At 70.8% G+C, this 230,686-nt stretch carries 202 protein-coding genes, 4 pseudogenes and 1 riboswitch (1 of these 207 cut by a window edge); of the genes and pseudogenes, 92 read left to right on the top strand and 114 right to left on the bottom strand.

All coding sequences use genetic code 11. The features are described 5' to 3' along the window. The 10 genes from V1457_RS19440 to V1457_RS19395 form a co-directional block, all read right to left on the bottom strand. A protein-coding gene (locus V1457_RS19440) for a response regulator transcription factor (protein ID WP_338595986.1) crosses the window boundary here: on the bottom strand, positions 1-171 show its 5' end (the start). It extends 711 nt beyond the left edge of the window; 171 of the gene's 882 nt are visible here — the first part of the coding sequence; the start codon lies at positions 169-171; the stop codon falls past the left edge of the window. A gap of 52 nt (positions 172-223) precedes the next feature. Next, positions 224-1,582, bottom strand: a complete 1,359-nt coding sequence (locus V1457_RS19435) for a glycosyltransferase family 2 protein (protein ID WP_338595984.1) — start codon at positions 1,580-1,582, stop codon at positions 224-226. 30 nt (positions 1,583-1,612) lie between these two features. Continuing rightward, entirely contained in the window at positions 1,613-2,869 is a 1,257-nt protein-coding gene (locus V1457_RS19430; RefSeq protein WP_338595983.1) for a glycosyl hydrolase family 18 protein, read from the bottom strand. Positions 2,870-2,879: 10 nt separating this feature from the next. Next, positions 2,880-3,854, bottom strand: a complete 975-nt coding sequence (locus tag V1457_RS19425; protein WP_338595982.1) for an NAD-dependent epimerase/dehydratase family protein — start codon at positions 3,852-3,854, stop codon at positions 2,880-2,882. Further along, positions 3,851-4,975 carry a glycosyltransferase gene (locus V1457_RS19420; protein ID WP_338595980.1) on the bottom strand — a complete coding sequence of 375 codons (1,125 nt, stop codon included), beginning with the start codon at positions 4,973-4,975 and terminating at the stop codon, positions 3,851-3,853. The genes V1457_RS19425 and V1457_RS19420 overlap by 4 nt, the downstream gene beginning before the upstream one ends. After that, positions 4,972-6,348 (bottom strand): sugar transferase, encoded by a 1,377-nt coding sequence (locus tag V1457_RS19415; protein ID WP_233627175.1) that lies wholly within the window; start codon positions 6,346-6,348, stop codon positions 4,972-4,974. Before V1457_RS19415 ends, V1457_RS19420 begins: the two co-directional genes overlap by 4 nt. Then, entirely contained in the window at positions 6,345-7,586 is a 1,242-nt protein-coding gene (locus V1457_RS19410) for an NAD(P)-binding domain-containing protein (protein ID WP_200069442.1), read from the bottom strand. The genes V1457_RS19415 and V1457_RS19410 overlap by 4 nt, the downstream gene beginning before the upstream one ends. After that, positions 7,586-8,908 (bottom strand): carboxylate--amine ligase, encoded by a 1,323-nt coding sequence (locus tag V1457_RS19405; protein WP_338595978.1) that lies wholly within the window; start codon positions 8,906-8,908, stop codon positions 7,586-7,588. Before V1457_RS19405 ends, V1457_RS19410 begins: the two co-directional genes overlap by 1 nt. Positions 8,909-8,911: 3 nt before the next feature. Then, positions 8,912-10,282 carry a nucleotide sugar dehydrogenase gene (locus V1457_RS19400; protein ID WP_338595976.1) on the bottom strand — a complete coding sequence of 457 codons (1,371 nt, stop codon included), beginning with the start codon at positions 10,280-10,282 and terminating at the stop codon, positions 8,912-8,914. 124 nt (positions 10,283-10,406) lie between these two features. Further along, on the bottom strand, positions 10,407-11,174 hold the full coding sequence (locus V1457_RS19395; RefSeq protein WP_295147868.1) for a polysaccharide deacetylase family protein: 768 nt from the start codon (positions 11,172-11,174) through the stop codon (positions 10,407-10,409). A gap of 226 nt (positions 11,175-11,400) precedes the next feature. Between V1457_RS19395 and V1457_RS19390 the strand changes: the two genes are divergently transcribed. Then, positions 11,401-12,177, top strand: a complete 777-nt coding sequence (locus V1457_RS19390; RefSeq protein ID WP_200069446.1) for a phosphatase PAP2 family protein — start codon at positions 11,401-11,403, stop codon at positions 12,175-12,177. 80 nt (positions 12,178-12,257) lie between these two features. On the opposite strand, the gene V1457_RS19385 is transcribed toward V1457_RS19390, so the two are convergent. Further along, positions 12,258-12,467 carry a DUF397 domain-containing protein gene (locus V1457_RS19385; protein ID WP_338595975.1) on the bottom strand — a complete coding sequence of 70 codons (210 nt, stop codon included), beginning with the start codon at positions 12,465-12,467 and terminating at the stop codon, positions 12,258-12,260. A 23-nt stretch (positions 12,468-12,490) separates the two neighbouring features. Continuing rightward, on the bottom strand, positions 12,491-13,345 hold the full coding sequence (locus V1457_RS19380; protein WP_338595974.1) for a helix-turn-helix transcriptional regulator: 855 nt from the start codon (positions 13,343-13,345) through the stop codon (positions 12,491-12,493). Between the two features lie 494 nt (positions 13,346-13,839). Between V1457_RS19380 and V1457_RS19375 the strand changes: the two genes are divergently transcribed. After that, on the top strand, positions 13,840-14,046 hold the full coding sequence (locus tag V1457_RS19375) for a hypothetical protein (protein WP_295141744.1): 207 nt from the start codon (positions 13,840-13,842) through the stop codon (positions 14,044-14,046). Positions 14,047-14,117: 71 nt separating this feature from the next. On the opposite strand, the gene V1457_RS19370 is transcribed toward V1457_RS19375, so the two are convergent. From V1457_RS19370 to V1457_RS19360, 3 genes are all read right to left on the bottom strand, one after another. Continuing rightward, positions 14,118-15,182, bottom strand: coding sequence for a 2-oxoacid:ferredoxin oxidoreductase subunit beta (locus tag V1457_RS19370; RefSeq protein ID WP_295141747.1), 1,065 nt, complete (start codon positions 15,180-15,182; stop codon positions 14,118-14,120). Next, positions 15,179-17,113, bottom strand: coding sequence for a 2-oxoacid:acceptor oxidoreductase subunit alpha (locus V1457_RS19365; protein ID WP_407074701.1), 1,935 nt, complete (start codon positions 17,111-17,113; stop codon positions 15,179-15,181). The genes V1457_RS19370 and V1457_RS19365 overlap by 4 nt, the downstream gene beginning before the upstream one ends. Positions 17,114-18,185: 1,072 nt before the next feature. Next, positions 18,186-18,467 carry a hypothetical protein gene (locus V1457_RS19360; protein ID WP_200069452.1) on the bottom strand — a complete coding sequence of 94 codons (282 nt, stop codon included), beginning with the start codon at positions 18,465-18,467 and terminating at the stop codon, positions 18,186-18,188. 187 nt (positions 18,468-18,654) lie between these two features. Here V1457_RS19360 and V1457_RS19355 point away from each other — a divergent pair, with 187 nt between their 5' ends. From V1457_RS19355 to V1457_RS19345, 3 genes are all read left to right on the top strand, one after another. Further along, entirely contained in the window at positions 18,655-19,905 is a 1,251-nt protein-coding gene (locus V1457_RS19355) for a helix-turn-helix domain-containing protein (RefSeq protein ID WP_338595971.1), read from the top strand. A 179-nt stretch (positions 19,906-20,084) separates the two neighbouring features. Next, entirely contained in the window at positions 20,085-20,645 is a 561-nt protein-coding gene (locus V1457_RS19350) for a flavoprotein (RefSeq protein ID WP_338595970.1), read from the top strand. 133 nt (positions 20,646-20,778) lie between these two features. Continuing rightward, on the top strand, positions 20,779-22,284 hold the full coding sequence (locus V1457_RS19345; RefSeq protein ID WP_338595969.1) for a glycosyltransferase family 39 protein: 1,506 nt from the start codon (positions 20,779-20,781) through the stop codon (positions 22,282-22,284). Between the two features lie 210 nt (positions 22,285-22,494). Here V1457_RS19345 and V1457_RS30640 read toward each other — a convergent pair. From V1457_RS30640 to V1457_RS19335, 3 genes and pseudogenes are all read right to left on the bottom strand, one after another. Continuing rightward, positions 22,495-22,599, bottom strand: a pseudogene (locus tag V1457_RS30640) (hypothetical protein); the annotation flags it as partial. A gap of 733 nt (positions 22,600-23,332) precedes the next feature. Next, positions 23,333-23,878: pseudogene (locus V1457_RS30635) on the bottom strand (PrsW family intramembrane metalloprotease); the annotation flags it as partial. A gap of 372 nt (positions 23,879-24,250) precedes the next feature. Next, the gene (locus V1457_RS19335; protein ID WP_200069456.1) at positions 24,251-24,721 is read right to left on the bottom strand and encodes a response regulator transcription factor; all 471 of its coding nucleotides are present in this window, start codon (positions 24,719-24,721) and stop codon (positions 24,251-24,253) included. A 484-nt stretch (positions 24,722-25,205) separates the two neighbouring features. Between V1457_RS19335 and V1457_RS19330 the strand changes: the two genes are divergently transcribed. After that, positions 25,206-26,513 carry a glutamate decarboxylase gene (locus V1457_RS19330; RefSeq protein WP_200069457.1) on the top strand — a complete coding sequence of 436 codons (1,308 nt, stop codon included), beginning with the start codon at positions 25,206-25,208 and terminating at the stop codon, positions 26,511-26,513. Between the two features lie 101 nt (positions 26,514-26,614). After that, complete coding sequence (locus tag V1457_RS19325) at positions 26,615-27,550, top strand: nitrilase-related carbon-nitrogen hydrolase (protein WP_200069458.1); 936 nt, start codon at positions 26,615-26,617, stop codon at positions 27,548-27,550. 59 nt (positions 27,551-27,609) lie between these two features. Here the strand turns inward: V1457_RS19325 and V1457_RS19320 are convergent, their stop codons facing one another. Further along, positions 27,610-28,419: a 5-oxoprolinase subunit PxpA gene (locus V1457_RS19320; protein WP_200069884.1), complete on the bottom strand. Its 810-nt coding sequence runs from the start codon at positions 28,417-28,419 to the stop codon at positions 27,610-27,612. A 350-nt stretch (positions 28,420-28,769) separates the two neighbouring features. Here V1457_RS19320 and V1457_RS19315 point away from each other — a divergent pair, with 350 nt between their 5' ends. The 4 genes from V1457_RS19315 to V1457_RS19300 are packed head-to-tail and all read left to right on the top strand — an operon-like array spanning position 28,770 to position 32,268. Continuing rightward, a complete protein-coding gene (locus V1457_RS19315; RefSeq protein WP_295150021.1) occupies positions 28,770-29,666 on the top strand; it encodes an allophanate hydrolase subunit 1 in 897 nt (298 codons plus the stop codon). Continuing rightward, positions 29,666-30,646 (top strand): biotin-dependent carboxyltransferase family protein, encoded by a 981-nt coding sequence (locus tag V1457_RS19310; protein ID WP_338595963.1) that lies wholly within the window; start codon positions 29,666-29,668, stop codon positions 30,644-30,646. Before V1457_RS19315 ends, V1457_RS19310 begins: the two co-directional genes overlap by 1 nt. A 42-nt stretch (positions 30,647-30,688) precedes the next feature. After that, complete coding sequence (locus V1457_RS19305; protein WP_200069461.1) at positions 30,689-30,928, top strand: acetyl-CoA carboxylase; 240 nt, start codon at positions 30,689-30,691, stop codon at positions 30,926-30,928. Beyond that, positions 30,925-32,268, top strand: coding sequence for an acetyl-CoA carboxylase biotin carboxylase subunit (locus V1457_RS19300; RefSeq protein WP_338595961.1), 1,344 nt, complete (start codon positions 30,925-30,927; stop codon positions 32,266-32,268). The genes V1457_RS19305 and V1457_RS19300 overlap by 4 nt, the downstream gene beginning before the upstream one ends. Here the strand turns inward: V1457_RS19300 and V1457_RS19295 are convergent, their stop codons facing one another. From V1457_RS19295 to V1457_RS19285, 3 genes are all read right to left on the bottom strand, one after another. Continuing rightward, positions 32,269-32,799: a GNAT family protein gene (locus V1457_RS19295; protein ID WP_307849960.1), complete on the bottom strand. Its 531-nt coding sequence runs from the start codon at positions 32,797-32,799 to the stop codon at positions 32,269-32,271. 108 nt (positions 32,800-32,907) lie between these two features. After that, positions 32,908-33,465 (bottom strand): methyltransferase domain-containing protein, encoded by a 558-nt coding sequence (locus V1457_RS19290; protein ID WP_338605043.1) that lies wholly within the window; start codon positions 33,463-33,465, stop codon positions 32,908-32,910. A gap of 342 nt (positions 33,466-33,807) precedes the next feature. Continuing rightward, complete coding sequence (locus V1457_RS19285) at positions 33,808-33,984, bottom strand: hypothetical protein (RefSeq protein ID WP_200069945.1); 177 nt, start codon at positions 33,982-33,984, stop codon at positions 33,808-33,810. A gap of 248 nt (positions 33,985-34,232) precedes the next feature. On the opposite strand from V1457_RS19285, the gene V1457_RS19280 reads away from it, so the two are divergent. Beyond that, on the top strand, positions 34,233-35,309 hold the full coding sequence (locus tag V1457_RS19280) for an NAD(P)-binding domain-containing protein (protein ID WP_200069464.1): 1,077 nt from the start codon (positions 34,233-34,235) through the stop codon (positions 35,307-35,309). A 6-nt stretch (positions 35,310-35,315) separates the two neighbouring features. Here the strand turns inward: V1457_RS19280 and V1457_RS19275 are convergent, their stop codons facing one another. The 6 genes from V1457_RS19275 to V1457_RS19250 form a co-directional block, all read right to left on the bottom strand. Further along, positions 35,316-36,335, bottom strand: coding sequence for a TIGR03842 family LLM class F420-dependent oxidoreductase (locus tag V1457_RS19275; protein WP_338595957.1), 1,020 nt, complete (start codon positions 36,333-36,335; stop codon positions 35,316-35,318). Positions 36,336-36,433: 98 nt separating this feature from the next. Next, the gene (gene hydA, locus V1457_RS19270) at positions 36,434-37,834 is read right to left on the bottom strand and encodes a dihydropyrimidinase (RefSeq protein WP_338595955.1); all 1,401 of its coding nucleotides are present in this window, start codon (positions 37,832-37,834) and stop codon (positions 36,434-36,436) included. Positions 37,835-37,838: 4 nt separating this feature from the next. Further along, a complete protein-coding gene (locus V1457_RS19265; RefSeq protein ID WP_338595953.1) occupies positions 37,839-39,143 on the bottom strand; it encodes an aspartate aminotransferase family protein in 1,305 nt (434 codons plus the stop codon). A 57-nt stretch (positions 39,144-39,200) separates the two neighbouring features. Continuing rightward, positions 39,201-40,043 carry a nitrilase-related carbon-nitrogen hydrolase gene (locus tag V1457_RS19260; RefSeq protein ID WP_200069468.1) on the bottom strand — a complete coding sequence of 281 codons (843 nt, stop codon included), beginning with the start codon at positions 40,041-40,043 and terminating at the stop codon, positions 39,201-39,203. Between the two features lie 233 nt (positions 40,044-40,276). Then, entirely contained in the window at positions 40,277-41,674 is a 1,398-nt protein-coding gene (locus V1457_RS19255) for an FAD-dependent oxidoreductase (protein ID WP_338595951.1), read from the bottom strand. Then, positions 41,662-42,069: a DUF5313 family protein gene (locus V1457_RS19250; protein WP_295144954.1), complete on the bottom strand. Its 408-nt coding sequence runs from the start codon at positions 42,067-42,069 to the stop codon at positions 41,662-41,664. Before V1457_RS19250 ends, V1457_RS19255 begins: the two co-directional genes overlap by 13 nt. Positions 42,070-42,303: 234 nt before the next feature. Between V1457_RS19250 and V1457_RS19245 the strand changes: the two genes are divergently transcribed. From V1457_RS19245 to V1457_RS19225, 5 genes are all read left to right on the top strand, one after another. Continuing rightward, a complete protein-coding gene (locus V1457_RS19245; RefSeq protein WP_200069471.1) occupies positions 42,304-42,441 on the top strand; it encodes a hypothetical protein in 138 nt (45 codons plus the stop codon). Positions 42,442-42,516: 75 nt separating this feature from the next. Further along, positions 42,517-43,488, top strand: a complete 972-nt coding sequence (locus V1457_RS19240; RefSeq protein WP_407074700.1) for a formylglycine-generating enzyme family protein — start codon at positions 42,517-42,519, stop codon at positions 43,486-43,488. 270 nt (positions 43,489-43,758) lie between these two features. Then, entirely contained in the window at positions 43,759-45,081 is a 1,323-nt protein-coding gene (locus V1457_RS19235; protein ID WP_338595947.1) for a bifunctional o-acetylhomoserine/o-acetylserine sulfhydrylase, read from the top strand. Continuing rightward, positions 45,081-46,205: a homoserine O-acetyltransferase gene (locus V1457_RS19230; RefSeq protein ID WP_338595945.1), complete on the top strand. Its 1,125-nt coding sequence runs from the start codon at positions 45,081-45,083 to the stop codon at positions 46,203-46,205. The genes V1457_RS19235 and V1457_RS19230 overlap by 1 nt, the downstream gene beginning before the upstream one ends. A gap of 31 nt (positions 46,206-46,236) precedes the next feature. Next, a complete protein-coding gene (locus V1457_RS19225) occupies positions 46,237-47,889 on the top strand; it encodes a long-chain fatty acid--CoA ligase (RefSeq protein ID WP_338595943.1) in 1,653 nt (550 codons plus the stop codon). Positions 47,890-47,911: 22 nt separating this feature from the next. Here the strand turns inward: V1457_RS19225 and V1457_RS19220 are convergent, their stop codons facing one another. Continuing rightward, positions 47,912-49,099, bottom strand: a complete 1,188-nt coding sequence (locus V1457_RS19220; protein ID WP_338595941.1) for a 4-hydroxybenzoate 3-monooxygenase — start codon at positions 49,097-49,099, stop codon at positions 47,912-47,914. Between the two features lie 159 nt (positions 49,100-49,258). Between V1457_RS19220 and V1457_RS19215 the strand changes: the two genes are divergently transcribed. From V1457_RS19215 to V1457_RS19190, 6 genes are all read left to right on the top strand, one after another. After that, entirely contained in the window at positions 49,259-49,714 is a 456-nt protein-coding gene (locus tag V1457_RS19215) for a MarR family winged helix-turn-helix transcriptional regulator (protein WP_200069476.1), read from the top strand. Positions 49,715-49,989: 275 nt separating this feature from the next. Further along, complete coding sequence (locus V1457_RS19210) at positions 49,990-53,157, top strand: tetratricopeptide repeat protein (RefSeq protein WP_338595940.1); 3,168 nt, start codon at positions 49,990-49,992, stop codon at positions 53,155-53,157. Positions 53,158-53,267: 110 nt separating this feature from the next. Continuing rightward, positions 53,268-55,025, top strand: a complete 1,758-nt coding sequence (locus tag V1457_RS19205) for a S9 family peptidase (protein WP_338595938.1) — start codon at positions 53,268-53,270, stop codon at positions 55,023-55,025. 24 nt (positions 55,026-55,049) lie between these two features. Further along, positions 55,050-55,793, top strand: a complete 744-nt coding sequence (locus V1457_RS19200; protein ID WP_200069479.1) for an SDR family NAD(P)-dependent oxidoreductase — start codon at positions 55,050-55,052, stop codon at positions 55,791-55,793. A gap of 136 nt (positions 55,794-55,929) precedes the next feature. Then, positions 55,930-56,322, top strand: a complete 393-nt coding sequence (locus tag V1457_RS19195) for a DUF2237 family protein (protein WP_200069480.1) — start codon at positions 55,930-55,932, stop codon at positions 56,320-56,322. Between the two features lie 236 nt (positions 56,323-56,558). After that, positions 56,559-57,176, top strand: coding sequence for a TetR/AcrR family transcriptional regulator (locus tag V1457_RS19190; RefSeq protein WP_338595934.1), 618 nt, complete (start codon positions 56,559-56,561; stop codon positions 57,174-57,176). A 286-nt stretch (positions 57,177-57,462) separates the two neighbouring features. Here the strand turns inward: V1457_RS19190 and V1457_RS19185 are convergent, their stop codons facing one another. From V1457_RS19185 to V1457_RS19165, 5 genes are all read right to left on the bottom strand, one after another. Continuing rightward, positions 57,463-58,122, bottom strand: coding sequence for a transcriptional regulator (locus V1457_RS19185; RefSeq protein ID WP_338595932.1), 660 nt, complete (start codon positions 58,120-58,122; stop codon positions 57,463-57,465). 47 nt (positions 58,123-58,169) lie between these two features. Further along, on the bottom strand, positions 58,170-58,793 hold the full coding sequence (locus V1457_RS19180) for an acetoacetate decarboxylase family protein (RefSeq protein ID WP_200069483.1): 624 nt from the start codon (positions 58,791-58,793) through the stop codon (positions 58,170-58,172). A gap of 23 nt (positions 58,794-58,816) precedes the next feature. After that, positions 58,817-60,499, bottom strand: coding sequence for a GMC family oxidoreductase N-terminal domain-containing protein (locus V1457_RS19175; protein WP_295146033.1), 1,683 nt, complete (start codon positions 60,497-60,499; stop codon positions 58,817-58,819). Between the two features lie 49 nt (positions 60,500-60,548). Then, the gene (locus tag V1457_RS19170; RefSeq protein WP_295146031.1) at positions 60,549-62,027 is read right to left on the bottom strand and encodes an NAD(P)/FAD-dependent oxidoreductase; all 1,479 of its coding nucleotides are present in this window, start codon (positions 62,025-62,027) and stop codon (positions 60,549-60,551) included. 158 nt (positions 62,028-62,185) lie between these two features. Next, on the bottom strand, positions 62,186-63,820 hold the full coding sequence (locus V1457_RS19165; RefSeq protein WP_338595929.1) for an AMP-binding protein: 1,635 nt from the start codon (positions 63,818-63,820) through the stop codon (positions 62,186-62,188). 251 nt (positions 63,821-64,071) lie between these two features. Here V1457_RS19165 and V1457_RS19160 point away from each other — a divergent pair, with 251 nt between their 5' ends. After that, complete coding sequence (locus V1457_RS19160) at positions 64,072-64,902, top strand: amidohydrolase family protein (RefSeq protein ID WP_338595928.1); 831 nt, start codon at positions 64,072-64,074, stop codon at positions 64,900-64,902. 106 nt (positions 64,903-65,008) lie between these two features. Here the strand turns inward: V1457_RS19160 and V1457_RS19155 are convergent, their stop codons facing one another. The 3 genes from V1457_RS19155 to V1457_RS19145 form a co-directional block, all read right to left on the bottom strand. Then, positions 65,009-65,755, bottom strand: coding sequence for a FadR/GntR family transcriptional regulator (locus tag V1457_RS19155; protein WP_200069487.1), 747 nt, complete (start codon positions 65,753-65,755; stop codon positions 65,009-65,011). 147 nt (positions 65,756-65,902) lie between these two features. Beyond that, positions 65,903-67,204, bottom strand: coding sequence for an aromatic acid/H+ symport family MFS transporter (locus V1457_RS19150; RefSeq protein WP_338595927.1), 1,302 nt, complete (start codon positions 67,202-67,204; stop codon positions 65,903-65,905). 251 nt (positions 67,205-67,455) lie between these two features. Next, on the bottom strand, positions 67,456-68,613 hold the full coding sequence (locus V1457_RS19145) for an acyl-CoA dehydrogenase family protein (RefSeq protein ID WP_338595926.1): 1,158 nt from the start codon (positions 68,611-68,613) through the stop codon (positions 67,456-67,458). A gap of 103 nt (positions 68,614-68,716) precedes the next feature. Here V1457_RS19145 and V1457_RS19140 point away from each other — a divergent pair, with 103 nt between their 5' ends. Continuing rightward, positions 68,717-69,496, top strand: coding sequence for an SDR family NAD(P)-dependent oxidoreductase (locus tag V1457_RS19140; protein WP_200069489.1), 780 nt, complete (start codon positions 68,717-68,719; stop codon positions 69,494-69,496). Positions 69,497-69,543: 47 nt separating this feature from the next. Here V1457_RS19140 and V1457_RS19135 read toward each other — a convergent pair whose 3' ends face one another. Genes V1457_RS19135 through V1457_RS19100 form a run of 8 tightly spaced genes read right to left on the bottom strand, consistent with a single transcriptional unit; the run spans position 69,544 to position 78,405 of the window. Beyond that, on the bottom strand, positions 69,544-70,803 hold the full coding sequence (locus V1457_RS19135) for a CaiB/BaiF CoA-transferase family protein (RefSeq protein ID WP_200069490.1): 1,260 nt from the start codon (positions 70,801-70,803) through the stop codon (positions 69,544-69,546). Positions 70,804-70,821: 18 nt separating this feature from the next. Beyond that, positions 70,822-72,300: an aldehyde dehydrogenase family protein gene (locus tag V1457_RS19130; protein WP_338595922.1), complete on the bottom strand. Its 1,479-nt coding sequence runs from the start codon at positions 72,298-72,300 to the stop codon at positions 70,822-70,824. Next, positions 72,297-72,809, bottom strand: coding sequence for a MaoC family dehydratase (locus V1457_RS19125; protein ID WP_295141163.1), 513 nt, complete (start codon positions 72,807-72,809; stop codon positions 72,297-72,299). The genes V1457_RS19130 and V1457_RS19125 overlap by 4 nt, the downstream gene beginning before the upstream one ends. Positions 72,810-72,813: 4 nt before the next feature. Then, the gene (locus V1457_RS19120; protein ID WP_200069493.1) at positions 72,814-73,728 is read right to left on the bottom strand and encodes a CoA ester lyase; all 915 of its coding nucleotides are present in this window, start codon (positions 73,726-73,728) and stop codon (positions 72,814-72,816) included. Next, positions 73,728-74,894, bottom strand: a complete 1,167-nt coding sequence (locus V1457_RS19115; RefSeq protein ID WP_338595919.1) for an acyl-CoA dehydrogenase family protein — start codon at positions 74,892-74,894, stop codon at positions 73,728-73,730. Before V1457_RS19115 ends, V1457_RS19120 begins: the two co-directional genes overlap by 1 nt. Before the next feature lie 13 nt (positions 74,895-74,907). Then, complete coding sequence (locus V1457_RS19110) at positions 74,908-76,551, bottom strand: ATP-dependent acyl-CoA ligase (protein WP_338595916.1); 1,644 nt, start codon at positions 76,549-76,551, stop codon at positions 74,908-74,910. Then, positions 76,551-77,612: an LLM class flavin-dependent oxidoreductase gene (locus tag V1457_RS19105; protein WP_338595915.1), complete on the bottom strand. Its 1,062-nt coding sequence runs from the start codon at positions 77,610-77,612 to the stop codon at positions 76,551-76,553. Before V1457_RS19105 ends, V1457_RS19110 begins: the two co-directional genes overlap by 1 nt. A gap of 19 nt (positions 77,613-77,631) precedes the next feature. Further along, positions 77,632-78,405, bottom strand: coding sequence for an SDR family oxidoreductase (locus V1457_RS19100; protein WP_338595914.1), 774 nt, complete (start codon positions 78,403-78,405; stop codon positions 77,632-77,634). Positions 78,406-78,563: 158 nt separating this feature from the next. Between V1457_RS19100 and V1457_RS19095 the strand changes: the two genes are divergently transcribed. Beyond that, positions 78,564-79,724 carry a thiolase family protein gene (locus tag V1457_RS19095; protein ID WP_338595913.1) on the top strand — a complete coding sequence of 387 codons (1,161 nt, stop codon included), beginning with the start codon at positions 78,564-78,566 and terminating at the stop codon, positions 79,722-79,724. Positions 79,725-79,772: 48 nt separating this feature from the next. Next, positions 79,773-80,537, top strand: a complete 765-nt coding sequence (locus V1457_RS19090; protein WP_200069499.1) for an SDR family NAD(P)-dependent oxidoreductase — start codon at positions 79,773-79,775, stop codon at positions 80,535-80,537. Between the two features lie 194 nt (positions 80,538-80,731). Here V1457_RS19090 and V1457_RS19085 read toward each other — a convergent pair whose 3' ends face one another. Together V1457_RS19085 and V1457_RS19080 are read right to left on the bottom strand one after the other, a co-directional pair. Beyond that, positions 80,732-81,499, bottom strand: coding sequence for an enoyl-CoA hydratase/isomerase family protein (locus V1457_RS19085; protein WP_295144658.1), 768 nt, complete (start codon positions 81,497-81,499; stop codon positions 80,732-80,734). After that, the gene (locus tag V1457_RS19080) at positions 81,499-81,690 is read right to left on the bottom strand and encodes a ferredoxin (RefSeq protein ID WP_200069500.1); all 192 of its coding nucleotides are present in this window, start codon (positions 81,688-81,690) and stop codon (positions 81,499-81,501) included. Before V1457_RS19080 ends, V1457_RS19085 begins: the two co-directional genes overlap by 1 nt. Positions 81,691-81,817: 127 nt before the next feature. On the opposite strand from V1457_RS19080, the gene V1457_RS19075 reads away from it, so the two are divergent. The 4 genes from V1457_RS19075 (at position 81,818) to aroQ (ending at position 85,896) form a co-directional block, all read left to right on the top strand. Next, entirely contained in the window at positions 81,818-83,047 is a 1,230-nt protein-coding gene (locus V1457_RS19075; protein ID WP_200069501.1) for a cytochrome P450, read from the top strand. Beyond that, positions 83,044-84,195: an FAD-dependent oxidoreductase gene (locus V1457_RS19070; RefSeq protein WP_338595908.1), complete on the top strand. Its 1,152-nt coding sequence runs from the start codon at positions 83,044-83,046 to the stop codon at positions 84,193-84,195. Before V1457_RS19075 ends, V1457_RS19070 begins: the two co-directional genes overlap by 4 nt. Before the next feature lie 11 nt (positions 84,196-84,206). Next, the gene (locus tag V1457_RS19065; RefSeq protein WP_200069503.1) at positions 84,207-84,977 is read left to right on the top strand and encodes an SDR family NAD(P)-dependent oxidoreductase; all 771 of its coding nucleotides are present in this window, start codon (positions 84,207-84,209) and stop codon (positions 84,975-84,977) included. Between the two features lie 301 nt (positions 84,978-85,278). After that, on the top strand, positions 85,279-85,896 hold the full coding sequence (gene aroQ / locus V1457_RS19060) for a gamma subclass chorismate mutase AroQ (RefSeq protein ID WP_338595906.1): 618 nt from the start codon (positions 85,279-85,281) through the stop codon (positions 85,894-85,896). Positions 85,897-85,908: 12 nt separating this feature from the next. On the opposite strand, the gene cynS is transcribed toward aroQ, so the two are convergent. Next, positions 85,909-86,352 carry a cyanase gene (cynS, locus tag V1457_RS19055; RefSeq protein WP_295146016.1) on the bottom strand — a complete coding sequence of 148 codons (444 nt, stop codon included), beginning with the start codon at positions 86,350-86,352 and terminating at the stop codon, positions 85,909-85,911. Between the two features lie 340 nt (positions 86,353-86,692). Here cynS and V1457_RS19050 point away from each other — a divergent pair, with 340 nt between their 5' ends. From V1457_RS19050 to V1457_RS19040, 3 genes are read left to right on the top strand one after another with little or no spacing between them, the layout of a single operon-like run. Next, positions 86,693-89,071 (top strand): WS/DGAT domain-containing protein, encoded by a 2,379-nt coding sequence (locus tag V1457_RS19050; protein ID WP_338595904.1) that lies wholly within the window; start codon positions 86,693-86,695, stop codon positions 89,069-89,071. Continuing rightward, positions 89,068-89,970: a DMT family transporter gene (locus V1457_RS19045; RefSeq protein WP_295146021.1), complete on the top strand. Its 903-nt coding sequence runs from the start codon at positions 89,068-89,070 to the stop codon at positions 89,968-89,970. The genes V1457_RS19050 and V1457_RS19045 overlap by 4 nt, the downstream gene beginning before the upstream one ends. After that, on the top strand, positions 89,967-90,686 hold the full coding sequence (locus tag V1457_RS19040; protein WP_200069505.1) for an SDR family oxidoreductase: 720 nt from the start codon (positions 89,967-89,969) through the stop codon (positions 90,684-90,686). Before V1457_RS19045 ends, V1457_RS19040 begins: the two co-directional genes overlap by 4 nt. 51 nt (positions 90,687-90,737) lie before the next feature. Here V1457_RS19040 and V1457_RS19035 read toward each other — a convergent pair whose 3' ends face one another. From V1457_RS19035 to hpnC, 8 genes are all read right to left on the bottom strand, one after another. Continuing rightward, positions 90,738-91,397 (bottom strand): VC0807 family protein, encoded by a 660-nt coding sequence (locus tag V1457_RS19035; protein ID WP_338595903.1) that lies wholly within the window; start codon positions 91,395-91,397, stop codon positions 90,738-90,740. Between the two features lie 83 nt (positions 91,398-91,480). After that, positions 91,481-92,482, bottom strand: a complete 1,002-nt coding sequence (gene hpnH / locus V1457_RS19030) for an adenosyl-hopene transferase HpnH (protein WP_200069506.1) — start codon at positions 92,480-92,482, stop codon at positions 91,481-91,483. 35 nt (positions 92,483-92,517) lie between these two features. Further along, positions 92,518-93,120 (bottom strand): hypothetical protein, encoded by a 603-nt coding sequence (locus V1457_RS19025; RefSeq protein WP_338595900.1) that lies wholly within the window; start codon positions 93,118-93,120, stop codon positions 92,518-92,520. After that, positions 93,117-95,042 carry a squalene--hopene cyclase gene (shc, locus tag V1457_RS19020; protein WP_407074699.1) on the bottom strand — a complete coding sequence of 642 codons (1,926 nt, stop codon included), beginning with the start codon at positions 95,040-95,042 and terminating at the stop codon, positions 93,117-93,119. The genes V1457_RS19025 and shc overlap by 4 nt, the downstream gene beginning before the upstream one ends. Further along, complete coding sequence (locus V1457_RS19015; RefSeq protein ID WP_200069509.1) at positions 95,039-96,052, bottom strand: polyprenyl synthetase family protein; 1,014 nt, start codon at positions 96,050-96,052, stop codon at positions 95,039-95,041. Before V1457_RS19015 ends, shc begins: the two co-directional genes overlap by 4 nt. Then, positions 96,049-97,422 (bottom strand): hydroxysqualene dehydroxylase HpnE, encoded by a 1,374-nt coding sequence (gene hpnE / locus V1457_RS19010; protein ID WP_338595898.1) that lies wholly within the window; start codon positions 97,420-97,422, stop codon positions 96,049-96,051. Before hpnE ends, V1457_RS19015 begins: the two co-directional genes overlap by 4 nt. After that, positions 97,419-98,315, bottom strand: coding sequence for a presqualene diphosphate synthase HpnD (gene hpnD / locus V1457_RS19005; RefSeq protein ID WP_295144470.1), 897 nt, complete (start codon positions 98,313-98,315; stop codon positions 97,419-97,421). Before hpnD ends, hpnE begins: the two co-directional genes overlap by 4 nt. After that, positions 98,279-99,184 (bottom strand): squalene synthase HpnC, encoded by a 906-nt coding sequence (hpnC, locus tag V1457_RS19000; protein ID WP_338595896.1) that lies wholly within the window; start codon positions 99,182-99,184, stop codon positions 98,279-98,281. The genes hpnD and hpnC overlap by 37 nt, the downstream gene beginning before the upstream one ends. A 554-nt stretch (positions 99,185-99,738) precedes the next feature. On the opposite strand from hpnC, the gene V1457_RS18995 reads away from it, so the two are divergent. The 3 genes from V1457_RS18995 to V1457_RS18985 all read left to right on the top strand — a co-directional run bounded on the left by V1457_RS18995 (position 99,739) and on the right by V1457_RS18985 (position 102,144). Further along, positions 99,739-100,779 carry an aldo/keto reductase gene (locus V1457_RS18995; protein ID WP_338595894.1) on the top strand — a complete coding sequence of 347 codons (1,041 nt, stop codon included), beginning with the start codon at positions 99,739-99,741 and terminating at the stop codon, positions 100,777-100,779. A 128-nt stretch (positions 100,780-100,907) separates the two neighbouring features. Then, entirely contained in the window at positions 100,908-101,375 is a 468-nt protein-coding gene (locus V1457_RS18990) for an SRPBCC family protein (RefSeq protein ID WP_200069513.1), read from the top strand. A gap of 49 nt (positions 101,376-101,424) precedes the next feature. After that, complete coding sequence (locus V1457_RS18985; protein WP_338595892.1) at positions 101,425-102,144, top strand: DUF2267 domain-containing protein; 720 nt, start codon at positions 101,425-101,427, stop codon at positions 102,142-102,144. Between the two features lie 42 nt (positions 102,145-102,186). Here the strand turns inward: V1457_RS18985 and V1457_RS18980 are convergent, their stop codons facing one another. Then, complete coding sequence (locus V1457_RS18980; protein ID WP_338595891.1) at positions 102,187-102,801, bottom strand: sigma-70 family RNA polymerase sigma factor; 615 nt, start codon at positions 102,799-102,801, stop codon at positions 102,187-102,189. After that, positions 102,798-103,679, bottom strand: a complete 882-nt coding sequence (locus V1457_RS18975) for an oxygenase MpaB family protein (RefSeq protein WP_338595889.1) — start codon at positions 103,677-103,679, stop codon at positions 102,798-102,800. The genes V1457_RS18980 and V1457_RS18975 overlap by 4 nt, the downstream gene beginning before the upstream one ends. A 203-nt stretch (positions 103,680-103,882) precedes the next feature. On the opposite strand from V1457_RS18975, the gene V1457_RS18970 reads away from it, so the two are divergent. The 3 genes from V1457_RS18970 to V1457_RS18960 all read left to right on the top strand — a co-directional run bounded on the left by V1457_RS18970 (position 103,883) and on the right by V1457_RS18960 (position 108,019). Further along, entirely contained in the window at positions 103,883-105,088 is a 1,206-nt protein-coding gene (locus V1457_RS18970) for a TetR family transcriptional regulator (RefSeq protein ID WP_338595887.1), read from the top strand. 233 nt (positions 105,089-105,321) lie between these two features. Continuing rightward, positions 105,322-106,464, top strand: coding sequence for an acyl-CoA dehydrogenase family protein (locus V1457_RS18965; RefSeq protein ID WP_338595885.1), 1,143 nt, complete (start codon positions 105,322-105,324; stop codon positions 106,462-106,464). A 16-nt stretch (positions 106,465-106,480) separates the two neighbouring features. Continuing rightward, positions 106,481-108,019, top strand: a complete 1,539-nt coding sequence (locus V1457_RS18960; RefSeq protein WP_338595884.1) for an aldehyde dehydrogenase family protein — start codon at positions 106,481-106,483, stop codon at positions 108,017-108,019. Positions 108,020-108,181: 162 nt separating this feature from the next. Here V1457_RS18960 and V1457_RS18955 read toward each other — a convergent pair whose 3' ends face one another. The 3 genes from V1457_RS18955 to V1457_RS18945 all read right to left on the bottom strand — a co-directional run bounded on the left by V1457_RS18955 (position 108,182) and on the right by V1457_RS18945 (position 111,172). Beyond that, a complete protein-coding gene (locus V1457_RS18955; RefSeq protein WP_200069520.1) occupies positions 108,182-109,207 on the bottom strand; it encodes an NAD-dependent formate dehydrogenase in 1,026 nt (341 codons plus the stop codon). Positions 109,208-109,362: 155 nt separating this feature from the next. Beyond that, complete coding sequence (locus V1457_RS18950) at positions 109,363-109,839, bottom strand: GNAT family N-acetyltransferase (protein ID WP_338595882.1); 477 nt, start codon at positions 109,837-109,839, stop codon at positions 109,363-109,365. Positions 109,840-109,969: 130 nt separating this feature from the next. Then, entirely contained in the window at positions 109,970-111,172 is a 1,203-nt protein-coding gene (locus V1457_RS18945) for an AGE family epimerase/isomerase (RefSeq protein ID WP_338595880.1), read from the bottom strand. Between the two features lie 164 nt (positions 111,173-111,336). Here V1457_RS18945 and V1457_RS18940 point away from each other — a divergent pair, with 164 nt between their 5' ends. Next, the gene (locus tag V1457_RS18940) at positions 111,337-112,383 is read left to right on the top strand and encodes an aromatic acid exporter family protein (protein WP_200069523.1); all 1,047 of its coding nucleotides are present in this window, start codon (positions 111,337-111,339) and stop codon (positions 112,381-112,383) included. A gap of 118 nt (positions 112,384-112,501) precedes the next feature. Continuing rightward, positions 112,502-113,698, top strand: coding sequence for an amidohydrolase family protein (locus V1457_RS18935; protein WP_338595878.1), 1,197 nt, complete (start codon positions 112,502-112,504; stop codon positions 113,696-113,698). 10 nt (positions 113,699-113,708) lie between these two features. Here the strand turns inward: V1457_RS18935 and V1457_RS18930 are convergent, their stop codons facing one another. Together V1457_RS18930 and V1457_RS18925 are read right to left on the bottom strand one after the other, a co-directional pair. Beyond that, positions 113,709-114,479, bottom strand: a complete 771-nt coding sequence (locus tag V1457_RS18930; RefSeq protein ID WP_200069524.1) for an SDR family NAD(P)-dependent oxidoreductase — start codon at positions 114,477-114,479, stop codon at positions 113,709-113,711. Continuing rightward, the gene (locus tag V1457_RS18925) at positions 114,472-115,296 is read right to left on the bottom strand and encodes a crotonase/enoyl-CoA hydratase family protein (protein ID WP_338595876.1); all 825 of its coding nucleotides are present in this window, start codon (positions 115,294-115,296) and stop codon (positions 114,472-114,474) included. Before V1457_RS18925 ends, V1457_RS18930 begins: the two co-directional genes overlap by 8 nt. Before the next feature lie 245 nt (positions 115,297-115,541). Here V1457_RS18925 and V1457_RS18920 point away from each other — a divergent pair, with 245 nt between their 5' ends. The 5 genes from V1457_RS18920 to V1457_RS18900 all read left to right on the top strand — a co-directional run bounded on the left by V1457_RS18920 (position 115,542) and on the right by V1457_RS18900 (position 122,562). Continuing rightward, complete coding sequence (locus V1457_RS18920; RefSeq protein ID WP_200069526.1) at positions 115,542-116,795, top strand: acyl-CoA dehydrogenase family protein; 1,254 nt, start codon at positions 115,542-115,544, stop codon at positions 116,793-116,795. Positions 116,796-116,861: 66 nt separating this feature from the next. Beyond that, positions 116,862-118,217 (top strand): phosphotransferase family protein, encoded by a 1,356-nt coding sequence (locus tag V1457_RS18915; RefSeq protein ID WP_338595874.1) that lies wholly within the window; start codon positions 116,862-116,864, stop codon positions 118,215-118,217. A gap of 43 nt (positions 118,218-118,260) precedes the next feature. Beyond that, on the top strand, positions 118,261-119,181 hold the full coding sequence (locus V1457_RS18910) for an SMP-30/gluconolactonase/LRE family protein (protein ID WP_200069528.1): 921 nt from the start codon (positions 118,261-118,263) through the stop codon (positions 119,179-119,181). Between the two features lie 119 nt (positions 119,182-119,300). Next, complete coding sequence (locus tag V1457_RS18905; protein WP_338595873.1) at positions 119,301-121,094, top strand: acyclic terpene utilization AtuA family protein; 1,794 nt, start codon at positions 119,301-119,303, stop codon at positions 121,092-121,094. Next, a complete protein-coding gene (locus V1457_RS18900; RefSeq protein WP_338595871.1) occupies positions 121,081-122,562 on the top strand; it encodes a CoA transferase in 1,482 nt (493 codons plus the stop codon). The genes V1457_RS18905 and V1457_RS18900 overlap by 14 nt, the downstream gene beginning before the upstream one ends. Here V1457_RS18900 and V1457_RS18895 read toward each other — a convergent pair. Beyond that, on the bottom strand, positions 122,505-122,846 hold the full coding sequence (locus V1457_RS18895; protein WP_338595870.1) for a hypothetical protein: 342 nt from the start codon (positions 122,844-122,846) through the stop codon (positions 122,505-122,507). The genes V1457_RS18900 and V1457_RS18895 overlap by 58 nt on opposite strands. Positions 122,847-123,027: 181 nt before the next feature. On the opposite strand from V1457_RS18895, the gene V1457_RS18890 reads away from it, so the two are divergent. After that, positions 123,028-123,891 (top strand): helix-turn-helix transcriptional regulator, encoded by an 864-nt coding sequence (locus tag V1457_RS18890; protein ID WP_338595868.1) that lies wholly within the window; start codon positions 123,028-123,030, stop codon positions 123,889-123,891. A 4-nt stretch (positions 123,892-123,895) separates the two neighbouring features. Beyond that, a complete protein-coding gene (locus V1457_RS18885; protein WP_338595867.1) occupies positions 123,896-124,096 on the top strand; it encodes a DUF397 domain-containing protein in 201 nt (66 codons plus the stop codon). Positions 124,097-124,157: 61 nt separating this feature from the next. On the opposite strand, the gene V1457_RS18880 is transcribed toward V1457_RS18885, so the two are convergent. From V1457_RS18880 to V1457_RS18860, 5 genes are all read right to left on the bottom strand, one after another. Next, on the bottom strand, positions 124,158-125,552 hold the full coding sequence (locus tag V1457_RS18880) for a selenium-binding protein SBP56-related protein (RefSeq protein ID WP_338595866.1): 1,395 nt from the start codon (positions 125,550-125,552) through the stop codon (positions 124,158-124,160). A gap of 129 nt (positions 125,553-125,681) precedes the next feature. Further along, positions 125,682-126,932, bottom strand: a complete 1,251-nt coding sequence (locus V1457_RS18875) for an MFS transporter (protein WP_338595864.1) — start codon at positions 126,930-126,932, stop codon at positions 125,682-125,684. Continuing rightward, positions 126,929-128,035, bottom strand: coding sequence for a PLP-dependent cysteine synthase family protein (locus tag V1457_RS18870; RefSeq protein WP_307849966.1), 1,107 nt, complete (start codon positions 128,033-128,035; stop codon positions 126,929-126,931). The genes V1457_RS18875 and V1457_RS18870 overlap by 4 nt, the downstream gene beginning before the upstream one ends. Further along, complete coding sequence (locus V1457_RS18865; protein ID WP_295140350.1) at positions 128,032-128,874, bottom strand: hypothetical protein; 843 nt, start codon at positions 128,872-128,874, stop codon at positions 128,032-128,034. Before V1457_RS18865 ends, V1457_RS18870 begins: the two co-directional genes overlap by 4 nt. 156 nt (positions 128,875-129,030) lie before the next feature. Beyond that, positions 129,031-129,215: riboswitch (cobalamin riboswitch) on the bottom strand. Positions 129,216-129,381: 166 nt separating this feature from the next. Next, entirely contained in the window at positions 129,382-130,776 is a 1,395-nt protein-coding gene (locus V1457_RS18860; RefSeq protein WP_338595862.1) for a class I SAM-dependent methyltransferase, read from the bottom strand. A gap of 1,485 nt (positions 130,777-132,261) precedes the next feature. Between V1457_RS18860 and V1457_RS18855 the strand changes: the two genes are divergently transcribed. After that, positions 132,262-134,514, top strand: a complete 2,253-nt coding sequence (locus V1457_RS18855; RefSeq protein WP_295140355.1) for a terpene synthase family protein — start codon at positions 132,262-132,264, stop codon at positions 134,512-134,514. Positions 134,515-135,204: 690 nt separating this feature from the next. Next, a complete protein-coding gene (locus tag V1457_RS18850; RefSeq protein WP_338595859.1) occupies positions 135,205-135,882 on the top strand; it encodes a TetR family transcriptional regulator in 678 nt (225 codons plus the stop codon). Positions 135,883-136,149: 267 nt separating this feature from the next. On the opposite strand, the gene V1457_RS18840 is transcribed toward V1457_RS18850, so the two are convergent. Continuing rightward, a complete protein-coding gene (locus tag V1457_RS18840) occupies positions 136,150-136,575 on the bottom strand; it encodes a MaoC family dehydratase (RefSeq protein ID WP_200069542.1) in 426 nt (141 codons plus the stop codon). A gap of 199 nt (positions 136,576-136,774) precedes the next feature. On the opposite strand from V1457_RS18840, the gene V1457_RS18835 reads away from it, so the two are divergent. The 3 genes from V1457_RS18835 (at position 136,775) to V1457_RS18825 (ending at position 139,947) form a co-directional block, all read left to right on the top strand. Then, the gene (locus V1457_RS18835) at positions 136,775-137,248 is read left to right on the top strand and encodes a hypothetical protein (protein ID WP_200069543.1); all 474 of its coding nucleotides are present in this window, start codon (positions 136,775-136,777) and stop codon (positions 137,246-137,248) included. Between the two features lie 128 nt (positions 137,249-137,376). Next, positions 137,377-139,098, top strand: a complete 1,722-nt coding sequence (gene lnt, locus V1457_RS18830) for an apolipoprotein N-acyltransferase (RefSeq protein ID WP_338595853.1) — start codon at positions 137,377-137,379, stop codon at positions 139,096-139,098. Between the two features lie 60 nt (positions 139,099-139,158). Then, positions 139,159-139,947: a polyprenol monophosphomannose synthase gene (locus V1457_RS18825; RefSeq protein WP_295140370.1), complete on the top strand. Its 789-nt coding sequence runs from the start codon at positions 139,159-139,161 to the stop codon at positions 139,945-139,947. Positions 139,948-140,066: 119 nt separating this feature from the next. Here the strand turns inward: V1457_RS18825 and V1457_RS18820 are convergent, their stop codons facing one another. From V1457_RS18820 to V1457_RS18810, 3 genes are all read right to left on the bottom strand, one after another. Then, positions 140,067-140,411 (bottom strand): RNA polymerase-binding protein RbpA, encoded by a 345-nt coding sequence (locus V1457_RS18820; RefSeq protein ID WP_200069545.1) that lies wholly within the window; start codon positions 140,409-140,411, stop codon positions 140,067-140,069. Positions 140,412-140,861: 450 nt separating this feature from the next. Then, positions 140,862-142,280: an MFS transporter gene (locus tag V1457_RS18815; RefSeq protein ID WP_338595849.1), complete on the bottom strand. Its 1,419-nt coding sequence runs from the start codon at positions 142,278-142,280 to the stop codon at positions 140,862-140,864. A gap of 112 nt (positions 142,281-142,392) precedes the next feature. After that, positions 142,393-143,241 carry a glycerophosphodiester phosphodiesterase family protein gene (locus tag V1457_RS18810; protein WP_338595846.1) on the bottom strand — a complete coding sequence of 283 codons (849 nt, stop codon included), beginning with the start codon at positions 143,239-143,241 and terminating at the stop codon, positions 142,393-142,395. A 120-nt stretch (positions 143,242-143,361) separates the two neighbouring features. Here V1457_RS18810 and V1457_RS18805 point away from each other — a divergent pair, with 120 nt between their 5' ends. Next, complete coding sequence (locus V1457_RS18805; RefSeq protein WP_295140404.1) at positions 143,362-143,721, top strand: hypothetical protein; 360 nt, start codon at positions 143,362-143,364, stop codon at positions 143,719-143,721. 610 nt (positions 143,722-144,331) lie between these two features. After that, on the top strand, positions 144,332-145,363 hold the full coding sequence (locus V1457_RS18800; protein ID WP_338595844.1) for a ferritin-like protein: 1,032 nt from the start codon (positions 144,332-144,334) through the stop codon (positions 145,361-145,363). Between the two features lie 83 nt (positions 145,364-145,446). Here the strand turns inward: V1457_RS18800 and V1457_RS18795 are convergent, their stop codons facing one another. Next, the gene (locus tag V1457_RS18795) at positions 145,447-146,736 is read right to left on the bottom strand and encodes a HAMP domain-containing sensor histidine kinase (RefSeq protein WP_338595842.1); all 1,290 of its coding nucleotides are present in this window, start codon (positions 146,734-146,736) and stop codon (positions 145,447-145,449) included. A 198-nt stretch (positions 146,737-146,934) separates the two neighbouring features. Between V1457_RS18795 and V1457_RS18790 the strand changes: the two genes are divergently transcribed. Then, positions 146,935-147,225 carry a DUF2277 domain-containing protein gene (locus V1457_RS18790; protein ID WP_200069550.1) on the top strand — a complete coding sequence of 97 codons (291 nt, stop codon included), beginning with the start codon at positions 146,935-146,937 and terminating at the stop codon, positions 147,223-147,225. Here the strand turns inward: V1457_RS18790 and V1457_RS18785 are convergent. Genes V1457_RS18785 through V1457_RS18775 form a run of 3 tightly spaced genes read right to left on the bottom strand, consistent with a single transcriptional unit; the run spans position 147,159 to position 148,733 of the window. Then, positions 147,159-147,752, bottom strand: coding sequence for a methylated-DNA--[protein]-cysteine S-methyltransferase (locus tag V1457_RS18785; protein ID WP_338595840.1), 594 nt, complete (start codon positions 147,750-147,752; stop codon positions 147,159-147,161). The genes V1457_RS18790 and V1457_RS18785 overlap by 67 nt on opposite strands. Next, on the bottom strand, positions 147,749-148,231 hold the full coding sequence (locus V1457_RS18780) for an RNA polymerase sigma factor (protein WP_200069552.1): 483 nt from the start codon (positions 148,229-148,231) through the stop codon (positions 147,749-147,751). The genes V1457_RS18785 and V1457_RS18780 overlap by 4 nt, the downstream gene beginning before the upstream one ends. A gap of 4 nt (positions 148,232-148,235) precedes the next feature. Further along, complete coding sequence (locus V1457_RS18775; protein ID WP_295140389.1) at positions 148,236-148,733, bottom strand: methylated-DNA--[protein]-cysteine S-methyltransferase; 498 nt, start codon at positions 148,731-148,733, stop codon at positions 148,236-148,238. 190 nt (positions 148,734-148,923) lie between these two features. On the opposite strand from V1457_RS18775, the gene V1457_RS18770 reads away from it, so the two are divergent. Continuing rightward, positions 148,924-149,547 carry a TetR/AcrR family transcriptional regulator gene (locus tag V1457_RS18770; RefSeq protein WP_338595836.1) on the top strand — a complete coding sequence of 208 codons (624 nt, stop codon included), beginning with the start codon at positions 148,924-148,926 and terminating at the stop codon, positions 149,545-149,547. A gap of 343 nt (positions 149,548-149,890) precedes the next feature. Continuing rightward, a complete protein-coding gene (locus V1457_RS18765; RefSeq protein WP_200069555.1) occupies positions 149,891-150,553 on the top strand; it encodes a M15 family metallopeptidase in 663 nt (220 codons plus the stop codon). Between the two features lie 51 nt (positions 150,554-150,604). Here V1457_RS18765 and V1457_RS18760 read toward each other — a convergent pair whose 3' ends face one another. The 5 genes from V1457_RS18760 to V1457_RS18740 form a co-directional block, all read right to left on the bottom strand. Beyond that, positions 150,605-151,540, bottom strand: a complete 936-nt coding sequence (locus V1457_RS18760) for an alpha/beta hydrolase (RefSeq protein ID WP_338595832.1) — start codon at positions 151,538-151,540, stop codon at positions 150,605-150,607. Positions 151,541-151,580: 40 nt separating this feature from the next. Beyond that, positions 151,581-153,194 (bottom strand): NAD(P)/FAD-dependent oxidoreductase, encoded by a 1,614-nt coding sequence (locus tag V1457_RS18755; RefSeq protein ID WP_338595830.1) that lies wholly within the window; start codon positions 153,192-153,194, stop codon positions 151,581-151,583. Positions 153,195-153,259: 65 nt separating this feature from the next. Continuing rightward, the gene (locus tag V1457_RS18750) at positions 153,260-153,937 is read right to left on the bottom strand and encodes an EthD domain-containing protein (RefSeq protein ID WP_338595829.1); all 678 of its coding nucleotides are present in this window, start codon (positions 153,935-153,937) and stop codon (positions 153,260-153,262) included. An 81-nt stretch (positions 153,938-154,018) separates the two neighbouring features. Next, positions 154,019-155,482 (bottom strand): aldehyde dehydrogenase, encoded by a 1,464-nt coding sequence (locus V1457_RS18745; protein WP_338595828.1) that lies wholly within the window; start codon positions 155,480-155,482, stop codon positions 154,019-154,021. A 178-nt stretch (positions 155,483-155,660) separates the two neighbouring features. Then, positions 155,661-155,849 (bottom strand): hypothetical protein, encoded by a 189-nt coding sequence (locus V1457_RS18740; RefSeq protein ID WP_200069559.1) that lies wholly within the window; start codon positions 155,847-155,849, stop codon positions 155,661-155,663. A 231-nt stretch (positions 155,850-156,080) separates the two neighbouring features. Between V1457_RS18740 and V1457_RS18735 the strand changes: the two genes are divergently transcribed. Next, a complete protein-coding gene (locus V1457_RS18735) occupies positions 156,081-157,514 on the top strand; it encodes an MFS transporter (RefSeq protein ID WP_200069947.1) in 1,434 nt (477 codons plus the stop codon). Between the two features lie 64 nt (positions 157,515-157,578). Further along, on the top strand, positions 157,579-157,824 hold the full coding sequence (locus V1457_RS18730; RefSeq protein ID WP_200069560.1) for a DUF6480 family protein: 246 nt from the start codon (positions 157,579-157,581) through the stop codon (positions 157,822-157,824). Positions 157,825-157,911: 87 nt separating this feature from the next. Here the strand turns inward: V1457_RS18730 and V1457_RS18725 are convergent, their stop codons facing one another. Continuing rightward, positions 157,912-158,193 (bottom strand): hypothetical protein, encoded by a 282-nt coding sequence (locus V1457_RS18725; RefSeq protein ID WP_200069561.1) that lies wholly within the window; start codon positions 158,191-158,193, stop codon positions 157,912-157,914. Between the two features lie 279 nt (positions 158,194-158,472). Next, positions 158,473-160,110: a carbamoyltransferase C-terminal domain-containing protein gene (locus V1457_RS18715; protein WP_338605036.1), complete on the bottom strand. Its 1,638-nt coding sequence runs from the start codon at positions 160,108-160,110 to the stop codon at positions 158,473-158,475. A gap of 180 nt (positions 160,111-160,290) precedes the next feature. On the opposite strand from V1457_RS18715, the gene V1457_RS18710 reads away from it, so the two are divergent. After that, positions 160,291-161,217: a polysaccharide pyruvyl transferase family protein gene (locus V1457_RS18710; RefSeq protein ID WP_200069562.1), complete on the top strand. Its 927-nt coding sequence runs from the start codon at positions 160,291-160,293 to the stop codon at positions 161,215-161,217. 278 nt (positions 161,218-161,495) lie between these two features. Continuing rightward, positions 161,496-161,951: a hypothetical protein gene (locus V1457_RS18705; RefSeq protein WP_233627186.1), complete on the top strand. Its 456-nt coding sequence runs from the start codon at positions 161,496-161,498 to the stop codon at positions 161,949-161,951. A 120-nt stretch (positions 161,952-162,071) separates the two neighbouring features. Here the strand turns inward: V1457_RS18705 and V1457_RS18700 are convergent, their stop codons facing one another. Then, positions 162,072-162,602, bottom strand: coding sequence for a GNAT family N-acetyltransferase (locus V1457_RS18700; RefSeq protein WP_200069564.1), 531 nt, complete (start codon positions 162,600-162,602; stop codon positions 162,072-162,074). Between the two features lie 152 nt (positions 162,603-162,754). Beyond that, a complete protein-coding gene (locus V1457_RS18695; protein WP_338595822.1) occupies positions 162,755-164,371 on the bottom strand; it encodes a CocE/NonD family hydrolase in 1,617 nt (538 codons plus the stop codon). 524 nt (positions 164,372-164,895) lie between these two features. Between V1457_RS18695 and V1457_RS18690 the strand changes: the two genes are divergently transcribed. Further along, a complete protein-coding gene (locus V1457_RS18690) occupies positions 164,896-165,420 on the top strand; it encodes an ATP-binding protein (protein ID WP_200069565.1) in 525 nt (174 codons plus the stop codon). A gap of 171 nt (positions 165,421-165,591) precedes the next feature. Here V1457_RS18690 and V1457_RS30630 read toward each other — a convergent pair. Together V1457_RS30630 and V1457_RS18685 are read right to left on the bottom strand one after the other, a co-directional pair. Beyond that, a pseudogene (locus V1457_RS30630) lies at positions 165,592-165,723 on the bottom strand (DUF1932 domain-containing protein); the annotation flags it as partial. 97 nt (positions 165,724-165,820) lie between these two features. Continuing rightward, positions 165,821-167,188 carry a hypothetical protein gene (locus V1457_RS18685; protein WP_338595820.1) on the bottom strand — a complete coding sequence of 456 codons (1,368 nt, stop codon included), beginning with the start codon at positions 167,186-167,188 and terminating at the stop codon, positions 165,821-165,823. A 199-nt stretch (positions 167,189-167,387) separates the two neighbouring features. Here V1457_RS18685 and V1457_RS18680 point away from each other — a divergent pair, with 199 nt between their 5' ends. The 4 genes from V1457_RS18680 (at position 167,388) to V1457_RS18665 (ending at position 170,645) form a co-directional block, all read left to right on the top strand. Beyond that, positions 167,388-168,479: a glycosyl transferase family 9 gene (locus tag V1457_RS18680; protein ID WP_338595819.1), complete on the top strand. Its 1,092-nt coding sequence runs from the start codon at positions 167,388-167,390 to the stop codon at positions 168,477-168,479. A gap of 62 nt (positions 168,480-168,541) precedes the next feature. Continuing rightward, positions 168,542-169,072 carry a hypothetical protein gene (locus V1457_RS18675; RefSeq protein ID WP_338595818.1) on the top strand — a complete coding sequence of 177 codons (531 nt, stop codon included), beginning with the start codon at positions 168,542-168,544 and terminating at the stop codon, positions 169,070-169,072. Between the two features lie 2 nt (positions 169,073-169,074). Next, positions 169,075-170,130 (top strand): MAB_1171c family putative transporter, encoded by a 1,056-nt coding sequence (locus V1457_RS18670; protein ID WP_200069570.1) that lies wholly within the window; start codon positions 169,075-169,077, stop codon positions 170,128-170,130. 215 nt (positions 170,131-170,345) lie between these two features. Continuing rightward, complete coding sequence (locus V1457_RS18665; protein ID WP_200069571.1) at positions 170,346-170,645, top strand: hypothetical protein; 300 nt, start codon at positions 170,346-170,348, stop codon at positions 170,643-170,645. Here V1457_RS18665 and V1457_RS18660 read toward each other — a convergent pair. Then, entirely contained in the window at positions 170,633-171,271 is a 639-nt protein-coding gene (locus tag V1457_RS18660) for a helix-turn-helix domain-containing protein (protein WP_200069572.1), read from the bottom strand. The two genes, V1457_RS18665 and V1457_RS18660, sit on opposite strands and share 13 nt — an antisense overlap. A gap of 546 nt (positions 171,272-171,817) precedes the next feature. Here V1457_RS18660 and V1457_RS18655 point away from each other — a divergent pair. Then, the gene (locus tag V1457_RS18655; protein ID WP_338595815.1) at positions 171,818-174,334 is read left to right on the top strand and encodes a hypothetical protein; all 2,517 of its coding nucleotides are present in this window, start codon (positions 171,818-171,820) and stop codon (positions 174,332-174,334) included. A 9-nt stretch (positions 174,335-174,343) separates the two neighbouring features. Here the strand turns inward: V1457_RS18655 and V1457_RS18650 are convergent, their stop codons facing one another. Together V1457_RS18650 and V1457_RS18645 are read right to left on the bottom strand one after the other, a co-directional pair. Continuing rightward, on the bottom strand, positions 174,344-175,108 hold the full coding sequence (locus V1457_RS18650) for an HpcH/HpaI aldolase/citrate lyase family protein (RefSeq protein WP_200069574.1): 765 nt from the start codon (positions 175,106-175,108) through the stop codon (positions 174,344-174,346). A gap of 245 nt (positions 175,109-175,353) precedes the next feature. Beyond that, positions 175,354-176,229, bottom strand: a complete 876-nt coding sequence (locus V1457_RS18645) for a LysR substrate-binding domain-containing protein (RefSeq protein ID WP_200069575.1) — start codon at positions 176,227-176,229, stop codon at positions 175,354-175,356. Between the two features lie 251 nt (positions 176,230-176,480). On the opposite strand from V1457_RS18645, the gene V1457_RS18640 reads away from it, so the two are divergent. Both V1457_RS18640 and V1457_RS18635 read left to right on the top strand, forming a co-directional pair. Next, a complete protein-coding gene (locus V1457_RS18640) occupies positions 176,481-178,076 on the top strand; it encodes an aldehyde dehydrogenase (NADP(+)) (RefSeq protein ID WP_338595813.1) in 1,596 nt (531 codons plus the stop codon). Positions 178,077-178,345: 269 nt separating this feature from the next. After that, positions 178,346-178,525: a hypothetical protein gene (locus V1457_RS18635; RefSeq protein ID WP_200069577.1), complete on the top strand. Its 180-nt coding sequence runs from the start codon at positions 178,346-178,348 to the stop codon at positions 178,523-178,525. Positions 178,526-178,553: 28 nt separating this feature from the next. Here V1457_RS18635 and V1457_RS18630 read toward each other — a convergent pair whose 3' ends face one another. Both V1457_RS18630 and fgd read right to left on the bottom strand, forming a co-directional pair. Next, complete coding sequence (locus V1457_RS18630) at positions 178,554-179,273, bottom strand: GAF and ANTAR domain-containing protein (protein WP_338595810.1); 720 nt, start codon at positions 179,271-179,273, stop codon at positions 178,554-178,556. Between the two features lie 225 nt (positions 179,274-179,498). Then, entirely contained in the window at positions 179,499-180,506 is a 1,008-nt protein-coding gene (fgd, locus tag V1457_RS18625) for a glucose-6-phosphate dehydrogenase (coenzyme-F420) (RefSeq protein ID WP_200069579.1), read from the bottom strand. Positions 180,507-180,873: 367 nt separating this feature from the next. Here fgd and V1457_RS18620 point away from each other — a divergent pair, with 367 nt between their 5' ends. Beyond that, positions 180,874-181,800: a PfkB family carbohydrate kinase gene (locus V1457_RS18620; RefSeq protein ID WP_338595808.1), complete on the top strand. Its 927-nt coding sequence runs from the start codon at positions 180,874-180,876 to the stop codon at positions 181,798-181,800. Between the two features lie 121 nt (positions 181,801-181,921). Here the strand turns inward: V1457_RS18620 and V1457_RS18615 are convergent, their stop codons facing one another. Both V1457_RS18615 and V1457_RS18610 read right to left on the bottom strand, forming a co-directional pair. Then, positions 181,922-183,280, bottom strand: coding sequence for an MmgE/PrpD family protein (locus V1457_RS18615; RefSeq protein ID WP_338595806.1), 1,359 nt, complete (start codon positions 183,278-183,280; stop codon positions 181,922-181,924). Positions 183,281-183,492: 212 nt separating this feature from the next. Next, positions 183,493-184,218 (bottom strand): FadR/GntR family transcriptional regulator, encoded by a 726-nt coding sequence (locus V1457_RS18610; protein ID WP_200069582.1) that lies wholly within the window; start codon positions 184,216-184,218, stop codon positions 183,493-183,495. A gap of 197 nt (positions 184,219-184,415) precedes the next feature. On the opposite strand from V1457_RS18610, the gene V1457_RS18605 reads away from it, so the two are divergent. The 5 genes from V1457_RS18605 (at position 184,416) to V1457_RS18585 (ending at position 188,599) form a co-directional block, all read left to right on the top strand. Next, positions 184,416-184,952: a MaoC family dehydratase gene (locus V1457_RS18605; RefSeq protein ID WP_200069583.1), complete on the top strand. Its 537-nt coding sequence runs from the start codon at positions 184,416-184,418 to the stop codon at positions 184,950-184,952. Beyond that, on the top strand, positions 184,949-186,178 hold the full coding sequence (locus tag V1457_RS18600) for a CoA transferase (RefSeq protein WP_338595803.1): 1,230 nt from the start codon (positions 184,949-184,951) through the stop codon (positions 186,176-186,178). Before V1457_RS18605 ends, V1457_RS18600 begins: the two co-directional genes overlap by 4 nt. Next, positions 186,163-187,329, top strand: coding sequence for an acyl-CoA dehydrogenase family protein (locus V1457_RS18595; protein ID WP_200069585.1), 1,167 nt, complete (start codon positions 186,163-186,165; stop codon positions 187,327-187,329). Before V1457_RS18600 ends, V1457_RS18595 begins: the two co-directional genes overlap by 16 nt. 57 nt (positions 187,330-187,386) lie before the next feature. Continuing rightward, positions 187,387-187,905, top strand: a complete 519-nt coding sequence (locus V1457_RS18590) for a hypothetical protein (protein WP_200069586.1) — start codon at positions 187,387-187,389, stop codon at positions 187,903-187,905. Between the two features lie 61 nt (positions 187,906-187,966). After that, positions 187,967-188,599 carry a DUF305 domain-containing protein gene (locus tag V1457_RS18585; protein WP_338595800.1) on the top strand — a complete coding sequence of 211 codons (633 nt, stop codon included), beginning with the start codon at positions 187,967-187,969 and terminating at the stop codon, positions 188,597-188,599. A gap of 47 nt (positions 188,600-188,646) precedes the next feature. Here V1457_RS18585 and V1457_RS18580 read toward each other — a convergent pair whose 3' ends face one another. Further along, a complete protein-coding gene (locus V1457_RS18580; protein WP_338595798.1) occupies positions 188,647-189,381 on the bottom strand; it encodes a methyltransferase domain-containing protein in 735 nt (244 codons plus the stop codon). A 574-nt stretch (positions 189,382-189,955) separates the two neighbouring features. Here V1457_RS18580 and V1457_RS18575 point away from each other — a divergent pair. After that, positions 189,956-191,236: a hypothetical protein gene (locus tag V1457_RS18575; protein WP_338595797.1), complete on the top strand. Its 1,281-nt coding sequence runs from the start codon at positions 189,956-189,958 to the stop codon at positions 191,234-191,236. Positions 191,237-191,377: 141 nt separating this feature from the next. On the opposite strand, the gene V1457_RS18570 is transcribed toward V1457_RS18575, so the two are convergent. Both V1457_RS18570 and V1457_RS18565 read right to left on the bottom strand, forming a co-directional pair. Beyond that, entirely contained in the window at positions 191,378-191,854 is a 477-nt protein-coding gene (locus V1457_RS18570; protein ID WP_200069590.1) for a (2Fe-2S)-binding protein, read from the bottom strand. Positions 191,855-191,910: 56 nt separating this feature from the next. Beyond that, on the bottom strand, positions 191,911-194,217 hold the full coding sequence (locus V1457_RS18565; protein WP_338595795.1) for a molybdopterin cofactor-binding domain-containing protein: 2,307 nt from the start codon (positions 194,215-194,217) through the stop codon (positions 191,911-191,913). A gap of 265 nt (positions 194,218-194,482) precedes the next feature. On the opposite strand from V1457_RS18565, the gene V1457_RS18560 reads away from it, so the two are divergent. Next, positions 194,483-195,682: a helix-turn-helix domain-containing protein gene (locus tag V1457_RS18560; RefSeq protein WP_338595793.1), complete on the top strand. Its 1,200-nt coding sequence runs from the start codon at positions 194,483-194,485 to the stop codon at positions 195,680-195,682. A gap of 66 nt (positions 195,683-195,748) precedes the next feature. Here the strand turns inward: V1457_RS18560 and V1457_RS18555 are convergent, their stop codons facing one another. Both V1457_RS18555 and V1457_RS18550 read right to left on the bottom strand, forming a co-directional pair. Beyond that, positions 195,749-197,227, bottom strand: a complete 1,479-nt coding sequence (locus tag V1457_RS18555; protein WP_338595792.1) for a carboxylesterase family protein — start codon at positions 197,225-197,227, stop codon at positions 195,749-195,751. Beyond that, positions 197,224-198,138, bottom strand: a complete 915-nt coding sequence (locus V1457_RS18550; RefSeq protein ID WP_295139531.1) for an MBL fold metallo-hydrolase — start codon at positions 198,136-198,138, stop codon at positions 197,224-197,226. Before V1457_RS18550 ends, V1457_RS18555 begins: the two co-directional genes overlap by 4 nt. A 94-nt stretch (positions 198,139-198,232) precedes the next feature. Between V1457_RS18550 and V1457_RS18545 the strand changes: the two genes are divergently transcribed. The 3 genes from V1457_RS18545 (at position 198,233) to V1457_RS18535 (ending at position 203,335) form a co-directional block, all read left to right on the top strand. After that, the gene (locus V1457_RS18545) at positions 198,233-200,854 is read left to right on the top strand and encodes an AAA family ATPase (RefSeq protein WP_338595788.1); all 2,622 of its coding nucleotides are present in this window, start codon (positions 198,233-198,235) and stop codon (positions 200,852-200,854) included. 256 nt (positions 200,855-201,110) lie between these two features. Then, positions 201,111-202,322, top strand: coding sequence for an exo-alpha-sialidase (locus V1457_RS18540; RefSeq protein ID WP_338595786.1), 1,212 nt, complete (start codon positions 201,111-201,113; stop codon positions 202,320-202,322). Positions 202,323-202,483: 161 nt separating this feature from the next. Continuing rightward, on the top strand, positions 202,484-203,335 hold the full coding sequence (locus tag V1457_RS18535; protein WP_338595785.1) for an aminoglycoside 6-adenylyltransferase: 852 nt from the start codon (positions 202,484-202,486) through the stop codon (positions 203,333-203,335). 75 nt (positions 203,336-203,410) lie between these two features. Here the strand turns inward: V1457_RS18535 and V1457_RS18530 are convergent, their stop codons facing one another. The 3 genes from V1457_RS18530 to V1457_RS18520 are packed head-to-tail and all read right to left on the bottom strand — an operon-like array spanning position 203,411 to position 205,898. After that, positions 203,411-203,803: a VOC family protein gene (locus tag V1457_RS18530; protein ID WP_338595784.1), complete on the bottom strand. Its 393-nt coding sequence runs from the start codon at positions 203,801-203,803 to the stop codon at positions 203,411-203,413. A gap of 41 nt (positions 203,804-203,844) precedes the next feature. Further along, positions 203,845-204,570, bottom strand: coding sequence for a FadR/GntR family transcriptional regulator (locus V1457_RS18525; protein ID WP_295145892.1), 726 nt, complete (start codon positions 204,568-204,570; stop codon positions 203,845-203,847). Between the two features lie 29 nt (positions 204,571-204,599). Further along, on the bottom strand, positions 204,600-205,898 hold the full coding sequence (locus V1457_RS18520; RefSeq protein ID WP_295145893.1) for an enolase C-terminal domain-like protein: 1,299 nt from the start codon (positions 205,896-205,898) through the stop codon (positions 204,600-204,602). 327 nt (positions 205,899-206,225) lie between these two features. Between V1457_RS18520 and V1457_RS18515 the strand changes: the two genes are divergently transcribed. Together V1457_RS18515 and V1457_RS18510 are read left to right on the top strand one after the other, a co-directional pair. Continuing rightward, positions 206,226-207,533 (top strand): MFS transporter, encoded by a 1,308-nt coding sequence (locus V1457_RS18515; RefSeq protein WP_338595783.1) that lies wholly within the window; start codon positions 206,226-206,228, stop codon positions 207,531-207,533. Between the two features lie 11 nt (positions 207,534-207,544). Next, positions 207,545-208,438: a fumarylacetoacetate hydrolase family protein gene (locus V1457_RS18510; RefSeq protein ID WP_338595781.1), complete on the top strand. Its 894-nt coding sequence runs from the start codon at positions 207,545-207,547 to the stop codon at positions 208,436-208,438. A gap of 5 nt (positions 208,439-208,443) precedes the next feature. Here the strand turns inward: V1457_RS18510 and V1457_RS18505 are convergent, their stop codons facing one another. Further along, positions 208,444-209,958: a transposase gene (locus V1457_RS18505; protein WP_338595779.1), complete on the bottom strand. Its 1,515-nt coding sequence runs from the start codon at positions 209,956-209,958 to the stop codon at positions 208,444-208,446. A 144-nt stretch (positions 209,959-210,102) separates the two neighbouring features. Between V1457_RS18505 and V1457_RS18500 the strand changes: the two genes are divergently transcribed. Further along, on the top strand, positions 210,103-212,694 hold the full coding sequence (locus V1457_RS18500; protein WP_338595778.1) for a bifunctional FO biosynthesis protein CofGH: 2,592 nt from the start codon (positions 210,103-210,105) through the stop codon (positions 212,692-212,694). Positions 212,695-212,770: 76 nt separating this feature from the next. Here V1457_RS18500 and V1457_RS18495 read toward each other — a convergent pair whose 3' ends face one another. The 3 genes from V1457_RS18495 to V1457_RS18485 form a co-directional block, all read right to left on the bottom strand. Next, complete coding sequence (locus tag V1457_RS18495; RefSeq protein ID WP_338595777.1) at positions 212,771-213,940, bottom strand: hypothetical protein; 1,170 nt, start codon at positions 213,938-213,940, stop codon at positions 212,771-212,773. Beyond that, positions 213,937-214,518, bottom strand: coding sequence for a DUF4365 domain-containing protein (locus V1457_RS18490; protein WP_338595776.1), 582 nt, complete (start codon positions 214,516-214,518; stop codon positions 213,937-213,939). The genes V1457_RS18495 and V1457_RS18490 overlap by 4 nt, the downstream gene beginning before the upstream one ends. A gap of 158 nt (positions 214,519-214,676) precedes the next feature. Further along, entirely contained in the window at positions 214,677-216,197 is a 1,521-nt protein-coding gene (locus tag V1457_RS18485; protein ID WP_338595774.1) for an acetyl-CoA hydrolase/transferase family protein, read from the bottom strand. A 580-nt stretch (positions 216,198-216,777) separates the two neighbouring features. Between V1457_RS18485 and V1457_RS18480 the strand changes: the two are divergent. After that, a pseudogene (locus V1457_RS18480) lies at positions 216,778-217,590 on the top strand (class I SAM-dependent methyltransferase); the annotation flags it as partial. Between the two features lie 189 nt (positions 217,591-217,779). Here V1457_RS18480 and V1457_RS18475 read toward each other — a convergent pair. Further along, positions 217,780-218,592 (bottom strand): IclR family transcriptional regulator C-terminal domain-containing protein, encoded by an 813-nt coding sequence (locus V1457_RS18475; RefSeq protein WP_200069606.1) that lies wholly within the window; start codon positions 218,590-218,592, stop codon positions 217,780-217,782. A gap of 311 nt (positions 218,593-218,903) precedes the next feature. Between V1457_RS18475 and V1457_RS18470 the strand changes: the two genes are divergently transcribed. Then, positions 218,904-220,724: a sialidase gene (locus V1457_RS18470; RefSeq protein ID WP_295140058.1), complete on the top strand. Its 1,821-nt coding sequence runs from the start codon at positions 218,904-218,906 to the stop codon at positions 220,722-220,724. Between the two features lie 60 nt (positions 220,725-220,784). Here the strand turns inward: V1457_RS18470 and V1457_RS18465 are convergent, their stop codons facing one another. Next, a complete protein-coding gene (locus V1457_RS18465; RefSeq protein ID WP_200069608.1) occupies positions 220,785-221,621 on the bottom strand; it encodes an SAM-dependent methyltransferase in 837 nt (278 codons plus the stop codon). A 170-nt stretch (positions 221,622-221,791) separates the two neighbouring features. Continuing rightward, the gene (locus tag V1457_RS18460) at positions 221,792-222,229 is read right to left on the bottom strand and encodes a MarR family winged helix-turn-helix transcriptional regulator (RefSeq protein ID WP_200069609.1); all 438 of its coding nucleotides are present in this window, start codon (positions 222,227-222,229) and stop codon (positions 221,792-221,794) included. A gap of 157 nt (positions 222,230-222,386) precedes the next feature. Between V1457_RS18460 and V1457_RS18455 the strand changes: the two genes are divergently transcribed. After that, a complete protein-coding gene (locus V1457_RS18455) occupies positions 222,387-222,548 on the top strand; it encodes a hypothetical protein (protein WP_200069948.1) in 162 nt (53 codons plus the stop codon). Positions 222,549-222,622: 74 nt separating this feature from the next. Here the strand turns inward: V1457_RS18455 and smpB are convergent, their stop codons facing one another. Beyond that, entirely contained in the window at positions 222,623-223,135 is a 513-nt protein-coding gene (gene smpB / locus V1457_RS18450; protein WP_200069610.1) for an SsrA-binding protein SmpB, read from the bottom strand. Between the two features lie 169 nt (positions 223,136-223,304). Between smpB and V1457_RS18445 the strand changes: the two genes are divergently transcribed. The 3 genes from V1457_RS18445 (at position 223,305) to ykgO (ending at position 225,630) form a co-directional block, all read left to right on the top strand. Then, on the top strand, positions 223,305-224,489 hold the full coding sequence (locus tag V1457_RS18445) for a low temperature requirement protein A (RefSeq protein ID WP_233627187.1): 1,185 nt from the start codon (positions 223,305-223,307) through the stop codon (positions 224,487-224,489). 106 nt (positions 224,490-224,595) lie between these two features. After that, on the top strand, positions 224,596-225,453 hold the full coding sequence (locus V1457_RS18440; protein WP_295149927.1) for a hypothetical protein: 858 nt from the start codon (positions 224,596-224,598) through the stop codon (positions 225,451-225,453). Positions 225,454-225,507: 54 nt separating this feature from the next. Next, on the top strand, positions 225,508-225,630 hold the full coding sequence (ykgO, locus tag V1457_RS18435; RefSeq protein ID WP_338595769.1) for a type B 50S ribosomal protein L36: 123 nt from the start codon (positions 225,508-225,510) through the stop codon (positions 225,628-225,630). Positions 225,631-225,829: 199 nt separating this feature from the next. On the opposite strand, the gene V1457_RS18430 is transcribed toward ykgO, so the two are convergent. Next, positions 225,830-227,455 (bottom strand): amidohydrolase, encoded by a 1,626-nt coding sequence (locus V1457_RS18430; RefSeq protein ID WP_200069613.1) that lies wholly within the window; start codon positions 227,453-227,455, stop codon positions 225,830-225,832. A gap of 442 nt (positions 227,456-227,897) precedes the next feature. Continuing rightward, a complete protein-coding gene (locus tag V1457_RS18425; protein ID WP_338595767.1) occupies positions 227,898-228,482 on the bottom strand; it encodes an FxsA family protein in 585 nt (194 codons plus the stop codon). 281 nt (positions 228,483-228,763) lie between these two features. Between V1457_RS18425 and V1457_RS18420 the strand changes: the two genes are divergently transcribed. Then, positions 228,764-229,885, top strand: coding sequence for a hypothetical protein (locus V1457_RS18420; RefSeq protein ID WP_338595765.1), 1,122 nt, complete (start codon positions 228,764-228,766; stop codon positions 229,883-229,885). A 19-nt stretch (positions 229,886-229,904) separates the two neighbouring features. On the opposite strand, the gene V1457_RS18415 is transcribed toward V1457_RS18420, so the two are convergent. Next, the gene (locus V1457_RS18415) at positions 229,905-230,555 is read right to left on the bottom strand and encodes a TetR family transcriptional regulator (RefSeq protein WP_338595763.1); all 651 of its coding nucleotides are present in this window, start codon (positions 230,553-230,555) and stop codon (positions 229,905-229,907) included. Positions 230,556-230,686 lie beyond the last annotated feature (131 nt).

Genomic DNA, 230,686 nt, shown 5'->3' with positions numbered 1-230,686 from the left:
GTCCACGGTGATCACGTCCGGGCGCAGCCGATCCACCATCGCCGCCAGGTGCGGGTCGCCGGTCGCGCACCGCCCCACCACCCAGAGGTCCGTGGCCTGCTGCAGCCGCGATCCGAGCGCTTCGGTGAGCATGAGGTGGTCGTCCACCATCAACAGCCGCAGCACGTTCACCTCCCCACCTTCCCCCGCCGTCCGCGGTGAGACCTCGTCCAACTGCGGGAGTTCACCCGGCACGCGCACCCGGATCCGGTTCCGGCCCGCCCGGTTCGACCGCGTGCCGCTGCGGGCTGCTCCACCGGCCGGTCGAGCGCGACAGCCAGGTGAGCGGCAGCGAGTACAGCGCGATCGCCGAATCCAGCACCCGCAGCGGCAGGTACAGCCAGGCGTAGAGCAGGAATCTGGGCTGGCGCCGGATGATCGTGACGACCAGCGTCAGCAGCAGGTCCGGCAGCACGATTCCCAGCAGCAGCGCAGGAACCGTCATGTACCCGGCTACCGCCTCGTGCACCTCGTTGAACCACGGCCACGCAAGCGTCCCGTCCGCGATCAGCGGCAGCAGCAGCACCAGCAGCACCACCGGAAGCAGGACGAGCATGATGCTGCTGGTGAGCAGTTCGAGCAGCAGCAGCGCCAGCATCGCGGTGAACAGGTTCAGCCGCGGCGGGTGCCTGCGCACCGTCTGCCACAGGCCCAGCGACCACCGCTTGGACTGGCGCACGTAGTCCCGGATCCGGCCGGGGTCCTGCGTGGCCGCCACCGCCGACGGCGTGAACCCGACCTTGCCCAGCCGCTTCTGGTAGACCTCGAAGGTCATGTTGAAGTCCTCGATCACCAGCCCTGGCGGGTTCACCTCGATGCTCGGCAGCACGCTGGTGCGGTAGAGGCTGGCGAAGCCGGGCACGATGTGCGTGGCGTTCACCCGCCGCCAGGTCTGGCCGAACTTCAGCAGGTATTGCGTCATCGAGTAGATCCGCTGCCGGTGGAACGCCACCAGCTTGCCCGCGAACGACAAGCCCCGATCCCGCCAGGCGGTGCGCACGCAACCGGCCACCGCGACCACCTCGGGGTCGTCGAACAGCGGCAGCGCCGCGGCGAAGTAGCCGGGTTCCACGCGGGTGTCCGCGTCCAGCAGCATCACCAGCCGGAATCGGCGCACCAGCCGGAACCGCCGGATGCCCACCTGCAGGGCCCCGGCCTTGCCGAGGTTGCCTTCGGTGCCCACGACGTGCACGCCCGCCCGGCGGGCCAGTTCGACCGTGCGGTCGGTGGAACCGTCGGACACGACGTGCACGTTGCGGGCCGGGACCAGCGCGGTGATCGCCCGCAGGCTTTCGCTGATCACCACTTCTTCGTTGTGCGCGGCGATGAGCACGGCCACGTCGTCGACGCCCAGCGCGCCCGGCCGCCGCGGCCGGAGCTTGCCGTGCCGGTGCGCCGCGAGATCAGCGACCGGTGCGGCTTTCCCCGCGCCGCGCAGCAGCGAACCGCGCCAGCCGTCGAGCACGCGCAGCATCCCGATCACGCCCCAGAGCGTGAAGTTCGCGCCGAACACGACGATGGCCAGCACCCACCACGGGATCATCGCGCCCGCCCCTCATCTCCCCGACCCCGCTCAATCCCCGACCGGCAGGCTCTCGGCGAGCCGGGTCCAGGTGGCGGTGTCCTCGTAGCCGTACATCCACAGGTAGACGCCGCGGATACCGGCGCCGCGGGCGACCTCGAACTTCGCCTTCGAGCTGACCGAGTTCTCGAACCACACCTCGTGCTGCTGCCCCTGCTCGTCGGTGTAGCGGAACCACGGGGTCTGGCTGACCGGGTCGTAGTGCGTCTCGGCCCGGTGCTCGGTCGCGAGCTGGAACGCCTGCAGCCAGGTCAGGTTCGACCCTCGGTCACCGACCCAGTCGTAGCCGTACAGCGGGACGCCCAGCACGATCCGCTCCGGCGGGATCTGCGACTTGGCGTAGTCGACGATCTCGCGGACCCAGCCGATCGGCGCGATCGGCCCGGGCGGCGAGGTGCCCCAGTGGTAGTCGTAGCCCATCAGCCGGACCTGGTCGGCCGCCCTGCCGATCGCGGCGTAGTCCTGCGCGACGTTGCGCTCGTCGTAGCCGGCGTCGCTGGACTTCGCGAACACCGCCACCGACAGCGTTTTGTCCTTGGCGTGCAACGCGTTGCCGAGGTCGGTGACGAAGCGGCTGAACACTTCCCGGTCACCGGCCCGCAGGTTCTCGTAGTCGATGTCGATGCCTTCGTAGTCCTCGCGCTCGACCAGCTCGACGATCTCCCGGACGTGCCGGTCGCGCAGCCGCGGGTCGTGCAGCACCCGCGCGACCGGTTCGTAGGACCAGCGGCCGTCGGTGATGTTGGCCAGCGAAGGCACCAGCGGAACCCCGGCGTCGCGGAGCTTCTCGACCTGGCCGGCCACCTCCGCCGAGCGGTCCGGCGGGTATTGCCGGGTGACCGATCCGTCCCCGCCGAGACCGTAGATCCACGGGGAGACCTCGTTCACCGAGTCCTTGTTGGACACCACCGTGCTCGTGCCCGCCTGCAGGTTCCAGAACGGCAGCGACGCCACCACCAGCGTCTCCGGCCGCGCCGGTGCGGTGATCCGCGGAATGGCCATCACGACCACCAGCAGGGCCGCGAGCGCGATGAGCCCGATGAACCAGATCGAGCCGCCGAGGTGGCGCATCCGGCGGGCGCGGGGGCTGTGCGCGTGATCGGCGTCCTCGTCCGGCGGCTGCGGTTCCTCGTGCCCCGCCCTGCCGCGCCACCACGCGGCGAGTGGCGCGAACAGCCGGTTCCGGCGGCGTTCCGGCTCAGTGACCTCGACATGTCGTTCTCCCTCCCGAACCCCGTCGTCGTGCATGAGGCCCCCGCTACGCCGAGACGACCGGGGCCGCGCTGGTCTGCTCGTCGATCACGGCCCGGATGATGTCCTCCAGGCTCCGGGACGGTTGGAAGCCGATGAGTTCCCTGGCCCTGGCGCAGTCCGGCACCCGGCGTTGCAGGTCCTCGTAGCCGGGACCATAAGCGTCCTCATAGGACATTCGCGTGATTCCGGCCGCGGTGCCGGTGAGTTCGATGACCTTGCGCGCCAGGTCCATTATGGACACCTGCTCGTTGCTGCCGATGTTCAGCGCGGTCCCGGTGATCTCGTCCATCCCGGCCAGCCGAACCAGCGCGGGCACCACGTCGGCGACGTGGCAGAAGCAGCGCACCTGGTGGCCGCTGCCGAACACGGTCAGCGGGCGCCCGGACAGCGCCTGGCCCACCAGCCGCGGGATGACCATCCCGTAGCGGCCGCTCTGCCGCGGGCCCACGGTGTTGAACAACCGCACGATCACCGCGCTGAGCCCGAGTTCGCGCACGTAGCAGTAGGTCAGGCTCTCGTCGATCGCCTTGGCCTCGGAGTAGGTCCAGCGGGTCTTCAGCGGTGCGCCGACCAGCCGGTCGTCGTCCTCGTTGAGCCCCGGTTTGCTGTTCTTGCCGTAGACCTCGCTGGTGGAGGCCACCAGCACCCGCGCGCCCCGGCGGTGCGCGGAGTCGAGCACGTTCTCCGTGCCGTGCACATTGGTCAGCAGGCTGCGCAGGGTGCGTTCCTGGATGACGAAAGCGCCGACCGCGGCGGCCATGTGGAACACCACGTCCACTTCGGACACCAGGTCGTCCACCAGGGTGCCGTCCAGGATGGTGCCGGAGGTGAAGCGGAATTCCGGGGAATCCGCGGGCAGGTTCGCGCGGCTGCCGGTGCTGAGGTCGTCGAGGCCGAGCACCGCGTGCCCGTCCGCGAGCAGGTGCTCGACCAGGTGCGAGCCGATGAACCCGGCCGCGCCGGTGACCAGTGCCTTCATCGCACACCACCGCCCTCGCGCGCGGCGACCGGCGTCCCGGACCGCGCGCCGAGCCGCTCGTAGAGGTCGTCGATGCGGCCGGTGACCGCCTCGATGCCGTAGAGCTCGCGGATCACCGGCACGTCCATCCGGGACCGGCGATCGGTGACCTCCGCGGTGATCTCCTTGCGCAGCGCGTCCACCTCGCCGGGCACCTGCCGGGCGCGGTCGGTGCGGACGCCGGCCAGCGCCGGGCAGGTCGTGTAGAGCACGGGCATCCCGTTGCCCAGCGCCTCCAGCACCGACAAGCCGAAGGTCTCCTGCGCGGAGGAAGCCACGAACAGGTCGAACGCGGAGAACATCGCCGAGACGTCGTGCCGCTCCCCGGCGAAGATGACGTGCCTGCGCACGCCGAGCTGCTCGGCCAGGGCCTCCAGCCGCGCGCGCTCGGCGCCGTCGCCGACCACCAGCAGCTTGCCGCCGTCCCCCAGCAGCGGCGCGGCCGCCTCGATCACCATGTCGAAGCGCTTGTTCGGGTCCAGCCGCCCGAGCAGGCCGATGACGTGCGCGCGGTCGTCGATGCCGTGCTCGCCGCGCACCCGCGCCCGCGCGGCCGGGTCGAACGCGACCCGGTCGAAGTCGACCCCGTTCGGAATCATCGTGATCTTGCCGCGGCGCACGCCCCAGGCGGCCAGCCGGTCCGCGACGGTCGGCGAGACCGCGATGGTGGCTTGCGCGAACAGGTCGGTGCCGAGGTAGAGCGCGCGCACTCCGGCGGTCATCCGCCGCCGCTCCAGGTGCGTCTCGCCGATGGAGTGCTCGGTGCCGACCACCACCGGCGTCCCGGCCAGCTTCGCGGCGAGCTTGCCGTACACGCACGCCCGGTACAGGTGGGTGTGCACCACGTCGTAGCCGCCTTCGCGGATCAGCGCGCGAAGCTTCGGCAGCGCGCTGAGCTGGGTGTTGCTGCTCATCCCCAGATCGCGCACCCGCGGCCCGTCGCCGGTGATCATGCTCGCGACGTCACCGGCGTTGTAGAGCGCGAGCACCTCGGCGTCGTGCCTGGTGTGCTGCAGGATCGAGCGCAGCTGCAACTCGGCGCCACCGACCGCCAGGCCGGTGATCACGTGCAGAACTTTCATCGTCGTACTCCCCCCATCGCGGCGGCCAGCACCGCAACCGCGGTCCTGGCCACTACCATTACGTCCAGCCACGGCGACCAGTTCTCGATGTAGCGGTTGTCGAATTCGGCGCGGTCGGGGATCGAGGTGTCCCCGTGCAGCCCGTGCACCTGCGCCCAGCCGGTCATGCCGCCGGGAACCCGGTGGCGGTCGGCGTAGCGCGGCAGTTCGCGGCTGAAGCGCTCGGCGTAGCAGGGCCGTTCCGGGCGCGGCCCGACGATCGACATCCGCCCCCGCAGCACGTGCGTCAGCTGCGGCAATTCGTCGAAGTGCGTGCCGCGCAGCCACCGTCCCAGCACGCTCGTGTCCTTTTTGGACACGGTCCAGCCCTGTCCGGCTCCGCGGGCCACGGTGCGGATCTTGACCACTTCGGTGCTGCGCCCGGCTCCGGTGACGCGGCGCTGCCGGAAGAACGCGGTGCCGCCACCCAGCCGCACCGCCAGCGCCGAGGTCAGCAGCAGCGGCGCCAGCAGCACCAGCAGAGCTGCGGCCAGCACGACGTCGAAGATCCGCTTGGCCACCTTCGCCGCAGCGCTGTGGGTCCAGCGCCGCAGCGGCACCACCGGCACTCCCCACACCTCGTCCAAGCTGGCCTGCGGCAACGCCACGCCGAGTTCGTGCAGCCGCGGGACCACGCACACGTCGGCGGGCAGCGGGCGGCAAGCACGCACGATCGCCACCAGGTCCGCTTCGGACTCGCACAGCAGCACGCGGGTGATGCGGTGCCTGGCGACCACTTCGCCGAGCTGGGCAGCACGCCCCAGCACCGGAACATCGCGCCGCGGGCCGTCGTCGAGGAAACCCTCCGGCAGCAGTCCGAGTTCGGGGTGTTCGCGCAGCGCCCGGTAGATCCGCAGACCGAGATCCGATGCACCGACGATCACCGTCGGCTGCAGCAGCAACCCGCGCCGGTGCACCGACCGGAGCACTCCGCACACCGCGCCCCGGAACACCACGAGCACGCCTGCTCCGGTGCAGCCGAGCCACATCGGCGGCGTCCACGGCAGCAGCAGCACCGCCGGGCACGCCGCCGAGATCGCCAACCGCGGAATCTGGTCGCCGACTCGCAGGCAGATCCGGCTGCGGTGCTGGCCCTCGGCCGCCAGCACCGCCAGCACCGCCACGCCGTAGACGACGCCGGTCCACACCGCGGCCCCGGAGACGGCGACGGCCACGACCAGCGCCACCGCGTCCGCCGCGGGCAGCAGCACCAGCGGCAGCAGTCGCGGCATCCGGCCGGACGCCTGCTCCGGGCAGGTCACCCGGCCGGTCGGCGACCGCCGCACCCGAATCGGGTCGGCGACCGCCGCGGTCCGCGGCTCGGCAAGACTCATCCGGTCAGCCCTCCCGTGACCTCCGGAGCGCGCGAACGCCCGCGCACGCCCGCGGCCAGCTTGCCGCTGACCCGGCGCACCGCGTGATCGGCGCCGTAGACGAACCGCATCACCGGGCCGTGGCTCGGCGCGACGGCCGCACCGACGAAGAACAATCCCGGCACCGAGGACTCGTAGTGCGCATCCACCCGCGGAGTCCGCGCCAGCGTCCGCACCTGCGAGCGCAGCCGCGAGTTGACGAACCCGAGCCGCTCCAGATCCGGCGGGTAGCCGGTGGCGCAGATGACGTGCTCGGCGGTGAACTCGCGCCCGCCACCGCCGAACGTGCGCACCCCCACCGTCACCGCGTCGCCGTCCGGTTTCGCCCAGTCCACGGTGTGTCCGACGTGCACCGGCAGCACACCTTCGACGCGGCTGCGCAGCCACCACGCCCCGGCCGGGCCGAGCGCGGTGCGCGCCCGGAACACCCGGGTGCTTTCCGGCAGGTGCCGGAAAAGGTCGGGGTGCTCGGAGTAGAACCAGGTCGACAGGCCGGAGCCGAGACCGGCTTCCGGTTCCCGCATCCGGCGCCACAGCGGGCGGTCCGGCAGCAGCGGCCGCCCGTTCCACGCCACGCTGCGGGCGCGTGCGATCAACCGCACGTCGGCGCCGCCTTCGTGCAGCAGCGCGGCGGATTCCAGCGCCGACTGGCCCGCGCCGACCACCAGCACCCGGCGTCCCTCGAATCCGGCGAGGTCGGCGTGCTCCGAGCTGTGCGAGCACAACTCCGGCGGCAGGTCGGAGAAGACTTCCGGAATCCGCGGGAAGTGCTGCACTCCCGCGGCCACCACGACCGCGCGGGCGCGCGCCCGGCCGCCGTCGGCCAGTTCCAGCTCGAACGCCCCGCCGCGCCGGTCGATGTCGTCGACCAGCACTTCTTCCACGTCCAGGCCGCGCTGTTCGCGGAACCAGTCGGCGTAGGCGATGAAGTTGTCCAACGACACCGGAACCCCGTAATCGGCGTAGCCGCGGCCGGTCTCCTGGCAGAAGTTCCGCAGCGTGTGCGAACCGTCCGGATCGGACAGGTTCGAGGCGAAACCTTGGGATTTCAGGTACATCCCGCGCGGCATCTTGGTGCGCCACAGGTCCATCGGGTGGCCGAACTGCCGGTACCGGACCCCGGCGGCGCGCAGGTGCGCCGCCAGCGACAGCCCGTACGGCCCCGCGCCGACCACGGCGACGTCGACGGTTTCGTTCATCAGCGATCCTCCTTGACTGCGTACGGCGTCCGTCCCCGATGCCGGCTGCCGCCATCGCGTCCGCGTTCCTCGTAGCGCGGCGGGTCCACCAACCGCTTCCCCGGCTTCGCGCCGAACCTCCGGGTGAGCGCGCGCCTGCCCATCCACACGCACATCAGCGCGAACGGCGCGAGGTCGTCGCGGGCGAACCACGCCACTTCGTCCACCCGCCGCAGCGACCGCAGCCAGTCCCGCAGCCGCAGGTCGCCGCGCCGCCAGTAGCTCAGCGCGCCGAGCGGGTCGTAGTTCTCCACCAGGAAGCTGCGGCCCACCGGCGGCAGTCCTTCCGCGACCCGCTGCCCGGTCAGGTCCAGGTAGGCCGCCAGCGCCACGTCGATGCCCGCGGAATCGCGGAACAGCCGGAACTGCGCGCCCAGCCGCGGGTTGAAGTCCAGCAGCTTGTAGCGCCCGTCCCGGTGGTCGAAGCGGAAGTCCAGATCCGCGATCCCCCGGAAGTCCAGCCGCTTCAGCAGCTCGGTCGCCTGCCCGCGCAGCAGCGTGTTCGACGTGCAGCGCCCGAAAGTGGTCAGGCCGGCATGTGCCGGGTAGGACCGCGCCTTGACCCCGGTGAACGCCGGGCGGCAGCCGGCGGAGCCGCGGTATCCGTGGAAGAACCAGTCGTTTCCCGCGCCGCCGGGCAGGAACTCCTGCAGCATCAACCGGCCTGCGCGCTGCTGTTCGCATTCGCGGGTGAGCGCGAGCAGCTGCGCGCGCTCGCGCACGATCGTCGTGCTGCGCACCTTCATGGCACCGGTCCACGGCGTGGCCAGTTTGGCGATCAGCGGGAACCCGGCCTCGACGGCGAACTCGATGGCCTCGGCGGTGGTGCCGATCAGCTCCGCGCGGGGACTGGGCACCTCCAGCTCCCGGCAGACCTGGTGCAACGTGAACTTCCCGGCTACCCGGCGCGGCAATCCGGCGGGCGGCTCGGGGAAGACGAACGAGCCGCGCAGCGACGAGCCGTGCTCGGCGAGGTGGATGGCGGCGGCGTCATCGGTGGGGATCAGCACCGCGGGCCGTCCGAGCCGCTCGGCCAGCGCCGCCAGCCCGATGTTGATCCGCTCCGGGTCGTCCGGATCCGGGCGCCACAGCCAGCGTCCCCGCACGTGGCGGGAATGCGCGGCCGGAGCCGTCGGGTCCTCGTGCACCGCGTACACCGGCACCCCGGCGCGGCCGAGGCTGCGGATCACGCCGAGTCCGCCGTGGTGCAGCACGTTCGGGTCCAGCTTGAACACCACTGCGGGCGTGCTGGTGTCGAAGGCGACCGGGTCCGGGACTCGCATGGCTCACACGACCTGCCGGTGCGGGGCCAGGTCGAACTGGTACGTCGCGTCCAGCACCCGCGGGCAGTCCCCCGCCCAGCCGTAGTCGAATCCCGGATGCACGGTGTGCACCACCACCAGGTCCCAGTCCTGGCCGCGCGGGGCGGGTTCGCTGCGCAGCCGGGAACCGTCGGGCAGCTCGACCTCGTCGATCAGCGGGTCGTGGTAGCGCACGTCCGCGCCCATCCGGTGCAGCTCGGTGATGATCGGCAGCGACGGGGATTCGCGCAGGTCCCGGACGCCTGCCTTGTAGCTCACCCCGGCCAGCAGGACCCGCGCGCCCGCGACTTCGCGGCCGGACTCGGCGAGCAGCTGGCCGGCCCGGTGCACCACCTTCTCGGGACGCTGCTCGATGGAGTGCATCGCCTGCTCGATCACCGGCGCGCCCAGCCCCTGCTCGCGCAGCTGCCACAGCAGGTAGTGCGGGTCGCACGGGATGCAGTGCCCGCCGACACCGGGTCCGGGGAAGCTGCCGAGGAAGCCGTAGGGCTTGGTGCCCGCGGCGATGGTCACCTCGATGGGGTCCAGCGCCATCGCGCGGCAGACGTCGGCGACCTCGTTGGCCAGCGCCAGGTTCACCGCGCGGAAGATGTTCTCGTAGAGCTTGGTCAGCTCCGCGGCTTCCGGCGAGCCGACCAGGTACACCGAGTCGGTCAGGTCACCGATCACCCGCGCCGCCCGTGCCGCGCACTCCGGCGTGACTCCGCCGACGATGCGCGGGGTTTCGCGCTGCACGTGGTCGTGGTTGCCGGGGTCGATGCGTTCCGGGCTGAACGCGACGTGGACTTCCTTGCCCACCGTCAGCCCGCGCCGCCGCAGTGGCTCCACCAGCAGGTCCCGCGTGGTGCCGACGAACGTGGTGGAGGTGAGGATGATCGTCTGGCCGGCCCGGGCGTGCGCCACCGCCGTCGCGCAGGCGCCGCGCAGCGCGGAGAGGTCCGGTACCCGGTCGCCGTCCACCGGCGTCGGCACGCACACCACGATCGCGTCCGCCTCGCCCAGCACCGAGGGATCTTCGACCAGCCGCAGCGAGCCGTCGGCGAGCGCGTCGCGGACCAGCTCCCGTTCCGGTTCCGGCAGATCCACGTCGCCGTCGGCGATGGCCCGCAGCCGCGCTTTGCTCACGTCGACCCCGACGACGCTGGAGCGGCGCGCGGCCAGCCCGCACGCGGTGGGCAGGCCGACGTAGCCCAGCCCGAGCACGACCACGGTTTCCTGCCGCACCGGCGGCGCTTCGCTGACCGGGACGCCCGCCGGTTCGCGGTAGGCGACCAGCCGATCCGACAGGTGGCGTTCCCGGCCGTTGATCGCCAGGGCCAGTTGCTGCTGGGTCACGTTGCCCTCCCCCGAGATTCACCTGGTCGCCGCGGCCCCCGCGCCGGCCTGCTCGCGCCTTCGCGGCTGACGACACAGTCGCAGCTCAGGGCCGAAGGACCCTCCCGCAACAGCGGTAGTGGCCCTACCGGAAACGCAGGAACCTCGGTGCCTCGCGCCGGTCGGAAAGCCGGTGCCGAGCCCGTTTCGCGTCCAGCCGCAGCGATCCGTCCCGGTCGCCGATGTAGGTGCGCGGCAGGGCGTGCGGCCCGGAAAGCGCGGACCGCCAGATCGCGCAGCCGTAGCCGTAACCCGCGTTGCGCACCGCGCGCACCGCCTGCTCGTCCAGCTCGCCGTACGGGTAGCAGAACCCGGTGACGTCCTGTCCGGAGATCTTCTGCAGCTGCATCCGGCTGTGCGCGGTCTCGCCCGCCAGCTCCACCGCGTCCAGTCCCGGGAGCCTGCGGTGCAGCGCGCCGTGCGAGCCGATCTCCATGCCGCCGGCGGCCACTTCGGCGACCTGCGCGGCGCTCATCAGCGGTTTCCGCGGCCCCTCCGGGTCCCAGGTGTTCTCCCCGCCGAGGCGCCCGCTGAGCACGAACACCGTCGCGGTCCAGCCGAAGCGGCGCAGCAGCGGGCACACCGTCTCGGCGAAATCGGTGTAGCCGTCGTCGAAGGTCAGCCCGACCAGCCCGCGCCCACCACCGGCGCGCCGCGCGGCGAGCAGGTCCCGCATCGAAACCCCCGTGCACCCGCGCGAACGCAGCCAGCGCAATTGCCGCTCGAACCGTTCCGGAGAGACCGTGACCAGGTACGGATCCTCGGTGTACGGGGTCACCGAGTGGTACATCAGCACGTACGGGAACGGCCGCGGCAACTGCGACCGAACGCCACTTTCCGCCGTCTGGGTCATCACCGGCCGCCTTCCTCGGCTCGCGGGTCCTCGGCGGACGATCGCACCCGGATCGGCGACGTGGTTCGGGCACGAAGGTGAGTCCGCCTACCGCATCCGCATCAGATGGCCGCCCGCCGCGGTAGGCGAAACTGCGGCGCGCAGCCCGGTCCGAACGATGATCGACTCTCCGGCGGTTGAGTAGACTCGGCCGGGTTCGCCGCACCCGGACCCTTGGAGCACCGCAGTGACCCCGGCAACGCAGCCCGAGCCTCGAACGGACACCGAGCAGGCCGGAGTGCGGGACCTGGTCGCGGCTTACCCCTGGCTGCCGGTGGTGCTGGGGCTGCTAGTCAGCGCGCTGGGCGTGTGGTGCTTCAGCGGGTTGGCCGAGCAGGTGCACCAGGGCGGGCCGCTGCTGCGGCTGGACGAGCACCTGCTGCGCGTCTCGCTCGGACTGCGGTCGGCGCCGCTGATCGCCGCCCTGTCGGTGCTGACCTGGCTCGGAGATGTGCTGGTGGTGCTGCCGGTGAGCCTGCTCGTGGGTGTGCTGATCGGGCTGACCAGGCGTACTTGGGCGCCGCTGGTGCTGCTGGCGGTGTCTTCGGCCGGAATGGGCCTCGCGGTGAACCTGATCAAGATCATGATCGCGCGGCCGCGGCCGCTGGTGGTGAACGCGCTGGTCGTCGAGGACGGTTTCGGCTTCCCGTCCGGGCATTCCGCGCAGTCGGCCGCGCTCTACCTGCTGCTCGGCGCTTTCGCCCTGCGGCTGCTGCGCGCCCGGTGGGCGCGGGCGTGGGTATTCACCGGCGCGGTGCTGGCGATCGTGCTCACCGGCTTCAGCCGCGTGCTGCTCGGGGTGCACTCACCCACCGACGTGCTGGCGGGCTGGATCCTCGGCGCCTCTTGGTCAACCCTGCTGCTGAGCCTCTGGCTGTTCGCCGAACAACTCCCCCGCCTGATCAACACCCTCGTCGCCCGCAAATCCGCACCGGCTTCCGGTCCCCCGCAGGCTTCTGAGTGAACGGCCTGTTCGTCCAATCTAGTAGGACCAAAGTTCCGTTCACTCCGAACGAACGGGTGCCGACCCGGCCGCTGGCAAGATCAACCGGCCAGCGCGCCCGACCGCACCGACGCCAAGAAGGCCGACCACGCGGAACCGGGCACGGCGAGCATCCCGCTGCCGCGATCCTTCGAGTCCCGCACCCCGACCACATCGGCCTCCACCGCGAAACCGACTTCGACGCACTCGCCATTGGGGTTGCTGCGGGCCGCCTTGCGCCACGCGACGTAGGACAGATCCGACTCCGGCATGACACGCCTCTTTCTTGCTCGTCTCACAAAACAGCGGCTGCTTCGACCAGCATCGTGCGCGAGTCCGCTGGGCTCACGGTCAACCGATCGAGCTCACGCACCATGAACATACAGTGATCAACGTCGCCGGGGTCCTCCTGGTAGACACTTCCCCGGTAGTGCTCGACGTACACGAACGCAGGAGCGTCTTCTTCCGGGAACTGCATGGCGACGAAACTGTTCGCCATGGCCGGGTGCGCTCCGACCGCGAAGGGCACCACGCGCAGATCGATATGCTCGCGACCGGCGCAATCGGCCAGTTGCTCGAGCTGGGCGCGCATGACTCCCGGGCCGCCTACCGGGCGCCTGAGCACCGCCTCATTGAGATAGAAGCGCAGCTGAGGAGGGTGCTCGCCGCCCAGCAGTTCCTGGCGCTTGCGCCGCAGCTGCGCTTTGCGGGTCAAGTCGTGCTCGGGGATATCGGGTGCGGACGTGCGCGTGATGGCTTTCAGGTAGTCCTCGGTCTGCAACAGACCAGGTACGTACTCGGCCTGATAGCTCCAAACCGTCTCCGCGTCAGCTTCGAGGCCGACGATCTGGCGTGCCCATTCCGGAAGCGTGTCGCGATAGGCGGCCCACCAACCACGCTCGTTCGCTTCCCGCGCCAGGCGTAGCAGCGTCTCGGTCGTGCTGGTGTCCACGTCGTAGAGCTGACACAGCGCACGCACTGTCTGCGACTTGATCGTCTGCTTCGCCTTCTCGATCTTGCTCACCGCGGATTGCCCGATGTCGAGCCATTCCGCAGCGTCTTTGATCGTCTTGCCGGAGTCGTGGCGCAATTGCCGAAGCAGCGCGCCGAGCTGGCGACGGCGAACACTCGGACCTGGCTTCTTGGCCACAGGCGAACCTCCAGTGCTGATCACAAGCCGTCGAAGTTTCGCACGCACGACCAGGACGGCGGCGCCGTCCTCCGAACGGGTTCAAGATCAAGGAGAAGCTCGTATTCGATTGCCCACAGGACATGTCTCATGGAACTCTCTGTATGTTGATCAACACACTCGGTGCACAACCCGCAAGACCCTCCCCTGTGCCGCGCCGGCGTTCCGCGCCGCGCCGCCGCGATCGGTTCCGCGCGCCGGGAACCACCCCCGAGGTCGCGGCCGTAGCGCACAGGGACTCGCCGGGCCGATGCACCGGTCCCCTCGAATCGGTCCGGCGGGCCATGCCACCGGCCGGGGCACTCTCCCGCCCCGGCCGGTGGTCCCCGACTCACCGACGGAAGCCGATGCGGCGAATGGACATTCCCCGAACGCACCGAACCGCCCCGGACCCGATCAGCGAAAACCGCCCGGTCGGCGAATGCCGCCCGGGCGCTCTGCGGCCCTGCGGGGCCGTGATCATCAAATACGCGCGGTACGCGGTCGGGCTGCGCGGGCCTCGGCAAGTGCACCTCGTCGCGGAGGACGCGGTGCAGGGGCGGCTCGACGAACGGAGCGTGGTGCAGACGCTCTGCGGCCGCCTCGGCTGGGGTCCGCTGAACGACCCGCCGCACGGCTGGCCGCTGCATCCGGACTGCCGGACCCGGGCATGTCCGGAGTGACTCCGTCCAAGCTCCCCGCGACGTGAAAAGACCGCCGCCCCGGCTGGAGCGGCGGTCTGCGACCCGTCGGGTCAGATCGTCCAGGTGTCGTGTCCGGTGAGCAGGCCCTGCAGGTCCGGCGGGTTCGTCTCGGTCGCCGTGGCGGTCTGCTCGCGGGCCTGGTCGTCGTAGGTGGGCCGCGGAATCGAGCGGAACACGCCGGTCACCGTCGGATCCAGGTGCTGGCCGCCGAGCCGGGACAGCGCGTACGCCAGCGAGCTGTCCTCGCGCTCGGCGTCGTGCACGACGATCTCCGAGGAGTCGACCTCGTCGAGCTTTGCGACCTTGAGCTCGCCGGACGAATCCCGGACCACACCGCGACGTTCGTCCTCCGGCCCGAACACGATCGGCTCGCCGTGCGCCAGCGGGATGATCCGGCGCTGCTTCTCGTCGGAGTCCTTGAGCACGTCGAACGCGCCGTCGTTGAAGATCGGGCAGTTCTGGTAGATCTCCACCAGCGCACTGCCGCGGTGCTCGGCCGCGGCCTGCAAGGTCTCGGTCACGTGCTTGCGATCCGAGTCCAGCGTGCGGGCCACGAAACTGGCCTCCGCGCCCAGCGCCAGCGACACCGGGTTGAACGGGGTGTCCACCGAACCCACCGGCGTCGACTTGGTGACCTTGCCGACCTCCGACGTCGGCGAGTACTGGCCCTTGGTCAACCCGTAGATCCGGTTGTTGAACAGCAGGATCTTCAGGTTCACGTTGCGCCGCAGCGCATGGATCAGGTGGTTGCCGCCGATGGACAGCGCGTCGCCGTCACCGGTCACGACCCACACGCTCAGGTCCGGCCTGGTGGTGGCCAGCCCGGTCGCGATAGCCGGGGCGCGGCCGTGGATGGAGTGCATCCCGTAGGTGTTCATGTAGTACGGGAACCGGCTGGAGCAGCCGATGCCCGAGACGAACACGATGTTCTCCCGCTTGAGCCCCAGCGTCGGCAGGAAGCTCTGCACCGCGTTGAGCACGATGTAGTCGCCGCAACCGGGGCACCAGCGGACTTCCTGGTCGGACTTGTAGTCCTTGGCGGTCTGCTTCTCGTCGGTGGTGGGCACGCCGTGCAGGCCGCCCACTTCCGGCAGTCCGAGGTCCGTGGTCGTCACGCCGCAACCCCCTGCACCACATCGGTGAGCACGTTCTGGAGTTCTTCCGCTTGGAACGGCAGGCCCGCGATCTTGGTGTGGCTGTGCACGTCCACCAGGTAGCGGGCGCGCAGCAGCATCGCGAGCTGTCCCATGTTCATCTCCGGCACCACGACCTTGTCGTAACGCCGCAGCACCTCGCCGAGATTCCCGGGCATCGGGTTCAGGTGGCTCAGGTGGGCCTGCGCGACCGCCATGCCCTGCCCGCGCACCCGGCGGCACGCCGCGCCGATCGGGCCGTAGGACGAGCCCCAGCCCAGCACCAGCACTCCAGCCTGCTCGGAGGGGTCGTCGACCTCGATGTCCGGCACCTCGATGCCGTCGATCTTGGCTTGGCGCAGCCGGACCATCTTGTCGTGGTTGTCCGGGTCGTAGGAGATGTTGCCCGCGCCGTCGGCCTTCTCCAGCCCGCCGATGCGGTGCTCGGTGCCCGGCGTGCCCGGCACCGCCCACTCGCGGGCCAGCGTCTCCGGGTCGCGCACGTAGGGCCAGAACTCGCCGGAGCCGTCCGGCGCGTTCGGCTCGGTCGCGAAGCTGACCCGCAGGTCCGGCAGCTTCGTGACGTCCGGGATCAGCCACGGCTCGGAGCCGTTGGCCACCGCGCCGTCCGAGAGCAGCAGCACCGGAGTCCGGTAGCGCAGCGCGATCCGCGCCGCGTCCAGCGCCACGTCGAAGCAGTCCGCAGGCGACTTCGGCGCGATCACCGGCACCGGCGACTCGCCGTTGCGCCCGTAGAGCGCCTGCAGCAGGTCGGCCTGCTCGGTCTTGGTCGGCAGCCCGGTGGACGGGCCGCCGCGCTGGATGTCGCAGATCAGCAGCGGCAGCTCCATGGTCACCGCCAGCCCGATCGTCTCCGACTTCAGCGCAAGGCCCGGCCCGGACGTGGTGGTCACGCCCAGCGCACCGCCGAACGAGGCGCCCAGCGCCGCACCGACGCCCGCGATCTCGTCCTCGGCCTGGAACGTGGTCACGCCGAAGTTCTTGTGCTTGGCCAGCTCGTGCAGCACGTCGGAGGCCGGGGTGATCGGGTAGGTGCCGAGGAACATCGGCAGCCCGCTGCGCTTCGCCGACGCGACCAGCCCGTAGGCGAGCGCGACGTTGCCGGTGATCTGGCGGTAGGTGCCCTTCGGCAGCGTCGCCGGGGCGACCTCGTAGGTCACGGCGAACGCCTCGGTGGTCTCGCCGTAGTTCCAGCCCGCGCGGAAGGCGAGCACGTTCGCCTCGGCGACGTCGGGCTTCTTGGCGAACTTCTCCCGCAGGAACCGCTCGGTGCCCTCGGTCGGGCGGCTGTACATCCAGGACAGCAGGCCGAGCGCGAACATGTTCTTGGTGCGTTCGGCGTCCTTGCGGCCAACCCCGGCGGGTTCGGCGGCACCGCGGGTCAGCTCGGCCATCGCCACGTGGTGCACGACGTACGGGTCGAGTTCCCCGCTGTCGAGGGGGTTCTGCTCGTAGCCGACCTTGGTGAGGTTGCGCTTGGTGAACTCGTCGGTGTTCACGATCAAGGTGCCGCCGCGCGGCAGGTCGCGGATGTTGGCCTTGAGCGCGGCCGGGTTCATCGCGACCAGCACGTCGGGGCGGTCCCCGGGCGTGAGGATGTCGTAGTCGGCGAAGTGCAGTTGGAAGCTGGACACCCCCGGCAGCGTGCCCGCGGGAGCGCGGATCTCGGCCGGGAAGTTCGGCAGCGTGGCCAGGTCGTTGCCGAACGCGGCCGCTTCCGAGGTGAAGCGGTCACCGGTGAGCTGCATGCCGTCGCCGGAGTCCCCGGCGAAGCGGATCACCACCCGGTTGAGCTGCTGGCTGTTCGTGGCCGAGGCGGCATCGGAGCCTGCCGCCGTGGCCGCACCCGCCCCCGGACGCTCCGGCGGCTGGTGCCCGTTCGTCGTCACCAATGGACCCGTTCCCTTTCCAGCTCGCAGGCGCCCGCGAGCCACTCCTCCGCCCTGTGGCGAACGATACAGCCCACCTCGGTGTTCCAGGTCCGATCGCACCCGGCGCGCGGCCATTCGGCAGCCCGGAAAGGGGTGCCGGTTCGGCCGCTGCGGCGATTGTCCGCGGCTTTTCCGCGCGGACGGCCGATGCGGGCGGCCGAATGGGGGCCGACTCGTCGGCGGACGCCTGCCACCGGAGCAGTCGGGAAAACTTTCGAGCTGTTTTCGCAGTTTGCGGTGCGGGGTTCACGTCGTCCGCCACCGACTCTACCAAAAGCGCTGTCGGCACTTTCCGGAGCGAACGTTCTCTCCGGCTGCGGTGACCAACCGCGACGAGGCGGATTCACGCACGCTGGCGCACGCCGATCGGACCGGCCGCGCACCGCGGAATTGCGCTCGTGGAGCGGAAACGCGGGCCCGGCGAGCGGGTGAGCCGGGCCGACGCCGATCTCCGCGAGCCTCCCGCGCTCGGCGGAGATGCTGCGCACAGCGCCGGTGGGCACCAGAAGGACACCTGCACCGGAGCGCCTCCCCACCCGGCGCCGTCGCCTGCACACCTCGCGGGAGAACCGTCCGGACACGCACTGGAAACGCCTTGTTCATACGGCACGCCTCCGACTACCGAACGTCCCGGAAACCGGCTATCGCGTTTTCCGGAGTGACCAATGGCACCAGTCGAAGCCGCGGCGGAAACTCCCTCCGGAAACCCGGGACGAGCGCCGCCGAAAGCAGCGCCGTGATCAACACCACGGCCGCCCGGCGAACCGGCGAACGCCTCCCCCGGGTAACTCGGCAGCAGCTTCCGGACAACCCCTTCGAAACGGGAGGCAATGCCACCGCTGCATCAATCAAGCGATCCGCGCGCGATCGCCGAGCAAACTCGGCACTGTGATCTCGCTCATAAGAATTCCCGGAATCGTCAATTGCGCCGGCGGGACCGGCGCGCACTCGCTGCACCGGCCCCGCCCCATTCACCCGGCTCCCGGGCCTGCCCGCCGCGGGAACCCCGGACCCCCAGGTCGAGCTGCCCCGGTCAAGCTCCCGGCAGCGCCAGCAGCGCCGCCACGCACGTGCTCAGATCCCCAGTGCGCCCCCAGACCGTCTCCCCCTGCGCGCCCGTCCCGCGGATCCGCGCCGCGCGACACTCGTCCCGGTCGAAGATCCACAGCGCGTCCGTGCCCGCCGGGCAGTCCCGCCAGCCGACCAGCCCGGCGATGTCTCCGTCGGCGCCCGGGAAGGACCGGAAGGACCATCCCGCCGCGCGCAGCTCGGCCAGCCCGGCCAGCTCCGGGTGCTCCGCCAAGGCGGTCCGCACTTCTCCGCCGGCACCGCCGGCCGGGGAATCCGGCGAAGCGCGCCGATTTTCAGGTGCTGATCGCATACGCTGACAGTGGCCCGGAAATCGCTCAGCGGAGTGCCACACAATCGCCACACCCGTCCCGATCGGATTGCTCCGGGCACGCGAATCAGGCTGACTGGACGCGTAAGAGGGGGTAGGAACCATGCTGCACGAAACACCGGGGGAAACCGAAAATCCCGAGCAGGCCGAGACCGCGGACGAACAATCCGCGGAAAGCCCCGCCCGGATCGGGACCCGCATCGCCGAACTGCGCAAGATCCACGGCGTGACGCAGCGCGCGTTATCGGTGCGCGCGGCCGTTTCCTACTCGCTGCTGCGCAAGGTCGAACGCGGTGAGCGCACCGCCAGCCACTCCTTCGTCGCCGCCGTGGCCCGCGCGATGTCGATCAACATCACCGATCTCACCGAAGAACCACCGCACGGCCGCGGCCCCGGACCCGCCGCCGAGCAGTGCGGTGTTCCCGCGCTGCGCCAGGCGCTGGTCGAAGGCGCGGACCCGGAGCTGGACACCGATCCGCGCCCCGTCGAGGACCTGCGCGCCGACGTGGCCCGGATCAAGGAGTGGGACCGCCGGACCCGGCACGCCGAGGCTGTGCAGGCGCTGCCGGACGTGCTGCGGCACCTGCACCACGCGGCCCGCGAGCGACCGGACGACCACCAGGTGCACGAGCTGCTGGCGGCTACCTACTCCTACGCGATGATCGCGCTCTACCGGCTGGGGCATCTGGACCTGTGCCACTTGGCGGATGAGCGCTCCCGCGCCGCGGCCGCCCGCGGCCGGGACGCGGTGCGCGGGTCGGTCGCGGAGTGGAACCACGCGCTGGTGCTGCTGTTCGACGGCTCCTACACCGCCGGGCTGCGTTCGCTGGACCGTTCGCTGGAACTGCTGCCCGCACCGGAGACACCCGCCACCGCCGCGATGCGCGGCGCCGTGCACCTGCGCGCGGCGATCCTGGCCGCCCGCACCACCGACGCCGAGCTCGCCGACGAGCACCTGCGGGAAGCGCGGGCGATGGTCGCCGACGGCCAGGACGAGGCCAACCACTACGGCACCAAGTTCGGCCCCACCAACGTCGACATCCACTCGGTGGCCGTGCCGGTCGAACTCGCCGACGGCACCACCGCGGTGACCAGGGCGAGCGCGGTGCGATTACCGGAGACGACGGCACCCAGCCGCAGCGGGCACTACTGGATCGACCTCTCCCGCGGCTGGCTGCTGCACGGCGACCGGCGGCGTTCGCTGGAGTGCCTGCAACACGCGCGGCGGATCGCCCCGCAGCTGACCCGCTACCACCCGCAGGTGCACGAGACGGTGCAGTCGCTGGCGGCCAGCGACGCCCGGTCCACCAACAGCCTTTCGCACTTCGCCGCCTGGTGCGGCATCCGCCGCTGACCCTGGTGCCGCACCGCCGCTGACGACCCTTCCGGCGCCACCGAAGACTCTGGCGCGGCCGACGGCACCGATGGCTTCAGCGCGGCCAGCGCCGCCAAGGGCCCTGGCGCGGCCAGCCGCCGAGGACCCTGGCGCGGCCAGCGCCGCCGAGAACACCGAAAACGACAACGGGGGACGCAGTGCACGAGAACGGTCAGCCGGTGCTGTACGCGATCGCGATGGGCTCACCGGCGGCGCGCGACGTGGGACGGCTGGTGGAACTGGCTCAGGCCGACGGGTGGATGGTGTGCGTGATCGCCTCACCGGACGGTGAGCGGTTCCTGGACACCGAGGCGCTGTCGGCCAAGACCGGCTACCAGGTGCGCACCCGGTACAAGCAACCCGAGGCACCGGACGCGCTGCCGCCGGCCGACGGCATGATCGCCGCCCCGATCACCTGCAACAGCCTGGCGAAGTGGGCGGCCGGGATCTCCGACACGCTGCCGCTGGGAATGCTGGTGGAGGCGGTCGGCAAGCAGCAGCCGGTGGTGGCGATGCCGTTCTCCAACCGCGCGCAGATCGCGTTCCCGGCGGTGCAGGAGGCGATGCGGCGGCTGTCGGATTGGGGCGTCGCGGTTTTGGCCGGGGACGATGTCTACGAACAGCACGAGCCGGGTACCGGCGATGCGTTCGTGCACCGCTTTCCGTGGCATTTGGCTTGGGACGCCTTTCTGCGGCATCAGTGGTCTCCCGAACGTTGAATGCACGTGCACATTCCCGCGCATTCGCGCAACGCCGTCCATTCCCGCGCCACCTTCACCCGGAAGGGCGCCGATACCGATTCGCGTCTCGTAAACTTCCCCGCGATCCGACGACGACGGCGAGGGGAAGCCGGTGCCAGCACCGACCGAGCAGATCGGCACCACCGCACCGGCGGCACCGCACTCGGCACCACCGTTCGCGCGCGGGCCGGTGCTGCTGCTGGCCGGACTCGTCACAGCGTTGTTGCTGCTGATCAGCAGCCGCTACGGGTACCTGTCCGACGAGCTGTACTTCATCGCGGCGGGCAAGTACCCGGACTGGGGCTACATGGACCAGCAGCCGCTGGTGCCGCTGCTGGCCGCCGGGCTCGACGCGGCGTTCCCCGGTTCGCTGCTCGCATTGCGGACTCCGGCCGCACTGGTCACCGCGCTCGGGATCGTGCTCACCGCGCTGATCACGCGCGAGCTGGGCGGCGACCGGCGCGCCCAGTTCCTCGCCGCCTGCGCGTACGCGCTCTCGCCGTGGCTGCTGCTCAGCGGGCATTGGCTGGCCGCGGCGACGCTGGAACCGCCGCAATGGCTGCTGTTGCTGTGGCTGGTGGTGCGCTGGACGCGAGTTCGTTCGGACGCGTTGCTGCTCGCCGCCGGAGCCGTCGCAGCGGTCGGTGTGCAGACCAAGTTCCAGATCGCGCTGCTGTGCTTCACGCTGGTGCTGGGTGTGTTGATCGCCGGACCGCGGGAGATGCTCAAGCGCCGCCTGCTGTGGACGGGAGTCGGCGTCGCGGCCGTCGCCTCCGCACCGGCGTTGGCCTGGCAGGCCGCGAACGGCTGGCCCGCGCTCGACATGGGCCGGATCGTCGACGCTGAGAACGCGCGGCCGCTGTTCCTCCCGACGGCGTTGCTCTATTCCGGAGTGGTCGTCGGCGCGGTGCTGTGCTGCCTCGGGGTGTGGTTCCTGCTGCGGGACGAGCAGCTGCGGCCGGTGCGGTTCCTGGCGTGGGTCTCGATCGCGCTTCTCGCGTTCTACGTGATCGCCGGTGGGAGGCCGAACTACCTCGCCGGGCTCTACGGGATGCTGTTCGCGGCCGCTGCGGCAGGGCTCGGGAACCGGCGGGCGCGCGGCGGGCGATGGTCGTGGGTGGCGTGGCCGGCCTACCTGCTCTCGGCGCTGCTGCCGCTGGCACTGCTGCCGATCTACCCGTTGCCCGTGATCGCGCGGCACCCGCAGCTCGCGGCTTTCAGCAGGATGTACGAGACGGGCTGGCCGGAACTCACCGAGACGGTCGCTCGCAGCTACCACGCGCTACCACCGGACGTTCGGGAACGCACCGCCATCGTCGGCGAGAGCTACACCGTCACCGGGGCCATGGACGCCCTAGGTCCGCGGTACGGGCTGCCCAGGGTGTACAGCCCGCACCGCGGCTACTGGTTCTTCGGCGTTCCCCCGGACAGCGCAACGGCGGTGCTCTACGTGGGCAGCACTCGGCCGTTGCAGCGCTACTTCGCCCATGAGCAGCAGTTGGACACCGTGCGGACCCGGCTCGACGTGGTCGACATCGCGCAAGGCATCGCCGTCACCCGCTACGACGAGCCGGTGATGCCGTGGTCGCGGCTGTGGCCGCTGATCCGCGCGGGGTGAGTCCGGCTCAGCGCGAAGGCGGGTGCTGCGAAGGCGGGTGCTGCGAAGGCGGGTGCTGCGGTGGCGGGTTCTGGGGCGGCCGCTGCTGGCGATCGGGTTGTGGACCCGGCGCTGGTGGTTGCGGCGGACGCCCGCCCGCGGGAGGCGGACCGCCGGGCGGCGGGCCAGGAGGCCGGTTCGCCGGAGGCTGACCCGCCGGAGGCTGGCCTGCTGGAGGTTGGCCCGCTGGAGGTTGGCCCGCTGGAGGCTGGCCGGGCTGCGGCTGACCTGCCGGGGGTTTGCCCGCCGGAGGCTGTCCCGTCGGCGGCTGCCCACCCGGCGCAGCGCCCGTCCGTCCCGCAGGCACCGTGGTTCCCGGCGCCGTGGCCGGATCGCCCTGCGCCGGATTCGCCTGACCTGAACTCCCCGGAGACCCAGTACCAGGAGACCCAGTACCAGGAGCAGGAGTCCCAGAAGCAGGAGTGCCGGGCGCCGCGCCCCCACCTGGAGCACCGCCCCCGGCCGAGCCACCGCTGTGCCCGGCCCAGTCCCGCCGCGCGGACATCCGCATGGTCCGCAGCCGGGTGGTGCTCAACGCGGTCGGCAACTGCCTCGTCTGCGCACTCGGCTGGTAGGTGGGCAACCGCGCGGTTTCGAGGTTCGACAACGGCCGGAAGAACCCGGACTGCTCGCCCTGCGGCGTCCACGGCGGAGCCGCCACCTTGGGCGCGCGCTGGAAGAACGCGTCCCGCGCCACCCGCATCAGCCCCAGGATCGCGTTGCGCCGCTCGTGGAACTTGTCGACCGGGATCGTGGCCCGCACCGCATGATCGTGCAGCAGCGCCAGCTCAGTGGCCGCCAGCTGGTAGTCGGACATCGCCCGCGCACCCATCAGCCCGGACTGCGACCGCGCCCACGCGCGGGCCTGCTTGCGCCCGCGCATGGTGCCGAGCATCTGCAGATCGGCCTGCTGGACCAGACCGCTCGGGATGTACGGCGGCAGGTAGGCACCGATCAGCGCCACCAGCCGCCTGCGATCCCGCAGCAGGATCGTCACCAGCACGATGAACACCGCCAGCTCCACCAGGTAGGCCAACGCGAGCCCGCCGTTGCCGAACGCGGTGGAGAAGTTCCACATCGCGTGCAGCAGCACCGCCGCCGACCAGCCCAGCGCGACGGCCACGCCCCGCCCGAACCCGCGGTGCGTCGCCGCGTGCGAGATGCCCAGTCCGGTCATCGCGGTGTAGATCGGATGCCCCAGCGGCGAGATCACCCCGCGCATCAGCACCACCGGCGCGACCTGCTCCCCGGACAGCAGCGGATCCTGGTAGTAGAGGACGTTCTCGACGAACGCGAACCCGAGCGCGCACAGCGCCGCGTAGACCAGCGCATCGGTCGGCCCGTCGATCTCGAAGCGCCGGAACAGCAGCAGGAGCAGCAGGAACACGCCCTTGAAGGTCTCCTCCACCACCGGCGCGATCACCGAGCTGGACAGCAGCTCGGCCATGTCCGGCCCGTACACCGGCACCAGCAGCGAGCTGCCGAACGTGTTCACGATGAACGACCCCACGATCGCCACCCCGGCGCCCCAGGCGAACGCCAGCACCAGCAGCATCCGCGGTTCCGGTTCGAGCCGGTCGATCAGCAGCACCAGGCCGACCAGCACCACCACCGTCGGCAACGCCAGCAGCCCGCTCAGCAACGTGCTGCCCACCCCTCCGGTGAGCACGTAGTAGGCCAGCGCCACCAGCGAGCACGAGCCGCAGACGACGAGCCCGATGATGAACGGCAGCGGCGTGCGGTCGCTGTTGCGGCCTTCCAACACCGACTTCGGGCTGAGCGGGACCATGCCGTGGAGCGTAGAAGATCGACCCGAGCACCGAGGCCGATCCCCCGAAACGGCCGCGGCCGACAGGACTATCCCTCGCGTCCCGATCCCTGCGCGGGTCCGCAGCGCCTGCCGCACGACGACTTCGAGGACAAGCACTCAGTTCCGCTCCGCCGCCGGTTTGCCGTTCAGTTCGGCCCACCCGTTGTGCCCCGGCGCGCGCCCCGCGGTGAGCGCCTTGACCGCCGCGGAGGTCCGGTCGGCCACCTCCAGCTTGGTGAAGATCGCCCGCAGGTGGTTCTTCACGGTGCGCTCCGAGATCCCCAGCGACCGGGCGATCTGCCGGTTCGAGCTGCCCCGCACCAGGTGCCCCAGCACCTCGTGCTCGCGCGGGGTGAGCCGTTGCAGCAGCGGCACCACCTGCGTGCCCCCGGCCGCACCGGCGGCGCGCTGCAGCGCGTCCCGGTACACGTCGCCGGCCACCGGTCCGGTCCGTCCCAGCTTGACCCGCAGGGTCACGAGCTGGTCCACCTGCCCCAGCACCAGTTCCAGCGCCGCCGAGTGCTCCACGGCCTCGCGCATCATCGCGGTGATCGCGGTGTCCAGGGCTCTCCGGTACGAATTGGCCATCAGGTGACTCCCACAGGGTTCGGTGGCATCGCCCGCGCGGACCCGCGGGGCGGCGTTGCCCCGCTCGCCGCGGCGAGCTCGTTGGCGGCGCGGACCAGGGCACTGCGGCGCACCTCCGCCGTGTCCGGGCCTTTCGGGCCGTTCGCGTGACGACACTTCCCCACCGGGCATGGCCTTCCCACCAGCGCCGGACCGGTCGTTACACCCACTGGCTATGTCGTCACGACCGCACCCCGAAGTGACCGACCGGCCACCGATTTCGCCCGGATGTCGCAGCGGCAACCACGGACGGCGCAGCGCGGAGGGCTCCGTTCGGTCCAGTCCGAGCGGAGCAGGACTTTCTGACCATGTCGGGCGCCGAGCCGCGGAACCTAGGTTCGACGAAGCGGCGCCACCCCCGCGGACGACCTCCCGGGCCGCCCCGGAGGCCTCGCAGCGAGCTCTCTACCGACCGATCCAGTCCCGCACCAAGGAGGTCCACGCCATGTCGTGTCCGCAGGCGGCCAGCCGCGCGAGCGCACCACCCACGACCACCGCGCGTGCGCCCGGCGTCCTGCCCGCCCAAGGCTGGACCGCGTCGGCGGCCGCGAACGCCGTCCGGATCAAGCTGCGCGACGACATCAGACCTGCCGCGAACCTGGCCACGTTCCTCACCAGCACCGTGGAGCCGGAGGCGGAGAAGCTGTTCAGCGACTACCTGACCTACAACATCATCGACCGGGACCAGTACCCCGGTGCCACCGAACTGGAACGCAACTGCGTGCACACGCTGGCGAACCTCTGGCACGCCGATCCGGCCGAAGCGGTGGGCACCGCGACCACCGGCTCCAGCGAGGCCGCCCTGCTGGCGGGCGCGGCGCTGCTGCGCCGGTGGCGCCAGCGAGTCGGCGAAGGCCGCAGGCCGAACCTGGTGCTGGGCGCCAACGCACACGTGTGCTGGTACAAGTTCTGCCGCTACTGGGACGTGGAGCCGCGGTTCGCCCCCGCCGGGCAGGACCGGCTGCACCTGACCGCCGAGCAGGTCCGGGAGCGCTGCGACGCGGACACGATCGGCGTGCTGACCGTGCTGGGTTCCACCATCGACGGCAGCTACGAGCCGGTCGGCGAGATCGCCGCCGCGCTCGACGAGGTGCAGGCCGAGACCGGCCTGGACGTGCCGATCCACGTGGACGCGGCCTCCGGCGGGTTCGTCGCGCCGTTCCTCGACCCGCAACTGCAGTGGGACTTCCGGTTGCCCAGGGTGCGCTCGGTGAACACCTCGGGGCACAAGTACGGCCTGGTACCCGCCGGGCTGGGCTGGATCGTGTGGCGGGACGCCGAATCCCGCACGAACTGGCTCAGCTTCGACACCAACTACCTGGGCAGCACCCGGGCCAACCACGAGCTGAGCTTCTCCCGATCGGCCGCGCCGGTGGTCCTGCAGTACTACAACTTCCTCCGCCTCGGCTTCGAGGGGTACCGGGCCGCGCACCAGCGCAGCCGCTCCACCGCGACCGCGCTGGCCACCGCGTTCGCCGGGATGGGGCCGTTCCGGGTCGTCGGCGACGGCGGTGATCTGCCGGTGGTCGTGCTCGCGCAGCGGGAGGGCGACCGCGGCTGGACGTTGCGCGACCTGGCCGCCCACCTCGCCGGGCGCGGCTGGTCGGTGCCGGTCTACCCGCTGCCGCCGGACCGCCAGGAGACCGACGTGCTGCGGATCGTGGTGCGCGGCGAACTCACCGAGCGGCACACCGAGGACCTGCTCGACTCCGTGCGCGGCTACCTCTCCGGCGCCATCGCCACCCCGGCCTGAGCGCCCAGCATCGGCACTTTTCCCGGCACGACGGGCTTTTCGCCGGCTTCGCCGCCCGACCTCACCGACCGAGAATCCGCACCACTGCAAAGGAGAATCCGTTGCACCCCATCCGGATCGCCAGCAAGCTCACCCGCCCCGAACCCCCGCAACCCGGCACGGGTGTCCGGCTCGCCCTGTTCCAGGGCGAGAACCCCGTCGGCAGCCACGAAGCCGTCACCGCGAACCTGCACCGGATGCGGGAGGTCGTGGAGGTGGCGGCCCGCTACCGCGCACAGCTGTGCGCGTTCCCGGAGTGCTACACCACCGGTTACTCGCTCGGCCCCGAGGAAGCCCGCGCGCTGGCCCAGCCCAAGGACGGCCGCGCGATCAAGGCCGCGCAAACCCTGTCGCACACCCACGAAATCGGCATCGTCGTGCCGTACGTGGAGATCGACCGGCTCGCCGACACCGTGCACGACTCGATCGCGCTGGTGCTGGGCGGAGAGCTCGTGGCGAACTACCGCAAAACCCACCTCTACGGCGCGGCCGAGCGCGCCAACTTCACCGCGGGCACCGAGCTGCCGCCGGTGGTGAAGGTGAACCAGTTCCCGGTGGGCCTGCTCAACTGCTACGAGTGCGAATTCCCGCCGCTGTACCAGAGCCTGGTCGGCCGCGGAGCCCGGCTGATCGTCGGGCCGACCGCCGCCGATCACCACTTCGTGCTGCACGACGGCAATCCGACCCAGGTGCCCTACCCGGACGCCACAGAGCACATCATCCCGGCGATGGCCGCGGTGTGGCGGGTGTTCGTCGCCTACTGCAACCGGCGCGGCTGGGAGACCTCGCAGCGCGGGCAGTGGCAGTACCGCGGCAACTCCGGGGTGTGGGCGCCGGACGGCGCACCGATGATCGCGGCCGGGCCGGACGAGCGCAGCGACGACACCTTGCTGGTCGCCGACTGCGTGCCGGACGACGTGGCGCCGTTCAGCCCGGAAGGCGACCACTTCAGCGACAACCGGGTCGCGCTGCGGGAAGATCTGCTCCCCACCACCTGAGCAGTTCCGGCGAGGTGGCGCGCCCGGACGCTCCGTTTCCTCCGGCCGAGCAGGGTCGGTCAGGCCGGTGCGGCCTCGCCCGTCGCCGTGGCCGCACCGCTGGTCCCGCGGCGCACCACCTCGCTCATCACGGCGAGTTCCACGCCTTCGGCGGCGAAGGCGTCGCGAACCGCGCCCGCCACCTCGACCGCGTTCGGCCGGTCGCCGTGCAGGCAGATCGTTTCGGCCCGGACCGGCACGGCGTTGCCGTTGACCGAGGTGACTTCACCGCGCAGCACCGCCAACGCCTGCTCGGCGCACCGCTGCGGGTCCTTCGCGACCGGGTTCGGTTCGATGATGATGTGCCCGGCGTCGTCGTAGTCGAGGTCGGCGAACGCCTCGCGCACCACCGGAATCCCGCGCTCGGCGACCTGATCCGCGGTCTGCCCGGCCAGCAGCACGACCGGAACACCGGGCGCCGCGGCCGCCACCGCTTCCCCGACCGCCTGCGCCGCGGCCGCGTCCCGCAACGTGAGCCCGTAGAGCGCACCGTGCGGTTTGACGTGCGTGATCGGCACACCCATCTCGTCGGCCAGCGCCCGCAGCGCGCCGAACTGGTAGAGGCACGCGTCCGCCGCCTCCCGCGGGCTGAACGAGATCGCGCGCCTGCCGAACCCGGCCAGGTCCGGGAACCCCGGGTGCGCGCCCGCCGCGACCCCGGCCTCGCGCGCGATCCGCAGCGACGCACGCATCGTGGCCGGGTCCCCGGCGTGCCATCCGCACGCGATGTTCACCGAGCTGACCAACGGGATCAGCCGTTCGTCCGCACCCAGCTGCCACCTGCCGAAGCTTTCCCCGGCGTCCGCGTTGAGATCGACGAGAACCTGCAACCGACCCACCTCCCGCAGCGTCTGCAGCGGCCGAAACCGGGCCTTGCCCTGCGATGATCCGCCGGCCGCGTGCCGATGGTACGAGCCATGCTCCCGCAGCCACCGGCCGAGCACAGTGCTCCGTTCGGCTGCTGCGGACGGGGCCGTGCCGCGCATCGCGCCGCCGTTCGGCGCAACCGGGTGCCTGCGTTCGCGCGTACCGGCCGCCCGGGACCGGCCGCTATGGTGACCCGAACGTGCGATTTTCCCAGCGCCGTCCATCGAGTTCACAGCCGCGCCCCTGCGCGGCGAATGGCTTCGGCGCATCCTCGATGCACGGCAGATCACCTCCGAGGACCGAGGAGGTCGACATGGCAGCGACGAGCACGGACCTGCCTCCCGCTCGGTACGAGTTCGGCGGCGACGAATTCATCTTCGTCGAACTCGATCAGGAAATGAGTCTCCAGGCGAATTTCAAGGCGATGGCGATCACCGGCGCGCTCCGCGAGCAGAACGTCGACGGCATCGTGGACATCTGCCCCTCGAACGCCTCCTACATGGTCCGGCTGGACCCGGACCGGCTGCACCCGGTGGAACTGGCCGACGAGCTGCGCAGGCTCGAGCACTCGGCGGGCGAGCTGCCCGCGGACTACGTGGTGCCGACGCGGATCGTCGACGTGCCGGTGCTGTTCGACGATCCGTGGACCCGGGAAACACTGCTGCGGTTCCGGGACAACCACCAGGACCCGTCGGTGACGGATTTGGAATACGCCGCGCGGATCAACGGATTCTCCGGCGTTCCCGAGCTGATCGACGCGATCACGGGTGCGCCGTTCATCGTCACGATGCTCGGATTCGTGCCCGGTCTCCCGTTCTGCTACCAGATGGTCCCGCGCGAGCGGCAGATCGAGGTTCCGAAGTACGTGCGGCCCCGAACCGACACCCCGGAACGGGCATTCGGCTACGGCGGCGCGTTCGCCGTGGTCTACCCGGTGCGCGGCGCAGGCGGGTACCAGTTGTTCGGGATCGCCCCGGCGCCGGTCTTCGACCTCGCCCAGCGGCTGCCGGATTTCGCCGAGCACATCGCCTTCCCCAAGCCGAGCGACATCCTGCGCTACCGCGCCATCGACCGCGCCGAGTACGACCGGCTGCGCGGCGAAGTGGAGGCCGGGACGTTCCGCTACCACACCCGCCCGGTGGAGTTCTCCCCGTCGGAGTTCCTGGCCGATCCGGACGGGTTCAACCGCCGGTTGCTGGAGGTGCTGTGATGAGCGAGGTCATCGTCCGCTCCGGAGGGCTGTCCACGACGGTGCAGGACCTGGGCCGCGACGGGCAGTACGCCATCGGGATGCCGCCGTCCGGTGCGCTGGACCAGTTCTCCTACCGCGTGGCGAACATGCTGGTGGGCAATCCGGTCGGCGCGGCCGCGCTGGAGGCCACCTACATCGGGCCCGAGCTGGAGTTCACCGACGAACGCCAGATCGCGATCACCGGCGCCGAGGCTCCCGCCCGGATCAACGGAGAACCCGTGCCGCCGTGGGAAACGCTGCTGGTGCGCACCGGCGACGTGCTCGGCTTCGAGATGCTGCGCTCCGGCGCCCGTCCGTACGTCGCGATCAGCGGTGGCGTGGCCGTGCCCGAATACCTCGGCTCGCGGTCGACCTACACGCTCACCGGCATCGGCGGGTTCGAGGGCCGTTCGCTCGCCCAGGGCGACCGGCTGCCGCTGGGTGAGCGTCCGGCCAGCAGCCCGGCACCCGGCACCGCGGTTCCGGTCGAGCTGCGCCCGGACTTCAGCGGCGAGGCCGAACTGCGACTGGTGGTGGGGCTGTGCTCCTACCGGCTCACCGCGGCCGCGCTGGAGTCCTTCGGGGAAACGACGTGGAAGGTCACCAAGGACGCCGACCGGGTCGGCTACCGGCTGCGCGGCGGCACGATCGACTTCGTCGAGCGCGAGCAGCCGTTCGGGGCGGGCAGCGACCCGGCCAACGTGGTCGACTTGGGCTATCCGATCGGCTCGGTGCAGGTGCCCGGCGGAAACGAGCCGATCGTGCTGCTCGGCGACGCGGTCACCGGCGGCGGCTACGCCACCGTCGGCACCGTGATCTCGGTGGATCGGGACCGCATCGCGCAGGCCCGCACCGGGGACCGGGTCGGCTTCGTACCGGTCGACGTGGAGGCGGCGATGGCCGCGCGCCGGGACCGCACCGCGCGGTTGGAGAAGGTCCGCGCCGCCGTCTCCGGATGAACCCGGCCCGGCAAACCAACCCGATATCGACGAGGAGGTCCCATGTCGACCGTCAGCGCAGCACTCCCCGGCGTGTTCTACCGCCGCCCCTCGCCTGACCAGGACCCGTTCGTCGAGGTCGGCGGCGCGGTCCGGGAAGGCGAGACGATCGCGCTCATCGAGGTGATGAAGACCTTCACCGAGGTCAAGGCCGAGTCCGCGGGAACCATCGGGCGCTTCCTGCTCGACGACGGCGACGAAGTGGAAGCCGGGCAGGAACTGATCGAGGTCGTGGAAGCATGACGGGGCCGGGGCGGGTCCTGGTCGCGAACCGGGGCGAGATCGCGGTACGCATCATCCGCGCCTGCCACACCGCGGGCGTGGAGGCCGTCGCGGTGTACTCCGACGCCGACAAGAACTCCCGGTGGGTCCAGCTGGCCGACCACGCGGTGCACATCGGCCCGTCGCCCGCCGCGAAGTCCTACTTGGACTCCGCCGCGCTGCTGGAGGCCGCGCGCAGCACCCACGCCGACGCCGTGCATCCCGGCTACGGCTTCCTGTCCGAGAACGCCGCGTTCGCCCGCGCGGTGCAGGACGCGGGACTCGTGCTGATCGGCCCACCGGCCTCGGCGATCGAGCTGATGGGCGACAAGGCCACCGCGCGGGCGACCGCGCGGGCCGCGGGTGTGCCGGTGGTGCCGGGCAGCGAACCGGTGACCGACCTGGCCGCCGCGCAGGCCGCCGCCGCGGAGATCGGCTACCCGGTGCTGGTCAAGGCTGCCGCCGGCGGCGGCGGGCGCGGCATCCGCCCGGTCTCCTCGGCCGAGGAGCTGGCCGACGTGCTGCCTGCCGCGCAGGCCGAGGCCCGTTCCGCCTTCGGTGACGGCACGTCGTACCTGGAACGGGCGCTGGCCCGGCCGCGGCACGTCGAGGTGCAGGTCCTCGCCGACGATCACGGCAACGTGGTGCACCTGTTCGAGCGGGACTGCTCGGTCCAGCGGCGCAGGCAGAAACTGCTGGAAGAAGCGCCCGCACCGGGCTTGCACGAACGGACCAGGGAACTGATGACCGACGCGGCGGTGCGGCTGGCGCGGCACGTCGGCTACCGCAACGCCGGGACCGTGGAGTTCCTGGTCGACGAGGACCAGAACTTCTACTTCATGGAGATGAACACCCGCATCCAGGTGGAACACCCGGTCAGCGAGCTGGTCAGCGGGGTCGACCTGGTCGCCGAGCAGCTGCGGGTCGCCGCGGGCAAACCGATCTCGTGCACCCAGCGGCAGCTGACCCGCAACGGTGCCGCGGTGGAGCTGCGGATCAACGCCGAGGACCCGGACCGCGACTTCGCGCCCTGCCCCGGCGAGGTCACCGCGTTCGACCTGCCCGGCGGGCCGGGCGTGCGGGTGGACACCGGGCTGACTCGCGGCGACCGGATCAGCCCGTTCTACGACTCCATGATCGCCAAGCTGATCTGCTGGGGAGCCGATCGGGAGCAGGCTTACTCGCGGGCCAGGCAGGCGCTCGCGGAGTTCCGGATCGAAGGGGTCGCCAACACGATCGGACTGCACCAGCGCCTGGTCGACGACGACAAGCTGCGCAGCTGCCCGGTGCACACGACGTGGCTGGAAGAGCAGCTGGACTGATCAGTCCCGCACGACCTCCTCGCGCAGCACGCTGTAGCGCACGCAGTCGCGCCAGCGGCCGCCGCGGAACAACCAGCCGCGCAGCACGCCCTCGCGGGTGAAACCGGCCTTGTCGAGGGCGCGCTGCTCGGCGAAGTTGTCCACCTCGGTGCCCGCCTCGATCCGGTTGACTTGGGTGTGCGCGAACAGGTACTCGACGAGTTGGCGCTGCGCCTCGGTGCCGTGGCCCTGGCCGCGCGCGTCCGGTAGCAGGTTGATGCCGATGTTCCAGCAGAACGAGTTCTGCCCCGTCTTGCTCTTGTCCCAGGACACGAACCCCAGCCGGTGGTCCGGGTCCTGCTCGTAGACCACCAGCAGCACGCCCTCGTCGGCCGAGAGCAGCCCAGATCGCTCCCACCGCTTGCCGAAGTGCCCGGAGCCTTGGTAGCCGAACCAGTTGTAGGGATGGCTGGCTTCCCGGGAGTTGAGCATCCGCTCCAATTCGGGAAGGTCGTCGGATAGCACCGGTCTGAGCCGCACCAATGTCCCCACATGGCGACCGTAGACCGATCTCGCGCCACGGGACATGCTCTGTTCCGGTGGCAAATTTCCGACACCGGGTTGCACGGCACGTGCGCGCGCCGGATCAACCTCCGGGGATCAAGCTTTGGGGCGGCGGCAGGTGTAGACGCGGGCCGGTGGCACGTTGCGCCACACCGTGCGGCTGGTGAGGACTTCGTCGAAGGCGCCGTCCAGGCGGCGGCGGAACGCTTGCGCACCGGACATGCCCAGCGCGTGCACATAGGCGAACGTGGTGAACGCGCCACCCGGCGCGAGGGCCTTGCCGACCTCGGCGAGGATGTCGCGCTGCAGCTCGCCGGAGAAGATCGACCACGGCAGCCCGCTGACCACCGCGTCCACCGAGCTCACGCCTGCCTCGGCCAGCAGCGCGCCGAGGCGGGACGCGTCGCCGCGCACGACTTCCAGCCACGGCAGGTCGGCGCGCAAGTGCTCGATCATGCCCGGGTCGATCTCGATCGCCAGGTGCCTGCCGCCTTCGGGTAGCCGCTCGTGCACCGCGCGGGAAAGCGCACCCGTGCCGGGACCCAGCTCGACCACGACGGGCGCGGCCGTGCGGCTCGGCACGACGGCCGCCATTTCACGCGCCAGGAAAGGAGAACTCGGCGCGACCGCGCCGACCAGGCCGGGTTCGCGCACCGCCCGTGCGACGAACCTGCGGTACTCCGCGAGCGCCGAGCCGGGCGAAGCACCGGGACGGGGCTGCTGCTGCGATGTGGTCACAACTGCCTTCCGCGGTCGTCGAGCAGGGACCCGGGCACTCTATCGGGGGCCGGGCGATGCCCGGCGCGGACCTGTCGGCCGGGCGGCAACCCGCGCGATGAAACGCGAAAAAGGAAGTTCCGACGAACGCGGAAAGCGCCGCGAAAAACCGGGAAAAGCATCCCGGGAAAATGTGTAACGAAACCGGTTTCGCCGCCGATGGCGCGGCGATCACCGTGCTCGGGGCTTGCCCTCGACGGGCAAGCCCGCTGCACTCGTTCAGGCCGGTTGCTCGATCAGCCCACCGGTCGGCTCGGTCACCGGTCCCTGCTGTTCAGCGGGCCGGGCCGGGGTGTTCGGCGCAGGCTTGCCAACCCACCTCACCGCCGCGACCGCAGCCGCGAGCAGCACGACAGCTTCGACCGCAAGAGCCACCCACACCATTGCCACTTTCATTGCCTCCCTTCTGCTTACCTCCCCGTCTTCCGGACATGCGCCAGCGGCCGCGCACAGGCATGGCCCGAAGGCACGACGAGCGGAAGAGGTTTGGGGCGAACACCCACTTGCACTTCGATACTAGGCGCTTGTTTCGGACGGGTTAAAGAGGGGCTGGAGTGGCGTCCGTCGCACCCGCCCGGGTGGCGTTTCCCGGTGGTCGACGACACAGCGGGTACGGGACGTCCGCGGCCGGGTGCGGCGTTGCGGTGAACGTGGAGCACGAAGTCGACGTGGTCGTGATCGGGGCCGGGCAGGCCGGGCTCAGCAGCGCGTACCACCTCGGACGCAACGGGTTCGCGGACGCCGGTGATCACGTGGTCCTCGACGCCGACTCGGCGCCCGGCGGAGCGTGGCGGCACCGCTGGCCATCGCTGCGGATCGGCGGCGTGCACGGCATCCACGACCTCCCCGGCCTGCCGCTGCGGGAGAAGGACGGGCAGCGCCCGGCCGCGGAGGTCATGGCGGAGTACTTCGCCCGCTACGAGCGAACGTTCCACCTGCCGGTGCGCCGTCCCGTGCAGGTGCACTCGGTGCGGTACGGCCCCGACCGGCGCTTGCTGGTCGACGCGGGCTCCGAGCGCTGGGCCGCCCGGGCGGTGATCAACGCGACCGGAACGTGGCGGCGGCCGTTCGTGCCGCACTACCCGGGTCAGGCGACCTTCCGCGGCAGGCAGCTGCACACGGCCGACTACCGCGGGCCGGAGGAGTTCCGCGGGCTGCGGGTGATCGTGGTCGGCGGCGGCATCTCCGCGGTCGAACTGCTCACCGAGATCGCCGAGGTCGCAGGCACGACGTGGGTGACGCGGCGGCCGCCGGTGTTCACCGGAACCGAGTTCAGCCCGGACGACGGGCGGGCCGCGGTGGCCGAGGCGCAGCGGCGGGTGCAGGCCGGATCGCCGCCGGGCAGCGTTGTGAGCCTCACCGGGCTGCCCACCACGCCGGCGGTCCGCCGCGCCCGCGAACGCGGCGTGCTCGAGCGCTCGCCGATGTTCCAGCGGATCACGCCGCACGGCGTGCAGTGGGCCGACGGCAGCGAGTCCGGCGCGGACGTGATCCTGTGGGCGACCGGTTTCCGCGCCGACCTCGACCACTTGGCTCCGCTGGGATTGCGCGAACCCGGCGGCGGGATCCGGATGGCGGGCACGCAGGTCGCGGCCGAACCGCGGCTGCACCTGGTCGGCTACGGACCTTCGGCCAGCACGATCGGCGCGAACCGGGCCGGACGGGCCGCGGCTTCGGCGGTCAAGCGGCTGCTGGACGCCGAGGTCGCCGCCGCGAGCTGACCGGGCTCAGCGCGTGGCCGAGTCGTCCGCCCGCACCGCCGGGATCACCTGCGAGCCGTATTGCTCCATTGTGGACTCTATTGCGTCGTGCATGGCGTAGAGCGCGAACTGGTCGACGCCGGCGTCGCGCAGCTCGGTGAGCTTGTCGATGTGCGCCGGAGCCGGGCCGAGCAGGCAGAAGCGGTCCACGATCTCGTCCGGCACGAACTCGGTGTCCGGGTTGTCCGCGCGGCCGTGGTGCGCGTAGTCGTAACCGGCGCGGTCCTTGACGTAGTCGGTCAACGCGGCTGGCACCGCGTCGGACTGCGCGCCGTAGCGGGTGACCAGATCGGCCACGTGGTTGCCGACCATGCCGCCGAACCAACGGCACTGCTGGCGGGCATGGCCGAGGTCGTCGCCGACGTAGGCGGGCGCGGCCACGCAGACGGTGATCTCGGCCGGGTCGCGGCCCGCGTCCGCGGCGGCCTGCCGCACGTGATCGACCATCCAGCGGGTCAGCAGCGGGTCGGCGAGCTGCAGGATGAACCCGTCCGCGACGCGTCCGGCCAGTTCGAGCGCTTTCGGCCCGTAAGCGCCCATCCACACCGGCAGCGAACCGTTGCGCACCCACGGCAGCCGGACCTCGTTGCCGTCGAGGCGGACCTCGCGCCCCTCGGCGAGGTCCCGGATGACCTGCATCGCGTGTTCCAGCGTGGCCAGCGTGTTCGGTTTGCCGCCGGTGACCCGCACGGCGGAGTCACCGCGTCCGATGCCGCAGACCGTGCGGTTGCCGAACATCTCGTTGAGCGTCGCGAAGGTCGAGGCGGTGACCGTCCAGTCCCGGGTGGCGGGATTGGTCACCATCGGGCCGACGACCATGCGGTCGGTGGCCGCGAGGATCTGGCTGTGGATGACGTACGGCTCCTGCCACAGCACGCACGAGTCGAACGTCCAGCCGTGCTCGAAGCCGAGGTCTTCGGCGCGGCGCATCAGGTCCACCACCCGCCAGGCGGACGGGTCGGTTTGCAGCACGAGACCGAATCGCACGGGAGCCTCCGTGGTCGTCGCTGAACGGGTCGTCACTGAACGGTCATCACTGAACGGGTCGCAGGCTGATCGCCGGTGGTGTGCGGGGACGCCCGCGATCAGGTCACGTACCCGCACGTACCGCGCGGCAGGAACTGGCCGTGCCCGGCGCGGCCCCGGTACTCGCCTTCATCGAGGATCACCTCGCCGCGGGAGAGCACCGTGTCGACGCGGCCGGTGATGCGTCTGCCCTCGTAAACGCTGTAGTCGACGTTCATGTGGTGCGTCTCGGCGGAGAGCACCTGCTCGGCAGCCGGGTCGTAGATGACGACATCGGCATCGCTGCCCGCCGACAGCGAGCCCTTCCGCGGGTGCAGGCCGAACATCCGCGCGGGAGCCGTGCTGGCCAGTTCCACCCAGCGGCGGCGGGTGATCCGGCCCGCCACCACCGCCTGGTGCAGCAGGTCCACCCGGTGCTCGACGCCGGGCAGTCCGTTCGGGATCTTGGAGAAGTCCCCGAGCCCGAGCTCCTTCTGCGGGGTGAAGCAGAACGGGCAGTGGTCGGTGGCCACCACCGACAGGTCGTCGGTGCGCAGCGCCCGCCACAACGACTCCTGGTGCTCGGCGGGCCGCAGCGGCGTCGAGCACACGAACTTGGCGCCCTCGAAGCCGGGCCGGTCGAGTTCGGTCACGTCCAGGAACAGGTACTGCGGGCAGGTTTCGCCGAACACCGGCAGCCCGGCGTCGCGGGCCTGGGTGAGTTCGGCGACCGACTCGGACGCGGACACGTGCACCACGTACAGCGGGGCCTCGGCGACCCGGGCGAGCTGGATCGCGCGGTGCGTCGCCTCCGCCTCCAGCAGCGGGTGCCGCACCTTGCCGTGCTGGCGCGGATCGGTGCGGCCTTCGGCGAGCGCCTGCTGCACCAGCACGTCGATGGCGATGCCGTTCTCCGCGTGCATCATCGTCAACGCGCCGTTGCCCGCGGCCTGCTGCATGGCGCGCAGGATCTTGCCGTCGTCGCTGTAGAACACGCCCGGGTAGGCCATGAACATCTTGAAGCTGGTGATGCCCTCGCCGACCAGCGCGTCCAGCTCCTTGAGCGCCGACTCGTGCACATCGGACAGGACCAGGTGGAAGCCGTAATCCACCGCGCACTGCCCGTCGGCCTGCGCGTGCCAGGAATCCAGGCCCTCGCGCAGGGAATGGCCGATCGACTGGATGGCGAAGTCGATGATCGTCGTGGTGCCGCCCCAAGCCGCCGCACGGGTACCGGTCTCGAACGTGTCCGAGGCGTAGGTGCCGCCGAAGGGCATCTGCATGTGCGTGTGACCGTCGACCCCGCCGGGGATCACGTAGCGCCCGCGCGCGTCGATCACCCGGTCCGCGCCGGGTCGCCACTGCTCGGCCAGTTCCGGCGTGGCCACCGCTGCGATCTTCTCGTCGACGACGAGGACGTCGGCTTCGACCTCCTCGGTCGCCGTGATCACCAGGCCGCCGCTGATCAGTGTGCTGCCCATGGCCTCACTCCTGCGCTCTCGCGAGTGCGTCGACCAGGACCGCCCCTCCGTCCCGGGCCTCCTGCTCGGTGAGGCTCAGCGGCGGAGCGATCCGCAGCACGTTGTTGTCCAGGCCGCCCTTGCCGATCAGCAGTCCGCCGCGGCGGGTCTCCTCCAGCACCCTGGTGGCCGCGGCCGGGTCGGGAGCACCGGTGTCCGGCCGGGCCAGCTCGACACCGAGCATCAGGCCCTTGCCGCGCACGTCGGCCACGATCGGCAGCCGCTCCCGCGCCTTCTCCAGTTCGCCGCGCAGCACCGAGCCCACGCGCAGCGCGTTGCCCTGCAGGTCGTGCGCCAGCAGGTGGTCCAGGTTCGCCAGCGCGCCCGCGGTGGTGACCGGGCTGCCGCCGAAGGTGGACAGCGAGCTGACCTCGATGCTGTTCATGATCTCGGCACTGGCCACGACGCCGCCGATGGACATCCCGTTGCCGAGGCCCTTGGCGAAGGTCATGAGGTCCGGCGAGCCGCTGCCGCCGTGCGCCTGCCAGCCCCAGAAGTGTTCGCCGGTGCGGCCCCAGCCGGTCTGCACCTCGTCGCTGATCCACAGGATGCCGTACCGATCGAGGATTTCCTTGAACCGGGCGAACAGCCCGTCCGGCGGCACCGCGAACCCGCCGACGCCCTGGATCGGCTCGGCGATCAGGCAGGCGACGTTGCCGTGCAACTGGCCGAGCACGTCTTCCAGGTCCTCGGCGCAGGCGTCGATGAACGCCTCGTCGGACAGCTCCGCGAGCTTCGTGCCGCGCCTGCGGCTGCCGTGCACGTACGCGGTCTGCACCGGCGAGAGGCTGGTCGGCGACCACGCGCGGTTGCCGGTGATCGCCAGCGCCGAGAACGAGCGCCCGTGGTAGCTGTTGCGCAGCGCGAGCACCTGGTTGGACCCGCGGTACCCGGTGGCCAGCAGCAAGGCGGTGTCGTTCGCCTCGGTTCCGCTGGAGGTGAAAAAGACCCGCGGGTCTTCGATGCCGGACAGTTCGGCGACCCGCTCGCCCAGTTCGATCATCGGCCGGTTCAGGTACAGCGTCGAGGAGTGCAGGATGCGGCCGGCCTGCTCGCTGACCGCGGCGGTGACCGCGGGCAGCGCGTGCTCGGTCATCGTGGTCAGGATGCCGCCGAAGAAGTCCAGGTACCGGTTTCCCTCGGCGTCCCAGACGTGCCTGCCCTCGCCGCGTTCGATCTCGATCGGCTCGTCGTAGTAGGTCGCCACCCAGTCCGGCAGCACCGCGCGGCGCCGCTTCGCCAGCTCGGTGTGCACGCCAGTGCCTGCCATCGCCGTCCTCTCCTCGTTGCTCGGATGCGCGTGGATCGCTCGGGTGCCCGCGGGCGGTCAGGGGGTGGTCAGCGGGCCGTAGGCGTCCGGCCTGCGGTCGCGGTAGAAGGCCCACTTGGTGCGGACCTCGTCGAGCAGGTCGAGGTCCAGGTCGCGCACCAGCAGCTCCTCGTCGGTGTCGCTGGCCACCTCGCCGACGAACTGCCCGTAGGGGTCCACGAAGTAGCTGCTGCCGTAGAAGTCGTTGTCGCCGTACTCCTCCACGCCGACGCGGTTGATCGCGGCGATGAAGTACTCGTTGGCGACCGCGGCGGCCGGTTGTTCCAGCTTCCACAGGTAGGAGGAAAGGCCGCGGCTGGTGGCCGAGGGGTTGTAGACGAGCTGCGCGCCCGCCAGGCCCAGCGCCCGCCAGCCCTCCGGGAAGTGCCGGTCGTAGCAGATGTAGACCCCGACGCGGCCGACCGCGGTGTCGAACACCGGCCAGCCGAGGTTGCCGGGGCGGAAGTAGTACTTCTCCCAGAAGCCGGGCAGGTGCGGCAGGTGGTGCTTGCGGTACTTGCCGAGGTAACTGCCGTCGGCGTCGATCACCGCGGCGGTGTTGTAGTAGAAGCCCGGCCCGTCGACCTCGAAGATCGGCACCACGACGACCATGCCGAGTTCGCCGGCGAGCGCGCACATCCGGCGGGTGGTCGGCCCGTCCGGCACGGCCTCCGCCCACCCGTAGTGCTCGGGTTCCTGGACCTGGCAGAAGTACGGCGCGTTGAAGACCTCCTGGAACCCGATGATCCGCGCACCGCGCTCGGCGGCGGTGCGCGCGTGGCGCTCGTGCAGGTCGGTCATCGATCCCGCGTCGCCGGTCCACTTCGCCTGGACCAGCGCGGCACGGACGAGGTTCGACATGGCTGCGGCTCCCGTTGCGGCGTGGCGGCGATGGACCTCCCGAACATATGGCGCGGGTCACCTACCTGCAATGACCCAGCTGCCAAGGAATTTCCGGGCCCAGCGAGATGATCGGCCGCGCCCGGCCGAACGGCCTGGTCGGCGGTTCCGCGGCGCCGGTCGTGAGCGGTGCGTGATTCGCTCGCTCGGTGGAAGCGCCGGTGTGTCGGCCGAACGACGGCGGCTCGCCGCCCTCAGCTGCCGAGGCCGAGCCCGAAGCGGTCCAGCAGCCGCAGCCAGCGCCCGCGTTCACCGGCGTCCGCTTCGCGCAGCGCACACCGCGTAGCCCGGACGAGCGGCCAGCGCAACGGCTCCGGTGGGAACGCCATCGGGTGCGTGCGCACCAACGGGTTCGTGGTGCGCTCGGTTTCCCCGTCTTCCAGCAGGTCCAGCGCCACCTGCGCGCCGAACCGCGAGGCGGCGACGCCGAGCCCGGCGAATCCCACCGCGTAGGCCACCCGTCCCGCGCACGCCGTGCCGAACACCGGCGTGGAACGGGTCGTGGAGTCGATCGGGCCGCCCCAGCGATGGGTGAAGCGCACGCCCTCCAGCTGCGGGAACGTCGTGCAGAACGCTTCGGCGAGCGCCCGGTGCGGCTCCGGTCGCCAGGCGTGCCGCAGCGCCGTGCGCCCGCCGAAGAAGTAGTGCGGCGAACCGCCGCCCCAGAGGATCCGCCCGTCCGGAGTGGGCCGGTAGTAGTGGAACAGGTTGTGGCTGTCGGTGATCCCCTGCCGATCGCGCCAGCCCAGCCGGTCCCACGCCGAGTCCGGCAGCGGTTCGGTCACCAGCACGTAATCCCAGACCGGCAGCACGTACCGGCGCAACCGCCGCAGCGGGCCGCGAAAGGCGTTGGTGGCCAGCACCACCCGCGCCGCCCGCACTGTCCCTTGTGGACATTGCAGGGACGGCCCGCCGCGCGCGGAACGCACCGAATTCACCGGCGTGTGCTCGTGCAGCCGCACGCCACGCCGCCGCGCCGCCTCGGCCAGTCCGCCGACCAGCTTCGCCGGATCCACCAACCCCCCGGCGTCCGGCAGCCGGAGCCCGGCGCGGAAGGACGGCGAATCCACATCCGCACGAACTCCGCCCGCGCCCTGGAACAGCACGCGGAAGCCGTGCTCGCGGTAGCGGTCCGCCTCGTCGCGCAGCTCGCCGACCTGGTGCGGCTCGGTGGCCACCGCGGTTTTGCCGCACAGCCGCAGGTCCGCGTCGATGCCTTCGGCGGTGACGAACTCGCTGATCTCGCGCAGGTTCCGGGCGCCGAGCTCGACCAGCGCCCCGATCTCCGACGGCCACAGGTGCGCGCCGTGCGCGAGACCGTGCGTGAGCGACTCGGACAGGAAACCACCGCTGCGCGCACTGCCCCCGGAACCTGCCCGGCCGGCGTCCAGGACCAGCACGTCCAGCCCGGGATCGCGCTGCTTGGCCAGCACCGCCGTCCACAATCCGGTCAGGCCCGCTCCGACGACCACCAGGTCGGCTTCGGCCGAGCCGGGCAGCGCGTCCCGCGGCGAACCCCGGTGCGCATCCCAGAACACGGCCGGTTCCGCGTCCGCGAGCGCGCGGTCGACCTGCGCGTTCAGTGCCACCACGGGCGGTACCCGACTCCGTGCTTGCCTGCGCGCTCCACGTCCTTGCGAAGCTGCCTGGTCTCGCGGGCGGTGCCCGGCGGATGTCCGTGCTTGATCGAGCGGTGCTCGCACGCCTCGCCCATCAGGCACACCGAGTAGAACAACCCGACGAACAACCCGAGCACCAGAGCGCTCAGCCGGATCGACCACGATGCGGGCAGCAGCAGGACCACCGCGCAGCAGGGCGCCAGCTGGGTCAGCGCGCGGGCGAAGTGGCGCAGCGCCCAGGTGCGGCAGGTGACGTCGTGCAGCACCCACTCCGCGCACCGTTCGGGCAACCGGCCGCCGAAGGCGTACCAGACCCATTGCGCCGGGTTCGGCCGCCCGGAACTCGCTCGCTCAGGCCGGGGTGACACCGCTCCAGGGTAGGCCTCGCCGCCGAACCCGAGGGACCCCAGTGGGTCGCACATGTCACTCCGGTCACCGGTAACGATCTCCGGTGGGCGACGATGTTATTGGTGCAGGGCGAAAGCGCCGGGAGGCCAGCGCCGGACGTACGCTCACGGACCGCGCGACCTCCCCCGGCAGCGCCGCCGTCTTTCGCCGCTTCGCAATCCGCCGCTCAAACGAACCGAAACGGGCACGCCAGCATGTTCATCCTCGTCGTCGTGATGTTGTTCCTCGTCGTCGTCGGTGCCGTGAGTTTCACGGATCTCGTGGACAACGGTTTCCGCAGCGCGGGCGCCACGCTCGCGCAGGCGCTGCGCGACACCCGCCCGAACACCTGACCATCCACTGAGGACACTCGCGGCGGCGCGGAACCGGTCTCGGGTGCCCGCGCCACCCGGTCCTAGAGTGGGGGCGTGAGCAGTGCGAACCCGCCGGAGACCCACGGCTGCTGCGCCCCCGGGCGCGAGCCGTCCGATCGGGCCGCGGCCACCGGTTCCCGGCCGCGTGCCGAGGTCGGCAGGCAGGCCGACCGCCATTGGCGACAAGTGCCCGGCGGGACGTTCCGGATGGGCACCGAAGACGCGGAAGGCTTCCCGGACGACGGTGAAGGGCCGGTGCGCGAGGTCCGGCTGAGCCCGTTCGAGATCGGCCCGTTCGCGGTGACCAACGCCGAATTCGCCGAGTTCGTCGCGGAAACCGGTTTCGTCACCGACGCCGAGCGGTTCGGCTGGTCGTACGTGTTCGCCGCGTTCTTGCCGGGCGCCCTGCGCCGCGCCGCGCCGCGCCCGGACCAGACGCCGTGGTGGTGCGGCGTCGAAGGCGCGTACTGGCGCGCTCCCGAAGGCCCCGGCTCCGCGGTGGACGACCGACAGGACCATCCCGTCGTGCACACGTCCTGGCACGACGCCGCCGCCTACTGCGAGTGGGCGGGCGGGCGCCTGCCCACCGAGGCGGAATGGGAGTACGCCGCCCGCGGCGGGCTCGACCAGGCCCGCTACCCCTGGGGCGACGAGCTGCTGCCCGGCGGCGAGCACCGCTGCAACATCTGGCAGGGCATGTTCCCCGCCAAGAACCTCGTCGAAGACGGCCATCGCGGCACCGCCCCGGTGGACTCTTTCCCACCAAACGGCTTCGGCCTGCACAACGTGGCGGGCAACGTCTGGGAGTGGTGCGCGGACCGGTGGACGACCACGCACTCCGCGCAGCCGGTCGCCGACCCGGCGGGACCGCCCGAGGGCGACCGGCGGGTGATGCGCGGCGGTTCGTACCTGTGCCACGAGTCGTACTGCAATCGCTACCGGGTGGCCGCCCGCACGGCCAACACGCCGGACAGCTCGGTGGGCAACCTCGGGTTCCGCTGCGTGCGCGACTCTCCCGAATGGTGAACGACCTGTTGCTGCGAGTGTCGTAGCCGCTATGCTCCGCGCATGATCGACCTGGCGCGCCCGACCCGCCTTGTGATGCGCAAGCACGTCGATCTCCTGCGCGTGATCAGCAGCGCCTGTCGCGCCGGCTGACGCAGCTCGCTCCTTTCACCGCTCGGATCCGCCTGTTGAGCGGAATTTCCGCGCGTTTCCAGCTCATCGCACCGCCTTTCGCGGCGCGTTCCCAATCCGGCGCGAACCGTCGCGCCCGAAGTCCACTGTGGAGTCCGCATGTCCGCTGAACTGCAAGACGAGTCCGCCTGGTCGTTCGAGACCCAGCAGGTGCACGCCGGTGCCGCACCGGACCCGGCCACCGGCGCCCGCGCGGTGCCGATCTACCAGACCACCTCCTACGTCTTCCGCGACACCCAGCACGCGCAGGACCTGTTCAGCCTGGCCGAGCCCGGCAACATCTACACCCGCATCAACAATCCCACCCAGGACGTGCTGGAACAGCGGGTCGCGCGGCTGGAAGGCGGCGTCGGAGCGGTCGCGGTCGCCTCCGGGCAGGCCGCCGAGACGCTGACCGTGCTCACCCTCGCGCAGGCCGGGGACCACCTGGTCTCCAGCGCCTCGCTGTACGGCGGCACCTACAACCTCTTCCACCACACGCTGCCGAAGCTGGGCATCGAGGTCAGCTTCGTCGACGACTTCGACGACCCGCAGGCGTGGCGCGCGGCGGTGCGGCCGAACACCAAGCTGCTGTTCGCCGAATCGCAGGGGAATCCGCGCAGCAACGTGCTCGACGTGCGCGCGGTGGCCGACGTGGCGCACGAGGCCGGTGTGCCGCTGGTCGTGGACAACACGGTCACCACGCCGTACCTGCTGCGGCCGCTGGAGCACGGCGCGGACATCGTGGTGCACTCGGCGACGAAGTACCTCGGCGGGCACGGCACGGCCGTCGGCGGCGTCGTGGTCGACGGCGGGAAGTTCGACTTCGGCGCGAACGGAGCGCGGTTCCCCGGATTCGTCGAACCGGATCCCAGCTATCACGGGCTGAAGTACTGGGAGGCGCTCGGGCACGGCGCGTTCGCGGCGAAGCTGCGGGTGCAGCTGCTGCGCGACCTCGGACCCGCGATCTCGCCGTTCAACGCCTTCCTGGTGTTGCAAGGGTTGGAGACGCTGTCGCTGCGCATCGAACGGCACAACCGCAACGCCCAGCGGCTCGCCGAATGGCTCGAAGCCCGCGACGAGGTGGAGAAGGTGCACTACGCGGGCCTGCCGTCGAGCCCGTGGCACGAACTGGGCAGGCGGTACCTCGACGGCGGATTCGGCGCGATCGTCTCGTTCGAGCTGCGCGGCGGAGTCGCGGCCGGGCGGGCCTTCGTGGAGGGCACCTCGCTGTTCAGCCACCTGGTCAACCTCGGCGACGTGCGCAGCCTCATCGCGCACCCGGCCAGCACCACGCACAGCCAGCTCTCCGAGCAGGAGCAGCTGGACGCGGGCGTGCCGCCGGGGCTGGTGCGGCTCGCGGTCGGCATCGAGTCGGTCGAAGACCTCGAGGCCGACCTCGAAGCGGCGTTCCGAGCGGCGAAAGCCGAATTGGAGGGTTGATGATCGTCCCGGCCCTTCCCGCCACCGGCGCGTGGCGGGAAGGGCACCCGCCGGGACGGCGCGAGTGGGTCCGGCTGGCGCCGTTGCCGCTGGCCGCGGGCGGGAAGCTCACCGGTGCCCGGCTGGCCTACGAGACGTGGGGCGAACTCGCCCCGGACGGTTCGAACGCGGTGCTCGTGCTGCACGCTCTGACCGGCGACAGCCACGTGCGCGGGCGGGCCGAGCCCGGGCATCCGAGCCCCGGCTGGTGGCACGAGCTGGTCGGACCGGGCCGCGCGTTGGACACCGACCGGTGGTTCGTGGTCGCGCCCAACGCGCTCGGTGGCTGCCAGGGCAGCACCGGCCCAGCGGAGAACGCCGCGGACGGGCGGGCGTGGGGCTCCCGCTTCCCGATGATCACGGTGCGGGACATGGTGCGCGCGGAGGTCGAGCTGGCCGAAGCGCTCGGCGTGCGCCGCTGGGCGGCGGTGCTCGGCGGTTCGCTGGGCGGGATGCGGGCGCTGGAGTGGGCGGTCGACCAGCCCGAGCGGGTCGGCTCGGCGCTGCTGCTGTGCTGCGGGGCGATCTCCTCGGCCGAGCAGATCGCCTGGTCGTCGGCCCAGCTGCACGCGATCCGCGCCGATCCGGACTGGCTCGGCGGCGACTACCACCAGCTGCCCGCCGGGCGCGGGCCGCACACCGGGCTCGGGATCGCGCGGCGCATCGCGCACCTGACCTACCGCAGCCCGCAGGAGCTCCAGGACCGGTTCGCCGCCGAGCACCAGGACGGCGAGCCGGCCGGCCGCTACGCGGTGGAGTCCTATTTGGACCACCACGCTGACAAGCTGGTGCGCAGGTTCGACGCGGCCAGCTACGTCGCGCTCACGCGGGCGATGTCCGCGCACGACGTGGGCCGGGACCGCGGCGGGGTCGCCGCCGCGCTGCGCCGGGTTCGCGCCCGGGTGCTGGTCGCCGGGGTGGACAGCGACCGGTTGTTCCCGCTCGCCCAGCAGCGCGACCTGGCCGACGGCCTGCCGGGCTGCGGCCCCGCGCGGGTGGTGCGCTCGGCGGCCGGGCACGACGGGTTCCTCACCGAGAACGATCAGGTGGGAGCGCTGCTGCGGGAGCTGCTGGCCGAGTCTTGACTTCACCGCGGACGAGGCCAACCGTGTGGCAATGAGCACCTACGACGAACGCCCGTGGCTGGCCCGCTACGACGCCGGGCAGCCGCACGACGTCGCCGCCGAGTTCCCGAACGCGCTGGAGATGTTCCAGGACTCCGTGCGCCGCCACCCGGACCTCCCGCTGATCCACTACTTCGACGGGACGCTCACCGTCCGCGAGTTCGACGAACTCACCGACGCCTTCGCCTGCGCGCTGCTGGAGCGCGGCTGCTCGCCCGGCGATCGGGTCGCGCTCTACCTGCAGAACGTGCCGCAGTTCGGCATCGCGATGGTCGGCGCCTGGAAGGCCGGCTGCATCGCGGTCTCGATCAACCCGATGAACCGGCACCGCGAGCTGGCGCTGCTGCTGGCCGACTCCGGAGCGCGCGTCCTGGTGGCGCTGCGCGGGCTGTACGAATCGGTGGGCGCCGCGGTGCTGCCGGACAGCCCGGTGGAGCTGACGATCACCACCTCGGAGCACGAGTACCAGACCCGCAGCGACCCGCGAGCACTACCGGACCCGATCGAGACCGTGCCCACCGGCACCGAGGACATGGCCGGGCTGATCGCCGCGCACCGCGGCCGGCGCCCGCCCCGTGTCTCGCCCGGCCCGGACGACGTCGCCGTGCTCACCTACACCTCCGGCACCACCGGCCCACCGAAGGGCGCGATGAACACCCACGGCAACATCGTGTTCGACGCGCGGGTGTGGCGGGACTGGATCGGTGTCGGCGCCGACGACGTGATCCTCGGCGTGGCGCCGATGTTCCACATCACCGGGATGGTCGGGCACCTGGCGCTGGCGCTGCTGACGCCGGCACCGCTGGTGCTGACCCACCGGTTCGAGGCCACCGCCGCGGTCGACGCGATCCGCGAGCACCGGCCGACGTTCACCGTCGGGGCGATCACCGTGTTCATCGCCCTGATGAACGCTCCGGGCGCGAGCAAGGACGACTTCACCAGCCTGCGCAAGATCTACTCCGGTGGCGCGCCGATCCCGCCGAGCACGGTGCAGGCGTTCGAGCAGCAATTCGGGCAGCGGATCCACAACGTCTACGGGCTCACCGAGACCTCTTCGGCCACGCACGCCCAGCCGTTCCACGCCGAGTCGCCGGTCGACGAGCTCTCCGGTGCGCTCTCGGTCGGCGTGCCCGTCTACAGCACGGACGTGCGGATCGTCGGCGAGGACGGTGCGGACCTGCCGCCCGGCGAGGAGGGCGAACTGGTGATCTCCGGCCCGCAGGTGGTGCCGGGATACTGGAACAAACTCGAGGAGACCGCGCACGCTTTGCCCGGTGGCGCGCTGCACACCGGCGACGTCGGCTACATGGACGCCGAGGGCTGGTTCTACCTGGTGGACCGCAAGAAGGATCAGATCAACGCGGGCGGCTACAAGGTGTGGCCGCGCGAGATCGAGGACGTGCTCTACGAGCACCCCGCGGTGCGCGAAGCCGCCGTCGTCGGCGTCGCCGACCCGTACCGGGGCGAGACGGTGAAGGGGTACGTGAGCGTGCGCCCGGGCCAACGCGCCACCCCGGAAGAACTGGTGGCGTTCTGCAAGGAGCGGATGGCCGCCTACAAGTACCCGCGGGAGGTCGAAGTCCTCGACGAACTCCCCAAAACCACCACCGGCAAGCTGCTGCGCCGCGAACTCCGCGCCCGGTGAACCGACCTGGAGCCGGAACGAGTCACGCAGGCCCGGCGGGCAGCGGCAGGCCGACGTAGTTCTCCGCCAACGAGGTGGCGGCCGCCGTCGAATTCGCCACGTAGTCCAGGTGGGACAGCTGCAACCGGCGTCCGAAGTCGTCCGCGGCCGGGTCGGTGTGCAGCAGCGTGGTCATGAAGTACGAGAAGTGCTCGGCCCGCCACACCCGTCGCAGCGCGGTGTCCGAATAGGCGTCCAGTTCGGCGTCGTCACCGCGCAGCAGCGACGAGCCCAACGCGCGGGCCAGCAGCGTCACGTCCGCTGCGGCCAGGTTGAGCCCCTTCGCCCCGGTCGGCGGCACGATGTGCGCCGCGTCGCCGGCCAGCAGCAACCGCCCGTGCCGCAGCGGTTCGGACACGAAGCTGCGCATCGGCGTCACGGATCGTTCGGTGATCGGCCCGCGCTGCAGCTTCCAATCCGCGTCGACCTCGAAGCGCCGGTCCAGTTCCGCCCAGATCTCCTCGTCCGGCCAGTCCTGCAGCGAGGTGTCCGGCGGCACTTGCAGGTACAGCCTGCTGACCTGGGTCGAACGCATGCTGTGCAGCGCGAAGCCGCGCTCGTGATTGGCGTAGATCAGCTCGTCGGTGGACGGCGGCACCGAAGCGAGGATGCCCAGCCACGCGTAGGGATAGGTGCGCTCGTAGGTCCGCACCCGCTCCGGCGGGATGGATTTGCGCGCCACACCGTGGAAACCGTCGGTTCCGACGACGTAATCGGCCGCCAGGACCTGCTCGGCGCCGTCGTGCCGGTAGCGCACCCTGGGCTGCTCCCCCTCGGCGCCCTCCACCGCGAGCGCTTCCGCCTCGAACAGCAGCGGGGAGCCGGACTCCAGGCGCAACGCCACGAGATCGCGCACGACCTCGGTCTGCGCGTAGACCATCACCTGCCGTCCGCCGGTCAGCGCGGCCATGTCGATGCGGTGCCCGGCCCTGCCGAAGCGCAGTTCGATGCCGTCGTGCGGCAGGCCCTCGCGGTCCATCCGCTCCCCCGCGCCGCATTCGCGCAGCACGTCGATGGTGCCCTGCTCCAGGATCCCGGCGCGCTGGCGGTGCTCGACGTGCTCGCGGGAGCGGGATTCCAGCACGACCGAGTCGATGCCCTGCCGCTGCAGCAGCCGGGCCAGCAGCAGTCCGGCCGGTCCCGCTCCGATGATGGCCACGCTGGTGCGCATCCACAGCTCCCTCGGCGCCGGAGAATTTAATCCGTGTACGGATGAGTTGGCTAACACCGTCCAGCCTGCAACATCCGTTGTCAACTGTCCGATTTCCGCTGCCTCGATCAAGAGTCGATCCGTGCACGGATCATCGGCCCGATCAAGCACAATGGCCGGGTGGGACCCATCGATCTCGGCACGCATCCCGGGCACCTGTTCCGGCGCGTCCAGCAAGTGCACACCATGCTGTGGGGTGCGGCGGTCTCCGAGGAGATCACGCCGCCCCAGTTCGCGGTGCTCAACGGGCTCGCCGAAGAACCGGAACGGGACCAGCGCACGCTGGCCGAGCGGGTCGCGCTGGACCGCTCCACCGCCGCCGACGTGGTGGCGCGGCTGGTGCGGCGCGGGCTGGTCGAACGCACCAAGGACAGCGCGGACGGGCGGCGCAACGTGCTCCGGTTGACCGAGTCCGGGCAAGCCGCGCACGAGAACCTGGTGCGCCGCACCGAGCGGATGATCGAGATCTTGCTGACCCCGTTGCGCGGAGACGAGCGGGAGCAGCTGCTCGCGCTGCTGTCCCGCGTCGCCGAGGCGGGCGAACGCATCCGCGATCCCGGAACGGCCCGGAGCTGACGCCACCCGAACCGGTTCCCGTCAAGAGGCCCCACCTGAGCAGGTGACCGTCGCCGCCGCGGTTCACCCGAACCGCGGCACCGGCGCTGCCGGTACGGCCACGAACAGAACGCGGCCGCCACCCCATCGCGCAGTAGCGCCTGCGACGCGCAGGCACGATCCGGCGAACGGCTCGCCCGGTTCGGCACGCAGGGTTTCAGCGCCGTTCGCGCGCATCCGGCAGCGCCGCGGCACCGATCTCACCATGAGCGACATCAGCGCAGGTGGGAGGTGTGATGCGACGTCCTGACCCCGTCGCGGCGCCAGGTTCGGCGCAGGTACCGCGCCCGGACCTCGACGACGCGCTGGCGGCGGCCACCCGCAACCTGGTGTGCCTGGTGATCGGAGCGGCCGGCTGGGGCAAGACGACCGCGGTCCGCTCGTGGGCCGAGTCGACCGGTGCCGATGCGCTCTGGTGGGCGCCCAGCGGATCGGGCCGGGATGCCGAACGGTTGCTGGGCGACCTCGCCCGCGCGGCGCTGCCCGCGGACGCGGACCATGCAGGCGACGCCGCGCCGGTACGCGATGCCGCCGAGGCGTGCGACCGGCTCGGCGCGCTTCGCAGCACCCTGCACCTGGTGATCGACGAGCTGCACGAAGTGGACGAACCGACGGCGCGAACGCTCGCCGAACTCTGCCGCCTCGCCCCGTCCGGGCTGCACGTGGTGCTGCTGTCCCGGCAAGATCCCCCGTTCTCCCTGGAACGGCTCCGGGGGCGGGGCAAAGTGACCGAGATCGATGCGGCCCGGCTGGCCCTCGCCCCCTCCGAGATCGCCGAACTGCTGCGCACAGCGCTGGGCGCGCAACCACCCGGACTCGCCGATGCACTGCACGAACGCACCGGCGGCTGGCCGGCCGCCGTCTGCCGGGCGGTGCAATCGCTGCGCGCGGTACCGGAACCCCGCGCCGCCGAGGCGCTGCCCGCCGACCACTTCCGCCCGTACCTGACCGAAGAAGTGCTGGACGGCGAACCCGAACCGGCGCGGCACGCGCTGCACCGGCTGGCCGTGCTCGGCGAGGCCACCGCGGCGGAGTCCGGCGACGTGCTCACCGACTTGGCCAGGCGCGGACTGCTGCGCCCGGCCGGGCTCGGGCGCTGGTCGCTGGTGCCACCGCTGGCGGAGTTCTTCGCCGAATCCCGGGCCGTCACCCCCGAAGCACGCACGGAACTGCACCTGCAGGCCGCTGAAGAGCACCGCCGCGAAGGCAGGCTGGGGCAGGCGCTGCGGCACCTGGTCACCGCACGCGACGCGGACGGCTGCGCGGCGCTGCTGCACGAGTCCGGACCCGCGCTGCTGGAGGCCGGGCACGTCGACGCGGTGCTGGACGCGGACGCGCTGCTCGGTGAGCGCGCCGACGTGTCCCTGGCCCGAATCGGCGGACAGGCCCACCAGATCCGCGGCCGCTGGGCGGAAGCTGCGCGGCGGTGGCGGCACGCGGGAGATCCGGGCGAGCCGGGCCTGGCGTGGCGCATCGCTGCCGGTGCGCTCGCCCGCGGCGAACCCCACGAAGCGCTGGCTGCCTGTTCGGCCGCCGCTCCCGTCGACGGCGACCCCGACACCGCCCGGGTGTTCGCGGTCGCAGCGGTGGCGCACCGCCTCATCGGCGAGATCGAGCGCGGCGCCGAGTTCGCGGAACAAGCGGTGGACGTGGCGCAACGCAGCCGCGGAATTCCGGGCGCCGGACAGATCTCCGCAGTGGCGCACGGCGCTCGCGCGGTGCTGAACGCCGCGCGCGGAGACCACCGGGGTGCCGTCACCGCTTGGTTCGACGCCACCGACAACGCTCCGGACGGCCGGCTCGCCCAGCTGCACGTCGTCCGGGCGCTGCACCTGGTGGAGGGCGGCTCGCCCGGAGAAGCGGTGCAGCACGCCGACAAGGCGCTGCGCATCGCCGAACAACACGGTGAACCGCTGTTGCGGGCGCACGCGCTCACCCAGCGAGGCGCGGCGCTGGCCCGGCTCGGCCGGTTCGACGAGGCGATCGTGGCGCACGACGAAGCATGCGACGTCTTCCGCCGCTACGGCTCGCGGTTCCTGTCCTGGGCGCTGTGCGTGCGCGGGGACGTGCACCGCCAACGCGGGCGGCTGGAACGCGCCCGCTCCGCGTATGAAGAAGCGCTCGCGCTGGCCGGACCGGACCTCCTCGGCACCAGCTCGGCGCTGCTGGGGCTCGCACGAGTGCGAGTGGTCGACGACCCGGACGAGGCGCTCCGATCCGCGCAGCGGGCGATCGGCCTCGGCGAGCTGCTGCACGAGGTGCGCGCGCTGCTGACTCGCGGCTGGATCTGGTGGGAGACCGGCGCCACCGAGCTGGCCCGCGCCGACGCCGCGCTGGCCGCCGAACGTGCCCGGGCGCGCGGCGACGAGCCCGGCCTGGCCGAAGCGCTGGCGCTGACCGCGGTGACCTCCCCGGATCCGCTGGAGCACGGACGGGCGCTCGACGAGGCCGTGCAGATCTGGCGCGAAGGCGGCTTCGGCATCGAGCAAGCGCAGGGACTGCTGCTGCGGCACCGGCTGGGCCCGGCCCGCGACGGGGTACCCGCCACGGTCGATCTCGCCGAGCGCACCTTGCGCGAACACGGCATCGTGCCGGATTCCCGCACCGCCGCCGGCCCGCTGGCGGCGGTCGCGCACCTGGCTCCTCCGGTCGCGCTGCACGCGCTGGGAGTGTTCCAGGTCGAGCACGCTGGGCGCCCGGTGCCGAAGGCGTCGTGGCAGTCCCGCAAAGCGCGGGACCTGCTGAAGATCCTGGTGGCGAAGCGGCGGCCGGTGCGCCGGGAAGAACTGATGGAGCTGCTGTGGCCGGAGGTCGAGCCGGTCCGGGCGGGCAACCGGCTGTCGGTACTGCTCTCGACCGTGCGCGACGTGCTCGCCTCCCGCGGGCCTGCGGCCGGGTCGGTGCTGCTGACCAGCGAAGCGGGCACGGTCGGGCTGGACCCGCGGCACGTGCGCATCGACGTGGAGTCCTTCGCCGCCCAGGCCGAGCGCGCGCTGGAGGCGCACCGCCAGGACCACGACGAGGTCACCGAGCTGCTGCTGGCCGCCGAAGCCGCCTACACCGGCGATTTCCTGGAGGACGATCCGTACCAGGACTGGGCCGCCCCGCTGGCCGACGAGCTGCGCACCACGCACACCGCGCTGCTGCGGGCGCTGACCCGGCGGCTGCGCGACGAAGGCGACGCCGACCGGGTCGCGCGGTTCGCGCTGCGGCTGCTGCGGGACGACCCGTACGACGAAGAGGCGCACCTCGACCTGGTCGAGACGTTGCTGCGCCAGGAGCGGTTCGGGGAGGCGCGGCGCCGCTACGAGATCTACGGCGAGCGGATGCGGGAGATCTCGGTAGCGCCGCGCCCGTTCCCGGAAGTCTCCGGCACCCGGCGCCCCGATCACCCTTCCGAGTAGCAGCGGCCACACTTCCGGGTGCCTCCGGCCGTTTTCTAAGGAAACCTTAAACCGTCTTGAACTGCGATTTCCTAGCCTCGCGGCGTGCATCCCGCTGAACCGGGGCGCCGATGAGCGCACCCGCCCCGATCCGGCCGGCCTCGCTGGCCGTGTCCAGGTCGAACTTCGGCTTCTCCCCGGACGGCCGGGAAGTCGCGTGCGTCCGGACCAGCGAGGAGATCTCCACCCTCGAACTGTGGGACTTCGGCACCGCCAACCGGTCCGCACGGCCGCACAGCCTGCGGTCCCGCTCCCTCGGCACGCGACCGGCCCACTCCCGCGCATCCCGCTTCCCGCAGCAGCGCGACGGCACTGCCCGCGCGCTGCACCGGGGCACCGTCGTCGACCCGTCCGCACAGGCCACACCGCTCGGCGAAGGCCGCGTGCTGCTGCTGACGACGGATCACGAGCTCGCCGAGCTGGAACTGATCGACACGGCCGCCGCCCGCTCGCACCTGCTCGGGCAGGTGCGCGCCCAGGAGGGCTACCTGCTGGCGAGCCCGTCGGCCGCGCAACTCGGTTTCCTGATCGCCCGGGAGGACCGGGAGCGGAGTGCCGTCTGGCGGATCACCGACGGCCCGCCCGGTGTCGAGCCACTCGTGCGGCTGCCTGGTGCCGCCTCTGGGGGTGTGTGGCTCGACACCGACGCGGATCTGCTCGCGCTGAACCTCACCCGGCCGGACCGGCGGGTCGAAGGCGTGCTGGTCGACCTGCGCCGCGGGTCCTGGCAGCCGCTGTTCTCGCTGTCGGCCGACAGCGACGACCGGATCCTGCTGCACCACCAGGGCTCCAAGCTGCTGCTGGTGCGCTCGACCGCGGACGGATCCGACCGGCTGGGCTGGGTCGTGCTGGACGGGGCGAGCACGGTGCGCTTCCCGGACCGGCTGACCTCGGCGCACGTCCCGCTGGCGGTGGACGGCGGCGGCCAGCGGGTATTGCTGCGGCGGGACTCCGGGGCGCTTTCCGCGCTGGAGCTCTACGCGCCGCGCGAGGACAAGCTCACCCCGCTGTCGCTGCCGCCGGGCAGCACCGGGGACCGCGCCTGCCTGCCCGGCAAGGTGGTCCGCGTGCCGTTCTCCTCGCCGGCGCGGCCGTCGACGCTGGTCACGCTGGCGCCGAGCGGGGCGTGCTCGACGTTGCCGGAGGACTCGGAGGCTTCGGAGCTGCCGCCGTGGGCCTCCGCCGACCTGCTGCGGCTGGGCGGCGGCATCGAGGCGATCGTCTACGGCGGCGGCCAGTGGCGGTCCTGCTCGCACCTGGTGCTCGCGCTGCACCCGCTGGAAGACGCGGTGTGGCGGTGGGAATTCCACCCGCTGTTCCAGGACCTGGCCGCGGTGGGGGTCGCGGTCATCGCCGCGAACCACCGCGACGAGAACGGCGCGTGGGGCGCGCCGGGCCTGCCCGAGATCCTTTCGCTCGGGCACCACCTGCGTTCGCAGCGCCCGGGCCTGCCAGGGTCGATGCTGATCGGTGGCGGGCACGGCGGGCGGATCGCGCTGCGCGCCGCCGGGACCGCGCCGGACCTGTGGTCGGGGTGCGCGGCGCTGGCACCGGAGCTGCTCGCCGACGACGAGCTGCCGCGCACGATCACCTCGGTGACTTCGCCCCTGCTGCTGGTGCACGGCGTCGAAGACGAGGTGGTGCCCGTGCAGCGAGCCAGGCAGCTGCGGCGGGCGGTCGCCGGGCTCGGCGCGGCCGGTCCTGAGCTGCGCTACTTCGAGGTCGCCGGTGATCACCGCGGGGTGGCCGCGGCGACCTCGGGCGCGCTGCGGGAGCGGATCGTGAGCTTCTGCCGGGGCGGCACGGCACCCTCGCCCGGGAGCCGTTGATCACCGTCGGGCAGACTGGCCGCGATGAGCGGAACGGTTCTGGTCCTCGGCGGGCGCAGCGAGATCGGCGTGGCACTGGCCCGGCGGCTGGTGGACGCGGGCGCGCGCACCGTCGTGCTCGCCGCCCGGCGCAGCGGTGACCTCGACGAGCAGGAGCGCGAGCTGCGGCAGGCGGGCGCGGACCACGTCGAACGGGTCGAGTTCGACGCCGACGACACCGGCAGGCACCGGGAAGTCCTCGACCAGATCACCGAGCGGCACGGCCCGATCGACGACGTGATCGTCTCGTTCGGCATCCTCGGCGATCAGCAGCGGGCCGAGACCGACGCCGAGCACGCGATGTCGATCGTGCACACCGACTACGTGGCGCACGTGACGGTGCTGACCCACCTGGCGACGCTGCTGCGGGCGCAGGGACGCGGGCGGATCGTGGTGTTCTCCTCGGTGGCCGGAGTCCGGGTGCGGCGGGCGAACTACGTGTACGGCTCGGCCAAGGCCGGCCTGGACGGGTTCGCCAGCGGGCTCTCCGACGCTCTGGCGGGTACCGGTGTGCACCTGCTGGTGGTGCGGCCGGGGTTCGTGATCGGGCGAATGACCGAAGGGATGTCGCCCGCGCCGTTCTCCAGCACCCCGGATCAGGTCGCGGACTCGGCCGCGCGGGCGCTTCGCCGCGGCAGGAACGAGGTGTGGGTGCCGTTCGCGCTGCGGGTGCTCTTCGGCGTGCTGCGGTACGCGCCGCGGGCGGTGTGGCGCCGGATGCCGCGCTAGAAATCCCCGCACAGCCGCCGAAACCGCCAGTACTGGACGGATTCGGCGGTTCTCGCCACACTTGGGTGGCCAGGCCGCAGGCACGTCGGGCCGGGCCGGGCCAGAGCCGACAGGTGTGGGAAATGAAGGTGTCCTCATGACGACCGAACGCAACGTGCTCGGTGGCGAGCTGGAGCCCTGCGGCACCGATCCCCTCACCGGCTTCTACCGGGACGGATGTTGCTCCACCGGACCCGAGGACGTCGGCAGGCACACCGTCTGCGCGGTGGTGTCCACCGAATTCCTCGTGCAGCAGCAGGAAGCGGGCAACGACCTGGTCACGCCGCGCCCCGAGCACGGGTTCGCCGGCCTGCAACCGGGTGATCGCTGGTGCGTGTGCGCCGACCGCTGGCGGGAGGCGTACGAGGCGGGTGTGGCACCGCCGGTGCTGCTGGCGGCCACGCACGCCGACACCACCGAAGTCGTTCCGCTGAGCGCGCTGCGTGAGCATTCCGTGGACGTGCCCGCCGATCCGAGCGCGCTGATCTGAACTCGCCGGAGTCCCGGCACCGGGCGGGCACCGTTCTCGCCCGCGCTGCGCCGGGTGGCTGAGGCGGTCCGGGGCCGGTCGGAGTCGTTCCCGGCCGCAGTCGGCCGTGTTCCGGCGCCGTTCTCGCTCGGCGCGGCCGGTCGGTGATGTTCGCGACGCGCGCGTGCGGCGGGTTGGTTCGGCGCTCGCCGATCGGCAGACTGGTCCGGACGCACCGGAGGCGAGGAGGAGCGCGGATGCCAGCCGAACAGCCGTCCGGCGACCCCGTGCTCCGCCTCCCCCGCGCCCAGCCCGCCGAACGGGCCGATGCGGCGCGGAACCGCAAGCGGATCTTGGACGCGGCCCGGGACATCGTGCGCACCAGCGGCGTCGAAGGACTCTCCATGGAGGAGGTCGCGCACTCCGCCGGTGTCGGCGTTGGCACCGTCTACCGCCGGTTCGGCGACCGCGCCGGGCTGGCCTACGCGCTGCTCGACGAGCGGGAACGCGAGTTCCAGGAGTCCTTCCTGCGCGGCGCTCCGCCGCTCGGACCCGGCGCCGCGGCCGCCGAGCGCATCACCGCGTTCCTGCACGCACTGGTCGCCCGGGTCGAGGAGCAGTCGGCGCTGCTGCTGCTGGCCGAGCACAACACCCCGCACGCGCGGTACCTCAGCGGTGCTTACGCGGTGCATCACCGCCACCTCGCCGAGCTGCTGCGGCAGGCCAGGCCGGGCTCGGACGAGCACTACCTGGCGGACGCGCTGCTGGCCCCGCTCGGCGCCGGCATGGTGACCTACCAGCGGGAGATCGCCGGGATGCAGCCGGAACGGATCAAGGCAGGGCTGGCGGATCTGGTGCGTGCGCTGGTGGCATGACCGTCCATAGTGTCCTACGGCGTGGCTGTGCCGCACGGACGTGCGGATCCGCGGGGCCGCGCGGTCCAACCCCTGCGTGCTGCAACAGCTCAGCGGCACCTACGACGCGGGCAACTCCCTCGACGCGCTGTGGCTGGGTGGCAACATCGCGCTCGGCGCGGCGGGACTGCATCCCACGATGGCCGCGTTCGGCGAACCCGGGCCGGACGAGGAGCTGAACCTGAGCCGCTGGGGGTGGCCGCGCTGCGGGCCAGGCGCTGCGCAGGGATCGGTTCGTGCGCGGAACCTAGCCCGCGTCGGCGAGGGTGTTCCAGAACATCAGCTCGAACTCCTGGAACAGGCGCGCCTGCTCGCGGGCGGTGGACTCGGTCAACTTCCCGGCGTCGAGCCCGGCCTGCACCGCCGCTTCGGCCTGCTCGGCGGCCCCGGCAGCGGGGTGCGCGAACAGGTCGAAGAACTCGCAGTCCTGTTCGGACAAGCCGTAGTGCGACCGCAGGCCGTGCGCGATCTCGGCGCAATACCCGCCCCACGCCGCGAAGTTCGACACGATGGCGACCGCCGCGTCGGCGGGCTCGGCGTGCAGCGCCAGCCACGACATGTACGCCGGGTACGCCTGGCAGCCCGCTGCGGGGCGGTAGGCAGCCACCTCGTCGTCGTCCCACCCGAGCGCGCGGGCGAGTTTCGGCAGCGCGTTGAGCGCGGCGCCTTCGCCCGCGGCGAGCCCGGCGAAGAACTCCCGGGTGGGCCGGTCGGTGGCGCGGGCCGACAGGGTCAGGAAGCTGCGCCAGTCGCACGGCACGATGCGGTGTTCCTCAGCGGCCAGCGCGGCAGGCACCGCACGCGGGGCGTTGCCGTGCCGGACCAGCGGGACCAGCCGGTTGCCGCCCTCCCGCGGCGCGAGCTCCTGCTGCACCGAGTCCAACAGCGCACGAGCGGAGCCAGTCATGACCGCGATGATCGCACGCCGCGCACCGGCCGCTGATCAGAAAACCCTCAGTTCTCGTCGCCGAAGCGCAACGACACGTCCCGCAGCTGCACGCTGGCCAGCGGCCGCCTGCCCGCCAGCCAGGCCAGCGGACCGCTCGCCTCGAACCGCCACGACGCCGTGCACAGGCCCGCCGGGGACGACCCGTGGAAACCGCTGATCTTGAGCCGGCCGTCGAGGGTCTGCGCGAGCTGGTAGTCGAACGGCCAGTTCCCGGGCAGCTTCGCCAGCCGGGTGAACCCGGCCGAGGCGATGCCGTCCGCAGCGAACGACGCGACCCGCGATTCGCCGGCCTGCCCGGTCGCCGAACGCAGCCGGAACCGCGCCAGCTCCTTCGGGATGCCCCAGAGCTCGCGGCCGCCCTGCTTGGACGCGGCGCTGTCCACCCAGATCTTCGTGATGGTCACGTGCGGGCGGCCGTCGTGGCGCACCAGCACCGCCTCCAGCAGCTCGTTGTACTCCAGCACCGAACCCGGCCCGTAGACCAGCCACGCGGTGCCGACCAGCCCGGAACCGCCGAGCAGCGCAGGCTCGGTCCCGGCAGGCACGTCCGGCAGCTCGAACGCGGGCACCGGCCACAGCGACATGTGCATGCTGGCGCGCATGTTCCACGGTTCGGGCGGATAGGTCATCGATGCCTCCAAGCTCTGGGCGTTCAGACGGGGGTGACCGGCAGGCGCAGTGCGCCCGGCGCGGCCTCCGGCACGACCGGGCGGCCGGGCGTGCTCGCGGGGACCTGCTGGTACGGCTCGCCGAGTTCCGGGCGGCGGTCCGGTTCGCCCTTGTTCGGCCACAGCGCCATCGCCCGCTCTGCCTGCGCGGTGATCGTCAGCGAGGGATTCACCCCGAGGTTGGCCGAGATCGTGGAGCCGTCCACGACGTGCAGCCCCGGATGGCCGTAGAGGCGATGGTACGGGTCCACGACACCCTGCTCGGCGTCCGCGCCGATCGCGCAGCCGCCGATGAAGTGCCCGGTGATGGGCACGTTGGCCAGATCGGCCCAGCTGCCCGCCGGTACGCCGCCGATGTCGCGCGCGACCGCGCGGGCCGCGTCGTGCCCGGCCGGGATCCAGGTGGGGTTCGGCTCACCGCCGCCCTGCTCGCTGGTGAGCCTTCGCCCGAACAGGCCGCGTTTGCTGCGCAGCGTCAGGGAGTTGTCCACCGCCTGCATCACCAGCAGGATGATCGCCTGCTGCGACCAGCGCCGCGGGTTGTGCAACGTGGGCAGGTCGCGCCAGTTGCGCAGCATGTGCCGCAATCCCAGCAGCAGGCGGTTGCGTCCCGGCTTCGGGTCCACCAGCGACGCCTCCAGCAGGGCGAGCAGGTTGCTGCCCTTGCCGTAGCGGACCGGTTCGATGTGCGTCGTCGAGTCCGGGTGCAGCGACGAGGTGATCGTGACTCCTTCGCTGAAGTCGCGTTCGGACCCTTTCGCGCGGGCGGCGAGGATCTGCTCGGAGTTGGTGCGGCTGAGCACGCCCAGCTTGGCCGAAATGCGCGGCAGCACGCCCTCGTCGCGCATCCGGTGCAGCAGCTTCTGGGTGCCCAGCGCGGAGGCGGAGAAGATCACCTGGTCTGCGGTGAAGGTCTTGCGGTGCTTGCGGAATCGGCCACCGGTGCGCACGGTGTCCACTGCGTACCCGCCGCCCGGCAGCGGCCGCACCGTCGTGGCCGTGGTCATCGGATGCACCGCGGCGCCCGCGTTCTCCGCCAGATGCAGGTAGTTCTTCGCCACGGTGTTCTTCGCGCCGTGCCTGCACCCGGTCATGCAAGCTCCACAGTGGATGCATCCGCTGCGGTCCGGTCCGGCGCCGCCGAAGTACGGGTCGGCGGCGGTTTCCCCCGGCTCGCCGAAGAAAACCCCGACCTGGGAGGTGTGGTAGGTGTCGCCGATGCCGAGCTCCTCGCCGACCCGCCGCATGACCTCATCGGACGGTGTGTCGCGCGGGTTGCGGGTCACACCGAGCATCCGCTTGGCCTGGTCGTAGTAGGGCGCGAGTTCCTGCTCCCAGTCGGTGATCCCGGCCCACTGCGGGTGCCGGTAGAACTCCTTCGGCGGTTCGTACAGCGTGTTCGCGTACACCAGGGAACCGCCGCCCACTCCGGCGCCGCTGAGGATCAGCACGTCCTTGAGCAGGTTGAGCCGGAAGATGCCGTAGCAGCCCAGCGCGGGCAGGTACAGGTAGTCGCGGACCCGCCAGGAGGTCTTCGGGAAGTCCGCGTCGGAGAAGCGCTTGCCCGCTTCGAGCACCCCCACCCGGTAGCCCTTCTCGGTCAGCCGCAGCGCGGAAACCCCGCCGCCGAAACCGGATCCGATGACGAGCACGTCGTAGTCGGCCATGCGCAACCTCGCTGTCGTTTCACCACTGTGGACACACTCGGCGGAGGGTTCAGGACTGCACGGCACCCGGGCTCAGGACCCGGTAGTCGTCCAGCGCCACCCGCCGGGTGCGGCGCCGGTACTCGGCCATCGAACCGGGCCAGTTCGTGCTGATCCGCCCGTCCGCACCGCGATACCAGCTCGAGCAGGTCGTCCACACGCTGTGCTGCAACCGTTCCTGGATCTCGCGGTCGAATTCTTCGGCCGCCTCGGCGCGCACCTCCAACGCCGCGCCGCTCCGGCGCACGATCTCCCGCACCGCGCGCACCACGTACCGCGCCTGACTTTCCAGCATGTGCACGATGGAACCGGATCCGAGGTTGGTGTTCGGGCCGTACATCAGGAACATGTTCGGGAATTGCGGCACCGACAGCCCCAGGTAGGCGCGCGCGCCGTCGCCCCACTCCTCGCTCAGCAGCCGGTTTCCCTTGCCGCGCACCGTGATCGAGGAGAGGAAGTGCTGCGCGTCGAAGCCGGTGCCGAAGATCAGCACGTCGGCGTCGTGCTCGATGCCGTCCGCGGTCCGGATGCCGCTGGGCGTGACCCGCTCGATCGACTCGCGCTCCAACCGCACTCCGGGCCGGTTGAACGCCGGGTAGTAGTCGCTGGAGAACAGCACCCGCTTGCAACCGATGGCGTGGTCCGGGGTCATCCCCTCCGCCGTCTCGGCTTCGGCGAGCTGCGCTGCGCGGTGCCTGCGCGCCACGGCGGTGAACGCGCGGCCGATCGGCTGCGCGGTGGTCATCCCGCGCCCGGCGAACTCGAAGAACAACCACACTCCGAGCCTGCCCAGCAGTTGCGCACCCGGAACGCGGCGGAACGCGAATTCGTGCCGCGGCCGGTACGGCCGGTCCGGACGGGGCACCACGTGCGGTGCGGAGCGCTGGAAAACCGTCAGCTTCGCGGCGCGCTCGGCGATCTCGGGCACGAACTGGATCGCGCTCGCGCCGGTGCCGACCACCGCGACGTTCTTCCCGGCCAGCTCGCAGCCGTGGTCCCACCGCGCGGAGTGGAACGCCCGGCCCGCGAACTCCTCCCGGCCCGGCAGATCCGGCACCAGCGGCTCGCTGAGCTGGCCGACCGCGGGTACGAGCACGTCGGCCTGCACCTGCTCGCCGGACTCGGTCCGCAACCGCCACCGGCACTGCTGCTCGTCGTAGTGCGCGGCCACGATCGCGGTGCTGAGCCGCAGGTGGTCGGTGAGCCCGTAGTGCTCGACGCACCGGCGCAGATACCGCAAGATCTCCGGCTGCCGGGCGAACCGGAACCGCCAGCGCGGTTCCCGCGCGTGCGAGAACGAATACAGGTGCGACGGCACGTCGCAGGCGGCTCCCGGATAGGTGTTGTCCCGCCACACACCGCCGACGCGAGCGGCCCGCTCGTAGATGGTGAACGAGGTGTACCCGGCGCGGCGCAATTCGGCCGCCACCGCGATACCGGCGAAACCACTGCCGATGATGGCAACATGCGGCGGGCGGATCGGTGCCATCGCGGACTCCTGGGGCTCGTGCGCTGCAGTTCGGAGATCACGCTAAGCCGCAGCCGCCCGCACCGGTCTGACCCCGGCGGTCAGATCGTTGACATCTTCGGACACCGGACTCATCGGGCACTGGCCTCACCGGCACCGAGCGCACCGGGGCACCGGGCTCAGGCCAGCGCGCGGCGCACCAGCTTTCCGGTGGTGTTGCGCGGAACCGACTTCACCAGCACGACCTCGCGCGGGACCTTGTGCCGGGCCAGCCGGCGGCGGACGAACTCGACGATCTCCTGCGGTTCCAGCTCGGCGCCCGGGATCGGCACCACGAAAGCCCGCAGCCGCTGACCGAATTCCGCGTCCTCGGCGCCGATGACCGCGACGTCCTTGACCGCTTGGTGGGTCGCGATGAGGTTCTCCACCTCGGCGGGGAACACGTTCTCCGCGCCGGAGATGATCATGTCGTCGGCCCGCCCGTCGACGAACAGCAGCCCGTCACCGTCGAAGTGCCCCACGTCCCCGGTGTCGATCAGCCCGTCGATGCGCCCGCGACCGACCCCGGCGGTGGTGTAGCCGGTGAAGGCGAGCTGGCCACCTGCGAAGATCCGGCCGGCGGTGTGCGGTCGGGTGATGCGCCGGTTGTGCTCGTCGTAGAGCCGCACCGCGCACCCGCGCGGGGACCGGCCGACCGTGCCGGGCGCCGCCGCCAGCTCCCGCGGGGTCGCGACCGCGGCGACCGCGGCCTCGGTCGAGCCGTACAGGTTGTAGAGCACGTCGCCGAGCACCGCACTGGCCCGCTGCGCCAAGGCGGGTGCCAGCACCGAGCCGGAGACCACGACCGAACGCACCGAGGACAGCAACTCCCGCAGGAACCGCTCGTCCAGCTCCAGCAGCCGGTGCAGCATCGTCGGCACCAGGACCACGCAGGTGCAGCCGTTCTCGTGCACCGCCCGGGCGAGCTGCCCGGGATCGAACCTCCGGTGCACCACGACGGTGCTGCCCAACCCGAACGCGACGGTCAGCTGGGAGAAACCGATCGCGTGCGACAGCGGTGCGGCCAGGAAGGTCCGCTCGTGCGCCCGCAGCGGGATCCGGTCCAGGAAGTCCGCGGCGGCCAGCGCGGAGCGGACCTGGCGGCGCGCGCCCTTCGGGCGGCCGGTGGTGCCGCTGGTGAGCAGCACGACGCTGCCCGGGCGATCCGGTTCCGGCAGCGGCGCGCCGTCTTCGGCCTCCGCCACCAGGTCCGCCAGGCTCGGCCCCGCGCCGCGCGGCTGCGGCGCCTGCCAGGCCACGAAGCACGGCAGCCGCAACCGCGCCTCCTGCACCAGCGGGTGGAATTCACCGTCGAGCACCAGCGCTGCCGCGTCCTCGCGGGCGAGCACGTCGGCCAGCTGCGGGGCGGCGAACCCGGTGTTGACGAGCACGACGTGCACGCCGATCCGGCCGCAGGCCAGTTGTGCCAGCACCAGCCACCGGTGGTCGCGGCACAGCACGGCGATCGTGTGGCCGGGCTCGAATCCCCGTTCCAGCAGTGCGAGGGCCAATGCGCGCGAGGCGCGGTCCAGTTCGGCGTAGGTCAGCGTGCCGTGTTCGTCCACCAGTGCGGCGGCGTTCGGGCGGGTGCGCAGCGCGTGCCGCAGCGCGCCGACCAGTGGGCCGTGGTCGCGCACGTCGGCGAGCCCGCGCAGCGCGGTGGCGGGCGCAGTGGCTGAGGCCATCCCCGCGCGCGTGAGCACTTGGAACCCGCGCAGGTTCTGCACGGCTCGGCGCACCGAGCCCGATCTGCCTTCGTGGTCGTCCCGCGCCATGGTGCCCCTCCGAACGTTTACAACGGGAAATGTAAACAAAACCTTCTACCGACCCGGCTTCGAGCACGTCAAGACAGCCGGTCCGGCCGCGCGATTCGTTGTCATGCGGGTGATAAAAAACCGGCTGACCATGAACGATTCGGCAACGACGTCCACTTTGGAGTTCGGTTCCGCCGGGTCCGCGACACCACTCGCGCCGACCACTGTGGACCGGTGACTAACCATTGTAATGATTTTCAGCGTCTGCTAGGTTGCGACGCGAGGATCGCCACCGCCCACCGGAGGTCGACGTGATCATCGACGCGCACACCCACGTGTGGCCGGACGCGATCGCGGAGAAGGCGCTCGGCGCGAACGCGCTGCCCGGCCTGCGCGCGCTGCGCGACGGCAAAGCGGGCACGCTGGCCGCGGACATGCGCGCGAACGGCATCGACCACAGCGTGGCGCTCGGCGTGGCCGGCGCGGCCAAGCACGTCGACCGCACCAACGAGTTCGTGTCCTCGCTCGACCGCGACCGGTTCACCCCGTTCGGCACCGTGCACGTGGATCAGTCCGTGGAAGCGAACCTGGCCAGCCTGCGCAGGCACGGCATCCACGGGGTCAAGGTGCACCCGCTGTTCCAGGGCTTCGGCCTGGAGGACCCGCGGTTGTGGGAGCTGCTCGAGGCGTTCGGCTCCGAGTTCCCGGTGATCACGCACGTGGGCGCGGGCGGCAGCGGCGCGGTGAACTCGCTGAGCACTCCGAAGATGCTGCGCAAGATCGTGCGCACGTTCCCGCAGCTGCGGCTGGTCGCCTGCCACTTCGGCGGCTACCACATGCTGGAAGAGGCCCGGGAGGAATTGCGGGACCTGCCGATCGTGCTGGAGACGAGCTGGCCGCCGGGGCTGGCCACGGTGCACCCGGGCACCGTGCGCGAGATCATCGGCAGGCACGGCGCGGAACGGGTCGTGTTCGGCTCCGACTGGCCGATGGCCGATCCGGCCGCGGAAATCGCCGCCATCGGAGCGCTCGGCCTGGGCGACGAGACCGAAGCGGCGCTGCTCGGCGGCAACCTCTCCCGAGTGCTGCGGCTGCCCGTTTGAGCAGCCGCCTTGGGGGTGCGTCACCGGGCCGGCAACGGCGGCGCCAGGACACCCGCTTCGAGGCGTCCGAGGTCGCACCGCCCCTGCCGCGGAACCGCCTCCGAGCTCACCGCCAGTCCACGACCTCGTTCATGAGCTGCGGTTCCTTCTTCGCGACCATCTTGGCGTACTCGCTCATGTGCTCGCGCATGAGTTCTTCGGCGCGGTCGCCGTCGCCGTCCACGATCGCGTCGGCGATCTGCCCGTGCACCTTCTTCACCTCCGCGCGGCGGCGGCTGACGAACAGCACGCCGGAAACCCGCTCGGTGAAGATGTCCTTGAGCGCGCGGGCGAAGATGTTCAGCAGGCCGTTGCCGGACATGGACAGCACCTTGGCGTGGAAGGCGCTGCTGGCGCGCAACCACTCGGCGGAGTCCTCCGCGTCGAAGCCCTCCTGCACGATGGTGCGCAGCTGCTCGTTGTCCTCCGGATCGCGCCGCTCGGCGGCCAGCCGCGCGACCAGCGGTTCGACGATCAGCCGGGCCTCCACCAGCTCGCTGAACCGGATTCCCATCACCTGGAAGAACAGCGTGCACATCCGGCCGAACTCGCGACTGTCCACATCGGCCACCACGGGACCGCCGCCGGGGCCGGGCTTCATCCGCACCAGGCCGTGGGTCTCCAGGACGCGCAGCGCCTCCCGCAGCGAGGCGCGGGCCACCTGGTAGCGGCCGAGCATCGCGCTCTCGGATTCCAAGGTGGAGCCGGACGGCAGCTCGCGCTTGGCGATGTCCCGCACGATCTCCCGCGCGATGATCGCCGACACCTTCTCGCCGCGCCGTTCCCAAGCGGCCCCGGACACAGGTTCATTCATAATAGTTGTCATGGTAGTGGCCGCGTTGTGGCCGGTCGCGCCAGGGCACGCGGAAAGTCGCACATATTTTCCGCAAGTGCTCCGGTTGCGCGGAGCAACCGTGGTGGCTGCTGCCTGTTGTGCTCGATGTGGCGATCACCGCCGTGCTCATCGGGCTCTACCCGTGCTTCTCCGCCGGTCCGATGGCTGCGGAGCGGCTTCGCGTGGCGTGCACAACAGCGCCGCCATGCCCAGCGCGGCGGGCAGTACGAACAGGTAGAAGTCACCGCGCAGCCCGAAGCCCGCGGTGATCGCGAAGGCACCGAGCATCGGTCCGAGGATCGCGCCCACCCGGCCGACCGACAGGATCCCGCCGAGCGCACCTGCGCGGACCCCGGCCGGGAAGCGTTGCGCGATGTAGCCGTTGAGCACGATCTGCGTGCCGTTCGAGCCGACCCCGGCCAGCGCCACCGCCAGGTACAGCACCACCGTCGGCGGGTTCGTGCTCAGGATCAGCAGTGCCAGCACCGCTACGCCGAACGCCGCGATCACCACGATCCGGGCGCCGAGCCGATCAGCCACAGTGGACAGCACCAACGCGCCGGCCACGGCGCCGATGCTCAGCGCCACGAGGAACTGCAAGGAGGAACCGAGCGGATAACCCGCAGAGCGCATGATCTCCGGAAGCCACGTGTTGAGGCCGTAGACGACCACCTGCCCGAGGAAACTCGCCGCAGCGAACGCGGCGACCAGCCGCGGATACGGGCGCCGCAACAGAATTCGGAAGCGCTCACGCCCGGCAGCGGTGGCGGCTGCGGGCTCCGGCACCGCGATTCCGTACTGCGCGGCGACCCGCTCGGCTTCCGCTCGCCTGCCCCGCGCCGCGAGGAAGTCCACCGACTCCGGCAACCACCGCCACGCCACTGGCACGACCAGCACCAGCGGCAACGCGCCGATCGCGAACATGGGGCGGAAACCGTGCCCGGCGACCAGCACCAGGCCGAGCACCGCCGCCAGCACCGCACCGACCGAGTAGCCGGAGTTCATCAGCGCGTTGACCAGATTCCGTCGCCGCGGCGGGGCGAATTCGACGGTGAGCGCGATCGCGGTGGGGATCACGCCGCCGAGGCCGATGCCGCCGAGGAACCGGAACAGCCCGAACAGCTCCGGGGTCGGCGCCACCGCGCACGCGCCCATCGACAGCGAGAACCAGGTGACGCTGGCCAGCATCAGCTTGCGGCGGCCGAGCAGGTCGGTGGTCACACCGACCAGCAGCGCGCCCAGCAGCATCCCGATCAGCGAGTAGCTCGCGATGGCCCCGACCGCGGTGGCGTCCAGGCCCCACGGCTCGTAGCGCAGCAGGCTCGGCACGACAGTGCCGTAGACGATGAGGTCGTAGCCGTCGCACACGATCGTCACGAAGCAGATCGCCGCGACCACGCCACCGCGCCGTTGCGGTAAGCCGTCCACTTTCGACTCCTTCGCGGGACTCGTCCTGACCCGATCGGTGCGGTCCGCAACGGATCGGGGCGGTTTCACAAGCGGCGTAAGCCGCTTGCGGTGCGGGACTCAGGCGGACCACCGGCGGGTTCTCAGGCGTCTTCTGGCGAGGACAGCGCCGACGCCGCGTAGGGAGCTACGTCTCCGAGGCGATCCCGGAGCCAGAAGACGCCTGAGGTTCCGCTACCCGACCCACTACGCAAACCGTTTTAAGGCACTATTTAGTAGATCTTGCCGATGTCCTTGGTCAGTTGCTTCGCGAGGGAATCGAGGATCACTTCGGTGGAGCCTTCGTAGATCCGCATCGGTCGCGCCTCCCGGTAGAGCCGTTCCATCGTGGACCCGCGCACCAGGCCGAACCGGCCCATGGTCTGCAGCGAGCGGTCCACGATCCGCGCGCACGCCTCCGTCGCGCCGACTTTGGCCATCGAGGACAGGTGCAGGTTCGCCAGCGGATCGCGGGCGGCGCCCGCCGCAGCGCGGTAAGCCAGCGAGCGCGCCATCTCCAGGTCCGTCCACGAAGTCGCCAGCGACTCCGGAACCGACCCGAGCCGGGCGAGGGACACGCCGAACTGCTCGCGCCCGGTCGCGTGCCGCACGGCCTCCTCCAGCGCGGCCCGCGCAGTGCCCACCGCGGCTCCGGCGACCGAGACGCGGAACGTGGCCAGCGTCGCCAGCATCAGCTTGAACCCGCGGCCGCGCTCGCCGAGCCGGTTGGCCGCCGGGACCCGCACGTCGTCGAGCACGACGTCGCCGAGCACGTGCGGCGCGATGATCTGATGCGGCTTCTCCGTGGACACCCCCGCCGCGTCCGCGGGCACCAGCACCAGCGAGTAGTCCTCGCCTTCCTTGCCCAGCACGCAGTAGTGGTCGGCGTCCCCGGCGTTGGTGATGAACGACTTGTGCCCGCGCAGCACCAGCTCACCGCCCTGCTCGGTGATCGTGGTGCTGATCGCGCGCAGGTCCGATCCGACGTCCGGCTCGGTCAGCGCGAGCGCGGCGATCACCTCGAGCGCGGCGACCTTCGGCAGCCAGGTCCGGCGCACCTCGTCCTGCCCGCCCGCGCTGATCGCGTAGCTGCCGATCCCTTGCATGCCCAGCATCGAGTCCAGGTGCGCGCTCTCGGCGGCGAACGCCTCGCGGACGACGGTCACCGCGAGCGAGTCGACCTGCTCGTAGCGCCCGCCGTACTCGGCCGGGACCACGATCGAGGCGAGCCCGCTGTCCGCGAGGCGCTTGCGCATCTCCGGGTCGATGTCGTCGGATTCGTCGGCGCGGGCGGCGATGTCGCGCACCGATGCCGCGAACTCGCGCGCCTCGGCTTGCAGTTCCCGGTGCCTGCGGGGGAGCTCGAAGACCCCGTGCTGCTCGTCGGTCACCGCCGCGCTCCTCTCCCTTGAGGCATATTGATGATTACCATAACAATGAATACTGACCGCTGGAAGATGCCGCGCCCCGCCGGGGCGCTCTAGGAGGTGCCGCGTGTCGGGTGAACCGCACCGTTTCGACCCGCAGACCGCGTTCGACCTGACCGGAAAGGTCGCCCTGGTCACCGGTGGCAGCCGCGGGCTGGGCAGGCGGATGGCCGAGGGGCTCGCGGCCGCAGGCGCCGACGTCGTCATCGCCAGCCGCAGCCGGGAATCCTGCGAGCAGGCCGCCGCCGAGATCGAGCAGGCCACCGGGCGCACCGCGCTGCCCGCGCCCGCGCACGTCGGCCGCTGGGACGAGCTGGAGTCCCTTGTGGACACCGCCTACGAACACTTCGGGCACGTCGACGTGCTGGTGAACAACGCGGGGATGTCGCCGCTCTACGACGACCTGAACTCGGTCAGCGAGGAACTGTTCGACAAGGTTCTCGGGGTGAACCTGAAAGCCCCGTTCCGGTTGGCCACCCTGGTGGGCACCCGGATGGCCGCCGGGTCCGGGGGCAGCATCATCAACATCAGCAGTGCCGGAGCGGTGCACCCGCGGCCGGGCATCCTGCCGTACGCGGCGGCCAAGGCGGGGCTCAACGCCATCACCACCGGGTTCGCGCACGCCTTCGGCCCATCGGTGCGCTGCAACGCCATCATGGCGGGGACGTTCCACACCGATGTGAGCTCGTCCTGGGACCCGGAAGCGTTCGCGCGCCGCGCCGAGGGGTTCGCGCTGCGCCGAGGCGGTGACCCGGACGAAATCGTTGGCACGGCGCTGTACCTGGCCGGCGCGGCGTCCAGCTACACGACCGGGTCGGTGATCACAGTGGACGGTGGGCAGCCGTGAGGCGGTGATCGGCCGGGGGCCGCCGGAATTCCCGGCGGCCGGCCGGATCATCGCGCTCCGGACGCGATCACGCCCCGGCCGCCGAGTTCGTCCAATTCGGACTCCGCCAGCCCGAGCCGCTCCCCCAGCATCGCGCCGGTGTGCTCGCCGATGCGCGGCACACCGTCGTAAACCGGACCGTCGTAGCCCGCCAGGTGCAGGATCGGCCCGGGCATCAGGGAACCGGCCAGTTCGTCCCGCCCGGTGATGCCCACCAGCGTCCGCTGCAGGAAGTGCGGGTCCGCGACGATGTCGGCCGCGTCGTTGACCGGGGCGTTGACCACCTCGTGCTCCTCCAGCAGCGCCAGCGCCTTCGCCCGCGGCAGCGAACCGACCCAGTCCCGGACCCGTTGCTGGACCTCGTCGTTGTTGGCCAGCCGCGCCGCGTTGGTGGCGAAATGCGGGTGCTCGATCAACTCCGGGCAGCCCATCGCGCTGAACAACCGCTCCGCGATCGCCTGGTTCGACGCGGCGATCGAGAGGTACTTCCCGTCGGCGGCCTCGTAGATCCCGCGCGGCGACGCGGCTCCGGTGCCGTTGCCGATGCGGCCCTGGATCTCGCCGAGTCCGGTGTACTTCAGCAGCATGTCCCCGATGATGAACATCAGCGGTTCGTACAGCGCCACGTCGACCACTTCGCCCTGGCCGGTGCGTTCCCGCCGGTACAGCGCCATCGCGGTGCCCATCGCGGCGGCGATGCCCGCGATGGAGTCCGCGAAGCCGAACGGCGGGGAGGTCGGCGGCAACTGCGGCCAGCCGTTGATCTGGGCGAAGCCGCTGGCGGTCTCGGCCACGGTGCCGAAGCCGGGTTGCGACTTGTACGGGCCGGTCTGGCCGAAACCGGAAACCCGGGTCAGGACCAGAGCTGGGTTGTCCGCGGCCAGCCGTTCGTAACCCAGACCCCACTTCTCCAGCCGTTCCGGGCGGAACGACTCGACGACCACATCGGACTGCGCGGCCAGCCTGCGCACCAGCGCGCGGCCCTCCGGGTCGCGCAGATCCACGCCGACGGAGCGCTTTCCCGCGTTGAGCCGGGCGAAACCCAGCGACAGGCCGTCCTTCTGCGGCACCCACTGCCGGGCGTAGTCCCCGGTGACCGGGTCCTCGACCTTGACCACGTCGGCGCCGAAGTCGCGCAGCATCCGGCCCGCGGTGGGCGCGGCGTACATCGTGCCGAGCTCCAGCACCCGCACGCCCGCCAGCGGTCCCGCACCGGATGCACCCGCAGACCCGGAGGTGTCGGCCGAGGCCGATGTCGTCCCTGCCATGATCGCCTCCTCGGCGGCCTAAAGCCGCCACTGGATGTGCCGGGGTTCCAGGTATTCCCGGATTCCCCATTCGCCGAGTTCGCGGCCGACGCCGGAGCGGCCCGACCCGCCGAACGGGGCGTCGGGGCGCATCCCGCCGCCGCCGTTGATCCACACCGTGCCCGCGCGCAGCCGCTCGGCAACGTGGCGCCCCTCGTCGAGGTCGGCGGCCCACACGTTGGCGGCCAGCCCGTAGGCGGTGTCGTTCGCCAACCGGACCGCTTCCTCGGTATCCCGGAACGGCACGACGACCGCGACCGGGCCGAAGATCTCTTCCTGCACGGCGCGGGCGTCGTGCCCCAGCTCGCCGAGCAGCACCGGGTTCACGAAGTAACCCTTGTCCGGCAACGGTTTTTCCACCGACAGCAGCTTCTTGCCACCGGCCTCGACCGCGTCGTCGACGTAGCCGCGCACCCGGTCCCGGTGGTCCGGCCGGATCATCGGCCCGATGTTGGTCTCCCGGTCCCACGGGTCGCCGACGACCATCTGCTCGAAGGCGTCCGCGCTGGCCGCCAGGAACCGGTCGTAGAGATCCTCGTGCACCAGCAGCCTCGCCAGCGCCGCGCAGCCCTGACCGCCGTTGCGCGACCAGCGCAGGTGCATGTCGGTGGCGAACGACTCGACCTCGGTGCCCGGCAGCACGATGCTGGCGGATTTGCCGCCGAGTTCGAGGGTGACGCCGTTGAGGTTGCGGGCCGCCTGCTCCATGATCTTCGAGCCGACCGCGTCCGAACCGGTGAACGAGACCTTGTCCACCCCGCGGTGCGCGGAAAGCCGTTGTCCCGCTTCGGTTCCGCCGACGACGGTGTTGAGCACGCCCGCGGGCAGCTCGGCTTCGCGGACGAGGTCGCCGAACAGCAACGTGGTCAGCGGAGTCCGCGGTGACGGCAGCAGCACGACGGTGCACCCGGCGGCCAGCGCGGCCCCGAACTTGTAGATCGCCAGGTTCAGCGGGTAGTTGTAGCCCGTGATGGCGGCGACCACGCCGACCGGGAAGTGCGTCACGTCGCTTTCGGTCGGCACCGGCTGGTCGAACCCGCCGAGGTGCACCGTGCGGTCCTTCTTGGCCGCCTCGGCCTGCCACCGCAGGTGCGAGATCCCGAGGGCTACCTGCATCCCTTCGGCCAACGACACCGGCGTGCCGACCTCGTTCACGATCGAGGCGAGCAATTCGTCCCGGTGCGCTTCGAAAACGTCCGCCAGCCGGTGCATGGCTGCGCTGCGTTGCACACCGGTCAGCGACGACCAGGGGCCGAACGCTTCGCGCGCGGCCGTCACCGCTTGGTCCACCTGCTCCGGTGCGGCGCCGCCCACGGTCGCCAGCACGTCCTCGGTGGCCGGATTGCGGACTTCCCAGCTCTCACCGGCAGGCTGCACGGGCTTGTTGGCGATGGTGAGCGTACGTACTTGCGGGACGAAATCGCGCAATGGGCGGGAATCGGTGTTCGTCGTGGTCATCGCGCACCTTCCTCGGCTCCGTCGGCGGGCGGTTCTCCTTGCGGTGCCGCGGAATCGTCCGCGGGCTTCTTGGCCATCATGCCGACGCGGGTGCATTCGCAGATCAGCACGTCGTCCTGGTTGTAGCCGCGGTGCTCGAACCAGACGATGCCGGAATCACCGCGGCTGCGGGATTCCCGCTTGTCCAGGATGGTCGTTTCGGCGCGCAGCGTGTCCCCGTGGAAGACCGGGTGCGGGAACTTCACCTTGTCGTAGCCGAGGTTCCCGAGCGTGGTGCCCATGGTCAGCTCCGGCACGTGGAACGAACCGATCAGCGCGAGGGTGAACAGGCTGTTGAGCACGCGGCCGCCGTGCACGCTGCGCTTGGCGAACTCCTCGTCCAAGTGCAGCGGCTGCAGGTTCATCGTCAGCGAGGTGAACATGACGTTGTCCATCTCGGTGATGGTGCGGGTGAACGGGTGGCGGAAGTTCGCGCCGATCTCGAACTCCTCGAAGTACAGTCCGCGCACTGCCTCACTCCTCCCCGCGCCGCAGCGCTTGCCGACCGGTGCCCGCCAGCAGCGATTCCGCACGCCAAAGCCAGTCCACCGCTTTGTCGTAATGCGCCTTGTCGATGTGCACGCCGCGGTAGCGCAGGGCGCCCGCGCCGTCCGCGGCGGCCTGCTCGTAAGCGGCGACCAGTCCGCGGTAGAACTCGATGTCCTGTTCGGACGGTGTGAACACCTCGTGCAGCGGCGCGACGTGACTCGGATGGATCGCGATCATTCCGCGGAATCCGAGTTGCCTTCCGCGGCGCGCGAACTCGCGAAGCCCGTCCAGATCGGACAGCGCTTCCCAGAGCCCGGTCAACGCGTGGATTCCGGCCTCCCGACAGGCGAGCAGCACGCGGGAGCGCAGGTACAGCGTCTCGAGCCCTTCCGGGGTCCACTCGTAACCGACGGCGTTGGCGATGTCCGCGTGCTCGGCGGTCGGGCCGATCATCGCGCCCACCCGCGGGGACGCGGTCGCGATGTCCAGGCAGGAGTGGATGGCGCGGACCGTCTCCACCGGCACGATGTACTCCAGGTCCGCCACGCCGTTGCGGACCTCGAAGTGGTCGACGAGCGCGTCGTAGCGCAGCACGTCGATGGCCGCCTCGATCTTCGGGGCGAACACGCCGGTCAACCCGGGCACCACGACTTCTTCGAGGTCTCCGCCGGTCAACTTCGTCTCCAGCGGGTTGACCCGGACGAACAGCCCGATCTCGACGCCCTCGCCGCGCAGCCGCTTGATGGACTCCGCCGCGGCGCGGCGGGCCCCGGCCTTCTCCGCCGCGGGCACCGAATCCTCCAGGTCCAGCACCACCGCGTCGGCGCCGCTGGCCACGGCTTTGTCCACCCAGGACGGACGGTGAGCGGGCACGAACAGCACGGAACGGTACGGCCGCATCAGTAGCTCCTGGGCAGGCCGAGCACGTGCTCGGCGGTGTAGTTGAGCACCATTTCCTGGCTGATCGGCGCGATCCGCATCAGTCGCGCCTCCCGGAAGTAGCGTTCGATGTGGTACTCCTTGCTGTAGCCGTAGCCGCCGTGCGCGCTCAACGCCGCGTCCGCGGCTTGGAAGCTCGCCTCGGCCGCCAAGTACTTCGCCGCGTTGGCCTCGCGACCCGCGGTGTGCCCGTTGTCCAGCAACCACGCGGCTTTCTGACAGGTCAGATCCGCTGCGTCGAGCCGCATCAACGCCTCCGCCAGCGGGAACGCGATCCCCTGGTTCCGGCCGATCGGACGGCCGAAGACCTCGCGCTGCGTTGCGTATTCGGTGGCACGGCGCAGCGCGGCGCGGCCGATGCCGAGCGCGGCGTTCGCGGAGATCACCCGTTCCGCGTTGAGCCCGGCCAGGATGGCGCGGAAGCCCTTGCCGACCTCGCCGACCACGTCCTCGTCCGGGACGAACAACTCGTCGATGAACAACTCGTTGGTGTCCACGGCATTGCGGCCCAGCTTGGGGATCTTGCGCACGGTGACGTTGTTGCGGTCCATCGGCGCGAAGAACAGCGTGAGGCCGTCGGTCTTCTTCGTCACCTCGCCGCGCGGCGTCGTGCGGGCCAGCAGGATCAGCCGCTCGGCCTCCTGCGCCTTGGTGATCCAGACCTTCTTGCCGGACACCGACCATCCACCGTCCACTTTGGTTGCGAACGTGCTGAGGTTGGTGGTGTCGGTACCGGCGTCCGGCTCGGTGACCGCGAACGACACGTGCAGGTCACCTTCGGCCAGCCGCGGCAGGAACCGCTGCTTGAGCTGCTCATCGCCGTGACGGATGATCGGCTCGAAGCCGAACACGCCGATGTGCACGGCGCTGCAACCGTTCATCCCCGCACCGGAGGCGGCGATCTCCTGTTCCACGATCGCCGCCTCGGTGACGCCCAGCCCACCGCCGCCGTACTCGGTGGGCACCGTCAGCCCGAGCCAGCCGCCCTTGACCACGGCTTCGTAGAATTCCCACGGGAATTCCTGGCTCTGGTCGTGCTCCATCCAGTAGTCGTCGGAGAATTTCGCGCACAACGCGCGAACCGCCGATCGGATGTCGTCGTGCACCTCGTCGGTGTTGAAGTCCATCGTGGTCTCCTGATCAGCGAGCCGGTGCGCCGGACCGGTCGAAGGCGTCGGCCGTGATCCCGTCCTCGCGCAGCACCGCTTTGCGGACCTTCTCGGAAGGCGTCTTGGGCAGCGCGTCGAGCATCCGCACGAATCGGGGTATGACGAAGGGAGGGAGCTTGCCGTCGCACCACTGGAGCACTTCCGCGGGATCCACCGGCTCGGACGCGACGATCGCGGCCAGCACCTCGTCCTCACCGGCTTCCACGTCCGCGGGCACACCGATGACCGCGCATTCCGCGACCGCGGGATGGCTCAAGATGGCCTGTTCCACCTCGTAGGAGCTGATGTTCTCGCCGCGGCGGCGCAGCGCGTCCTTGTAGCGGTCGACGAAGTAGTACCAGCCCTGCTCGTCGCGCTTGAGCGCATCACCGGTGTGGAACCAGAGGTTGCGCCACGCTTCCAGCGTCTTCTCCGGCATCCCGTAGTAGCCCATGCTGCACGTCCACGGCCGTACCGGGCGCACCACCAGTTCGCCGACCTCGCCGACCGGCACTTCGCGATCGGTCTCCGGATCCACCAGGCGGATGTCGAACCAGCCCTTGGCCTGCAACCCGGCCGCACCCGGTGGCCGATCCACGCCGTAGGGCGACAGTATCGGTGCGCCGGTCTCGGTCAGCCCGAAAGCATCCACAAAGGATTCGACACCGTAGCGCCGCTTGAACTGCTCGACGATGGTGCTCGCGGTCGGTGCGGCGTAGACCGCGCGCAGCGGGTTGTCCAGGTCGTCCGGCCGCTCGGGCTGCTTCCAGGCGAAGTCCATCATCACGCCGACGAAGTTCGTCACCGTGGCCCCGGACTCGCGGATGTGGTCGATCCACTTGCTGGCGCTGAACTTCGGCCGGACCGCCGCGCTCGCGCCCGCCACCAGCGCCGGATACACCGCCATGAATTGGGCGTTGCCGTGGAACAGCGGCGTGGTCGTCAGATAAGTGTCCACATTGGTCAGGTGGGTGAGGTTCACGACCTCCTGGGCGAAGAAGTACAGGTGCGAGTGCGGCATCGCCACGCCCTTGGACGGGCCGGTGGTGCCGGAGGTGAAGAAGATCGCGCCGAGGTCCTGCGCCTTCGGCGTCGGCAGGTCCAGCACCGGGCCTTCCGCCAAGGCTTCCCACTGCTCGGCCTGCCAGCCGTGGGAACGCAGCAGCTCCACGGCCTCGGACCCGCGCCCGGTGTCGATGACCCAGAACTTCTCCACTCCGCGCGCATGTTCGGCGACGGCCACCCAGCGTTCGGCGAACACGTCGTCGATCACCGCCCAGCGGGCACCGACCGTGACGACCTGGTGGCGCAGGAACTCGCCCTCGTAGGAGGTGTTGATCGGGACCTCGGCCATCCCGGCCAGCGCGGTACCGAACCAGGTGCGCACGAACCGGGACGAGTTGAACGCCATGATGATGACCCGGTCGCCGTACTGCCCGCCTTCAGCGACCAGCGCGCCCGCGATCCGCTCCGCCGAACCGAGCATCTCGGCGTATGTCCACTGCAGACCTTCCGCGGGCGTCTTCAGCAACGTCGCATCCGGCTGCGAAGCCGCGTAGTGCCGCAGGACGTGGTCCAGCGTCCAGTTCTCCGGCTCCTCGAAGGTGAACGAGGTGTTCTCGTAGTACCGGGTCATCAGGCCTCCCCGGCTTGCGCGGATGAGTCCGCCCGCGCGGGGATGTCGTTGCGCGGCTGGATACCGACCAGGGAGGGCAGCACTTCCCGCCCGAACAGGTCGATCGAGGCGATCGTCTCGTCCGCGTCCATCGTCGGCCACTGCGGACGGATCAGCAGCGGGTCGACCGGCAGCGTGGTCACCAGCTCGGTCAGCTCCGAGACGACGTCCTCCGGCGACCCGACCACGGCGTGGTTGGACACGGCTTCGGCGAACGCGTTCTCCAAGTCGCTGCCGGACATCACGTCCAAGCCCTTGTTGGCGTAGGTGATGTAGCGGCCCTGCGCCACCCGCGAGTACTCGGCCAGCGCGTTCTGCTTGGTGTCGGCGACCAAGGTGTTGCGCCGCAGCGGCTGCGGCCCGAATTCCTTGCCGCGCGCGGCGAAACCGTCCCGCACGGCGCGGAACCGCTCGATCACCTGCGGAACCGGCGTTTCCGGCGGGCACACGTAGGCGTCACCGTACCGCCCGGCGCGCCGGGTGCCCGCCATGCTGTGCGCGCCGATCCACAATGGAGGATGCGGTTTCTGCACCGGATGCAGGTGCGGCGCAACGGAATCCAGCTGCCAGTGCTCGCCCTCGAAAGTCACCTCGTCCTCGGTCCAGAGCCGCTTCATCAGCCGCAACGACTCGTCGAACCGCGAAGCGCGCTGCTTGAACGGCACACCGAGGTAGTCGAACTCCTCGGCCCGGTAACCGAGCCCGGCGCCGAAGACCAATCGCCCCTCGGTCACCACGTCCAGCGTCGCGATCTCCTCGGCGAGCAGCACCGGGTGGTACAGCGGCGCGATCATGATCTGGGTGACCAGCTTGACGTCCTGCGAGACCTCCGCCGCCAGCCGGGCGAGCAGCGGAACCGGTTGCAGCCAGCGCAGATCCCCGTACAGGAAGTGCTGCCCGATGGCGATGTGGGTGAATCCGTTGCGCTGCGCGGCTTCCACGATCCGCAGCACGTCCTTGAACTGCTTGGCCGGCGTCACCGATTTCGGCACGTCGCTGAGCAGCAGACCGACCTGCACCATGTTCGATCCTTCCTGGTCGTCACTTCGCGGTGAGGCCGCCGTCGACGGGAACGGTCACGCCGGTGACGTAGCTGGCGTCGTCGCTGGCCAGGAACGCCACCACGGACGCGATCTCCTCGGGCTGCGCCCCGCGGCCGAGCGGGATGCCGCCGACGAAGTTCTTCGTCAGCTCCGAAACGTCCGCACCGGGCTCGCGCCCGAAGAACTGCGAGAGCATCGGCGTGTGCACGGTGCCCGGGCACACCACGTTGGCCCGGATCCCGTCCGGAGCCCCGAGCAGCGCCAGCGATCTGCAGAACGGCACCAGCGCGCCCTTGGTCAGCGAGTAGATCGGGCTGAACGGCGAGCCGACCAGCGCCGAGGTGGACGAGGTCATCGTGATCGACCCGTGCCCGCCCGCGTTGCGCAGCAGGTCCAGCCCGAGAGTGCAGGTGTAGTAGGCGCTTTTGACGTTCACGTCGATGTTCTTTTCCCACTCATCGGCATCCACTTCGGTGCCGCTGGGACCGGGCATCCCCACCTGCGCGTGCAGCGCGTGCAGCACGCCGTGCTCGGACTCGATGCGCGCGAACAGCGCTTTGAGGCTGTCGGTGTCGGTGGCGTCGACCTGCACCGCGGTCGCTTGGCCGCCCTCGTCCGCGATCTCCTTGGCGACCTCCTCGGCCGCCTGCTGCCCGAGGTCGGCGACGTAGACGTGCGCCCCTTCGGAACCGAGCCGGTGCGAGATCGCGCGGCCCATGCCCGATCCCCCTCCGACGACGGCGGCGATGCGGTCCTCGAAACGGCGTGTCATGCGGTTTCCTCCCGGGAGAGCGGGCGCCGCGGCGGTGTGGCCGCGGTACGACGGGTCGAACCGTTTGTAATAATCATAATCATAGTATCGGCCCGAACTGGGTCAAGAGCGCGCGCTTGGGATGTACGCTGATATTCATCATCATGATTGGAGGGCGTATGCGCCGTGCCGTCATCGTCGATGCCGTCCGCTCCCCCATGGGCAAGGGCAAGAAGACCGGAACGCTCGCCGAGACGCACCCGGTGGACCTGCTGGCCGCCGTGCTCGCCCGGCTCACCGAACGCACCGAGCTCGACCCGGGCCTGATCGACGACGTGCTGGTGGGCTGCGTCGGGCAGAACGGCGAGCAGTCCGCCACCCCCGGCCGCCAAGCGCTGCTCGCCGCGGGCTGGCCCGAGCACGTCCCCGCGGTCACCGTCGAGCGCAAGTGCGGTTCCGGCCAGCAGGCCGTGGATTTCGCGGTGCAGGGCGTGCAGGCCGGGGCCTACGACATCGCGGTGGCCGCCGGGGTGGAGTCGATGAGCCGGGTGCCGATCGGCTCTGCGCGCGGCGACGCGGACCCGTTCGGCCCTGCGGTGCGGGAGCGCTACCCGGATCTGGTGCCGCAGGGCATCTCCGCGGAACTGGTCGCCGAGAAGTGGAAGCTCACCCGCGCCGAACTGGACGACTACTCCGCGCGCTCGCACGAACGCGCCGCGCACGCACGCGCGCAGGGCTGGTTCGACGACGAGCTCACCCCGGTCGCCGGGCTCACCGCGGACGAGACGATCCGCGAGGGCACCACCGCCGAAGGCCTCGCCGGGCTCAAGCCCGCGTTCGCCGAGAAGCACCACTCGCGGAACCTGGACTGGAAGATCACCGCGGGCAACTCCTCGCAGATCACCGACGGTGCCGCCGCGCTGCTGGTGATGTCCGAGGACCGCGCCGCCGAGCTGGGCCTGCGCCCGCGCGCGGTGGTGGCGGCATCGGCCGTGGTCGGCGACGACCCGCGGATGATGCTCACCGGGCCGATCCCGGCGACGAGGAAAGTCCTCGCCCGCAGCGGCATTCCGCTCGCCGACATCGCCGCGTTCGAGGTCAACGAGGCGTTCGCGCCGGTGCCGCTGGCGTTTCAGCGCGAACTCGGCGTGGCCGACGCGGCGCTGAACCCGGTGGGCGGCGCGATCGCGCTCGGGCACCCGCTCGGCGCGTCCGGGACGCGCCTGATGAGCACGCTGATCAACCACCTGGAACGCACCGGCGCGCGCTACGGGCTGCAGACGATGTGCGAAGCCGGCGGCATGGCCAACGCGACGATCCTGGAAAACCCCGCGGCCTGAGCGCGGAACCGACGAACTCGGCGATGCGGCCGGGGGAGCAGGAGAACGATGAACCTCGACGGTGGCAGCGCAGTGGTGACCGGCGGTGCGTCCGGGCTCGGGCTGGCCAGCGCCAAGCGGCTGCTCGACCGGGGCGTGCCGGTGGTGCTGGTGGACCTGCCGAGCTCCGCGGGCGAGCAGGTGGCGGCCGAGCTCGGTGGCAAGGCGAGCTTCGCCCCGGCCGACGTGGCCGATCCGGAGGCGGTCGACGCGGCGATGGACCTCGCCGAGCAGCAAGGCCCGATCCGCGCGCTGGTGCACTGCGCGGGCCGCGGCGGCACGGTCCGCGTGGTGGAACGCGACGGCGAACCGGGCTCGCTGGAGCAGTACGAGTCGATCGTGCGCACCAACCTGACCGGCAGCTTCAACGTGCTGCGGCTGGCGTCGGCCCGGATGGCGCGCAACGAGCCGGTCGACGGTGAGCGCGGAGTCTGCGTGCTCACCGCCTCGGTCGCGGCGTGGGAAGGCCAGATCGGGCAGATCCCCTACGCCTCGGCGAAATCCGGGGTGGTCGGCATGACGCTGGTCGCCGCCCGCGACCTGGCGCGCAAGCTGGTGCGGGTGTGCTCGATCGCGCCGGGCACGTTCGACACGCCGATCCTGTCCCGGTTCTCCGACGAGATCCGCGACGGGCTCGCCTCCCGCACGCCGCACCCGTCGCGGCTGGGGCGCCCGGACGAGTTCGCCGCGCTCGCCGAGCAGATCATCGGCAACCCGATGCTCAACGGCGAGACGATCCGGCTGGACGGGGCGATCCGGATGCCCCCGAAGTGACCGGCGCCGGCCCCCTGCGCGGGCAGGGGGCCGGTACTGCCGCGGCTGCGCCGGTGCCGCTGCGGTGCCTGCGCGCACCACCGGAGTTCGCGCGGCGGTCCGGTTCGCGGCGACTCTGGCTGCGACGCCTGCGGACACCGGGATCACTGCACCTGCGGCCGCCGAGGGCGCTGCGATGCCCGACGCCGCCGGGATCACTCCGGCGGCGGGAACCGCGGTCGCCGCTTCTCCAAGAACGACGTGGCGCCCTCGACCATGTCCGCGCTGCCCACCGCCTGCACCAGCATCCCGAGACCGTTGCTGAACGAGTCCCGCGCCGAGTTCCACCAGATGTTGGAGGAGATCTTGGTGATCTCCAGGTAGCGCGGGCTCAGCTCGGCCAGCTCCTCGACCCATCCGGTCACCGCCTCCGCCAGCCGGTCGTCCTCGACCACCTCGTTGACCAGACCCAGGCTCTCGGCCTGTTCGGCGGAGTAGCGCCGGCACAGCATCGCCATCTCCTTGGCCCGCTTCTCCCCGATCTGCACGCCGAGCACGTTGGTGGCGCCGGTGACCGGGGCACTGCCGACCTTCGGCCCGGTCTGGCCGAACGTCGCCGAACGCGCCGCGATCGCCAGGTCGCAGGCCACGACGAGTTCGTTGCCGCCGCCCGCCGCCGCGCCGTTGACCGCGGCGATGACCGGGCGCGGGCATTGCCGCACGGCGTCGAACAACCGCAGCGAGCCCTGGTACAGCGCCCGCATCTCCCCGGTGGTCGGCGTGCTGAGCTGCTGCAACGATCCGCCTGCGCAGAAGCTGCCGCCGGATCCGGTCAGCACCACCGCCCGCGCCTCATCGGCGCCGCTGAGCGCTTCGACGATCGCGTCGGACATGGCGGGATCGAAGGCGTTCTTGCGCTCCGGCCGGTTGAGCGTGAGCCACAGCGCGTCCCCGCGCTGCTCGACCAGCACGTCCTCCCCCATCAGTCGACCGTGATCGCGCGCTCGGGGCAGGAGTCCGCGCCTTCGACGGCCTCGTCGGCGAACTCGGCCGGGACCTGTTCTTCGAGCACGTAGGCGGTGCCGTCCTCCTCGCGCAACGCGAAGACGTTCGGGGCGCTCATCTGGCACAGCCCGTGCCCCTGGCAGTGGTTCGGATCGACCCGCGCGCGCATGGTTTCTCCTCCTCGTCGAGGTGGCGCCGACTCCCCCGGCTTCGTGCGAACCGTTGACAACCGGCATATCTAGTATAACCATTATCAGGTCAACAGCGGGGTTGATGCAATAGGAGGTCCCAGCAGCATGGCTTCGCAACAGCGCTGTCCAGTGATCCGCTTCGATCACAACTCCCAGGAGCACTCCGCGGACCCGGTCGCTTCCTACCGCGCCGTCCGCAACGAGCACGGACTCGCCTGGACCGAGTCGCACGGTGGCTACTGGGTGCTGTCCGACTACGAGAGCGTCTTCGAAGCCGCGCGGGACGACGGCGTGTTCTCCTCGGCGCGCACCTCCTCCGGAGGCGAGGGGCTGTCCGTGGTGATCCCGAAGACGCCCATGCACTTCCACATCCCGATTGAACTGGATCCACCGGATTTCCGGAAGTTCCGCAAGCTGATCAACCCGATCACCTCGCCCGCCGCGATCGAGCGGATGCGCGGCATGGTCGAGCACCACGTCAGCAGCTTCATCGACGAGGTCATCGAGACCGGCGAGTGCGACTTCACCTCCGTGATCGGCGTTCCGTCGCTGGTCACCATCGACTGGCTGGGCCTGCCGGTCGAGGAGTGGCGCCGCTACTCGCGCGCGCACCACGCCACGCTGGCCGCCGTGCCCGGCAGCGAGAAGTGGCGCCAGGCCACCGAAGTGGACCTGCCCTACCTGTCCGAGCAGATGAGCCGGATCATCGAGCAGCGCCGCGCCGATCCGCAGGACGACGTGATCAGCTACCTGGTGCAGCAGACCGTGGACGACCGGCCGATCACCGACGACGAGGTCTTCGCCATCGTCGAGCTGCTCATCGCGGGCGGTACCGGGACCACCGCCTCGCTGGTGAGCCAGACGCTCGTCTGGCTGGCCGAGCACACCGACGTGCGGCAACGGCTGATCGAAGATCCGAGCCTGCTCGACCACGCCGTGGAGGAGTTCCTGCGCTACTTCTCCCCCACCCAGGCGCTGGCCCGCACCGTCGCGCAGGACACCGAGTTCCGCGGCTGCCCGATGCGGCAAGGCGACCGGGTGCTGCTTTCCTGGGCCTCGGCCAACCGGGACGAGTCGCTGTTCGAGCACCCGGACGAGATCGACATCGACCGCTGGCCGAACCGGCACACCGCCTTCGGCATCGGGGTGCACCGCTGCGCCGGCTCGCACCTGGGCCGGTTGATGGCCAAGACGCTGCTCAACGAGATCCTCACCCGGATGCCGGACTACACCGTCGATTTCGACGCGCTGGAGCGCTATCCGCACCAGGGCACGAACATGGGCTTCCAGCGCATCCCGGCGCGGTTCACTCCCGGCCCGAAGCTCGCCCGGTGACCCGGGTCGTCATCGCCGGTGGGGGGCTGGCCGCGGCGCGCACCTGCGAATTGCTGCGGCGCAAGGGGTTCGACGGCGAGATCGTGCTGCTCGCGGCCGAGCGGCGGGCGCCCTACGACCGGCCGCCGCTGACCAAGGCGGCGTTGCGGGACGAGTTCGACCCCACGTTGCGGACCGACTACGAGGCGTTGTCGGTCGATCTCCGGCTGGGCGCAGCGGCTCGATCGCTGCATCCGGCGGAACGGGTGGTCGGTACCGATTCCGGCGACGTCGGCTACGACGCGCTGGTCATCGCCACCGGCGCGAGCCCGGTGCGGCTTCCCGGCGACGGTCCGCAGCTGGTCGTGCGCACCGCCGACGACGCGGCGCTGCTGCGGGAACGGCTGCGGGCGGGAGCGCGGGTCGTGCTGGTCGGCGCGAGCTGGATCAGTGCGGAAGTGGCCACCGCCGCACTGGCCCGGGGCTGCTCGGTGACCTGCGTGGAAGCGGCACCGGTCCCGCTCGGTGCGCTGGGCGAGCAGGTCGGGCAGCGGATGCGGCCGTGGTGGGCGGAGGTCGACCTGCGGCTCGGCACCGGCGTCGACGCGATCACCTCCGGCGGGGTGGCGCTGACCGGCGGCGGGCACCTGGACGCCGACGTGGTGGTCACCGGAGTCGGCGTGCGCCCGGACACGGCGTGGCTGGCTGGCTCCGGCGTCGAGCTGGACCGCGGCGTGCTCGTCGACGAACACCTGCGCACCGGAGTTCCCGGGGTGTACGCGGTGGGCGACGTGGCGGCGCGTTGGTCGCCGCGCTCGGGCGCGCGGTTGCGGGTCGAGCACTGGGACGAGGCGCGCACCGCTCCGGAAACGGTGGTCGCGCAGATCCTCGGCACCGGCATTCCCGAGCACGATCCGGTCCCCTACTTCTGGAGCGACCAGTTCGGCCGCAAGCTCCAGTACGTCGGGCACCACAGCGCCGCCGACACGCTGGTGCTGCGCGGCGCGGACTCCGAGCGGTGGGGCGCCGCCTGGCTGTCCCCGCAAGGGCGGCTGACCGCGCACCTGGGCGTGAACCGGCCGAAGCAGCTGGTTCCGGCGCGCAACGCCATCGGCGCGGGAGCGACTCCCGATCCGGAATCCCTGCGCGATCCCGAAAACCCGTTCTGAGCAGGAGGAACATGGGCAGCGACGCACTCGCGGGCAAGGTCGCGGCGGTCACCGGAGCGGCGATGGGCATGGGCGCGGCAACCGCCGAGCTGCTGGCGGCGCAAGGCGCGTCGGTGCTGGTCGCCGACCGCGAGCAACGCGCAGGTGAGTCCACGGTGGACAAGATCGTCGCCGGTGGCGGCCGGGCGTCGTTCCTGCGCGTCGACGTCGGCGACTCCGATCAGGTGCGCGCGATGGTCGAGACCGCGGTCGAGCGGTACGGGCGGCTGGACTGCGCGGTGAACAACGCCGCGGTCGCCCCGGACGCCAATACCGTCGCCGAGCTCGCCGAGGACGACCTGGACCGGATCCTGGCGGTGAACCTGAAGTCCGTGGCGCTGTGCCTCAAGCACGAGATCAAGCAGATGCTGCGGCAGGACGGTCCCGGTTCGATCGTGAACATCGGCTCGGTGAACTCCTACCGGCCGCAGCTCAACCAGGCGATCTACACCGCGGCCAAGCACGGCGTGATCGGGCTGACCAAGGTCGCGTCGCTGGAGAACGCCGCGCGCGGCATCCGGGTCAACGCAGTCTGCCCCGGCGCGATCGACACGCCGATGATCCGGTACTCGATGGACAGCACCGGACGCCGCGAGCAGGACCTGGCGCCGCGGCTGAGCCTGTTCGGCCGGTTCGGGCGGCCGGAGGAGGTCGCCGCGGCCAGCCTGTGGCTGTGCTCGGACGATTCGTCGTTCGTGACCGGGCACGCGCTGGCCGCCGACGGCGGCTACCTGTCCAGCTGATCTCGCGACCGCCTCGCGCTGCGGGGCTCGCGATGGGACCGCGCGCGTAGGCGCGCGAACGCAACCCCTCGGCCGGGCGGGTGCTCAACCGCGCCGCCCTGCAACCGCCCGGCCGGGGGCGCTTGCGAACGCTCTGTCCACAACGGACTCGCGGCACTTGATTCGGTCGCGGATATCCTGGCTCACCTGCGCATTCGGTTCGCCGAGGCATCCGGCCGACACGCCGCGGCGAGTCCGCCCCGGCTCGAACGCGGGTGCACGGCAGACTTTTCCGCGAAGCAGAACCGCGAGGGGAGAAGTCATGACGATGCGACGCACGTTGCTGGCAACTTCGATCATCGGCGCCGTGGCCGCAGGCACGGCACCGGCCGCAACCGCGACACCGGACGCCGGGGCGCCCGTCGTCGGTCCGGCTTCGGTCGCCGCGCAGTCCGCGACGACCGATCTCGGCCCGCTGGTGGACCTCGCCGCGCAACGGCTGGCGCTGGCGGACGAGGTCGCCGCCGCCAAGTACGGCACCGGAAAACCCATCGCCGATCCGGAACGCGAGCGACGGGTGCTGGGCGAGGTGTCCGAGCTCGCCGCGGACAACGGACTCGATCCGGGCGTAGCCGTCCGCTTCTTCACCGACCAGATCGAAGCGGGCAAGGACGTGCAGCGCGGCCTGCACGCCCGGTGGGACGCGCACCCCGAGTCGCGCCCGGGTGAACGCCCCGACCTGGGCCAGGTGCGCCGGGAGCTGGAACGGATCAGCGACGAGGCGGTGCGGCAGCTCAAGGCGACCGAGCGGGTGCGGGCGCCGAACACTCCGTGCCGGGTCGGGGTGGCGGCCTCGGTGCTCGCCGCCGACCTGCACCACCACTTCGACCCGCTGCACCGGCGAGCATTGGACAGGGCGGTGGTTTCGATGTGCGCGTGAGAACGGCGCGGTTCACCACTGGTACGGCAGGAACTTGCCGTCCAAGGTGACCACGACCCGGTCGCCCTGCGGGTCTTCGGCGCGACGGACGTCGAGCCGGAAGTTGATCGCGCTCATGATGCCGTCACCGAATTCCTCGTGGATCAGTTCTTTGATGGTCGGCCCGTACACCTGCAGCACCTCGTAGAGCCGGTACATCGTCGGGTCGGCGGGCACCTGCGCGTCCAGCGCGCCCCGAGTGGGCTGGACGCGCAGCGCGAGAGCGACCTCCCGGTCCAGTTCGAGCAACTCCGCGGCGGCGTTCGCCTCGGCCTCGCCCATCGGGTGCTGGCCGAGCAGCGCCGCCGTGGTCCAGGCGACCGGCCTGCCCACCGCCTCGGCCAGCTGCGCCCAGGTCAGGCCCAGTTCGGTCTTCTGCGACCGGACCGCGGCCGCGGCATCCTGCTTACTGATCATGTCCGCTCCCCTTCCCCGGAAAACCCGGGACAGGCAGGACGATCGCGATCGCACAACACCGCCCGTCCCGCACGACATCGCTCAATCCGGACACATTCTCGGCCGAAACGGCGTGGTTCGTGCTGCGAGCACGCGGCATCGCGGTCCATGCATCGGCCGCACCCGCCGGTTTTCTGCCTCCGCGCCTTCCAGCTGAGGTTCCGCTACCTGACCCACTGCGCAAGCCAACTTCGGAGGCACTCCACAGGCGCGGTTCGTCCCGTTCGGCTCCACCCGGCCGAGGCAGCGGGTCGCCGCTAGCCTGCGAAAGCACGAGCCGTTCTCGGAAGGAGCTCGCCTCGTGACTGAGCCGCGCCGCCTGCTGCTGGTCAGCGCCACCATCGGGGAAGGGCACAACGCCACCGCGCGAGCCGTCGAGAAGGCCGCCCGGCGATCGTGGCCGGGCTGCGAGGTGTCCTGGCTCGACGCACTGCGGGCGATGGGGCCTTGGGTGCCGCGAACGTTCGGCCGGATCTACGTGACCAACGTGCAGTCCACGCCATGGCTCTACGACTTCTTCTACGCCGCGCTGTGGCGGCAACGCTGGTTCGCCAACGGCTGCCGCCGCTTCGTCGGTGCCTGGGCGGGCCGCAGGCTGCGCCCGCTGCTGGCCGACGAACGCCCGGACCTGATCGTGTCCACCTACCCCATGGGCACCGCCGGTCTGGCCTGGTTGCGCGCCCGCGGCGAACTGCGGACTCCGGTCGCGGCGGTGATCTCCGACTTCGCCCCGCACCCGTTCTGGGTCTACTCCGCGATCGACCGGCACTACGCCATGAGCGAGGTCAGCGCAGGGGCAGCCGATCTCGCCGAACCGGCGGCGGTCAACACCGTCAGCGCACCGCCCGTCGTCGCCGCGTTCCACCCGCGGGACAAGGCCGAAGCACGCCGCGCCTGCGGTCTCCCGCAGGCCGGTTTCGTGGTGCTGATCTCGTGCGGCTCACTGGGTTTCGGCTCCGTCGACCGCGCCGTCGAGGCAGCGCTGCGCGCCGGGACCGATCAGGTCGTGGTCGTGTGCGGGCACAACGACACCTTGCGCGAGCGGTTGCTGCGCCGTGCCGAGCGCGACTCCCGGATCGACCCGCTGGGCTGGGTCGACGACATGGCCACGCGCACCGCGGCGGCCGACGTCGTGGTGACCAATGCCGGGGGCGCCACCGCGCTGGAAGCACTCGCTTGCGCCCGCCCGGTCCTCATGTTCGAACCCATCGCCGGGCACGGCCGCGCCAACGCCGAGCTGATGGAACGCGCCGGTCTGGCCGAACTCTGCGACGACGAGCCCGCGCTGGCGCAGGCGCTGGACCGGCTCGCCACCGAGCCCGGCGAGCTGCACAACGCCGAGCAGCGGATGCTCCGGCACCTGCGGGACACCGGCGAGTTCGCCGACCAGGTGGCCGATATGGCGAACCTGGATCCCGCCGTGCCCGAGCGGATGCGCGCTCAGGACACGTTCTTCGTGCACGTCACGACCCCGCAGGTTGCACAGCAGACCGGCGCCGTGTTGTCGCTGCGCGGACCGGCGGCCGGCGCGGAATGGGGCGCCGAGCTCGCCGCGCGGGTCAGCGAACGGATCGCCGCCCGTGCGCCCGAACTGCCCATGGTCAGCAAGCGGCTGGTCACCCGCCGACACCGCGAACCGCACTGGGTGCCGGTCCGGCGACTCGCACCTGAGCAGCACCTGCGGCGGATCACGCTCGGCGAGCACGACGATCAGGAGTCCGCGGAGCGCGAGTTCTTCAGCACGCCGTTGCCCACCGACCGCCCACCATGGGAGATGGCCGTGCTGCACCGGCCCGGCTCCGGCGACTCGGCGCTGCTGGTGAAGATGCACCACTCGCTCGGCGACGGGTTGGTGATGACCTCGACGCTGCTGCGGCTGCTGTGCGACGAGGTCCCCGATCTGCCGGAGCAGTCCCGGCCCGCGATTCCACGCCTGCGGTACGTCACGGCGGTGTTGCGCGGCATGCTGAGCCTGGTCACCGCAGGCCCGGCCCCGCGCGGCGGCCTCGGCGGACGCAGCACCGGAGCACGCCGCTTCGCCTGGAAAGAGCTCGACGCCGCCGAGGTCGAGGCCGAAGCCCGCGCGAACGGCGTATCCCGCAGCGCGTTGCTGCTCGGCATGGTGGCCGAAGCGCTGCACCGCTTGGACGAGAACAACACACACCAGCGGAACTTCCGCACCATGGTGCCCAGGAAGGCCCGTCCCGGCACCGAAGACTTCGGCAACCACGCGGTCGCGGTGACCGTCGACCTGCCCATCGGCCCCATGTCCCCGCGGCGACGGCTCGCCGAAGTCGCCGCCCGGCTCGACCGCGCGCAGCACCGCGGGCAGCCGCAGGCCAGCGAAGCCGTGTTGCGGGGTCTGCGCCTGCTGCCCGCTCCGCTGCACCGCTGGGTCTGCCGCAGGATCTACGGACGCAACTTCTTCCAGGCGATCGTCTCGATCATGCCGGGGCACCGGACGCCGGTGCACATCGCCGGAGCGCTGCTGCGCACCGTGTACCCGGTCTTGCCGCTGGCCGATGGCATGGCGCTGGCGATCGGGACCATCGGGTGGGGAAGAACCGTCGGAGTCGCGCTCACCACCGACGCGGCGCTGCTGCCCGACGTGGACAAGCTCGCCGACCAGCTCCCGAGCGCCTTCGCCGCACTGCGGCTCGGCGCGCAGGAGGGCGCGTGACCTCCACCGGGAGCCAGTTGTTCATCGCGGTGCCCGCCGCGCTGGCGGGCGCCGCCGGGTTCGGGCTGGCCAGCGCCGTGCAGCAACGCGCGACCAAGCAGGTGCCCACCACCCGCACGCTGGATCCCCGGCTGCTGTGGCAACTGGTGCGCAAACCGATCTGGCTGCTGAGCATCGGCACCGTGATCGTCGGGCTGTCCTTGCAGGTCGTGGCGCTCGCGTTCGGTCCGCTGGTGCTGGTGCAGCCGCTGCTGGTCACCGCGGTGCTGTTCGGCGCGGTCTTCGCGGCCTGGATGGCGCACCGCCGGTTGGACCGGGTCCTGGTGCTCGGCGCGCTCGCGGTCGCCGTCGGGTTGGCGGTGTTCCTGCTGCTGGCGCGGCCGAGCGGGCAAGGTGAGGGGTTCACCGGCTCCGGAGTGTTCCCGCTCGCGGCGGTGCTGGTGCTGATCGTGCTGGGTTGCCTGCTCGCCGCCGGGCGGTTCCGCGGTGAGCTCCGGGTGCTGGCGCTGGCCCTGGCGACAGGCGTGCTCTACGGCGTCACCGCCGGATTGATCAAGGTCGTGGCCGGGCAGATCCGGCAGGGCGGCCTCGCCGAACCGTTCGGCCACCCCACCCTCTACGTCGTGTGCGCGCTGGGGCCGGTGGGGTTCCTGCTCAGCCAGAACACCTTCCAGCAGGGCCGGTTCATCTCCCCGGCACTGGCGGTGATCACCGCGGTCGATCCGCTGGTGGGCATCGCGATCGGGGTGAACTGGCTCGGCGAGCGGGTCGTGGCGAGCCCGTACGCACTGGCAGGTGAAGTGCTCGCGGCGGTGCTGCTGCTGGTCGGCATCTGGGTGCTGACCCGGCGCGGCGAGCACCTGCGCCGGATCGCGGCCCGGAATTCCGGGTCCGGATGAGGTGGCCTCCGCGGCGCGCCCTGATCACCGGGGGTTCCTCGGGCATCGGAGCGGCGCTGGCGATCGAGCTGGCCGCCGCCGGGTGCGAGCCGCTGCTGGTGGGGCGCGACGCCGACCGGCTCGGCGCGCTGGCGCGCCGCACCGGTGGCCGCCCGCTGCGCGCCGACCTGACCGTTCGGGACGAGCTGGCCCGGGTCGCCGATGCGGCCGCCGGAGTCGAGCTGCTGATCAACAACGCCGGGGCGGGCTGGCATGGCCCGCTGGGCGCGATGACCGCCGGGCAGGTCAGCGACCTGGTAGCGCTGAACCTGACCGCTCCGATGGAGCTGACCAGGGCCGCGATGCCGGAACTGAGCCATCGCGGCGGGCAGGTCGCGTTCGTCTCGTCCATCGCGGCCGTCGGCGTGCACCACGAGGCCGCCTACGCGGCGACGAAGGCCGGGCTGCGGGCGTTCGCCGACAGCATCCGCGCCGAGGGCGTGCCGGTCACCACCGTGCTGCCGGGCGCGGTGCGCACCGGCTTCTTCGACCGGCGCGGCGCGTACACCCGCCGGTTCCCGCGCCCGATCCCGCCGGATCAGGTGGCCCGCGTGCTGTTGACCGCCATCGAGCGGGAAACGCCGGAGGTGTTCGTGCCGTCCTGGCTGGGCCTGGCTTCGCGGGTGCGCGGCGCCCTGCCGGGAACCTTCCGCTTGCTCGCGCGCCGCTTCGGCTGAAGCGCGAAAACGGCACCGCCCCGAGGGACGGTGCCGTTCGTCGACGAAGGCTCAGGCGGGCACGGCCTTGCGGGAGAAGCGCAAGGTGATCCCCTCGCCGTGCAGCTCCCGGCGCAGCCACCACACCGACGCCACCGCGGCCACCGCCACGAGGCTGAACGAGCCCGCCGTGCTGGCCAGCAGGAAGTGCCCGATCGTCGCCTGCGCCAGCGCCCACAGCGTGGTGAACCCGTTGATCGTGAACACCAGCGCCCACAGCAGCGACACCCGCCGGAAGAACCTCTGCACCCGCGCGTTGCCGATCAGCGACGGTGGAAGCACGCAGAAGTCGTCGGCGAGCTTGGCGATCAACGTCCGCTCGAACAGCAGCGAACCCAGGAACAACAACGCCACGAAGAAGTTCTGCAGGCTCGGTTCCAGGAAGTACAGGAACGAGCTGCCGGTCGCGAACCCGACGACGGTGCGGACCACCAGGATCCCGGTGGTCAGCAGCAGCACCATCGGGATCTTCACCCGCAGTACCGCTCGCACCGCGACGGCGCCCACTCCCCAGACGAGCGCGGCGATGAGACCGCCGGTCAGGCCGGTGAGGTTGAACAGGACATAGAACAGCGCAAGCGGCGCGATCACCGTCTCGCCGAGGTGTTTGGCCGCGTGCCAGAGGTGCGCGGAAAGCGCGTCGAGGTGAACCACCTGCGAGGGCTTCTGCATTCGTATCGGTCCGTACGTCGGGGGCCGTTGGCCCCTACCGTAACCAGCACGCCGGGACTACCGACGAACAGGGGTGACTCACGTCACCCGCGCAGCGCCCGTATGGACTCGCGCAGTGAACCCATCGTGGCCATCACGGCCGTCGGCTCGTAGCCGCAGTGCGCCATGCAATTGGCGCAGCGCGAGTCGCGCCCGCGACCGTAAGCCTCCCAGTCCGTCTCCTCCAACAGCTCCCGGTAGCTCTGCGCGTAGCCGTCGGCCATCAGGTAGCAGGGCCGCTGCCAGCCATATAGCGAGTAGGACGGGATGGCCCACGCGGTGCAGCCGAAGTCGACCTTGCCCTCCAGGAAGTCCAGGAACTTCGGCGAGTGGTTGAACCGCCACTTGCGGCGCCTGCCATCGGCGAAAACCTTCTTGAACAGCTCCCGGGTCTCGGTGACGCCGAGGAAGTGGTCCTGGTCCGGCGCCTTGTCGTAGGCGTAGGCGGGCGAGAGCATCATCTGGTCCACGTCGAGCTCGTTGTTGAGGTAGTCCAGCACCTCGATCACCGAGGACGGCGTGTCGGTGCTGAAGAACGTGCTGTTCGTGGTGATCCGGAACCCGCGCTGCTGCGCGTCCTTGATGTTGTCGACCGCTTGCGCGAACACGCCCTCCTTGCACACCGAGGCGTCGTGGCGCTCTTGCAGCCCGTCGACGTGCACCGCCCACGAGAAGTACGGGGACGGCGTGAACTTGTCGATCTTGCGCGGCATCAGCAGCGCGTTGGTGCACAGGTAGACGAACTTCTTGCGCTTGACCAGCTCGTCGACCAGCACCTCGATCTCGGGGTGCATCAGCGGCTCGCCGCCTGCGATGGAGACCACCGGGGCACCGCATTCCTCGACCGCGGCCAGCGCCCGGTCGACCGGCATCCGCTGCTTGAGGACGCTCGCCGGGTGCTGGATCTTGCCGCACCCCGCGCAGGCGAGGTTGCAGGCGAACAACGGCTCCAGCTCCAGGGTGAGCGCGAACTTCTTTCGGCCCGCGAGCTTCTGCCGCACTAGGTAGGCGCCGACGCGAGCGGCCTGGCGCATCGGAATGCCCATGGCTGCACCTCCTGACTGCTTCTGGTGTTTGCGGATCAGTCCCGGTGCGCCACCGCGGGCGCGCGTTCCGGGTCGGCCGCCCACTCCGCCACCGCGGGTGTGAGGCGGCGCAGCCGCAGCAGCGCCCGGCACGCGCGGTACGGCGTGCGCGGGCGCAGCAGCGGCTCGCTCGGGGTGTCCACGACCACGCGCACGACCGCGCGCAGTCCGCGTCCGGCCAGCCGGGCGAGCGCGGCCGATTCCATGTCGACGGCCAGCGCGCCGGTAGCGGCCAGCGCCGACTTCTCGCCGCCGCCGACGATGTGGTCGGTCGTCGTGATCGGCCCGCGCCACACCGCGAATCCGGCGCGGTCGAGCCGAGCCGCCAACGATCCCGCGTCCGGCAGGGCCGTGCTGCCGTGCGCATCCCGGACCTCGTCGGCGACGACCACACCGCCGCTGGGTACTTCACCCAGCCCGCCCGCGAGACCGACTACGGCCAGCGCGCCACAGCCGGCCACCGCGTCGGCGTTGCGGCGCCGGGAGCTCCGGCGCGGTCCGAGCCCGGTGCGCAGCACGCGCGCCCGGTCGCACGCGCCGCGCAATGCCACGGCTTCGGTTCGCAGCGCAGCGCAGATCAGCAGCCGATCACCGCTCACCGGTTCACCGCCTGCTCGTAGCGGCCGAGCGCGGTCAGCGGGAAGATCAGCCGGTACAGGTGGTAGTTGATGAAGAAGTCGCCGGGGAATCCGGTTCCGGTGAACTGCGGCTCGTCCCAGGTGCCGTCCGCGCGCTGGCTCGTGGCCAGGTATTCCACGCCGTTGCGCACCGCTTCGCTGGCGTGCCTGCCCAGCGCCAGCAACGCCATCAGCGCCCATCCGGTCTGCGAGGCGGTCGAGGTGCCCACCCCGATCCACCGCGCATCGGTGTAGGAACGCATGTCCTCTCCCCAGCCGCCGTCGGCGTTCTGGTGCTCCTCCAGCCAATCCGCCGCCCGCCGCAGCGCCGGGTGGTTGGCGGGCACCCCGGCGGCGACCAGCGCGGGCACGACCGCGCCCGTGCCGTAAACGTGGTTGGCGCCCCAGCGGCCGAACCACGAGCCGCCGCGCTCCTGGTTCGCCAGCAGCCACCGCACGCCCGCGCGCACCGCGGGATCCTCGCGGTCGGCGAGCAAGCTCATCGCTTCTACGACGTGCGCGGTGACGTCCGCTGAGGGCGGGTCGATCACTTCCCCGAAGTCGCAGAACGGCAGCCGGGTAGCAAGCCTGCTGGTGTTGTCCGCGTCGAACGCTGCCCAGCCACCGTCTCGGGACTGCATGCCGCGCATCCAGGCCAGCCCGCGTTCGATGGCCGCGTGCACCTCCTGCGGTCTGCCGTGCTCGACCCGGTTGAGCGCGAGCACCGCTTCGGCGGTGTCGTCGATGTCGGGATAGCCGTCGTTGTCGAACTCGAACGCCCACCCGCTCGGAGCGAGCCCGGGCCTGCGCACCGCCCAGTCACCGGGCACCCGGATCTCCTCGCGCAACAGGTAATCGGTCGCGCACCGCAACGACGGGTGGTCGGCGGGCAAACCGGCGTCGTGCAGCGCCTGCACGGTCAGCACGGTGTCCCACACCGGTGATTGGCACGCCTCCATCCGGCGGCTCGTGCCCTGCGGAGTGCGTTCCCGGATGAGGAAGCCCTCCAACCCGGCCAAGCCCTCCCGCAGCACCGGGTGTTCCAGCGGGTAGTCGAGCAGGTGCAGCGCCAGCAGCGAGTACACCCAAGGGGGCTGGATGCCGCCCCACGAGCCGTCGGCCTCCTGCCGGGCGATGATCCACTCCGCAGCGCGTCGCATCGCGTGCCGCCGCACCGTCTTCAGCGGGTACCGCTGATACCGGTGCAACACCGCGTCGAGCGCGCGGAACGCCCGGTCCCAAGGGTCGGAGGAGCGCTGCGGTGTCCGCCCGGAGCGCAGCTCGCGCACGCTCACCCCGAGTTCCCTCCGGGGTGCAAGCGTGCACACGATGGTCAGCGGCACGACGGTCTGGCGCGCCCAGCAACCCCAGTTCGCCAGGTTGAGCGGCGCCCACTTCGGCAGCAGCACGACTTCCGGCGGCATCGCGGGCAGCTCGTCCCACGACCATTCGCCGAACAGTGCCAGCCAGATCCGGGTGAACACGCGGGTCGATTCGAGGCCGCCGTGCGCCAGGATCCAGGCTCGCGCGAGGGTCATGTGCGGGGCTTCGACGTCGTCGCCTGCGAGTTTGAGCGCGACGTACGCCTCGACCGTGGTGGAGAGGTCGCCGGGCCCGCCGTGGAAATTCGCCCAGGTCCCGTCTTCGCGCTGCTGCGAACGGATCCAGCGCGCCGCCTGCGCGGTCTCCTCCGGCGTGCGGATGCCGAGGAACTGGCGCATCAGCAGATCCTCGACGTCCATGGTCACGTTCGTCGCCAACTCCCCCTTCCACCAGCCGTCGGTATGCTGCAACGACAAGAGGTGATCCCGGGCGGCGAGCAGCGCGCCGTGCGCCCTGGCGCCTACCGCGGGCAGGTCCGGCTGGGTCTGCTGCTGCTGGGATCGGGTCAGTTGGTCGGTCACCATTGCCTCCGCACGATGAACTCCGCGAGTTCGGTCAGGGATTCGACGGCCGCGCTGTGCCGGCCGCAGGCGTGCAGTTGCGCGAGCGCGGCGTCGAACCTGCGCTCGCACTCGGATTCGGCCCACTCCCGGGAGCCGGCCTGGCGCACCAGTTCGGCGGCGTGCTCGGCGCGTTCGCCGACGAGCCGCGCGGGTTCGCGGTAGATCCGGCGCAGCCGCTCGCCCGCCGGGGTCGCCGAGCTCAGGGCGTGCACGATCGGCGCGGTCTTCTTGCGCGCCCGCAGGTCGGAAAGCACCGGTTTGCCGGTCGTCTCCGGATCGCCCCACAGCCCCAGCAGGTCGTCGACCAGTTGGAAGGCCATGCCCAGCTCGATGCCGAACGAGCGCATCCGCGCCACGGCGTCTTCGTCGCCCCCGGCGCACAGCGCCCCCAGCGAGCACGCGCAGCCGAGCAGCGCCGCGGTCTTGCCTTCGACCATGCGCAGGCACTCGTCCAGCGCCACTTCGTGCCGGTGCTCGAAGCCGAGGTCGGCGGCTTGGCCGACGATGAGCCTGCTGGTCGCCGCGCCGAGCATCCGCACCGCTTCCGCCGCGTGCGCGGAAGGCGTGTCCACCAGCACGTCGGTGGCCAGCGACAGCAGCGCGTCCCCCGCCAGCAGCGCGGAGGGCCGGCCGAACACGGTCCAAGCGGTGGGCCGGTGCCGCCGGGAGGTGTCGTCGTCCATCAAGTCGTCGTGCAGCAGCGAGAAGTTGTGCACGAGTTCGATGGCCGCGCCCGCGCGCGTCGGCCAGTGCCCGGGGCCGCCGATGGCCTGCGCGGACAGCAGCACCAGCGCCGGGCGAAGCGCCTTGCCGGTGCGCCCGTCCGGAGAACCGTCGGCGTGCACCCAGCCGAGGTGGTATTCGCAGACCCGCCGGGTGTGCTCGTCGAGCCTGCCGACCGCGGCCCGCAGCTGCGGTTCGACCTGCTGGCGCGAGGTGCTCAGCACGCTGGGTGTCGCCGTGGTCATCGGGTCACCTCCAAGCCCGCCGGGCGGGCTTCGTCGAACGTCGCCCGCACCACTCGCGCGGCCTGATCCCCGCTGCGCACAGCGCCTTCCAGGGTGTCGGGCAGGCCGGTGGCGGTCCACGCGCCCGCCAGCACCAGCCCGGGCAGCCCGGTGTCGGCGCCGGGTCGCAGATCGCGGGTCCCGGGCGCTTGCGCGAAGGTCGCGCGCGGTTCGCGGGTGACGAAGAAGTCCTGGACCTCGGCCCGCCGCGCGCGGGGAAGCAGGTCGCGCAGCGCCGGCAGGAACAGCGCGCGCAGCTCGCCGGTGCGCTGCTCGACGTACTCGTGCGCGGCCGACAGGGAGATCGCCAGGTACTGGCCGCGGCGCACGCCGGCCGCGGAGGTGCGGTCGAACAGCCATTGCACCGGCGAGCCGAGGACCGCCGCGAACGGTTCGGCCAGCACCGGCCGGTCGTAGCGCACGTGCAGGTTCACGATCGGCGCTGCCGACAGCCCGGACCAGGCCGCCGCCGCGGGCAAGAGCCGGGCGGACAGGAGTGCGCCGGCGTGCTGGTGCGGGACGGCGACGATCACGGAGTCGGCGCGCAGCACTTCCTCGCCTCCGCGCCCGCGCACCGGGACCCGCCAGCCCGTCTCGCCCGATTCGTCTCGCAGCACGCTGTTCGCCTTGGTGCGCAGGAGAACCCGCACTCCTGCGGACGCCAGCTCGCGGTGCGCGGCGCCGTCGTGCAGCTCTGCCAGCGGCCGCAGCGGTACGCCGATGTCGCCGCTGTCCGCGGCGTCGAGCAGGCCGGTGCGGAACACCGTCGCGGCCAGCGCGAGCGAGGACTCGTCCGGCGCGGCGTTGAGCGCGGCAACCGACAGGAGTGCCCAGAGCGCGTCCACGGCCCGCGCCGACTCACCGCACTCCCGCAACCAGTCGCCGAAGCTGATCCGGTCGAGCGCCGGATCCTCCGGGTCGAGCTCCCGCATCCGCATCCCGGTGCGCGCGGCGTTCACCCGCTGCCGCAACGTCAAAGCGGGATGCCCGAGCAACGCCGGAGCCAGGTGCGCCGGTGCGGGCAGGTCCCAGCGCCGCAGCACCGAGCAGGCCCGGAACGGCTCGAGCACCGGCACCCGGAAGCGAGGCTGCACCCGCACCTCGTCCAGCACGCCGAGCCTGCGCAGCAGCGCGGCGTACGCGCTGTAGCAGCGCAGGAAGACGTGCTGCCCGGTGTCGACGTCCAAGTCTCCGCGCTGGAACGAACTCGCGGCGCCACCGAGCCGCGCTCGCGTCTCCACCAGGGTCACCTCGTACCCGCTGTCGGCGCACCGCAGCGCGGCGGTGATCCCGGCGAGACCGCCCCCGACCACCAGCACGTGCCGGCTCACGGCGCCATCCCCGCCATCGAGCGGGCCGCCACGCCCGCCTTCTGCCAGCTCGTCAGCGAAGTCCGCTGCTGCATGGCCCGCAGCGGCGCCGCGGCGATCGCTTGCAGGACCTCGTGGTAGATCCCGGCCATCGACGCGCAGCAGGCGCGGCTGCGGCGGTCGAGCATCGGCAGCAGCGCGAAGCCCTGGCGGTACCACTGCTCGGCGCGCTGCACCTCGAACCGCACCAGCCGCGCGAGCCCGTCCTGCTCGTGCAGCAGCAGCCCGGGCGTGTGCGGCTCCAGCCGGACCCCGAACCGCTCGAGGTCCTCGTCCGGCAAGTACACGCGGCCTTCCACGTGGTCTTCGCGGACGTCCCGGAGGATGTTGGTCAGTTGCAGCGCCACGCCGAGCGCGTCCGCGCGGCGTTCCGCCACGGCCCGGTCCTGGGTGCCGAACACGCCCAGCGAGAGGCGGCCGATCGAACCGGCGACGCAGCGGCAGTAGTGCAGCAGCTCCGCGAACGTCCGGTACCGGGTGCCGAGCACGTCGGCCTCGCAACCGTCGATCAGTTCGTCGAAGGCGTGCATCGGTAGCGCCGACCGCGACGCCGCGTCCGCCAGCGCCACCAGCACCGGATCCGCCGACCGGGTGCTGGCCGCGTGCAGGTCCGAGCGGGCCTGGCCGAGCAGCCGGAGCTTGTCGTTCATCGGAAGTCCGCCGTCGCCGATGTCGTCGACGCGCCGGGCGAACGCGTACACCGCCGAGAGCGCCCGCCGTTTCGGGCCGGGCAGCAGCCGGATCCCGTAGGAGAAGTTGCGGGCGCGGGTGCGGGTGATGCGCTCGCACTCGCGGTATGCCTCTTGCACCGACGCGGTCACCAAGCTCCTCCAGTCAGCAGCAGTCGTGCCCATTCCCCCGCGGTGCGCGTCTTCGCCGGGCTCAAGTGCACGGAGATCGGGTCGTAACCGGCGCCGGCGAAGGCTTGCGCGGTCGCGCGCCCGCCCGCGACGTACCCGGCCACGGACAGCCGCGCCAGGCCCGGCAGCCGACCGATCAACGGGGCGCCGGAGTCGAGCAGGCGTTCGGCGCGGGCCACTTGGAACCGGATCAGCCTGCGCCAGCGCAGCGGTGCCGGATACGTGCCGAGTTCGTCGAGGCTGCAGCCGAAGTGCGCCAGGTCCGCCTCCGGCAGGTACACCCGGTCCTGCCGGAGGTCTTCGAGCACGTCTTGGCAGTGTTCGAGGACCTGCAACGCGGTGCACACCCGGTCGGACAGCGACACCAGGTCCGGGCGGGCGCAGCCGAACACGTGCAGCACGGACTCACCGACCGGGTTGGCCGACAGCTCGCAGTACCGCACCAATTCGGCGAACGTCCGGTAGCGGCGCACGTGCTGGTCCTGGCGGTTCGCTTCGATCAACCGCACGAGGACGTCCTGCGGGATGCCGCATTCCTGCACGGTGGGTGCGAGCGCGCGCAGCAACGGGATCCGCGGGGTGCCGCGGTACGCGTGCGCGAGGTCGGCTTCGAGGAATTCCAGCAGGCTTTCCCGGTTTCCGGGGGCTTCGTCGCCCGCGTAGTCGACCAGGCGGAAGTAGCCGTACAGCGCCATCAGGTGCCTGCGCAGATCTCCCGGCAGGACGCGGGCGGCGACGGGGAAGTTCTCCCCGGCGGCGCGCGCGAGCACGGCGGCGGCGTCGGGCAGTTGTGCCGAAACGTCCGGCTGCCGCGCCGCCGCGTGCTCGTGGCCATGCCGCCCACGAGCCCGAGAAATGTCCACAATGGCCCCCTCACCCAGCGACACCCATGGGTGACCGACCAGGTCAGCGTAGGTCTGCGCGGTTCGCACCGCAGGTCGGAGCGGCTACTCGACCGAGTGAGCGTCGTAGGGCGGTGCGGCGCAAGCGAATGCCGTCACCGCGTCCACTATGGACATATGCATCCCGTTCCGCAGCATGGGGACGCAAAGCCGAACACCTGGGCGCATTGCCATGTCACGAACGAATAAGTTCCGCGGGCAAAGCCTTACACTGCGGTCGAATTCGCCTCAGCACGATTTATTCCACAATGGACTGTTGTGTTCGGACGAGCGAGCCGGGGCGGCACCCATCGATCGGGAAGCGGCACGGACGCAGGTGCGCTACGAACGCTGGAGCGGGCCGTTACATCGTCACCTTCGGTCGCATCGATCACCTCCGGCCACGTCGGACCAACCGGCCCGGTGACGTCCGCGACGGCGTTGCGTGTCGAACGGGACGCGCGGGAATACCGCGATCCCGAGCTCGTTGTTCTCAACCGGGGAAACCATCTCCGGAACCGACAGGAGGAGTGACCGTGGAGTACCGCCAGCTGGGACGTTCCGGTCTGCGAATCTCGACGCTGACGCTGGGCACGATGACCTTCGGCGGGGAAGGCATGTTCGGCAACCTGGGCAACACCGGCGTCGGGGGCGCCAAGCGCCAGTTCGGCATGGCCCGCGACGCCGGGGTCAACCTCATCGACACGGCGAACATGTACTCGACCGGCGCGGCCGAGGAGATCGTCGGCGAAGCGATCGCGGGCGAACGGGACGACTGGCTGCTCTCGACCAAGGTCCGGATGCCGATGGGCGACGGCCCGAACGACGCAGGGCTCTCCCGCCACCACATCATCGGCCAGGCCGAGGCCAGCCTGCGGCGGCTGCGGACCGACCACATCGACCTCTACCACGTGCACGAGTGGGACGGGCAGACTCCGCTGGAGGAGACGCTGGAGGCGCTGGACACGCTGGTGCGCTCCGGCAAGGTCCGCTACCTCGGGGTGTCCAACTACGCGGGCTGGCAGCTGATGAAGGCGCTCGGGGTGGCCGACCGGCACGGCTACCAGCGGTTCGTGGCGAACCAGATCTACTACTCGCTGGAGAGCCGGGACGCCGAGTACGAGCTCGTGCCCGCATCGATCGATCAAGGACTGGGAGTCCTGGTGTGGAGCCCGCTGGCCGGTGGGCTGCTGTCCGGCAAGTACCGCCGGGGGCAGCAGGCCGCCGAGGGCAGGCATCTGTCCGAGGAGTGGAGCGAGCCGCCGGTGCGCGACGAGGACAAGCTCTACGACACCATCGAGGTGATCGTGGACATCGCCGCCGGGCACGGCGTCTCCCCCGCGCAGATCTCGCTGGCCTACCTGCTGCACAAGCCGGGCGTGACCTCGCTGGTGATCGGCGCGCGCAAGGACGAGCAGCTGCAGGACAACCTCGCGGCCGCGGAAGTCCGGCTCGGCCAGGACGAGCTGGCGCGGCTCGACGAGGTCAGCAAGCCGTGGCTGGTCTACCCGCACTGGCACCAGGCCAACACGGCGACCGATCGCTTCGGTGCGCCGGATCGGGCGCTGCACGGCTGAACCTCCTCGACGGGCTCGGTGGTCGTTTCACCGATCGGGTGGCCGGGAATCCCGGGCGTACCAGGGGTTCCCGGCCACTGAGCTGCTGAGGCTCGTGCCGGACTCCCGGCGCGCGAAGGAGGCAGCAGATGTCGTTCACCGAGTCCGTGCTCGTCGCCGCACCGGCGGACAAGGTCCGGCGCCAGTGCGCGGAACCGAGTTTCCTGGCCAGGGTGTTCCCTGGGCTGACCGGGGTCCGCCGCGTCGGGGACGGAGTGTTCCGGTGCGGGCTCGACTTCGAGGGGATGCCGACCGACGCCGAAGTCCGGGTCGAGGAGACCGGCGGGCGCACACGCCTGCGCGGTGCGCAGCCGAGCTACGAAATCCTCGTCGACGTCGCCCCGCAGCAACAGCGGCGAACCGACATCAGCATCCGAGTCGACTTCCGGCCGCAGACCCGCACGCAGCACCAGCAGATCAACCGCGCGGTCCGCGACGGCCTCGCGCAGATCAAGGTGTTCCTGGAAACCGAACCGGGCGTGCCGGAGTCCCGGCGCGGGGAGCGCGACCCGCTGCTGCACACCGGCCCGCGCATCCCGCCGGACACGCCGCGCTGAGCGGAACCGGCCACGGCGGATGCTGCGGGCGCCCGCGGAGGAACCTGCGATGATCGCTTACCGAGAATTCGTCGACGGAGTCCGGAAGAAAGCCGAACTGGCCGATGCCGAAGAAGCACGGCGAGCCACGATCGACGTTGTCGCCGCACTGGTGCAGCACTTGGACGGGGCGGACCGCGAGCAGCTCGCCACGGTGCTGCCAGGCAAGCTGCGCGAGGACGTCCCGTGGGATGCGCCGCTGCGCTCCGGTGATCAACCGGCGGACCTGGCGCAGGAGGTCGGCGGCCAGGCCGGGGCGCCGCCGGAACGCGCTCGCTACCTGACCCAGGCCGTGCTCTCCCAACTCGCGGCTCAGGATCCGGACGTGGCGAAGTCGTTGCAGCATCGGTTGCCCGGCGATCTCGGCGTGCTGTTCGCGCCGCCCGGTGGCGGTCCGCCTCCGGAATGGGCGGCGGCGGGAGCCGATGATCGACCGCGCCCGTTGGATCAGGGCGAGCTGGAGCGCACCTTGCGTTCGCTACCGGGCTGGACGGGCACGACCACCGGGATCAGCCGGGAGGTGAGCCTGCCCGCGGACCGGCTCACCCCGCTGCTGAACCAGGTGAAGCAGGCGGAGAAGGATCTCTCGCACCACGCCGGCATCGAGGAACGCTCCAGCGGAGTGCTGTTCACGCTGCGCACACGCTCGCTGGATGCGGTCACCGAACTCGACGTGGAGCTCGCGCGGCGCATCGACGAAGCGGTCGGCGCGGTCGGCTCCGGCGGTTGACGACCGCGCCTGTTTCAGGAGCCCGCAACCAGGTACGTCGCGTCAAGCTCGCTCGCCGCGGCGGCCGGCTTCCTGCACCCAGGGTTCCTGGCTCAGCAGCTCGCCGAGCCGGCGCACCGCCCGGTACTGCAGCGCGCGCACCGCGGCCGGCTCGCGCCCCATCTTCGCCGCCGTCTGGTCGACGCTGAACCCGCAGGCGAACCGCAGCACCAGGCAGCGCCGCTGATCACCGCTGAGGTCGGCCGCCCGCGACCACAGCCGGTCGGCCATCCACCGGTCCAGCACGCGGTCTTCCAGCACGTCGCCGCCGAACCGGTTCGGGTCGAACTCGCCGGTGACGACCTCGCGGCGATGCCGGGCGGACTTGACGTGGTCCAGCAGCAGGTGCCGGGCGATCGTGACGAACCACGCGCCCGGATCGCTGCTGCTGCGGCGCACGGTGGCGATGCTGCCCAGCGCCCTGGCGAACGTCTCGTGCACCAGGTCTTCGACGGTGCTGAAGTCCGCGATGCGCGCGCACAGGAAGTTGCTGACCCGATGCCGGTAGCTCTCGTAGAGCTCGCCGAAAGCGGCCGCGTCGCCCTGCTTGGCCAGCTCCACCAGCTCCCACGCGCGGTCGCCGGAAAGCGCTTCCGGCGCCGCCGCCGCGGCGGTCATGCTCCCGCTCCGGCGAGCCGGGCGGGCCGGGAAGCGGCGATCCGGCGCTTGTCCCGCAGGATCGCCGGCAGCGCGAACGGCGTGTAGCGCAACGGCCACGGCAGCGCCCGCAGCATCCCGCCGACGAGGCGGCCGAATCGGCGCAGCCGGCGTTCCTGCTGGGCGCTCCACTGCAGGCCCATTCGCTCGCGCAGCTCCGGTGGCATGGTGCCGATGGTCGTCATCCGCACGATCCGGCCGAACGGACGGCCGATCGGTGCCCACAGCAAGCGCGGTATCCAGCGGTACGGGCGAGGTGGATCGGAGATGCTCTCCAGCACGTCGTAGGTCGACTCGGTGGCTTCCAGCCGGTTGCGCACCACGTCCCGGAACCACACCTGCGCACTCGCCCAGTCCGCGGGCATGTGGTGCTCCTTGAGCTGCAAGGCGCGGCCGATCGCGCGGAACTCCTGCCACATCCGCTCGGTCTCGGCCGGGGTCATCGGGTCGCCGAAAAGCTCGGCGGTGTCGACCACGAACTGCGCGAGGGTGAAGTGCACCCACGCGTACGCATCCGGGTTCAGGGCGTGGTACCGACGGCCCCGGCCGTCGACTCCCTTGATGTCCTTGTGCAGTTCCCACAGGCGGGAACCTTCCGCGTCCGCGCCCGGTCGCATCCCGTAGATGAACCGCATGGTGGACAGGTGGGTGTTGACCAGCCGCTTCCACGGGGCGTTTTTGAAGTCGGAGTGCTCCAGCACGCCTGCGCCCACCACGGGGTGCGCGACCTGCAACAGCAGCCCGGTGCCCGCGAGGAACAGGCCCGGTGCGAGCCCGAATCGGCGCCAGGTCTCCGAATCCGCTCCGGGAAGCGGCGGGTGTTGGGCGGTTCCGTGCACTGCGCGCCTCCACGATCGCCGATGATCAGGGACGGGATGGGGACCGGCCTGGTGCCGCGGCGTCCGCGACACCGTGCGAATCGCGATTAACATTAGGCTCGATCGAGTTCGCCAGTCAAGAACGAGAGCCGTTGTGCTGGCGGCGAAATCCCGGGCGTGTAAAGTCGTTCCGCGATCGCGCGGCGAGCAACGGAGGGATCACCATGGCGGCTCCGCGACCTTCTGCGCGGCCCCCTGCCACCGCCACGCGGCGGCGCACGCACGACCGCAGGGCGCAGATCTCGGCGATCGCGGCCGAGCTGTTCAGCGAACGCGGCTACCACGGCGTCGGCCTCGGCGAGATCGCCTCCGCGGCGGGCATCACCGGCCCGGCGATCTACCGGCACTTCCGGAACAAGCAGGACATCCTCGCGCACGCCGCGCAGGAGTTCGCCGATTCGCTCAACGCCTGCGCCGAGCAGGCCGACCAGGAGTCCGGCGACGACGAACAGCGGCTGCGGGCGATCGTGCGGGCGGTGGTGTCGCTGGTGGTGCACCGCCGCGGCAGCATCCGGCTGTACCAGTGGGAGAACAGGCACCTCGACGCCGACGACCGCGCCCAGGTCGATCGCAAGCTGCGGGCGCTGATCGCGGTACTCGCGAACCGGCTGCGGGCGCTTCGCCCGGAATTGCCGGAACCGTCCGCGCGGCTGCTGTCGTCCGCGGCGCTGAGCGGGATCGCGAGCTGGTCCACGCACCGGGTCTCGCTCAGCGACCGGGTGGCGGAGGAAGCGCTGCACTCGATCGCCTCGGTCGTGCTGGCCGCCGAGCCGCCCTCCCCCGAGCGCAAAGCCGTCGCACCCGCCGTCGGCGGCGTGCCCGAACTCGCCGCACGGCGGGAAAAACTGCTCGCCGCAGCCGTTGTGCTGTTCCGCGAGCGGGGGTTCCACACCGTGAGCATGGAGGAGATCGGCACCGCCGCGGGGATCAACGCCTCCAGCGTCTACCGGCACTTCGCGGGCAAAGCGGATCTGCTGGCCGCGGTGTACTACCGAGCGGCCGACCGGCTGGCCGTGGCCACCGGCCGGGCCGTCGAAGGCGCCTCCGACGAGGAGACGGCGCTGCGCGGACTGGTGGCGGCCTACGTCGAGTTCGCCTTCGACAACCGGGACCTGCTCGCGGTGTACCTCTCCGAGTACCGCAACCTGCCCACCGACGACCGACACGCGCTGCGCCGCGCGCAACGCGACCACATCGGACAGTGGATGGCGCTGACCGAGCACGTGCGCGAGCCGACGCGGGCGAACCGGTTGCAGGTGACGGTGCAGGCCGCGTTGAACATCGTCAACGACATGGCGATGGCCGGTTCCCGGATCGGCGGGCAGGAGCAGGCGCGGTACCTGGTGCTGGCGGTGCTGCACTCGGCTTGACTCGTGCAGGGCCTGACTTGTGAGGGGCCTGACTTGTGAAGCGCCGCTCGCGCCATCGGGATGGTCTCGGACGCTCCCGGTCAGCTGCGGATATCCGACTTCGGAACAGCTTCCAGCAGGCTTGTCTTGTTCCCAAGTTAATCGCCATTTACAGTTCACGGCATGACGCGGCACGGTCGTCGACCGGCCGCGCACGCCCTCGAAGCGGCACCGGCGCCCCCGGAAGGAAACCCATGCCACGAGTCCTCACCGATGAGCGACGCGACTTCGTCGACGCCATCGCCGAGTTCTGCCGCCGCGAGTGCGGCACGAAGCAGCAGCGCGACGAGCTGACCGGCGGCGGGCAGCACCCGCACAACCAGCAGCTCTACGCCAAGATGGCGGAGCTGGGCTGGCTCGGGGTCTCGCTGCCGGAGGAGTACGGCGGTGCCGGGCAGGGCATGACCGAGCTGTGCCTGTTCCTGGAGGAGACCGCCTACGGCCGCGCGCCGATCGGCGGCTTCGCCACCACGATCATCTCCGCGGCCGGGTACGAGAAGTTCGGCTCGCCGCAGCAGAAGGAGAAGGTGCTGCGCGGCGTGGTGGACGGCCACGTCGAAGCGGTCTCGATGTCCGAGCCCGCAGCGGGTTCGGACGTGGGCGCGCTGGCCTGCAAGGCAACCCGTACCGACGGCGGCTGGCTGATCAACGGCCAGAAGACCTGGTGCTCCAACGCGCACATCGCCGATCACATCCTGCTGATCGCGCGCACCACTCCCGGCGGCACCAAGCACGAGGGCCTGACGCAGTTCATGGTGCCCGCGGACGCAGCGGGGCTGCAGATCACCGGCATCGACACCATGGGCGGCCGGGAGGTCAACGACCTGTACTTCACCGACTGCTTCGTGCCGGACGCGGCCGTGGTCGGCGAGGTCGACCAGGCGTGGAAGCAGCTCATGGCCGGGCTCAACCTCGAGCGGATGATCCTCGCGGCGCTGATGCTGGGCACCGCCCGTCGCGCGTTCGACGACACCGTGGCCTACGTGTCCGAACGCGAGCAGTTCGGCAGGCCGATCGGTTCGTTCCAAGCGTTGCGGCACCGGATCGCCGACATGGCAACGGAATTGGAGTGCGCCCGGCTGCTGCTGGACGACGTGGCGCGGCAGATCGACGAGAACCCGGGCAAGACGTTCCCGCGCGAGGCGTCGATGGCCAAGCTCAAGTGCACCGAGCTGGCCAAGCACGTTTCGCTGGAGGGGATGCAGATGCTCGGCGGTTACGGCTACGCCACCGAGTACGGCATGGAGGCGCTGCTGCGCTCCACCGTGGTGTCCACGGTGTACGGCGGGACCAGCGAGATCCAGCGCGACATCATCGGCAAGACCTACGGGCTGTGAATCGGGAGGCGCGATCATGACCAGGACAACGACGTCCGCGGGCCAGGCAGGCGAGGCGGGCCGGGCAGCTGAGTCGGCCCGGGCAGGGGAATCGGCGCAGCTGGTCTCGACCGATCCGGCCGACGGTTCGGTCGTGGCGACCTTCTCCGTCGACGGCCCTGCCGAGGTCGCCGACGCGGTGGCACGGGCGCGGGAAGCCGCCGCGTGGTGGAGCGGGCTGGACTTCGCCGGTCGGCAGCGCTGCCTGCTGCGATGGGCGGCACACCTCACGCAGCACGCCGACGAGCTGACGGAGCTGACCCGCCGGGAGAACGGCAAGCCGCTCGACGACGCGTACCTGGAGCTCGTGCTGACGCTGGAGCACATCCGCTGGGCGGCCAAGAACGCGCGCTCGGTGCTGCGGTCCCGGTCGGTCTCACCGGGCCCGTTGATGTCGAACTTCGCCGCCAGGGTGGAGCAGCGGCCGCTGGGCGTGGTCGGCGTGATCGGGCCGTGGAACTATCCGCTGTACACGCCGAACGGGTCGATCGCCTACTCGCTCGCCGCGGGCAACACGGTGGTTTTCAAGCCGAGCGAGCACACGCCCGCCGTGGGCCGCTACTTCGCGGAAGCCTTCCACAAGGCGAATCCCGAGGCACCGCAAGGCGTGCTGGCCACGGTGCAGGGCGCGGGCGAGACCGGGGCGGCGCTGTGCCGGTCCGGTGTGGACAAACTCGCGCTCACCGGCTCCAGCCCCACCGGCAAGAAGATCATGGCCTCGTGCTCGGAGACGCTCACTCCCGTCCTGGTGGAATGCGGCGGGAAGGACGCGCTGATCGTCGCCGACGACGCCGACGTCTCCGCCGCGGCCGAGGCCGCGGCGTGGGGCGCGGTGTCCAACAGCGGGCAGACCTGCGTCGGGGTCGAGCGGATCTACGTCGTGCGCTCGCTGCGCGAGCGGTTCGTGGAGGCGCTGGCGCGCGAGCTGCGCGGCGTGCGCGCCGGCGATTCGTACGGCCCGATGACCGTTCCGTCGCAAGTGGACATCGTCCGCGAGCACATCGAGGATGCTTGGTCGCACGGGGCGAAGGCCGTCGTCGGTGGCAGTGATTCGGTTCGCGCCCCGTTCGTCGATCCGGTCGTGCTCGTCGACACCGATGAGGATTCCGCTGCTGTGCGGGAAGAAACCTTCGGGCCGACGATGACGGTGCGCACCGTCGACTCGGTGGACGAGGCGGTCGAGCTGGCCAACGCGACCAGCTACGGGCTCGCCTCCACGGTCTTCTCCCGCAACCGCGGGATGGAGATCGCCCGCCGACTGCGTGCCGGGGCGACTTCGATCAACTCGGTGCTCGGGTTCGCCGGTATCGCCGGATTGCCGTTCGGCGGGGTCGGTGAATCCGGTTTCGGGCGCATCCACGGATCCGAAGGACTGCTGGCGTTCTCCCGCCCGCACTCCATCGCACGGCAGCGCTTCGCCGTTCCGGGCATGGCGTTGATGAGCTTCCGCCGCAGCGCCGCCACCATGCGCATCATCAAACGCGTCATCGCGTTCCGCCACGGCCGGGCCAAGTGATCGACTCGGCTGATCTCCGCCGGTGGACGGACCCGTCCGGACGGGACCGGTCCGTCCACTCAGGAGTCATCTCAGTGTGGTTTTCGGGCCTTGTCTTGTCAGCGGCGAAGCCGCTGAGGTTCCGCTACGCGAATCATTCTGAAAGAACTCTGCTGGCCGGGATCACTTCGGGGCAGCGACCACGTAATCTTCCTGCAGCGGTTGCGCGTTGAGGAAACGCCGTACGGTGTCCTGGATTCCGGCGGCATACCGCTGCTGGGCTTCCAGGCTCGTGCCGGAAACGTGCGGCGTCATCGCGTGTCCCGGCATGGTCCGCCACGGGTGGTCGGACGGCGCGGGCTGCGGATACCACACGTCACCCGCGTATCCGCCGAGATGCCCGTCGTCGAGTACCCGCACCAGGGCGTCGGTGTCCACGATCTGGCCGCGCGCGATGTTCACCAGCCACGAACCGGGTTTCATCGAGCGCAGCCGTTCCTCGTTGAACAGGCCCCGGGTCTCGTCGGTCAACGGGCAGGAAAGCACGATCGCATCGGACTGGTGCACCAGGTCGTCCAGGTGCTTGTAGCGCGCCGCGAACACCGATTCCTCGGTGGAACTGCGGCGGTGCTTGGTGTTGTACAGCACCTTGACGTCGAAACCCTTGAGCCGCAACGCGATCCGCTGCCCGATCTGGCCCATGCCGATGATTCCGACGGTCTTGTCCTCCAGGTCGTGCGAACGCGCCGCGATGTCGGCGATGTCCCAGCGCCCGTCCAGGACCTGCTGGTAGGCCGGGATGTAGTTGCGCACCAAGGTGAGCAGTTGCATCACGGCGTGCTCGGCCACGCTGACCACGTTGCTGCCGGTGACCTCGGCGACGGTGATCCCGTTGCGGGTGGCGGCATCGGCGTCGATGTGGTCCGAGCCGACACCGGCGGTGAGCACCAGCTTCAGCCGCTTCGCCCGGTCCAGGGCGTCGGCGGAGAGGTAAGTCGGCCAGAACGGGGTCGTGATGAACACGTCCGCGTCCGGGAGGTGCTCGCGCAGCGCCTCATCCCGGTCGCTGAGCGCCACGAGCTCGTGCCCTTCCGACTCCAGCAGTTTCGTCAGGCCCAGTGCCCCTTCGGTGCTGCCGAGCAGGTCGAGCCCGGAGTGGTCGACGTGCCGCTCGGTGGGGCCGGGGTAGAGCACAGCGACGAACTTCACGGCCGCCTCCTTCGGATTCGGCTTCATTCGCGCCCCGGGTACCCGCGCACCGGCGATCAACACCGGACGGCGGCGGGAAAGTGCTGTGGCATGCGGCGTGCAGGTGTCCGAGGACTCAGCCCGCCCATCTACGCAAACCGCTTCCCGAACACTCTTCAGGTCAACCGGAGTCGCAATGCCGTGTTGTCCGGTCGTCGGAACCCCATGGACTCGTACATGCGGACCCCTTCCGCGGTGGCGTTGAGGTTGATCACCCGCGCAGGTGTTTCGGCTTGGAACCAGTCGAGCAACGCCTGCAGGCACGACTTCGCGTAGCCGCGCCTGCGGTGTGCCGGTTCGGTGCTCATGTTGAGCACCCGGCCGTGCAGCCCGGCGTGATTGCCGGGACCGGGCGGGACCGGCTCGCACAGGCCGACCGCGCAGCTGACCACTCCGCCCTCGGGGTCATCCACCACGAACGCGGCGAACTCCCCCGGCCGCCGCAGGCGGTCGGTGAACCACTCGCGGGCAGCGGCGCGCCATTCGACGTCCGAGACCGCGACGCCCATGTCGGCGAGCATCCGCACGCGCAACCGCAACAGGGAATCGACGTCTTGCTGGTGCGCTCTGCGCGCTTCCGGAAGATCGGACATGCCGAGCACGCTGCCGCGGATCAGATCGCACCGCAACGGTCATTCCCTTTTTGACCATCGCTCTGCTAAGCGGCTGCAGCACGATCGGCACCACCACCCCGCCGCCACGCAGGTCATTCCGAGCAGAACCTCACGCCAGCGCGCCGATGAACGAAGCCGCCGGTGCGAGCCGGGGCAGCAGCGTCGCCTGGTAGGCGTGGTAAACGTCCGGCTTGCCTTCCCAGACGGTGTCGGCCGGTCGGTTGTGCTCGTCGAGCTCGTGGTGCCACGAACCGGACTCGCGGTCGACGAAGAAGTGTTCGGCGTGCGCGGCCCACTCCTGGAACCACTGCGCGTACTCCTGCTCGCCGGTGACCTGGTGCAGCGTCCAAGCGGTCGCCATGGCTTCGGCCAGCACCCAGTGCAACCTGTTGCGCACGACCGGCGTGGCGTCGAAGTCGGTGGTGTAGACGAAGCCTTCCGCGCCGTCGGCGTTCCAGCCGTCGCGCACCGCGGTGGCGAACAGCTCACGCGCGTCCTCGAGCAGCCACCCGGGCGCGGCGTCGCCCAGCGCGACTCGGGTGTGCAGCGCCAGCCGCGCCCATTCCAGCAGGTGGCCGATGGTCACCCCGTATGGCCGGAACGGGTCGGCGGGCTTGTCCCGGTTGTACTCCAGCCGCACGTTCCAGCGCGGGTCGAAGTGCTCCGGCAGCCGCCAATGGTGCTCGCGGGCGAAGCCGTGCACCACGGCTTGCACGATGCGCGCGGCGCGGTCGGACCAGACCCGGTCGCCGGTCACATCGGCCGCGGCCAGCATCGCCTCCACGGTGTGCATGTTCGCGTTGACGCCGCGGTAGTCCTCCAGCTCGGTCCACGTGCGGTCCCAGGAGTCCGCGACCAACCCGGGCCCCTCCTCCCAGAACCGGTTCTCGACGACCTGCAGCGCGTCCCGCAGCAGCTCGCGGCCACCGTCGGCGCCGATCGCCGCAGCGCTGGCGGCGGCCAGCACGACGAAGGCGTGCTCGTAAGCGCCCTTGTGCGCGGCGACGGGCCCTCGAGCGTTCGCCGATGCGAACCAGCCACCGTGTTCGTCGTCGTGCAACAGCCCGCGCAACGCGGCGACGCCGATGTCGACCTTCTCGCGCAGCTCATCGCGCCCCTGCGCGACGGCCAGCGCGAACACGTGGGTCATCCGGCAGGTGATCCACGTTTCCACCGGCCGGTCGGCGACCGGCCGGCCGGTTTCGTCCAGCCAGGCGAACCCGCCGTCGGGGTGCGCGGCCGCGTCGGCGAAGGCCAGCAGCCGTTCCGGCTCGTTGCGCACCCACTCCGGCACCTGCGGTTGCTCGGTCACGACGCCACCCTCCGATTCTCCAGCGGTCCGGCCGAACAGCTTGGCACATTCCGGCGGCCCGCGGGAGGACGCCTCCCGGCTGACTCCTCCACAGTGGACTCTCGCGTCGAACCGGGGTCTCGCGCGTCGAGCCCGCACCGCCGTGATCGGGGACCATGTTGGCCGTGTCCAGCCGCCCGACGTTCAACAGAATCCCGCTGCACCGCGTCGCCGCGCGCGTGCGGCACGCCCTGCGACGCGTGCTGCTGGCCTCGGTGACCGCCGGGCTCGCGTGGTGGATCGCCTCGCTGCTGCTGAGCCCGCCTGCGCCGATCTTCGCCCCGATCGCTTCCATGGTCAGCCTGGTGGACGAACCCGGCGCGCGGGGCCGCCGGGCGTTCCGAGTCATCGGCGGTGTGCTGACGGGCGTGGCGGTCGGCGAAGTGCTGGTGCGCTACTTGGGGGTCGGGCCGTGGCAGCCCGCGCTGGCGGTGCTGGTGGCGACCTTGCTGGTCACCACGGCCAGCACCAATCCGCTGCCGATCATCCAGGCCGGGGTGGCCGCGCTGCTGGTGATCGCGCTGCACGCGCCGCAGACCGGGTTCAGCAGGCTGTTCAGCGCGCTCATCGGCGGGGCACTGGCGCTGCTGGTGAGCCAGGTGCTGGTCACTCCGAGCCCGCTGACGATCCTGTCGAACTCGGTGTGCGCGGCGCTCTCGCCCGCCGCGGAGGGCCTGCGCGGTGCCGCGGACGCGCTGCGGCGAGCCGATCCGGAGGCGGCTTGGCAGAACCTGGAACGGGTCCGCCGCGGCCACCACGAGCTCGCGGCGTTCGAAACCGCCCGGCAGTCCGCGCGGGCGCTGGCCCGGCAGTCCGTGCGCGGCCGGCGGCAGCGGGCCGCGGTGCTGACGCTGGACGAGCACCTGGCCGGAGTCGACCCGGTGCACACCGACTCGGTGCTGGTCGCGCGCGCCACGCACAAGCTGCTCGCCCGGCAGGACGGCGCGCCGGACTGGCTGGTCCAGGTGGTCGACGACCTGGCCGAGGCGGTGCGGACCTTCTGCGCGGCCCCGCTGGCCGACCGGAACCGGGAGAGCGCCCGCGAACTCGCAGCCCCCGCGACGCGGATCGACCCGACGGGGCTGCCGCCCGGCTCGTCGGAGCTGGCCAGCGAGATCCGGCTGGTCGCGCGAGACCTGCACGAACTGGCGAGGGGGCCGGAAGGCGGCTAGCCGGTAGCTGCCACTCGCCTGCGGGCGCCGCGCTCATCGCACGACCGGAGCAAGATTCGCGGCCGGACTCGCCGATTCGGTACCGAAGCCCGGTGCCCGGCAGGTAGAAATCCGTCTCGTGCAACGACTGATCACCGCGCGCGAGGTCCTGGCCGGACCGGTCGGGCAGCGCATCAAGGACGGCGCCGTGCTCATCGACGGCGACACGATCACCGCGGCGGGTCCGCGGGAGGAGATCGAGCGCGCGGCCGATGACGACGCACTCCGCTCGGACCACCCGCGGCACGCGATACTCCCCGGCTTGATCAACTGCCACGTGCACCTGGCGTTCAACTGCGGGCCGCACGTGGTCGACGAGCTGCGCGCCATCGACGACTCCGCGCTGCTGCTCGGCATGGCCGGGCGAGCGCAGCAGGCCCTGGCCTCCGGTGTCACGACGGTGCGCGACTTGGGCGACCGGGACGGGCTGGTGTTCCAGGTCCGCGCGGCCGTCGAACGCGGTGAGCTGCTCGGCCCGCGCATCCTCGCCGCCGGGCCGCCGCTGACACCGCCGCTCGGGCACTGCTGGTTCCTCGGTGGCGAAGTGGACGGTCCGGAAGCGATCCGGGAGCGGATCCGGCGCAACGCCGCGCTCGGTGCCGACGTCATCAAGGTCATGGCCTCCGGCGGGTCGCTCACCCCGGAGTCGGTGTCCATGCGCGAGGAGCAGTTCGGCGTCGCCGAGCTGAAGCTGATCGTGCGGGAGGCGCGCGACGCGGGACTTCCGGTCGCGGCCCACGCGCACGGGTCGGACTCGATCGCGGCGGCCACCGAGGCGGGCGTGGACACCATCGAGCACTGCACCTGGATGCGCACCGGCGGCGAGGGCCACGACCGGCGCGACGACGTGGCCCGCGCGATGGTCGAGCGCGGCGTGCGGGCCTGCGTGGCGACACCCGCGAAGTGGCGCGAATTCATGCAGGTCATCGGCCCGGCAAGTGCCCGCAACGTGGTGCAGCGGTTGCGCTGGATGGATGACCTCGGCGTGCCGCTGATCACCGGAACGGACGCCGGAGTCAGCCACCGCTCCGGTTTCGGGGATTTCGTCGAGGCGCTGGAACTCTACGAGCACGTCGGTTTCCCGCTGGAGCGCATCATCGAACTGGCCACCACGGGCAGCGCCACCGGGATCGGCCAGGGCGACCGGATCGGCCGCATCGCCCCCGGCTACGCCGCGGACCTGCTGGTGGTCGAAGGGGATCCGCTCAGCGATCTCGCCGCGTTGCGCGAAATCCGGCTGGTGCTCGCCGCGGGCCGCGTGGTGCCGCTGCCGTAGTCCGGCTCGCTCAGAACGCCAGGTATCCGCCGTCCACGGTGATCGTGTCGGCCGTGTGGAAGGAGCTGGCCGGGCTGGCCAGATACACCGCGAGCGCGCCGAAATCGCCGGGTTCGCCCCAGCGCCCCACCGGCATCCGCGGCAGCACTCGCCGCTGGAACGGCTCCGATTGCAACGCGGGATCGGCCATCGGCGTGCTCACCCAGCCCGGCAGCACGGCGTTCGCGCGGATCTTGTGCCGGGACAGCTCGATCGCGATCGACTTGATCATCGAGATCAGCGCGCCCTTGCTGGCCGCGTACCCCTGCCCGCGCGGCTGCCCCTGCACGGCGGCCAGGCTGGCGGTGCCGACGAGGCTGCCGCCTTCGCCCTGCTCGACCAGCTGCGCGGCCGCGGCCCGCAGGGTCAGGAACGCGCCGTCGACGTTGACGCGGGTGACGCGGTGGAACTCGCTCAGGTCCGTTTCCAGGAACCGCATCCCGGCCCCACCGACGCCGGCGTTCGCGAAGCACGAGTCCAACCGTCCGAAGTGGTCGGTCAGTTGCCGCATCGCATCGGCGACCTGCGCCTCGTCCGAGACGTCGCAGCGCAGCGGAAGCACGTCGGTGCCGTGCGCGCGCAGCTGCTCAGCCGCGGTTTCGTTGCGTTCGGCGTTGGTGCCCCACACGCACACGCCCGCGCCCGCCGCGGCCAGCGCATCGGCCATCGCCAGGCCGATCCCGGAGTTGCCGCCGGTCACCAGCGCGACGTGTCCGCTGAGGTCGAACGGCGAGTCAGGCATCGGCGGCCTCCGGGTCGGCGAATTCCGGTGCGCGCCCGGCGAAAACGGCCTGCACCGCCTCGGTCTGGTTGGGGGTGCCGAGCAGCGCGCCCAGCGCGCGTTGCTCGGCGGCGAAACCCTCTTCGAGGCTCACCTGCCCCGCGGCGTCGAGCAGCTCCTTGGCCCGCCGCACGGCGTGCGGGTTCTTGCCCGCGATCTCGGCGGCGAGAACGCGGGCGGCCGCCGCCGGATCGTCGGCGAGCTTGGTGGCGAGCCCGAGCGAGACCGCCTCCCGGCCGTCGACCTCCCGGCCGGTGAAGGTGAGTTCCTTCGCCACGTCCCGGCCCACGAGTTCCGGCAACACCTGCGTGCCGGTCATGTCCGGTATCAGACCCCACTTGATCTCCATGACGGACAGCCGGGCGTCCGCGGCGACCACCCGGAGGTCCGCGCCGAGGGCGACCTGCAACCCGCCGCCGAATGCCACGCCGTGCACCGCGGCGATCACCGGTACCGGCAGCTCCCGCCACACGTGCACGGCCTGCTGCCCGAGTGCTTTCGCGGGCCCGATCGGTTCCGCCGCGGGATGGTCCGGCGCACCGCCGCCGCTCATCGCCTTGAACGACTCGAAATCCAGCCCGGCGCAGAATCCGCGCCCGTCGCCGTGCAGGACCACGGCCCGCACCCGCGGGTCCGCGCGCAACCGCAGGCCGGTCTCGACCAGGGCGCTGAACATCGCCGGGTCCAGGGCGTTGAGCTTGGCCGGTCGGTTCAGCAGCACGTCGGCGACGCCGTCGGTGACGGTGCACCGGACCCGCTGCCCGGCGGGATCGGTCAAGGTGCCTCCTCGCACGTGCGGCGCGCAGGCCGGGTAGCGCCACCGTAGGACCGGCACAGGGAGCAGTCAAGACTGACCGCGAATCGCTTTCCGTCCACAATGGCCGGTCGTCGCACCGGCTCTTGTCGGCGCCCATCGGCGGTCGTATGGTCGCTGATTCGTCCACCAACGGCGTCGATACCGGCCTCCGACACATCGGAAGCCGCCATCTCGTTGACCGCAGGACCGCCGAGGCGAGGAGAACGATGGACTTCACCCTGCCGGACGAGCTGGTGCGACTGCTCGGCGAGCTCGACGCCTTCATCGACACCGAGATCCGGCCGCTGCAGCAGCAGCACGACAACGAGCGATTCTTCGACCACCGCAGGGAATTCGCCCGCACCGACGTCGAAGCGGGTGGCACGCCGAACCCCGAGTGGGAAGCGCTGCTGGCCGAAATGTTCCGGCGCGCCGACGCGGCAGGCTGGCTGCGCTACGGCCTGCCGGAGTCGGTCGGCGGCAGCGGCGGCGGGAACCTGGCGATGGCGGTGATCCGCGAACACCTCGCGGCACGCGGACTCGGGCTGCACAACGACCTGCAGAACGAGTCCTCGGTGGTCGGCAACTTCCCGTTCGTGCACATGATGCTGGACTTCGGCACCGAGCAGCAGCGCGCCGAGTTCATCGAAGGCATGATCACGCACCGCAAGCGGGTGGCGTTCGGGCTCACCGAACCCGATCACGGCAGCGACGCGACCTGGCTGGAGACCACCGCGGTCCCGGACGGCGACGACTGGATCATCAACGGTGCCAAGCGGTTCAACTCCGGGTTGCACTCGGCCACGCACGACGTGATCTTCGCGCGGACCTCCGGAGAAGGCGGCGACGCGCGCGGCATCACCGCGTTCATCGTGCCCACCGACGCACCGGGGTTCTCGGTGGACTTCCACTGGTGGACGCTGAACATGCCCACCGATCACGCCGAAGTGAGCCTGCGCGACGTGCGGGTGCCGGGCTCGGCGGTGTTCGGCGAGGTCGGTGGCGGGCTCGCGCTCGCGCAGCACTTCGTGCACGAGAACCGCATCCGGCAGGCCGCTTCCGGGGTCGGTGCGGCGCAGTTCTGCATCGACCGCAGCGTGCAGTACGCCCGCGAGCGCGTCACCTTCGGCAAGCCGCTCGCGCAGCGACAAGCCGTGCAGTGGCCGCTGGTGGAGCTGCACACCGAGGCGGCGCTGGTGCGCAACTTGGTCCAACGCACTGCGTGGGAGCTGGACCGCACCGACTCGTTCGAGATCAGCGATCGGGTCTCGATGTGCAACTACCGCGCCAACCGGTTGGTCTGCGACGCCGCGGACCGCGCGATGCAGGTGCACGGCGGTCTCGGCTACACGCGGCACGAGCCGTTCGAGCACATCTACCGGCACCATCGCCGCTACCGGATCACCGAAGGCGCCGAAGAGGTGCAGATGCGCAAGGTCGCGGGCTACCTGTTCGGGTTCGCCGGGCCGAACCGCCATTAGACGCTGCTGCGGTGGTTCGGTCGTCGCGGACGTTCGCACCGCTGATGAAGACACGGGAGGTTTCGGGTGCCGCTGGAACTGCGCGATCGGCTCGCCGAGCGGTTGTCCGAGGTGTCGGCGGAACCGGTCGAGGTGTCCGAGCCGGAACGCCTCAGCGGCGGCGCGAGCCGCGAGACCTGGTCGTTCCGCGCGCGGTTCCGGGACGGCGAACGGCGGCTCGTGCTGCGCAGAGACCCGCCCGGCGCCGGGGACGAGCACTCCATGGCGCTGGAGGCGACGGCGATCGCAGCGGCCGAACGCGCCGGTGTTCCCGTTCCGCGGTTGGTGGACCACAGCGCCGATGTGTCCATACTGGACGCTCCCTACCTGATCAGCGAGCACGTCGAGGGCGAAACGATCCCGCGGCGCCTGCTGCGCGAACCCGAGTACGAGCAGGCGCGCGCCACGATGGCCCGCGAACTGGGCCGGGTGGCCGCGCACATCCACCGGATCCCGCCGGATTCGGTGCGGGGGCTGGGACGCGGCGACGAACTCGGCACCGGGCTCGACGAATACGCCGCTTCCGGCGATCCGCTGCCCGCGCTGGAGATCGGCCTGCACTGGCTGCACCGCAACCGGCCCGAACCGGCCGGGGACGTGCTGGTGCACGGCGATTTCCGCAACGGCAACCTGATCGTCGGCCCGGACGGGCTGCGCGCGGTGCTGGACTGGGAGCTCGTGCACCGCGGCGACCCGCTGGAGGACCTGGGCTGGTTGTGCGTGAAGGCGTGGCGGTTCGCCTCCGCGCTGCCGGTCGGCGGATTCGGGACCCGCGAAGACCTCTTCGCCGGGTACGCCGAAGTCGCGGGCTGGTACCCGGATCCGGATGCGGTGCGCTGGTGGGAGGTGCACGGCACGCTGCGGTGGGCGATCGGCTGCCGATCGATGGCGCAGCGGCACCTTTCCGGCGCGAACCGCTCGGTGGAGCTGGCCGCGATCGGCCGGCGTGTCTGCGAGCAGGAGCACGATCTGTTGCTGGCGCTGGGAATCCCGCCCGGCGAGGTATCACCCGGCGACGTCCCCGAGGAACCGCCGGAGCCCGGTCTGCACGGCCGTCCGACCGCCGCCGAACTCACCGAGGCGGTCGGCGAGTTCCTGCGCGACGAGCTCACCGGCGTCGCGGGCCGCGCCGGATTCCACACCAGGGTCGCGGCGAACGTGCTGGGAACCGTCGAGCGCGAACTGCGGCTCGGCCCCGGACAACAGCGGCGCGACGCCGAACGGCTCGCCGCGCTCGGATACCGCGACCAGTCCGCGCTGGCCACCGCGCTGCGCGCCGGGTCAGCCGATCCCGACGATCCGAAGGTGCGCAGCGCGGTCCGCGCGGCCGTGACAGACAAGCTGCTGGTCGCCAACCCTGGCTATCTGTCGCACCCGTCCTGATCGCCTGATATCCAACAGGCCGGAACACGAGAGGAGACCCGACATGCCGGCATTCCGGACCGTGGCGGAAGGACTGCGCTTCCCCGAGGGCCCTGTGGCGTTGGAGGACGGATCCGTGCTGGTCGTGGAGATCCAGCGCGGCACGCTGAGCAAAGTGGACCCGTCCGGCGCGGTGTCGGTGCTCGCCGATTGCGGCGGCGGGCCTAACGGCGCCGCGATCGGGCCGGACGGCGCGATCTACGTGTGCAACAACGGCGGGTTCAAATGGCACGAGATGGGCGGCATCACCGCGCCCGGTGCGCAGCCCGACGACTACATCGGCGGGCGACTGCAGCGGGTCACCTTCGACGGCGCGGTCAGCAACGTCTACACCACTACCGGCAGCGACCCGCTGATCGGGCCGAACGACATCGTCTTCGACGCGCACGGCGGCTGCTACTTCACCGACCTCGGCAAGATGCGCGGCCGCGAAATGGCGCTGGGCGGGCTGTTCTACGCCCGGCCGGACGGGTCGCGCATCGACGAGCTCGTGCACCCGATGATCCAGGCGAACGGGGTCGGATTGTCCCCGGACGGCAGCCGCCTCTACGTCGCCGAGACCACTCCCGGGCGGGTGTGGACCTGGGAGGTCACCGCGCCGGGCGTGCTCAGCTCGGACGGACCCGGGCCGGGCGGCGCGACGCTGCTGCACGGATTCGACGGCTACCAGCCGCTGGACTCGCTCGCCGTGGACTCGGAGGGCAACGTCTGCGTCGCCACCATCAACACCGGTGGGATCAGCGTGATCAGCCCGGACGGCGCGCTCAAGGACGTGGTGCGCCCACCGGAGCACGACCCGTTCGTCACGAACATCTGCTTCGGCGGCCCGGACCTGCGCACCGCCTACATCACCTCGTCCGGCCGGGGACTGCTGTACGCGACCGAATGGCACTGCCCGGGGTTGCCGATGCATTTCACCGCGTGAGGCGGTCCGACTCCGGCGTGACCGCTGCGATCACGCCGGAGTTCGCTGAACGGTCGTAGCCCGATCCGGGCGGTACGGCCTAACGTCGAAGGAAAGGCGACCTGAGCGAGGTGTCGGCAGTGAGCGAACGCGCGGTCCGCATCGGCGACTTCTCCGGCTATCTGGGCGACCGGTTCACCGCCCTCGACGAGGCGTTGGCCGGTGATCCGGTGGACGTGCTGGTCGGCGACTACCTCGCGGAGATCACGCTGGCCGCGCTGTCGTTGCGCTACCAGCGCGATCCGAGCGGCGGCTACGTCGAATACTTCGTCGACCAGATCCGCCCGCACTTGGCCGCGCTGGCCGGACGCGGCGTCAAGGTCGTCACGAACGCGGGCGGTTTCCACCCGGCGGCGCTGGCGAGCAAGCTGCGCGAACTGGCCGCCTCGGACGGTGTCTCGCTGCGCGTCGCGCACATCGACGGGGACAACGTGCTGGAGCAGCTGCCCGCGTACCAGCGCAGCGGCCATCGGCTGGAGAGCCTGGACAGCGGCGCGGCACTCGCCGAATGGGACGCTTCTCCGCTGGCCGCGAACGCCTACCTGGGCGGCTGGGGCATCGCCGCGGCGCTGCAGGCGGGCGCGGACATCGTGGTGTGCGGCCGGGTCACCGACGCCTCGCTGACCACGGGCCCGGCCGCCTGGTGGCACGGCTGGGGCCGCGAGGCCTGGGACGAGTTGGCCGGTGCGGTGCTGGCCGGGCACATCATCGAGTGCGGCCCGCACGCCACGGGCGGCAACTTCTCCGGTTTCACCCGCGTGCCCGACATGTTGGTACCCGGCTTCCCGGTGGCCGAGGTCGCCGCGGACGGCACCGCCGTCATCACCAAGCACGCCCGCGACGGCGGGACGGTCAGCACCGACACCGTCACCGCGCAACTCGTCTACGAGATCCAGGGACCGCGCTACCTGAACCCGGACGTGACCGTGCACCTGGACGAGGTGCGGCTGCACCCGGACGGCGCCGACCGCGTGCGGGTTTCCGGAGCCACCGGGTCGCCGCCTCCGCCGACCACCAAGGTCGCGGTGTTCGGCAAGATCGGCTACCAGGTGGTGAACACGGTCTACGTGACGGGCCTGGACATCGACGAGAAGGTCGACCTGCTGCGCGCGCAGATCTCCCGGAACCTGCCGCAGGGCATCACCGAACTGGACATCACGCGCATCGGCAGCCCGGCGGCCGACCCGGAGACGCAGTGGGACGCGACCGCGGGCGTGCGGGTGATGGTCACCGCGCGGGACCGCGAACCGCTCGAGCGCTTCGACGCCGCCGGACGGCTCGGCTCGCTGTACCTGCAGAGCATTCCCGGGTTCTTCCACGACGGCGGCAGCGGCATGACTTCGGCGCCGCGCCCGCGCATCGACTACTGGCCCGCGCTGCTGCCGATGTCCGAAGTGCCGCACCGGGCCGTGCTCGACGACGACTCCACAGTGGACGTATCGGTTCCCGTCACGGAGCCCGTGCGGCCGCAGCCGGAGCATCCCGAACCGACCGGATCGCCCGAGATCATCGATGCGCGGCGAGCCCCGCTGGGTGTGCTGGCGCACGCGCGCAGCGGCGACAAGGGCGGCAACAGCAACGTCGGCATCTGGGTTCCCGACGAACGCGCCTGGCCGTGGCTGCGCGACACGCTGTCCACCGCGGAACTGCGCAGGCTGGTACCCGAACTGAAAGACCTCGAAGTGGTGCGCCACGAGTTCCCGGGGCTGCGCGCGGTGCACTTCGTGCTGCGCGGCCTGCTCGGCACCGGCGGCTCGTCGAACCTGCGCGTGGACCAGGTCGGCAAGGCCGTCGGCGAATACCTGCGCGCCAAGCACGTGCCCATCCCGCGAGACCTGCTGCCCGCAGAAGGAGACGACCATGTCGCTGACTGACCGGCTCGCCAAGGCGGTGTCCGAGCCGTCCGCGACCGACGCTTTCGACCCGCACGCCGAACTCGGCGAAGTCCTGTCCGGACTGGGTATGAGCACCGCCGACACCGGCGGCGAATTCACCTTCCACGGCGCGGACCCGGTGGTACCGAGCCCGCTGCGGCTCGGCGGCGGTTGCGCGATCGCGCTGGCGGCGAAGTCCGCGGCGATCGCCAAGCTGTGGCGGCTGCGCGGCGGGAACGGGCAGGACATCGAGGTCGACCTGCGCTCGGCACCGCACCGGCTGTGCCCGTTCTACGACCGCAAGTGGGAGCTGCTGAACGGCCATCCGGGAGCCACCCCGGCGAATCCGAGCAACGCGCTCGGCTTCGCCTTCTACCCGACCGCGGACGGCCGGTGGGTGATGCCGCTGAACCCCTACCCGAAGATCAAGATCGCGGCGCAGAAGCTGCTGGGCGTGCCGGACGACGCGGACGCCGTGGCGCGCGCGATCTCCCGGTGGAACGGCTTGGAACTGGAGAACGCGGCCGTCGAGGCGGGCACCGTGCTGCCGATGCTGCGCACCACCGAGGAGCTGCTGGCCGAGCCGCACTACCGGGAGGTGCTGGCCGACCTGCCGCTGGTGGAGGTCACCAAGATCGGCGAGAGCGAGCCGGAACCGCTCACCGGTGGCGACGACCCGCTCAGCGGCATCCGCGCGCTCGGCATGGGCCACGTCATCGCGGGGGCCGGCGTGGGGCGCGCGCTCGCGCTGCACGGCGCGGACGTGCTGAACCTGTGGCGTCCCAACGAACTCGAGCACGACACGACCTACATCACCGCCAACGTCGGGGCCCGCTCGGCCGTCATCGATCCGTACGGCGAGGACGGTTCGCGGTGGATCCGCTCGCTGCTGGCCGACGCCGACGTCTTTTACGCCAACCGCCGCCCCGGCTACCTCTCCGACATCGGCCTGTCCGCGGAGGAAGCCGCCGGCGCGCGCCCGGGCATCATCCACGCCACGACCACGCTCAACGGCGAGAGCGGTCCATGGGCGGGGCGCGTCGGTTTCGACCAGACCGCGGGCAGCCTCACCGGCATGATGCACCTGGAAGGCGACGGTTCCACGCCTGCGCTGCCGCCGATCCTCGTGGTCAACGACTACATCGTGTCCTGGCTGATGACCGCCGGAGTCGTCGAGGCGCTGTCCCGGCGAGCCACCGAAGGCGGCAGCTACCGCGTGCACGTCTCCCTGACCCGCGCCGCGCTCTGGATCTTGAGCATGGGCGTGTTCGACAAGGATTACGCCACGGCCACCGCGAATTCGGACGCCCAGCACGCCTACCTCGACCCGGAGACGTTCACCGCCGAGACCCCGCTGGGCCACTACCAGGGCGTCACCGACCAGGTCCGGATGAGCGAGACCCCGGGCCGCTACCGCACGGTCCTGGTCCCGCGCGGCTCCTCCCGCCCGGAGTGGCTGCCGCGCTGAGCGGGCACGGAGCTTTTGTCCGGCTCCACCGACGCCTCCGCGTTCGCCGCGAGCCCCAACGATTTCCGCCGCTCGTCAAGACGCGCCTGCGCTTTCGCGACGTAGTCCGGGCAACTCGGATCGAGCCACTCGCGCGCTTCCGGCATCCCGAGCGTGGTGCTGATCCCGCACAACGTCGCGCACTCCAAGCCGGGATACGGCACGCACACCGGAGGTAGCGCGTGCCGTGCCCCGCCGAAGGGACGCCAGTAGACGATCGGGAAGCACATACCGGCATGACTCATCACTGCTCCATCGCAGTCCGGGGATCGGGAGGAGGCGGCGGCCCCGGCCGTCGGGGGAGGTGTCTGAACCGGAACCGCCGCCATAGATCAACGTAGAGATTCACCGTTGAATTCACCAGAGCGATACACCCAAAGTGTGACGGCCGGGCGGCATGATTGACTGCTTCGAGAAAGGAGAGCGATGCCACCCACCTCACCTGCCGTCGCAAGCTGGACACTGGGTCTGCGTCTCCGCAGGAAACGGGAAAATCTCGGGATAACCAGCTCGCAGGCGAGCAAGCGCGCCCCCATCGCGCCGACCTACCTGTCCGATGTGGAACGCGGCAAGAAGAACCTCTCCCAGGAACGACTTGAGGCGCTGATCAAGCTCTACGAGCTTCCCGACGACGAGTCGGAACAACTGCGCCTACTGCGACAGGAAGCCAACCAGCGCGGCTGGTGGGCACGGTACTCGGCCATGTTCAGCGACGACCTCCTGCGCTACTTCGGTTATGAGCACGGCGCGGAGACCGTCCGCTCCTACGACGGCGGCCTGGTCCACGGATTGCTCCAAACCGAGGAGTACGCACGCGCGATCACACAAGCGGGCAGCCCGAACGTGCGGCTGGCAGAGGTGGACCGCCGGGTTGAGGTTCGGATGCTGCGCCAGCAGCGCTTGACCGGCTCGGACCCACTGCATCTCGTCGCAGTGATGAGCGAAGCGGCGCTACGGCAACAGGTCGGCGGAGCGGGTGTTCTCGCCGCGCAGCTCGAGCACTTGCTTGATTTGGCCGAACGCTTGCCGGAGAACCTCGACATCCGTGTCGTGCCGTACACGGCGACGGGACATCACGCGATGGGCGGGTCGACGTTTCATCTCGTCAACTTCCCGAGCGGTGATGTACCCGCCCTCGCCTGGCAAGAGACGGTCACCTCCGCCGAACTCATCGTCGACCCGATCCGGACTCGCGAGTACGACATCGCTCACGGCGAAGCCACGAGGTCGGCTCTGAACCGGAGCACCTCGCTAGAGCTCATCGCGGAGCTTCGTAGCGCGATAGGGTGACGACATGGAGCATGATCCCGTCCTGACCGGTGCTGGTTGGCGCAAGTCCAGCCGCAGCACTACCAACGCCTCGTGCGTCGAGGTAGCGGTGACCGCTGACCGGGTCGGCGTACGGGACACCAAAGACCGCCCCGGCGGCGTGCTCTCGTTCTCCCCGCAACGCTGGCGCGACTTCCTCAGCACACTCACGACCGACGTGGAGTGAACGGACTGCTCGTCCGAATAGATTGGACGATCGGTCCGTTCACTCGTGGCGAACCCGCGGGTCAGCGGTAGCAGTAGGAGTCGGAAGAGGCGTCGCCGCCCTGCAAGCGCACCTGGTGCACCCGCAGGCCGCGGAAATCCTCGCCGTGCGGGAAGAACGACTCGTCCACCGTGAGTCCACCGGCCGGGTCGGCGTCCAGCTTGGCCATCCAAGCACCGACGCCGTCCGGATAGAACTGGTCGTCCCAAGCACCGTAGAGCGAGTTCGTCAGGTAAACGCGCCGCCCGTCGCGGCTGATCTCGACCATCTGCGGACCGCCGGAGAGCGGCGAAGCAGGTGCGGCGGGGTGCGGACGGCGGCGCACGATTCCGCCCAGGTGCACCGAACCGGTCTCCCGCGGCAGCGCGGGGTCGGTGACGTCGAACTGCTTGAGTTCCCCGGTCCCCCAGCAGGAGACGTAGAGGAACCGGTCGTCCACGGACAGGTCGATGTCGGTGATCATCGGCGGCACCGCGCCGAACGGTTTCAGCGCGGGCGGCAGCAGATCCGCTTCGGCCGGTTCGGCCGGCACCGTGATGACCTTGTCCGCGGTCCACTGCCCGCCTTCGCGGTACCACCGCCACACCGAGGCGGACAGGTCCTCGGTGCTGATCACGACTCCGGCGAAGCCCCACTCCGCCTCGGGATCGTGCGAGGGCCGCAGCTCCAGCACCATCTGGTGCTGCTCGCCGAGATCGACCCGCTGCTCGTGCTCGCCGGTGCGCAGGTTCCAGAAGTGCAGTGCGTGACCGTACTGGTGCCCGAGCAACTGCTCCGGCACGAGCCCGTCCTCGATCATCGAGGGCGTGCCCCACTCGCTGCTGACTAGGGTGTTCCGGTTGAGGTGCCACCAGGCGTCATATGCGAAGTGCTGCGGTCCCCGATCGGTCTCCCACTTGCGCAGCACGTCGAACGTGTCGTGATCGAGCAGCGCGATGCCGCCCGGACCGTCCGAGCCGTTGGAACCGCCGAGACAGGTCATGAACACCCCGTCCGGACCGCAGTGCAGCGTGTGCGGACGGGAATAACCGGCTTTCGCGGCCAGTTCGGCGGCGGAGACCGTCTTGGTCAAGACGGGACTGCGCGGATCACCGGCGGTGTCCAGCACGTGCAGCTGCGAAGACCGCAAGCCCGGCACGATCAGGTACCGCCTGGACAACCCGTCCATGTCGTGGCCCTCGTGCTTGAGGGCGCTGCTGCACGCGTTCCAGCCGAAGTGGTGCAGCTCGTCGCCCTTGCCCGGCATGTCGGTCCAACCGACGACGCGGCCGTACCCGGCGGAGTCCGGGTTCACGTCGACGACCGTCATCGCGTCGGGCCGCTGCCCGGAACGGTCGAACGCCGCGACGTAGGCGAGCTGTTCGCTCGGGGCCGCGATGGCTTCGGCGGGACTGCGGTAGAACGTCGGATCGGTCATGCCCGGCCTCCCTGATGTTGGGTTCCGTTCCGGGCATACACCCGCTGCCCGGCGGACGCGAACCGGTTCGGCCGATCATCGGCCGCGCACGTCCGCCGAGCAGCGCAGTGCTCAGGTCGTCAGCGGGACTCAGGTCGTAGCGGGCTGTTCCTCGCTCCGAGCCGGTGCGAGCGACCCACGACGCTCCATCGCGGCGGTGCCTGCGGCGCCCGCCAAACCGACCAGCAGCAACGCCAGCCACGGCACCCACCGTCCCGCCGGTGCGGCGAACTCGTCGAGCAGCGCTCCGGCCATCCAGCTCACGCCGGCCGCGGCCAAGCTGGAGACCAGGTAGTAGAAGCCGTAGTAGGTACCGGTCAGCCGCTCGCTGCCCAACTGCGGCAGCAGTTCCATCGCGAACGGGTTCGTCATCGCCTGACCGACCGTGAACAACACGGTGGCCACCACGACCGGCACGAACGCCACCACCGGCCCGGCGTGCTCCGGCAGCATCGGCGCAGCCAGCGAAACCGGCACGAAAGAGCCGCCCATGCAGCACAAGCCGATGACGATCGAGCGGCCCGAACTCCACCGCCCGCGGCACCACTCGGTGATCCGCACCTGCCCGAACACGCCGATCAGCGTGGAGATCCCGAACACCACCGCGACCGACTGCGAGAACCCGGAAACGCGCTGCGCCTCCAGCGGCAAGGTCAGGTACAGCTGGTTGTAGAGCGCGAAGTACGCCGACAGCGACAGCGTGAACGCCACGAACCGGCGGTTGAGCACGACCTCGCGCCAGCTGCCGAGCACGCTCTGCTGCTGCTTCTCGACCTCCCGGTGCGGCAGCACGAACAGCTGCGCCGCGGTCAGCACCGCGAACGCCACGCACGCCACGAGCGCGATCAGCCGGAAGTCCACCGTCAGCAACAACGCGCCCAGCAGCGGCCCGACCAGCGTGCCCGCGTGCTGGAACACGTTGAACACGGCGAAGACCTCGGCGCGGCGCTCCCCCGACTCGTGCATCAGGTAGGTGCGCACCGCCGGGTTGAACAGCGCACCGGCCAGCCCGGTCAGGATCGCCGCCGCGAACAACCCGGGCAGCGAGGTGAACACCGCGAACAGGCCGAACGAGACGATCCGCAGCGCACAACCCGCGATGATCATCGGACGGCAGCCCAGCCGGTCCGCCGCCGTGCCGCCGAGCAGGAACATGCCCTGCTGGCTGAGGTTGCGGACGCCGAGCACCAGCCCGACCACCGCGGCGCCGTAACCGAGCCGGTCGCTCATGTACGAGGCCAGGAACGGCATCAGCATGTAGAAGCCGACGTTGATGCCGAACTGGTTGATCACCAGCAGCTTCGCCGCCGGGGACAACCTGGCGAACGCGGCCCTGTTCATGACCGCTCCTGCCCGCAGACCGGGCACTCCGACCGTGCCGCTCGCCGGGTACACGGATCCACCACTCGGTGCGACCTCCTCCATCCAACCGGACCGTCCACATCGGACGAGTCCACGTCCTGCGGTGCCACCGCCGAGCCGGTCAACCCGTGCTCGGCGCGGAAATCATCGTCGTAAATCGTGTGCCAGTAGCGGTGCGGACCATCCGGGAACACCGCCGCGACCCGGTCGGAATCCAGCTCCCGCGCACACCAGGACGCCACCAGCGCGACCGCGCCGGTGCTCCAGCCACCGGTCACGAACGCGTCCGCGGCCAGCGTGCGGCAGCCGTGCACCGCCTCCGCGGCGCCCACCCAATGCACCTCGTCGAACACGCCGTAGTCGACGTTGTCCGGGTGGATGCTGCTGCCCAGCCCGCGCATCAGCCGTTTCGCGGCGGGGTCGCCGAAGACCGTGGAACCGGCCGCATCCACCCCGACGACCCGTGCGTCCGGTCGGTGCGTGCGCAGCACCTGCGCGATTCCGGCGCTGTGCCCGCCGGTGCCGACGCTGCACACCACCGCGTCCACGTCACCGAGCTGATCCAGCAGCTCATGGCCGAGCTCGTGGTAGCCGGTGACGTTGTCCGGGTTGTTGTACTGGTCCGGCCAGTACGGATCCGGCAACGTGCGCATCAGCTCCCGCACCCGGTCCAGCCGGGCGCGCTGCCAGCCGCCGCGCGGATGTGGCTCGCGCACCAGCTCCAACCGGACGCCGTGGGCGCGCAGCAACGCGCGAGTCATGTCGTCGAGTTCGTCGTCCGCCACGATCACGACCGGGTGCCCCATGGCCGAGCCGACGCAAGCCAGCCCGATGCCGAGCGTGCCGCTCGTGGACTCGACCACGGTGCCGCCAGGCGCCAGCTCGCCGCGACTGCGTGCGCCCGCAAGCATCGAGCGCGCCGCCCTGGCCTTCATGCCGCCGGGCGCCGTTCCCTCCAGCTTCGCCCAAAAACCCGGGTGTGCGAACGAAATCGGTGTGCGCACCCGAAGCATCGGCGTGTTGCCGATGAGATCGATCGCGGACTCGCACCTCGGGGCCACCGGAGCTCCCGTCACGGTCACGTCCGCCCCACCTCGTAGCTGTAGAGCGTGCTGGAATCACCGGTGAGCCAGAAGAACGGATACGGCTCCGCCGACAACGCCTGCACCGGAGCGCCGAGCAGTTCGCGCAGCACGGCCGCTCCGGTCTGCGCGAACATCGTCAGCGGCAGGTTCCGGCGCAGGCAGCGATCGGCTATGTCGTCGAAAGTCCCATTGCCCAGCACCATTCCGGATGCGACCACGGCATCGGCGTCCGCCACCGCCCGCGCGTAGTCGTCCACGACCGGTTCGCCCCATTCGGTCCGGCCGCCTTTGAGATCGCAGGGCACGTAGTCGATACCGCGTTCCCGCAACGCCGAGAGCAACGAATTCACCACGCCGATGACCGCGACCCGGCCACCGTCCGGAACCCGGGTCAGCGCGGCGACGGCGCGAGCGCGCGCCATCGACTTCTCCAGCGAACTCCCAGCGGGAACCACGACTTGACGCGCACGCGGATCCGTCGCGTGCGGCGCGGCGAATGCCAAGTAAGCGTCCAGCGCGGCCACGCGGACGGCAGGTTCCGGGTGCGCCAGCAATTCGCGGACGCTGCGCCCCACGGCGTCCTGGACGACCTTCTCATCGACCGCTCCCGGCTCGACGGCGCAAGATCCCACCGCGGCGCCCACCCGGACGCTGACCACGGTGTTGACGTAGCCCGTGCTGCGGCCGGTGTGCTTGGCCGCCTGCACGGTCAGGAACCCGACGGCGGCGTGCGCCTCGGACGGGTCCGTTCCGGCGGCGACGGCGAACTCGCCGTCGAGGGCGCGCTGGACCACTGCGTCCAGGAATGAGGTGTTCGGCGTGACGGCAGCAGGCACGTGTCTCCCCGGGCTGCAAAAGGAAATGGCCGGATCAGCTCAGGACGAGCTGAATTCGCGAGACCGCACGCGGTGATCGGTGGGAAAAGCGCTGAACCGGCACGCTGCACCGAGCAGGAGCACCTGAAAACCTCCTCCGGGGCTCCGCGACCCCGAGCGAATCTCGCACGACGGCGCCAGTGTCCTGGCTCGTGGATCAGCGCCGCGTCTCCGGCCTTCCCACCGGAATTCCGGCGGTGGCGTCGGTGGAGACCGGCTCCCCACTCACAGTGGCGGGACCGCGCCGGACTCGCACCGGCTTCCTACGCACCGTCGTCTGAACGCCTGAGAAGTTCGCAGCACACGGGTGCGCTGTCAAGGCCCGTGGTGCGCACGATCACGCACCGGACTTTCCGGCAGCGATTTTCAACGACGCGTGCAGAACGCGCTGACCAGCGCGTTGCGGATGTGCCTGCGAGGTGACGAGCACCGCGGCGGCGGAACCGCCACGGCTGTGCGCCACCGGGATCAGCGCAACGGTCTGTTCGGATCGCGCCTCCTGCGGGCGGTCAGGAACAGGAACGAGCCGGGACCGCTGGAATCCACGATGTCCAGCCCGGCCGCGGTCAGCACCGCGGAAAGCCGTGCGGGATCGAACGAGCGGATCCCGAAAACCTGCTCGTGCCGCCGTTGCAGCCACCGTTGGAACGGACGCTGCGCCCATCGGAAACTGCTCACCGTGAACGTCCCCGCCGGGTGCAGGCAGCGTGCGACCTCGGCGACGACCTGCTCGACGTCCGGCAGCAGGTGCAGCGCGTCCGAGCAGTTCACCGCGCCCAGGTAGCCGTCCGGGAACGGCAGCGCCCTGGCGTCTCCCTCGGTGAACCGCGCGCCCGGTACCGCCGATCCGGCCGCATCGAGCGCGACCCGGGACAGGTCCAGTCCGACCACCCGGTCCGGGCCGAACTGCTCGGCCAGCACCCGAGTCCAGCGGCCGGTGCCGCACGCCAGATCGAGCACCGGCCCGGGCGCGGCCCGCAGGTTGCGCCGCAGGTAAGCGTCTTCGTCCCGAGTGGTCACCAAGTCTTCCCAGTTGCCGCCCAGCAGGTTCCGCACCGCGGGTCGGACGACGTCCTCGTAGTGCTCGGCCACTATCGGGTCGTGCTCCAGCAACTCGCGGTAAGCGCAACGGACGTCGGTCTCGGGCAGCGGCACCGAAAAACCGGCGAGGTCCGGCCATCCCACCGCGTGGTGGATCTCGTGTTCGGCCCGCGCCCCCAAGTACGCGAGCAGCGCCATAGTTTCCGATCGCCACAGTTCGGTCAGCTCCGCGGGTCCGCGCGGACGTTCCGGAGGCCGCTCGGGAGCGGGACGCCAGTGCACCGGCGACGGCCACGCGCGGCCCAGCCCGGCCACCGAGCCCGGCTCGCCCGGTCTCGGCGCGGTCAGGCACCGGCGCACCCTGCTGATGTCCTCCTCGTCCGCGCACCGGCAGACGGCGGGCAGGATGCCGCTTCGTTCCTCCGGAAGGTGCGCGAGCAGATGCAGCAGTGCGGCGCGCAGGGCCGGCTCGGTTTCGGCCGACAACAGCACCGAAAGGTGCGCTTCCAAATCCCCGCGGACGGCATCGCGCACCTGCTCGGCGAAGTGCGGGCGGGCGCGGTCCTCGCCGGCGAGCAACCCGAGCAGCAAGGCCACCCGCGCGCGGTTGGGATGCGGCCGTCCGGTGATCACTCCGGTCAGCCCGACCACGTCCACCGGCCCCGCCGAGGCAGGGTCGAACAGTTCCCGGACGAGCCGGGCGAACGCGGGATCGGCCCGCGTCGGGTCGTCGTCGGTCAGCGCGGCGCGCAAGCCGCAAAGCCGGCGGCCGCCTCGTTGCATCGGTAGCAGTGCCTCGTCCCGTTGCTCGCCCGTGCGCATCGCCTCGACTCCTTCCTGCTGTCGCCGGTGCCGCCTTGGCATCGCGTAGATTTCGTTGCGGCGCGGTGCGATTCGGTGCTCTCAGCTGCGCTGCTGGACGCACTGCGCCGGACACGCCGGTACCGCACCGTCCGCGGAGGGCGAACCGCCGGGCGTCGTCGCCCAGGTCGGTCGATGAGGATTTCCGTTGCCGTGCAAGGGATCCGGACAGGGATGGTGCGCGACGGCGAGCACTCCGAGGTCCGGTCGTCGACGAATCGCACGGTCCCGGCCCACCGGCCCGGTACGTCCGGTGCTGCGGATGCCTTACGCGAGCACCGCGGCCGGGCCAGTGGTGTTCCGGCGGGCCGACGCGGCCGGCTCCGGGGGAACGAGGCAGTCCCGCGGCGGTCTGCCCACGCTCCATCATGGATCAGCGAGCCCGGCCGCGGCGACATCCGAACGCGTAATTCTCCCTGCCCGCCTTGAGCGATCCGTCGAGGAAGCGAGATCACGGACGGTCATGGTTTGCGGATCGACGAATTGGGATCAGGAATCGAGCATCCCTCGTTGGAGTGCTCTCCACGATCTTGCTTGCCCATCCACCCACGACGCTGCCAACATGGATCTCGAGCGATCACCACGGCATCGCATCCTTCGGGAACAATCCGCCTCTTCGGCTGTTCGTGGAGTTCACCTCCGGACAATCCGTTGCGGCACAACGAGATTCCGCGATGTGCGTGGTGCACACAAGAGTTGAGGAACATCCGGGCGACAGGGCCTTCGCTCCAGCACGCACCGCCTGCCGCGACCTCCTTCCGGGCCACCACCGGCCGATCGTCCTCGCGACGTCTCCGCCGATGCGGCACCGGATTCATTGTCCATCGTGGACAGAGGACGCCGACAGGAGAAGCGGACATGCGCACGCCCCGAACCAGCCGCACGCACCGGCCCGGACTTTCCGGGATCGGCACGATCCCGACCGCCTGGGCTCGCCTTCGCCGACGATCCGGAGCCGACTGCAGCTTCCGCTCGATCACGTTGGGGGAAGCCCCGGCACGTCGCCGGCACCGCCAGGAGCTTCGAGCCGGCGCAAGACGGCCGCCGGACCTCCGAGGAACAGGTGCAGCGATGCGGCTGTCGATCCCTGCCATCCGGAGCAGCCCAGAGCCACCGCGAGGAGCACACCCATTCAGCCCTGTAGCCGCAGCGGTCGACCACCGCACGGAACACGCTGCGACAGCGGCCGCTGCTCCATGCGAGCGACCGCGGACCTCCCGTTCGAGTGCACCTCCCGCGGAGCTCTTGGCCACCCGATCGAGTTCTGGTTGCCTGCCTGACGCGAGATCATCTCCAAGCTGCGCCCCGCAGGGGCACGACCACCCACGCCGACCTACGACCCAGCCGGGGCACCGTCGAACGGACCCCTCGCCTGGGCCGAACCCGAACCGAACCGACCGGCAGGTCGAAACCGCCCGGTGCGGCGGAGGAAGGACAGGTGCGCACGTGCAACCGTTCCAGCTGCCCGAGTTCTACATGGCTCATCCGGCGAGGCTGAACCCGCACCTGCAGCGCGCCCGGCGGCACAGCAAGACCTGGGCATACGAGATGGACATGATCGACGTCCCGCAGCAGGGCGTCCCGATCTGGGACGAGCAGGACTTCGACTCGCACGACTACGCGCTGCTGTGCGCCTACACCCACCCGGACGCCGACGGCGAAGCGCTCGACCTGGTCACCGACTGGTACGTGTGGGTCTTCTACTTCGACGACCACTTCCTGGAGCTGTACAAGCGGACCCCGGACATCGCGGCGGCCCGCGAGCACCTCGATCGGCTCGCCCTGTTCATGCCGGTGGACGGCGCGATCACCGAAGAACCGCGCAACCCCGTGGAACTCGGCCTCGCGGACCTGTGGAGCCGCACCGTCCCGGCCCGCTCCGCGGACTGGCGGCGCCGGTTCGCCGAGAGCACCCGCAACCTGCTCGACGAGTCGCTGTGGGAACTGGCCAACATCAGCCGGGACCGGCTGTCCAACCCGATCGAATACGTCGAAATGCGGCGCAAGGTCGGCGGCGCCCCGTGGTCGGCGAACCTGGTCGAGCACGCGGTGAACGCGGAGGTGCCTGCCGAGATCGCCGCGACCCGGCCGATGGAGGTCCTGCGCGACACCTTCGCCGACGCGGTGCACCTGCGCAACGACCTGTTCTCCTACGAGCGGGAAGTGCTCGACGAAGGCGAGCTGTCCAACGGCGTGCTGGTCTTCGAGCGATTCCTGGACTGCTCGACGCAGCAGGCCGCGGACGCGGTCAACGACCTGCTCACGTCCCGGCTGCACCAGTTCGAGCACACCGCGTTCACCGAGGTGCCCGCGCTGTTCGAGGAGCACGCCGTCGATCCGGGCTCCCGCGCCGGGGTGTTCGCCTACGTCAAAGGGCTGCAGGACTGGCAATCCGGCGGACACGAGTGGCACATGCGCTCCAGCCGCTACATGAACGAGGACACCCGCGAGGACCCGGTGCCTGGTACCGACCCCACGGCTGACGGGCAGGTCCTGGGCGGGCCGACCGGACTGGGAACCTCGGCGGCACGGATCGCGGTGTCCCTGGCGCAGACGGCGCCGCAGCGGGCGCGCAGCTTCCAGCACGTGCCCTACGAGCGAGTCGGCCCGACACCACCGCAGAACATGCACATGCCGTTCACCGCGCGCTCGAATCCCAACCGGGAGCACTCCCGCGAGCACACCGTCGAGTGGGCGCACCGCATGGGCATGTTGGACGGGGTGGTGTGGGACGAGCGCATGATCCGCGACTTCGATCTGTCGTTGTGCGCCTCCGGCATCCACCCGGACGGCGCGGCCGAGGAACTGGACCTCAGCACCGACTGGCTGAGCTGGGGCACCTACGGCGACGACTACTACCCGGTGATCTTCGGGCGCACCGGCGACTTCGCAGGCGCGAAAGCCTGCACCGAGCGGTTGCGGTCGTTCATGCCGGTGGACGACACCCCTCCCCCGCTGCCCGCCAATGCTCTGGAACGAGCCCTGAGCGATCTGTGGGTGCGCACCACGGCCGAGATGGATCTGGCGGCCCGCCGCACGTTCCGCCGGGCCATCGAGGTGATGATCGACAGCTGGCTCTGGGAACTCGGCAACCAGCTGCAGAACCGAATTCCGGACCCGGTCGACTACGTCGAGATGCGCCGCCGGACCTTCGGCTCGGACCTCACGATGAGCCTCTGCCGGATTTCGCACGGGTGGGCCGTGCCACCGGAGATCTACCGGACACGCACGATCCAGGCCATCGAGAACTCGGCCGCCGACTACGCCTGCCTGCTCAACGACGTGTTCTCCTTCCAGAAGGAGATCGAGTTCGAAGGCGAACTGCACAACGGGATTCTGGTGGTGCAGAACTTCCTGGACTGCGATCGGGAGCGTGCGGTGGGCGTCGTCGTGGATTTGATGAACGCCCGGATGAGCCAGTTCCAGCACGTGGTGGCCGAGGAATTGCCGACGTTGTTCGAGCAGCACGAACTCGACCAGGACGCGCGGGATGCCCTGCTGGGCTACGTCGAAGAGCTGCAGAACTGGATGTCCGGGATCCTCGTATGGCACGCCGGGTGTCATCGGTATGTGGAATCAGCTTTGCGGCACCAGCCGGCAGCGGCACCGGTCGCCGCAGCCACGGTGCTCGGCGGGCCCACCGGACTGGGCACCTCGGCAGCGCGAATCGCCGCCGAACTCGGCACCGCTGCGGGCTGACGAGCCGCTCCGCGTCGTCGTCAAACCACAGCGTCGCGACCGGACTTCCCGCTCTCTCATCGGACCGGACACATCGACCAGCCATCGGAGGTTGATCAGAAGTACCGGCATCGGCCGTTGATCTTCGCGATTTTCCCGACCCGCTCTGCGAAGTGATCTCGGCGGTCTTTGCCGAACCCGACTGCGGACGTTGAACCGGGCCCGGTCGTGCGGCGATCGGCGCGCACCCGTCGCGACCGGGCCCGGGAGCACGAAGACGTCATCAAGCCAGTGCGCTCTCCCAGCACCACGACGTGCCGATTGCTGCGGCGTCCTTTCGCGCCCGCTCACCAGCCTCATCGGGCGACTGTGTCCGTACGCGTGCGTCCGTACGCGCGCGTGCGGGAAACGCTCGCTCACGGCTCTGTCGGCGACGCCCGAATTGCATTAAATCAGTCGTTTGACTTATCGACATCGGTACGAGTTAACTGGTCACCCCAGTCGTCTCCGGAGGAGTCGTCGTGAGCTCGGATGCCGAAGGCGCGCCGAAGTTCGCGACCGCCGCGCACTCCTGCCGGACCGAGCGGTGGTCGAGCCGCAGATGGCGCGCAAGGCGCCGCCGCGGCGGCTGCCATCGTTGGAGTTGCCGGCGGCGGGCCACGATCGACCTGCCGGCGGCGGATCGCAGGAAGTACCGATTCGGTGGTGACCATGACCCGCAAGACCGCCCGTGCCGAACGCGCCGACGCGACCAGGGAGCGGATCCTGTCCGCGGCCGAGCGGCTGTTCGCCGAACACGGCCTGTTCGCGGTTTCCAATCGCCAGGTCAGCGAGGCGGCCGGGCAGGGCAACAACGCCGCGGTGGGCTACCACTTCGGCACCAAGACGGACCTGGTGCGCGCGATCGTGCGCAGGCACAACGACGACATCGAACAGCGGCGGCTGGGCCTGGTCGAGTCGGTGGGCGAGTCCACCGAAGTCCGGGACTGGGTGGCCTGCATGGTCCGCCCGACCACCGAACACCTCGCCGACCTGGACGTGCCCGCCTGGTACTCCCGGTTCTGCGCGCAGGTGATGACCGATCCGGGCTTCCGTTCGATCATGGTCGAGGAGTCGCTCGGCGCACCGTCGCTACACCGGGCCCTCGCGGGGCTGAACCGCTGCCTGCCCGACATGCCCGCGGACGTGCGAGCGGAGCGGTTCGACATGGTCCGGCAGCTGATGGTGCACATCCCTGCCGAACGCGAGCGCGCGCTCGACGAGGGCACCGCCACTCCCCGCGCCACCTGGTACGAGGCGGCGACCGGGCTGATCGATGCGATCACCGGATTGTGGCTGGCTCCGGTCAGCGCACCCCGTTCCCGGGCCGGCGACGGAGAGCACGCGTGAAAGTCACCGCAGACGAGCGCAAGTGCTGCGGATCCGGACAATGCGTGCTGCTCGCGCCCGAGGTGTTCGATCAGCGAGACGACGTCACGCTGCTCGCCCCGAGCCCGTCGAAGAACAGCACGAATCGTGCGCGAAGCGGCCGACGTCCGCCCTGCGGCGCCATCGAGGCGCACGGTTAACGGGCGGCCGGTGCGCTCACCGCACGCACGGCAGCGGCCCGCAGCCCGCTGACCCGACCCGGCTGAAAGCATCAGCGTGCAGCCGAGCTCAGGACATCGGCATCGTGTAGCAGACGGCGGTGCCGCTCAGTGCCACCGTTCCGTCGTCGCGGGTGACCGACACGTCCAGGTGCGTGATCGGCTTGTCCTCGCGGACTTCGGTGATCTCGACCCGGCCGGTGATCCGGTCTCCGGGACGCACCGGTGCCTGGAAGTCGAAGCGGGTGTTCAGGAACACCGATCCGGGGCCGGGCAGTTCTTCGGCCACGACCGCGTTGAGGATCGCGCTGGTCACCCCGCCCTGCACCACGATGCCGCCGAACCTGGTGGCCGCCGCGGCCTGCTCGTCGTAGTGCAGCGGATTGCGATCCCCGCTGATTTCGGTGAACCGTTCGATATCGCGGTCGGTGACCTCCCGCGAGAGCTCTGCGCTGGCGCCCACCTCGGGCGCCCCCTGCGGCCAGCTTGAACCCATCGCCGTTCCTCCCGATCGTCACTCGTTCACCCCGGAACCCTGCCCGGTAGTCCTTGCGGTGGCGCATACGGGTCATGTTCGGGCGAGCACGTCGCGCGACCCGGTGTAATCCCGCACCGGTGCCGATCATGGCTGCTAGAACTGCGCCGGGGGCACGATCGACACCGCCGAGATCGAAACTGGGGGACCGGAAGTGGACTTGAACGGGAATCTGCGTCGGATCGCGCTTTTCGCCGGTCACAACAGCTTCGAGGTACGCGACTCGCACGCGGGCTATGACTTGGCGGGTATCGACGACACCGCGAACGACCTGCAACGGGACCGGATCTCCAGCCGCGACGGGGTGGTCAGCGTGGGGACCGCGCGCCGCCGGCGGGTGCCGGTCGTGGTGGAGATCAGCGCGCACGCCCCCGCCGACGACCTCGACGGCTGGGATCACGTCGCGGAAACCAGCGTGGACGTCGACAGCGGGCGGATCCTGGTGCTCGGCGGTTCGGAGAGCCAGTGCGGTGCGGCGCGGTTCGACCTGCCCGCCGGTACCTACCGCGTCCGCGTCTACAGCGAAGGGTTCGCAGCGTTCGACGAGGACGCCTACCGCGTCGTGCTCTGGCCGGGGCGCGCCCGCGCGACGACCGTGCTCAAGCGCTTCACCGGCGAACCGGCAGGTGGGTGAGTGACCGGCCGACCGGGGCGGAGCGTGCCGCGGCGTACATTTGACAGGTGCGGGCGCCCGGCGGCGCCGCGCATCGCGACAGTCCGACCACCGGTTCCGCCGGCCGCAGCACCGAGAGAGTTGATCGGGTGAGTGCCCCCACGGTGACCTCGCAGACCCGCGACGAGGGGCACTCCCGCCGACTCCGCATTCCGGGCGCCGCAGGCTGGGTGCGGACGGGGGTTTCGGTCGCTTCCGGCATCGCCCTCTACGCCGCGAACCCGCCGCGAGACCTCTGGTGGCTGGCGCCGCTGGCGTTCGCGCTGTTCGCCGGGACGGTGCACGGTCGCCGCGGCCGCGCCGGGTTCGGCCACGGGGTGCTGTTCGGCGCCGCCTACATGCTGCCGCTGCTGGGCTGGATCCAGGACTTCCTCGGTGCCCAGTTCGGCCCGTGGCCGTGGCTGGGCGTGGTCCTGGTGGAAGCCGCGTTCTTCGGACTCGCCGGTGCCGGGATGGCGCTGGTGAGCAGGCTGCCGGGTTCGGCGGTGTGGATGGCGGCGGTGTTCGTGCTGGCCGAGTCCCTGCGCGGCAGCTTGCCGTTCGGTGGATTCCCGTGGGGACGGCTCGCGTTCACCCAGCCCACCGGTGGGCTTCTGCCACTGGCCTCGGTAGGCGGAGCGGCGCTGGTGACGTTCGCGGTCGCGCTCGTCGGCTGCGGATTGGCCGAGCTGGTGCTGCGGGCACGCGACACGCGCAAGCGGCTCATCGCCCCCGTGGCGGCCGTGCTCGTGCCGGTGATCGCCGGCATGTCGCTGTGGCCGACGGTCGGCACCCAGCCGCAGGCCGGGACGGCGCGAGTGGCGCTGGTGCAGGGCAACGCGCCGAACATCGGCCTGGATCTGCTCTACGCCGACGACACGCTGCACGACAACCACATCCGTGGTGCCCGGCAGCTCATCGCCGACGTGCAGACCGGGCGCGTCGCCCGCCCCGATCTCGTGCTGCTGCCGGAACAGGTCGGCAACTGGGGACCTACCCGCTACGACCCCGAGCTGAGCCGGATCACCGACCAGCTGGGCGTGCCCGTCGTCGCCGGCGGGTTCGCGGTGGATCGGGACGGCTCGTTCCGCAACCGCATCGTGCAGTTCGACCCGGGCAGCGGCGCGGGCGCGGAGTACGCCAAGCAGCACCTCGTCCCGTTCGCCGAGACCATCCCGATGCGCTCGGTGGCCCGCCTGGTCAGCCCGTTCGTGGATCGCTTCCAGCAGGACATGGTCCCCGGTGCCGGGCCGGGCGTGCTGGATTCCGGACCGGTCCGGCTCGGCGTGGGGCTGTGCTACGACGTGGCCTACGACGACGTGTTCACCGGAGCGGCACGGCAGGGCGCCACGCTGCTGGCGGTTCCGACGAACAACGCCTGGTACGGGCATTCCGAGATGAGCTGGCACCACCTGGCCATGTCCCGGTTGCGCGCGGTGGAGACCGGGCGGGCCGTAGTGGTTCCGGCGACCAGCGGCGTCAGCGCGATCATCCGGCCCGACGGCGTGATCGCCGACCGGACCGGCCAGTTCACCGCGCAGAACGTCAGCGGCGAGGTGCCGTTGCGCACCGAGCGCACCATGGCGACCTCGCTCGGCGGCGCCCCCGGGTGGGTTCTGTCCCTGCTCGGAGCGGGTGCGCTGGTAGCCACCGGCCTGCGTCGCCGCCGCAGCGCCAACGCGCAGCCCGGCGGCGGTGACGATGCGCACCCCAGCGGCGACGACGAGGCGCAGCCCGGCCGCAGTGACGATGCGCCGCCCGACCACAGTGACGATCCGCGGCCCAGCCGCAGTGACATTGCGCGGCCGGGCCGCGGCGACGACGAGAACTGACTGGCACACCGGTCACGCGAGCGGTCCCTGGGGGACGCGCGTGACCTCGAGGAGGAGCGGATGACGAACCGGCACGCCCCGGATGGGAAGGGAGTGCCCGGCACGACCCTCGTGGTTGTCCCCACGTACAACGAGCGGGAAAACCTGGAGCCGATCGTGCAGCGCCTGCACGCGGCACTGCCAACGGCGCACGTACTGGTCGTCGATGACGGCAGCCCCGACGGCACCGGCGACCTCGCCGAACGACTCTCGGCCTCCGACGAGCGGGTGCACGTGCTGCACCGCGCGGGAAAGTCCGGCCTCGGCGCCGCCTACGTCGCCGGTTTCCACTGGGCGCTGGACCGCGACTACGCGGCCGTGGTGGAGATGGACGCGGATGGCTCACACGCCCCGGAGGACCTGCCCAGGCTGCTGGCGATGCTCGGTGCGGACGGGGCGGGCGCCGACGTGGTGATCGGCTCCCGCTACGTCACCGGGGGGCGCGTGCTGAATTGGACCTGGCAACGCCAGTGGCTCTCGCGTGGCGCGAACATCTACTCGAAGCACGCGCTGGGCGTGCCGGTCAACGACAGCACCGCCGGCTTCCGCGTCTACCGCAGGGACGTGCTGGCCGCGCTTCCGCTGGAGGACGTCGCCTCGCAGGGCTATTGCTTCCAGGTCGACCTGACGCTGCGCGCCGTGGAAGCCGGGTACGTCATCGTGGAAGTTCCGATCACCTTCAGCGACCGCGAATTCGGCGACTCCAAGATGAGCGGCGACATCGTGCGCGAAGCCCTGCTCCGGGTGACCCGCTGGGGCGTGCGCCGCCGTGCCGCCCAGCTCTACGAGCTGTTCAACCCGCAACGCTGATCGGTGCCACCGCGGCGCGGACCGCACAGCGCACGAAAACGCCTGGGCACCCCCGCACGGGGCTTGACCCAGGCGCTCGATGTGCTCGCCCGCGGCATCGCGGGCGCAGCTAGTGCTGCTCAGGCGGAGTGGCTGCGCCGACCCCGCAGCACTTCCAGCCGCTCGTTGAGCAGTTCTTCCAGTTCCGGAATGCTGCGGCGCTCCAGCAGCATGTCCCAGTGGGTGCGCGGCGGTTTGGCCTTCTTCTGCTCGGGCTCCGAACCATCGATGATCTTCGACTCGGTGCCGTGCAGGCGGCACTCCCAAGTCGGCGGGATCTCGGCGTCGTCGGAGAACGGCACCTCGAACTCGTGGTCCTTGGAGCAGGCATAGCGCACCGTCCGGCGCGGTGCGAGGTCGTGATTGCGGTCGGTCTCGTAGCTGACCGCTCCGAGCCGGCTGCCACGCAGAACGCGATCGGCCATGACGGTTCCTTTCCTTCGGCCCGGCGCAGGTCCGGACGGGTTGTGCTCACCGAGTGCAACGACGGACGTCCCGCTGCCTGTTCCCGGCGCAGGGATCCATGTCGCGGTCGGTGACGTTATTCACTCGTCAACGAGATCGTCCCCTCTAGAGATCCATCGGGCCGCGTTCGCGACGTGTTATCCCTCGCGCAACCTAGAGGTCGATCTGAACGGGTGATAGTGCCAGAGCAGCTATCACTTAGGGCAACTTAACCAGCACTCTGTTCCAGGGATTGGGGGCGAGATCACGTGCCGCTCCGACACGAGCCCCGCCGCCTTGATCACGTTATGTAGCCACCCCCTCGGCAGTGTGCTCGCGACACTCCGTACTGGCATATTCCGATGTTGCCGATGACGATAACCGAGCGCATCACCGACATGGCGGAACCTGACGAGTAGTTCAGGGGCGGTTCACAACCGTTCCGGAGCCGTGTTGCCGACCGCCTCGATGGCCCGGCGCACCGGCACCAGCGACACCAGCACGAGCCCGACCGCGAAGAACACCACCAACGAGACGATCGCCAGCCGGAACGAGCCGGTGGCCTGGCCGACGCCGGCGAAGACCAGCGGACCGAGCCAGGACGTGGACCGCTCACCGACCTCGTAGAGGGAGAAATACTCGGCCTCCTTGCCCTCCGGCACCATCTGGCTGAACAGCGAGCGCGACAGCGCGTTGGTGCCGCCGAGCACGAGACCGATGCCGACCGCCAGCCCGTAGAACTGGAACTGCTGACCGGACTGCACGAAGTAGGCCGCGGCCAGCACGACGATCCACACCACCAGGCTCACCAGGATGGTCTTCTTCGCCCCGATCCGACTCGCCAGCACGCCGTGCAGGACGCCGCCGATGAACGCGATGAACTGCACGATCAGGAAAGTGATGATCAGCGACTCCTGCGGCAGCCGCAACTCGAGATCACCGTACTGGGCCGAGACCTGGGTGACCGTGGCGATGCCGTCGGTGTAGATCATGTAGGAGCCGAGGAACGCCAGCGTGAGCGGGAACGCCCGCGCCTGGCGCAACGTCCCGGCCAGCTGCCGGAACCCGGCGGTGATCACCGCGACGCCGCGCTCATCGCCGGTCGGCTCGTCGTTGCCGTGCACCGGCCGGCCGCGCAGCGCGGCCAGCGGCAGCAGGGTGAACACCGCCCACCAGACACCGGCGGAGACGAAGATCCACCGAACCGCCGCGCTCTCGCTGAGCCCGATCGCGTCGTGCCCGAGGTAGAGCAGCAGGTGCAGGCCGAGCGCGCAGCCACCCCCGAGGTAGCCGAACGCCCAGCCACGCGAGGAGACCCGGTCGCGCTCCTCGGTGCTCGCGATCTCCGGCAGGAACGAGTAGTAGACGACCACCGAGGCGCCGAAGCAGATGTTCGCGGCGATGAACAGCACGATGCCCAGCCGCCAGTTCGAACTGCCGACCAGCCCGAGCAGGGAGGTCGCCAACGCCCCGCCGAAGGCGAAACCGGCGAGCATGGTGCGCTTGCCGCGGGTGCGGTCGGCGATGGCGCCGGTGATCGGCAGCACCAGGACCTGCACGACGGTGGCCGCCGACAGCAGGTAGCCCCACAGCGAACCTGCCGGGAACACCAGCCCCAGCACCGAGACGTCGCAGTGCACCAGCGAGTTGCCGCCGGGGCACGCACCGGGGCCGTTGCGGGCGAGGTCGGCGGTAGCGGACTCGGTTGCCACGCCCGTCAGGTACAGCGAGAGGAACACCGTGGTCACCGACGTCGGGAACACCGAGTTGGCCCAGTCGTACCAGCACCATCCCCGCTGCTCGCGGCGCCGGCCCGCGGTGTCCGGCGCGAGACCGCCCAGCACGCTCATGCCTCTCCGTCCAAGTGCTCACTCGTTTGGGGGTAACGGGGACTGTATCGGCCGCCGATCAGGCTCGGCCCGCGGTGCGCCGGTCATGATCAGCGCACGGCGTCGCAGCAGGTCACGGCTGATCCGGAGCGGAGCGCGGCTGCCTGGTCGAGGCGCTCGCGTCCCAGTCGGCGCCGAGACGTTCGCGCAGCACGTCCCGCAGCAGCTCCGGCCGGTCGGTGACCAGGCCGTCGACGCCGAGATCCAGCAGTTCGCGCATCCGCGCGGGCTCGTCGACCGTCCAAGCGTGCACCTCCAGTCCCCAGCGGTGCGCCAGCCGCACGAACCGCGGGTCCACCACTCGCAGCGAGCCGTGCCGCGGCGGCACCTGCGCGGCCCATCCGGCGACCCTCGATCGCAGCCCCCAGCCGCCGTAGCGCGAAGCGCTCCACAACGTCGCGGCGGTGCGCTGCCCCATCGAGGTAAGCAGCCGCTCATCACCGAGCCGCCGCAGCTCGCGCAACCGGCGGTCGTCGAACGCGGCCAGGCACACGCGGTTCCAGGCGTCGTGCCGCCGCAGCACCTCCAGCACCGGACGCACCGCGGAGTCGTGCTTGACGTCGACGTTGAGCAGCGCCTCGGGCAACTCCTCCAGCACGTCGTCCAGCCGCGCCACCGGCTCGCGACCGCCCACGCGGGCCGCGCCGACCGCCGACCACGGCAGCCTGCGGATCGTGCCGCGGCCGTCGGTGGTGCGGTCCAGGCTCGGGTCGTGCGAGATCACCACGACCTCGTCGGCGGTGGCGTGCACGTCCGTCTCGATGTAGCGGTAGCCCTCGGCGACGGCGCGGCGGAACGCGCTCAGCGAGTTCTCCATGCCGTCCAGATCACCGAGGTGCCAGCCCCGGTGCGCGAAAGCGCGTGGCCAAGGACCGTGCAGGAACGGGTGGGTCACTGGGACTCGAGTCCTTTCACGAACCATGGGGCGGGCGATCGCAGCGCTCCCACTCTGCCCGACGACGTGGATCTCGGAGAACCCGCACCGGCGTGGCATCGGACCGACCGCCATCCGGCGGGGTTACCGTTACGCGCCGTGGAGAGCCTGTCCGCGAAGGATCCATCCGCCCGGCGTCCGTCCGGACGCCAAGACCGGCACTGCGCGTGGTGCGGCCGCCGGATCGCTTCGGCCGGACGGCAGGGCAGGCCCCGGTTGTACTGCACGCAGTCGTGCCGCCAGCGGGCCTACGAACGCCGGGGGGCGGTGCAGCGCACCGGTCTGCCGGAGGATGCGGTGGTGCTCTCGGCGGGTGAGGTCGCGGATCTGCAGGACCGGTTGTTCCAGTTGCGCTGCGCCGCCGAGGACGTGGGCACCGCCGCGGAGGACGGCGCGGATGCCGAGGAACTTCGCAAGATGGCCGCGCAGGTCGTCGCGGTGGCCACCGAACTCGAACGGATTCGCTGAGGCGGAACGGGATCCGGGCCGAGCACGGTGTCCCTCGGCTCGCCTGCCGATCTCGCGCACCAGCTCGATCGCACGGCCGGTACCTGCTCGTTGTGGCCGCAGCGACGCCCCGGCGAAGGCGCCACATCCGCGGTGACGGTCGAAATGCGCCGCCGGAAGATTCGTTGTTGAATTGCGCATCAAGGCGGCTCGGGACGGAAACCGTCGAACGCGACGCATTATCCGGACTCCACGGACGTGCGACGAACCGCTCATCATTTCCGGTTGTCGAATTGCTCGGACATGGACGAATGAGCACTCAGAGTGCGCATCGATCCGAAGATCCACTCTTTGCGGTATTCGCCCTTGCGCGGGGATGATCGTCAGGGCCAATCTGGAGGCACTGACCGAACCGTCGGCCCGCCACCGACCCGCCGAAAGGCACTCACCGCCGAGCAGCGGCGGCGCGGAAACTTCCCGGGCAGCAGTACCGCGACGGGCGAGCACCACCGGCTCACCGGCCGATTCGGACAGCACTGGGAAGAACTGCGCGGGAAGCGGCACCGAGGACCAGTCCTTCTCGGTCCGCAACCGCGCGCGGTGCGTCACTACGCGAAAGGTCCGAGCACCGATGACCACTGGTACCGACACCGGGACACCGCCCTACGCGGATTCCTCCATCAGCGAGCTGCTCGCCGTGCCCACCGCCGAACGGAACGACGAATGGCTGCGCGGCGCATTGCAGGCCGCCGTGGAGCTGGAAATGTCCACCATCCCGCCCTACCTGTGCGCCCTGTGGTCGATCAAGGCTCCGGAGGATCCGTCCTCGGCGGTGGCGGCGGAAACGCTGCGGCACATCGCACTCGACGAGATGTTCCACCTCGCGGTGGTGAACAACCTGCTGGTCGCCGTCGGCGGACGGCCCCGGCTGCGCGGCCGGGCGCCGACCTACCCGGGGCCGCTGCCACGCGGGATCGTTCCGGGCCTGGTGGTGCATCTGCAGGGGCTGACCAGGGGATCCGTCGGCGACGTCTTCATGGGCATCGAACGCCCCGAGGACCCGCTCGCCCGCGACTACGACACGGTCGGGCTGTTCTACGAGGCCCTCATCGAGAACTTCCGGCACTACACCGGAACGTTCCGGCCGGAGAACCAGCGCGAGATCTCCTTCGGCGGGCACGCACTGCCGATCGTGCACACCACTGAGCTGGCGATCGACCTGCTGGAACAGGTCAAGGAAGAAGGCGAGGGCACCGCGACCAACCCCCTGTATGGCGACGAGCTGGCGCACTACTACCGGTTCGGCGAACTCGCGCACGGCAGGCGGCTGGTGCGGATCGGCCCGGGCGACGAGTGGGCTTGGGCGGGCGCCGAGGTGCCGTTCCCGGAGTGGCAAGTCGACGTGTACCCGATGGCCCAGCTGCCCGGCGGCGGCTGGCCGGAGCCACTGCCGGAGGAGGTGCAGCGGCCGCTGCGGGCGTTCGGCCGCACCTACGCGGAGGTCCTCGACCAACTCGAACAGGCGTGGAGCGGCAACGAGCAGGCGCTGCCCGATGCCATCGCCGCGATGCGGCGTCTCCAGCAGCCTGCGCAGGAGTTGATGCACCAGCCCTACCGCGGCGGTTCCTACACCTACGGCCCGGATTTCCGACCGGTCTCCTGAACGCGGAAGGGCCAGCGCTCAGGTGTCGGACCGCTGCTGCGAGATCGCTTCCGGAGTAGCGCCGTTCGGGGTCGCGGGACGCATCAACCTGGCTGCTCATCGGCCACCGGCAGCAGCAAGGTGAACATCGGCGGCGTCGCCCGGCTCAGCCGCAGTCGTCCGCCCGCGGCTTCCGCCAGCCCGCGCGCCAAGGCCAATCCGATGCCGTGCCCCGAGGACTCACCGCGCTGCACGAACGGATCCCTGCCGGGCGGGACGCCGCGGCCCTCGTCGGCGACGTCGATGGCGAGCGCGCCGTCGGCGTCTCGCGCGGTCATCGTCACGGTGCCCGCACCGTGCGTCGTGGCGTTGTCCAGCAGGACGGTGAGCACCTGCCGCAGCGTCGCGACCGAAGCGTTCGGCCGGACGGTGCCGCCTGCGTGCACTTCGAGCCGCCTGCCCTGCGCGGTCAGCAGCCCGTTCCAGCCTTCGCGCAGTTCGGCGAGCAGGTCCGGCACATCCGCAGGCGCGGTCACCGGACCACCGGCCCTGGCCAGCAACAGCAGATCGTCGATGGTGCGTTCCAGCCGGTCGGCGGCTTCCACGCTCGATCGCAGCGCGGCATCGGGGTCCTGCTCGGGATCGTCGAGCGCGAGTTCCAGTTGCAGCCGCAACCCGGCCAGCGGCGTGCGCAGCTGGTGCGAGGCGTTCGCGGAGAAGGCCCGTTCGCGGGCGACCAGCTGGCCCAGCCGTTGCGCCGTGGTGCCCATCGAAGTCGCGACCGAGTCGATCTCCGGCACGCCGGCGGGTGCCGGGCGCACCGAGAAGTCGCCGTCGCCGAGCCGTCGAGCGGCACCGGAAAGCTCCTCCAGCGGCCGGGACAACTTGCCCGCGATGACGTGCGAAACCAGCCAGGCCACGAGCACCGCGAACAGCGCCAGGCCGGCCATGGTCAACCAGGTCAGCACCGTGCGCAGCAGCACTTCGCGATCGGAGGTCACCGCGCGCACGACTCCGACCACCTTGCCCCGGTCGGCCACCGGTACCGCCACCACCAGCGAATCCTCGTCGGAGCCGTTGATCAGCCGGCCGTCGCCGGCGGCCGCGCGCACCGCACGGTCTGCGAGCGCCGGCCCCTCCCCGACCTGGAGGCGCCCGTCCGGCGAGTACAGCGCGACCCTGGTCTGCTCGCCCGCGTCGGGCAGCGTCAGCGGCTGCTGGTGCCCGAACAGCTCGTCGGCCGCGGAGAGCGCGGCGGACTCGGCGGCCTGCTGCAGCTCGGCACGCGCGTCTTCGGCGAAGTACCGCTCGGCGCCCACCGCCAGCGGAAGGCCGAACAGCACGGTGGCCAGCACTGCGGCCAGCACCGTGAGGGTCACGATGCGTCTACGCACGGTCCTGCCTCTCCCGGGGCGACATCCCGCTCGTGGTGCTCGATCGCCGGGGCCCGACGCTCGGGGCCTTCTTACCGGAGCCGCCGCCCGCACCGCGGCAGCCGGTGGCGTGTCGCCTGGTGGGCGGATCGGCACGTTGCTCGGCGCAAGGCAACGAGTTCACGCGCCGGTGTCGGTCGTCGGCGGGACGATGTGAGCATGTGCCGAAGCATCAGAACTCTCCGCCCGCCGTTCGTCGAGCAGCTGACCGAGCAGGACGTGCAGGCGGCAGCGCTGCAATACGTCCGGAAGGTCTCCGGGTTCCGCAAACCGGCCGCGCACAACGCGGCGGCGTTCGACAAAGCGGTCGAGACGATCACCGCGGCCACCGCCGAGCTGCTGGAAAGCCTGGAAGTGCGCGGTTCGCGCGGAAGCCGACCCGCTCAGGAACCGGTCGAGCCCGCTTCCAACGCCAGCAGCGAGCGCTTCGCCTCCGGCCCGCCGAGGTAACCGCCGAACGAACCGTCCGAGCGCACCACCCGGTGGCACGGCACGACGACCGGCAACGGGTTGCGCGCGCAGGCGGTGCCGACCGCGCGCACCGCCTTGGGGCTGCCTGCTGCGGCGGCGACCCGGGCGTAGCTGGCCGTCTCGCCGTAACCGATCTCCGGCAGGTGGGTGAGCACCGCCCGCCGGAAACCGTTGGCCAGCCGCAGGTCCAGCGGCAGTTCGAACCGGCGCCGCCGTCCGGCGAAGTACTCGTCGAGCTGCCCGCTGGCCGCCTCCAGCCGCTGCGGCGCGGACAGCACCCGCGGGCTCACGGTTTCGGCCAGCGACTCGAGCACCGCCGCATGGCCTTCACTCGCGTAGGCGACCCGAAGCAGTCCTTGCTCGGTCGCGGCGAGCAGCAGCGGCCCGACCGGGGTGTCCAGCGTGCGGTAGGCGATGTCCAGGACGCCTTCGCGCTCGGCTCGCGCGGCCAGCTGCGCGCGGAGCCGCTGCGGGACCTCCGGCGGTGTTGCGAACGGTGCGGTCATGGCGCTTCTCCTTCCGCGACCGGGTAATTGCTGCGCAGCTTCGCGATGCCGTCCGCGGCGGCGCGGCGGGCGGCGTCCGCGTTGCCGCCGATGATCGCGGCGACCTCGCGGTAGGGCAGCCCGGCCAGGTGGTGGTAGGCGACGGCCTGCCGTTGCCGGTCCGGCAGGTCCCGCAGCGCGTGCCACAGCTCCGGGTCGGGGTCGCGCGGAATTCCTTGCGTGCTTGGCCGTTCCGGCACGTGCTCGACGCTGACCGGACGCCGTGCCCGCGCGCGCAGCGCGTCGATGGCCTTGCGGTGCGCGATCGTGACCAGCCAGGCGCGCACGTCCGCGTCGGCGTCCAGCCGCGGGTAGGCCCGCAGCGCCGCGAGGAACGTCTCCGACCAGGCGTCCTCGGCGTCGGCAGGGCCGAGGACGGCCCGGCACACCCGCAGCACGACCGCGCCGTGCTCGCTCACCACCTGCTCGAACGGCCGCATCGGATCAGAACAGCCTGCCCGCGTCCGCAGGCGCCGGTTCCTCCAACGCCAGCAGGTAGCGCTTGCGCTCCAGTCCTCCCGCGTAGCCGGTGAGGGTGCCGTCCGCGCCGATCACGCGGTGGCACGGCACGATCACCGATATCGGGTTGCGGCCGTTGGCCGCACCCACGGCTTGCGCGTAGTTCACGTCACCGAGCATCCGGGCCAGCTCGCCGTAGCTGCGGGTCGCGCCGTACGGGATTTGCCGCAGCAGCTCCCACACCTTCAGCTGGAACGGCTCGCCGCGCGGGGCCAGCGGCAGGTCGAACTCGGTGCGCGTTCTGGCGAAGTATTCGTCGAGCTGGCGGCGCGCCTCGTCCAGCACGAGTGTCGTGCCGCGCTCGCCGAGTTCTTCCGGGGCGTGCCTGCCGTCGGCGTAGTGCAGCGCCGTGAGGCCGTCGTCGCCCGCGACGAGCAGCAGCTCCCCCATCGGCGAGTCGATCAGCGTGTGCTTGGTGCTCATCGTCGGCTCCTGTCTGTCGCTTCCCCACTATGCAGACGTCTCGGGCGCCCGGAACGTGAGACCGGGCGGCGGTTCCGGCCACCGCAGTGTGGCTTGCGGGCTGCTGACCGCTGAGCTGGGCGGTCCGCAGCGCGGCCGCGCCCGCCGACGGCGCCGGGGACGGCGAGGACCGGCTGGAATACTCCTGACCATGACGACGGCACCACCAGCCCGCCCGGCCAAGCGCGGCAGGCCCGGCTACGACCTGGAGTCCCTGCTGGCGGTGGCGGTGCAGCTGTTCAACGAACGCGGGTACGACGGGACCAGCATGGAGGACCTCTCCCGCAAGCTCGGCATCAGCAAATCCGCGATCTATCACCACGTGCCCAGCAAGGAGGAACTGCTGCGGCTGGCCGTGGACCGGGCGCTGGACGGGCTGTTCGCCGCCGCCGCGCAGGCGCGCGAACTGCCGGGCAGCGCGCTGACGCGGCTTGAGCACCTGGTCCGCGGCAGCGTGCTGGTGCTGGTCGAGCGGCTGCCGTTCGTCACGCTGCTGTTGCGCGTGCGGGGCAACACCAAGGTGGAGCGGGCGGCGCTGGCGCGGCGGCGCGAGTTCGACCAGCTCGTCACCGACCTGGTGGCGGAGGCGGTGCACGACGGCGAGCTGCGCCCGGAGCTCGATCCGGCGACCACCAGCCGCCTGCTGTTCGGCATGGTGAACTCGTTGATCGAGTGGTACCGGCCGCAGGGCGGCTCCGGCGGTGAGGAGCTGGCGGAGGCGGTGGTCGCGGTGGCGTTCGACGGGCTGCGGGTGCGGCCGCAGAATCCCGCTTGACGGCAACGATTTTCAACAGCTCGAGGTCGGATTCCGGAGGTGGGGGCCGGATTTCCCGGCCCCCACCTCCGCCCCCAAGAGGAAAGCGGGTCGGCGGCCGGTTCGGGGTCTCCGGCGCCGGTCGCGGCCGCGTGCGCGCCGATTCGGGGTCAGGCGCAGCGGCGGATCCAGCGATCCGCTTTCCGCATCGGCAGATCGTCGCTCCGGGACTGTCCACTCGCAACACGCAACGGGTGTGTCCGGCGAAAATTCCCCCGCTCATCACACCAGCGAGCGTCGCGAGACCGAATTGTGGCGCGCACACTGGGACCTGGGACGCGTACAGCCGGTTCTTGGAGCTGTGATGGGAAGGTTGCGCCGGAGTTCCGTCCGGGACTGCGCCATCGCGCTGGCGGTCGCGGCGATGACCGTCCAATGCGGCACGCAGCCGCCGCCTCCGGAACCGGCTTTCACCGCCGGCGTGGGGGAAGTGACCGCGCAGCGGCTGGGGCCGAGCTGGCGGCCCGGGTGCCCCGTGCCGCCGGAACAGTTGCGGCTGCTGACGCTCACGCACGTCGGCATGGACGGCCGCGACCACATCGGAGAGCTCGTGGTGCACCAGGACCGGGTCGGGCCGACCATCGACGCGTTCCGGGAGCTGCACCGGATGCGGTTCCCCATCGAGCGGATGCGCACGCCCGAGCACTACCCGGGCGCTGACGATGAACTGTCCATGCGGGACAACAACACGTCCGCGTTCAACTGCCGCGAGATCAGCGGCAGCGGCAACTGGTCCAACCACGCCTACGGCCGTGCGGTGGACATCAACACGCTCATCAACCCGTACGTGAGCTCGGACGGACTGGTGCAGCCGGCGACGGCCGGGCCGTACCTGGACCGAACCCGGCGCGATCCCGGGATGTTCCACGCAGGCGACCCGGCCGTGCGGGTGTTCACCGACAGGGGCTGGACTTGGGGCGGCTCGTGGCACGATCCCAAGGACTACCAGCACTTCGAGCTGGAGTGACCGGCTTTCCGCCTCGATCCTCCGGATAGGACTCGCGGACCGGCGGGGGAACTACTTGTTCAAGTGCGGTTCGAGCTGCTCGGTCACGTAGTCGATGGCCGTCGCGCCCCCGGGCAGGAAGCCGACGAACTGGAAGAAGCCGTGCATCTGCCCGGAGAACCGGCGCAACTGCACCGCAACGCCCGCCGCGCGGAGCTTTTCCGCGTACGCCTCACCTTCGTCGCGCAGCACGTCGTGCTCGGCGGTGAGCACGATCGCTGGAGGCGATCCCGCCAGATCCGCGCACCGCAGCGGCGAAGCGTCCGGCTCGGCGCGCGCCGCGATGTCCGGCACGTAGTGGTCCCAGAACCAGACCATCGTGTCCCGGGTGAGCATGAGCTGGTTGTCCGGATCGGTGTAGGAAGCGTTGTCCAGATCCGCATCGGTGACCGGGTAAACCAAGACCTGTGCGGCGATCTGGGGGTCTCCGGCGGTTTTCGCCCGGTTGGCCAGCACCGCCGCCAGGTTGCCGCCCGCGCTGTCTCCGGCCACGACGAGCGGACCGCCCGCGCCACCGGTCAATTCCGCCACGTGCTGCGCGCTCCAGCGCAGCGCCGCCCAAGCATCCTCGACCGCAACCGGGTACCGGTGCTCCGGCGCCAGCCGGTATTCCACCAGCACGACCGTGCACCCGGTCCGCTGCGCCAGCACGCGACCGAGGGTGTCGAACTGGTCGATCGACCCGATGACCCAACCGCCTCCGTGCAGGTACACCAGCACACCGCGACTGCGTTCGGCCGGTCGCAGGACGCGCACCGCGATCTTCGCGCCGTCCGCGGCGAAGACCGCGGTGTCGCGAACCTCGTGCAGTTGCGGTCCGGGACCGCTGAGGTCCGTCATCGCCGCGGACATCTCCCGCGCCTCCTGCGGCTGAAGGGTGTGCATCGGTGCAGCACCGGTTTCGGCCATTTGGGCCAGGAAATCCGCCGTCGCCTTGTCCAGCGCCATGTTGTCGCTTCCCCTTGTCCGTTCGGATGTGCGTTGGTGGCTATTTGACGACGAAGCCGCTGTAGCCCGCGGCCGCGACTTCCTCGCACTTCTGCTCGTACAGCGTCAGACCACCGACGTAGGGCATGAAAACCCGTTGTTTGCCGGGAACGTTCGCACCCAGGTACCAGGAGTTCGCCCGCGGGAACAAGGTCTCCGCGGCCATCTCGTTGACGTGCGCGACCCACTCGCGCTCGGCTTCCGCCTCGGCCTCGATGCTGCGGTAGCCGTTGGTGTCCAAGTACTCGATGCAGCGGGCGGTCCACTCCACGTGCTGCTCGATGGAGGTGACCATGTTCGTCAGCACCGACGGGCTGCCCGGCCCGGCCAGGATGAACATGTTCGGGAATCCCGCGACCCCGAGCCCGAGGTAGGTGCGCGGGCCCGCGTCCCAGCGCCGCGCGAGTTGCTGTCCTCGCCTGCCGCGCACGTCGATCCGGTTGAGCGCACCGGTCATCGCGTCGAACCCGGTGGCCAGCACCAGCGCGTCCAGCTCGTGTTCGGTGCCGCCCGCGCGCACGCCATCGGCGGTCACCGTCTCCAGTGGACTTTCGAGCAGGTCGACCAGGCTCACGTCCTCCCTGTTGTAGGTCTCGAAGTAGCCGGTGTCCACGCAGATCCGTTTCGCGCCCAGCGGATGATCACGCGGTAGCAGGCGTTCTGCGGTGTCCGGGTCGTCGACCACCTCGCGGATCTTGTCGCGGACGAACCCGGCGACCGCGTCGTTGGCGCGCTGGTCCAGCATCAGGTCGGCATAGGCACCGAGCAGGCTGAATCCGCCCTTTCCCCAGCGGTTCTCGAACTCCTGCCTGCGCTCGTGCTCGTCCACGTCGACCGCGTTCTGCTCGGTGTCCCCGCGGTCCACACCGGACGGACTGGCGCGAGCCTTGCGGCGGCGTTCCGGGTACGTCTCCTTGACCTGGCGCAGCGTCTCGGGATCCAGCGGCCCGTTCATCGCCGGGACGGAGAAATTGGGTGTGCGCTGGAAAACCGTCAGATGCCGAGCCTGCTCGGCGAGCACCGGGATGGCTTGGATCCCGGAGGAACCGGTACCGACGACACCGACCCGCTGACCGGAGAAGTCCACACCGGACTCCGGCCACGTCCCGGTGTGGTGCACCGGACCGCGGAACTCCGCCAAACCGGGCAGGCGCGGGGTTTGCGGCACCGAAAGACAACCGGTGGCCATGATGCAGAACCGGCTGACCAACGGGTCTCGACCTTCGCGGTGCACCGTCCACCGCGCGGTGTCCTCGTCGTAGTGCGCCGCGGTCACGCGCGTGTCGAAGGAGATGTCGCGGCGCAGGTCGAACCGGTCGGCGACGTGCGCGAGGTAGCGCTGGATCTCCGGTTGCGCCGGGTAACGCTCGGTCCACTCCCATTCCTGCTGCAGCTGTTCGTCCCACGAGTAGGAGTAGTCCACGCTCTCCACGTCGCAGCGGGCGCCGGGATAGCGGTTCCAGTACCACGTCCCGCCCACGTCGGAGCCGGCTTCCAGGACCCGTACCGACAGCCCCTGCGCGCGCAGCTTGTGGAGCATGTACAGCCCGGAGAATCCGGCGCCCACCACGACGGCGTCGAGGAGTTCCGGAGCGGTCGAAGGGGAGTTCGTCATCGCATGTCACCCGTCCACGCTGTTGACCGAAGGAGCCGGATTCGTTGGGAGCTGCAACTAAAAATCTAACGCAGCCGTCGTTCGGCAGCGATGAATGTCACTGACCTGGCCGAGTCCGCACAACTCGGCGTGATCAGCTCCCGCCAGCCGTCCGCGTCCTTTTCCGGTGCCGCGCGCAGCGCTTCCAGATCCGGGAACCACAACTCGCGCGCCGCGTCGAACTCCGGTTGCGCACCATCCACATAGGATTCCGGAATGCTCCGGGAACGGACGTGCCGCAGCGCCCCGACCGCACGCCCGCGGTCGCGGTCCGCGGAGTCGGCGAATCGCCGGTCGAAATCGTCGCCCGACAGCCCTTCGTCCGCGCGCAGCAGCCGGACCAGCTTCACACCGGTGGCCTCGCCGGGACCGTCCGAACCGTCCACCGCGGACTCGGCGGTGATCAGGAAGCGCAGCTTCGGGATGTCCATGAAGTGCACCTGGTCCGCATCCGCCTCGGCGTAGGCCGGATCGTCCTGCAACGCCAGCGCGGATCCCGGATCGTCCAGCCACACCTCGGGAATCCCGTGGTACGGCGCGTCGATGAGGTCGTCGGCCGCTGCCAGCCGGGAGTTCTGCACCGCGTGCCGGACGATCGAGATCGCCAGGGTGAGCGGGTCGCCGTGCGGGCGGTGCCAGTGCGCGTCGAACTCGGCCAGCGACAGGTCCGGCCGCTTGGTCAGCAGTGCCATCGTTTTGATCACAGTTCGCTCCCCTGTGGAATCGCGCGAGCGCGCGTCGTCGGATTCCGCTTCTCGTGCGCGGATCGGGCGTGCTGCGGCGGATCAGGCGTATTGGATGAGCTTCGGTTCCAGGTAGGCGCGCAAGCCCTCAACGTTGCCTTCGCGGCCTATTCCGGACTGCTTGAACCCGCCGAAGGGCTGCACGACGCACATTTCCCAGCCGTTGATGGAGATCTGCCCGGTGCGCACCCGCCGTGCCACGCTTTCGGCGAGCTCGCCGTCGGCCGCGTAAACCGCGCCGGAGAGCCCGTAGTCGGAGTCGTTGGCGATGTCGACCGCTTCGTCGATGTCGTCGAACGGCAGCACGCACAGAACCGGCCCGAAGATCTCCTCGCGCGCGATGCGCATGTCGTTGCGCACGTCTGCGAACACGGTCGGCTGCACGTAGAAGCCCTTGTCCAGACCGGGCGGACGGCCACCTCCGGTGACCAGCCGCGCTCCTTCCGCGCGGCCGATGCGGATGTAGTCCTCCACCCGATCCCGCTGCCGTTCGGCCGCCAACGGACCGAGCGCGGTTCCGTCGTCCGTCGGGTCGCCGATCGTCATGCCTTCCAGCGCGGGAACCATCGCGTCCAGCAATTCCTGTTGGCGCGCACGAGGAACGAGGATCCGGGTCAGCGCCGCGCAGACCTGCCCCGAGTGCCCGACCCCGGCGGGCAGCAGCGAGGGCAGCACCTGTTGCACCGGGATGTCGTCGGCGACGATGCCCGCGGATTTCCCGCCCAGTTCCAGCGAAACGCGGGTGACCCGCTCGCCGCACAGGCTCATGATGCGACGTCCGGCCGCGGTGCTGCCGGTGAAGGCGACCTTGCCCACGCCCGGGTGAGTCACCAGGTGCTCACCGGCTTCGCGCCCGGCGGGGAGCACGCTGATCACACCTTCCGGAAGCCCGGCCGCTTCCAGCGCCTCGGCGAGCAACAGCGTGCTCAGCGGGCCTTCCGGGGCGGGTTTCAGCACCACCGTGCAGCCGGCCGCGAGCGCCGGGCCGATCTTGAGCGAGGCGGTTGCGACGGGACCGTTCCACGGGATGACGCTGGCGACCACGCCGACCGGTTCGTGCACCAGCTTGCCCCGCCCGCCGTTCCAGTCCCGATCCTCCTCGAAGCCGAAACGGGTGTGCAATGTGGACACGTCGTCCCACATCTGCAGCGCGTTGTGGTGGAAAGCGCGGCTCACCGCGAGCGGCGCGCCGATCTCGGCGGTGAAGGCGGCGACCATGTCGTCGTAGCGGGCGGCGACCTCGCGCCCCACCCGCGCCAGCGCCTCGCCGCGCTCGGCGGGCGTCATCCGCGGCCACGGCCCGTGATCGAACGCCGCGCGTGCCGCGGACACCGCAGCGTCCACATCGGACTCGGTGATTTCCGGAACCGTGGCCAGCACTTCCTCGGTGCTGGGCGAGACGACTTCCAACCGGCCGGTGCCGCCGGGTTCGACCCACCGGCCACCGACGAACACCTGCGAGTAGCTCTTCAGCGCGGTACCGCCGAGCGCGGCGCTGCTGCTCATCCGGGCCTCCTGTCCCACCACCGGGCAACGGCGTCGGCCGGAGCGCGCGATCCGCGGTGACCGGCGACACAGTCACCTTGGCGGCGGGACATCCCCGCAGTCAATGAATTCCCTTATATTCATGCTCATCAATACGGAGCGTGATGCCACTCCGGGCCTGCGGGCGGACCCGGCGGGCTCACGCCGCGGAAGCCGGGTCCGCAGGTCTACCGCGCCCCTCCTGCGGGTCCAACCCCAGCATGTCCAGCAGTTCCCGCAGCTCATCGGCGTCGCGCGCGTGGTGGCCGACCGCGCGCACCGCGTGCGCGCGCTCCTGCGGCGTCGGCTCGTGCGCGTCGGCGGACTGCGGTGTGGGTTGCGGTTGCATCGGCGAAGATCCTTTCCCCCTTGCGTGCTGTGCGGCAGCGATCCTGCCAGCCGCGCGCGAGGACACCACGGCCGAAAGTCCCGGCCCCGCCGCGGTTCGCGCCGCGACGTCGACGGCGCGGCGCCGCACGGTCCCGCCGTCGAAGAGCCGCACGAGTGAAGCCCGCGGGTGTGGTTTTACCGCCGCCGCGCCCGGGAAGGCCCCAAGCGACCGGCGGAAGGAGATCAGGGCGTGGCGCAGCGAACGGGATCCGGACGACGGCCGATCCCCCGATTCCGGCGTCCCAGCAGGAAACGAAGCCAGGACCCGATCGTCATCGACGAGCGGAAGTCCCGTCGGGCCGTTGCCGCGGCCGCCATCGGCAACACCATGGAATGGTTCGACTTCGGCGTCTACAGCTACCTGGCGGTGACCATCGGCCAGGTCTTCTTCCCCTCGAACAGCCCGACCGCGCAACTGCTTTCGACGTTCGCGACGTTCGCGGTGGCATTCCTGGTGCGGCCGCTGGGCGGGTTCTTCTTCGGACCGCTGGGCGATCGCATCGGCAGGCAGAAGGTGCTGGCCACCACGATGATCACGATGGCGGCGGGCACGGTGGCGATCGGGCTGCTGCCCGGCTACGCCCAGATCGGGATCTGGGCGCCGATCCTCCTGCTGCTGGCGCGGCTGGTGCAGGGCTTCTCCACCGGCGGGGAGTACGGCGGGGCGACGACCTACGTCGCGGAGTTCTCCCCGGACCGCAGGCGCGGTTTCATGTCGAGCTGGCTGGAGTTCGGCACCCTGGTCGGCTATTCGATGGGCGCCGGCAGCGTCACGGTGCTCAGTGTCGCGCTGCCGGACGGGGCCTTGAGCTCCTGGGGCTGGCGGATCCCGTTCCTGGTGGCAGGCCCGCTGGGACTGGTCGGGCTGTACCTGCGGCTGAAGCTGGAGGACACCCCCGCCTACCAGAAGAGCTCCGAGGGCGAGCAGCCGCAGCAGGCGGCGACGCTGCGCAGCCTGGGCACGTTGTTCACCCGCTGCTGGCGCCCGATGCTCAAGTGCATCGGGCTGGTCATCGCGTTCAACGTCACCAACTACACGCTGACCGCCTACATGCCGACCTACCTCACCGCCGAGCTCGGGTTCGGCCACACCAAGGCGCTCACCCTGGTGCTGGTGGCGATGTTGCTGGTGATGACGCTGATCGTGGTGCTGGGCAGGTACTCCGACAAGATCGGCAGGCTGCCGATCGCCGGTGCGGGCTCGGTGGCGCTGATCGTGCTGTCGGTACCGGCGTACCTGCTGCTCGGTCTGGGCAGCGTGCCCGCCGTGCTCGGCGGGTTGCTGGTCCTGGGGCTGACGTTGATCTGCTTCAGCAGCACGATGCCGGCGGCGCTGCCCGCGCTGTTCCCGACCGACGTCCGCTACGGCGGCGTCTCGGTGAGCTTCAACATCGCGGTCGCCCTGTTCGGCGGCACCACTCCGCTGCTCGCGGAGGCGCTGCTGGCCGGGACCGGGGTGCGGATCATGCCTGCGGTGCTGCTCATCGCGGCCGGCGTGGTCGGGCTGGTGACGGTGTACTTCACCCGCGAGTCGGCGGGGCGCAAGCTGCCCGGTTCTCCGCCCACCGCCGCCTCGGAGCAGGAAGCCGCCGAGCGGCAGCAGGAGCAGCGCGGTGAGGCTTGACGGCCCGCCGCGGACGGTCGGCGGACAAGTTTGCGCAGCCGGCTGGAAGGGTTAACCAACGGACATGGCAGCGGACCGCTCATCGCAGACCCCCGGGCCGGATCCCGAGCGAACTCCGGGGCTGGAATCCGGTGGGTCGGTCCCGCCCGGCGACACACCGCCGGGCGAGGCCGGGGCCACCGACGCCGTCTCGCATCCGCAGCGCGCCGAGCCGCGTCCGGCGAAATGGCTGTGGCTGGCGGGAATCGCCGTGGTGGTCGTACTGGTCGCGCTGTTCTTCGCCGCGTATGCGGGAGGATTGCTCAGCTAAGCGTTTCCGGGCTGCTCGCCCGTCGATGCAGGCGAGCGGCCCGTGCCCTGCGAACGGGCGCGCTCGAAGATCCCAGCGGGACGATCCTCAGCTCGCCATGCGGGTGCGCAGTTCCGGGAGGAAATCCAGGTCCTCGTTCTGCACACCTTCGAGGTCGATGTCGTGCGGCAGGGCGGTGGACGGCGTACGCTGCAACAGGTACTTCACCGATTCGACGACGAAGCGCTGCTCGTCGGGTTCGGGCATGTCCAGCGCGTCGAGCACGCCCTGCGGGTAGCTCACCCGGTGTTCGGTGGTCTGCTCGCCCTCGTGTACTTCCGCGGCGAACTCGTGCTCACCGAGCTGCAGGACCTTCACGTCCTCGGCCATGGTCGCCTCCTGCTGGGTGCGTGCTCTGCCGCACCGGTGTTCCACGTCGCTTCGGGCGGCAAACCTTCCGTCGTGGCAAGGGTTTTGCGCGGGCGTGTTCGGCTACTCGCAGCGCCAAGTCGGCGTCTTCGCGATAGGCGCGGGGAAATCTCTCGTCGAGCGTCGATCAATGCCGCAGGCCGATAAGCCATTTCCGCTGTGATCCACCACGCGTCCGCGAGGCTCGTCGTGCAGTTCTCCCGGCTGTCGTCGGGATGACGACGGCGCGATCCAACGTGCTCACCAGGCGATCGCTGCGCGACGCACCACGAACGGCCCGAGAACGAGCAGATCGATCGGCGAGGAACCGAAGCACTCCAAGGCGTCCGCGGGCGAGTCCACCATCGGCCGCCCTGCGGTGTTGAAGCTCGTGTTGATCACTGTGGGCAACCCGGTCCGTTCCGCGAATTCCCCCAGCAACCGGGCGAGCAACGGCTCGTCGGCCCGGTCCACGGTCTGGATGCGGGCGGTGCCGTCGACGTGCACCACCGCCGGGATCCGTTGCCGCCAGTCGCTGCGCACGTCGTGCACGAACAGCATGAACGGGCTCGGCACCGGGCCGCGGTCGAAGATCTCCGCGGCTCGCTCGGCCAGCACGACCGGAGCCACCGGGCGGAACCGCTCACTCCCTTTCACCTCGTTGAGCCGTTCGGCGTTCTCGGCGTGGCCGGGATGGGCCAGCAGCGAGCGGTGGCCGAGCGCGCGCGGGCCGAACTCCGCCCGGCCCTGGAACCAGCCCACGATCTCGTTGCGCGCCAACGAGTCCGCCGCCGTCGTCGCCACGTCGTCCGGGCGCTCGTAGGGCAACCTCGCGGCTTGCAGCGCCGATTCCAGTTCCGCCTCGCCGAAACCGCGGCCGAGGTCGGCGGCGGGCATCGGCCGCACCCGCTCGCCGGCTTGCGCGGCCAGGTGCATCGCAGCGCCCAGCGCGGTCCCGGCGTCCCCGGCCGCGGGCTGCACCCAGACCTCGTCGAACGGTCCTTCGGCGGCCAGCCTGGTGTTGGCCACGCAGTTCAGCGCGACCCCACCGGCAACGGCCAGCTCCGGCTGCCCGGTCTCGCGGTGCAGCCAACCGGCGAGTTCCAGCAGCAGCTCTTCCAGCCGCGTCTGCACGCTGGCGGCGAGCTGGGCGTGCTCGTCGAGCAGTTCCCCGTCCGGTTCGCGCGGTGGTGCCCACCGAGACCAGTCCAGCCGGTCGATCCGGATCTGCGCGTCGTCACCCACGCGTACCAGGTCGGTGAGATCCGGCAGGTACGTCGGCTTCGCATACCCGGCCAGCGCCATGACGTCGTACTCGTCGCTGCTGCGCCGGAAGCCCAGATGCGCCGTCAGGCTCTCGTAGAGCAACCCGAGTGAACCCGGCAAGGACTGCTCGGCCAACACTTCCAGTCGGCCCGAGCGGTATTGGCCCAGCAGCCCACAAGTGCTCTCCCCGCGCCCGTCCGCGGTCAGCACCGCGCAGTCGCCGAACGGCGCGGCCAGCCCGGCGGAGGCGGCGTGCGCGACGTGGTGCGGCACGAACCGCACTCCGTCCGGGTCCAGCCCGGGCAGCGCCGAGCGCAGCAACCACGGAGCGCGACCGGCGAATTCGGTGCGCAGGTGTTCCCATTCCGGATCCAGGCCGGAGAGTTCGTGCTGCACGAGCCCGGGATCGTAGGAGAATCCCACTATGTCCACATCGGACGGTCGAAGGCCCGCTTCGGCGATGCACCACGCCGCGGAGCGCTCCGGCTGCTCCCAAGCGGCGAACGGAACCGGTGGTTTGCCGTGCTTTCGCCGGGTGAACCGCTCCTCCTCGGCAGCGACGACCGGCTCGCCGTCCACGACCAGCGCCGCCGCCGGGTCGTGGAACACGGCGTTGATCCCGAGAATGCGCACCAGCGCCTCCAGCATGGTCGATTCCGGCGAATCGACGGATCCCCCCGAATCCGCTACTACTCCGCTACCCTGCGCAGCGGCTCTCAAACCCCGGCCGAGCGCGCGACGGCACGCGTGAACCGGCGCCGCCGCGGAAATCCCGCGGAGAACCACGTTTCCGCGTTCACCCGGGAGGTTCCGGTGCGCGTGCTGATCGTCAGCTGGGCGAGCTTCCTGCACGGCGAGGCCGCCGCGGGTGACGTGGCGAGCATGTACCGGGTCGCGTCGGCACTCGAAACCGCGGGAATCCCGCACGATTCGGCGTGGAGCCCGATGTTGCGCCCGGCGGCGATGTCCTTGGCGGACGCACCGGCGCAGAACTACACCGACGTGGTCTTCGTGTGCGGGCGGCTGCACGGCTGGCAGGTCGAGCAGCTGCACGACCGCTACGCCTCGTGCCACCGCGTGGCCGTGGGAAGTTCGGTGACAGACCCGCATTCGCCCGCCTACACCAGGTTCCACGCGGTGCTGGCCCGCGATTTCCCCGGTGCTCCGGCGATTCGCGATCTGTCGGCGGGTGTGGCGTACGCGCGGACGCCGGTGGCGGCGCTGGTGCTCGCACCCGGCAGGTGGGAGCACGGCGCGCACCTCCGGAAGGAGCGGGTGCACCAGCACCTGCTGGACTGGTTCGCCGGCGTCGACTGCGCCACGATCGTCGCCGATTCCCGGCTGGACACCGGAGATTCCCGAAGGTGCGCGACGCCCGACCAGTTCGCGGCGCTGCTGGACCGGTCCGACGTGGTCGTCACGACCCGCCTGCACGGTCTCGCGTTCGGACTCGCCTGCGGCGTGCCGGTGCTGGCGGTGGACACCACCGCCGGTGGCGGCAAGCTCAGTGCGCAGGCGACGGCTTGGGAATGGCCTGCGCTGTTGTCCGCCGAGGACGTCCACGTCGGCCCGGAACACGCCCACCCGCGCCTGCAACGCTGGTGGGAGTGGTGCCGCACCGCGGAGGCCCGCGTGCTGGCCGAAGCTCGCGCCGCAGAAGCACCGGCAGCCGGGCGGAAAACGATGTCGCGGCTGCTCGACGATCTGCACAGCCGCGCGTCGCAGCCGGAGGGGACATGAGCAGCACCGTCGCGAGCACCACGTGGAATCGGGGCGAAGAAGCGCAGTGCCGGGCCGCCGCGGTGGCCGCGGTCGTGATCGCACCGGCCAGCACCAGCGCGTGCTTGTGTTCGAGTTCTCGGTTCTTAGCCCGACCAGACGAAATCGATGCGAAGCAGCACCTCTGCAGGCAACGCGACTGCGGTTTCGTCGCCGAACCGCTCGGGCAGCACTGAGTCATGGCGGAATCGAGATGCCGAGTTCCGAGAGGCGCGTTCATGCGGCGCCGCGGATGCCACTTGCACCACGCTCTGCGCGGCGCTCTCGCCGGCGCCGCAGGCACCACGGCCCTCAACGCGGTCACCTACCTGGACATGGCGCTGCGCGCCCGGCCGGCGAGCAGCAGCCCGGAGCAGACCGTGCGCCAGGCCGAGCGGCACACCCGGCCGCTGCCCGGCGACGAGTCCAGCGCGGGCAACCGCCGCTCCGGGATCGGCGCCCTGCTCGGCATCGCGGCCGGAGTGACCAGCGGTGTCCTCTACGGCTGCGCCCGCACCTGGTGCCCGCGCACACCGGTGCCGCTGCTGGCGATCGGTGCGGGCCTTGCCGCGAACGCGGGCAGCACCGCTCCCATGACGGCGCTCGGCGTGACCGACCCGCGCGAATGGACCGCCGAGTCGTGGCTGATGGACCTGGTGCCGCACCTGGCATTCGGTGCGGTGACCGCGCTGGCCTACGAGGGCTTCCGGCGCTGATCGGCCGGACCAGGCCGACGATCGGTGCAACTGGCGGTCGGGCGAGCTCGGCGATCGGGCAGGCTCGATGATCGGGTGAGGCGGCCGGTCAGTCCAGGTCGCCCTCAGTCCAGGTCGCCGTCAGTCCAAGTCGCCGGGCCGGACGCGGTACACGTGCAGCGTCCGGTCGTAGTACTTGCCGGTCTCCCCGACCCAGTCCATGCCGATCCGCTGCGCGGTGGCGTGCGCGCGGTCGTTCGTCGGGTCGATCACCGCGAACAGCTCCACCGCCTCGTGCTCGAACGCCCAGCGGATCAACGCGCGGGTCGCTTCCACCGCGTAACCGTGACCCCAGCAGTTCGGCCGCAGGTGCCAGGCCACCTCCACGTCCTCGTGGTGCGGCGGGAGCAGGCGCAGCTCGGCGCCGCCGACGATCTCCCCGCTGTCGCGGTGCACGACCGCCCAACGACCCTGCGGCGGTTCCAGCTGCTCCTGCTCGGCGATCCACTGCTCGAGCACGCGGCCCATCGCGGCCAGGTCGGCGACCCGGGGCATCGACGGCACCAGCCAGTCGGTCACGGTCGCGGTGCCGTAGACGGCGAACGCGCCCGCCACGTCGTCCGGTCGCCACTCCCGGATCAGCAGGCGCTCGGTGACCGGCATCGAGGACATGCCGGAAACGTTAGCGGTCGCGATGCCCGCGGGCAGCCCGCCGTCCGCTCAGCGGACCAGATGCCGCAGGCGCCGGGTCCGCGCTCGAGGAACTCCGCGCCCGGCGCCTGCACCGCAGGGATCAGCGCCGCGGAGTGCCGCGATCACGCGATTCAGCCCAACGGCACGTCGAACCGTCCGGGCCCGCTGAACGAGACGGCCCCGCCGGGCTCGCTTTCCCCGCCATAGCGGGGATCGACGGTGTCGGCGACCAGCACGAGCCGGTGTCCCGCGGGCAACTGCCACACCGCGGGCTCCAGCGCGAGGTCGACCTGCTGCGGCTCGCCGGGCTCCGCGTCGCGCAAGGTGATCGGCTTGTGCGTGATCAGGCGGCCGCCACCTGCCGGATCCACGTCGTAGAGGTAGGCGAACAGCGAAGTCGTGCCGGACTCCGGCGTGACGGTGGTGCGCAGTTTCGGCGCGCCGGAAACGGTGACCGAGCTCGGGTAGGGCTCGGTCCGCCAGACCCCGGCCGCGCGGCGGTCCACGAGCGGCACGGAAGTCGCCACCGGGATCTGGAACTGCTGCAGGACACCGCTCACGATCGCCGCGCCGCTGTCGGCGACCGTCGGCGACCCGGTGCCGATCCGGTGCTGCCAGGCCGGTTGCGGGTCCGGAGCGAGCGTCCCAGTGGCGGGGGTTGCAGGCGCGGGCGCCGGGCCGCCGAGGTGGCGGGTGTCGACCGCTCCGGTCACCGATTCCCAGTCCGGGTATCCGCGCCAGTTGCCCCCGCTGACCGGCTTGAGCTGCACGGGATTCTCGGTGTCGATGCCGTTGGGCACGCCGCGCAGGTGGTGGTCGAACCAGCGGCGCGCGGCGTCCCAGCTGTCGTTCGGCAACCCGGCGGCGCCGAACAGCTCCGGACCCGCGTGATCACCCGGCGCGAGCATCAGCCGCTTCGGCCCGGTCAGCTTCCGGTAGAGCTCGGTCATCTGCTGCGGCGGGAACAGCGAGTCCTCCCAGGAGTGGGCGAGCAGCACCGCGGTCCCGTTCTTGTTGAGCTCGTCGGTTTCGGCCAGCGGCGAGCGGTCGGCGGCCAGGTGCAGCGCTTGCTCGATGCGGCCCTCGCGGTAGGCGCGTTCGAGCGCCCGGAGGTCTGCGCCGAAGCGGCCGGTGGGGTGCCCGATCGCCAGCAGCATCTCCACGGCTTGGGTGCTGACCGTGCGGTTCGGGTACAGCGAGGTGACCAGGTCGGACCAGCCGCTCATCGAGGCCACCGCCCGCACCCGCGGATCTTCGGCGGCGGTGAGCGCGCTGATGCCCGCGCCGTAGGAGATGCCGCCCATGCCGATCCGGCCCGGGTCGGCGGCGGTGTTGGCCAGCGCCCAGTCGATCACCTTGGAGGCGTCGGCGCGGTCCTCGGGTCCGCCGACCTCGATCTCGCCGCCGGAGGCGTAGAAGCCGCGGGCCGTGTAGGTGACCACGACGTAACCCGACTCGTAGGCGAGCCGCGCGGCCGCGCCGACGTACTCGATGTTCGGGACCGCCCAGCTCGCGGGCATCACCAGCAGCGGGAACGGGCCGTCGCCCGCCGGTTCGATCACCTTGGCGTCCAGGGTGACGCCGTCGGCGCCGGGCACCGTGCGGTGGCTGATCGAGACGCCCGGCGCGGCACCATCGGCACCCGTGGGCCGAGCGGCACCGGCGGGCGGGGCGAGCGCGGCTCCCGCGGGCGGCGCCAGGAACAGCACGGCGAGCAAGGCGGCGAAGAGGACGAGCAGGCGGCGCACGACGATCTCCTGTCCGTGATCCACAGCACTGGGGACGCAGGAAGTGAACATCGTTTTACTCACCGGTAGCAACACTTCCTCGGTTCAGCCGCCGCCGATCACCGCGGCCACCCCCGCGACGGCCGAGCCCCGCTGCGACCGGCGCGAACGGACCGCCCGTTCGCACCGGGCCCGCCGCCGGTCCACCGACGAATGCGCGGCGGGAAATTCGCGACTTTCGGGGAAAGTCGATTTACCGCGCGGGAAACGCACCGATAACAACAACAAGCGGAAAGTTTCCATCGCGAACGTCGGCCGAAGCCCGAACGCAGCAGGAAACGCCCGCTAACCCGGTCGCAGCCGGTCACCGCGGACTCCACTCGAAGGGTGACCAACCGGTGACCACCGGAGTCCTCGCCAATCGGCCCCGCGACGTGACACCCTCGGCAACAACCCCTGCCAAACACGAGAGAAAGTCGGGTTGGCAAGATACGGAGTCCGGGTGACGGCCTGGATCGCACCGGAGCACGACAGGAAGGAACCAGGTGAACGCCGACACCGCACAGGTCGACGACCTGCGACTCATCGCACTGCCCACCGCGTTGAACTGCACCGACATCTTCGTGCGGTTCACCCTCAGCGAGTGGTCGCTGCGCCCGCTGGCCGACGAGGCCGCGCAGACGACCGGGACGATGGTGGAGGCCGCCGTGGCCGCGGCCGACCAGAGCTCGCCCGGTTTCCTCACGATCCGATTGCGATTGCGCGGCGATTGCCTGGTCATCGAGGTCGAGGACGAGATCGCGGGCGGGCCGCCCGCGCCGCTGAAGGAACTCGAAGGAATCCGCACCGGCGTCGAGCCGCTGGAGGGCCGCGGGCACCGCAGGTGGTGCGAGCTCGCGCTGCCGTCGGGCATGAGCGCCTCGGCGGTGCCGCTGCCCCGCCGGGAGAAGCGCCGCTCCCCTGCCGCCGAGGCCCTCGGCGACGAGCCGGACGAGCTGGACCCGCAGGTGATGCAGCGTCTGCTGACCGGGCTCAACCGCGCGGGCGGCGGCGGGCACGCCGCGGAGTGAGCACCGCGCCGGCCGGTCGCGGCGAACCGGTCGGCGTGCGGCCCCGCCGCGCACGGGGACTGCGCGATGGCTCCTGCGCGGCGAGCACGTGATCAGCGGCCGCGCAACCGGGCTGAGCACGGCGTCCGCGGACAGCCCGGTGAGTTCCCGCTCGGCCGCCCAACGCGCCAGCACCGCCGACGCGGCCCGCGCCGGCTCCGCGGGCAGCCCTTCAGCGTCCAGCGTCCGCGCGATCTCGTGCATCTCCGGCCCCCACTGCCAGGCGCGTTCGGCGACGCTCGGCAGGTAGTCGCGCGCGAGCACCACAGCACGGTGTGCCCCCGGCTGCGCAGTTGAACGCCGACCGCGGCACCCATCTCGCCCGGGTGCGGCAGCGCCACGGTGCTCGGTTCGGCGGGGGTCATCTCGTGCGCTCGGGAGTCCGCGCGGAGTCGCAGAACGACGCGATCCGCTCGCGCAGGTCCAGCGCCAGCGGGGTGCTCTGCAGGTTGGGCCGGTGCAGCACGTTCGTCAGCTGCCGCAACCGGCGCAGCACGCTGTCGGTGCGGCGTTGGCCGGCCGCCTCCAGCACGGACTGCACCTGCTCGGCGGCACCATCCAGGTCGTCCCGGCCGAGCCGGGCGATCGCCAGGTCCAGCCGGGTCAGGCTCAACTCGCCGAGCCTGCGCAGCTCCGGCGGATCCTGCCCGTAGAGCTCGACCGCCTCGACCGCGGCGCGTTCGGCGCGCTCCAGGTTCGCCCGCTCGCCCAGCCACAACCACGCCGAGGCGCTGTAGAAGGTCTGCTTGGCCACCGGGAACGCCATCAGACCGCCCGGTTCGTCCTCGCCGATCACCTGCTCGCGCGCCTTGTCGGCACGACTCAGCGCGTCCTCGGCGGCGCGCTGATCACCCAACCGCGCGTGCGCGCGGGCCTCGATCGCGGCCAGCCGCACCCGCGGCGTGCCGGTCTCCGGCACGTAGTCCCAGCCCTGCCCGGCGAGTTCCACCGCGTCCCGCGGGCGCTCGTCCCAGTAGGCGATCAAGCTCTGCGTGCCGCGGATCCAGGAGCGCAGCGAGTCGTTGCCCGCCAGCTCGGCGCACAGGAACGCGGTGCGCGCCTGGGTTTCCGCGGCAGGCAGCTCGCCCAGGTCGAACGACGAGTTGGCGAGCACTCCGCACACCACTGCGCCGACGAGGTAGAGGTGCCGGGTCCGCGCCGGGGGCTGCCTGCCTTCGAGCAGCTCGAACACCCGGTCCCGGAGTTCCCGCAGCTCCACGAACAGCGGGTACACCGGCCGGTTCGGGTAGGTGGTGACGATCCGGTGCACATCGGCCTGGAACTGCTCGACGGTGTGCGGGCCGATGTTGCTCTGCTCGGCGAACTGCCCGAACCGGGCGGATTCGACGGCCGCCATGGCGACCTCGCTTTCGTTCGACGCGTCCGGACGGTCGGCATCGCGCTGCGCCGGAGGCCGGTCCTCGGCCGTCCGGACCGCGTCCTCCTGCCGCACTTCTTGCGACCGCGCTCGTTCCGACAGGGGTGGGCCGAACAGTTCCTCGGCGGGTGCGTCGAACATCCGCTCCAGCACCCGGCAGGTCGCCGGGTGCGGCAGTCCGCCGAGCAGCCCGCCGAGCCACCGCCCCGCCTGCCGCTGGGACACGACGGTGCGCTCCCCGAGCTCTTCGGCTGCGGCCTGGAAATCGGCGCAGAACTCCCGCACGGTGCGGCGGTGCTGCCGCAGCACCTGTTCCAGCCGGGTACGCGCGGGCGGTTGTGCTGCGAGCACTTGCGGCCTCCGATCACCTCGGCGATGCCGTCCGCTGAATTGCTCCGGCCGGTCCGGCCGTGCGAACAGCCTATGAAGTGAACGAGATGTTCCACACCGATGTCAGGCAAATGTCGGACTGGCGCGGGCGAGGTGTCGTAGCAGTGTCCGGCGCGTTCGCCGCAAACTGAATTGTCGAGATCGGCGGAGGTGATCGCGCGTGTCGATCCAGCAGGATCTGATCGAGTGGCAGGTGCAGGACGTCCGGTGCCATCGCGGGGGCAGGATGCTCGTTCCCGCGGAGCAGGCACCTTTCGGCCGGACACTGCCATATCGCAGATTCGCGGGGGAACGGCCGAATTCCGGTTGTGCGGAAATCGTGCGTTCCCGGGGCTGGATCGCGGACCTCGGCCAGCGCGGTCTCGGTGATCTGCTGCTGGGACTGTCGGCGGTGACCGCGCTGCGCGAGGTCAGCGGGGACGTGCCGCTGCACTACAGCGGTCCGGAAGCGCAGCTGCTGCGGCGCTGCGCGGTGCCGCTGGCATCGGCCGAGCACACCACGGGGCCGCACGTGGTGCGCACCGGAACCCGCTCGCCGGTGCGGTTCCGGATCGATCCGCAGGAGCATCCGACCTGGCTGGACCGGCTCGGATCGGGGCAGGTCGAGGTGCATGCCGCGCTGCCGATGCGGCAGTACCTCGCGGTGGAGCAGAGCCTCGGCCAGCGGCTGTCCGCCGAGGCAGCACCCGCGCCCGGCTTCCGCTCCGCGCAGGCCGCGCAACCGTGGCACGTGGTTTTCGTGGCCGTGCCCGGCAGGCTGCGGCACCTGGAGTTCCAGCTGTCCGGTTTCGCAGCGGTGGCCCGGGAATTGGTCGGCATGGTCGCAGCGCCCTGGCGGTTCACGGTGATCACCGCGCGCAACACCGCCGGTGCGGACGACTTCGACGGACTGCCCGCCGACGTGCTCCGCGAGCCGGGTGCGGCCGAGTGCGTGGACCTGTTCGCCTCGGCCGAGCTCGTGGTGGGCACCGACTCGGGGCGCACCCGGCTCGCCGCGCTGACCGAGCGCGCCGACGGGCACGGGCCGCAGGTAGTGGGGTTGTACTCGCGGCACGCGCACACGAAGTGGACCACCGGCCGAGCCGGTCACCACGCGATCGCGACCCGGTTCGCCCAGCTGCTCGCGCTGGCCGATCGCAGCGCCGAACCGGCAGAGCTGACCGACGAGACCTGGGGTGCCCAAGCGGACCTGCGCCCGGTGTCGCCCGCGCTGGTCGCCGAGTTCGCAGCGCGCTGCGCGGGATGGTGCTGACCGGCAGGAAATCGGTTGCCGAACCGGCCGGGGCGGCGCACCGCAGTGGTACGTTCACCGCGATGTTCACGGGGAGAGGACGTCGCGGCCGCGCGCGTGCGCTGCGGCGGTTGCTGCGGGATCCGGCTTTCCCGCGCCCGTTCTCGATGGACGCGTTCTGCGAGCTGATCGCCGAGCGCCGCGGGCGGCCGGTGCACCTGCACCCGTTCAGCCCCTCGGACACGGGCACCCCGAGCGGCATGTGGTGGGCCACCGCGACCGCCGACCACCTCTTCTACGACGCGGGCACCAGCCGCTACCAGCAGCACCTGATCATCTTCCACGAGATCGGGCACATGCTGCTCGACCACGACTGCCCGAGCCTGGAGGACAACCGGGCGGTGACGTGGCGACCGGATCCGGACGATCCGGAGTCGCTGCGCGGCGGGATGTCCCGCATCCGCTACACCTCGCGGGAGGAACGCGAGGCGGAGTGGGCCGCGACCCGCATCCGCCGGATGATCGGCACGGCTTCCGCGCCGTCGCCGCACGGCGGCGTGCTGGGCCGGTTGGAGTCGGCGGTGGGTTTCCACCGGGAACACGAGGACCGGTGACGATGACGCTGGAGACCGCGGGCATCGCGGTGCTGTGGATCGTGCTCGCGCTGCGGCTGCCCGGCGCCGTGCGGCACCGCGAACAACGCGCGTTGTGGGCGGCCGTCGCGCTGCTGGGCTTGCTGACCACGTTGTACGTGGGCGCGGTGCAGGACGGCTTGGCCGACCGGGCCGGGAAGTACTACGTCTACCTCGGCACGCACCTGGTCAGCGTCGCCACGGCAGCGGTGACGCTGCACTTCCTGCTCATCGCGGACGGGCGGCGACGCCGAGCCGGGTGGGTCTACGGCTCGGCCGGGGCGACGATCGCGGTGCTGATCGCCGTTTACGCCGCCGCTTCCCCGGAGCATCCGGAACCCGGCAACGCTCCTGAGCTGCCGCTGGCCTACTTCTTGCTGGTGTCGCTGTTCAGCGTGGTGGCGTTGGGGATCTGCGCGGCCGTGTGCGGGATCAGCGCGCGGCGAGCGGATCACTGGTCGCTGCGCTGGGGACTGCCGCTGCTGGCGGCCGGGTGGTCGCTGAACGCGCTGCCGTGGCTGCTGAACATCGCGTGGCTGCTCACCGAGGACGACCGGTGGATCGCCGGTTTCGCCTCGATCGACGGGGTCAGCGCGCTGTGCCTGGCGGCGGGTACGGCGTTGCCGGTGGAGACCGCGGTGCGCGCTCGGATCCGGGACGGCCGCGATCATCGCAGTCTCGGCCCGCTGTGGCGCTCGCTGACCGCAGATGCGCCCACCGTCGTGCTGCGACGTCCGCTGCTGCCGATGCGCTGGCGCCTGGAGCGCCGCCTCGCCGAGATCCGCGACGCGATGCTGGCGCTGCGCAACCACGTAACCCCGGAGGAACTGGCGGATGTGCGCAGGCACGCGGAGAGCGAGGCCGCTGCGGTGGCCGCGTGGCTGCACACCGCTCAGCGGCGCAAACGCGCGGGTCATCCGCCGCAGCCGCACGTGATCGACCTGTCCGCGACCGGTGACGATCGCGCCTCGGAGATCAGGTTCCTCCGGCAGGTCGCCGAAGCCCACCGCAACGCCGCCGTCCTAGGCGATGTTTCATAAGCGGCGTCAGCCGCTTGCCGGTGGTCGAGGACTAAGCCGGACCACCGGCGGGTTCTCAGGCGTCTTCTGGCGAGGACAGCGGCCCGGACCTATGAAGACGCCGAGTAGGGAGCTACTTAAGGATGAGATCCCGGAGCCAGCAGGCGTCTGAGGTTCCGCTACCTGACCCGCTACGCAAACCTTTTAAAGCACTCCGTCGAGGAAGGAAGCCGCTCATGACCGGTTTCGTGCAGCTGATCGAGTACCGCACCGACCACCCCGAGCAGGTCGACGAGCTGCTCGACGAGTGGATCAGCACCAGCGAAGGCACCCGCACCGCCACCCGCACCCGGGTCTGCCGGGATCACCACGACCCCGCGCGGTTCGTGGAGATCCTGGAGTTCCCGTCCCGCGAGGTCGCGATGGCCAACTCGGAACTGCCCGCCACGAACGCGATCCACGAGAAGTTCGCGCTGCTGTGCGAGGACGGGCCGCACTTCACCGACCTGGAGGTCCGGCGCGATCAGCCGTTGTGAGACGGCGGTCCCTCGCGCTGCTCCTGCTCGGCGATGGCGCGCAGCACCCGGTCCACGTCGTTCGACGAGGGACCGTCCTGCCCGCCGCGAGCGGCGATCAGCCGGGCGGGGACCGGCTCGTCCCGCCCGGCGGGCGGCAGCGCGGGGTCGTGGCCGCAGCGCTCGTCCTCGCACCCGGTGAGGTAGTCCGCGGTGGTGTCCAGCAGCACCGCGAGCCCGTCGACGATCTCTTCGCGCGGGTTGGTGTTGCGGCACGAGGCGAGCTGCTGGAGGTACTGCGCGGAGACCTTCACGTGCCAGCGGCGGTAGAGCTCACCGGCCAGCACGGCCAGCGAACAGCCCCGCTGCCGGTACAGATCGCGGAACCGCTTGCCGAGGAACTGCCGTTCGTGCCCGGTGAGGTAGCCCACCGTCGACTTCAGGATCCGCGCGAGCTCCGCGGCGTAGCAGGGCAGCGGCTGGTCCGGTTCGCGGCCGAGCCGCGCGAGCCCGGCCCTGCTCACCGGGATGCCGCGCTTGCGCAGGTCACGCGCCAGTTCGGGATAGGTGTAGGAACGCTGCCTGCACAGCAGCCGGAACCGCTGCGCGCTGATGCGCTGATCGCCCGGCACGACGAACACCCCCACGCGGCACTCCGGCCGCATCCCTCGGCCTGTTCCTGCTGGCACCACTCTAAGCGCTGATCCCCTTGTCTCCGGGTGGATGCACACTTTAGGCTGCTCACCAGCAGGAATCAACTCAGTTTCAAGTGACCGCTGGAAGCTGGCCGGACGCGAGCCGGAGTCCTGCTGATCGACCGGAGGGGTCGGGTGAGCACCGCGCAGCGGTGCGCCGGATGCCGGCCTTGGGGGTGCACGACATCCGGCAGCGGTCCGGTGGGCGTTGCGGCGCCCACCGGACCGAATCCGCTGCATGTCCATTGTGGATAGCTCGGGCCGGAGGGGACGCGCTCGCTGCAGCCCGGAGCGCACCGACCGCTCGCCCGCTCACCGCAGCCGCGAATCCGATGCCGCCGGCGGCACGAGCCGCCCGCCTGCGTCGAGATCGCTCCGCTCGGCGCGGCACTGATCACACTCGGCCACGCCAACCGGAATGGACCGTTTACAGTCCGTGCCCGGGCGCACCATAGTCGGTAAGCGGACGCGGCCATCGAACCAGCAGGAGAGATGATCATGCCGAACAGGCTCACCCGCACCGTGCGAACGCTGCTGCTGCTCGGCGCGGGCATCGCGATCACGCTGGTCCTGGTGCCCACCGCGATCAGCATCGGTACCGGTGGCAGGCTTCCGGACGTGCTGCAGCCGCTGGCGGACCTGCTGTGGCCGCTGGCCGGCGCGTTCGTGGTCTTCGCCGCGGCGCTGGCGCTGTGGGAACGCGCCACCAACTCGGACAAACCGCTCATCGCTCGGCGGCTGAACAACACCGCGAATCGATCACGTTCGGTAGTCGATTCCGAGCACTACGCCCGCGAACGGCTCAAGGGCTCGCTCGGGGAGCACGTGCGGCTGTCACTGGAGCTGGACGAGCTGCCGCCTTCGATGGCCCGACCGGCGGACCGGCTGCTGCAACCGGGCAACGGCAAACCGAGCAAACTGCCCGCGGACGCGGACCTGGCCGCCACCCTCGACCAGGCGCACGGCGCGATGCTCGTGCTCGGCGGACCGGGTGCGGGCAAGACGACGCTGCTGCTGGAGCTGACCCGGGCGCTGGCCCGCCGCGCCGCGGCCGACACCGGGCGGGCCATTCCGGTGGTCGTCGACCTCGGCTCCTGGGCGATGTCCGGATGGCGCGCCGACGAGCGCAGGCCCGCACCCCCTGGCGAGTTCCAGAAGTGGCTGCTGCGCGAGATCGAACGCCGCTACACGATCCACCCGTCGCTGGGCCGGATCTGGCTGGAGCAGGGCAAGCTCTCCCTGATGCTGGACGGGCTCGACGAGGTGCCGGCCGACTACCGGCAGCGCTGCGTCCGCGAGATCAACGCGGTGCGCGACGAGTTCCCCATCCCGGAACTGGTCGTGTGCTGCCGCGACGAGCACCACGAAGCGCTGACCGAGCCGCTGGAACTGCACACCTCGGTGACGGTCAACCCGTTGACGCGCAGGCAGATCGTCGAATACTTCACCCGCGGCGGCCCGCGGCTGGACGGGGTGCGCACCGCGCTGCGCCGCGACCCGGAGCTGTGCGGACTGCTGGACACGCCGCTGATGTGCAACGTCGTGGCGCTGGCTTTCCGGGACCGTCCGGCGAACGAACTCGCCGTCCGCGGCACCGACGCGCAGCGGCGCGCCAAGCTGATCGACGAGTACTTCTCGGCTGCGCTGAGCACGGGCCGAGGCTCCGAGCTGCCCTATCCGCCGGATCGCGCGCTGCGCACGTTGCGGTTCCTGGCACGGGTTTCGGCGAGCCCGCTGTGCAACGACCTCACCGCGCGCACCCGGTTGCCCACTCTGGTGTCCTGGGCGCGGTTCCTGCCCACCACCACCGTGGCGCACGTGTTCGCGCGCGGGCTGCCGGGACTGCTGGCCGGGGCGACCACCGGTGCCACGCTGGCGACCGGGATGCTGCTCGGTCCCGCCGCCGGGCTGATCGCAGTGCTCGTGCTGGTCGGCTACGTGCTCTACATGGACTACCTGGCGACGCTGCCTTGGCTGCGCCCGGCGGGCAAGGTCGGGACCGTGCCGCAGGGCTGGATCACCGCGCTGGGCGGCTATGCGTTCGGGCTGGTGGTGAGCCTGGCGCTGAGCGGGCTGATCTCCCCGTGGACTACCGCGCTGGCGAACGCTCCGAATTGGGTCGGCGTGATCGCAGTGGTGCTGGTGTCGTTCCTGGTCATCCTCGGTGCGGTCGAGTCGTGGTCGAGGATGCCCGGCAACAGCGCCACGATCGGGCTGCTCGGCACGATCGGCGTCGGGGTGCTGATGTTCTGGACCGGGCCGGGGGAACTGGTCAAGTCGATCGGCATCGGGCTGGTGCTGGGCATCTGCGCGGGTGTGGCCACCGCGGCCCGTGACGAAGTGTGGTGGGCGTTCACCGAGGAGCACTACGAGACGTTCGAGCACCCGGCGCCTGCTTTGCTGCGCAGCTCGGCACCGCTGGTCGCGGTGGCCGGGCTGGTCGGCGTGCTGCCGACGCTGCTGCTGGGCCGCCCGTTCGACGTGGAGGCGCTGACGGCGGGCGTGGGACTGCTGATCGGCGGGCTGTCCGCGCCCGCGGTGTGGCACAGCGACGTGTTCCCGTTCGACACCTTGAAGAACGCCGTGTCCGAGTGGCTCGGCCGGGCGCTCGCGCTGACCGAGCTGCCGCCGCGGCGCTACGCGCTGCTGCGCGGGCTGGCCGAGCGCAGCTTGCTGTCCAAAGTGGATGGCGGCTACCGGTTCACCCACCTGCGGCTGCGGGATCACTTGCTCGGCTACGAACCGAAGCGGAACCGGGCGAAGCCGGTGGCGACCGGAGCAGCCACCGACGCGGAGTCCACATCGGACTCCGCAGAGCCGGTGCAGGGGGCGGAGCAAGCGCAGGCGGACGGCGGTAGCAAGGCGGGCTCCACGGAGCAGGCGAAACCAGCCCAGCAGCCGGAAGCGGCGGAGCAGAGCACGCAGCCGAAGCAGGCGGAGCAGCCGAAGCCCGCCGAGAGCTCGCAGGGCGATTCGGACGCCGAACCGCCGAAGTCCACCGCTCCGGCGCTGTGACCACCGGGCTCAGCCGCGCGACGCCGTGTCCAGATGCGACTTGGCGACCTGCTGGAGGTGCTCGACGTCGCTGGAGACGCTGGCGAAGGTGAACCCTTCCGCCAGCCGCCGCGCGGCCGTCGCGCCGTCCGGGGTGTGCATGCCCACCGCGATCCCCGCGGCGTCGGCCGCGGTGCGGATCCGGGCCAGCGCCGCGTCGAAATCCCGTTGCACCGCGGGATCACCGGGGTACGCGGCACCGACGGCCAGCGACAGGTCGGCCGGTCCGATGTAGACGGCGTCGAGCCCGGGCGTGGCGCAGATCGATTCCACGTTGGCCAAGCCCCGCGCGGTCTCCACCATGGCGAGCACGGCCACGCTCTCGTCCGCTTCCGCCGGTTTCGGCCCGATCCGCAGTCCCGAGCGCATCGGTCCGTAGGAGCGCACGCCGTTCGGCGGGTAGCGGGTCGCGGCCACCGCCGACGCGGCCTGCTCGGCGTCGTCGACCAGCGGCACGATGATCGCGTCCGCCCCGGCGTCCAGCGCACGGCAGATCGAGGTCGGGTTGTTCGAGTCCACCCGCGCCACACCGGCCGACCCGCCCGCGGCTTGCACCGCGATCAGCCCGTTGAGCAGCCCCTGGTAGCCGAACAGCCCGTGCTGGCCGTCCAGGCAGACGTAGTCGTAGCCGACCAGCGCGAGCCTTTCGACGGCCGCGGGCGCGTCCAGCGTCACCCAGTAGCCGAGCGCGGGCTGCCGGGAACGGATCTTGCGCACGAAGTCTGCGGCGGCCATGCGGTCCCCTCCATGTCGAGTCCGGCGCTGCTCGCCGATTGTAGGCACGGCGCGCGGGATGTGGCGCTGCTCCGAACCGGTTGAGCTTAACGTCCAAGTTGGACAGTCGGTTTCGCTAGCCTGCGGCGGACGCCGGTCCGCACCCGGTGACGACCGCGCGCTCGAACCCGCAAGCCGGACACATCAATTACGTCCACAAAGGACACTTTTTCCGATGTGCGGTGCCGCTGCGCCGAACGCCCGGGTCACAGCAGCCCGAGCAACGCCCACAACGCCGGGTTGTCGTTGGCCCGCCGCCACCCGAGGTGCAGCTCCACCGGCTCCGGCTCGGGCAGCCGCACCGGCCGCAGCACCACCCCCTCGAACCGCAGCAACGTCGCCGTCGATGGCACCAGCGCCAGCCCCAGCCCCGCGCGCACCAGCGCCAGCACCGTGTGCACCTGGCTGACGTGCTGGGTGTAGTGCGGCGTCACGTGCGCCTCGCGGAAGATGCTGACCAGCAGCTCGTGGAAGTAGCGCGCTTCGGTCGGCGAATACATCACCACGTCCGCGCCGTCGAAATCAGCGGGGCTCAGCGGTTCCGAACCGTTCGCCAGCGGGTGACCGGCGGGCAGCGCGGCCAGCAGCGGCTCGGTCACCACCCGGCGCGAGTCGAGTTCCGGCCGCGTGATCGGCGGTCGCATCAGGCCGAGGTCCAGCGCTGCGGAGGACAGCATGTCGAGCTGATCGCGCGTGACCAGCTCCCGCAACGCCACGTCCACGTGCGGCAACCGGTCCCGGGCCGTCTCCAGCACGCCGCCGAGCAGGCCGTACGCGGACGTCGCGGTGAACCCGATGCGCAGCGAACCGGCCTCGCCAGCAGGAACCCGCCGCACCGCCAGCGTCGCGTTCTCCGCCTCGTGCAGCAGCCGCCGCGCGTCCCGCAGGAAAGCCTTGCCCGCCGGGGTCAGCCGCACCGCGCGGCCGCCGCGGTCGAACAACCGCACCCCGATCTCGCGTTCCAGCAGCTGGATCTGGCGGCTCAGCGGTGGTTGGGTCATCCGCAGCCGCTCCGCTGCACGGCCGTAGTGCAGTTCCTCGGCGACCGCCACGAAGCCGGCGAGCTGGTTGAGCGTGAACATGCCTTGCCGCCTCACTGATGCGCATTCCGCAAGAGTCGATGCGCGGTGGGAGTTGGACACGCATCAATACCCGAATCTAGTGTTCGGGTCGACATCGACTGCGCGCGGTCGGCGCTCGTGACGGATCAAGAGCTGTTTCACCAGCGGCGTCAGCCGCTTGCGGTTCGGGACTCGACCGGACCACCGGCGGGTTCCGCCAGGTGACCCGCTACGCAGACCATGTTCGAACACTTCTTGGGAGGACTCACCGCATGACCACGGTCGGCACCGAACTCACCGGGCGGATGCTCATCGCGGGCGACCCGGTGCCCGGCGGCGGCGAGCAGATCCGCGCCGTCGATCCAGGCACGGGTGCTCAGCTGGACCCCGCCTACGGCTGGGGCGGGCCTGCCGAGGTGCAGCGCGCGTGCGCCGCGGCGGAAGCCGCCTTCGACACCTACCGCGCCACCACCCTCGAGCAGCGCGCGGTGTTCCTGGAGACCATCGCCGAGAAGATCGAGGCGATCGGCGACGCGCTGCCCGAGCGCGCGCACGCCGAAAGCGGCCTGCCGATGGGCCGGGTGACCGGCGAACGCGGCCGCACCACCGGGCAGCTGCGGCTGTTCGCGCAGGTCGTGCGGGAAGGCGGTTTCCAGGGCGCGCGGGTGGACCCTGGACTGCCGGACCGCTCCCCCGCGCCGCGCCCGGACATCCGGCAGCGCAAGATCGCGCTCGGCCCGGTCGCGGTGTTCGGCGCGAGCAACTTCCCGATGGCGTTCTCCGTCGCGGGCGGCGACACCGCTTCCGCGCTGGCCGCGGGCTGCCCCGTGGTCGTGAAGGCGCACGACGCGCACCCCGGCACCTGCGAGCTCGTCGGGCGGGCGATCACCGAGGCCGTGTCCGCGTGCGGGCTGCCCGCCGGAACGTTCTCGCTGCTCTACGGCTCCGGGCCGGAGCTGGGCACGGCGCTGGTGAGCGATCCGCGGATCCAGGCGGTCGGGTTCACCGGCTCGCGCACCGCGGGTTTGGCGCTGCTCGCCGCTGCGCAGCGGCGGCCGCAGCCGATCCCGGTCTACGCGGAGATGAGCAGCATCAACCCGGTGTTCCTGCTGCCCGGCGCGCTGTCCGAGCGTGCCGCCGAACTGGGCAAGGAGTTCGTCGGGTCGCTGACGCTGGGCTCCGGCCAGTTCTGCACCAACCCCGGCCTGGTCATCGCGGCCGACGGCCCGGAACTGCAGAACTTCCTGGAAGCGGCGGCCGAAGCGGTCGCGGCTTCGGCGCCGACCCCGATGCTGACTCCCGGCATCGCCCGCTCCTACGCCGAAGGCGTCTCCGCGCTCGCCGACCGGCCCGAGATCCAGGTGCTCGCGCGCGGGCAGGAGTCCGACGCGCCGCAGTCCTGCCGGGCGGCGCTGCTGGTCACCGACGCCGACGACTTCCTCGGCGCGGACGGGCTGGGCGACGAGGTGTTCGGCTCGTCGTCGCTGGTGGTGCGCTGCCGCGATGCCGAGCAGGTCCGCGCGGTGGCCGCCGCGGTCGAGGGGCAGCTGACCGCGACGGTGCACGCGAGCGCCGCGGACTCCGCGCAGGCGGGCACCTTGCTGTCCACTTTGGAGCGCAAGGCGGGCCGGATCCTGTTCAACGGCTGGCCGACCGGCGTCGAGGTCGGGCACGCCATGGTGCACGGCGGACCGTATCCGTCCACTTCGGACTCACGGACGACCTCGGTCGGCACGCTGGCCATCGATCGCTTCCTGCGCCCGGTGTCCTATCAGGACGTTCCGCCGGAGCTGCTGCCCGGCGTGCTCGCCGACGGCAACCCGCAGGGCGTCTGGCGCCGGGTCGACGGCGAGCTCGGCAAGCACTGAGGAGTGCTCCGGCAAGACCCGCGGTGGCGGAACCGCAGCGGCTCCGCCACCGCGCGTCGCGCCGGTGGCGGGCGAAGAGCTTCGTCGACATCCCGCTCGGCTCAACCGCCACATGCACATCGGTGCGCCCCGGGGAACACATCTTTCGGCGCCGGGAATTCCCCGGCCCGCCGATGACGTTGACCGGGACAGGCGGTTGAGTGCACAGCGGCCTGACGTCAGATTTTGGCGGCGTTCGCCGTCGCCGGAAAGCACGTTAGGAGGTCGCAATGGCCTCGCGAACCCATCCCGCCGACCCGCAGCTGGCCCCGACGCTGAGCTTGGAATCGCAGCTGGCCTGCGGCGTCTGCGGTCACCACGCGCTGACCGAGTCCGCCGACCACGACCGCGCCGACGATCCCCGCGACCGCTTGATCTGCCAGATCTGCGGCGCGCATCGGCTGGTGTGACGCGCGGGCGTGACGTGCTGGGATGAGTTCAATTGCTCTGCGGCCGGGAGGCGCCGCCCGGGTTCTCGTGCTCGGCCACGACCCAGGCGGCGACCTCGGTCAGCTTGATGTTGGACTGCTGCGAAGCCCGCACTAGCAGGTCGAACGCCTGCTGCGCACCGAGGCGGTGCTGGCACATCAGCAGCCCCTTGGCCTGTCCGATGGCGTCCCTGGACGCCACCGACTCGCTGAGCTGCCGATGGTGCCGCGCCCCGGACAGGGCCAAGGCCGCGTGGGCGGCGAAGACTTCGCCGATGATCTGGGCCTCGTCGCCGAACCGCACTTCGTGGTCGCCGTAGAGGTTCAACGCGCCGAGCGTGTCCTCCTGGACGAACAGCCGGAACGAGATCATGCTGCCGATCCTCAGCTCAGCGGCGCGAGCCGCGAACCGAGGCCAGCGCGTTTCGGCGTTCATGTCATCGACGACGACGGTTTCGCGCTGCCAGATGGCGTCCACGCACGGCCCCTCGCCCAGCTCCTGCTGCGCCTCGTCGCACTGGCGCACCATTTCGTCCGTCGGCACTCGCGCGCTCACCTGCCTGCGGTGGACTTGCGTGATGCCTCCGGCCCAGACGCCCGGCACGGTGTTGACCGCGGTCTGCACGATCGCGCCCAGCGTGTCCGTCTCGTTCCTCTCCGCTTCCAGATTCCTGGCCAGCGTGCTCATCACGCTCGCGAGTTCGTGGCGCTGACCATCCCCGTAGTTCATGACCCGGTTCCTTCGCGTGCAAACGGCCGAGCGAGCACGTGGTGCCGAACCCGCACGACCTTGGCCGAGCCGGCGTCCGGATGCGCGACTCAAGCCAACCGTCGGTTCGCCACAACACTCTCGGTCAACACCTGCGACCGCAACAGTGCAGGACTCCGCGTAGTCGAAGTCGACCACTGATCGCGACTCCGGGCGACGCAGCGAGCACGCTGCGCTATCGGTTGCTCAGGACGTCAGGTCGCGGATGCGGGGCACGACCTGCTCGGTGAAGGTCCGCAGGAACCGCGACTGGTCCGAGCCCGGCGCGTGGAACACCAGGTGGTCGAAACCGGCATCCAGGTACGCCTTGATCTGGGTCAGCGCGTCCTCCGGGTCGGAGGCCACGATCCACCGGCTCGCCACCTGCTCGATCGGCAGCTCGTTGCCCGCGCGCTCCATCTCCGCCGGATCGTCCAGGCTGTGCTTGACCTCGGCGGGCAGCGCCAGCGGCGCCCAGAACCGGGTGTTGTGCAGCGCGGTCTCCGGGTCCGGGTCGAACGAGAGCTTGATCTCGATCATCTTGTCCAGCGCCGCGGAGTCGCGGCCGCTCTTGGCCGCCCCCTCGGAGACCGCGGGCAGCAGCTTGTCGGTGTAGAGGTCCATGCCCTTGCCGCTGGTGCAGATGAACCCGTCGCCGACGCGGCCGGCGTACTTCGCCACCATCGGCCCGCCCGCGGCCACGTAGATCGGCACTCCGCCGTCCGGCGCGTCGTAGATGGTGGCGTTCGCGGTGCGGTAGTACTCGCCTTCGTAGCTGACCCGCTCCGAGTTCCACAGCGTCCGGATCAGCTCGACCGATTCCTTGAGCCTGCGGAAGCGTTCCCTGAACTCCGGCCATTCGCGGGCGGTGACGGCGGTCTCGTTGAGCGCCTCGCCGGTGCCGATGCCGAGCATCACCCGGCCCGGGTAGAGGCTGCCGAGCGTGCCGAACGCCTGCGCCACCACCGCGGGCTCGTAGCGGAACGTCGGGGTGAGCACGCTGGTGCCCATTTGGATGCGGGAAGTGCGCTCGCCGACCGCGCTCATCCAGGACATCGCGAACGGCGCGTGACCCTGGTTGTGCCGCCACGGCTGGAAGTGGTCGCTGACCATGACGCTGTCCAGGCCGCGCTGCTCGGCCTCGACGGCGAACTCGACGAGGTCGCGCGGCCCGAACTGCTCGGCGGACGCCTTGTACCCGATCTTGATGCTCATGTCTGGTTCGCTTACCTCACCCATCAAACGGTCGCTGGGACGTCGTGGCGCTCGTCGTCGCAGGGCGCGTCGGCGCACCCGGGCGGAGGCGACCCACCGGCGGCGCCGCGATCGTGCGCACCGCGGCTCGTCGCACCGTGCCGGTGCGCGCCAGTCGTCCCCGCACAGTCGTACCGGATCGGTCTAGATGCCGGCCGCGCGGGTGGGCTTGCGCGGCGGCGGCCGTAATCGAGCGAGCACGCACCGTGCTGCGCGGGCGTTCGGCTAAACTCCGGCCGGGGACATTCGACCGTCCATTTCGGATTATTCGACGGAATTCCGGACGGTTTCGGCAATACCGGCTCTCGACGACGTGAGGTACGGCTACATGGCGGCCAGCGACAGCACCGAACAGCCCATCGGCAGGGTACTGGTGGTCGGCGCGATCAATGTGGACTACGTCGTGACCGCGCCGCGGCTGCCGCGCCCCGGCGAGACCGTGGTCGGCGATCAGGTCGAGCACTACGGCGGCGGCAAAGGCGCGAACGCGGCGGTGGCCGCGGCCGCAGCGGGCGCGCGGGTGCGGCTGGCGGGCGCGGTCGGGGCCGACGACGCGGGCAGCGGAACGCTGCGCGATCTGCGCGAGCACGGCGTGTCCGTGGACGACGTCGCGGTGCTCGACGACCGCACCACCGGTTCGGCGCTGATCGTGGTGGACCACGCCGGGGAGAACCAGATCGCGGTGGGCGCCGGGGCGAACTACGGCATCACCGCCGAGCACGTCGGCAACGTACTGGACTCGGCCCTGCCCGGAACCGGATGCCTGCTGGTGAGCACGGAGATCCCGGCGGAGGCGATCCGCACTGCGGTGCGGCGCGCGGCGAGCGCGGGTGTGCCGTGCGTGCTCAACCCGGCACCGGTCGTGCCGGAACTGGCCGAGCTGCTCGACGCCGCGCCGCTGCTGACGCCGAACGCGAGCGAGCTGGGCGAGCTCACCGAGCTGTGCTCGACCTCCCCGGAGGGCGACGACACCAAGGATCACGCCAGGGCGCTGGCGCGGCTCACCGGACGCGAAGTCGTGGTCACCCTCGGCGGCGAGGGTTCGTTGCTGGTGCACCCCGACGAACGGGTCCGGCGTCTTCCCGCGCCGGAGACGACGGTTCGGGACACGACCGGCGCGGGCGATGCGTTCAACGGCGCGCTCGCCGCGCACCTCGCGGCGGGATGGGAGGTCGCGGCCGCGGTCGAGCTCGCGACTGCGGCGGCTTCCCGGTCGGTGGCGACGGTCGGTGCGCGGCCGCGGACTTCCGGGTGAGAGAGCCGGAGCGCCGCGTCTTCAGCTGAGGTGCCGCGGGTTCAGGACCCAGCGGGTTCGGGCCTGATGCTGAACCGTGCAGCCGCCGCTGCTCGTTGCGGCTCTGCGAGCGCCGGGCTGCTCACCCGGCGCGCAACGCTTCGGCGAATTCGCTCGCGCTGCCACCGTTCCCGAGTGCGAGCACGTGCCGCATTGTGTCCTTCGCGTCCGCGCCGAAGTTGTCGGTGAACTTGGCGCGGATGTCCTCGTGGGTCAGCGGGCGTTCGGCGTGCCCGCGGTTGACGTCCTCGCGCCGGGTGAGCTTGCGGCCGTCCCGCAGCAGGATCTCCACTTCGCCCGAATATGCCTGCGGGAAACGGCTTTCCGGGTCGTCGGCGATCTCGACCAGCTGCGCGAGCCGCAGGATCTCCGGGTCCGCCAAGGAATCCGCGGCGAACTCGGCGAGCGTGAGCCGTCCGCGCGCCAGGCAGGCCCCGGCGATGAACGGGAGGCTGAACTTCGCGTCGTAGTCGTCCTGCGGGCGGCGCTTGCGTTCGATCGGATCGCAGACCGCGGCGGCGGGCGTTTCGTGGATGCGGCAGCGCACCGAGTCCACTTCGGACGCTTCGATGCCTGCGGACTCGCGCAGCGCCAGGATCGCGTCGGCGAAGGCGTGCGTGAAGTGGCAGCTCGGGTACGGCTTGACCGCGGTGTCCAGCAGTTCCCAGCGCTCGCCCAGCCCGTCGAGTGCGTCTTGCGCGTCCCACTCGGAAGTCTGCAGGTGCGTCGCGTACAGGCCGTAGCGGCCTTCGTAGACCTCGGGCGGGCCGGGCCAGCCGGTCGCGGCGAAGGTCGCCGCGGTGATCGCGCTGTTGGCCGCCCAGCCCGGGTGCAGCCGCTTGGTCCACGCGCCGTCGGCCAGGAACTCCAGCAGGCCCGAAGCCATCGAGCCGACGATGCGCTGCGACTCGGCGATTCCGTCCGCGCCCGCTCCGGCCAGTTTCGCCGCGCTCACCGCGGAACCGAACGCCCCGGCCACACCCGTCGGGTGGAACCCGGCGGCGTGGAAGCCGCCGCGGGCGACCTTGCCGACGCGGGCGCTGATCTCGACGCCGAGCACGTAGGCCGCGAGCAGCTCCTCGGCGCTGCGGCCGTGCTTGATCGCGGCGGCGATGCTCACCGGCAGCGCGGAAGCCGACACGTGGGTCACCGCGGGCATGTGCGTGTCGTCGAAGTCCAAGCCGTGCACCAGGATCGCGCCCAGCATGGCGGCTTCTCGCGGGGCGAGCCGGTCCGGCAGGCCCAGCACCGGCTGCTCGCCGGGGCCGAGTTCGGCGACCGCGCGCCGGGCGTTGCGGGCGAAATCGTGCTCGGTGGCGGCGAATGCGACGCCGACCGAGTCCAGCGCGAGGTGCCGCGCCCGCTCCAGCACCTCGTCCGGGATGTGCTGGGCAGTGGTGCGGGCGGCGAAATCGCCGAGCACGTCCGCGATGGCGGGCATGGCGCCTCCATGGCTGTCGGACCGGCGGGCCGGACCGGGTGGTCTCGCCGTTGACGACCGCCGGACACCATCAGTCTGCAAGCCTCGCCACGACACCCACAAGACAAACGTCAGACTTTTCCGAGCGAGCTTTCCGAGTGAACGGCCCGCTCGTCCAATCTATTCAGTCGAACAGTCCGTTCACTCGGGAAGGAACCGGGAGACGGGGGAGGTCAGTCCTCCATGCGCTCGTAGAGCGGGCGCAGCGCGAGGAGGTGTTCGCGCACCAGCTCCTCGGCCGCGTCGGCGTCGCCCGCGGCGACCGCCTCGTGCACGCGAGCGTGCTCGGCGTCGATGTCCTCCCACACCTCCCGCGCCACCCGATCCCGGTGCAGCCGCGTGCGCAGCACCGCGTTCACCGGCTGGCACATCATCCGAAGCAGCGGGTTGCCGCTGGCCGCCACCAGCGTGGTGTGGAAGTCCCAGTGCACCGCGAAGCCCTCGTCCGGATGCAGGTGCCCGGTCTTCTCCGTCGTTTCGCGGAGTTCGGCGAGATCCGCGACGTCGGCGCGCTCGGCGGCGAGCCGGGCCGCGGGCGGTTCCAGCAGCAAGCGGGCTTCCAGCAGGTTGTCCACGCTCATGTTCCGCGCGTTGACCAGCAGCCCGAGCGTGCCGCCGAGGTGCTCGGCGACCGCTCCGGCGTCCGGGGCGGCGACGAAGCTGCCACCGGTCACGCCGCGGGCGGTGTCGATCAGGTGCTGGCTGGCCAGCAGCCGCAGCGCCTCGCGCACGGTGGAGCGGCTGACCCCGAACATGCCGCCCAGCTCGGATTCGCTCGGCAGCTTCGCCCCGGAGGGCAGCGCGCCGCTGACGATCTGGTCCCGCAGCTGCTCGGCCACCTGCCGGTAGGCGGCCTGCACCGGGCGCACCCGCAGCTTCGCGCCGTCGTCCGCCGTCATCTCCGCCCCCCGGTCGGTCGGTGTCGACCCAGCGTACGACAAACCGGACCGCTCGGAGCAGACCACGGCAGCAAAATGTCAGACGTATTGCGTGGCGAGTTCGCCCGGACGCATACTCCGGGAACTCCGGCGAATCGGGGGTAGGCCCGGCGCATCGGCACCGCCGGGCGGGCGAAGGGCGAACAGGAGGTGCGGCGGTGACCGTGCACGAAGCTCAGCAAGGGCGCTTCTTCGAGGACTTCGCCGTCGGCGACGTCTACCGGCATCCGCTGGGGCGCACCATCAGCGAAGCGGACAACACCTGGTTCACGCTGCTGACGATGAACACCCACCCCGCGCACTTCGACGCGAACTACGCCGCGCACACCCCGTTCGGCAAGGTGCTGGTCAACTCCGGGCTGACCATCGCGATGCTGCTCGGGCAGAGCGTGCGCGACATCAGCCAGCGCGCGGTGGCCAACCTGGCGATGACCAACGTTGCGCTCACCCACCCCGTGTACGTGGGCGACACGCTCTACGGCGAATCGATCTGCACCGGCAAGCGGGAATCCAAGTCCAAGCCGTACGCGGGCCTGGTCAACGTGCACACCCGCGGGCTCAACGCCGAAGGCGACGAGTGCCTGTCGTTCGACCGCACGGTGTTGATCTACAAGCAGGCGCACGCCGCGGAGATCGACTCCTTTCCCGCGGCCAAGAACGGCCCGCTGTCGCTGGAAGCCGGAGGTGCCGAATGAGCGGTCTTCCGTTGCAGGACGTGCGGATACTGGCCGTCGAGCAGTACGGAGCGGGACCGTTCGGGTCGGTGCACCTCGCCGACCTCGGCGCGGAGGTCATCAAGGTCGAGGACCCGCGCTTCGACGGCGACGTCGGCAGGCAGACCCCGCCGTACGCCGAAGGCGGCGACTCGCTGTTCTTCGAGGCGTTCAACCGCAACAAGCGCTCCGTGCTGCTGGACCTGACCAATCCGCAGGGCCGGGAGGTCTTCGAGCGGCTGGTCGCGGTCAGCGACGCGGTCTACTCGAACCTGCGCGGCGACGTGCCGGAGAAGATGCGCATCCGCTACGACGACCTCAAGCACCTCAACCCGCGGATCGTGTGCTGTTCGCTGTCCGGGTACGGGATGACCGGGCCGCGCAGCGAGCAGCCCGGCTACGACTACATGTTGCAGGGCCTGGCGGGCTGGATGTCGGTGACCGGTGAGCCGGACGGGCCGCCCACCAAATCCGGACTGTCCATGGTGGACTACTCGGGCGGACTCGTGGCTGCGCTGTCGATGCTCTCGGCGATCCACGGCGCGCGGCGCGATGGTGTGGGCTGCGACTGCGACGTGAGCCTGTACGACACCGCGATCGGGATGCTGACGTACTTGGCGACCTGGCACCTCAACCGCGATTTCGAGCCGAAGCGCACGCACCACTCGGCGCATCCGAGCCTGGTGCCGTTCCAGAACTTCCCGACCGCGGACTCGTGGATCGTGATCGGCTGCGCGAAGCAGAAGTTCTGGGAGAAGTTCGTCGAAGCCATCGGTTCTCCGGCGTGGGCGGCCGAATCCCGCTTCGCCACCCCGGCCGAGCGCTACGAGAACTCCGCCGAGTGCGTCCGGCTGATCGAGCGGGAACTGGCCGGGCGAAGCACCGCGGACTGGCTCACGGCCCTGGAAGCGGCCGGTGTGCCGTGCGCGCCGATCAACACCGTTCCGGAGGCGCTGCGCGAAGAGCACACCGCTGCGCGCGGCATGGTGGTGCGGACCGAGCATCCGAGGTTCGGGCAGGTCGAGCAGGTCGCATCTCCGGTGCGCGCGGGCGAACCGCGCGCCGAGCACGACCGCGCGCCGCGGCTGGGCGAGCACACATCATCCACTTTGGACGATCTGATCGGCGTGGACGCGGCGGAATTCCGCAGGCTCGCCGCCGGAGGCGCTTTCGGAGCGGAAGGAGACGCGCCGTGGACTTCGAGCTGAACGAGGAACAAGCCCAGTTCCAACGGGTCCTGCGGGACTTCGTGGACGCCGAGATCGTGCCGGTCGCCAAGGAGTGGGAGCAAGCCGACCGCTACCCCGCCGAGATCATCGACAAGATGGCCGAACTCGGGCTGTTCGGACTGCTGGTGCCCGAGGAGTACGGCGGGGTCGACGCGGACTTCGTGACGTTCACCCTGGTCTTCGAGGAGATCGCGCGCGGCTGGATGGGCATCGGCGGCATCCTCGGCAGCCATTCGGTGTCCACCTGGATGCTCGCCAGGCACGGCACCGAGCAGCAGAAGCGGAAATACCTGCCGGAGCTGGCGACCGGCGCGCGGCGCACCGGCATCGCGCTGACCGAACCCGACGCGGGCACCGACCTGCAGGGCATCCGCAGCACCGCCGAGCGCGACGGCGAGCACTACGTGCTCAACGGCAGCAAGATGTGGATCACCAACGCGCGGCACGCCGACCCGCTGCCGGTGCTGGTCAAGACCGACCGCAGCGCCGAGCCCGCGCACCGCGGCATGAGCGTGCTGCTGGTGGACGCCGATGCGCCCGGTTTCACCGTCACCAAGGACATCCCGAAGCTCGGCTACAAGGGCACCGAGTCCTGCGAGGTGGTGTTCGAGGACGTGCGGGTGCCCGCGGAGAACCTGCTCGGCGGGGTGGAGGGGCGCGGTATGCAGCAGGCCCTTTCCGCGCTGGAGACCGGCCGGTTGAACATCGCAGGGCGCAGTCTCGGCATCGCGCAGCGCTCCTACGACGAGGCGGTGGCCTACGCGGGCGAGCGCGAAGCGTTCGGCCAGGCCATCGGGCAGTTCCAGGCGATCCAGCTGCGGATCGCGGAGATGGCCACCCGATTGCAGGCCGCGCGTCTGCTGTCCTACTGGTCGGCGAGCAAGCTGGACCGCGGTGAGCGGGCCGACCTGGAGACCGGCATGGCCAAGCTGCACGCCTCCGAGGTCGCGTTGCAGGCCGCGCAGGAATCGATGCGGGTGCACGGCGGGTACGGCTACTCGAAGGAGTTCGAGATCGAGCGGCTCTACCGCGACTCGATCCTGATGACCATCGGCGAAGGCACCAGCGACATCATGCGCACGGTGATCGCGAAGTCGCTGCTCGCGGGCAAGGGGAAGGTGGGCTGGTGACGGTCGGGCGCCGTCCGGTCCGACGGGTTGCGCCAGGCGGTCGTTAGGCTGGAAGGCGTGCGTGGTCGGTCAAGCCCCGGCCGGTGGGTGCTGCTGGTCGGGCTCGTGCTCGGAGTGTTGCTGATGCATCACGTTCCGGCGGGGCACGGTGGGCACGGCCAGGTCGACGGGCATGCCGCCACGGCTTCGCAGCAACCCTCGGCTCCGCAGCAACCGTCGGCTTCCCAGCAGCACACCGTGACTTCGCAACAGCACGCCGTGGCCGGTGCGCACGCTCGCACAGCCGCTGAGCACCGAACCACGGTCAACGCCGCGACCGATCAGCACGGCCTGCACGATCCCGCGGCTCGCGCCGGATCGATCGATGCGATCCCGGCGCCGCAGCACGATCCGCTGCACCTGTGCCTGGCGATCCTCGCGGGGATCGCCTCGGTGTTGCTGCCGCTGCTGGGCAAGGTCTCCCGTCCGGTCGTGCCCGTTCCCGCGCCGCGGCGGGGAATCGTGCGGGCGCGGCCGCGGGCGCCGCCGAGTCCGGTTCCGCGGCGCCTCGCCGTTCTGTGCGTGCTCCAGCGCTGATCAGCGCCGCCTCCTTGGAGAGGTTCCGAGAGCCGCAGCAGATCGACGAACGAGGAACACCATGAACAAGCGAAAAATCGCCGCCGCACTCGGCGGCCTGGCCGCTGCCGCCGCGCTGACCGGCTGCGGCGGAGGCGCTGAGCACGCGGGCCACGGTCCCGCTCCCCAGGGCCCTTCTGCGCAGCAGGAGCATTCCGGGCAGCAGGACCACTCCGCGCACCAGGCGGCCGCCGCGCCCGCGGACATCACGTTCGCGCAGGGCATGATTCCGCATCACCAGCAGGCGGTGGAGATGTCCCGGCTGGCCGAGCAACGCGCAGGCGCACCCGAGGTGCGGGAGCTGGCAGGCAAGATCGAGGCCGCGCAGGGCCCGGAGATCGACACGCTCACCGGATGGCTGCGCCAGTGGGGCGCTCCGGAAGGCGGGCATTCCCAGCACATGGGCGCTTCCGGGCACGCCGGGATGGGCGGCATGATGTCGCCGCAGCAGCTGGACGAGTTGGCGGCGACCAACGGCGCCGAGTTCGACCACCGGTTCCTGGAGCTGATGATCGCCCACCACGAGGGCGCGGTGCGGATGGCCGAAACCGAACTCGCCCGAGGCAGCGCGCCGGAGGCGAAGAAGATGGCCGAGAACATCGTGCGCACCCAGCGCGAGGAAATCGACACGATGCGCGCCTTGATGGGCCGCTGATCACCCGAGGCCGGTGCGGGTCCTGCCCGCACCGGCCGATCGGTGGACTAGCTGATCCGCGCGGTGCAGAGGAAGAACGAAGCGCTCACCGGACGCGCGTAGTCCGGCAGCAGCGGGTCGAACCACTCCCCGACCTCGAAACCGCCTGCGCGCAACAACTTCTCGGCCTTCTCGGCGGTGAGCCCCTGCCAGTTCGGCGTGGCGCGCCCGATTTGGGCGTAGTCCCGTGCGAGCCGCCGGAGAAAACCGTGGTCCGCGCCCGGTTTCAGCGAGTTGAGCGCGCGCCGCGCGTCCATCCCCCACGTGTGCCATACGCCGTCCGCCAACAGCACGGCACCGTCCGGGCGCAACACCTGCCGCCAAGCGAGCAGCGCGCGCACCGGCTCCGGCAGCGTCCATAGCACGTATCGGGAGGTCACGAGGTCGAACTCGGTGCCGAGCCGGGTGACGTCGTGCCCGCCGCACTCCTCGAACCGGATGTCGACTCCGCGCCGATCGGCGGCTTCGCGGGCGTGCCCGAGCATCGCCGCGGTCGGATCGACCGCGGTGACCTCGTGGCCCAGCTCGGCGACCAATGTGGACAGGAAACCGGTTCCGGTGCCCACGTCCAGCACCCGCAACGGTTCCTGCCGGTGCGGGAACGCCGCGCGCAACGCCTTGTCGCACACCGACTTCCACGCCGCGCGCTTGTCCTCGGGGTAATGCCGGTAGAAGTCGTCGTAGGCGGCGGCCCGCCGCGTCCAGTTGCCGCGCACCGCTTCGATCGCCCGTTCACCGGTCACCGGTACCTCCCTCGTCGTGGCGGTGACCAGCCTGAGCGTTCTCGCCAGTGATGTGCAACTGCGCGGATGTCACATGTTCTCCGCCGCGACATCGCAACTTGCGCACGCGGTGATCTGTGTGCGGCGGCCCGCCGCGGTCGGTTCGCACGCATGACTTCGACCGCCAGATCGGTGACGCCGGCACCGCTTTCGTAGCAACCGGCACAGCCGGACCGCTGACGCCCAGTATTCGCAACTGCCTCGCACGCGGGTTCTGCCCCGACGGTTGCCCTTTAGGACATGCCCCGGCAGGTCCGTTGGTGTGAGGCTCGGTCCGATGGGCAATGCGCGGAGCAACGAACCGGAGCGCGAACGGCAGCACGAACGGCCCGGATCCGCCCGCACGGCCCAGCCGCGGGCGATCGGGCCCCCGCGGCCGGCTGCGGAGCTCTCCCGGCCTGACGTCCTCGCGCTGCAACAGCGGCTGGGCAATCGCACCGCGACGGCGGCCGTGCAACGAGCGAGCGCGATACCGGTGCAAACCGCCGGAGAAAAGCGGAAGGGCGTGGCGGCACCGACAGGTGCGCGGCGGCTTTTGGGAGACCGGCTGAACGCGCAGCAGCTGAAGTCCGATCTGCTGAAACGGCTGAAGAAGGGACCGCTGTTCGACGAGCAGGAGCTCCGGGACATCGAGCAGCAGGAAGCGAACTGGCTGGATGCCGCGGGGATCGGGACTTACCAGGCGGCCCTGGAGTACACGTCCAAGGCCGACTACCACGACTGGCTCCAGCTCGAACCCGGGCAGCGACTGCTCATCGCCACGCTGGAGTTCCGCGGCCGTGTCCGCGACGGCGAGCAGGACAGCCCCGCCTACACCCTCGGCCGCACGTTGCACGCGAACAAGCTGCCCGCGGAGGAACGGGCGCCGCTGCACGCCGAACGGGACCAGCAGATCCGCGAATCCTTCGTGAACACGCTGAACCCGCGGGAACCGTCGGGCGCCACCGCCAGCGACGAGGAGAAGAACCAGGCCCGCGCGCAACAGCTGCTCACCCGGATCTTCTTGATCTTGCAGAACGGTCTGCAGATCAACACCGAGCAGGGGCACATCGACTTCCGCGACGGCGACGTAGCGCGGGCGCTGGCGCACGGGGGACGGGTGAACATCCGCATTCCGTCGCTGTCGACCCGCGGGGCCGGGCGCTTCGAGTTGACGCAGTGGCTGGAGTTGACCGACGAACAGGGTGAACTCACCAACTCGGTCACGGAACGCGATTTCGCCACCCACTACATGTCGATCAGCAACGACACGGACAAGGGCCAGGGCGCGTTCAAAGAACGCGGCGGGCCGATCGCCTCGCTGCGCAACAAGGTGCCCAGAGACCCCGACGAGCAGGTCAGGCTGATGGGCGTGAACGGGGGTATGGGCGGCTTGCGGCGCTCCGACTGCAACGGTGACGTGATCTTGCCCAACGGCGCGCACGGGCACCTGCTGCTGATCTACACCCCGCCGCGGGAAAAGCGGGCGGGATCCCTCGAAGTCGGGCTGGAAACGCTCGCGCCGCACAACGAGGACAGCCCGGTCGGATACGTGCACAACTGGCGTTCCACGGAGAAGACGAGCAACCCGGAGTCCAGCGTCCACGGCCACAAGCAGGACAAGATCGGTTCGGGCAAGTTGCGGGACAACCAGCGCTACGTGGACCTCGGTGCGTTCCCCCACCCCTGGGCGGAGTTCCTGCGCAAGGTGGAAGAGGATTGGAACGCGCTGATGAACGTTGCTCCGCACCCGCAGCAGGAGCGGGAACTGGTCGAACGCCTTGTCGGACCGCGCGGCGAAGGCCGGTTCCCGCATGCGGCGGGCGCGGGCTCCTGACAGGTTCCGGTCGGTCCGGCGGTGCTCGCGGCCGTTGATCCCTCCTGACGGGGAGCCGCTCCCGCCCGCACAACCGCAGGCGGGAGCGCAGCAGCACCCGGGGGTCGACTGCACGCCCGTCGTTCGCAGCCGATGCCGCGATCACATGTTCTGCGCCCCGGACTTGATCGCTTCCCGGATGCGGGTGTAGGTGCCGCAGCGGCAGATGTTGCGGATCTCGTCCAAGTCGGAGTCGGTGATCTCGCGGCCCGCGGCGCGGACCTGGCGGACCTTCGCCACCGCCGCCATGATCTGGCCCGGCTGGCAGTAGCCGCACTGCGCCACGTCCTGCTCCAGCCACGCCTCCTGCATCGGGTGCAGGTCGGCGCCCGCGGTCTCGGGTAATCCTTCGATGGTGGTCACCTCGTCGTCCGGGCCGATCTCGCCGACCGGCACCGAGCACGGGTTGAACGCCTTGCCGTTGATGTGCGAGGTGCACGCCTTGCAGACGTTGATGCCGCAGCCGTACTTCGGCCCGTAGAAGCCGAGCACCTCGCGCAGCACCCACAGCAGCCGCACGTCGTCCTCGATGTCCACTGTGACCTGTTCGCCGTTCAGCCGGAAAGTCTGCTGTGCCAAGGGATTCTCCTCAAACGTGGTGGGGGCGTCGGTTCGTGTGCTGAGAAACCGGGCACTCAGTAGGCGAAATCGAGGCCGTTCGTGGGTGATTGCGGCAGCGGCGGGACCGTGGGCTTCGGCTCGAAGCTCAGCTTGTCGTGGTTGATCGGGAAGCTCGTCGGCATCGTGCCGGTGGCTCGCGCGTACGCGCAGGCGGTCGCGGCCATCGAGGAGGGAACGCCGAATTCGCCCGCACCGCCCGGTTTTCCGGTGGTCGGCGGCATGACGATGATCTCCACCTCGGGTGGTGCGTTCCACTGCCGGGTGTAGAAGTAGTCGTCCCAGCTGCCTTCCAGGAAGGTGCCGTCCTTGAGGTGCAGGCTGGAGGTCAGCGCCTGCGCGATTCCGTCGCTGATGCCGCCCTGCATCTGCGCTTCCAGACCGCGCGGGTTGAGCGCGAGCCCGGCGTCGACGGCCAGCACGACCTTGGTCACGCGGGGCCCGGTGACGGCGTTGCGGATCTTGCGGTCGACCGTCTCCGGGCGGCAGTCGATCTCTACCAGAGTGGCCGTGGCGCCCTTGTACTCCTTGTGCACCGAGATGCCCTGCGCGGTGTTCGGCGCCATTTCCCGGCCCCACTGACCGGCTTCGGCGACCTTGTCCAGCACGGCCAGCAGCCGCTCGTCGTCGATGAACTCGCGCCGGAACTGGTAGGGATCCTTGCCCATCTTCGCCCCGAGCTGGTCGACGATGAGCTCCTGCGCGGTGCGCACGTCCGGGTTGAACAGGTTGCGGTTGCTGCCGGTCGGGAACGTGTCGTACTGCATGATCTCGTTGAGCAGCTGCGTTGTCGCGCCGAACTTGTAGGGCACGCCGACGGTCAGCTCGAACACCGGCACCGAGAACCCGGCGAAGTTGCCCAGCCCCAGCGGGGGCAGCCGGGCTGCCATCGAAGTGATCGCCTCGGCGAAGCCCATCGTGTAGTCGGTGGCCACGCTGGTGTGCCGCTGCTCGAAGGTGAGCACCTTGTCGCCGGAGTAGCTGGCGCGGATGCGCGAGGTGCACATCGGGTGCGTGCGGCCCTGCCTGCATTCGTCGGTGCGGTGCCACATCAGCTTCACCGGCTTGCCGATCTCGCGGGAGATCTCGACCGCTTCCAGCACGACGTCGTTGAACATCCGGCGCCCGAACGCACCGCCGCCCTGCTGGACGTGCACGGTGACCTTTTCCTGCGGCAGCCCCAGCTTCTTCGCCACCTCCTGCTGGCACAGGATCGGCGACTGCAGGCAGGACCAGATCTCGGCGCCGTCCGCGCGCACGTCGGCGACCGCGGTGTTCGGCTCCAGCGCCGCGTTGTTGCGGAAGTGGAAGGTGAACTCGCCCTCCACGGTCTCGCCGACGTCCGGCACCACCAGCGGGATCTCCGCCGCCTTGATCTTCTCCAGCACCGTCTCGTCGGACTCGCCGTCCACAGTGCCCGGTCCCCAGCGCACCGACAGCGCGTTCACCGCGTCGATGCACTGGCCGAAGGTCGCACCGCGCACCGCCACGCCGGTGGAGATCTGCGCGACGTCGGTGATGCCCGGCATCCGCCGCACCTCGTCCAAATTGGACACCGAGTCGACGGTTCCCTTGATGGTCGGCGGGCGGCAGACCATCGTGGGCAGCGCGTCGGGCACGTCCAGGTCCATGCTGAAGCGCTTGCGCCCGGTCACCGCGTCCCTGGCGTCGATGCGGTCGTGCGGCTTGCCGACGACGCGGAACTCGGACTCGGGCTTGAGCACCGCCTCGACCTGCTTGGTGACGTCGCTGGCCGCCTTCTCCGCCAGCTCGCCGTAGGGCAGCTGGGTACCGGCCACCGAGGTGATCAACCCGGCCTTGCTGCCGAGCAGCCCCACCGGTTCGCCCAGCTCCGCCGAAGCCGCCTGCAACAACCGGCCGCGGGCGATGGCCGCGGCCACCCGGATCGGCGTGTACATCGAGATCACCGTGTTGGAACCGGCGGTGAACTGGTTGAACAGCAGCTCCGGACGGGCGTCGGCCAGCGTGACCCGCACCTTCTCCACCGGCAGGTCCAGCTCCTCGGCGATGAGCATCGCGGCCGTGGTGGTGACGCCCTGGCCGCTTTCCACCCGCGGCATCTCGAACGATGCGGTGCCGTCCTGGTGCACCTGCACCGAGATGAGGTTCGAGGTCGGCATCGCCGCCTCGGTGAGCAGGTCGTTGAGGTCGTAGGCGTCGGAGGGTTCGGGCAGCGCCGCGGCCGCCTCGGCCGGCGAGCCCAGCTGCGCGGCGGCCGCCACGGTCGGCGCCGCCAGCAGCAGCCCGAGGAAGCGGCGGCGGTCCACCTGGCCGGCGGATTGTTGCGAACTTCGTTGTTCCATCGGTTTTCCCCGCGCCGACAGCCCCGGCCGCTGGCCGGGCCGATCGGCGTTGATCGGCGGCTGGGTCAGTGCCTCATCTTGAGCACGACACCGGTGCCGATCGAGGACAGATCGCCCACCGATCCGGCGCGGATCTTGTGCGGATTGCTCCAGACCGGCGCCCGGACGGCTCAGCCGGCGTTGGCGCGAGTGGTGGACTCGACGCTGATCACGTGACTAGCCTCTCCTGGACAAGTGCCGCCGAGGGTCGCAAAGGAGCGCGCTCATGGTCGACACAGCCGATCGCACGCTCGCCGCCTTGGCGAGCACTTCGCTGCCGCGTGCGCCGCACCTGGCCGACGACCTGGTGGAACAGGTGTGGGGCGATGTCTACACCCTGGACGGCCCGGTCCCCAAGGACGACCTGCGGCGTTCCTGCCAGGACAACATCGAGGGCATCCTGACGACGCTGGCCGGCACCGGCCCCACCCCGGAGCAGCTGATGCGCGCCGCGCGCGCCACCGGGAGTCGCCGCGCCCACCAGCACTGCCCGCTGGAGTGGGTGCTGCACGCCTGGCGGCTCGGCGGGCAGGTGATGTGGTCCGACCTGGCCGAACGCACCGGCGCGGAAGGCCCGGAGCAGCTGCGCGGACTGCTGGACTCGGCAGGGCGGCTGTGGAGCGTGACCGAGCGCTTCTGCACCGAGATGGCCGTGAGCTACCACGCGCAGGAAGCGCACGGCGGCACGGACCTGCGGATGGCGACCATCATGGACGCGCTGCTGGACGGCCGGGCCTCCGAGGTGCGCACCGAGGCCGAACACCTGCTGGGCCTGGGGCGCGGGCGGCGGTTCGCGGTGGCGGTCGCCGAAACCTCCGGTGAGCGCCCGGTCTCGCCGCAGCGGATCACCAACGCGTTGCGGCGGCGCGGCATCACCTCGGCCTGGCGACTGCGCACCGGCTGCCAGGTCGGCATCGTGGCGTTGCACGACACCGAGCCCGGCGAGATCGCCACGATGCTGCGGGAGTTCGCGGTCGCACGCGTCGGCATCTCGTCCGCGCTGACCGCGCTGCTGGAGGTCGGCGCCGGTTACCGGATGGCGATGCTGGCGCTGAGCACGCTGCCCGCGGACCGGCCGGGCACGGTGGCGCTGGACGAGTGCCTGCCGGACGCGCTGGCGCTGAGTTCGCCGGAGCTGGCCGACCGGATGGTGGACGTGACCTTCGGGCCGGTGCTGGCGCTGCCCGCGGCCGAGCGGGACGAGCTGCTCACGGCCGTGTCGGTGTGGATCCGCTCGGCCGGTTCCACGCTGCGCGCCGCGAAGTCCCTGTTCTGCCACCGGAACACGGTGCTCAACCGGCTGCGCCGGATGGAGTCGCTGACGCACCTGGACCTCAGCGACGTGACGGTGTGGCCGCAGGTGCTGCTGGCGCTGTCGATCCTGCGCCGGGAAGGCCGGGTGCCGGAGCAGCTCGACGCGCGCTGAGCAGGCCGCTCGGCGCACGCCGGTGCCGCCTTCGGGAGCGGGTCGATGCCAGTGCCGCGGGCCCACTCACCAAGCAGCCCGTTCCAGCGGACGAGGGTCGTCGATCGTGGCCGAGGGGCGCGCGAGGTTCCGGACCCGGCGCTGCGGCAGGGTGTAGCGGTCCCAGCCGGGGTCGCCGGTGGCCGCGAAGCGAACCCATGCCGAGTGCACCTCCCGAGCCAGCTCCGGCGAGAAATCGTCGCCCAGCAACGAGTTCGGGCCGTGCAGCCGCGGTTCGCCCGCCGAGTCGAACACGAACGGCAGCTCCACCCCGTGCGCCGCACCGAGCGCCCCGCCCAGCGCCGATGACCGCCAGGCGAACTCGTAGCGGTAGGTCGGCTGCCCGCGTCCGGCGTGCGCGTCGGCGAGCGCCCGGGTTCCGGCACCGAACAGGCCGTCGCCGAGCACTGCCGCGCGCAGCTCACCGGCGGTAGCCGACGGGCGCTGCTGCCGGTAGGCGGCCACCAGCCGGTCCGGCTCCGGATGTGCTTGCACCGCAACGTCCCCCACGTCGTCCATTGTGGACGAATCCAGTGCGCCACCGGGGGCCAAGTACAGGTTGCCCTCCGCAGCGTTGTTCCCGATGAGCAGATCGGCGTCGGCACCGGCGCCGGCCGCGACCGCCACTGCCGGCTGCCTCTCCAGCACCGGACTGAACCGTGCCAGCCGCAGCAACGGATCGCGGTGCCCGTCCAGCCCGAGATCCATCGGGCCGAGCTGCTCCACCGCGTCGACCAGCCGCTCGTCCGGCACCTCCGGCAACGACCCGACCGGCACACCCAGCAGCTGACCCAGCCGCTTCATGACGAGCTCGGCTTGCGCGGGTACGAACGCGCCGAGTCCGTTTCCGCTCTGCGAGATCACCCTGCGGAACAGCCCGCGCGCCGCCGGATCGGCCAACGCGGCCGCGACGATGGTCGCCCCCGCGGACTGGCCGAACAGGGTGACGTTGGCCGGGTCTCCGCCGAACCGGGCGATCTCCTCCTGCACCCAGCGCAGCGCGGCGAGCACGTCCAGCAGTCCCCGGTTGTCCGGTGCTCCCGGCAGCGACAGCCAGCCCGGCGCCCCGATCCGGTAGTTCAGCGTCACCAGCACCACGCCGTCCCGGGCGAACCCGGTGCCGTCGTAGAGCGCCGCCTGGCCGGAGCCGGACACGAAGGCGCCGCCGTGCACGAACACCATGACCGGCAGGCCGCGCGTCGCGGTGTCCGGGGTCCACACGTTCACCGTCAGGTAATCCGCGCCGCGAACCCAGCCGGGGCCGAAGAACGGGCCCATGTCCAGGGCACCGAATTCTCGCCGCGGTGCCGGAGCGGTGGGACCGGGCATCGCGGCATCCCGCTCCCCTGCCCATCTCGGAGCCGGCCGGGGAGCGGAGAACCGCGCGGGCCCCGTCGGGGCCGCTGCGTAGGGGATGCCGGAGAAGACCAGGCCGGCGTGGCTGCGCCTGCCCCGGACCCGGCCCGCGTTCGTGCGCACCACCGGGTTCTGCTCCGCCGGGCTCATCGGTTGATCCGCTGCGGACGGTCGAACGCGGCCCAGTTCTTGATCTCGAAGCGGTCCCCGGCCCGGCGGACCTCGGCGGCGCCGTGACCGCCGAAGTGCGCGGGCACCACCAACGCGGTGTTGTCGGCGGCGAATTCCAGCAGCCGCCTGCGGGACGCGCGGGCGGCCGCCGGGTCCTCCTCGAAGTCGCAGTTGTGCACCGGATCTTGCAGTTGCAGCGGGGTGTGCAGCAGGTCGCCGATGAACACCGCGCGATCCGGCCCGGAGCGCAGCTGCAGCACCGACGATCCGGGCGTGTGCCCGGGAGCGGGTTGCAATCGCAGGTTCTCGTCGATGACCCGTTCGCCATCCCACAGCTCGGTCAGGCCCGCCTGGTGCACCGGAGCGACGCTGTCCTCGAACACGTTCTGGTGGCTCAGCGCCCGCTTCGGCCGGTGCTCGCCCATCGGATTCCAGTACTCGAAGTCGGCGCGCGGCAGCAGGTAGGTGGCGTTCGGGAACGTCGGCACCCAGTCCCGGCCGACGAGCCGGGTGTTCCAGCCGACGTGATCGACGTGCAAATGCGTGTTGACCACGATGTCGACGTCTTCCGGGCGCACCCCCGCGCGGGCCAGGTTGCCGAGGTAGTCGGTGTTCAAGTGCCGCCAGTGCGGCGAGTACGGCCGTTCCTTGTGGTTGCCGACTCCGGTGTCCACCAGGATCGTGCGGCCAGCGCTGCGCAGCACCCAGGTCTGCACAGCGGAGACGAACCCGTTGTCGGCCGGCGACCAGAAGTCCGGATCCAGCCAGGACCGCTCGGCCTCGAACTCCTCGGCGGGGATTTCCGGGAAGAACTCGTCCACGGCCATCGCACGCCCGTGGAACTCCAGCACTCGCGTGACTTCGACGTCTCCCAGCGTGATGCTCTGCATGGGTCGAATATGCGCGGCACCGCCGATCGCGCGGTATCCGTCACGTGACTGCACCTGTCCCCGCGCGGCTACAGTCGATGGCCGGGAGGCGGCAGTGCGGGAGATCATCGGACGGCAGGCCGAGCTGGCTCAGGTGCGGCGAGCGGCGAGCGGCACCGGGCGGGTTCTGGTCATCACCGGCGATGCCGGAATGGGCAAGACGACGTTGCTGGACGCGGCGGCAGCGCAGGGCGCGCTGCGGGCCTCCGGCAGCGAGAGCGAGGCGAACCTGGCGTTCGCGGGGCTGCACCAGCTGCTCGCGCCGGTGCTGCGGCGGGCCGCGGGCACGGCTGAGGCGTCGCGGCTGCAGTGCGCGTTCGGGATCGGCGACGGGGAACCCGACCCGGATGTCATGGGCCTGGGGCTCGCGGCGCTGCGCCTGCTGTCCGATACCGGTGGGCTGCTCGTGATCGACGACGCGCACTGGCTGGACCGGGGCACCCTGGACGTGCTCGCGTTCCTCGCGCGCCGGATCGAATCGGAGCCGCTGAACCTGCTCATCGGTGCCCGCGATGATCGGCCGCTGCCCGGACTGGACCGGCTGCCCACCTTGCGGCTGGAACCTCTCGACGACCTCTCCGCGAACCAGGTCCTCGACGCGCTGCCGCAGGCACCGGCCGGGGCGCGGCGACTGCGCGTGCTCGCCGAGGCAGGCGGCAATCCGCTCGCACTGGCCGAACTCGCCGCGGTGCCGCAGGAAACCGGGCCGGGGCCGCTTGCCACCACCGAACGGCTGGAGAAGATCTTCGCGGCCCGGGCGCAGGAACTGCCCGAACGAACCCGCGAACTGCTGCTGGAACTGGCCGCCGCCGACGCCCCGGACGCGGTGCACGCGCCAGGCGCGGGCTGGGAACCCGCCGAACGGGCCGGGCTGGTGCGCTGGACGGGATCCCGGTTCCGCTTCCGGCATCCGCTGGTGCGGTCCGCGCTGTACCACTCGGCGCCTTTCGAACACCGCCGCCGGGCGCACCTCGCACTGGGCGAAGCGACCAGGGACGAACCGGACCGGCGCGCTTGGCACCTCGCGGCGGCCGCCGGTGAACCGGACGAGGACGTCGCCGCCCTGATGGAGAGCACCGCCGAGCGGGCCCGCCGCCGCGGCGGTTACGTGGCCGCCGCGACCGCGCTGGAACGCGCCGCCGACCTCAGCCCGGACCGCGGCGAGCGCGCCCGCCGACTGGTGCTGGCGGCGAACTCCGCGCTGTTGACCGCCCAAGCCGGTTGGGTCGAAGACCTGGCGGCGCGGGTCGTGGAACTGACCGACGACCCGGAACTGCTGGCGTCGGCCGAACTCCGCGCCGGGCAGGCGCTGACCGTCACCACTCGTCACGATGCCGCGTTCGCACAGCTGTCGCGCACCGCGAGCGCGTTGGCGCAGCGAGATCCGGACACCGCGCTGAGCGTGCTGGCCACCGCCGCCGTGGTCGGGTACTACTCGGCGGAACCCGGCCGCAACGATCGAGTGCTGGCCGCGCTCCCGGAGATCCCCGGTCCGCATGATCCGGTGACCAGGGCGTGGGTGCTCGCGGTGGCGGACCCCGCGGGCAGCAGGGACGAAGTGCTCCCGCAGCTGCCCGACCTGGCCGCCGCCGAGTCCGGCCCGGGCCGGGCGATCGCGGTGGCGACGATCGCCTGGCTGCTCGACGAGACGTCATTCGCGGTGCGGCTGTTCGAGCAGGCTTTCGACCGGTGGCGGGTGCGCGGGCCACTACCGGAAGGGCTCGGCTGCGCCCAGGGATGGGCGCTGTTCGAGTCCGGCGCCTGGGCGCGGACCAGGGTGGTCGCCGCCGAGTCGGTCAGCAGCGGAGCCCGCGCGGAACTGCCGCACGTCGTCGCCGGGGCCAAGACGATGGACGGGGCCGTGCTCGCGTTGCAGGGCCAAGCGGGCCCGGCCCGGGAACTCGGCACCGCAGCACTGTCCATGGTGGACCCGGCTAGTAGCCGGATGGTGGCCGTTCGCGCCAGGTACGTGCTGGGCATCGCCGCCGCCTCCGAAGGCGACCACGCGACGGCCTACGCGCAGCTGCGCCGGGCGTTCACTCCCGATGGCGATTTCCTGCACCACCACCAGTCGGCCGTGGCGCTGCCGGAGCTGGCGGCGGCCGCGGCCCGGCTCGGGGAACCGCACGACGCGGAGCGCATCGTGCTGCGCGCGGCTCGGCGGCTGGGCGACGACGCATCACCGAGGCTGCGCGCGCTGGTCGAGCATGCTCGCGCCTTGCTGGCCGCGGAACCGGAACAGCACTTCACCGCCGCCCTCGCCGATCCGCGCACCGAGCAGTGGCCGTTCGAACGGGCACGAACCTTGTTGCACCAGGCCGAATGGCTGCGCCGAGCCCGACGCATCGCCGAAGCGCGCGCACCGCTCTCGGCGGCGCTGGAGACGTTCCGCAGGCTCGGCGCCCACCCGTGGGTGGCCAGGGCCGAAGCGGAGCTGCGGGCGGCCGGAGCGGCCGAGCCCCGCGAGGAGCACGCCGCACCCGACGCGCTGGCCGAGCTGAGCCCACAACAGCAGGAGATCATCCGGCTCGCCGCCAGGGGCTTCACCAACCGCCAGATCGGCGACCGGATGTTCCTGTCACCGCGCACGGTGGGATCGCACCTGTACCGCTCGTTCCCGAAGCTCGGCGTCAGCACCCGCAACCAGCTGCGCGAACTGTTGCAGAGCGCTCGGTGACCGGCTCGGCACTCGTTGCTCAGCAGGTCGGCTTGCTCGCGGCCCGGTGCGGCTGCGATCGCCGACGTGGTCACCTGCTCGCCGAGCCCCGAAGCGCAGCCCGGCAGTTCCGGTAGACGCGCCGCACCCGCGATCGTCCCGGTGCGGGGTCTCCCCGGACGACACGGTCACCTCCGAATCGCGGTACCCGGCGCCGGGCGAACCGGGCAGACTCCGATCACGACGGGCGATCTTGTCCGCGACGGGGAGGACGAGCGTGATCAGGACACCTGCGCTGCTGCTCGGCGGACTGCTGGCCGCCGCGATGCTGCCCACCGCGACGCCCGCCGATGCCGCGCAACCCGCGCCCGGCGCTGCGGAGCCCACGCCCGAAACCGCCCGACCGACGCCCGAGGCGACCGGAACGCCGCTGTCACCGGACAGCGGCCTCTACCCCACGTCGGTCCGGTTGGCGCACGCGGGCGAGGACAACGGCGCGGTGCTGACCGGAACCGTCAGCTTCGGCGCGGACGGCGGCTCCGCCCGCTTCTACGAGAGCAAGGACGAAGGCGCGACGTTCAACGAGGTCGGCCGGATCACCGACCCGGCCTTCGCGGACGGCTTGTGCTGCGGCAGCATGCTCGAACTCCCCCGCCAGGTCGGCGATCTGCCGGAAGGCACGCTGCTGTGGACCGCGAGCGTCGGCGCCAACCCCGAAGACCGGCGGATGTCGCTGCCGGTGTGGCAGAGCCAGGACCGGGGGCGGACCTGGTCGTACTTGTCGACCTGCGCGACCGCGCCGGGCACCGGAGGCCATTGGGAACCGGAGCTGTTCGTCGACGACGCGGGCGCGCTGGGCTGCTACTTCGCCGACGAGAACGACCCGGAGCACAGCCAGAAGTTGCAGCGCGCGGTCTCGACCGACGGTGTGAACTGGGCGGCCCCGGAACCCGTCGTGGAACTGGCGGATCCGGCGCTGCGTCCCGGGATGCCGGTGGTCCGACGGCTGCCGGACGGTCGCGCCTACCTGTCCTACGAGATCTGCGGCGCCGAGGGCCCGCACATCTGCGCCGCGCACTTCCGGCTCTCCGACGACGGGGCGGACTGGGGCGATCCCGCCGCGCAGGACCCGCTGCTCACCTTGGGCGACGGCCGGTATTTCGCACACGCGCCGAAGATCACCGTCATCGACGACGGCACATCCGACGGGCGGCTGATCACGGTCGGCCAGGAGTTGCGCAACGCCGACGGAACGGTCGCCGAAGGCAACGGCGCAACGCTGTTCGCCAGCGACGAGCCCGGCGCCAACGACAACGTGGCACTGCCCGCTCCGGTCGAAGTACCGGGCGCGCGCGACGAACCCTGCCCGAACTACAGCTCGTCGCTGGCTCCACTGGCCGATTCCGGCCGGATCCTCGAAGTCGCCACCGACTACGACGAGAACGGAACTTGCCGCGCCTACTACGCCACCGGAGACCTGACCGGCTAAGCGGGATGGCCCGTCCGCGCCTACTTCACGGGGCCAACTGTCCGAGGCTCCGCCGACCGACCCGCCGAGCGAAGTTCGTTCCACAAACGGCGTTCGGCGAGGAACATCGGCAGGCACGGTCATGTCCGCAGCGCAGCGGAAAGCCCGGTTAAGCTCGCATCATGGAAGATCCGGATGAACTCCTCAGCCGCGTACTTGACTTCGCGCAGGCCCATTCCGGGATCGAAGCCGTTGTACAGACCGGTTCGCGGGCCCGCGGCGATCGTGTGGACGCGCTCTCGGATCTCGACATCGAACTCATCGGCCCAGCTGCAGTGGAACTCGTGGGCGATGACGAATGGCCCGGAACCATCGCAGACGTGCTGATCAGCGTCCACCTTGCCAACGAAGGCCCGGACGCCCCCGACTGGCCGACCTACCTGGTCGTCTTCACCTACGGGCGCAAGATTGATTTCACGCTCGCGGGAACCGAACGCATCGAGCGCATGACTAGGTACGGCTTGGACGGCCTCTACCAACGCGGCTATCTCGTGCGCCTTGACAAGACCGGCGTCACACGGGGACTTCCCGCTTCCTCCATGACTCCGCCGGAGCGGTCGCTTCCGGACTCCGAGAAGTTCGCGATGAACCAACGGGAATTCTGGTTCGAGGCCACTCAGGTACCGATCTACCTCGCGCGCGGAGACCTGTGGCCGGCCGGTCTCCGCGAGGCGGAGATGCGCTCACTTCTGCTCACGATGCTGGAGTGGAACGTCCTCGCCCGCTCGCACCACGCTGTCGACGTCTGGCACGACGGCCACCACCTCGACGAATGGCTTCCTGAACGCTACCGAGAGCGAATCGCCACCACCCACACCCGTTACGACGCGACGGACATGCTGGGCGGCCTGCGATCGCTGGTCGACCTCTACGCCGACGTTGCCGCGGAGACCAGCAGGCTCGTGTCCGCCGAACTGCTCGATCTCCGCACCCGCGTCCACGCCCACATCACCGCCGTCATGAACGAAACGTGACCTCGAAGCGCACGATTGCTTCGTTGCACGGTTCGATGTAGGTGGTCGCGTGCACGGCTGCTCGCCGTGGACGGTTCACTCACCGGTTTGCTGCGCGATCTGGATCAGGTTGCCGCAGGTGTCGTCGAGCACGGCGGTGGTCACCGGGCCCATGTCGGTGGGTTCTTGGGTGAAGCGCACGCCGAGGTCGCGCAGCCGCTCGTACTCGGCGTCGACGTCGTCGACGGCGAACGAGGTCCACGGGATGCCGTCGGCGACGAGCGCCTCCTTGAACGGCCCGGCCGCGGGGTGGCCGCTGGGTTCGAGCACCAGCTCGGTGCCGTCCGGGTCCTGCGGGGACACCACGGTCAGCCACCGCGGCCCGCCCATCGGGATGTCGTGCTTCTGCTGGAAACCCAGCACCTCGGTGTAGAACCGCCGCGCCTTCTCCTGGTCGTCGACGAGCACGCTCGCGAGGTTGATTCGCATGTCGATCCCTCTTCTCGTTCGTTGCCGGGGCACAGCAGACCTCAACGCACATCCTCGTCGTCCGCCACTCCGTGCAACCGGCCCAGGACCCAGCTTTCGACATCGGCGACGTGGCGGGTCGCGGCGACGAACGCCGCCATGCTGTCCCGGTCCTGCAACGCGCGGTAGATGTCGTTGTGCTGCTGGTGAGTCCGGGTGAGCACGTCGTCTTTGACCAGCGCTCGCCAGATCCGCGCGCGGGCGGTGCGCTGCGCGACGGTTCCGGCCAGCGATTGCAGGGTCCGGTTGCCCGCGGCGGCGACGATGTCCGAGTGGAACGCCAAGTCCTCGGCGACCAACTCCTGCGGGTCGCGCAGCGTGCGCATCCGTTCGATCCGGTCACCCAGTTCCGCCAGCTGCGCCTCGTCGATGCGGGTGGCGGCCAGCGAGGTGGCGCCCGGCTCCACCACCCGGCGGCACTCGAACAGCTCCCGCAAGCCGGTGTCGTGCGAAAGCTGCAGAAACCGGCCGATCGCGTCGACCACCCGGTCCGGGCGCAGATCGGTGACGAAGGTGCCCGCGCCGTGCCGGACCTCCAGCACGCCTGCCATCGTCAGCGCGCGCACCGCCTCGCGCAGCGACAGCCGGGAAAGCTCCAGGTCGCTCGCCAGCGCGGCCTCCGGCGGGAGCTTCTGGCCGGGTGCGAACTCGCCGGACTCGATGCGGCGCTTGATCCGGTCGATCGCCTCGTCGACGACGCTGCTGCCGACGGTTTCCGGGCTGGACATGCCGGCCATCTTCGCGCCCCGCCCGGGAGTCAGGCCCACTCGGGGCCGTCGGGATAGCTGAACCGCCGCAGCGAGTCCCGGTGGATCTGCGAGCTGTACCCGGGACGTTCCGGCGGCAGGTAGTGGCCGTCGCGCAGCCGCACCGGATCCACGAAGTGCTCGTGCAGGTGGTCGACGTACTCCACCACCCGGTCTTCCAGATTCCCGCTCACCGCAACGTAATCGAAGATCGACAGGTGCTGCACCAGCTCGCACAAACCAACTCCCCCGGCGTGCGGGCAGATCGGCACGCCGCGGGCGGCCGCGAGCAGGATGACCGCGACGGCCTCGTTCACCCCAGCCAGGCGGCAGGCGTCGATCTGGCAGATGCCGAGCGCTTCGGCCTGCAGGAACTGCTTGAACATCACCGCGTTGTGCCCGTGCTCGCCGGTGGCGACGTGCGTGGGGGCGATGGCGCGCTGGATCGCGGCGTGCCCGAGCACGTCGTCCGGGCTGGTCGGTTCCTCGAACCAGTGGATGTCGAACTCGGCGAGCCCGCGGTGCCAGTCGATCGCCTCCTGCACCCCGAGGGTCTGGTTCGCGTCGATCATCAACCGCCGGTCCGGGCCGAGCACTTCCCGCGCGATGCGGCAGCGCCGCTGGTCGTCGGCCAGGTTCGCGCCGACCTTGAGCTTCACCGACTCCCACCCGGCGGCGACGGCCTGTTGGCACAGCCTGCGCAGCTTCTCGTCGTCGTAGCCGAGCCAGCCCGCGCTGGTGGTGTAAGCCGGGTAGCCGTCGCGGCGGATCTCGGATTCCCTTGCGGCGCGGCCGGATTCGGCGCGCTGCAGCATCTCCAGCGCGGCCTGCGGGCTGAGTTCGTCGCGCAGGTAGCGCCAGTCCACCAGGTCCACGATCTGCTGCGGCGACATGTCGGCCAGCAGCTTCCACACCGGTTTGCCCGCCAGCTTCGCGGCCAGGTCCCACCCGGCGTTGACGACCGCCGCGGTGGCCAGGTGCAGCACGCCCTTGTCCGGGCCGAGCCAGCGCAGCTGGCTGTCCGCGGCCAGGTGCCTGGCGAATCCGCCCAGGTCGTCGGCGATGTCGGACAGCGCCATGCCGCGGACGCGCTCGGCCACCTGCCGCGCGGCGGTGACGACCAGGTCGGTGCCGCGGCCGATGGTGAAGGTGAACCCGTGCGCCTCCGGCACGTCCGGGTCGTCGGTGTGCAGCACGACGTAGGCGGCCGAGTAGTCCGGCGCCGGGTTCATCGCGTCGGACCCGTCGAGCTCCCGCGAGGTGGGGAACCGCAGATCGACGGTCTCGACATCGACGATGCGCGCGGTCATCGGCTCGCTCCCTGCATCCGATTGCCGGTACGCGAGCCAACTCATCAGATCTCTTGACTGGAATCAAGACCGCGAACCCTTGAAAACGCGATCCGGATCACCATACTGTCTGCGCGCTCCATCAACGCTTGAACCCTTCACGCCCAGCGCAGCACTAGCCGTGGAACCGGAGTGAACGGCTTGTTCGCCCCAATAGATTGGACGAACGGTCCGTTCGCTCGCAGGAGCCCGGGAGCGGCGGCGCGCGAGGTGCCACTGCCCAGCCACTCACCCGGACCGAAGTCATCTGAGCATTCGCACTCGTCTGCAACGACGCAGGAGGTCGTAGTGCGCACGTCGTCCGCCGAGGCCGTTCGCCGCAAGGTCTCCCGGCGCCTGCTGCCCACGCTGTTCGTGATGTTCGTACTGTCCTTTTTGGACCGCGCGAACGTTTCGCTGGTCAAGGAGCACCTGGAGGTCGATCTGGGCATCGGCGCCGCCGCCTACGGGTTCGGCGCCGGGGTGTTCTTCATCGGCTACGCGGTGCTCGGCGTGCCGTCGAACCTGGTGCTGCACCGCTTCGGCGCGCGCCGCTGGCTGGCGCTGATCATGCTGGTGTGGGGTGTGCTGTCGTGCGCGATGGCGCTGGTGACCGGGCCGGTGAGCTTCTACGTGCTGCGGCTGCTGCTCGGCGCGGCCGAGGCCGGGTTCTTCCCCGGCGTGATCCTCTACATCACCTACTGGTTCCCGGCGCGGGAACGCGGCCGGGCGACGGGACTTTTCCAGTCGGCGGTCGCGATCGCCAGCATCATCGGCAATCCGCTCGGTGGTTACCTGCTGGGCCTGCACGGCGCGGGCGGGATCGCCGGGTGGCAGTGGATGTTCCTGCTGGAGGGCGTGCCGACCGCGTTGCTGGCGCTGGCGGTGCCGTGGCTGCTGACCGACCGGCCCGCCGACGCGAAATGGCTCAGCGAAGCCGAACGCGAGCAGCTCACCGCACGCATCGCGGCCGACGAACCACCGGAATCGGCCGCGCCGCCGAAGCGGGCCGGTGAGGTCGTGCGGGATACGCGCGTGCTGCGGCTGATGTTCATCTACTTCGCGATCCAGATCGGGCTCTACGGCGTGACGTTCTGGCTGCCCGCGCTGGTGCGCCGCATCGGCGGGCTCGGCGATCTGGGCACCGGGTTCGTCTCCGCGCTGCCGTGGCTGTTCGCGCTGGCGGGTGTGCTGGTCCTGCCGTGGTGGTCGGACCGGACCGGGAATCGGCGCGGGCCGCTGGGACTCGCGTTGGCGATGACCGTGGTCGGGCTGGTCGGCGCGGTGCTGTTGCCGCCGGTGGCCGCGGTGGGCGCGCTGTGCGTGGCCGCTTTCGGTTTTCTGGGTTCGCAGCCGGTGTTCTGGACAGTTCCGCCGACGATCCTCACCGGAGCTCAGGGCGCGGGCACGATCGCGTTGATCTCCGGGCTGGGCAACGTGGGCGGATTCGTCGGGCCGTACGTCATGGGGGTCACCGAGAGCACCACCGGTTCCGGAACGGCCGGGTTGTACGTGATCGCAGCCGTCGTCGCGGCCGGGATCGTCACCACGTTCTCGTTGCGGTGGCTGACCGAACGCACCACCGAACCGTCCACATCAGACCTCGAAGTCGCCTGACAGGAGGACCGATGCACATCGTGCGCTACGCCGACCGCCACAACGAACTCCACATCGGACTGATGGAAGGCGGCTCGGTGCGCCGGTTCCCCGGCGTGCGGCGAATCGCCGACCTGCTGCGGCTGTCCACCGCCGAACTCCGCGCAATGGAGCCGGCGGCCGAACCGGCGGGTGCGGTGCGGCTGCTGCCGCCGGTCGACGGGCACACCGAGATCTGGGCCGCCGGAGTCACCTACGAGCGCTCCAAGCAGGCGCGGATGGAGGAGAGCAGCGAGCAGTCCGTCTACGACCGGGTCTACCTCGCCGAACGACCGGAACTGTTCTTCAAGGCGCAGCCCTGGCGAGTGGTCACCGACGGCGAGGCGATCGGAGTGCGCGCCGACTCACCGCTGAACGTGCCCGAACCGGAGCTGGCGGTGTTCGCCAACTCCGCAGGGGAGATCGTCGGCTACGGCGTGTGCAACGACGTCAGCTCGCGCTCCATCGAGGGCGAGAACCCGCTTTACCTGCCGCAGGCCAAGGTTTACGCGGGCAGCTGCGCGCTGGCACCCGGCATCCGGCCCGCGTGGGAGGTCGACCCGGCCGGCCTGGAGATCAGCCTGGAGGTGTTCCGCGCCGACGAATCCTGCTTCGAAGGAAAGGTGCACACCTCCGCGCTGCACCGCGGCTGCGAAGTGCTGGTCGAGCACCTGTTCCGCGGGCAGCCGTTCCCGCACGGCGCGGTGCTGGCCACCGGAACCGGCATCGTGCCCGAGATGGACTTCAACCTGCGCCGCGGAGACGTCGTGCGGATCGGCATCAGCGAGGTCGGCAGCCTCACCAACCAGGTCACCGACGTGCGGACCGAACTGGACTGGCTCGCGGGCACGCTCGACACACCGCACGCACGGCAATCCGTGGTGTGACGGGCTCACCGCGGCGCGAACCCGGCCAGCCCGAACACCTCGAACAGCCGCCGCTGCGGCTCGGTCAGCTCGGTCAGCAACCGCCTGGTGCGCGGGCGCCCGCCGGTGGACGGGTAGCGCAGCACCACCTCGCGGATGCCGCCGAGCTGCTCGAACAGCTCCCGCACGGACAGGTCGAGACCGGCCCGCTCGGCCTCGTGGCGCATCACGTGCAGCACCGTCACGGCCAGCACCGAGATCATCCGCTGCACCTCGGCGGGTTCGGCGGGTCCTTCGGCGAGCCGGGCGAAGGTGGATTCCAGGTGGTAGCGGGCGCGGTAGGCGGTGACCAGCTCGGCAACCGGCCAGCCGTCCCGGTCGGTGACCAGCAGCTGCTTGCCGAAGAACTCCTCGGCGACCCGCGCGCGGGCGGCTTCGTCGACGTGCCAGCGCAGCCGCATCGGATTCGCCTCCAGCGAGGTGACCAGCACCCGTTCCACCCAGCGCACGCGGGTGATCCGGGCGACCTCGGCCAGCGCCTGGTCGCGCGAGTGCCGGTAGGTTCCCGCGGCCAGCGCCTCGGCCAGGCCGTCGAGGCGCCGCGCCGCCTGGTTCAACGCCTGCGCGAAACCGCGCGCCTGCGCGGCGTGCAGGGTTTCGGAGTGGGTGAGCACCACCCGCCTGCTCACCCCGTCCACCACCGCGCGGGTGTCCAGCGCCGTCAAGCCCGGCAGCCGCCGCTCGTCCACGGCGGTGCGCGCGCCCGCGGTGTAGGCCAGCAGCTCGGGGTGGTCGGTCAGCAGCAGGCCCCCGACGAAACCCACGTCCGGGCTCGGCCCCGCGTGCGCGCCCGCGTCGAACACGGCGGTCACCTCGGCGCTGCCGCCGGCGCGGTGGCGTTCGGCGAGCCGCCCGGCGACCGCGGCGTAGCGCTCGTCCCCGCCGCGCCGGTGGTCCTGGCTGCTCAGCGGGATCGCGCCGTCCCGGCTGACCAGCAGCGCCGAACCGGACAGCCCGTCCGCCGAAGCATCGATCGTCGCCTGCGGCACGTCCACGACCAGTGCCGATCCGCCGCCGATCCGCTCGCGCACCGCGGCCGAGACCGCCTGCTCGATCCGCTGCCTGCGTTCCGGGTCGAGCCGCCGCAGCGCCCGCCGCGAACGCCCCTGCTCCCAAGCCTGCTCGGGCGCGCGGATCAGGTGGGTGAGCTCGCCCGAGTCCGTCCCCACCACGCGCTCCAGCACGGCCAGCGCCAGGTGCGTTCCCACCGAGACCGCTGAACGCTGCCTGCCGATCACTCCGTCGACGATCCCGGCGAGGTCCAGGGACCGGATCGTGCGCCACACCGCCGCCACATCACCGAACGGCAACTGCCGGGTGCGCTCCGGTTCCGCCGCCGAACCGCCGAGCGACCCCGCGACGTCCTCGGCGGTACCGAGGTAGCGCTGCCCGACGATGCGCGGGCGGCCGTTCACCCGCCCGGACTCCGCGTAGTAGTAGTAAGTCCGCCCGCCGCGCCGCTTGCCGATGATCGACCCCACGCTTTGGGTAATACACCCGCGCAGTGCTTCCCGCAACCACTCGCAGCTTCCTGACCAGGATCAACACGCTGCATGACCGGATGGTCACCGGACTCGCCGCGCACGCGCTGGCGGCCTGCGAGCGAGTCGGCCTAGCGTGCCGGTATGTCTTCCGATGACGCCCCCACCTCCTCGGCGATGCGCCGCGCGCTGGCCCGCGCCCGCGACGGCAAGACGCTGGACCGGGACGAAGTGGCCGTGCTGCTGCAAGCCCGCGACGCCGATCTGGACAAGCTCACCGAACACGCCGCCAGGACCCGCGACGCCGGGTTGCGCGCGGTAGGCCGGGAAGGCGTGATCACCTACAGCCGCAAGGTGTTCATCCCGCTGACCAGGCTGTGCCGGGACCGCTGCGGCTACTGCACGTTCGTGACCGTGCCCGGCAAGGTCGAATCGCCGTACCTGTCGCCGGACGAAGTCCTCGAGATCGCCCGCGAAGGCGCGGCGATGGGCTGCAAGGAAGCCCTGTTCACCCTCGGCGACCGGCCGGAGGACCGCTGGAGCGCGGCGCGCGACTGGCTCGACGCGCACGGCTACGACGACACGCTCTCCTACGTGCGGGCCATGTCGATCCGGGTGCTGGAGGAGACCGGGCTGCTGCCGCACCTCAACCCCGGGGTGATGGGCTGGCAGGACCTGCAGCGGCTCAAGCCGGTCTCGCCGTCGATGGGCATGATGCTGGAGACCACCGCCAGCCGGTTGTACACCGAGAAGGGCGGGCCGCACTACGGCTCCCCGGACAAGGACCCGGAGGTGCGGCTGCGGGTGCTCGACGACGCCGGGCGCAGCGCGGTGCCGTTCACCACCGGCATCCTGATCGGCATCGGCGAGGACCACGGCGAACGCGCCGACGCGATCTTCGCGATCCGCAAGGCCGCCCGCGCCTACGGCGGCATCCAGGAAGTCATCGTGCAGAACTTCCGCGCCAAGCCGAACACCAAGATGCAGGCGACGCCGGACGCGGACCTGCAGGAACTCGCCGCGACGATCGCCGCGACCCGGCTGGTGCTCGGCCCGAAGATGCGCATCCAGGCCCCGCCGAACCTGATCGGCGACGAGTACGCGCGGATGATCCGCGCGGGCATCGACGACTGGGGCGGGGTTTCGCCGCTGACCCCGGACCACGTCAACCCGGAACGCGACTGGCCGCAGATCGACGAGCTGGACCGGCTGACCGCGGATTCCGGTTTCCGGCTGCGCGAACGGCTCGCGATCTACCCGGAGTACGTGCGCGCGGGCGAACCATGGCTGGACCCGCGAGTGCGCTCGCACGTCGACGCGCTCGCCGAACCGGAGACCGGGCTGGCGCGCGAAGGCGCCATGCCGGAAGGGATTCCGTGGCAGGAACCGGACGGCGGCTGGGAGCAGCTGGCGGGCACCGGCCGCACCGACCTGCACGTCGAAGTGGACACCGTCGGGCGCACCGGGGATCGGCGCAGCGACTTCGACTCGGTCTACGGCGACTGGTCCGAACTGGCCGAGCGGGTGCCGACGACACCGTCGCGGATCGACTCCGACCTGCGGGAAGCGTTGCAGCGCGCGGAAAAGGACCCGGCCGGACTGTCCGATGAGGACGCTCTCGCGCTGCTGCACGCGGACGGCGCGGAGCTGGACGCGCTGACCTCGCTGGCCGACGGGCTGCGCAGGGACACCGTCGGGGACGACGTGACCTTCGTGGTCACCCGCAACATCAACTTCACCAACGTCTGCTACACCGGCTGCCGGTTCTGCGCTTTCGCGCAGCGGCGCACCGACGCCGACGCCTACACGCTGTCGCTGTCGCAGGTCGGCGAGCGCGTCGACCAGGCGTGGGAAGCGGGCGCGACCGAGGTGTGCATGCAGGGCGGCATCCACCCGGACATGCCCGGTACCGCGTACTTCGACATCGCAGGCGAGGTCAAGCGCAGGCAGCCGGGCATGCACCTGCACTCCTACAGCCCGATGGAGGTCGTCAACGGCGCCTCCCGCACCGATCTGTCCATCCGGGACTGGCTCGATCGCGCCCGGGAGTCCGGTGTGGACTCGATCCCCGGAACCGCGGCGGAGATCCTGGACGACGACGTCCGGTGGGTGCTGACCAAGGGCAAACTGCCCGCGTCGAGCTGGATCGAGGTGATCAGCACCGCGCACGAGCTCGGCATCCCGACCACGTCGACGATGATGTACGGGCACGTGGACACCCCCGAGCACTGGGTGGGGCACATCAAGCTGATCGCCGACCTGCAGCGGAAATCCCTGGAGAACAACGGGAAACCCGGCTTCACCGAGTTCGTGCTGCTGCCGTTCATCCACCAGAACTCGCCGATCTACCTGGCCGGGCTGGCGCGCGCGGGCACCACGCCGCGGGAGAACCGGGCGGTGCACGCGATGGCGCGGATCCTGCTGCACGGCCTGATCGACAACATCCAGTGCTCGTGGGTGAAGCTCGGCGTCGACGGCTGCCGGGACGTGCTCGCAGGCGGTGTGAACGACCTCGGCGGCACGCTGATGGAGGAGACGATCAGCCGGATGGCCGGGGCCGACAACGGCTCCTACAAGACCATCAGCGACCTGGAGACCATGGTCGCCCCGACCGGCAGGCCGCTGCGGCAGCGCACCAGCCTCTACGGCACCCCGGACGCCGACCGCGTCGAAGCGGCCCGCGCCAGCGACGGCGTCACCCCGGCCGTACGCCGCTCACTGCCGGTGGTCGGCTGAGCCGCACGCAAGACCAGCGGCCCGCCGGGTTCCCCGATCCGGCGGGCCGCTCCAGCGTTCCCAGCAGCGCCGGCCCCTAATGCTCACGCCTAAATTCCAGGTACTCCGCATCGACTTCTACGTCGCCGACGAGCCGCCAGGCCCTGCGTTCGAACACCAGATCGCCGGTAACGGTGAATGGCAGCTTTTCCTGATACGCCATGATCGCCCATCGATGCCCGTCGGGATCGAGGGTGACGTGGACCGTCCGGACTCTACCGTTCAGTTCGACGGAAAGCTGGATGGTCGCCGTGTTGCTCTCGGGATAACCAAACTCATCGCGGCTCAAGGACCGAACGTAGCCGACGAGGGTTTCGCGATGAGGCGGCTGCTCCTGACGAATCAGCCTTTCTCGAATTCCGGGCAACCTGCCGATCAGTTGGCGGTCGAGGACGATGGCCTCGAGGCCTACAGCGGGCTTTGGTTCAAACGGTGACCAGCAGAAGGAAAGATCGAGCGAGCGCAACGACTCCGACTGCGTCAACTCCTCGAGAGACTCGACGAGACTCGCGCTCACACCCCGTTCTCCAGGAGCTCGAAGGACTGAGGGGTCCCATGCTCGACTGACGTCGCGTGTGGTCTCCAACCCGCGAGCGAGCGTTTCCATCGCCTTCCTGGCGAAACTCTTCCCGGCGGCACCCTTATCCCGATCAGGCAAGTCGCCCAGACGTGCTGCGACCGTGAAAACGAAGCTGCCGCGCTTGGTGTGCCCCAGACGAACATCGTCCTCGAGAAAGTTGGAAACGGGCGCCGAGCGCTTGCCGCCCCGATGAGAATGGTAAGGATCATAAGCAGTCGTTGCGGCAGCCTTGAGAAGCTTGTAGAGGGACTCCACCGACTTCTCGGCCTGCCGGAACGAGATGGTCCCATCCAGCACGTCCTGATCGAGCCGGACGTAGAACATATCGGCCCGGGCGCCGCTGATGCGCTCGCAAAGTTCGCTGGGGCCCCAGTCATAAACCTGCCCGAGGGAGTACAACACTTCCTTGAAGCGCCGTTGAAAATCAACGAAGTCGGTCGCCAACGGCAGCATGATTCGTGGTTCCCGTTGCGGTGCAAGATCGCCTTCGCTGGGCAGCCGCCAAATCTCCTTCACCGGATCGCGAAGTTCCAGCCGCCAATCATGCGCTGCCAAGTACTGGGCGACGACGGAGGGGGACAGCACCTCAGCAACGTCTCCGTAGCTATCGATCGCCGACGCGCTCACCAGTCACCCCTACCGCCGATGTCCCGCATGATGTCCAGCAACTGGCGCACGCTGAAAAGGTTGCTCCTAGGCAACCGCACGGTTTTGCCCGTCGCATCGCTGTCGATCGTGCCAAGCTTGTCCGCCCGCTGCCAGTACATTCTGCTCTGGGTGAGCAGTCTCGACTCGTTCTGATCAAGCCATCCGTCCGGCGACGGCGGGACGACGAGCACGCCCAGGTATGCGTCCAGGTACCGCTTCGGGTGGGTCAGCTTGGTGAATGCTCGGTCGTCCAGCCGCCACGACATGTACTCGTCGTTGAGCCGGTGGATCTGCGAGGTGCACTTGACCTGCAACTCGAACTGCGGCCCGTAGTGAATCTGGTACTCAGCCGACGAGACGATGGTGATATCCACGCCATCGTAATCAGCGTCGTGACTCTTCACTGAACAACGGGAGGCTGCGGCCACCATACGTACGAAGCCGAGGCTGAACCCCTCTTTGGCCGCGCTCATCGGAAGGCCGTCCGGCTCCACAACGTGCGAGAGCACTTCCACGGCCAACGCGTCGTCGGCGTCAGACGTGCTGCCGTCCGGCATTTGTCCCCCAGGTCCGGCGCTCGTTGTGCAGTGCTCAGCTGATCATACAACACTTTGTGTAGCAGGCTGAACACCCTGCGTGTTCACGATTGAGCTCCGGAAGGCAGCCCCTCCGACCGATCTTGCAGGATGAACGACTCCTTTGCTCCAGGTCCCCATCACTCCGGGGTGCTGTGCATCGTTCCGGTTCGGACGAAGCGGTGGTGCCAGGACAGGGATTCGTCGAGCAGGTGCGGCGTGTGCAGGCCGAACGAGTCGCGCTGTGCCCGTGCGAAGTAGTCGTGCAGCGCCGGGCGGAAGTCCGGGTGCGCGCAGTTGTCGATGACCAGCCGCGCCCGCTCGGCGGGCGCGAGCCCGCGCAAGTCCGCGATCCCCTGCTCGGTCGCGATCACGTCCACGTCGTGCTCGGTGTGGTCGACGTGCGAGACCATCGGCACGATCGTCGAGATCGCCCCGCCCTTCGCGCTGGACGGCGTCACGAAGATCGACAGGTAGGCGTTGCGGGCGAAGTCGCCGGACCCGCCGATGCCGTTCTGCACCGAGCTGCCCATCAGGTGCGTGGAATTGACGTTGCCGTAGATGTCGGCCTCCACGATCCCGTTCATCGCCAGGCAGCCCAGCCGCCGCACCACCTCCGGATGGTTGCTGATCTCCTGCGGCCGCAGCACGATCTTGTCCCGGTAGTCGGCGATGCCGTCGTGGAACCGGTCGTCGGCAGCGGGGCTCAGCGACAGCGCGGTCGCCGATGCGGCGCGCAGCACGCCCGCGTCCAGCAGGTCCAGCATCCCGTCCTGGATGACCTCGGTGTAGGCGGTCAGGTCGCGGAACGGGCCGGTGCGCAACCCGTCCAGCACGGCGTTGGCGACGTTGCCGACGCCGGACTGCAGCGGCAGCAGTTCGCGCGGCAGCCGACCGGAGCGGACCTCCTCGCCCAGGAAGTCCAGCACGTGCCCGGCGATGCCGCGGGAGGTCGCGTCCGGCGGGCGGAACGCGGTGCCGCGGTCCGGTTCCTCGGTGCGCACCACCGCGACGATCTTGTCCTCGGGGCATTCCAGGTGCGCCGCACCGATCCGGTCCGACGGCCGGGTCAGCGGAATCGGCTTGCGCTGCGGCGGCAGGGCGGTGCCGTAGTAGATGTCGTGCATCCCTTCCATGCCATCGCCGTGCCGCTCGTTGAGTTCGACGATGACCTGGTCGGCCTGCTCGATCCAGGTCTTGTTGTTGCCCACCGAGGACGACGGGACCAGGTGCCCGTCCTCGGTGATCGCGGTGGCTTCGACGATCGCCACGTCGAGCCGCCCGAAGAAGCCCTGCCACACCCGCGGCGCCACGTGCGAGAGGTGCATGTCGGTGTAGCGCAGCGCGGCCGAGTTGATCCGGTCCCGGGTGACCGGGTCGGATTGGTACGGCAGCCGCAGGTCGATCCCGTCGGCTTCGGCGAGCACGCCGTCCACTTCGGGCGCGGTGGAGGCGCCGGTCCACAGCCCGATGCGCATCGGCTCGCCCGTCCGATTGGCCTCGGCGATGCGCTGCGCCAGCGCGGCCGGGACCCGCTTCGGGTGGCCGGATCCGGTGAAACCGCTCATGCCGACGTTCGCGCCGGGTTTGACCAGGTTCGCCGCCTCGACGGCACTGGTGAGCTTGCGCGCGATCCTCGGGTTGCGGATGCGTCCGGTCATGAATTCTCTCCGTTCAGCAGCATTGCCGTCGGCACCCTCCGGTGCGCGAACGGAAGAGTAGGAGCGGCTGTGATCCCGTAAACAGTGACGCGGGGCACAACGCGGTCGAACGCGGGGCCCGCGCAGTTTTCGGAAAACGGCGATCGCAGCCCGCTGAGCTGCGCGGAGAACTCGTCGGGGAACGCTCCGGAAAACCTGCTCCCGGATCGGCGCGACGCGCCGGTGACCGCGCGGCGCATTCGCCCTCCGACACCTGCGATCGGAGCGCGAACGGCTCCCCGATCCGCCGGACGACCGCAGTCCGAGCCGTCCGGAGCTGGCGAAAACACTGGTCAGACGACCGCGGCTGCGCCGGCCCCTGGCGCGCCGACGGCGCGGGCCGCCCACGACGCCCTTGCCCCGGGAAACGGATCACCTAGTGTCGAAAACGGCTCCGAGAACGAGAACCGCCGGATTCCGCGATCGGGCACGACGGAGCCACGAATCCACCGCGATCGCGATCGGCGACAAGGTGAGGAAAAGGAGCATGACGGCAAACGCGAGCGCCGCGGCGCACCGGCCCGACGAGCAGGTCGATTCCATTTCGCTGGACGAGCAGGTATTCGGCGACAACCCGCTGCAAGTCCGCGAATCCGACCACTACGCGCAGGAATACGTCGGCGGCATCGTGGACAAGTGGGACGAGCTGATCGACTGGGACAAGCGCGCCGAGAGCGAAGGCCGCTTCTTCGTCGACCAGCTCAAGGCGCGCGGCGTGGAATCCGTGCTCGACGTGGCGACCGGCACCGGGTTCCACTCGGTGCGGCTGCTGGAAGCGGGCTTCGAGACGGTCAGCGCGGACGGCAGCCCGCAGATGCTGGCCCAGGCGTTCCGCAACGGCCGCAGGCACGGCGGGCACGTGCTGCGCGTGGTCAATGCCGACTGGCGGTGGCTCAACCGGGACGTGCACGGCGAGTACGACGCGATCATCTGCCTGGGCAACTCGTTCACGCACCTGTTCTCCGAGCACGACCGGCGCAAGGCGCTGGCGGAGTTCTACGCGATGCTCTCCCACGACGGCGTGCTGATCATCGACCAGCGCAACTACGACGCGGTGCTGGACGGCACGTCCGGGGCCAACCAGACCTACTACTACTGCGGCGATCAGGTCTCGGCGAAACCGGACCACGTCGACGAGGGGCTGGCCCGCTACAAGTACACGTTCCCGGACGACACCGAGTACTTCCTGAACATGTACCCGCTGCGGAAGAACTACGTGCGCGGGCTGCTGCGCGACGTCGGTTTCCAGCGCATCGACACCTACGGCGATTTCCAGCAGACCGCCGCGGACGAGACGCCGGACTACTACATCCACGTCGCGGAGAAGACCTACCGCACCGCTGAGGAACTGGCCGAACTGGACGCGGACGCGCCGCGCTCCACGAGCTGAACCGGCACACCCCGCCACCGCCGGCCGGTCCCGCGCGGACCGGCCGGCGGACTCGCGGTCGTTCAAGTACAACTTTTTGATCTTTTGCTCGTCAGCGGCGGAGCCGCTGAGCAGTGGCCGTGCAAGCAACCGGCACCGCCGCGCAAATCATTCTCAAGGACTCTTCACTCGCAGATCCGCCTCGATGCGGGCGGCGGTGGTCAGCAACGGGGGCACGACCTCGCGACGCACCACGTCCGCGGACGCGCCGTGCTCGTCGAGCGAGACGTTCACCGCCGCGATCGCCCGGCCCGCCGGATCGCGCAGCGGCACCGCCACGCCGCGCAGCCCTTCCTCCAGCTCGCCGTCCGAGATCACGAAACCTTCCTTGCGCACCTTGGCCAGGTCGGCGTGCATCCCGTGCCGGGAGGTGACCGTGCGCGGCGTGACCGGGCGCAGCGACATCGCGCTGAGCCGCGCCTCCAGCCGCTCCGGCGCCAGGTCCGCCAGCAGCACCTTGCCCATCGAGGTCGCGTGCACCGGGAACCGGCTGCCGACCGGAATCGCCACCGACAGCAGCTTGGGGCTCGGCACCTGCGCCACGTAGCGGACGTCGTCGCCGTCGAGCACGCCGACCGCGGTCATCGCCTTGAGCTCCGCGGTCAGCCGCCGCAGGTGCGGCTCGGCGATCTGCGGCAGCGAACGCGTCGACAGGTAGGCGTGGCCGAACTCCAGGATCCGCGGCGCCAGCGCGTAGTGCCTGCCGTCGTGCTGCACGTATCCCAGGTCGATCAGCGTGAGCAGCAGCCGCCGCGCGCCGGCGCGGTCGAGTCCGCTGGCCTGCGCCACCTCGGTCAGCGTCAACTCCGGCTGCCGCTCGGTGAAGGTCCGCAGCACGCGGAACGCGCGCTCGACCGAGCGCACGAAGTGCGGGCCGGGTTCGTCGTGCCGGCCGGGATTTTCGTGGGAGCCGGGTTCTTCGCTCATCGCACCTGTGTCGTGGGACGGGCGCGCCTGCGGGTGCGCACCTGGTTCCGGTCCAGCTTAACAACCGATTGCACAGGCAAGGAGATCCGCGCCGCCGATTCTGGGATGAGTGGGAAAAAATCGCCGGGAATCCGGTGACGCGCGCACATCCTGCGTTCACATTCCCAGATGCGCGTCCGCGGCCTTGACACCCCGAAATGATCTCTTAAATTCCTTCGGAGCGCTCTCCTTAATCCTTTCCGGAGGCCTCGCACCGCAAGGACACCGATCACCGGCGCTCGACGCGCCGCAGCAGCGGACAGGCGAAACGCATGAAGACATCATCACGCCCGGGACGGGCCGCGCTGGCGCTGGTAGCCGGCTCCGCCCTCGTCGCCGGGCTCGTCAGCACCACCACGGCGGGTGCCGAGCCGGCACCCGCTCCCCCGGCACCGGCTCAGGCGGTGCGCGACACCGACCCGCAGAATCCGGACCTCGGACCGAACACCTACGTCGTCAAGCCGGACACCCCGCAGGGCGAGATGCAGTCCAAATTGGACGAAATCGCCAAGCGGCAGCACACCAACCAGTTCGGCGACGAGCGCGACGCGATCCTGTTCCAGCCCGGCGAGTACGACGCCGACGTGAACCTCGGCTTCAACACCCAGGTCGCCGGGCTCGGCATGTCCCCGGACGACGTGCAGCTCAACGGGCACGTGCGGGTCGAGGCCGACTGGTTGCAGCAGGGCGACGACCCGAACTACAAGGGCAACGCGACGCAGAACTTCTGGCGCTCGGCGGAGAACCTCGCGGTGACGCCGCCGTCCGGTGAGATCGAGCGGTGGGCCGTTTCGCAGGCCGCGCCCTACCGCCGGATGCACCAGAAGGGCCAGATGCAGCTGTGGGACGGCGGCGACGGCTGGGCCAGCGGCGGATTCATCGCCGACTCCAAAATCGACGGACTCGTCGAATCCGGCTCGCAGCAGCAGTTCCTCACCCGCAACAGCGAGCTGGCCGGTGGCTGGACCGGGTCGGTGTGGAACATGATGTTCACCGGCACGGCGGGCGCCCCGGCGCAGCACTTCCCCGACCCGTCGAACACGAACATCCCGGAAACCCCGAAGATGCGGGAAAAGCCGTTCCTGAACATCGACGACACGGGCAACTACAACGTGTTCGTCCCCGGCATCCGGGAGAACTCGTCGGGACCGAGCTGGGCGAACGGCGCGCCGGAGGGTGAGAACCTCTCGCTGGCGGACTTCTTCGTGGCCAAGCCGACGGACAACGCGGCCACCATCAACGCCGCGCTGGCCGAGGGCAAGCACCTGCTGTTCACCCCGGGCGTCTACCACCTGGACGACACGATCAACGTGACGAACCCGAACACGGTGGTGCTCGGCATCGGCATGACCACGCTCGTCCCGGACACCGGCAAGACCGCGGTGTCGGTGGCCGATGTGGACGGTGTGAAGCTCGCCGGGCTGCTCATCGACGCCGGTGAGCAGAACTCGCCTTCGCTGATGGACGTCGGCCAGGAAGGGGCGAACGCGAGCCACGCGCAGAACCCGACCTCGCTGTCGGACGTGTTCTTCCGCGTCGGCGGCCCGCGGGCGGGCAAGGCGAGCACTTCGCTGCAGATCAACAGCAACGACGTCCTGCTGGACCACAGCTGGGTCTGGCGCGCCGACCACGGCGACGGGGTCGGCTGGGACGTCAACACCGCCGACACCGGTGTGATCGTCAACGGCGACAACGTCACCGCGCACGGGCTGTTCGTGGAGCACTACCAGAAGAACAACGTGGTGTGGAACGGAAACGGCGGCCGCACCTACTTCTTCCAGAACGAGATGCCCTACGACCCGCCGGATCAGGCGGCATGGGGCGAGAACGGCGGCTGGGCGGCCTACAAGGTCGGTGATCAGGTCACCGACCACGAAGGCTGGGGGCTCGGCAGCTACTGCTACTTCAACGTGAACCCGTCGATCACCGCGGCCCGCTCGTTCGAAGTGCCCGACAACCCCGGCGTGAAGTTCCACGACATGGTGACCGTCTCGCTGGGCGGGGTGGGAACGATCAACCGCATCATCAACGACATCGGTGAACCGGCCAACGCCGATCACCAGATCAGCTACCAGACCGAATTCCCGGGCTGATAGCCGGAGAACCGAGTGCGGGTGGCGGAGACGATCCGCCACCCGCATCTTCGCGTACCGCTAGGGTTTCTGCGCCACTGCGGCGAAGCACACCGCGTTCTCCGGGGCGCTCTCGTCCGACGGGTCGACCCCGACGAGGTCCGATCGCCATTCCGAGGTGTAGGTGACACCGGGGTCCAGCAGCTCCCAGCCGGTGAAGAAGCGGCGGAACTCCAGCTCTTCGCGGGCCACGAAACCGGGATTCTGGGTGTTCTCGTAGGACTTGATGAACTCGAGCGTCTGGGTGCGGACCGGCTCCGGCACACCGTCCACAGTGGCGTGGCTGATGGCGAGCCTGCTGCCGGAGGGCAACGCGGCCTTGTACCGCTCCAAGGCCGCTTCCGGATGCCGGCTGCCCGGCATGAAGTGCAGCAGCGCCACCGCAAGCACCCCGATGGGCCGGGTGAAGTCGAGCTGTTCGCGGGTGCCCGCGGCGGCGAGCACCTCTTCGGGCTCCAGGAAGTCACCGCGCACGACCGTGGTGCCGGGTACGTCCCGCAGCAGCTGCTCGGTCTGCGCCACGGCGACCGGCTCGTTGTCCACGTAGACGACCCGGGCGTGCGGATCGCGGTGTTGCGCCAGCTCGTGGGTGGCGCCGGCCGTCGGCAATCCCGCACCGAGGTCGAGGAACTGGTCGATCCCCGCGTCAAGCATCGTGTGCACGGCGCGGCGCAGGAAGGTGCGGTTCCAGCGGGCCACGTCGGCGATGTGCGGCAGTATCTCCTTGGCCCTGGCCACGAACTCGCGGTCCGCGGCGAAGTTGTGCGCACCGCCGAGGTACGCGTCGTAGACGCGGGCCGCGCTCGGCGTCTGCACGTCGACGCCTATTGCGCGCCAGCTGTCCTGATCATCGACCATTCACCCAAAGTAATGATCTTCGCCCGCGGCGACAAGAACGCGGCGCATCGATCGGCCCACACCTCGGGCGAGAAACCGGGCGGGCCGCGCAGGACGCTGCGTCAGGCGCGATCCCGCGGTGAGACGGCGTGAGGTTGCGCTACCCGGGCACCTGCGCAACCGGGCCGAACTCAGACAACTCCGCTGTCGCCGAGGCGGCGCAGCAGGCGGGTCAGCTCCGCGACATCGTCCGGGTCCCAGCCGCCGAGCGCCGAGCGCCAGCGGTCCCGCTGGTCGGCCACCTGCGCGTCGACCTTCCGGTGCCCTTCGCCGGTGAGCACGACCAGCCGCGCCCGCGCGTCGCTCGGGTCCGGCACCCGCTCGGCGAGCCCGAGCCGCACCACCGCGTCGACCTGCCTGCTCACCGTCGACTTGTCCAGTTGCAGCGCCGCGGCCAGCGACGACATCCGCAGCGCGCCTTCCTTGCTGAGCAGCATCAGCAGCGGGTACGAGGTCGGATCCAGCTTCGGGTGCACCTGCCTGGCCAGTTCCCGCGTGGTGTGCCGCGCACGGCGGATCAGCGCGCGCATCTCGTCTTCCAGCGCTGGAAGCAGTTCCTCCGACGACACCCTGACACCTCTTCCGTGCAAGAAACCGGCCGTACGATCGTAATCGCACCCCGTCGGGGCCGGGCGCGCGCCGGGCGGATCCCCGTGCTCGCCGGCCGCGCTCGGCCATGCATCCTGGTACTCCACAAGGAGCAACGCCGACCAGAGGAGAACGTCCGTGACTTCTCAGCACGACCCGCTGACCGACCCGTCCTACGACCCGAACCCCGGCGTGCCGGACCACGCCAAGGCCGAAGGCGCCGAGGTCGACCCGTTGATCGACCTGTCCCGCGACCCCAACCCGGGCGTGCCCGACCACGCCAAGCCGGACGAGGACTGACCGATCCGGCGACCGGCCGCGCGGAGATCGTTCGCGGCGGATGCCGGCCACGGCGCCATCCGCCGCCGGACGCTTCAGGTGGTGTAGCGCAGCGGGTCCGCAGGCCCCCGGCCGGGATGGCCCTTGAGCTGCCAGCCGATGCCGCGGGCCATCTCCCGCGCGGCGTCGCGCTCGGCCAGTGCGCGCCGCTTGTCCCAGCGCTTCTTGCCGCGGGCGAGTGCCAGCTCCACCTTCACCCAGCCGTCCCGGAAGTACATCGACAGCGGGACCAGCGAGATCCCGCTCTCCCGGACCCGGCCGGTCAGGCCGCGGATCTCCCTGGCGTGCAACAGCATCTTCCGCGTGCGGCGCGGTGCGTGGTTGGTCCAGCTGCCGCGCCCGTACTCGGCGATGTGCAGGTTGCGCAGCCACACTTCGCCGTAGTCCACGGTGCCGAACGCCTCGGCCAGCGAGGCGCGTCCCGAGCGCAGGCTCTTCACCTCGGTTCCGGCCAGCACGAGCCCGGCCTCGTAGGTGTCCAGGATCGTGTAGTCGTGCCGCGCCCTGCGGTTCGTCGTGATCACGGATCCGTTGCCGTGCTGGACCATGCCGCGAGCGTACTCCGCCGCGCGGGCCGCCTTCCGGCGCCGCGACACCGGACAAAGTGGACTCCGAGGCGGAATTCCCGGTGACGCGCGTCGCCACGGACTGGACATCCGCCCGCGGCGCACCGAAGATCCCGCCGGACGCGAGCAACAGGTGAGGAGTCGCGCAGCGATGACCGACGGCCGGCAAAGTCGCCCCTGGTGGCGCACCATGACCGCCCGCGACCCGTGGCAGGAGCACCGGGCGGCGACTCCGCTGGAGCTGCTGTTCGACCTCTGCTTCGTGGCCGCGGTCTCGCAGGCCGCCACGATGCTGCACCACGCGCTCACCGAAGGGCACATCGGCACCGGCGTGCTCGGCTACTTCATGGTGTTCTTCGCGATCTGGTGGGCGTGGGTGAACTTCACCTGGTTCGCCTCCGCCTACGACACCGACGACGGCCCGTACCGGGTGCTGACGCTGGTGCAGATGGCCGGTGTGCTGGTGCTGGCGGCCGGGATTCCGGCGGCGTTGGACGAGTACGACTTCACCGTGATCACCTTCGGGTACGTGCTGATGCGCGTCGCGATGGTGGCGCAATGGCTGCGGGCGGCGCGGGAACATCCCGAAGGCCGCCCGGCGGCGCTGCGGTACGCGGCCGGGGTGACCGCGGTGCAGATCGCGTGGCTGCTGCGGCTGCTGCTGCCGCACCCGTGGGACTACGCCGGGTTCGCCGTGCTGGCGATCGCCGAGGTCGCGGTGCCCGCGTGGGCCGAGTCCGGCAACCGCCAGACCAGCTGGCACCCGGAGCACATCGCGGAGCGGTACGGGCTGTTCACCATCATCGTGCTCGGCGAGGCCATCCTCGGTGTCCTCAACGCGGTGAGCTCGGCGCTGACCGCGCAGGGACTCTCGACCGATCTGATGCTGACCACCGCGGGCGGGCTGGTGCTCGTGTTCGCGCTGTGGTGGATCTACTTCGTCGGCCAGAACACCCGGCTGCCGAACCTCAAAACCGCGTTGACCTGGGGTTACGGGCACTACCTGCTGTACGCGGCGGTGGCCGCGCTGGGCGCCGGGCTGGAGGTCGCGGTGGACGCCACGCAGCACCACGCGCACATGTCCGAGCAGACCGCGGCACTGGCCGTCGCGGTTCCGGTGGCCGGGTACCTGCTGGTGATCGGGCTGCTGCACGGGCTCACCCGCGCCGGGACCGCCACGGCGTGGATCGTCGGGGGCAACATCGTCGTCGTGCTGCTGCTGGCCGCGGCGGCCGGTCCGCTCGGCCTGGGCGGAACCGTGCTGGCGATGGGAGTGGTGACGGCGGCTTCGCTGGCGGTGAACCTCGCGCGCGCTCATCGGCAGGCGGTGCGTTGATCACGTTCCGGTGACATTCGGGCGACGCGAGCTCGTGCGTGCATGAGCGGAGGTGCCGGACTGCTGCACTCCCGGTGATCGAATCCGACCTCGGGAAGGATCTCCGGTGCCGCATTCCGCTTCCACCGCGCTCGATCGGCCGAACGCGTTGCGCAGGGCCGCGCTGGCGCTGCTGGTGCCACTGCTGTTGCTGCTCGGTTGCCCGGCGGGGGCGGCCACCGCGCGCGATGCGCGGGCATGCGCATCCACTCTGGACTGTTCGGCAGCCGAGCTGGACGCGCTGCCGATGGCCGAGCGACTGGTGTTCGTGCGCGCGGTGCAGGATCGCGTCGCGGCCGAGTACATCCCCGGTTTCCGGCACTGGCGCAACATCGAAGGCATCGTCCGGTTCTTCGCCGAGAACTCCTTCGGCGCGCCCGGCAGCTGGGTCTCGCACGTCGATGCGGGGATTCTGGAGGGGATCGAGCGCGGCACCGCGATCGCGCTCGGCGTCTCGGCTGACGGCTTCGGCAATCCGGGCTCGCCGTTGTGGGCCGAGTACCTGCGCCGGTTGCACGACGGCGAGCTCACCGACCGGTGGGTGCACGATCCGGCCTGGGGAAACGCGGAGCAGGCATCGACCGAGCACGGCGTCCGGATCGCCGAAGCGCACGGCGCCCGGCCGAGCCGGGTGGACCGCGACATCTACGAGTTCTCCGAGCTGTACCGGTGGATGCTGCGCAATCCGCAGCAGGCGTTGCTCGCGCTGAACCAGGCGTCGCTGGATACCACCGGGCTACCGGTTCCGCCCGCGGATTTCCTGCGCTGGTTCACCGACGTGACGATCTCGGAGCCGACCTACCGGGGCGCGCACGTGGCCCGCGACATCGCGCTGCCCGACCCGGTCTCGGCGCCGTTCAGCGCGGCGCAGCTGCTGCTCGCGTACGCACCGGAGCTGCTCGGGGCGGGCACCAGCGCCAATTGAAAACCGTTTTCGTTAGGCTTGGGCGGCGATGACCGCACGAGCCGAGGAGGACGGATGAAGGTCCGCTCATCGATCAAGTCGCTGAAGAACAAGGAGGGCTCGCAGGTGGTGCGCCGCCACGGCAAGCTCCTCGTGATCAACAAGCGCAACCCGCGCTGGAAGGGCCGCCAGGGCTGAGCGAGCTGAGCGAACGGACCGTTCGTCCCAATAGATCGGGCCAACGGTCCGTTCGCTCCGAACACCCGGGCGCTCGCCGACACGGGCGGGGCCCGAAGCAGTGGGAGCCGGTTGAGTTAGCGGACCGTTCGACCGGCTGGAACGGGCGAACGGTCCGCTCACTTGCGGCTAAGCGGGGCGGAAAGCGGGCCACCGGCCACTATGGACAGAGAGCGTCCACTTCGTCGGGCTCGCGCACGTAGATGGTCCGGCCGCGCAGGACGGTGCGCTGGCAGCGCGGCAGCGGCGCGCCGGGGCTCAGGTCCGGCAGCGCGGGAACACCCGCCCGCGGGTCGGTCGACCAGCGCTGCACCCGCGAATCCGGTGCCGTCACGACCAGATCGCCGGTCTCCCACACCGCGTAAGTCGCCGGTGCGCCCGGCATCAGCGCCCCCGTCACCCCGTCGTCGAGACCGGCGGCACGCCAGCCGCCACGGGTGTGCGCGGTGAACGCGGCGCGCGGTGAGATGCCGAAACCTTCCGTGCGGTGGTGCACCGCGGCACGCACCGAAGCCCACGGGTCGACCGGGGTCACCGGCGCGTCCGAGCCGAGCGCCAGCAGGATCCCGTTCGACGCCAACGCCGAGAACGGGTTCAACCGCGTGCCGCGCTGCACCCCGAGCCGCTGCGCGTACATGTCCGACGGACCGCCCCAAGCCGCGTCGAACGCGGGCTGCACCGATGCGGCCACCCCGAACGACCCGAGCTGCGCGGCCTGCTCCGGGCCGACCATCTCCAGGTGCTCCAGGCGGTGGCGCATGCTCGCCAGCGCGGGCACTCCCAGCACTTTCGCCGCGCGGCGGAAGCCCTCGCAAGCCTCGGCCACCCCGGCGTCACCGATGACGTGGAAACCGGCCTGCAACCCGTTCCTGGTGCACTCGACGAGGTGCTCGGCCACCGCCTCGGCGTCCAGGTAGAGCACGCCGGACGTGGTCGGATCGTCGTTGTAGGGCGCCCCGAGCGCAGCCGTGCGCGAGCCCATCGCGCCGTCGATGAACAGATCGCCGCCGAGGCCCCGCACCCCGAGCTCGCGTGCGGTGTGCAGCGCGCCGAGCTCGCCCCAGTAGCCGACGACCTCCGGCAGATCACCCCGCGCGGACAGCGCCATCAGGTCGGCGAGGTCGTCCTCACCGGAGATGTCCGGTCCGGCGCACTCGTGCACGCTGGCCACGCCGTGCGCGGCCGCGTGCCGCAGGAAAGCCAGCTGCGCCTCGCGGCGCTGGGCCACGCCGAGCGATTCCCTGGCCGCGCTGCGCGCGTGGTGGTGGGCCACCCGGGTCAGCGGACCTTCGCCGCTCCAGCCCTCGGCGCCGCGGGCCAGCGGTGCGCGATCGATCAGGGCGGTGGAAACCAGCGCGGAGTGCACGTCGATCCGCGAGAGGTACACCGGCGCCCCGCCACAGGCGCTGTCGATCTCGGAGCGGGTCGGCGGGCGGCGCTCCGGCCACCACGTCTCGTCCCAGCCGTGCCCCCACACCAGCGCGCCGGGGTGTTCCTCGACGTGATCGCGCAGCGCGTGCAGGAACTCCGTCAGCGAAGCGCACCCGGTCAGGTCGAGGCCGTTGAGCAGCAGGCCCGAGGAAGTGGCGTGCACGTGGGCGTCGACGAACGCGGGCGTGACGAACGCACCGCCGAGATCGACTACCTCCGCCTCGGGGTGCAGCGCACGGCCGACCCGGTCGGACCCGACCCAGGCGACGGTGCCGTCGATGACGGCCATCGCGGTGGCGTCGGCGTCGGCGGGTGAGTGGATCCGCCCCCCGAGCAGCAACGTGGTCTCGGACATGTCCCTGTGTGTTCCCTGTCCTGGGGATCTCCCCCGGCTTCGCTTCCTGGCGGCGCTGAGCTGATCGAGCCTACGGCCCGAACGGCCCCCACCGGATCCCGGCCCCCTCGCGGCCGGTCCCGCAACAGCGGGTGCGGCACCCCTCCTCGTCCTCGCCGGCGACCGGACCCGCAACCGGGCCGGACGCGCTCGGCCGCGCACGGCGAAGTCCCCGCCGCGCCTGACCGGAACGAAGCTCCCACACCCCGGACCGGCCGAGCAGCGGCCGACCTGCTCGCACCCGGCGGCACCTGGACAGGTGCACCGCATCGACGAGCCGCGCCGTGCGCCACCGTGGCCGGAACCGGGCAGCACCAGCCGAGGGTTGCTGCCGACTCCGGCCACGATCGTTCCGGGAAGCTTACCCGCAGTGCTCGCGCCGCTGAGAGCCGCGGCGGGCGGTTCAGCGCGCTGCGTCCCCGCGCGGACGCTCCGCCTGGTCGGACGTGCCCAGCGAGGGGTTGTTTTGCGGCGGAATGTCGTCCTCACTGACCGAGACGACCTCGCCGTCGATCACGTCACCGTCGTTGTTCGCCCGCGAACCGCCGGGCGAGCCGGTCGCGAATCCGGCGCCCCATCCCGGTGCGGCCCACCCCGGAACCGCGCCCGTGCGCACCTGCTCGCGCACCCGCTGCGCCCGGCGCTCCGCGCTGCGCTGCATCCAGCGGCGCAGCAGCGCGCGGGTGGGCGGCAGCAGGCACAGCAGCCCGAGCACGTCGCTGACGAAACCGGGCAGCACGATCAGCGCGCCGCCGGCGACGATCAGCACCCCGTCGGACAGTTCCCGCTCCGGCGGCCTGCGCAGCTTCGCGGCCTCGTTGAAGGCGCGCAGCGTGCGGGCGCCTTCGCGGCGCATCAGCCAGCTGCCGAGCACGCCGCCGGCCAGCAGCAGCCCGATCGTGGGCAGCACACCGACCGCGTTGCCGACCAGCACCAGCACGCTGATCTCGACGAGGCCGATGGCCAGCAGCAGCAGGAGTATGGGCACTGCAAACCTCCGCAAGCGGGGAAACCCCGGCAGACAGCTACTTCTCCCTGTGTTCAACGCACCGGTGTCCGATTTTTCTCCCGATCCGCGCGGCGAACTTGCCGGAGTGTTGCGATCGCCACCCCGGCGAGCCCGCCTCCCCCGCCCGCAGCGGGACCGCAACTTTCGCATGCGGACGAACGCGCAGGTCAGCGGGGCCTCCCTGCCGGTCGCGCCGGGCTCGGCGAGTTCGGCACCGCCACGGGCGATGGCTTCATCAACACCGCATAGACTGCTCGCCGATGCGGGCGCACAAGTCGAGATTCCTCGCACTGCTGGCGGTCTGCGGCGTCCTGGCGCTCGCGATCCTGGTCAGCGATCAGAACGTGCCGAGCCTGCCGCAGCAGCCGGAGCGGTTGCCCGCCGCGGTGGTCACGCTCGGCGACAGCACGCTGTCCGGCGAAGGCGGCGGCAACTACGAGGCGGGCACCAACGGCGCCAACGACGACTGGTGCCACCGATCTCCCGCCGCGGCGGTGCACCAGCTGCAGCTGCCGCCGGGGGTGAGCCGGTTCAACCTGGCCTGCTCGGGGGCGCAGGCGAAGCTGGTCGGCCTGCAGCCCAGCCCGGAGCACGCCGAGGGCTCGCAGGCCGCCCGGCTGGCCGAGCTCGCCTCCCGCTACCGGATCACCGACGTCGTGGTGCAGGTCGGCGCGAACGACGATCCGGGTTTCACCGACGCGGTCAACCGGTGCGTGCAGGCGTGGGCGCGGCGGGTGCCGGGCGGCTGCTCGGCACAGCTGAGCAAGACCTGGCCGCAGCGGGTGGAGCAGATGCGGCCCAAGGTCGTCTCGGCGCTGCGGGACGTGCGCTCGGTGATGGAGCGGGCGGGCTACACGCCGCAGAGCTATTCGCTGGTCGTGCAGTCCTACGCTTCGCCGGTCGGCCCGGAGATCGCCCCGCAGCTGCAGAACCTGTCCGGCTGCCCGTTCCAGACCGGTGATCTGAGGTGGATCAGGGACACCGGTGTGCCGCAGCTGTCCGAAGGGCTGCGGAAAGCCGCAGGCGCGGTCGACGCGCGGTTCCTCGACCTCTCGCGCGCCGGTGTCGGGCACGAGGCGTGCACCGGTCCGTCACCGCAACAGGGGCAGCCGCAACAGGTTCCGCCGGGGCAGGCGTCGCCCGCCGGGCAGGGCGAGGAGTGGTTCACCCGGCTCACGGTGGATTGGGAGAGCCTGCAGTACGACGACCGCGCCCCGCACGCGATGCAGGAGTCGTTCCACGCCAACGCCGCCGGACACGCCCAGCTGGGCGGTTGCCTCAGCCAGTTCCTGAACGACGACGCCCGGCGCGCGGCCTGCCTGCCGGACCGGCGCGGCGATCTGCAGGCCGTTCCGGAGGACGCGCGGGTTCCCGCGCCCTGAGCCGTGCGCGCGCCGCGGGTCAGGGCGCGGACGGTTCCAGCATCGGCACCAGGAACCGGCGGGCGACGGCGCGGATCTGCTCGTCGTCGTCGATGTCGACGAGCTCGCTGGGAATGACCAGGAACGACGCCGAGACGCGGACCATCATCTCGGCGACGAGGTCCACGTCTACCGCCGCGGCGACGTGGCCGGTGGCCTGTTCGTGCCGGAGCTGGCCTGCCAGGAATCGCCGCACGGTGGCCAAGGTCCGGCCGCCGTCGTTGATCATCGAGGGCACCAGCAGGTCCGGCTCGGCCTCCATCAGGCCGCCGATCAGCGGATTGCCGCGGATGGCGCGCAGCGCGCTGGCGAATCCGAGCTCGACCCGGTCGGCGGCGGTCGCGGCCTGCGCGATGTCGGTGCGGAACCGGTCGAAGTACCAGCGGAACTCGCGGCGCACCACGTGCTCGACCAGCGCGTCCTTGGTGGTGAACCGGCGGTAGACGGTGATCCTGGAGACCCCGGCGCGGCGCGCCACGTCCTCCATCGTGGATCGGCGGATGCCCATTCGGCAGAACTGCTCGTACGCGGCGTCGAGCAGGCGCGCAGTGGTCTCGTCGGTGTCCTCGACGGGGTCGTCGGCCTCGGCGAACGCGCGTTCCAGCAGCGAGTCCGAGTCCTGCGGCGTCATGCAGCCGGACGGTACAGGTTCCACGGTGTCCTTCCTCGGCGCCCGGGAAGGACCCGGTGCCCATGGCTGGTGCCGGAAAGCCCGCGGCCGTTCCGGTCGGGTTTCTCGCTACCGGCGGCCCTGGCCGCACG

It is taken from the genome of Saccharopolyspora sp. SCSIO 74807, from assembly GCF_037023755.1.
Taxonomy (GTDB): domain Bacteria; phylum Actinomycetota; class Actinomycetes; order Mycobacteriales; family Pseudonocardiaceae; genus Saccharopolyspora_C; species Saccharopolyspora_C galaxeae.
This window is presented reverse-complemented; position numbering and strand designations above follow the sequence as displayed.

Bases quoted from the DNA above. Each gene is read 5' to 3' on its own strand.
- V1457_RS19435 (WP_338595984.1), bottom strand. From the start codon at position 1,582: ATGATCCCGTGGTGGGTGCTGGCCATCGTCGTGTTCGGCGCGAACTTC.
- V1457_RS19430 (WP_338595983.1), bottom strand. From the start codon at position 2,869: ATGCACGACGACGGGGTTCGGGAGGGAGAACGACATGTCGAGGTCACT.
- V1457_RS19425 (WP_338595982.1), bottom strand. From the start codon at position 3,854: ATGAAGGCACTGGTCACCGGCGCGGCCGGGTTCATCGGCTCGCACCTG.
- V1457_RS19420 (WP_338595980.1), bottom strand. From the start codon at position 4,975: ATGAAAGTTCTGCACGTGATCACCGGCCTGGCGGTCGGTGGCGCCGAG.
- V1457_RS19415 (WP_233627175.1), bottom strand. From the start codon at position 6,348: ATGAGTCTTGCCGAGCCGCGGACCGCGGCGGTCGCCGACCCGATTCGG.
- V1457_RS19410 (WP_200069442.1), bottom strand. From the start codon at position 7,586: ATGAACGAAACCGTCGACGTCGCCGTGGTCGGCGCGGGGCCGTACGGG.
- V1457_RS19405 (WP_338595978.1), bottom strand. From the start codon at position 8,908: ATGCGAGTCCCGGACCCGGTCGCCTTCGACACCAGCACGCCCGCAGTG.
- V1457_RS19395 (WP_295147868.1), bottom strand. From the start codon at position 11,174: ATGACCCAGACGGCGGAAAGTGGCGTTCGGTCGCAGTTGCCGCGGCCG.
- V1457_RS19385 (WP_338595975.1), bottom strand. From the start codon at position 12,467: ATGCCGGAGTCGGATCTGTCCTACGTCGCGTGGCGCAAGGCGGCCCGC.
- V1457_RS19355 (WP_338595971.1), top strand. From the start codon at position 18,655: ATGCTGCACGAAACACCGGGGGAAACCGAAAATCCCGAGCAGGCCGAG.
- V1457_RS19335 (WP_200069456.1), bottom strand. From the start codon at position 24,721: ATGGCCAATTCGTACCGGAGAGCCCTGGACACCGCGATCACCGCGATG.
- V1457_RS19330 (WP_200069457.1), top strand. From the start codon at position 25,206: ATGTCGTGTCCGCAGGCGGCCAGCCGCGCGAGCGCACCACCCACGACC.
- V1457_RS19315 (WP_295150021.1), top strand. From the start codon at position 28,770: ATGGCAGCGACGAGCACGGACCTGCCTCCCGCTCGGTACGAGTTCGGC.
- V1457_RS19310 (WP_338595963.1), top strand. From the start codon at position 29,666: ATGAGCGAGGTCATCGTCCGCTCCGGAGGGCTGTCCACGACGGTGCAG.
- V1457_RS19305 (WP_200069461.1), top strand. From the start codon at position 30,689: ATGTCGACCGTCAGCGCAGCACTCCCCGGCGTGTTCTACCGCCGCCCC.
- V1457_RS19300 (WP_338595961.1), top strand. From the start codon at position 30,925: ATGACGGGGCCGGGGCGGGTCCTGGTCGCGAACCGGGGCGAGATCGCG.
- V1457_RS19285 (WP_200069945.1), bottom strand. From the start codon at position 33,984: ATGAAAGTGGCAATGGTGTGGGTGGCTCTTGCGGTCGAAGCTGTCGTG.
- hydA (WP_338595955.1), bottom strand. From the start codon at position 37,834: ATGGGCAGCACACTGATCAGCGGCGGCCTGGTGATCACGGCGACCGAG.
- V1457_RS19265 (WP_338595953.1), bottom strand. From the start codon at position 39,143: ATGGCAGGCACTGGCGTGCACACCGAGCTGGCGAAGCGGCGCCGCGCG.
- V1457_RS19260 (WP_200069468.1), bottom strand. From the start codon at position 40,043: ATGTCGAACCTCGTCCGTGCCGCGCTGGTCCAGGCGAAGTGGACCGGC.
- V1457_RS19245 (WP_200069471.1), top strand. From the start codon at position 42,304: ATGTTCATCCTCGTCGTCGTGATGTTGTTCCTCGTCGTCGTCGGTGCC.
- V1457_RS19235 (WP_338595947.1), top strand. From the start codon at position 43,759: ATGTCCGCTGAACTGCAAGACGAGTCCGCCTGGTCGTTCGAGACCCAG.
- V1457_RS19230 (WP_338595945.1), top strand. From the start codon at position 45,081: ATGATCGTCCCGGCCCTTCCCGCCACCGGCGCGTGGCGGGAAGGGCAC.
- V1457_RS19225 (WP_338595943.1), top strand. From the start codon at position 46,237: ATGAGCACCTACGACGAACGCCCGTGGCTGGCCCGCTACGACGCCGGG.
- V1457_RS19220 (WP_338595941.1), bottom strand. From the start codon at position 49,099: ATGCGCACCAGCGTGGCCATCATCGGAGCGGGACCGGCCGGACTGCTG.
- V1457_RS19210 (WP_338595940.1), top strand. From the start codon at position 49,990: ATGCGACGTCCTGACCCCGTCGCGGCGCCAGGTTCGGCGCAGGTACCG.
- V1457_RS19205 (WP_338595938.1), top strand. From the start codon at position 53,268: ATGAGCGCACCCGCCCCGATCCGGCCGGCCTCGCTGGCCGTGTCCAGG.
- V1457_RS19200 (WP_200069479.1), top strand. From the start codon at position 55,050: ATGAGCGGAACGGTTCTGGTCCTCGGCGGGCGCAGCGAGATCGGCGTG.
- V1457_RS19195 (WP_200069480.1), top strand. From the start codon at position 55,930: ATGACGACCGAACGCAACGTGCTCGGTGGCGAGCTGGAGCCCTGCGGC.
- V1457_RS19190 (WP_338595934.1), top strand. From the start codon at position 56,559: ATGCCAGCCGAACAGCCGTCCGGCGACCCCGTGCTCCGCCTCCCCCGC.
- V1457_RS19185 (WP_338595932.1), bottom strand. From the start codon at position 58,122: ATGACTGGCTCCGCTCGTGCGCTGTTGGACTCGGTGCAGCAGGAGCTC.
- V1457_RS19180 (WP_200069483.1), bottom strand. From the start codon at position 58,793: ATGACCTATCCGCCCGAACCGTGGAACATGCGCGCCAGCATGCACATG.
- V1457_RS19175 (WP_295146033.1), bottom strand. From the start codon at position 60,499: ATGGCCGACTACGACGTGCTCGTCATCGGATCCGGTTTCGGCGGCGGG.
- V1457_RS19170 (WP_295146031.1), bottom strand. From the start codon at position 62,027: ATGGCACCGATCCGCCCGCCGCATGTTGCCATCATCGGCAGTGGTTTC.
- V1457_RS19165 (WP_338595929.1), bottom strand. From the start codon at position 63,820: ATGGCGCGGGACGACCACGAAGGCAGATCGGGCTCGGTGCGCCGAGCC.
- V1457_RS19155 (WP_200069487.1), bottom strand. From the start codon at position 65,755: ATGAATGAACCTGTGTCCGGGGCCGCTTGGGAACGGCGCGGCGAGAAG.
- V1457_RS19135 (WP_200069490.1), bottom strand. From the start codon at position 70,803: ATGGCAGGGACGACATCGGCCTCGGCCGACACCTCCGGGTCTGCGGGT.
- V1457_RS19130 (WP_338595922.1), bottom strand. From the start codon at position 72,300: ATGACCACGACGAACACCGATTCCCGCCCATTGCGCGATTTCGTCCCG.
- V1457_RS19120 (WP_200069493.1), bottom strand. From the start codon at position 73,728: ATGCGGCCGTACCGTTCCGTGCTGTTCGTGCCCGCTCACCGTCCGTCC.
- V1457_RS19115 (WP_338595919.1), bottom strand. From the start codon at position 74,894: ATGGACTTCAACACCGACGAGGTGCACGACGACATCCGATCGGCGGTT.
- V1457_RS19110 (WP_338595916.1), bottom strand. From the start codon at position 76,551: ATGACCCGGTACTACGAGAACACCTCGTTCACCTTCGAGGAGCCGGAG.
- V1457_RS19105 (WP_338595915.1), bottom strand. From the start codon at position 77,612: ATGGTGCAGGTCGGTCTGCTGCTCAGCGACGTGCCGAAATCGGTGACG.
- V1457_RS19100 (WP_338595914.1), bottom strand. From the start codon at position 78,405: ATGACACGCCGTTTCGAGGACCGCATCGCCGCCGTCGTCGGAGGGGGA.
- V1457_RS19095 (WP_338595913.1), top strand. From the start codon at position 78,564: ATGCGCCGTGCCGTCATCGTCGATGCCGTCCGCTCCCCCATGGGCAAG.
- V1457_RS19090 (WP_200069499.1), top strand. From the start codon at position 79,773: ATGAACCTCGACGGTGGCAGCGCAGTGGTGACCGGCGGTGCGTCCGGG.
- V1457_RS19085 (WP_295144658.1), bottom strand. From the start codon at position 81,499: ATGGGGGAGGACGTGCTGGTCGAGCAGCGCGGGGACGCGCTGTGGCTC.
- V1457_RS19080 (WP_200069500.1), bottom strand. From the start codon at position 81,690: ATGCGCGCGCGGGTCGATCCGAACCACTGCCAGGGGCACGGGCTGTGC.
- V1457_RS19075 (WP_200069501.1), top strand. From the start codon at position 81,818: ATGGCTTCGCAACAGCGCTGTCCAGTGATCCGCTTCGATCACAACTCC.
- V1457_RS19065 (WP_200069503.1), top strand. From the start codon at position 84,207: ATGGGCAGCGACGCACTCGCGGGCAAGGTCGCGGCGGTCACCGGAGCG.
- aroQ (WP_338595906.1), top strand. From the start codon at position 85,279: ATGACGATGCGACGCACGTTGCTGGCAACTTCGATCATCGGCGCCGTG.
- cynS (WP_295146016.1), bottom strand. From the start codon at position 86,352: ATGATCAGTAAGCAGGATGCCGCGGCCGCGGTCCGGTCGCAGAAGACC.
- V1457_RS19040 (WP_200069505.1), top strand. From the start codon at position 89,967: ATGAGGTGGCCTCCGCGGCGCGCCCTGATCACCGGGGGTTCCTCGGGC.
- V1457_RS19035 (WP_338595903.1), bottom strand. From the start codon at position 91,397: ATGCAGAAGCCCTCGCAGGTGGTTCACCTCGACGCGCTTTCCGCGCAC.
- hpnH (WP_200069506.1), bottom strand. From the start codon at position 92,482: ATGGGCATTCCGATGCGCCAGGCCGCTCGCGTCGGCGCCTACCTAGTG.
- V1457_RS19015 (WP_200069509.1), bottom strand. From the start codon at position 96,052: ATGACCACGGCGACACCCAGCGTGCTGAGCACCTCGCGCCAGCAGGTC.
- hpnD (WP_295144470.1), bottom strand. From the start codon at position 98,315: ATGGGCACGACTGCTGCTGACTGGAGGAGCTTGGTGACCGCGTCGGTG.
- V1457_RS18990 (WP_200069513.1), top strand. From the start codon at position 100,908: ATGTCGTTCACCGAGTCCGTGCTCGTCGCCGCACCGGCGGACAAGGTC.
- V1457_RS18985 (WP_338595892.1), top strand. From the start codon at position 101,425: ATGATCGCTTACCGAGAATTCGTCGACGGAGTCCGGAAGAAAGCCGAA.
- V1457_RS18980 (WP_338595891.1), bottom strand. From the start codon at position 102,801: ATGACCGCCGCGGCGGCGGCGCCGGAAGCGCTTTCCGGCGACCGCGCG.
- V1457_RS18970 (WP_338595887.1), top strand. From the start codon at position 103,883: ATGGCGGCTCCGCGACCTTCTGCGCGGCCCCCTGCCACCGCCACGCGG.
- V1457_RS18965 (WP_338595885.1), top strand. From the start codon at position 105,322: ATGCCACGAGTCCTCACCGATGAGCGACGCGACTTCGTCGACGCCATC.
- V1457_RS18960 (WP_338595884.1), top strand. From the start codon at position 106,481: ATGACCAGGACAACGACGTCCGCGGGCCAGGCAGGCGAGGCGGGCCGG.
- V1457_RS18950 (WP_338595882.1), bottom strand. From the start codon at position 109,839: ATGTCCGATCTTCCGGAAGCGCGCAGAGCGCACCAGCAAGACGTCGAT.
- V1457_RS18930 (WP_200069524.1), bottom strand. From the start codon at position 114,479: ATGCCTGACTCGCCGTTCGACCTCAGCGGACACGTCGCGCTGGTGACC.
- V1457_RS18920 (WP_200069526.1), top strand. From the start codon at position 115,542: ATGGACTTCACCCTGCCGGACGAGCTGGTGCGACTGCTCGGCGAGCTC.
- V1457_RS18910 (WP_200069528.1), top strand. From the start codon at position 118,261: ATGCCGGCATTCCGGACCGTGGCGGAAGGACTGCGCTTCCCCGAGGGC.
- V1457_RS18900 (WP_338595871.1), top strand. From the start codon at position 121,081: ATGTCGCTGACTGACCGGCTCGCCAAGGCGGTGTCCGAGCCGTCCGCG.
- V1457_RS18895 (WP_338595870.1), bottom strand. From the start codon at position 122,846: ATGAGTCATGCCGGTATGTGCTTCCCGATCGTCTACTGGCGTCCCTTC.
- V1457_RS18890 (WP_338595868.1), top strand. From the start codon at position 123,028: ATGCCACCCACCTCACCTGCCGTCGCAAGCTGGACACTGGGTCTGCGT.
- V1457_RS18885 (WP_338595867.1), top strand. From the start codon at position 123,896: ATGGAGCATGATCCCGTCCTGACCGGTGCTGGTTGGCGCAAGTCCAGC.
- V1457_RS18880 (WP_338595866.1), bottom strand. From the start codon at position 125,552: ATGACCGATCCGACGTTCTACCGCAGTCCCGCCGAAGCCATCGCGGCC.
- V1457_RS18875 (WP_338595864.1), bottom strand. From the start codon at position 126,932: ATGAACAGGGCCGCGTTCGCCAGGTTGTCCCCGGCGGCGAAGCTGCTG.
- V1457_RS18860 (WP_338595862.1), bottom strand. From the start codon at position 130,776: ATGCGCACGGGCGAGCAACGGGACGAGGCACTGCTACCGATGCAACGA.
- V1457_RS18850 (WP_338595859.1), top strand. From the start codon at position 135,205: ATGACCCGCAAGACCGCCCGTGCCGAACGCGCCGACGCGACCAGGGAG.
- V1457_RS18840 (WP_200069542.1), bottom strand. From the start codon at position 136,575: ATGGGTTCAAGCTGGCCGCAGGGGGCGCCCGAGGTGGGCGCCAGCGCA.
- V1457_RS18825 (WP_295140370.1), top strand. From the start codon at position 139,159: ATGACGAACCGGCACGCCCCGGATGGGAAGGGAGTGCCCGGCACGACC.
- V1457_RS18820 (WP_200069545.1), bottom strand. From the start codon at position 140,411: ATGGCCGATCGCGTTCTGCGTGGCAGCCGGCTCGGAGCGGTCAGCTAC.
- V1457_RS18815 (WP_338595849.1), bottom strand. From the start codon at position 142,280: ATGAGCGTGCTGGGCGGTCTCGCGCCGGACACCGCGGGCCGGCGCCGC.
- V1457_RS18810 (WP_338595846.1), bottom strand. From the start codon at position 143,241: ATGGTTCGTGAAAGGACTCGAGTCCCAGTGACCCACCCGTTCCTGCAC.
- V1457_RS18800 (WP_338595844.1), top strand. From the start codon at position 144,332: ATGACCACTGGTACCGACACCGGGACACCGCCCTACGCGGATTCCTCC.
- V1457_RS18790 (WP_200069550.1), top strand. From the start codon at position 146,935: ATGTGCCGAAGCATCAGAACTCTCCGCCCGCCGTTCGTCGAGCAGCTG.
- V1457_RS18785 (WP_338595840.1), bottom strand. From the start codon at position 147,752: ATGACCGCACCGTTCGCAACACCGCCGGAGGTCCCGCAGCGGCTCCGC.
- V1457_RS18780 (WP_200069552.1), bottom strand. From the start codon at position 148,231: ATGCGGCCGTTCGAGCAGGTGGTGAGCGAGCACGGCGCGGTCGTGCTG.
- V1457_RS18775 (WP_295140389.1), bottom strand. From the start codon at position 148,733: ATGAGCACCAAGCACACGCTGATCGACTCGCCGATGGGGGAGCTGCTG.
- V1457_RS18770 (WP_338595836.1), top strand. From the start codon at position 148,924: ATGACGACGGCACCACCAGCCCGCCCGGCCAAGCGCGGCAGGCCCGGC.
- V1457_RS18765 (WP_200069555.1), top strand. From the start codon at position 149,891: ATGGGAAGGTTGCGCCGGAGTTCCGTCCGGGACTGCGCCATCGCGCTG.
- V1457_RS18760 (WP_338595832.1), bottom strand. From the start codon at position 151,540: ATGGCGCTGGACAAGGCGACGGCGGATTTCCTGGCCCAAATGGCCGAA.
- V1457_RS18755 (WP_338595830.1), bottom strand. From the start codon at position 153,194: ATGACGAACTCCCCTTCGACCGCTCCGGAACTCCTCGACGCCGTCGTG.
- V1457_RS18745 (WP_338595828.1), bottom strand. From the start codon at position 155,482: ATGAGCAGCAGCGCCGCGCTCGGCGGTACCGCGCTGAAGAGCTACTCG.
- V1457_RS18740 (WP_200069559.1), bottom strand. From the start codon at position 155,849: ATGCAACCGCAACCCACACCGCAGTCCGCCGACGCGCACGAGCCGACG.
- V1457_RS18730 (WP_200069560.1), top strand. From the start codon at position 157,579: ATGGCAGCGGACCGCTCATCGCAGACCCCCGGGCCGGATCCCGAGCGA.
- V1457_RS18725 (WP_200069561.1), bottom strand. From the start codon at position 158,193: ATGGCCGAGGACGTGAAGGTCCTGCAGCTCGGTGAGCACGAGTTCGCC.
- V1457_RS18700 (WP_200069564.1), bottom strand. From the start codon at position 162,602: ATGTCCTCGATGCCGGTCACCGAGCGCCTGCTGATCCGGGAGTGGCGA.
- V1457_RS18675 (WP_338595818.1), top strand. From the start codon at position 168,542: ATGTTCACGGGGAGAGGACGTCGCGGCCGCGCGCGTGCGCTGCGGCGG.
- V1457_RS18670 (WP_200069570.1), top strand. From the start codon at position 169,075: ATGACGCTGGAGACCGCGGGCATCGCGGTGCTGTGGATCGTGCTCGCG.
- V1457_RS18665 (WP_200069571.1), top strand. From the start codon at position 170,346: ATGACCGGTTTCGTGCAGCTGATCGAGTACCGCACCGACCACCCCGAG.
- V1457_RS18655 (WP_338595815.1), top strand. From the start codon at position 171,818: ATGCCGAACAGGCTCACCCGCACCGTGCGAACGCTGCTGCTGCTCGGC.
- V1457_RS18650 (WP_200069574.1), bottom strand. From the start codon at position 175,108: ATGGCCGCCGCAGACTTCGTGCGCAAGATCCGTTCCCGGCAGCCCGCG.
- V1457_RS18645 (WP_200069575.1), bottom strand. From the start codon at position 176,229: ATGTTCACGCTCAACCAGCTCGCCGGCTTCGTGGCGGTCGCCGAGGAA.
- V1457_RS18640 (WP_338595813.1), top strand. From the start codon at position 176,481: ATGACCACGGTCGGCACCGAACTCACCGGGCGGATGCTCATCGCGGGC.
- V1457_RS18635 (WP_200069577.1), top strand. From the start codon at position 178,346: ATGGCCTCGCGAACCCATCCCGCCGACCCGCAGCTGGCCCCGACGCTG.
- V1457_RS18630 (WP_338595810.1), bottom strand. From the start codon at position 179,273: ATGAACTACGGGGATGGTCAGCGCCACGAACTCGCGAGCGTGATGAGC.
- fgd (WP_200069579.1), bottom strand. From the start codon at position 180,506: ATGAGCATCAAGATCGGGTACAAGGCGTCCGCCGAGCAGTTCGGGCCG.
- V1457_RS18620 (WP_338595808.1), top strand. From the start codon at position 180,874: ATGGCGGCCAGCGACAGCACCGAACAGCCCATCGGCAGGGTACTGGTG.
- V1457_RS18615 (WP_338595806.1), bottom strand. From the start codon at position 183,280: ATGCCCGCCATCGCGGACGTGCTCGGCGATTTCGCCGCCCGCACCACT.
- V1457_RS18610 (WP_200069582.1), bottom strand. From the start codon at position 184,218: ATGACGGCGGACGACGGCGCGAAGCTGCGGGTGCGCCCGGTGCAGGCC.
- V1457_RS18600 (WP_338595803.1), top strand. From the start codon at position 184,949: ATGAGCGGTCTTCCGTTGCAGGACGTGCGGATACTGGCCGTCGAGCAG.
- V1457_RS18585 (WP_338595800.1), top strand. From the start codon at position 187,967: ATGAACAAGCGAAAAATCGCCGCCGCACTCGGCGGCCTGGCCGCTGCC.
- V1457_RS18565 (WP_338595795.1), bottom strand. From the start codon at position 194,217: ATGGAACAACGAAGTTCGCAACAATCCGCCGGCCAGGTGGACCGCCGC.
- V1457_RS18560 (WP_338595793.1), top strand. From the start codon at position 194,483: ATGGTCGACACAGCCGATCGCACGCTCGCCGCCTTGGCGAGCACTTCG.
- V1457_RS18555 (WP_338595792.1), bottom strand. From the start codon at position 197,227: ATGAGCCCGGCGGAGCAGAACCCGGTGGTGCGCACGAACGCGGGCCGG.
- V1457_RS18550 (WP_295139531.1), bottom strand. From the start codon at position 198,138: ATGCAGAGCATCACGCTGGGAGACGTCGAAGTCACGCGAGTGCTGGAG.
- V1457_RS18535 (WP_338595785.1), top strand. From the start codon at position 202,484: ATGGAAGATCCGGATGAACTCCTCAGCCGCGTACTTGACTTCGCGCAG.
- V1457_RS18530 (WP_338595784.1), bottom strand. From the start codon at position 203,803: ATGCGAATCAACCTCGCGAGCGTGCTCGTCGACGACCAGGAGAAGGCG.
- V1457_RS18525 (WP_295145892.1), bottom strand. From the start codon at position 204,570: ATGTCCAGCCCGGAAACCGTCGGCAGCAGCGTCGTCGACGAGGCGATC.
- V1457_RS18520 (WP_295145893.1), bottom strand. From the start codon at position 205,898: ATGACCGCGCGCATCGTCGATGTCGAGACCGTCGATCTGCGGTTCCCC.
- V1457_RS18510 (WP_338595781.1), top strand. From the start codon at position 207,545: ATGCACATCGTGCGCTACGCCGACCGCCACAACGAACTCCACATCGGA.
- V1457_RS18500 (WP_338595778.1), top strand. From the start codon at position 210,103: ATGTCTTCCGATGACGCCCCCACCTCCTCGGCGATGCGCCGCGCGCTG.
- V1457_RS18490 (WP_338595776.1), bottom strand. From the start codon at position 214,518: ATGCCGGACGGCAGCACGTCTGACGCCGACGACGCGTTGGCCGTGGAA.
- V1457_RS18485 (WP_338595774.1), bottom strand. From the start codon at position 216,197: ATGACCGGACGCATCCGCAACCCGAGGATCGCGCGCAAGCTCACCAGT.
- V1457_RS18475 (WP_200069606.1), bottom strand. From the start codon at position 218,592: ATGAGCGAAGAACCCGGCTCCCACGAAAATCCCGGCCGGCACGACGAA.
- V1457_RS18470 (WP_295140058.1), top strand. From the start codon at position 218,904: ATGAAGACATCATCACGCCCGGGACGGGCCGCGCTGGCGCTGGTAGCC.
- V1457_RS18465 (WP_200069608.1), bottom strand. From the start codon at position 221,621: ATGGTCGATGATCAGGACAGCTGGCGCGCAATAGGCGTCGACGTGCAG.
- smpB (WP_200069610.1), bottom strand. From the start codon at position 223,135: ATGGTCCAGCACGGCAACGGATCCGTGATCACGACGAACCGCAGGGCG.
- V1457_RS18445 (WP_233627187.1), top strand. From the start codon at position 223,305: ATGACCGACGGCCGGCAAAGTCGCCCCTGGTGGCGCACCATGACCGCC.
- ykgO (WP_338595769.1), top strand. From the start codon at position 225,508: ATGAAGGTCCGCTCATCGATCAAGTCGCTGAAGAACAAGGAGGGCTCG.
- V1457_RS18430 (WP_200069613.1), bottom strand. From the start codon at position 227,455: ATGTCCGAGACCACGTTGCTGCTCGGGGGGCGGATCCACTCACCCGCC.
- V1457_RS18420 (WP_338595765.1), top strand. From the start codon at position 228,764: ATGCGGGCGCACAAGTCGAGATTCCTCGCACTGCTGGCGGTCTGCGGC.
- V1457_RS18415 (WP_338595763.1), bottom strand. From the start codon at position 230,555: ATGACGCCGCAGGACTCGGACTCGCTGCTGGAACGCGCGTTCGCCGAG.